The organism is Mesorhizobium sp. L103C119B0, assembly GCF_000502235.1.
Classification (GTDB): Bacteria; Pseudomonadota; Alphaproteobacteria; order Rhizobiales; family Rhizobiaceae; genus Mesorhizobium.
On sequence record NZ_AYXE01000006.1, the window covers coordinates 1 to 224,461 of the forward strand.

A 224,461-nucleotide genomic window follows, 5' to 3' on the forward strand; every position below is an offset into this window, starting at 1 on the left:
TCCGCAGGCGCCGGTCGGCGGCCTGCGTGGCACGCTCGATATCGAACGCCCTGCCGAAGCACCGCGCCAGCGCGACGCCAACGCCCGCACGCCGCAAGGCGGCTGGGTGCGCGATCTCCTGACCGGGGCATCGCGCGAGGAGGAAGTCGCCAGGCCGGCAGCGCCCGCGGAAGCACCGCGCGCAACTCCCGCCCAGCGCTCGCCGCTGCATGTCATGGAGTCGCTCAACTCGCTCTCGGTCGATATTGCCCGGGCGATCGACCACGACGCCTCGATCGAGCTGTGGAACCGCTACCGGCGCGGCGAGCGTGACGTGTTCACGCGCCGCCTCTACACACTCAAGGGCCAGCAGACCTTTGACGAAATCCGCCGCAAATATCAGGCCGAGGCGGAGTTCCGCGCCGCCGTCGACCGCTACTGCGACGATTTCGAGAAGCTGCTCAAGGACGTCTCGCGCAACGACCGCGACAACATCATGGCGCAGACCTACCTGACGTCGGACACCGGCAAGGTCTACACCATGCTGGCCCATGCGAGCGGCCGTTTGCACTAGCTACGATTGCTGCATCAAAATGAAAAAGGCGGGAAATTTCCCGCCTTTTTCGTTTGTCATGGATCGAACAATGACGAGCGCAAAGAACTCAGGCTGCCCTTGCTGGCGCGATGGGCTGCAAGCTATGCCTCCAGCATGAGGAAATACGGTCGCACCTTTCATCTGCCGATATCGGTCGGAGCCACCAGCGACGACAAGGTCATGGCGTCGCTTGAAGGACTAAGGGTGGCTGATCTTGTGGTCACCGAGAAGATGGATGGAGAGAACACAACCCTTCATCGCGATGGCTCTCACGCGCGCAGTCCCGATAGCCGTTATCATCCATCCCGAGACTGGCTGAAGGCATTTGCAGCAAATGTTTCACCGCAACTTGCTGACGATGAACGGATTGTGGGCGAGAACCTCTATGCCCGACATTCGGTTGCGTATGATGCGCTGCCGTCATTTTTTCTTGGCTTTGCATGGATCATCGGGACCGAGATTCAACCGTGGGATTTGACCCTGGCCCGGTTTGAGGAACTGGGCATCACTCCTGTTCCCGGTAGTGTGCTGAGAGTTCTGCAAATTCGCTGAGAGGGGGCGGTCATGGCAGGCTGGTGATTGTTCACGTCACCTGATTNAAGCTCGCTCTGCGCCAAGCCGCATGACCAGCATCATGGCTGCCCCATTTTGCAGAACTTGACGCACACAACCCTGTTCCCACGCTCTATCGTGGGCCTTTCAGCCCCAACCTCTTCGATAATCTGGCTGCGTCCCTGGATAAGGCCAAGCAAGAAGGCTTTGTGGCTAGGGTTGCCGAAGCATTTGCTGAGGCAGACATGCCCATTCGCATGGGCAAATATGTACGGGCAGGACATGTCCAGAGTGAAACCCACTGGATGAAGGCAGAACTGGTCACCAACCGTCTGGCAGGCGGCTAAGGTTCCTGGGTCTCAAGCGCCTCGCCGGGTTCGCTCAGATAACCGAATCCGTCCAGCCCACAATATCCTTCGCCGCCTCGCCGAAGGCGCTGTCGAGCGCGTTGACATAGGCCGGATTGCCGCTGCCGGAGACGGGAGCGGATGCGGTAAAGCTCTTCGAGGCGCGCACCTCGCCGTTGCGGTCGTTCAGGATGCGTACGAAGAGATTGACCTCGGCATGCTCGCCACCATTGACGCGGACTTCGAAGGAGCGGATCTCGACGATAATTTGGTAGTCGATCGCCAGCCCCTCGCCCGGCTTGCCGACGCCGGCAAAGCTGCCGGAGCGCTGGAAGGTTTCGGCGAGCCTCGCCTGCACGATCAGCGGCAGCCGGTCGGCCCATTGCGCGCCCTTGAGATACTGGATCGAGCGATCTGACGGCTTGATGACGATGTTCTGGCTGTCCAGCGCCTTGAGCGCGGATGGCTGGGCGATCAGGATCTGGCGGCGGCTGTGGCCATGGGCGTCGATCGACGGGGCGGACAGCTCGAACGTATCGAGTGGCGCCGGCTTGCCTCCCAATGCCGCGCAACCAGCCAGCGTCAGGCCAAGCAAAACGGCCGCCGATTTATACCCACCCAACCCGAACGTCACTCGTGATCCCCACTGTCCCCGGATCGTATGATGAATCCGCATCCGCGGTCCATGTAATTGCTGCGGGCGGGCACGGAAGTCAACGCCGTGCCCTGCCATCGAACTGCCGGACCTCGCCGTCGCCGCCCGACAGGATGCGCTGCGGGTTGCGGCTGAGATCGGTCACCGCCTCTTCGATGCGACTGATCGAACGCCGGCTGTCCTGGACCAGCGCCTCGACATTCGACAGGCCCTGGCCCGAGAAGCGCGCGATGTTGTCGGTGATCGTGCCAAGCCGGGCGTTCAGCGTGTCGGCGACCTGCTTGAACGACTTCAGCGTGTCCCTGGCATCGGCCATGACGCCGTCGGCTTGGCCCGAACCGAGCAGCGTATCGACCCTTTTCAGGATGCCGTCGACGCGCACCGAGGCATCGTTGAGGCGCGACGCAAGCTGTTTGGCGTCCTTGATCGTCTCGTCGATGTCGTCGGCCCGGTCGGCGAACTTGTCGGTCACCTTGGCGATGTCGGCGGCGGCCTTGTTGGCATTTTCGCTGGCCTTCTGAATGTTGGCGAGCGCCACGCGCACCTGCGCCGGATCGATGCCGTCGAGCACATTGTCGACCTTTGCCAGCGTGCCTTGCGTGCGCGTGGCGAAATCGTTGACCGAGCCGACCGCGGTATCGACGTTCTTGATCACGCCGTCGAGCTGTCCGCTGGTCTCCTTCAGATTGGCGGTGACGGCGTCCACATTGGCGACGATGCTCTTGATCTTGTCCTTGTCGACGGCATTGAGCAGGCCTTCGGCAGCCTTCAGTGTGCCGTCGAGCTTGCCGGAAACACCCTTCAACTCGTCCGACAGCGCGCTGACGGCGGTCAGGAACTTGTCGATGCCGTCGGCATTCCTGGCCAGCGCATCGGAAAATGTCTGGGCGTTCTTGACGGTCTGGGTCAGCGGCCCGCGCACATCCCTGGTGAACCCTTCTAGGTCGGAAAGCACCTTGTCGGCACGGGTGAAGATATTCTGTGCCGTTTGCAGCAGGTTGGTGACCGCCGATGGATTGGCGATGATCTCGGCGGTCCTGCCTTCCTTTGCCGCCTCTTCCAGCAGGTTCGGTTCCTTGGGATCGGCGCCCTTCAATTCGATGTTGACCTGGCCGGCAAGGCTGGCGATGCCGATATCGGCCTGCGTCGATTTGGTGAGCGGCGTTGTCTGGTCGATCTCGGTCGTAGCAATGGCGGCATTGGGGTCATTGCGATCGAAATAGACGCGCTTGACCACCCCGACCTTGACGCCGTTGAACAGCACCAGACTGCCGGGGCCGAGGCCGGAGGCCGAACCCTGAATGCGCACGCGCAGCTCCGCCGTCTCGCCGCGATCACCGATCTGGGCGGTCCAATAGACGAACCCGAACGCCGCCAGGATTGCAGCCAGGGTGAAAATGCCGACAATGACGTAGTTGGCTCTGGTTTCCATTGCCCCACTTATGTCTATGCGCGCGCGGCAAGATCAAGTTGCCGAGCGCGTTTTCCGCGGAAATAGGATTTGACCCACGGTTCTTCGCTTTTCAGCATGTCGTCGATCGTGCCTTCGACCAGGATTTTCTTGTTGCCGAGCACCGCCACGCGGTCGCAAGCGGTAAACAGCGTGTCGAGATCGTGCGTCACCATATAGACCGTCAGATCCATTGTATCGCGCAGCTTGACCACCAGTTCGTCGAATTCGGACGCGCTGATCGGGTCGAGGCCGGAAGTCGGCTCGTCGAGGAAGACGATGTCGGGGTCGAGCGCCAGCGCCCGCGCCAGGGCGGCGCGCTTGATCATGCCGCCCGAAAGCTCCGAGGGAAATTTTTGCGCGGCGTCCGGCGGCAGGCCGACCAGTTCGATCTTGAGCAAGGCCAGTTCGTCCATCAGTTTCTTCGGCAGATCGAGATATTCGCGCATCGGCACCTGCACGTTTTCCTGCACGGTCAACGCCGAAAACAGGGCGCCGTGCTGGAAAAGCACGCCAAGGCGCATGTCGATGCGCAACCGTTCGATGTCGCTGGCCTTTTCGAGGTCGAGGCCAAACAGCTTGATCGTGCCGGACTGCTTGTGCAGCAGGCCGAGAATCGTGCGCAGCAGCACCGATTTGCCGGCGCCCGAGGCGCCGACGAAACCGAGGATTTCGCCGCGCTTGATGTCGAGCGCCAGTTTGTCGAGGATCAGCTTGTCGTCCAGGGCAACGGTGATGTCGCGCACCGACAGCACGATATCGCTTTCGCCCGTTCCCTGCATAGCCTTGGTCGCCTTTGAGTTTCTGCGCATCATGTCAGAACTCGATCGATGCGTAGAAGATGGCAAAAAGGCCATCGAGGATGATGACAACGAAGATCGATTTCACAACCGAGGCGGTGACGTGCAGACCCAGCGATTCGGCGCTGCCGCCGACCTTCATGCCTTCTACGGAAGCAATGGTGCCGATGATCATGGCCATGAACGGCGCCTTGATCAGCCCGGCGAAGATGGTGCTGATATCGATCGCGCCGCGCAGCCGGTCGATGAAGGCCGTCGGCGCAATACCGGAATAAAGCCAGGCGGCTAGGATGCCGCCGCCAAGAGCGGCAAAATTGGCGACGATGGTGAGACAGGGCAGCGCGATCACCAGCGCCACCAGGCGCGGAAACACCAGCACGCCGATCGGGTTGAGGCCGATGACCTTCAGCGCGTCGACCTCCTCGCGCATCTGCCGCCGGTGCTGGTCGGCGCCNCCAGGCGCGGAAACACCAGCACGCCGATCGGGTTGAGGCCGATGACCTTCAGCGCGTCGACCTCCTCGCGCATCTTCATCGAGCCGATCTCGGCGGTGATGGCGCTGCCGGAGCGGCCGGCGATCATGATGGCGGTCATCAGCACGCCGAGTTCGCGCAGGATCAGCACGCCGACCAGATCGACAACGAAAATGTTGGCGCCGAAATAATTGAGCTGGTAGGCGCCCTGCTGGGCGACGATGGCGCCGACGATCGCCGACATCAGCACCACCACGGGGATGGCGCCGACCCCCATGCGATCGATCTGGTTGAAGATCGCCGCCGGATTGATGGCATGGCCGCGCCCGAGCTTCATCTGGGCGCCGCCGATGGTGGCGCCGAGGATGTTCATCGAGGCGAGGAAATCGTCGCGCATCTCATAGATGCGGCGGCCGACCGCCTCCAGCCCGCGGAGGATGATGTTGGGGCGCCGGACGCCGCGCGATTCGGGCTCGCGCCGGACAGCTTCGCCAACGGCGCCGAGCAGGATCGAGGCGACATCGCTTTGCCCCTGCATCTTGATCTCGACACCCTTCTTTTCGAAGACACTGACCAGGCGATCGATCAGCCAGGCTCCGGCGGTGTCCATCTTCTCGATGTGGGAAAGATCCAAAGCGAGCGTCTGGAAGCCTTTGCGCTGCTCGATCTTGCGCATCTCGGCGTCGATCAGCGCCACTGTCGTCGTCGTCCAGATGCCGGAGAAAGCGCAGCCGAGGACGCCGCCCTCCTCGCCGACCGCAACGCGGGGCTGGTGGTCGGCCTCCTTGGCGGCGTTGCCGCTTGCGTCGCGTTTGCCGATGGTCAACATGGCGTCCTGTTTAGCCTGACGGGTCGTACCTGTCGATTTGCCGACGACGCGTTGTCGCATAGCCGGAGCAGAAAATTATGGCGCGTGTCATTTCGGTTGAGGCCGAGCGTTTTCCCATTGCCGGCACCTTCACCATCTCGCGCGGGTCGAAGACCGAAGCCGAAGTCATTACCTGCACGATCAGCGATGGGGACAATCGCGGATGGGGCGAATGCGTCCCCTACAAGCGCTATGGCGAGACCATGGAGGGGGTGCGCGACGCCACCGAGGCCATGCGCCGGCAGATAGAAGGCGGCATCAGCCGCAAGGAACTGCTCGATGCGATGCCGGCGGGTGCTGCCCGCAACGCCATCGATTGCGCCTTGTGGGACCTGGAGGCCAAGATCAGCGGCGTTGCGGTCGCGGACGCCATCCACGTTGTGCCCTTGTCGGCGCTGGAGACGGCCTACACGCTGTCGCTGGGCGAGCCGGAGGCAATGGCGGCGCAAGCCCGCGCCAATGCCGGGCGGCCGCTGCTCAAGGTCAAGATCGGCGGCGACAACGACTTGGCCCGCATCCGCGCCGTGACCGAAGCGGCGCCCGACAGCCGCATCATCCTCGACGCCAATGAAGGCTGGACCGATGCCAACATCATCGAGAATCTCGCTTTCGCCGCCGAACATGGCATAGCCCTGATCGAACAGCCGCTTCCCGCCGGCCATGATGCCATCCTGCGCCACATCGCGCATCCGGTGCCGATCTGCGCAGACGAAAGCGTCCACGAGGCGAAGGACCTCGAAGCGCTTGTCGGCCTCTATGACGCCGTCAACATCAAGCTCGACAAATCCGGCGGCCTGACCGCCGCCCTTACCCTTCGCAACCGCGCCCGGGAGCTGGGATTCGGCGTGATGGTCGGCTGCATGGTCGGCACGTCGCTGGCAATGGCGCCGGCTGTGTTGCTTGCACAGGGCGCCGAGTTCGTCGACCTCGACGGCCCGCTGCTGCTTGCCCGCGACCGCCAGCCCGGGCTCGTCTACCAGGGGTCGCTGGTGTCACCGCCTGACAGGATGCTGTGGGGCTGAACGCGCGGCGAGCCCGATCAGCGCCAGGCCGATGATGGCGATCGGGATCATCGCCAGGAAGCCGTCGACGCCGTAGCGCTCATAAAGCGGGCCGGACGCCAGCGTCACCGCCGCCATGAAGAAGCCGTTGAAGAAATAGGCAATGCCTTGCGCCGCACCCGTGCGTTCTTCCGAAACCGTTTCGCCGATCATCTTCTGCAGGCCGATCAACACCATCGCCACCGACACCGAATGCAGGGTCTGGACGCCGAAGAAACCGGCGACGCCAAGCCCGAGTGGCCAGATCAGCGGAAAGGCGATCCAGCGCACGATGGAGCCGATGCCGGCGATCAGCATCACCTTGACCACCGAGACCGAGGCAAAAATACGGTTGAAAAACACGAACATGCAGACCTCGGCCACTACGCCCCAGGCCCACAGCAGGCCAACGACGGAATCGCTGATGCCGACCGATTTCCAGTAGATGGAGACAAAGCCGTAGAGGAAGGCATGGCTGGCGGTGATGATGCCGACGCCGAGGGTGAAATACAGGAAATACGGATTGAGAAGGCTCGGCGCCTGATGCTGGATGTCGGCGGCCGAAAGCGGCGAAGCGCGGCGCGGGCGGCCAAGCCGCGGCGCCAGCAATCCGGCGACGAGCGCGGCAGACAGCGCCGCAAAGATGATTACCGGCACGGCCTCCGGGCTCGTCCAGGCCAGGATAAAGCCGCCTGCGACGTTGGCGCAGAGATAGGATATCGAGCCCCATTTGCGCATCGCGGTGTAGTTCGAGCCGAAGCGGCGCACGCCCGACAGCGCGAGCGAATCGGCGATCGGCGAATGCGGCGTCCACACCACCGTCAGCGCCAGCGATACGGCAAGCACCGCCGCATAGGTGGGAGTGAGGAAATAGCCGGCGGAAAGAACCATCGTCGCGGCCACCAGCGCAATATAGACATCCGCCCTGTCCTTCGCCCGGTCGGCCAGCGCGGTCAGCAGGGGTGTTGTCACCACGCGCAGGAACATCGGCGCCGCCAGGATGATGGCGATCTGCTCGGCGTGGAAACCCTGGGCATGCAGCCACAGCGGGAAATAAGGCACATGCGTTCCCAGCGACACGAATAATGTCGCGAAGATCAGACTCATGCGCAGTTCGAAATGGCGCGGCTTGACGAGTTGTTCGGGCGAGAGCGGCGGCAGCGACATGAATCGATCCAATTACGCTGCACAAAGGGCTGCAACGCAGATCGATCCCTTAACATGCGCGAAAGCGGTCCGAAACTGCCTGGACCAGTCGATTAACAGGAGGGTTATGCCGCTTCGACGACCCTGTCTTCGATCAGCAAGGGGATGAACGGCTCGTCCGGTACTTCGGGCAGCACCAGCGCCCAGTGGATGATCTCCATCTTGCCGTCGAAATGTTCGACCACCGCCGTGCAGCTCTCCACCCAGTCGCCGGTGTTGATGTACTGCACATCCTCATAAGTCTCGATGGCGGCGTGATGGATGTGGCCGCAGATGACGCCGTCGACATGCGAGCGGCGGGCCTCCTCGGCCAGCACCGTCTGGAACGAGCCGATGAAGTTGACCGCCTTCTTGACCTTGACCTTGGCCCAGGACGAGAACGACCAGTAAGGGAGACCCAGCAAATGGCGGAGCTTCGTCACCACGCGGTTGACCATCATCGCGGCGTCATAGGCGTAGTCGCCGAGATAGGCCAGCCAGCGTGCATTATGGACGACGGTGTCGAACTGGTCGCCGTGGATGACCAGCAGGCGCCTGCCATCGGCGGTTTCGTGGATGGCGCGGTCGGCAACGACGATGCCGCCGAAATGCACGCCTTGGAACTGGCGCGCGAATTCGTCGTGATTACCGGCGATATAGGTGATCGAGGTGCCCTTTCGCGCCTTGCGCAGCAGTTTCTGGACGACGTCATTGTGGCTCTGCGGCCAATGCCAGCTGCGCCGCAGCCGCCAGCCGTCGACGATGTCTCCGACGAGATAGATGATATCGGCGTCGTGATACCGCAGGAAATCTATCAGGAACTCGGCCTTGGCCGCCTTCGATCCGAGATGCAGGTCGGATATGAACATGCTGCGGAAAGTGCGGGTTTCTGTACCGGACATCAGATCGTCACCGTTGCTTTCGCGCAGGCTATGCCCCGATTCATGCAACAACCGTATGACGGTTGCGATTGGGCCAGCCAAAGGGCTAGCGTGCCGCGCCATTCACAGGAGAAAATCGTCATGGATCTTGGCATCAAGGGCAAGAAGGCCATCGTCTGCGCATCGAGCAAAGGGCTTGGCCGCGGCTGCGCCACGGCGCTGGCCGAGGCCGGCTGCGATCTCGTTGTCAACGGCCGCAATGCCGAGCTGCTGGCAAAAACCGCAGCCGAACTGCGCGAACGCTACGGCGTGAAGGTGACCGAGATCGTTGGCGACGTCTCGAAACCCGAGGTGCAGAAGGCAATCCTGGCCGCCTGCCCCGACCCGGATATCCTGGTCAACAACAATGGCGGCCCGCCCTTGCGCGATTTCCGCGAACTCGACCGGGCAAAGATCCTCGAAGGCGTGACGCAGAACATGGTGACGCCGATCGAACTGGTGCAGGCCGTGATCGACGGCATGGCCAAGCGCGGCTTCGGCCGCATCGTCAACATCACCTCGCTGTCGGTCTACGTCCCGATTCCCGGCCTCGATCTGTCGTCCGGCGCGCGCGCCGGCCTGACCTCGTTCCTGGCCGGCGTGGCGCGCACGGTGATCGACCGCAACGTCACCATCAACAGCCTGCTGCCGGGCAAGCTCGACACCGATCGGCTGCGCGGCCCGCATGAGGCCGGTACGATGGAAGACCCGGCAGCGGCCGCAGCGCGCAAGACCCGCATCAGCGCCGACGTTCCGGCCAAGCGGCTCGGCACGCCGGAAGAGTTCGGCCAGATCTGCGCCTTTCTGTGCTCGGCCCATGCCGGCTATCTCACCGGTCAGAACATCCCGGTCGATGGCGGCCTCTATGTCAGCGCGTTCTAAAGGGCTCGATGGATAGTCGGCAGGATTTCAGCGCAATTATTTGAAATAGTTCAATATTTCTGGCCCCGGTTGTTTTAGCCGCCCTTGCGTCATTTGGCGTCGCGAAAAACCATTTTTGCGTGCTAAAAGGCTGCAAAGCAGGTTTGAGGGAGCGGCCGCATGGAAGGCGAGAACAAGAAAACGGCACGTTCGGACCTCGACGAAGCCGCCCTCTACTTCCACAAGCATCCAAGGCCGGGAAAGCTCGAGATCCAGGCGACCAAGCCGCTCGGCAACCAGCGCGACCTGGCGTTGGCCTATTCGCCGGGTGTTGCCGCGCCCTGCCTCGAAATCCGCGACAATCCGGCAACCGCGGCCGATTATACAGCGCGCGCCAATCTGGTCGGCGTCGTCTCCAACGGCTCGGCCGTGCTCGGGCTCGGCAATATCGGCCCGCTCGCCTCCAAGCCGGTGATGGAAGGCAAGGCGGTGCTGTTCAAGAAATTCGCCGGCATCGACGTCTTCGACATCGAGATCGACGCGCCGGGCATAGAGCGCATGGTCGAGACGATCTCGGCGCTGGAACCGACATTCGGCGGCATCAATCTCGAGGACATCAAGGCGCCCGAATGCTTCGAGGTCGAGGCGCAGTTGAAGGCCCGCATGGGCATTCCCGTCTTCCATGACGACCAGCATGGCACCGCCATCATCGTCGCCGCCGCGGTGCTCAACGGGCTGGAATTCGCCGGCAAGACCATTTCCGACATCAAGATCGTCACCTCAGGCGCCGGTGCGGCAGCGCTCGCCTGCCTCAACCTGTTGGTCTCGCTTGGCGCCAAGGTAGAGAACATCTGGGTCACCGACCGCTTCGGCGTCGCCTACAAGGGCCGCACCGACGAGATGGATCGTTGGAAAGACCCCTATGTGAAGGACACCGAGGCGCGCACGCTGGCCGATGTGATCCCTGGCGCCGACGTTTTTCTCGGCCTGTCGGCCGCCGGCGTGCTGAAGCCGGAATTGCTTGATCATATGGCGCCTAAGCCGTTGATCCTGGCGCTGGCCAACCCCAATCCCGAGATCATGCCGGAGGTCGCGCGCGCCGCTCGTCCCGACGCGATGATCTGCACCGGCCGTTCCGATTTCCCCAATCAGGTCAACAACGTGCTTTGTTTTCCTTACATCTTCCGCGGTGCGCTGGATTGCGGCGCCAGCGCCATCAACGAGGAGATGAAGATGGCCGCGGTCAGGGCGATCGCCGCGCTTGCCCGCGAAGAACCATCCGACGTCGCCGCCCGCGCCTATTCCGGCGAGACGCCGATCTTCGGACCCGACTTCCTTATCCCCTCGCCCTTCGATCCCCGCCTGATCCTGCGCATCGCGCCGGCGGTGGCCAAGGCTGCCTGCGACACCGGCGTCGCGACCCGGCCGATCACCGACTTCGCCGCCTATATCGACCAGCTCAACCGCTTCGTCTTCCGCTCCGGCCTGGTGATGAAGCCGGTGTTTTCGTCGGCCAAGGCGTCGACCGCCAAGCGCGTCATCTATGCCGACGGCGAGGACGAGCGCGTGCTGCGCGCAGCCCAGGTGGTGCTGGAGGAAGGCATTGCCGAGCCGATCCTGATCGGCCGCCCGCATGTCATCGAGGTCAGGCTGAAGCGCTACGGCCTGCGTATCAAGCCGGGCGTAGATTTCGGCCTGATCAACCCGGAAGACGATCCGCGCTACCGCCATTATGTCGACCTGTTGATCGAGCTTGCCGGCCGGCGCGGCGTGACGACGGAGGCCGCGCGCACCATGGTGCGCACCGACAATACGGTGATTGCGGCACTGGCGCTGAAGCGCGGCGATGCCGACGCCATGATCTGCGGCCTCGAGGGTCGTTTCGAGCGGCATCTGCGCAATGTGACGCTGGTCATCGGACCACGCGCGGGCGTCAAGGACCGCGACCTGTCGACGCTGTCGATGCTGATCTCGCAACGCGGCATCGTCTTCCTCACCGACACCCATGTCTCGGTCGACCCGACGGCCGAGGAGATCGCCGAAATGACCATTCTGGCGGCGGAGGAAATCCAGCGCTTCGGCATCGAGCCGAAGGCAGCGCTTCTGTCGCATTCGGATTTCGGCTCGCGCGATTCACCCAGCGCGCTGAAGATGCGGCAGGCAGCGGCGATCCTGGCGCGCGTTGCGCCCGACCTGCAATGCGACGGCGAGATGCATGCCGATTCAGCCCTGTCGGAGCATCTGCGCCAGCGCGTCTATCCGCATTCGCGGCTGAAGGGCGAAGCCAATCTCCTGGTGTTCCCCAACCTCGACTCCGCCAACATCACGCTGACCGCGCTGCGCACGATGATGGATGCGCTGCATGTGGGCCCGATCCTGCTTGGCACCGACAAGCCGGCGCATATTTTGACGCCGTCGGTGACGTCGCGCGGCGTCGTCAATATGACGGCGCTGGCGGTGGTCGAGGCGGCGCACAAGGCGCAGGCGGTGGTTCATTTCGGCTGAGTTTCTCACGCAGGCGCGAAGCGGTAATGCCCGGTCTGCTTGAAGGCGAACAGCGTGTCCTCCTCGCGGGCGCCCGACCCGATATTGTGGATGACCAGCGCTCGTTCCGGCACGTCCGCCGTGCGTTCGGATGAGACGATGACGATGTGCGGCAGGTTGCCGGGCAGCATCTGGGTGACAAGATCGCCCGGCTGAAAGTCGGCAGGATCCTCGCTTACGGCCAAGGAAGCACCCTTGCGCCCGAAAAAGGCGGCAAGGTTGCCGACCCGTCGGTGGTCGATGTTTCGATCGGTCGCTTTCAGGCCCCAGGTCTTGGGATAGGCGGCGAAATTGGCCGCCATGTCCTCATGCACCAGCTTCTGCAGGTCGAGCTCGAAGGCGCGGCGATAGGCGCGCACGATGACGTCCGTGCACACGCCTCGATCCGGCGCGACGTCGCCGCCGGGATAGCCGAGGCGGACATAGGTCGGGTCGTAGAAGGTGGTGATGCCGATCTGCTCACGCGCGGCTTCGACCAATTTGCTGCGCCAGTCCGGAGCGGCTGGATTTTCCTGCGCCCGGGCGGCGGGCACCGCCAGGCACAACAGACCGAACTGCAGCGCGGTTCGACGGGTAATCGCGATCATGCCAGCTCCCCGGGGCATTGCTGGATCGTGGGATAATTCCGGAGCGATTGCGCCTTTTTCATGCAGCGGTGAGATCGCACAGTTGCCGCCCTATCCAAACGCCTCCTGCAACGCCTCTATGGGCTAAGACCATCTTTGGTTGTAGATTGAGGGAACGGTTAACCGCGAATCCGGTAGACAGGCAGGCAAGCGGGGTTCGGGCAATGACGGGCGGACGATGGAGGCTGAAGCACCTGGCTGCGCTGCTCGGCGTGCTTGTGCTTTCGGCCGTCGCCACCACTGAACCGCAGGCCGCCTCCCGCGTTTGCCGTCAACTGGAAGCCGAGCTTGCTTCTTCATCGAATGGCGGCGGCAATTCCAGCATGGTGCGGAAGTATGACAAGGCCATCTCCCGCCAGTTCGAACAGCTATCAAAGGTGCGCGGTCGTGCGAGCGATGCGAATTGCGGGTTTTCGCTGTTTTCGCGCAATGTCAGCCAATGTGCTGCGCTGAACAGCAGCATCGATCGCATGAACGCCAATCTCGATGCGTTGCAAGCCAAGCGCGCGCAGCTTGCCGGCGGCGGCTCGCGGCGCGACCGCGGCCGCATCCTGGCCGCGCTCGACGCCAATGGCTGCCGTGACGAGCCCGCGCCGCGCCGGGAGCCGCTGCAGGAAGCCAGCCGCGAACCCGACGACGGCAATCTGTTCGACCAGCTTTTCGGCGGCAACCGGCAGATCGACACGCTCGATCAGCCCGATGATCCCGGCGAGGAGCGCAATGTGCGCCGGGTGCTCAATCAGCCCGGCGTGCCGGATTTCCCGACGGTCGGCGGCGAGTTCCATACGAGCTGCGTGCGCACCTGCGACGGCTATTTCTTCCCGATGTCGAACTCGGCTTCGCTCGGCGATTTCGAGCGCGACCAGAAGAACTGCGAATCGAGCTGCCCCGGCACCGAAATGCAGGTGTTCTATTCGCGCGGCATGGAAGACGATTCGGCCAACATGACGTCGTCGGTGACCGGCAGGCCCTACAGCGAGTTGCCGACCGCCTATCTCTACAAACAGCCCAACATGTCGCGGCCGCTGGCTTGTGGCTGCAATGCGCAGGCCGGAAATTTCGAGATCATCGGCGGCAACCCGCCACCGCCCGACCAATCGCAGCCTGATACCGAGACAACGCCATTCATTCCGGTGCCGGCGGCCAAACCCGATCCGGGCGCGGATCCGGAGACGCTGGCCAATATGCAGGGCGGGCTCGACCGCGCTGCCATCAAGCGCCTTGCCGTCAAACCGGTGGTGTCGCCGGTGTCGCTGATCCCGCCGGACCAGCGCAAGGTCAGGGTCGTCGGGCCAACGTTCCTTCCCGACCCAGCAGCGGCAATAGATCTGCAAGCTCCGGCCCGGAAGCAAGTCCGGTAAGCGCCAGTCTCAGCGGCATGAACAGCGCCTTGCCCTTGCGGCCGCTGGCTTCCCTGATCCTGGCCGTCCAGTCCTTCCACACCGTTCCGGTCCACGGCTCTTCCGGCAACAGGTCGAAGGCCTGCTGCAGGAAGTCGCGATCCTCGTCGGAAAATTCCGGCGCGGGCTGCGGGCCGTCGGCAAGGATACGCCACCAGCCGACCGCGTCGCTCAGCCGGTCGAGATTGCCACGCACCGCCAGCCAGAACGGCTCGGCCTTGTCGCCGGAGATGCCGAGCACGATCAGCCGATCCCGCGCCTCGGAAAACGGCATGTGGTGCATGAGCGCACGATTGAGCACGAACAGCTCGTCCGGGTCGAATTTGGCCGCCGATTTCGACGTGGCGGCGGGATCGAAGCGCGCGGCCAGTGCCGGCATGTCATGCACCGCCGCGACATTTTCCGAGGTGCCGACAAGGACGGCCAGCGAAGCCACAGCCATCGGCTCGATGCCCTCCTCGCGCAGGCTTTCGATCGACAGCGCACCGCTGCGCTTCGACAGGCCCTCGCCCGAGGCCGTGGTCAAGAGATTGTGGTGGCCGAAGACAGGCGGCTCGGCGCCCAATGCCTTGAACAGCGCGATCTGCACGCCGGTGTTGGTGACGTGGTCGTCGCCGCGGATGACATGGCTGACCCCCATCTCGATGTCGTCGACGACCGAAGGCAGCGTGTAGAGATAAGTGCCGTCCTCGCGCCGCAGCACCGGATCGGACAGTGAGGCCAGATCGACGGTTTCCTCGCCGCGCACCAGATCGTTCCAGTGCACTTCGGTGCGCTCGGGCTGCAGCGGATCGCTGGTGAAGTTGGGCAGCAGAAAGCGCCAGTGCGGCCGGCGGCCATCGGAGCGGTATTCGGCGATCTGCTGCTGCGAAAGCGCCAGCGCCTCGCGGCCATAGACCGGCGGCAGGCCGCGCGTGCGGCGCACCTTGCGGCGCAGGTCGAGTTCTTCGGGGGTCTCGTAGCAGGGATAGACAACGCCGGCTCTCTGCAGCCGCTCCACCGCCGCGTCGTAAGTTTCGAAGCGCCGCGACTGGTATTCGGTGGCGTCGGGAAAAATCCCCAGCCAGTGCAGGTCGTAGAGGATGGCGTCGGAAAATTCCTGCCTCGAGCGGGCAATGTCTGTGTCGTCGAAGCGCTGGATGAAACGGCCCTTGTTGTTCATGGCAAACAGCCAGTTGAACAAGGCGGTGCGGGCATTGCCGATATGAATGCGGCCGGTTGGTGAGGGGGCAAAACGGACGGTAACTGTCATGGGCGGGGCGTAACGGATGCTCTTGGAATTGACAAGACGCGCCCCCGCGCGAGGCCAAAGACATAATGCACGCCAGCTAAAATGAAAAGGCTGTGAGCCAGAATCCGGCCGGGCCTGTCTCGGGTGAACCGCTCACCAGCGGTCCACGCCGGCAGAATCGGGCTTCCCTCAGCCGCTTTTTGTCCCCGTTATCCACATATGTGACACACAAGATGTTGGGGTCACAAAAGCTACGCAAACGAATCCTTGACGACGCAAACCGAGTCGCCTTTTATGTGCCATGTGCTCTTGTTGAGGGCGCGACCGGAGAGTTTCGAGCCCGGTCATTTCCCCGGATTTTGTGCGTTTTGGCCATGATTTCCGCCTGTTTACGAGGCTGGCGGAAGCGTTGGATCGTGGGGGCTTCGGGAGCGAAAAGGGAGATTTGTCGGACTGGAATAAATTGTCTGTTAACACTATATTTAGTGTTTGCAGGCAGGTTCGACCCTAGATAGTGTGAATTTCCCTCGGTCGAGGGAATCGAGGAAAAATTCAGTTTTGAGGGACCCGCAGGGTTCGGCGCAGAGTTGGAACAGCGGCTTCGTAAGAAGCTCGACCAACAAGGCGACGAAGACTGCCACAAGGAGAGCCGGTGTTTTCGAACGCCGGCAGACGGCGGACATGCGCGTTTCGCATTGGGGGCAGAAATCCCCGGGGAAAAGCGCTATATATAGACAAAAGGGACCGGACCAATGCGCATCGAGCGTCGTTTCACCAAGCCAGGCCAATCAGCTTACGCGGAGATCGAATTCCGCAAGGCGCTTTCGGAGATCAAGAATCCGGACGGCTCGGTGGTGTTCCGCTTGGACAATATCGATGTGCCGGCGCAGTTCTCGCAGGTTGCCGCCGACATCCTGGCGCAGAAGTATTTCCGCAAGGCCGGCGTGCCCGCGCGCCTGAAGAAGGTCGAGGAGAACGACGTCCCCTCCTTCCTGTGGCGCTCCGTCGCCGACGAGGCCGAGCTTGCCAAGCTGCCGGAAGCCGAGCGCTACGGTTCCGAAATCGACGCCCGCCAGGTCTTCGACCGGCTGGCCGGCACCTGGACCTATTGGGGCTACAAGGGCGGCTACTTCAAGTCGGAAGAAGACGCCAGCGCCTTCCGCGACGAACTCGCCTATATGCTCGCCACCCAGCGCGTTGCGCCGAACTCGCCGCAATGGTTCAATACCGGCCTGCACTGGGCCTACGGCATCGATGGCCCGAGCCAGGGCCACTATTATGTCGACCCGTTCACCGGCAAGCTGACCAAGTCGAAGTCCTCCTACGAGCATCCGCAGCCGCATGCCTGCTTCATCCAGGGCGTGCAGGACGATCTCGTCAACGAAGGCGGCATCATGGACCTGTGGGTGCGTGAAGCGCGTCTGTTCAAATATGGCTCGGGCACCGGCTCCAATTTCTCGATGCTGCGCGGCGAAGGCGAAAAGCTGTCGGGCGGCGGCCGTTCGTCCGGCCTGATGAGCTTCCTCAAGATCGGCGACCGCGCGGCGGGCGCCATCAAGTCGGGCGGCACCACGCGTCGTGCGGCCAAGATGGTCATTGTCGACGCCGACCATCCCGATATCGAGGAATTCATCGACTGGAAGGTCAATGAAGAGCAGAAGGTGGCGTCGCTGGTCACCGGCTCCAAGATCGTGAAAAAACATCTCGAAGCGATCATGAAGGCCTGCATCAATTGCGAAGGCCATGATGATGATTGCTTCGACCCGTCGATCAACACCGCGCTGAAGCGCGAGATCAAGGCGGCCAAGAAGTCGGCCGTGCCGGAGAACTACATCTACCGCGTCATCCAGTTCGCCAAGCAGGGCTACACCGCGATGTCGTTCAAGACCTACGACACCGACTGGGATTCCGACGCCTACCTCACCGTTTCCGGCCAGAACTCCAACAATTCGGTGTCGCTGAAGGACAACTTCCTGCGCGCCGTCGAGGACGACGCCGACTGGCATCTGACCGCCCGCAAGGACGGCAAGGTGCTGAAGACGCTGAAGGCACGCGACCTCTGGGAAAAGATCGGCTACGCCGCCTGGGCTTCGGCCGATCCGGGCCTGCATTTCAACACGACGATGAACGACTGGCACACCTGCGCTTCGGCTGGTGCGATCCGGGCCTCCAATCCGTGCTCGGAATACATGTTCCTCGACGACACGGCCTGCAACCTGGCCTCGATCAACCTGCTGCCCTACCGCAATGCCGACGGCACGATCGACATCGCCGCCTACGAGCACACGGTGCGGCTGTGGACAGTCGTCCTCGAAATCTCGGTGATGATGGCGCAGTTCCCGTCGAAGGAGATCGCCAAGCAGTCCTACGAATACCGCACGCTCGGCCTCGGCTATGCCAACATTGGCGGCCTCTTGATGACGTCCGGCATTCCCTATGATTCCGACGAGGGCCGCGCCATCTGCGCAGCGCTGACCGCCATCATGACCGGCGTCGCCTATGCCACCTCGGCCGAGATGGCCGGCGAGCTCGGCGCCTTCGCCGATTACGACCGCAATGCGCAGAACATGCTGCGCGTCATGCGCAACCATCGCCGCGCCGCCTATGGCGAAAAGCAGGGCTACGAGAAGCTCGCCGTCAATCCGGTGCCGCTGGTCGCGTCCGACCTGAAGCAGCAGGAACTGGCCGCGCACGCCAAGGCTGCCTGGGACCGCGCCATCGAACTCGGCGAGGAGCATGGCTACCGCAACGCGCAGGCGACCGTGATTGCGCCGACCGGCACGATCGGTCTCGTCATGGATTGCGATACCACCGGCATCGAGCCCGACTTCGCGCTGGTGAAGTTCAAGAAGCTTGCCGGCGGCGGCTATTTCAAGATCATCAACCGCGCCGTGCCGGAAGCGCTGCGCACACTGGGTTACTCAGAAAGCCAGATCGCCGAGATCGAGGCCTATGCGGTCGGTCACGGCAACATGAACCAGGCGCCGGCGGTCAACCCCGGCTCGCTCAAGGCGAAGGGCTTCACCGACGACAAGATCGCGGCGCTCAATGCAGCACTGAAGTCGGCCTTCGACATCAAGTTCGTCTTCAACCAGTGGACGCTCGGCGCCGACTGGGTGAAGGAGACGTTCGGCTTCACCGACGAGCAGCTCAACGACTTCTCGTTCGAGATGCTGCCGGCGCTCGGCTTCTCCAGGAAGGACATCGAAGCCGCCAACATCCATGTCTGCGGTGCGATGACGCTGGAAGGCGCGCCCTTCCTCAAGGCCGAGCATCTCGCGGTGTTCGACTGCGCCAGCCCGTGCGGCAAGATCGGCAAGCGCTCGCTGTCCATCAACAGCCACATCCAGATGATGGCGGCGGCACAGCCTTTCATCTCCGGCGCCATCTCCAAGACCATCAACATGCCCAACGATGCGACGGTGGAAGACGCCAAGGGCGCCTACATGCTGTCGTGGAAGCTGGCGCTGAAGGCCAACGCGCTCTATCGCGACGGCTCGAAGCTGTCGCAGCCGCTCAATTCGTCGCTGCTCGCCGACAGCGAGGACGACGAGGACGATGCGGTCGAGCAGTTGATCGCGGCGCCCGCTTCACAGCGTGCCGTGCAGGTCACCGAGAAGATCGTCGAGCGCGTCATCGAACGCCTCTACCGCGATCGTGAAAAACTGCCGAATCGCCGCAAGGGCTACACCCAGAAGGCAGTCGTCGGCGGCCACAAGGTCTACCTGCGCACGGGCGAATTCGACGACGGCCGCATCGGCGAGATCTTCATCGACATGCACAAAGAAGGCGCCGCTTTCCGGGCGATGATGAACAACTTCGCCATCGCCATCTCGCTTGGCTTGCAATATGGCGTGCCGCTCGAGGAATTTGTCGAGGCCTTCACCTTCACCAAATTCGAGCCGGCCGGCATGGTGCAGGGCAACGACGCGATCAAGAATGCGACGTCGATCCTCGACTACGTGTTCCGCGAACTCGCCGTGTCCTACCTCGGCCGCCACGACCTCGCCCATGTCGACCAGTCGGATTTCGACAAGACGGCGCTCGGACGCGGTATCAACGAAGGCAAGGCGACGCCGTTCTCGAAGGGCCTTACCCGCGGCGCCTCGCCGGTCAAGTTGGTGTCTGGCCTAGGTGGCGAACCCAAGGGTTTTGCCGGATCACCTGCCGCGGCCCCTGCCCGGGTCACCCCAACTGCGTTCTCAGGCTCCAATGTGCTGGCGCTTAAACCAGCAAGCGACGAAGCCATCGCCTACAAGCGCGACTATGAGGAGCGAGCCAAGGAATTGGTCGAAGATATTGTTTCCGAGGAGGCAGCCGACCCCACCGGTTTGTTCACCGACGAAGCAGCGAAAGAAGCGGCCGAGGCAAAGGCGCTTGCCTCCACGCGGCGTCAGCAATCCTTGATGCAAGGCTACACCGGCAACGAATGCTCGGAATGCCACAACTTCACCATGGTGCGGAACGGAACCTGCGAGAAGTGCGATACCTGCGGCTCGACGAGCGGGTGCAGCTGAGAACTCATGCCGCCTCGGCTTACAGTCCGCGAAGTCATTCGCCTGCTGGAGACCGACGGTTGGTATCTGGTTGCAACCAAGGGCAGCCATCGCCAATATAAGCACAAAACCAAAGCCGGCCGCGTCACCGTGGCCGGCAAACCGTCTGAAGAGGTTGCGCCAGGAACACTGAACAGCATCCTCAAGCAGTCCGGTTTGAAGGAGTGACTATATGCGTTACGCGGTGGTGATTGAAAAAGCAGGCAACAATTTCTCTGCCTATGTGCCGGACCTACCCGGCTGCATCGCAACTGGTGCTACCGTGCCAGAAGTAGAAATCGAAATTCGCGACGCTATACGCTTTCACATCGAGGGCTTGCGTGCCGATGGGCTGGAGGTGCCCAAAGGAATCAGTCTCGCGGAATATGTAGAGGCATAAGCGGTAGCCTTCAGGACAACATCCTATCCCGGCACCCGCAGCGTCTGATCGTCGAACAGCGGCTCGTCCTGCCCCGCCCGAATGAACAGCACCCTCCGCCCCTCACCCGCCGGCGCCTCGAAATACTGAATACCATCCGGCATTTCGCCCCAGTCGCCGCAGGGCGGTTCGGGAACTTCGTCATTGGCTAGCGCCTTCAGCTCTTTCGCATAGGCAGCATCGGGGCTGAATGTGTAGCGTTTGACGCCGGCGGGCACGGTGCCTTCGGTGTAGGGCGAGAGCACGCAGCGGGCGCTGATGGCCTTGTCGGTCTTTTCCAGCAACAGGCGCAACACCGCGGCCTCGGCGGTTTCGCCTGATTTGATGTCGAACACCTCGACCAGCGGATCGGGCGCGCCGCCATCGCTGTATTTGATGGCGAGCGCGTTGCCGACGAATTCGAAGTGGATCTGGCGAAAACCGAAATCGCAGCGCTGCACCCAGGCGGCCAAACCGACCGTCTTGTCGGCCAGTTTCTCCCAGACGCATTTGTCGATCGGCGGGCGCGATGGCGCCAGCTCGTCCGCCCGCGCTGCGGCTGATATCGTCGCCGAGGCAAACAGCGTGCAGATCCAGACAATCAGTCTCATGGCGTTATTCATCGCTGCATCCTGTCAATGTGAAGGCGTCCCACGCCGAGCCGTCCGGATTGGCATTGGCGAAATCGGCAAATTCGGTGAAGCCCGCGCCGAAATCGGGCAGCAACAGCCCTTTCGGCGCCGGTGTCGCTTCGCGCGAATTCAGCTGCTCGGCGCCGCCTCCGGTCAAGGCATAGACCTGGCCCATCCATATCCGGCACATCCCGCTGCCGTCCTCCAGCCCCGCTTCGCGGTCGTCGTCGGTGCAGGCATGGCGGATGGTGCCGAGCGGAAACGAATTTTTGCCATTGGTCCAGGTGATGTCGGCCGGCAAGCGCGTGTCGGTGTTGGGGACGGTCACCGAAAACACTTCGGCCGTCAGTGCCGCCGGTTCATTGTCGAGCGGCCGGAATTGCAACACCGCGCCCGAACGCGGCTCGCGGTAGGTGGCGTGGCTTAGCAGACACTCTCTTGCGCTCGCTGCCTGCACGGCGCCGAGCAGAGCCAGGCAAACGACGGCCAGCCTGCGAACGATCATTGGATGTCTCGTCATGAAAGTGGCGCCTCAGATAAAACCGACCAGCCAAGCCGCGCCGCCCAAAAACGCGACCGAACAGACCCACAGCAACCAAAGCCCGCGCACCCTGCATTCGAGCACTGCCGAGGCGGGGTTGGCTGGGTCGTAATGCACGTCGACCTTGCCGCCCTCGGCATAGCTGCGCGCCTGGCCGCTGACGAGGCCGGGCATTGAAGCGGTGACCGTGGCGCCGAAGGTGACGCGGTCTGAGGTGTAGTGCTGGCCTGCGACGCCGTAGCTGTACACGATGCGGGATTTGAAGACGGTGCTCCAGCGTCGATGGCTGCTGTAGTTTCGCAGCGTCTGCAGGCCCGAGGAGTCAATGCGGCCGGGGGCGACCGGCCATTTTGCCGCCTGCTCGGCAAGCGACTTCTGGACGAAGGCCATGCGCAGGATCATCAGGCCCATGAACAGCAGCAGCGCTCCGGCGCCGAGGTTCTGCGGCCTGGGCAGGTGCGGCCGGATCGCCTCCAGCACGCCACCGAGCGAAAACACCAGCACCACCGTGCCGATCACCAGCCCGGCCGAGAGCTTGACCATGAACTTGAAGGCGCCGTCCGGCAGGGTGCGTTCGATCACGGCCTTGCCCGGATCGGCCGGATTGTAGAAGACGGTCACTTCAGCGCCGGTGGGAAACTGCGCCAAGGTTTCGGTGACTTCGAAATTCCCCAGATTCTCCTTCACGCTGTAGCGCGAGCTTTGAAATTTCTTTTTACCGACCTTGTATTCGAAGGTGACCGCCGGAAAATTGCGCATCTCGGTGGTGTCGCTGCTGTCCGAGCCGACGCCCGACCTTCTGACTTCGCGCGCCTCGACGCGCGACGAGGTGATCTTGCCCGGCGCCGGCAGCCAGTGGCTCATCGCCTGCACCTCGCGCCATTTGACGAAGGTGATGAACGACAGACCGCCCGCGATCGCGCTGGCAAATCCGACAATCAGAAATTTGAGCTCTACGTCCACCGCGTCCCCCAGGAGTGCCGGAAGCTGCAAATAGATAGCACGGCGAAGGCAATGTCTTGATTATTCGCAAAGGACGAACCGCCCTTCCTCGGGTATCGAAGCCCCCTCAACTTTGTTAAGAGTCGCCCAAACTGTTAGGAGCCATGAGACCAGGATGACAGCACTGCGCGTTCTCTCGGATGCCTTCATTCCGGAACTCCCGAACCACTACAAAGGCAAGGTCCGCGAGAATTACGATCTGCCGGATGGCCGCCGCATCATCATCGCCACCGACCGGCTGAGCGCCTTCGATGTGATCCTGACCGCAATACCGCTCAAGGGAGAGCTGCTGACGCAGACGGCGCGCTACTGGTTCGAGGAAACGGCGGACATCTGCCCCAACCATGTGCTCGATTATCCCGACCCCAATGTCGTCGTCGGCACCAGGCTCGACATTCTGCCGGTGGAAATCGTCGTTCGCGACTATCTCGCCGGCACCACCAGCACTTCGGTGCTGACGAAATACAAGAACGGCGAACGCGATATGTACGGCATCCGCCTGCCGGACGGACTGCGCGACAATGAGAAGCTGCCGCAGGCCATCATCACGCCGACCAGCAAGGCGCTCGATGGCGGTCACGACGAGCCATTGACGCGCGATGAGATCCTGACGCGCGGCCTGTTGTCGGAAGAGCAATGGGACACCGTCTCGCGCTATGCGCTGGCGCTGTTTGCGCGCGGCAAGGCGCTGGCCGCCAAGCGCGGCATGATCCTGGTCGACACCAAATACGAGTTCGGCACGGACAAGGATGGCGCCATCATCCTTGCCGATGAAATCCATACGCCCGATAGCAGCCGCTACTGGCTTGCGGCAAGCTATGAAGAGCGTTTCAAGGCGGGCGAGCGGCCGCAAAGCTTCGACAAGGACTTTATTCGCGCCTGGGTAACCGCGCGCTGCGATCCCTACAAGGACCGTATTCCGAAAATCCCCGCCGAACTCATCGAGCAGACGTCGCGTGTCTATACGCAGGCCTTTGAGACCATCACCGGCAAGACCTTCACCGCCGATATCTCGGGAAAGACGGTGCTGGACCGCATTCGCGAGAACCTGCGCCCTTATTTCTGACGGCGGCTGGCGGCCGCGGGTCAACTTGCCGAGGTCGCGGACACGGACGGTTCTGGCGGAGCGCGCCACGTGCCGAGATATGATCCGCACAGGATGAGCGCGAAGGCCGCGACAATGCCGATATCGAGCGGCTCCGAAAGGACGAGCACGCCGGCTGCCACGGAGACGGCGGGCGCCACATAGGTGATGACGACCGCCCGTTCGGGGCCGATCTCCCGCACCAGCAGGAAATAGGTGGCGAAGGCAATCGACGTGCAAAACACGCCAAGACCGAGGATTGCGCCAACCACCGTTGTCGACGGCCTGGCCGCCGGCCAGGCCAACGCCGCCGGCACGGCGTAGATCAGCGCGGCCCCTGCCAGACAGACTGCCGTCAGCGAGGTAGCCGGCACATCGTTCAGCCAGCGCGACGCGATGATCGAACCCGAGGCATAGCAGGCTGCGGCCATGAGAATCTCGACGACCGCGAGAAGTCCGCCACCCAAGGTCGGCAGCGCCAGCACGAAGACACCGGCAAAACCGAGGAAAAGGCCAGTCCAGCGGCGTATCCCCAGCCGCTCATCCGAGCCCATCAGCTTTGAGAGCGCGACGGTTACGGCCGGCGTCATGGCAATCAGCAGTCCGGCGGTGGAACTGTCGATGCTGACTTCGCCATGGGTGATCAGCCCCCATGGCAGGATCATCTCGACCAGACAGAATGCGGCGACCGCCCGCCAATGTGTCTTCAGCCATCCGAAACTGCGCTGGACAAGGACGAAGGGCAGCAGCGCCAGGGCGCCGACGGCTGTTCGGGCAAAGACCAGGAAGGGCACCGACACCTCGGCAACCGCCAGCTTGATCAACAAATAGGGAATGCCCCACAGGAGGCTGAGCAGCACGAACAAAAACAGTCCGCGGCGCGTCATGACGGCATCACAGCCAGAAAGGTGGTCCACTCTTCGCGATCGCGGCCGACGTTGAATTCGTCTCCGACAAGGACCAGCCCGGCGTTTTCGAGGCGGGCCGCGAAGTCGTCCCTGCGCCAGTAGACCGTATGATATTCGCCGCTCTTCTCGCCATCGCCAATGCGCATCGAGACGAGGAAGGCGCCGCCCGGCCGCAGCGACCCGGCAATCTTGGCAAGCACCTGGTCGGCCTGCTCGCGCGGCACGTGGATCAGGACGCACAATGCGAGCACCGCGTCGTAGGGGCCGCCGAGATCGTCGGTGATGAGATCGAGAACCTCACCATGCTTGCCGCGTGCGGCCTGCAACTCGAGAAACCGCTTCGTTGCGTCTGTGCGCCGAACCTGGACACTGAGCCCTTCGACGAAGTCCGCATCGTATCCGGGTCCCGAACCGACTTCCAGAATCCGGCCACCTTTGCCGGCGATCTTCACCAGGCGCTTTAGCCAGTTCTGTTCTCTTTGGTTCGGAACGTGCCGCACCAGAGCGTCGTAGCGTTCGGCATAGTCCTCATAGGCGTTGATCGTTTGTCGGCTCTTCGCCAGATCCTCGGATAACACAGTCATCTTTCCCTCCCCTGGTCAAAGAGCTTGCTTAGCCAATGGTGCCGGGAGGCACGCGTCCGTCAAGCATACCGATATCCCTGAGGAAATGGTCCGACAGCGAGCGGCGGTCGAGCAGGCCGCGCTTGCGAGGCCTGAACGGCGCGGTGAAGAGGTCGAGCACCGGGCGGCGAAGCGTGTTGTAGAGAGCGATGGCGGTGGTCATTGCCGTATCCTCCAGTTTGATCCGATGAATGCAGCATGCCGTTTTCCGGGCTTGGTTTCCAATCGAACGTCGCGTAGTATGCATCAGCGGGATTGATGCGTCATGAGCTGGGAACTACCACCATTAGGAGCCATCAGAGTCTTTGAAGCCGCGGCCCGGCTGGGCAGTTTCACCAAGGCAGCCGAAGAACTCGGCATGACCCAATCAGCTGCCAGCTATCAGATAAAGGTGCTGGAAGAACGTGCCGGAACGCCGCTTTTCATAAGAAAAACAAGGCAGATCGCGCTGACCGAGGCCGGACAGCAGCTGGCGCCGCACGCAACAGGCGCGTTCTCGACCCTGGCCGACGCATGGGTCGCCACCAAGGGTGGAGCGACCGGCGTGCTGTCGGTGACGACCATGGAAACCTTCGCATCGAACTGGCTGGCCGTATGGCTTGGAACATTCCAGCTGATGCATCCCGATCTTGCCGTGAAGGTGAATACATCGCACGGGCTGGTCGATTTCACGCGCGGCGACATGGATGTCGGCATTCGCACCGGCAGTGGAAAATGGCCGGGCCTGACGGCTCACTATCTGTTCAAGGCGGACTATACGCCGATGCTCAGCCCGAGACTCGCCGAAAGCGTCGGCGGCATCCACCGCCCCGAGGATCTCTACCAACTGCCGCTATGCTGTGCCGACGATCCCTGGTGGGAAATCTGGTTCAAGGCTGCCGGCGTGCCGTTCGAGCCCGATCGCGTCATCGCTGGCCCGAAACTGGGTACGCAGGCCTATGATGCGATGGCGGCGCTGACCGACAAGGGCGCCGCGATCCTGACCAGAAACCTTTACAGCGCCCTGTTGGAAAAGGGCCAGTTGATACAGCCGTTCGGCGTGCTTGGATCGGACGGCGACGGCTATTGGCTGGTGCATCTGGAGAGCCGCCGCAACGCGCCCAAAATCAAGGTGTTTCGCGACTGGGTGCTGGCGCAGACGGCAGAGATACGCGAACGCGAAAAGCGCGACAGCCCTCTAGGCACCGCGATAAAACTCGCCCGCGCCTCAACCCTCAGTCCTTGAAGGTCAACCCGTACTTTGCAACCTGCTCCTTCGGCATATCCGCAAGCGCCTGGCGCGTGGTGTAGCCACCGTAGATCACCTTGCCGTTCTTGATCATCCAGTCCTCGACGTCGGCCTCGGTTACCGTCATCCTGTCGCCCATCTTGTACTTGTTGCCATTGACCGGGACGTCGGCGAGCAGGCCGATATAGGAGCCTTCGCTGTAGCCCACCAGCTGCAGCCAGATATGCTCGGTGGCGCCGTTCTGGGTCAGCGGGAATTTTACCGTGTAGGTGCCCGGCGTGCCGGCGTCCATCAGTTCGTGGAAGCGCTTGAGGGTCGAGCGGCCGCTGTCCTTGGCGGCCTGCATCGCCTTGTCCTCGGTGGAATAGGACACGACGTTCTGCTTCGACTCCGCCAGCGAAGCGCCACTTCCGCCCGGCATGTGGCCGAGCGAGCTGAAAAACCCGTAGCCGACAGCGGCGGCAAGAGCGACAGCCACAACTGGATTGCGCATGGACCCCTCCGAAACCCGATCACGGGCACGTTACCGGAAGGCTGTTGCGATACCGCTAAAGGACACAGTGAGCGGATCGTTAGCGAGACGCTGAAAATTCAACCCAAGGCGCAGCGGCAGGCAGCGCAGGCGCACCGGCACCGGCCTGACGTTCAGTCGGCGTCGGCGACGGTCGTCTGCCCGCCTGCCCATGCCCGCCAGGCGCGCTCGTCGCCATGGAAGACGTTGAGGTCGATGCGGCCGGTCACGCCGTGCGACAGGCCGGAGCCGGAGTACTGCCAGAACAGCCATTTGCGGCCGGGATAGACTTTTGAGGGATGCCGCGCCACGGCGCGCAGCCAGAACGGATAATCGAGAAACGCACCCTTGAGATTGTCGCGATAGAAATCCGGTGCGGTGTAGATGATGGGCCGCTGGCCGTAATGGCGCTCCAGCTTGTCCATGAACACCTTCATCTTTTCCAGCACGGTGGCCCGCGACGGCCGCCGCTTGCAGGAAGATTCGCCGTTCCACTCGACATCGATCACCGGTGGCAGCGCGCCTTCGACCCTCGGCACATTGCGGATGAACCAGTCGGCCTGCTCGCCCGCGGTGCGGCACCAGTAGAAGAAATGATAGGCGCCGCGCTTCAGCCCGGCGGCGTCGGCATTGCGCCAGTTCTTCATGAACATCGGGTCGAGATGGTCGCCGCCATCGGTCGCCTTGATATAGGCGAAGTTGGCGCCCTGGGCACGCAGCTTGCCCCAGTTGACATTGCCCTGCCAGCGCGAGACGTCGACGCCGTGGACGGCAAGGTAGCGTGGCGAAGCCTTGCCGAAATTGATCGGCTTGGCGTCGCGGAAACCGTAGCGGGTGACCGGCGAGGCCAGCATGGCCGGCGCCGCGCGCGTCAACCGCTTCGGCGCAGACATCAGAGCGGCGGGCTCGAGCTGTGGTCTGGTGCTCCCCTGCGGCGTGCCCGCGACGATGGCCTCTTCTTCCTCGACCATGGAAAAGGGCGGCGCATTGTCGGCCACAGCGTTGTCGGCCACCATGTCGGACCGCATCGGCGCGAGGTCGGCGGTCCCCGCCGGAGCCGCGGTGACCGGCGCGCTCGGACGCACGACCGAACTGGTCGTCTCGTTCGACGGCTGCAAGCCATCGACGCCCGCTGTGGACGAACAGCCGGCAAGCCACAGCGATGCCAACATGAAACTGACGACGCCTGAAATCCGCATCTGGACCTGTACGCAAAACACAACAGACCGAAGGCAAACAGACGCCGCCGGACAAACCGGCCTCGATTACTAACGAGAAATTACCAACAAAGTTTGAATCAAGTTGTTAGGAATTGGCCCTCTTGTCTTCTCCCCCTGTGGGAGAAGGTGGATCGGCGCGTAGCGCCGAGACGGATGAGGGGTGTTCCAGCGGAGTGAGGCGTTGGCGTTCCCTGGAACACCCCTCATCCGACCGAGCTTCGCTCGGCCACCTTCTCCCACAAGGGGAGAAGGGGAAGCCCTTACCTTCCCAGCCATTGCTGCATGCAGCTTTTCGCCACCACATGCGCCGGTGGCACGGCGTCGGCGGCCGGGCGGCGGGCACGTTCGAGCAGCAGGCGAACCTGTTCGGGGCGCACGCGGTCACGCTCCATCACGAGGAGGACCATCGGATCGCTCAAAAGCTCGTCCAGGGTGCTGATTCTGTCGCTCATCGGTCGTCTCCTCGATACCGGCCCGCAGACGACAGATAGGCAGGCAATCATGGCCCGCCAATGACGCTTTGCCGGCTATGTCGTGGTTTCGGGATTAATTTCCGGTAAGGCCGGCGTCAGTTCGGAGGCGGCGCGCCTTCATGGTGCGGCAGGCCGTCATCGAGCTGCAGCCAGGGCTGCTTCGAGGCGGTCCACATATGCATTTCCGGCTTGAACAGCGAGGGATCGTCGAGCGAACCGGTGGTGATGCCGACGATGCCGGCGGAGTCGCGTCGGGAAAACAGCGTGGTGCCGCAAGCGGCGCAAAAGCCGCGCTTGAGGTCCGGAGAGGTGTTGACCGTCGCCACCTCTCCCTCGACCGTGACATCGTCGATGCGAAACAAAAGGCGGGCGTTGAACGCCGCGCCTATGACCTTCTGGCAGCGCCGGCAGTGGCAGACGCGCTGGTTGAGCGGCGCCGCCTCGGTGCCGTAGCGCACTGCCCCGCAATGGCATCCGCCCTGGTATTTCGTCATCATTCGAACCCATCACACTGAAGGTCTTTGATGATATCGACAGGTACCTTTCGGTCAATTGAAAAGCCCTGATGGCGCCATCGATTGCGCCGATAGGATCAATGGCTGCGCCAAGGCTCCGTAGCTTCGCAGGCACAAAAAAGCCGACCGCCTCTTCGAGACGGCCGGCATGTATTTTCAGGCAAGCTATTTCGTTTCGCTGAGGACTTCGTCCCAGGTCTTCACCTTGGTTTCGCCATTGAGGAAGGGCAGTGCCGCGGCCGTCAGCTCCGGTGCGAAGAATACGTCGTAGTGGGTGCGATTGGGAATGATGGCCAGCCGGTTCTGCGACAGGTTCTCACGCATCCAGCCGGCATCCTTCAGCCCGCCGCCGAGCATCTGGTAGAACTTGATCTCGTGCTCGGGCTTGTACATGTCGCTGTCGCCATAGGCCAGCATGACCGGCATCTTCAGCTTCGCCACATCGGCGGAATAGTCGTAATCCTTGCGCATGAAATTGCCCAGCGCGTCGAGCAGTTTGGGGAAATCGTCGGGACGTGGGGCGACGGCGACGTAGGATTTGTACATCGGCGTGTCCTTCATGAAATCGGCGGCGGCCGCGCTCACCTGCGCCTGCTGGCCGCGCATCTCGTCATAGAAGCCATTGGCGGCGAAGCCGGTCGAGACCAGGACCAGACGTCTCACCGTCTCGGGATGCTGAACGGCCATACGGAAGGCGACGCCGCCGCCCAGCGAATAGCCAAGCACGTCGACCTTGTCATAGCCGAGCGCCTTGACGATACCAGCCATGTCGTCGCCCATCCCCTCCAGGCTGAAGGGTCGCTCGCCGAGCGCGGTGCGGCCATGGCCCTGCAGGTCAACGGCAATGATGGTGCGGTTTTCCGCCAGCTTCGGCAGCAGCGGCGCGAACATGTCCGACGTGCCAAGGCCGCCATGCAGCAGAAGCAGCGGTTCGCCCTTGCCGTAGACGGCATAGTAGTAATTCAGGCCGTCGATCGGCAGCAGGCCGGACTTTTCCGGCTTCGGCATGGCTGTTGCTTCGGTGGTCATGGCGGGCTTGGTCTCCTCTGCATTGGCTGGGCCGGGCGCTACGAACAAGGCAGCGACCGAGGCAAGAATGGCGAAATAGATTGGTCTGGACATGTCGGTCTCCTCGGGTTCCGCCCTAAGGACGAGCAAGCACGCCGCGTGCCGACATGCCCTGCGAAAAAATCCGCGGAGGAATGACCGGTTTGGCTGTTTGTCGATCGGGTCGCGCGCCTCAGTGGCGCTTGGCCTGCACCAGATAGGCGTCGATCTCGGTCTCGCCGAGCCATTTGGCGGCTTCCAGCCGGTGCAGGCCCTCGACCAGGATGTGGCGCTTGCCGTCATGGCGAACCTGGATCGGCGTCTTCATGCCGTTTTCCAGTATGTCTTCGGCCAGGTGCCGGACCGTTTCGGGATGAAGCGTCTTCTTGCGCGCCGTCGGCACGTAGATGTCATCGACCTTGACCTTCTGCACTCTCAGCATACCGGCTCCCGAGGCGGAAAATGCCGCCTCGCCTGAGATAGTCGGTTTGCCAGGTGCGGCCAAGAGCGGCCAAGCAATTGTGTCGTATGCAATTGCTGGCCCGATCGTTTCCATTTGACGCTTGGCCGGCAGATGGCCGAAATGGCGGCCTGTCACTTTTCCGGTGTTCATGACCCAACTGCCGACCGAATTTCCCGATTTCGGACTGACGCCCGAGCAGCGCCGCGAGGCAGTGCGCGGCCATTACTATGAATGGCCGGGAATGGACGGCGAGCGCGGCGAGATCTGGTGTTATTCCAACCGCTTTTCCTACCGCGCCGGCGAGACCGTGACGCTGCATGTCAGCTCGACGGCGCCGCGCTTCAGCATTGTCATTGTCCGCGACGGCGGCAGCGAGACAAAGGTCTTCGAGCAGACGGGGCTTTCGGCGCGCTGGCAGGATACGCCCGACCAGTGCTCGGTCGAAGGCTGCGGCTGGGAGGCGTCTTTCGAATTTCGCATCAGCGACGATTGGCCATCCGGCGCCTATCGGCTGACGCTGACGGCGGACGGGCGCGAGCCCATCCATTGCCATCACCTCATCATCGTCGCGCCCCTGCCCGGCAGAAAACCCGGTCGCGTGCTGCAGGTGGCGGCGACCGGCACCTGGCTGTCCTACAACACATGGGGCGGCTCCAACGCCTATCAAGGCATCACCGGCCCGGGCCGCGACCAATATGCGCGCATGGTGTCGACCCAGCGGCCCTGGTGCCGCGGCTTCGTGGTGCTGCCCAAGGATGCGCCGCGCGTGCCGCTGGAGGTTGCGGTGCCGCCGAAAACAGTGCCGCGCTATCCGCACATGGAATGGGCGTACGCCACCGGACATTCGAAGAAATACACCTCCTCCGGCTGGGCGAGCTATGACAGCCACTTCTTCCGCTTTGCCGAGCGCGCCGGCTATGGCGTCGATCTCGCCAGCCAGCACGATTTGCACTTCTCGCCCGAAATCCTCGATGGTTATGACTGTGTGGTCTTCGTCGGCCATGACGAGTACTGGACCTGGGAGATGCGGGACGCCGTCGACAGCTACGTCGAGCGCGGCGGCCATGCGGCGCGCTTTGCCGGCAATTTCATGTGGCAGACAAGGCTCGAGGACGAAGGCCGCCGGCAGGTCTGTTACAAATACCGCGCGCGGGCCGAGGACCCCGCCTATAGCAGCGACGTCACCCGCGCCACCAATTCCTGGGAAGCGCCGGAGATCGGCCGTCCCGGCGCTATGACCTTCGGCCTCAACGCGACCCGCGGCGTCTATGCCGGCTGGGGCGGATGCGCACCGCGCGGCGTGCGCGGCTTTCCGGTCTATCGGCCCGAGCACTGGGCCTTCGCCGGCACCGGCATCTATTATGGCGACCTGCTCGGCGCCGACAGCCATGTCTATGGCTATGAGGTCGACGGGCTCGATTTCGAGATCCGCGGCGGCCTGCCCTATCCGACACCGGACAGCGGTGCGCCTGACGGGCTGCAGGTGCTGGCCGTCGGCATGGCGAGCCAGGTCGAGGAAAGCGCCGACATCCCGATCGAGGACCAGTTTCTCACCGACGAGGATGGCCGCTTTACGGCCGAAACGCTGTTTGGCGAGGCGACCGACGTCAATCTGGAAAAGGTCAAACGCGGCAACGGCATGATCGTCAATTTCCCGCGCGGCAAGGGCGAGGTTTTCCACGCCGGAAGCTGCGAATGGGTCGCCGGCCTGCTCAGGCAGGACCCGATGGTCGAGCGCGTGACCAGGAATGTAATCGACCGCTATCTCGGAAAGACCTGACATGCAGAAGCCCTCCTCCGCCGGTTCAGAAACGCGCGCGCCATCGCACCTGTTCTACCTCTCCAGCCTGCGCCGGCCGCTGATCGACCGCGCCGAAGGCATCTATATGTGGACGCAGGACGGCCGCCGCTTCATCGACGGATCGAGCGGGCCGATGGTCGCCAATATCGGTCACTCCAACCGCAACGTGCTCGACGCCATGAAGCGGCAGATGGACCGCGCCACCTTCGCCTACCGGCTGCATTTCGAGAACGAACCGGCGGAAGAACTGGCGCGGGAACTCGCCGGCAAACTGCCGGAGGGCATGGACCGAATCTTCTTCGTCTCGGGCGGTTCGGAAGCGACGGAATCCTGCATCAAGCTGGCGCGGCAATGGGCGGTCGCGGCCAGCCAGCCGAAGCGCTGGAAGGTTATCACGCGTTTTCCCTCCTATCATGGCGGCACGCTGGGTTCGCTTTCGATAACCGGCGACGATGCGCTGGCCGAAACGTTCACACCGATGATGCGGGTGATGCCGACCGTGCCGGCGCCGACGGCATGGCGCGACCGCGACAATCTTTCGATGGAGCAGCGCGGCGTCCGCTATGCCGACATGCTGGAGGAGAAGATCCAGGCCGAGGGCCCGGACAGCGTGCTCGCCTTCATCATGGAGCCGATCGGCGGTGCGGCGACTTCGGCCCTCGTCGCACCGGACAGCTATTATCCGCGTATCCGCGAGATCTGCGACCGCTACGGCATCCTGCTCATCCATGATGAAGTGATGAGCGGCGCCGGCCGCACCGGAAAATTCCTTGGCGGCGACCATTGGAACTGCAAGCCCGACATCGTCGCGCTGTCGAAGGGGCTTGGCTCCGGCTATGCGCCGCTCGGCGCGCTGGCCGCCCCGATGCGGCTGGTCGAGCCGCTGCTGGCGTCGGGCGGCTTCCAGCATGGCCACACCTATGCCGGCAATCCGCTCGCCTGCGCGGCCGGGCTCGCCGTGCTCGGCGAGATGGACCGCCTCGACCTGATCGCCAATGCCGCCGCGATGGGCGACGTGCTGATGGACGGGCTGAAAGGGCTGGCGAAGCGTTTTCCGTTCATCGCCGATGTCCGAGGCAAAGGCCTGCTCACCGGCGCCGAGATGGTTGCCGATCCCGAAACTCTACGGCCGATCGAACAGGGCAAGAAAGCCACGCAGCGCCTGCTCGACCTCGCCTACGAGCGCGGGCTGATCATCTACGGCCGCAGGGTCAAGGGCGGTGTCGACAGCGACAATTTCATGGTGGCGCCGCCGATGATCGTCACGGCTGAAGAGGTCGGCGAGATCATTTCCATCATCGGCGATTCGCTGGAAGTTCTGGCCGCCGAACTCGACCTGCCGGTCGAAGGCTGAGGGCTAAAGAATGGCGCCGAGGAAAGTCATCATCACCTGCGCGGTCACTGGCTCGGTGCACACCCCGTCCATGTCGCCCTATCTGCCGGTGACGCCGGACCAGATCGCGACCGACGCCATCGCGGCGGCCGAGGCCGGCGCCTCAATCCTGCATCTCCACGCCCGCGATCCCAAAGACGGCCGGCCGACCGCCGATCCTGAGGTGTTCATGCAGTTCCTGCCGCGCATCAAGCAAGCGACCGATGCGGTGATCAACATCACCACCGGCGGTTCGTCGCTGATGACGCTCGACCAGCGGCTGGCGGCACCACTGCGGGCCGAGCCGGAAATGTGCTCGCTCAACATGGGCTCGATGAATTTCGCGCTGTTCCCGATGCTCGACAAGCCAAGGGAGTGGCAGCACGAGTGGGAACCAAAGCTCCTCGAAGCCACGCGCGACACCATCTTCAAGAACACCTTTGCCGATATGGAAGGCGTGCTCGAAAAGCTCGGCAAGGGCTGCGGCACGCGCTTTGAGTTCGAATGCTACGATGTCGGCCATCTCTATTCGCTGGCGCATTTTCGCGACCGCGGGCTGGTGTCGGGGCCGCTGTTCATCCAGTTCGTGATCGGCATTCTCGGCGGCATCGGCGCCGATCCCGACAATCTCATCCATATGAAGCGCATCGCCGACAAGCTGTTCGGCGACAGCTACCAGTTCTCGGTCCTGGCAGCAGGCCGCAACCAGATGCCATTGATCTCGATCGCGGCGGCGATGGGCGGCAATGTCCGCGTCGGGCTGGAGGACAGTCTCTATGATGGCCGCCAGCTGGCGAAATCCAATGCCGATCAGGTGCGCAGGATACGTGGCATTCTCGATGGCCTGTCGCTGGAGGTGGCCACACCGGCGGAGGCGCGGGAGATGCTGGCGCTGAAGGGTGGGGACCGGGTGGCGTTTTGAGATGATTGAGATGGCGGCGCCCAGTCGCACCCCCCTCTGTCCTGCCGGACATCTCCCCCTCAAGGGGGGAGATTGGATGTCGCCACGGCCTTCGCAAACTTCCAAAGTTGCAGGATGGACGGCAGCGCAGAAACTGCTGATCTCCCCCCTTGAGGGGGAGATGGCCGGCAGGCCGGAGGGGGGTGCCTTGGCATCATACCTCCAGTGACTGCCTCGCCTAAAGTCACCCTCCGCTCCGGCACCATCGACGACGTCGACACCATCCACGCCGCGTTGCTCAAGCTTGGCACCCATATCGGCGCGCATCAGGAGATCACGTCCACCGCAGGCGATCTCCGCCGCTACGGCTTTGGCGACAAACCCGCCTTCTCCACCCTGATCGCCGAGATCGGCGGCGATTTTGCGGGGCTCTGCCTGCATTTCCCGATCTTCTCGACATGGATGGGGCGGCCCGGCGTCTATATCCAGGACCTCTATGTCGAGGACCGGTTTCGCGGCCGCAAGATCGGCGAAAGACTGCTGCGCCGGGTCGCGCGCGACTGCCGCCGGGATGGCGGCGCCTATCTCAGGCTGTCCGTCGACACCGGCAATGACGGCGCCAAGGCTTTTTATGAGAGACTGGGCATCGCCTGGTCGAGCTACGAGCAGACGCAGAAGATTGTTGGCGATGCCTTTTTCGCCTTTGCCGATGCAGCGCAGGATGGGGACGCGGAATGAAAGCATTCTTTGCCGAGGAGCAGAAACGCCACGACCCGAAGGCCTTTCTGTCCAGCGGTGCGCCGCAGCCCAATCCCGAACAGCCGGAGCGGGTAGAGCGATTGTTAGCCGGCGCAAAATCCGCCGGATTGATGATCGAGCGGCCCAGGGAACATGGCCTAGGCCCGGTGGCGGCCGTGCATACGCCGGAGTATCTCGCCTTCCTCGAACACATTTTTGCGCGCTGGCAGCGCATCGAGGGCGCATCCGCGGAAGTCATCCCCAACATCCATCCACTGGCCCGCACAGGGTCCTATCCGGCCTCGGCGGTCGGCCAGGCCGGCTACCACATGGCCGACACCGCTTGCCCGATCTCGGCCGAAACCTGGCACAGCGCGCTGTGGAGCGCCTGGAGTGCAGTCGAGGCAGCCGAAGCGGTGATATCGGGCGCGCCTGCCGCTTATGCGCTCTGCCGGCCGCCCGGCCATCATGCCTTTGCCGATGTCGCCGGCGGCTTCTGCTTCATCAACAATTCAGCGGTCGCGGCCCAGGTGTTGCGCAAGCAGGCGGCGCGGGTGGTGATCCTCGATGTCGACCTGCATCACGGCAACGGCACGCAAGGCATCTTTTATACGCGTTCCGACGTCCTGACGGTGTCGCTGCACGCCGATCCGGTGCGCTTCTATCCGTTCTTCTGGGGTCATGCCGACGAGCGCGGCGAGGGACCGGGCCTCGGCTATAATTTCAATCTGCCACTACCGCGCAAATCAGCCGACGCGGCGTTTCTGGAGGCCCTCGAAGTGGCGTTCCAGCGTATCCACGCCTTTTCGCCGGACGCGCTGGTCGTGGCGCTCGGTCTCGATGCGTTCGAGGGCGATCCGTTCGGCGGGCTTTCGGTGACCACGCCCGGTTTCTCGCGGATCGGCGAGGCAATTGCCAAGCTTGGCCTGCCGACGGTTATCGTCCAGGAAGGCGGCTATCTCTGCGACGCGCTCGGCGACAATCTCACGGCGTTCCTCACCGGTTTCGGCGGCAAACAGCGATAGCGGACTAACGCTGCTGCCTCAGCATGGCGATCACCCGGTGCACGCTTTCCAACGTCTCGTCGATCTCTGCCGCCGTGTTGTAGTGCGCAATACCGATGCGCACGACTCCCTGCTCGGCCGGAATGCCGAGATGGTGGACGATCTCCCAGGCGTAGTTGTGACCCGACCATAGAAAAATGTTCTCGGCATTCATCTGCCGCACGACCGTCTCTGGCACGATGCCGTCGACGGTGAAGGACACGGTCGGCACGCGCTCAATGACACGCTTCGGATCGGTGATGCCGCGGATGGTCAGACCCTCGATGGCGGACAGCCCATCGATCAGCCTCAGCGCCAGCGGGTTTTCGTAGGCGATCGACACTTCGTATGCCTTTGCGATCTTTTGCCTTCGCGAACCGCCCTCGCCGGCCGCAGCGCCGAGTTCGGCGAAGTAATCGACCGCTGCGGTAAGTCCGGCCATCAGTTCGATCTGTGGCGTGCCGAGTTCGAAGCGCTCCGGCAGGCCATTGGACGAGCAACGGCATTTGTAGGGTTGCAGCGCATCGATGATGTCTCGACGTCCCCACAATATCCCCATGTGCGGGCCGAAGAACTTGTAGGCCGAACAGATCAGGAAGTCGCAGCCGAGGTCCTGCACGTCGACCAGCCCGTGCGGCGCGAACTGCACGGCATCGACATAGACGAGCGCGCCGGCCTGTTTGGCGATGGCCGTCAGCGCCTTGAGCCGGTTGATCGAGCCGGTGAGGTTCGACGCATAGTTCAGCGCAACGAGTTTTGTCCTGTCGGTAAGCAGAGCGCTGAGCGCCGCCTCCTCGACCTGCCAGCTCTCTTCGTCGAAGGGCAGGAAGCGCACGACGAGGCCAAGATCTTCGGCCAGCTGCAGCCAGGGCGAGACGTTGCCCTCATGATCCATGCGGGTGACGATGATCTCGTCGCCCGGCTTGAAGCCGCGGCCGAGCGTGCGCGACATGTGATAGGTCAGCGTCGTCATGTTGGCGCCGATGATTATTTCCTCCGCGCTCGCTGCACCCAGGAAATCGGCCATCGCCGCATGGGCGTCGTCGAACACCTTTTGCGCGGCAAGCGTGGTTTCGAAATAGCCGCCGAGATTGGCGTTGGTGGTGAGGAGGCAGCGCGCCACCGCGTCGGCAACCGCTTGCGGCACCTGCGTGCCGGCCGGATTGTCGAGATAGATGCGCCGGCGGCCCTTGTCGGTCAGGTCCAGCGCCGGAAATTTTCCCCTGACGGTCTCGATCGGAAAATCCATGGCTGTCCCTTCCCCTTGTCTTTGCTCGGCAATTCCGGCCAAATGGTCTGCTTATGGGCACGGATTGCCGACGCGCTGGTGGATCGCATCCACGACGCCCTTCTGCATCTCGTCGGTCCAGGTCACGTCGGCTGACGACAGCGCCATCTCAAGCTGGGCAATCGTCGTCGCGCCGATGATGCTGGAAGTGACGAAAGGCCGGCTGGCGACATAGGCGTTGGCAAACAGCGCCGGTTCAAGGCCGAAGGAGCGCGCCAGTTTATTGTATGCGAGCTGCGCCTCCGCCGCATTTGGCGTCTCGTAGCGCTGGCCGCGGTTGAACAGCTGCGAGCGCGAACCCTGCGGCCGTGCGCCATGGTCGTATTTGCCGGTGAGATAGCCCTGCGCCAGCGGCGAATAGGCGAGAAAGCCGACATCCTCGCGTTCGCAGGCCTCGGCGAGGTTCACCTCGAACGTGCGGTTGACCAGATTGTAGGCGTTCTGCAGCGAAACGACGCGCGGGCCGACGCCCTTGTCGGCCTCGGCGATGAAGCGCATGACGCCCCAGGAGCTTTCGTTCGACAGGCCGAGATGGCGGATCTTTCCCGCCTTCACGAGTTCCTCGAAGACGGCGAGTGTCTCGGCGATCGGCGTCTCGCCGGGCGGCGCGCCAACGGCATCGGCACGGCGCGGCACAGCACCCACGCGGGTCGGGTTGGCGCCCCAGGGGATGTCGCGCTCCGGCCAGTGGATCTGGTAGAGGTCGAGATAGTCGGTGCCGAGCTTGGCCAGCGATTTGTCGATGGCGTCAAAGATGTCGGCGCGCACCAGTTTTGACGGCCGGTCGCCACGAAACCAGCGGTTGGCGGTGCGGCCGACCACTTTCGAGGCCAGGATGACCTTGTCGCGATTGCCCTTGGCCTTCATCCAGCTGCCGATGAACTTCTCCGTCCGCCCCTGCGTCTCCTCCTTGGGCGGTATCGGGTAGAGCTCGGCCGTGTCGATGAAATTGACCCCGCGCGCAAAGGCCAGATCCATCTGCGCATGGCCATCGGCCTCGGTGTTCTGCTGGCCCCAGGTCATCGACCCCAGGCAGATCTGGGTAACAAGAAGATCGGTCCGACCGAGACGGCGTTTGTGCATGGGGTTTCTCCGGCGGGAGGTTTGCGCGGCTACGCGGGAAGGAAGCCGCATGTATAGGGAAAGCGGCGCCGCTCTCCAACCCTCAGGGAACCCGACTTTTGCGTGAACCCTGGAAAAGTCAGCGCCGGACGCCGGCCAGCGCGCGCCGCTTGGCCTCATCGATCAGCATATTGGCCACCTGCATGCGGATCATGGCGCGCTGGCGCAGATGCGGCGCGACGCGGTCGGGGTGGTTGGCGAAGGCGAAGCTGCGGCGCATGCGGCCGAGATCGGCGTTCTTGACTGGATGATCGAGGCCGAGCTCGATGGCGATCGCGTCAGGATCGATCGGCGGCAGCTTCTCCTCGGGCATTGTCTCTTCGCCGGCCAGCGCCAGCTTGGCATGATCGAGAAGGGCCGCAAATTCTACGGCGAGATCGGCTCCCGCCTCGCGATATTCGGCGGCGAACGTTTCGCCCGAGACCTTGATGCGGCCGGAATGAAGCTCGTCGGCCACCGAGAGATAGTCGAACGGGATCGATGGCCGGGCGCTCGTCTCTTCCGCCGCCTCATCCTTGTCGGAGGCAACGAACAGATCGTCGAGCAAGGAAGCGAAATCCCGCTTGGCGCCGATGTCAGCCTCCCCCTCGTTTAAGCGTGCGAACAGAGCCGGTCGCAGCATAGAACCGGCTCGTTAAAAATGAATGCCGCTGATTTTAACCAGTTTAGGCGTTTGCGAGGTTTGGGCGGGCCCGGTTGGCGATGCGCAAGACCCAACAAAAAGCCGGACTGCATCTGCATGCAGTCCGGAAATTCGCCAGGAGTGGCGAGGAAAAGCCGGCCATGTGCCAGCGTCTATGCATACGGTAGGGACGCGCCACAAGTTTCAGCGCATGGGCCAATTGTGCCGAAAAAAATTCGCCTGGCATGGCTGCCATGCAAATGCTGCACTGCACAATCTTCACAAATTTCCTATATTCGGCGCCGTGGAGGATCAACAAGGGGCCGAATCATGGGGTTCTTCACTGAAATGTTTGCCCGTCCGCGTCCGCAGGAGCATCAGCGTTATCGTTCCGCCCTGGCGCTGCTGCACTCGATGAGCAATGCCGACCGCGCCGACATCGGCGTCAAGCCGGCCGATTTCCCGCGCATCGCGCGCGAAATGTCACTGCGTTGAGTAAGCCTTGGCGCTGAACCAGCGTCATACGAGGTTTCCCGGCAGCGGCCGGGAAACCTCGCAACGCGCAATTCGTCAACGATTACCGAGATAGGCGCCCTTGGTCAGCGGCACGCCATTGTGGCGCAGGATGTCGTAGGCGGTGGTCACGTGGAAATAGAAGTTGGGCATGGCGACATGCAGCAGATACTGCATGCCGGGCATCGAAGCCTCGCGCTGGCCAAACTTCAATTCGACCACCCTTTCATCCGAACCATCGAATTCGGCGGCCGAGAATGACGCCAGCAGATCGAGCGTCTTGGTCAGGCGCGCCTGAAGCTCGGCGAAGGTCGCTTCATTGTCTTCGTATTTCGGCACCTCGCGACGGGCCAGCCGTGATGGCGCGCCCTTGGCGTGGTCGGTGGCGACCTGCACCTGCCTGACCAGCGCGTACATGTCGGGCGCCAACCTCGCGGTCAAAAACACCTGCGGGTCGATCTTGCGCTCGGTTGCATTCTGTTCGGCCGCCGACAGCACGCCGGACAGCGCCTTCAGCCTGGCCGAAAACACCGGCACCGAGGCTTCATACATCGATAGTGTCACGTTCAAATCTCCATTGCGGCTGAAGCGCCGACGGCGGGACGTAGCGCCTTCCCGGAGGATTTTTCAAGCGTCACCACGTCGCCGCAATCGATGTGATAGAATCCTGTCGTGGTGGAGATCCCCGATGAGACTTGTCTTTCTGGCAGCGACCGCTTCTTTCTCCCTTGCTGTATCCAGCCAAGCTTTGTTGGCCGATGATGACCCGGCGACCGATGACCAGGCACCTTATGTCGACGACAGGTCGGATGCCGCAGCGGTGGTCCGTTCGCTCTACAGTGCCATCAACCGGCACGAATTCGCCCGCGCCTGGGCTTACTACGGCGATACTAAGCCGGCAAAGGATTTCGACACTTTCGTCAAGGGCTATGACGGCACCGACAAGGTCGACGTGGAAACCGGCGCCATTTCCGATGAAGGTGCCGCCGGCAGCATCTATTACAGCGTCCCGGTGGCCATCCGCGCCACCGACAAGGACGGCAAGGAAGCAGTCTTCGCCGGCTGCTACACGCTGCGCCAGGTCAGCGCTCAGATCCAGGCCCCGCCGTTCCGACCGATCTTTATCGACAAGGGCGCGCTGAAGCCATCCAAGGCCGATTTCGAGGGGGCGCTGCCGCCAAGCTGTGGTGACGGGCCGCCGCCGCCGAAGAAGGACACCGCACTCGAGCAGGTGAAGAAACTGTTCGCCGCCGATTATGGCGATCAGTGTGACAAGCAATTTCTCGGCGAGGAGCCGAACATCTTTTCGATCAAATACAAGGCAAAGGACGCGGCTGCCAGCGATCCCGACAAGGAAACGCGGCTTTTCGAGTTCTACTGCCAAGCGGCAGCCTATAACGCAAGTTCGGTCTACTACATGACCGACGAAGTATCGGGCGTGCGGCAGTTGCAGTTCACCGAGCCCGAAATGGATATCCGTTACGAGAACAATGACAGCGACGGCAAACTGCTGGGCATGGATATCATTGGCTTCCGCACAACCGGCTGGGCGGCCAATTCCGAATATGACGAAGAAGCCAAGACGCTGACCACGTTCAACAAATGGCGCGGCATCGGCGACGCCTCGGACAAGGGGATATACCTGTTCCGTAACGGCGATTTCTCCCTCGTCCAATATGATGTGGACGCGTCTTACGATGGCGAGGAGAACCCGCAGACGGTGGTCGACTACAACACCGCGCCGTAGGGGTCTTAGCAGGAACCGCCGCGCTCAAGCAGTCCTTCACATTCGCCTTCTCGTTTCAGGCCGCGAACGCATCGGCCGGAAGAAGGCGCGAATGTCCTCGACCAGAAGACTCGGTTCCTCCAGCGCAGCGAAATGGCCGCCTCGCGGCATCGATGTCCATCGCTGAACGTCAAAGACCCGCGCCACCCAGGATCGAGGCGGCATCGGCAACTCGCGAGGGAAAAGCGCTACCCCAAATGGCGGCGAAACGCGTTCCAGCGTCTCGAACGCAAGAGGGAACAGTCGATTCTCCTTGTAGAGCCGCAAGGACGAGGTGAGCGCGTTGCTGAACCAATAGAGAGAAACATCCGTAAGGAGCGTGTCCATGCCGAAGGTGCGCTCCACGTCACCGTCGCAATCGCTCCAGCTACGGAACTTCTCGACCATCCAGGCTGCGAGACCGATCGGCGAGTCTGTCAGCGCATAAGCAAGCGTCTGAGGCTTCGTGCCCTGCAGATGGGCATAGGCGCCCTCCGTTGCCGTCCAGGCCGCGGCCTTGTCCAGAAAGGCCTGCTCCTCAACGGTGACTGGTGGCAGACCTGCACCCAAGGGTGGCCGATAGCTCCCGGGAATGTAATTGACGTGGACGCCAAGCACGCTTTCGGAATGGAGCCGTGCCATCCAGGCGGAAACGCCCGCGCCGATGTCGCCTCCTTGGGAAGCGAAGCGGTCGTAGCCGAGCCCGCGCATCAACTGTACCCATAACTTCGCGATGCGGCCGGAATGGAAGCCTGGTTCCGTCGGCGCCTGGGAAAAGCCGTATCCGGGCAAGGAGGGAACTACCACGTGGAAAGCGTCGGCCGGGTCACCACCATGGGCAGATGGGTCTGCCAGCAACGGAATGACGTGTTCCATTTCGATGAACGAGCCGGGCCAGCCATGCGTTATGATCAGCGGCAGCGGCGCCGGTCCGTTGCCTGGCTGGTGGACAAAGTGGACATCTAGGTTGTTCAGCCTCGTCAGATATTGCGGCAGCCGGTTCAGCCGCGCCTCTTGCACTCTCCAGTCGAAGCAGTCTCGCCAGTAATCCGCAAGGCGCTTGATGAACGGCAGCTCGGCCCCATCGCTCCAGCCCGCTTCGCTTAGCGGAATTGGCCATCTTGTTGCGCTAAGCCGGCGCTGGAGATCTTCAAGTTGTTCGTTCGGAATTTGGATCTTGAAGGGGTGGGCGTCCATCGCTGTGCTTCCGATCTGTTGGATCATATCAGCCTACACCTAAGAGGATATCGGTCGAACCATGATTGCCAAAACCAAGGGGCACCTCTGGGCGATATGCCTCAGGGCGCCTTCGACAGCATCCAGTTCAGCGTTTGGCGCCAGTCGACCATGCGGATCGGCGTGCCATGGGTGCCGGTCTCGAACCGGACGAACCGGGTCGGATAGGCTTTCGAGTTCGCAATGATGGAGCGGAAGAAGGCCTCCTGCTTCTCCACGGGAAAGACCGGGTCCTTGCTGCCCTGGCCGAAGAACACCGGCACATGGCGCCTGTAGGCCGGGCTCGACAGGAAACTGTCATCCCATAGCGAGCCGAGCAGCAGCAGCCCGTTGATGCGCCGTCCCGTATCGTTGCGGCCGGCCAGCTTCCAGCACAGCGCACCACCCATCGAGCCACAGGCGACGAAGATTTTCGCGTCCGGCGAGGCCTCGGCATAGTGGCCGATCAGCGCCGCGACCTGGGCCGCGCCCTTGTCGCCGAAATCGGTGAAATCGGGTGAGAGATAGAGGCCGCCATTGCCGGCCATCAGGTTCTTGATTCGGTTGAAGTTGCCGCCGAAGGTGAAGTCGTCGACGCCCTGCTTGCGGCTGCCGCCCTGCCCGTGCAGGTAAAGCACGATGATACCGGCGCCTTCGGTCTTGCCTACGGCGACATGCCTGACATCGCCGGCATCGGTTTTCAGCATCAAATCCCGCTGCACCTTGCGCACGCCGGTGTCGGTATACTTAGCCTGCACGCGCTTTTCCGGCACTTCGTCGCGGTCGTTGATGTCGCGCATCTCGCGATAGTCGATGACGGTGTAGGCGCCTTTGTCCGTGGACGAGAGCGTCGCCGGATAGGCGAAGAGGTCATCCTTGTAGGGTTTTAGTTCGAGGGCGTCGGCGTGAGAGGCGGAGAACAGGAAAAAGAGCGAAATCAGAAGGGCATGGAGCGCGGCTACCCCCCTCTGGCCTGCCGGCCATCTCCCCCTCAAGGGGGGAGATTGGATATCACGCCGCCTTCCGCCAATCTTCAAAGCTGCAGGATAGACGCCGCCATCGAGGCTGCTGATCTCCCCCCTTGAGGGGGAGATGGCCGGCAGGCCAGAGGGGGGTGCGGCGGTACGATTAGCCATACTGCATGGCATGCGTTTTTCGGCTTCGCTTTGTCAATCCTGCAGCACGCCGCCGGCGTCTTCGAGCGCCTCGCGGGTGTCGACGTCGACCGACGCGCCGTCGCCGATCTCGACGTCGATGACATCCAGTCCCTCGGCCTCGACCAGATGGCGGGCGCCGGTGTCGCCCTCGAGGTGAGCGATGCCTCCAAACAGCGCGCGTGGCAGCAGCACCGGATTGCCGCGGCGGCCGTCATGGGCGGCACGCACCACTGAGCGGCCGCCGTCCCTACGGAAGGCCTCGATCAACCGGTCGAGATCGGCCGATGAGATACCCGGCATGTCGCCGAGGACGATCATGGCGCCGGCCGCCTCGGCTCCAACGCGGGCAATGCCGGCTTTTAGAGACGAGGACAGGCCGTCGGCAAAATCCGGATTGTCGGCGAAGATCACGTCGAGGCCCGAGAGCGCGGCGTGCACCCGCTCGCGCTGATGGCCGGTGACGACAACGGTGGCAGAAGCCTTGGAATCGAGCGCCCGTTCAGCGGTGCGGCGCACCAGCGGCTTGCCGTCGAACAGCGCCAAAAGCTTGTTCGGCCCGCCCATGCGGCTGGAGCGACCGGCGGCCAGAAGCACGATCTCGACCTTCAGCCCGGCTCTCGCCGGCAGCGGCTCGCGCGGCTGCGGCCTGGTCGGGATTTCCATCAAGAGGCCGCCAACGCCCATGCCGGCGATGTCCTTGGCGGTGACGTCGAGACCGGCGATCAGCCTGTCGAGCACCCAATCGAAACCGTTCTCCTTGGGGCTGCGGGCGCAACCGGGCGCGCCGATGACGCGCTTGCCGTCCAGCGTGCCCAGCACCAGCAGATTGCCGGGATCGACCGGCATGCCCGCGCGGATCACCGTGCCGCCCGCGCGTTCAATCGCCGCCGGAACGACATCGTTGAAATCGCTCATCGCCGAGGCGCCGAAGATCACCACCATGTCGTTGTCGCGCGCCAGCGCGGCCGCTGCCTCGGCGAGGGGCGCAATTTCATGCGGCGTGCGGCGCTCTGTGGTCAGCCGGCCGCCGGAGCGTGCCAGCCGCGCCTCGGTGACGCGCAGCGTCTTGTCGAGCACGCTGGCCTTGATGCCGGGCAGCACCGTCTGGATGACGCCGATGCGCACCGGCCGATAAGCGTTGACGGCGAAGATCTCGCCACCGGTACAGATTTTCACCACCTTGTCGACCAAAGCCGAGGCGACGGCGAACGGGATGATCTTGACCGTCGCCACCATCTGGCCTTGCTCGACCGGCGCGTGCTGCGCCAGCGTGGCAATGGTGATGGTCGGGTCGACCGTGTTGATAGCGTCGATCATGGCGGCATCGACGGTGAAGACACCGGCTGCCTTGGCATGGAGATTGACCCGGCCGGTCGCGGCGGGTTTTGCCTCGATGTTGCGATGGATCATGCTAGCGGCGATCTTTTCAGCCGCCGCATCTTCGCTCAGATCATCAGCGGTAAGCACCGCCGCGACAATTTCGGTAATGCCGGCTGCTTTCAGCGCCGCCACGTCCTGTGCGCTCAGCGTGTGCGCCTTGCGGAAACGTCGCTCACCCGCCGTGGTGGCATGCGCGAGCACCGCGCCTTCGGCCTGGTCGATTGGAACCGGACCGAATCTCACGCCGCAGCGCCTTTCGATTCCAGCCCGCGCGAGCGAAAGGCGTGGATCGTCTGCGCCAGGATGGCGACGGCGATCTCGGCCGGGCTCGCCGCGCCAATGTCGATACCGATCGGTGCGTGGATGCGGGCGATCTGGTCGGCGCTGGCGCCGAGCGCCAGCAGGCGCTCGACGCGCCTGGCGTGTGTTTTGCGGCTGCCGAGTGCGCCGACATAGAAACAGTTGGCGTCGAGCGCGGCCTTCAGTGCGAAATCGTCGATCTTCGGATCATGGGTGACGGCGGCGAGCGCCGTATAGCTGTCGAGCGGCTGGCGTTTCAGCACATCCTCCGGCCATTCGGCATCCAGGGCTATATCGGGAAAACGGTCCGGGGTGGCGAAGGCGGTGCGCGGATCGACGATCTCCAGGGGATAGCCGGCGATCCTGGCCATCGGCGCCAGCGCCTGACTGATATGGACGGCGCCGACTACCACCAGGCGCGGCTGCGGCAAATGCGCGTTGAGGAAGAAGGTGCGCCCTTCAGCCTCGACCGAACCCGAATTGCCGGTGCGGAAAGCCTTGGCGATCGCTTGCCCGAGATCGCCGGCAACCTGGTCGCCTTCTCGCACGATGCGGTCGCGGCCGTCGCCGAGATCGGTCACCAGGATCGCCGCACGGCGGGCACGGCGTTCGGCATTGAGGGCTTTGAGAGCGTAGGGATCCATGCCTAACCGAGCCGCTCCACATAGACCTTGATGCGGCCGCCGCAGGACAGGCCGACCTGCCAGGCGGTTTCGTCGGCAACGCCGAACTCCAGCATCTTCGCTTTCCCCGAGTCGATGACGTCCATCGCCTCGCTCACCACGGTACCCTCAACGCAGCCGCCCGAGACCGAGCCGTGAAAATTGCCTTCGGCGTCGATGACCAGATGACTGCCGGCCGGCCTCGGCGCCGAACCCCAGGTCTCGACCACAGTGGCGATGGCGACATCCTTGCCGTCCTTCATCCAGCCTTCCGCGATGATCAAGGGGTCGCGGGCCTCATCGAGATAGATGCTGTTGTCCATGATCGCTTGCCTCAAAGTCTGTTTTTCTCTGGGAGCCTGTTTTTCGGAATCCAATATGGCTATGCGGCGCGCCTGACACCAGCGTCCAGCCAGCGACGCGGATCGACCGAAGCGGCCGATTTCTTGTCCAGCGAGGCGCAGAGGTCGGCCAGCGCATCGAGATTGTGCACCGAGCGGAACTCGTCGACATGAGGCAGCATCGCTCTGACGCCGCGGGCCCGCGCCTCGAAGCCGCCAAAGCGCAGAAGCGGGTTGAGCCAGATCAGCCGCCGGCAGGATTTGTGCAGGCGATCCATTTCTTGCGACAGGCCGGAAACATCGTCGCGCTCCAAACCGTCGGTGATTAAAAGCACCACCGCGCCCTGCCCGAGCACGCGGCGTGACCAGTGCTTGTTGAACTCCGCCAGCGTATCGCCGATGCGGGTGCCGCCCGACCAGTCCTTGACCGCCGCCGAGCAGTCGGCAAGGGCGGCATCGGGGTCGCGATGGCGCATCTGCCGCGTGAGATTGGTCAGCCGCGTGCCGAAGACGAAGGTGTGCACGCGCCGCCGTTTTTCGGTCAGCGCATGCAGAAAGTGCAGGAAGATGCGCGTGTACTGGCTCATCGAACCGGAGATATCGGCGAGAACCACCAGCGGCGGATGCACTTCGCGGGCTGAGCGGAATTTCGGCAGGATCAGTTCGCCGCCGGTGCGCGCGGCCGAGCGCATCATGGCGCGTGGATCGATACGGCGGCCATGCAGGTCTGCCTTGAAGCGTCGGGTACGGACCATGTCGAACGGCAGCCGCAGCCGGGCAATCGCCTTCTTGGCGTCTGCCATCTCGTCGGCATTCATCTGGGCAAAGTCCTTGCCGCGCAGCACTTCATTCCCGGAGAAGGTTAGCCGGGCGTCGACTTCGATCTCCGGGATTTCCCTGACCGGCCGATTCTTCTCGTGGCCTTCGAACATGGCCTGGCTGACACGGTTTTCTGCCGCGCGCGGCTTTTGCTTCTCCCTGGTGTCAGGAGCCACCGGCGAGAACATCGCCAGAAGTTTCTCGATCAGCTCGCGCGATTTCCAGAACAGCCGGAAGGCTTCGTCGAAAACAGGGTGATCTTCGTGCCGCGACACAAGCACGGCATGCAGCGTCCAGTAGAAATCGTCGCGCGAACCGATGCCGGCGGCCAGCACCGCCTCGATCGCATCCTTGACCGAAGCCGGCCCGACGCGCATGCCCGCTTTGCGCAAGGTACGGGCGAAATAGACGATGTTGTCGGCGATGCGCCCGTCTTCCGTCGCCTCTCTGGGTTCGGGCGCCTTCACTTGCCCTACTCCGCCGCCGCCAGCTCGGCCTTGACCTCGTCGAGGATACGCCGGCCCTCGCCCGCGCCGATGCGGGCAATGTCGTCCTGGTATTTCAGCAAAACGCCGATCGTGTCGGAGACGGTTTCGGGATCGAGCGCCACCTTGTCGAGTTCGGTCAGCGCGCCGGCCCAGTCGATGGTCTCGGCAACGCCCGGCGCCTTGAATAGTTCGACTTGGCGCAGCTTCTGGATGAACGACACCACTTCGGCCGAAAGCCGGCTGTTGGCCTGCGGCACCTTGCGCCGCACGATCTCCAGCTCGCGCTCGGCATTGGGATAGTCGACCCAGTGATAGAGGCAGCGCCGCTTCAGCGCGTCGTGGATTTCGCGCGTGCGGTTGGTGGTGATGATGACGATCGGCGGTTCCTCCGCCTTGATCGTGCCGAGCTCGGGCACCGTCACCTGGAAATCGGACAGGATTTCGAGCAGGAATGCTTCGAAAGCCTCGTCGGTGCGGTCGAGCTCATCGATCAGGAACACCGGGGCCGCACCCGCCTTGCCGGTCAGCGCATCGAGCACCGGCCGGCGGATCAGGTATTTTTCGGAAAAGACATTGCGCTCCATGTCGGAGCGGTCGACCGAGCCTGCCGCCTCCTCCATGCGGATCTCTATCATCTGCGCGGCGTAATTCCACTCATAGACAGCGGACGAGACGTCGAGCCCTTCATAGCATTGCAGGCGGATCAGCCGGCGGCCGAGTGCCTGCGCCAGCACCTTGGCGATCTCGGTCTTGCCGACGCCGGCCTCGCCCTCGAGGAAGAGCGGCCGCTGCATGCGCAGCGACAGGAACAGCACGGTGGCCAGCGAGCGGTCCGCGACATAGTCCGCGCCGGTCAGGAGATCGAGCGTTTCGTCGATCGTCCGCGGCGCGGGGCGCGGTTTCAGCTCGGTCATTCTTTCTCCGTTGCCGCCTCTGCCCCGCTTTGCAGCACGTGGTAGTCGCGGGCGTGGTAGATCAGCGGCCGCAAATTATCGCCCATGCGCAGGCCTGTCACCTTGCCAAAAAGCACACGATGGGTGGCCAGATCCTTGGTGTCGATCAATTCGCAGTCGAACACGGCGAGAGCGCCCTTCAGGGTAGGCGCGCCCGTCGATATGACGTCCCACTCGCCGAGCCCGAAACGCTCATCGGCCGACAGGCCGGTCAGGCCTGAAAACGCCACCGATAGCGGCTGCTGGTGCGAAGCCAGGGTGTTCAGCGCAAACCGGCCGTTTTGCACGAACAGCTCGTTCTTGGCATTCTCGCGGTTGAGACAGACGAGAACCGTCGGCGGCGTGTCCGACACCGAACAGGCCGCAATCACCGTCGTGCCGCGTTTGCCGGCGGGCCCGTCGGTGGCCACCACATGGACGTGGCCGGCAAAATGCGCCATCGCGTCGCGATAGGCCTGAGGCCCTATGTCGTTCAACTTCAACACCGATGATTTTCCATAAGCGGGAATCCAAGCGTTATATATGGCGGCACACAATAGGCCACAAGCGAAGTGGTTGACGCCAATCCGCAAATTCCCGTGTTGCGCCTGGGGCGGGCAGCCTTTAGGTCTTGGCGGAAGAGACGCTGGAAGCATGCGACCGGCACGGAGGAATTCGTCGTCAGAATGCAACCCCCAACAGCTGTAATAGCGGCACTGCTCTGGCTGCTGCCGGCAAGCGCCGGCGCGCAGACTTTGCTTGTCGGCGTCGCCGCACCCCTGTCCGGTCCGTCGGCGATACTTGGCAAGCAGATCGAGGCGGGTGCTGCCCTGGCAGCAGAAGCCAACGGCGCCGAGATCAGGACGGTCGACGATGCCTGCACCGCCGATGGCGGGGCTGCCGCCGCCAGGGAATTCGCCGCTGCGAAGGCCGATATCGTCGTCGGCTTCCTCTGCACCGAGGCGATCCAGGCGGCGCTGCCGATCCTGAAGGACGCCAACATACCGGTCATCACCGTTGGCGTGCGCACCGAAAGCCTGACCGACCGCCGCGCCAAAACCGGCTGGCCGGTCTACCGGCTGGGCCCGCGCGGCGATGACGAGCGCAATGCGGTGGCCGCCATCCTGACCCGGCTGTGGCAGAGCGAATTGTTCGCCATCGTCGATGACGGCACCATCTATGGCCGCGAAATCGCCGAGACGCTGCGCGCAGCGGCCGAACAGGCGGCGCTGAAGCCGGTCTTCACAGACACCTTCCGGCCCCAGCTCGACAACCAGATCGGGCTGATCGGCCGGCTGAAGAAGGCGGGCGCTACGCATGTCTTTGCCGGTGGCGACGGCGACGACATCGCCATTATGGGCCGCGACGCCGGCCAGCTCGAGGCCGGCATCGTCTTTGCCGGCGGCGAGAATTTGCGCACGCCACCCGGCGATGTGCCTTACGCCGTCGGCACGCTGATGATCGCGCCGCCGGAATGGGCCGATGTCGCCGATCCCAAGGTGCTGGCGGCGTTTACGGCCAAAAACATCGCGCCGGATGGCTATGCCCTGCCGGCCTATGCGGCGGTGGAGATTGCCAAGGCGGCCTCCGCCGCGCCCGAGACCTCGGGCAAGGGGCTGGCCGACGCGCTAACGGGGCATGATTTCACCACCGCGATCGGTCCGCTGCGTTTCGACGACAAAGGCGATCTGAGCCAAAACCTCTATCGCGCCTTCCGCTTCGACGGGACGCGTTTCGTGCCGGCGGAGACGAATTGATGTTTCGCACCGGGCCGCGCAATCTGATCACCGATGTCGCCGGCTTGCGCGTCGGCAACGCGTCGGATGCCAGGCTGAAATCGGGCGTCACCACCGTATTGTGCGACGAACCGGCGGTCGGTGGCGTGCAGATCCTCGGCGGCGCGCCGGGCACGCGCGAGACCGATTTGCTCGAACCGCACAATTCCATCGAGGCGGTTCATGCCGTCGTGCTTTCGGGCGGTTCGGCCTTCGGCCTCGACGCCGCGTCGGGCGTGCAGGCGGCGTTGCGTGAAAAAGGCATTGGCGTCGATGTCGGCGGCTTTCGGGTGCCGATCGTGCCGGCGGCGATCCTGTTCGACCTGCGCAATGGCGGCGACAAGGGTTGGGGCCGTTATCCTCCCTACCGCGACCTCGGCTACGAAGCCGCCCAGGCGGCAACAGTCGACTTTGCGCTCGGCACAATCGGCGCCGGCACCGGGGCGCTGAGTTCCGGGCTGAAGGGCGGCCTTGGCTCTGCCTCGACTGTGCTCGACAGCGGCGTCACCATCGGCGCACTGGCCGCCGCCAACCCGACCGGCTCGGTAACGATCGCGCGGACCCGCTATTTCTGGGCAGCACCCTTCGAGATCGGCGATGAATTCGGAGGCCTCGGCTATCCCTCGCCGATGCCGGACGACGCCAGGCGGATCCTATTGAAATACCGCGACAAGCGTGTCGGTGGACAAGCCGAGGCCGGTGGCAACACCACCATCGCCGTCATCGCCACCGATGCCGTGCTGACCAAGGCGGCAGCCAAGCGGCTGGCCATTTCAGCGCATGACGGCTTCGTGCGCGCCATCTGGCCGGTGCACACGCCGGCCGACGGCGATCTGGTGTTCGCGCTGGCGACGGGCAAGAGCGGCATAGAACTCAGCGCCGACGATGCCGTCGATTTCTTTGCCGCCGCCGGCGCCACCATGGCGCGCGCCATCAGCCGCGGCATCCATGCCGCGACGCCGGCCGATGGCGATCTGTTTCCGGTGTGGTCGTCGCGCTGACTTTCAGTCAGGTCGGGTCGGACTCCTCTTCCTCGAAGCTGACCGCGACATCCGAATTCGCCGACAGCCAGACTTTCTGGCCCTCGACCTCGGCAAGCAGGCTCAAGGGAATGTAGTGGTGATGCCCCTGATGGGCGCCCTCGCCGCTGTCGGCCTTGGTCAACTTGATCCGCTCGCCATCGACCCTGTCGACGGTGCCGATGTGAACGCCGTCGGCGCCGACCACTTCCATATGCTCGCGAATCTTGCTGGCCTCAGTCATGGGGTGTTCTCCTTTTGAAAACGATCGACGATAACAAACAGAGGCGAAATTGGATGCATCGCCTTTTGAATAGCACGATGTTTTGACTGTCTCGTGATAGGGAACGATCGAACCAAGGCAGGCGGAGCGGAACCCCGATGCGAAATCTCGTCCTGATTGGCGTTTGCCTGCTGGTCCATCTGGCATCCGCCATGGCCGCCCGAGCGGGCGATGTCGCCGAGCTTGAAATCCTCGGCTTCAGCAAGGATGGCAGCGTCTTCGCCTTCGAGGAATATGGTGTGGCAGACGGTTCGGGCTTTCCCTATGCCAATCGCTACTACATCAACACCGCCGACGACACGTTCCTGAAGGGCACGCCAATCCGGGTCCGGCTAGAGGATGAGACCGCCTCGCTCGAGACGGCCCGTCAGCAAGCCAGGCAAAAAAGCGAAGCAATCATTGCCCAGGCCGAGCTTACCGCCAACCGCGGCATCACCGCCGGCTTCAACCCGGTGACCGAATTGTCGGCCGACCCGTTCCGCATGGTGGTCAACCCACGGCCGATCTTTTCGCCGGTCGACCCGCCGCTGGAATTCCGGCTGGACGAGATCGGCATGAATGACACCGAAAGCTGCCAGAGCCAGGGCGAGGTCAACGGTTTTCGCCTGCTGCGGATCGAGGCCAGTGATGGCGGCCGGACCCATCTGCTGCATGAGGATAAATCGATCCCGAAAAGCCGTGGCTGCCCGAACGGCTACAGGATCGGCGCGGTGCAGACGTTCTCGATGGACAGCATCAGCGCCTATGCGGTGCTGATCGCGGTGCGCCAATACGGCTTCGAAGGACCGGATTTTCGCTGGATCGCCGTGACCGGACGCCTGTGACATCGCTCGATCAATCCAGTTGGCGCAAGCGCGCCGGAAATCGCGTCAGCCGCGCCATACCATCGACGGGCGCGGCGCTTGTCGGCGCCTTGCTGTGGGCGATGGCCATGGGCGCCAGCGCGCTGACCGGCCTTTGGCTCGACAATTGGGAGACCCCGGAAAAGATCCGCTTCGTCGCCCTGCTGTTTGCGACCGGCGCGGCATTGGCCTTTCCCGTCGGGTTGTTCGCGGCGCGGCTGGTCTCGCTCGACCGGCACTGGGAGGTGGCTTTCGCCGCCGCCTTCGTCTGCCTGCTTGCCACGACGCTCGCCTTCACCGGCGGGTTGTTTGCGCTGCAATACCGCTCCTATTATGCCGAATGGCACGCGGAGGCCTTCACCGCCCGGTGGGCGTTCGAACTGGTCTTCACCTCGCTGACGGCGCTCTACCAGTTCGTGGTGCTGGGTATCAGGCTCTATTTTCCGCTCGGATTCATCGCGCTTGCCGCCGCCAGCGCGTGGTTTGCACGCCAGCAGCGTTGAGCATTCGGTCCGCCTCTGATAGGAGGCGCACTTAACCACCGACACATCAGGACTGACGGATGATCCCTCGCTATTCCCGGCCGGAAATGGTCGCCATCTGGTCGCCGGAAACCCGCTTCCGCATCTGGTTCGAAATCGAGGCCCATGCCTGCGATGCGCTGGCTGAGCTCGGCGTCATCCCCAAGGAAGCCGCCAAGACCATCTGGGAAAAAGGCGGCGCCGCCCAATTCGACGTCGGCAAGATCGACGAGATCGAGGCCGTCACCAAGCACGACGTCATCGCATTTCTGACCCATCTCGCTGAATTCGTCGGACCGGATGCGCGTTTCATCCACCAGGGTATGACCTCGTCGGATGTTCTCGACACCTGCCTTGCGGTGCAGCTCAGCCGCGCCAGCGATATCCTGCTGGCCGACCTCGACGGCCTGCTCGCCGCGCTGAAGCGCCGTGCCTTCGAGCACAAGGACACCGTCACCATCGGCCGCAGCCACGGCATCCATGCCGAGCCGACCACGTTCGGCGTCAAGCTGGCGCAGGCCTATGCCGAGTTCTCACGCTGCCGCGAGCGGCTGGTGCACGCACGGGAGGATATTGCCACCTGCGCTATCTCCGGCGCGATCGGCACCTTCGCCAACATCGATCCCTATGTCGAAGAACATGTGGCGAAAAAGCTTGGGCTGAAGCCGGAGCCGGTGTCGACGCAGGTCATCCCTCGCGACCGCCATGCCATGTTCTTTGCCACGCTCGGCGTCATCGCCTCGTCGGTCGAGCGGCTGGCGACCGAGATCCGCCATCTGCAGCGCACCGAGGTGCTGGAAGCGGAAGAGTATTTTTCGCCGGGCCAGAAGGGCTCGTCGGCAATGCCGCACAAGCGCAACCCGGTGCTGACCGAAAACCTCACCGGCCTTGCGCGCATGGTGCGCTCCATGGCCTTGCCGGCGATGGAGAATGTCGCGCTCTGGCACGAGCGCGACATTTCGCATTCCTCGGTCGAGCGCATGATCGGCCCGGACGCCACGATAACACTCGATTTCGCGCTGTCGCGGTTGACCGGCGTCATCGACAAATTGCTGGTCTATCCCGACAACATGCTGAAGAACATGAACAAGTTCCGTGGCCTTGTGCATTCGCAGCGCGTGCTTTTGGCGCTGACGCAAGCCGGCGTCAGCCGCGAGGACGCCTACCGCCTGGTGCAGCGCAACGCCATGAAGGTATGGGAACATGGCGCTGATTTCCTTGAGGAATTGTTGGCCGACAAGGAAGTCATCGCAGCGCTGCCCGAAGCCGAGATCCGCGAGAAATTCGACCTGGGCTATCACACCAAGCATGTCGACACGATCTTCAAGCGGGTTTTCGGATAGGATCTTCCATGCGGCTGGCTGTCCTTTCCGACATCCATGGGAACCTGCGCGCGCTTGAGGCGGTTCATGCGCAGATCAAAGACGCTTCTCCCGACTAATCGTCAATCTGGGCGATTGTCTTTCCGGGCCGCTATGGCCGGAAGAAACCGCGCAATATCTGATGGCGCAGAATTGGCCGACCGTGCGCGGCAATCACGACCGTGTGCTGGTCGAGCCGCCTGCTTCCGGGTTGGAAGACGTCGATGCTTTCACTCACCAACGCCTGTCCCAGGCGTCATTGACCTGGCTCTCGGCATTGCCGGTCGCCCTGTCGCCTGCCCAGGACATCCTGCTTTGCCATGGCAGCCCCAGTGACGACGACGTGTTCCTGCTCGAGGAAGACGGAGGCAGCCACTTCCACCCGTCCAATGAAAAGCAGATCAGGCACAAGCTGGGCAGCGCCGGCGCCGGGCTGACCTTGTGCGGCCATACACATACGCCGCGCGTTGTGCGCTTGTCGGACAACCGGACAATCCTCAATCCCGGCAGCGTCGGCGTCCAGGCATTCCCCGGCCTGACCGTGACCGGCAGTCCGCATGCCCGCTACGCCCTCGCTACGCGCAAGGACGGACAATGGTCGTTCAGCCATCACGTGGTCAATTATGACTGGACCGAAGCATCCGGCCGCGCCACGGCGACCGGATTCGACAACTGGGCGCACGGGCTGCTGACGGGCTACGCCGCCGGCTCGGTGTAGGACCCGAACCGCCGCTCAGCCTGCGGTGCCCGGCACGGTGCGGATAACCGTGCCCCACGGATCTTCACGGCTCGTTTCCTCGGTTGTCTTGTCCGAGCGCATCTCGACCCAGGCCAGCCCTGAGCGGGACGGATCGCGGCGCCCGGCGCCGGCGCTGTGCCACGAATTGCCACCGATATGATGGTGGTAGCCTCCCGACGACAGGAACACCGCCTGCCCTCCATACTTAGCGACCGTGTCGAAGCCAAATTCGTCGTGCCACCAGGCCTCGGCATCTTCCGGCCGGCCGACGCGCAGATGTACATGGCCGATAATGCTGTTTTGCGGCGCGCCCTGCCAGCCGGCGTCACCGGCCGGCACGCTGCCAACCACGGCGGCCAGATTCAGCCGCTCGGTCGCCATGGCGATCTTGTCGCCGTTCCACTTCCACTCCTGCGGCAGACGGTCCCTATAGATTTCAATGCCGTTGCCTTCGGGGTCGGTCAGATAGAGAGCCTCGCTGACCAGATGGTCGGAGGCGCCCTCGATGCGGATCTTGTTGGCGGCGGCATGGTTTATCCAACGGCCGAGATCGGCGCGGCTGGGCAGAAGGAAAGCGGTGTGGAAAAGGCCGGCGCTGCGCGGATCGTCGGGCTTGGCCGCTGCGTCAGGCTCGATGACCAGCAGCGGGCGCTCGGCAGCGCCCAGCGTGATGGCGCCATCGGCGCGGCTCAATTCCTGCAGGCCGACAACAGCCCGGTAGTAATCGGCAAGTCCTTCGGCGTCGCGCGCCTTCAGGCCCACGCGTGACACGCTGACGGGGGTCGTCGCGGCAAAAGGCAGTTCGCTCATAAGACTCTCCGTTCAGCGCGTTATCCCTAGGGCGCGCCACCAGCCTATTCTTGTTGTCCATCTCTCCCCGCCTCAAATCGTCGATCCTGGTCGTTCACACAAGATGGAAAGAATCGAACAGGTTGTTCACGATTGTGATGCACCGCATGCGTCAGCGCGGGTTGCACGAGACACGGCCGCTCGCTATCTCAGCGCCATGAAAGTCAAAGACGCAGATATTCTGATCGTGCCGGGCTACACCAATTCCGGCCCCGAACACTGGCAGACACGCTGGCAGTCGAAACTATCGACGGCGCGTCGGGTCGAACAGGCGGAGTGGTCGAAGCCGGTGCGCGAGGACTGGACGGCGAGCGTGGCGAACGCTGTCAACGAGGCCGAGCGGCCGGTGGTGATCGTTGCCCATTCGCTCGGTGTGGCGGCCGCGGTGCAGGCCATTCCGCAGTTCAGGAAGCCGGTCGCCGGCGCGTTTTTTGTCGCGCCGCCCGACGTCGCCAACCCGGAGATAAGGCCGCGTCACCTGATGACCTTTGGCCCCTATGCGCGCGAACCGCTGCCCTTCCCGTCCATCGTCATCGCCAGCCGCAACGATCCGTTCTGCGCCTTCGAGGTTGCCGAGGACATTGCCGGCGCCTGGGGTTCGCTGTTCATCGATGCCGGCGAAACCGGTCACCTCAATGAGGATGCCGGCTTCGGCCCTTGGCCGGAAGGGTCGATGACCTTCGCCAAGTTCCTGACCGACCTCAAGGCCTGACCGGGCAAGGCACAACGCCTCAGCCCTTTATCGAATCGTTCATGCTTTTGATGAGTGTCTTTGCGCCGAGCGAAATCAGCGCATGGTCCGAGCCCATCGCCAGCAGCCGGTAGCCCATCGCCACGACGCGGCCGGCAATCGCCGGCTCAACGACGTAGATTGCCGCATGCTTGCCCGCCTTGCGCGTCCGCTCGGCGATGGAGGTGACGGTTTCCATCATGCTTTCCAGCGTCGAATTGACGGTGGCGCCATTCGACCAGGCGATGGAGAAATCCGATGGGCCGAGGAAGATGCCGTCAATGCCCGGCGTGTCGAGGATGCCGTCCAGCGCATCGAGTGCGGCGCGCGTTTCGACCATGGCAAAGGCCATGGTGCGTTGATTGGTGTCGCGCAGCCATTCGGCGTGGTCGCCTTTGCCATGGCGCGGAAAAGCATAGGTCGGGCCCCAGGAGCGCTCGCCCATCGGCGGATATTTCATCGCCGCGGCAAAGAGTTTTGCATCGGCCACCGAATTCACCATCGGTGCAATCACCGCCTCGGCACCGAAATCGAGGGCGCGGCTGGCCATGTCGAAGCGGCCGACCGGAATGCGCACCAGCGCCGGCTTGTTGGCGGCCAGCACCGGCACCAGGCCGCGCAAGACCGAGTCTTCGTGGTGTCCGCCATGCTGCATATCGAGGGTGACGGCGTCAAAACCCTGCTTGGCGATGATTTCGACCGTCAAAGCGTCCGGAACGCCGGACCAGGCGGTGAACAGCGTTTCATCCGCCGCCAGGCGTGACTTCAGGGACATGGGTGCTTTCCTCGTTGGGTAGAGCCTTGTAACAGGCCTACGCGCAGTTTCAGCCGGAAAAGGCTGAACAGGCAAAGAAAAACCGCCCGGCTGGACCGGGCGGTCGATTGGTCCAGCGCTACTCGCTCTAGGTGTTCTTGATCTGCTCGATCGCCTGCGCCATCAGTTCGTCCATGGTGCGGCGGATCTGGTGATCCGACTGGTCGACGCCGGCGGCGTCGAAATCCTTGCGGATCTTGCGGAATACGTCGTGATCGCCAGCTTCCTCGATGTCGGAAACCACAACTTCCTTGGCATAGGCGTCGGCGTCAGTGCCGGACTTGCCCAGCTTTTCGGCTGCCCACAGGCCAAGCGCCTTGTTGCGGCGTGCCGAAGCCTTGAAGCGAAGTTCTTCGTCGAAGGCGAATTTGCGCTCAAAACCCTCTTCGCGGTCTTTCATGCTGCTCATGGCTTCCCTCCGATGAAATCGATTCGCGTTGATGATGGATATGTGTGCTGCCGCAGCACAAACCAAAAGGGCGCGGGCCGGTCAATATGCTACATCGCTTGCTGCGCTGCGGCATTTCATTCCTGAAAGCGGTCGATGGAAAGGATTTGCCGATTGAGCAAACGCTGTGATTGGGATAGACCCGGCATTGAACCCCACCCGTCGCCGCACCAATTTAGGCAGACGGACAGGAACTGGTCGCTTGCCGCCTGCCCGCAAATCCAGAGAAAAATCAGATGAAAAATCGCCGCCGCATTTATGAAGGCAAGGCCAAGATCCTCTATGAGGGACCGGAACCGGGCACACTTATCCAGTTCTTCAAGGATGATGCGACCGCATTCAACAAGAAGAAACATGAGGTCATCGACGGCAAGGGTGTGCTCAACAACCGCATTTCCGAGTACATCTTCAACCATCTGAACCGCATGGGCATTCCGACCCACTTCATCCGCCGGCTCAACATGCGCGAGCAGTTGATCAAGGAAGTCGAGATCATTCCGCTCGAAGTGGTGGTGCGCAATGTCGCCGCCGGCTCGCTGTCCAAGCGCCTCGGCATCGAGGAAGGCACCGTTCTGCCGCGCTCGATCATCGAATTCTATTATAAGGCCGATGCGCTCGACGATCCGATGGTGTCGGAAGAGCACATCACCGCTTTCGGCTGGGCAAGCCCGCAGGAGATCGACGACGTCATGGCGCTGGCCATCCGCGTCAACGACTTCCTCTCCGGCCTGTTCATGGGTGTCGGCATCCAGCTCGTCGATTTCAAGATCGAATGCGGCCGCCTGTTCGAGGGCGACATGATGCGCATCGTCGTTGCCGACGAGATCTCGCCGGATTCGTGCCGGCTGTGGGACGTGGCAACGCAGGACAAGCTCGACAAGGACCGTTTCCGCCGCGATATGGGCGGCCTCGTCGAAGCCTATCAGGAAGTTGCCCGCCGCCTTGGCATCATGAACGAGAACGAGCCGCCGCGCCCGACCGGCCCGGTGCTCGTCGCCTCGACCGATGGCCTCAAAGGCAAGCCGCACTAAGTCTTCATTTCTTGACGCAATTCCGGACGGAAAACCGCTTCAGACTTTTCCTGGAATTGCTAAGTCTTCGAACAGGAACCTGTCCAGCATGATCAAGGCCCGCATCACCGTCACCCTCAAGAACGGCGTGCTCGACCCGCAGGGAAAAGCCATAGAGCACGCTCTGTCCGGACTGGGGTTCGGCGGCGTCGGCCAGGTGCGGCAGGGCAAGGTCTTCGACCTCGAGCTCTCAGAGACCGACAAGGCCAAGGCTGAAGCCGATCTGAAAGCCATGTGCGACAAGCTGCTGGCGAATACGGTGATCGAGAATTACGCGGTGGAGATCGCTTGATATGAAATCAGCTGTCGTTCTTCTCCCCGGCCTCAACCGCGACCGCGACATGATTGCGGCGCTGACCAAGATCTCTGGGCAGGCGCCGGCGACCGTCTGGCAGACCGACACCGAAATCCCTGATGTGGACCTGATCGCCATTCCCGGCGGCTTCTCGTTCGGCGACTATCTGCGTTGCGGCGCCATTGCCGCGCGCATGCCGGTCATGCGGGCGGTGGCGGAAAAGGCGGCCAAGGGCGTCATGGTCATCGGCGTCTGCAACGGGTTCCAGATTCTGGTGGAAGCCGGCCTTTTGCCTGGCGCGCTGATGCGCAATGCTTCGCTGAAATTCGTTTGCCGTGAGGTGAAGCTGCAGATCGCCAACGCCAACACCATGTTCACCCGCCGCTATCAGCCGGGCCAAATCATCCGCACGCCGGTTGCGCATCATGACGGCAATTATTTCGCCGATGCCGACACGCTTGCGCGCCTCGAGGGCGAAGGACAGGTTGTGTTCCGCTATGCCGAAGGCACCAATCCCAATGGCTCGATCAACGACATTGCCGGCATCATCAGCGAGAAGGGCAATGTGCTCGGCCTGATGCCGCATCCGGAAAACCTGATCGAGGCCGCGCATGGCGGCAGTGACGGCCGGGCGCTGTTCGAAGGCGCACTCGGCATCGCCGCCTGATATCTCTTCGAATTCCTTTCAAAACGCGGGGGCGGTTGACCATGAGACTGACGATTGTTCGCCTAGGTCTCCTGGCTGCTGCCGGCTTGGCGTTGGCGTCCTGCCAGTCCAGCCCGAAGAGCGCGCCGGTCCCCACGGGCAAGAGCGCTTCGCTGCTGGCCATGGAACAGGTAGCGATATCGGCCCACAAATGCTGGATCGCCAGCAAGGATCCCGCCTTCAAATCCTATCAGATGGCCAATGAGCTGAATTCGTTCAGCGGCACGCCCCGCTTCCTGCTGGTGCCGGCCAAGCATTATGGCGGCAAGCCGCTGCTGGTCGTCCAGGCGCAAGGCAATTCCAGCCGCGTCGACGTGTTCGGTCCGCTGATGGACGATCCGCTCGGCGCGCGCATCGGATCCGACATTGCGCGCTGGCAAACGGGCAACCCCTCCTGCAACGCGGCCGCCTGACGCCATGGGCCGCTTCCTGCAGTTTGCGGGATTGATCATCGGTCTGGCCGGGCTTGTCCTGCAAGCGTGCATCACCATCCCGGCATCGATGGAAGCCGGCCGCAGTTTTCTCGGCTCCATCGTCTTTCTGTTCAGCTTCTTCACCATCCTGACCAACATCGGTGCAGTGCTGGTCCATGTCTCGCTGCTGTCGCCTTCGGGCTACGCCTGGCTGCCGGCCTTTGCCGGGCCGCGGATGCGGGCGGGCGTGGCGGCTTCCATCGCCCTGGTCTTCATCGTCTACGCGACAGTTCTGGCGCAGCTCTGGCAGCCGCAGGGGCTGTTCCTGCTCTGTGACGTGCTGCTGCACTATGTGACGCCGGTGCTGTTCGTGCTGTGGTGGCTTGTTGCAGGCGCTGACGGCAGGACACGCTGGAGCGACATTTCGTGGTGGATGGCCTATCCGATCGCCTATCTCGCCTATGCGCTGGCGCGCGCACCGATCGCAGGCGAAGTGCCCTACCCGTTCCTCGACGTTGCGAAAAACGGCGCGGCCAACGTCGCCCTTGCGGCGCTGGCCGTCACCGGTGTTTTCCTGGTGCTGTGCATCCTCGCCGTGCTTGCCGATAAGGGCGTCTCACGCCTCAGGGCTCCGCGCACCCGTCGTTGACGAACCGGCTCCGGGTCAGTCCCAGAGCCGTCGGATCCCTTCACGGTAGGCGTCGCCACGCGAAACACCGATATCCCTGAGCTGCTCGTCGGTCATTTCCAGCAAGGCCAGGCGGCCGCGACGGCGCTCGATCAACGCTTCGATCCATCGCGCCAGCGATCTGACCACATGCACGATCCGGCCGACAAAGCCTCGCCGGCTGGACGGCCCGACCAATTCAATGCCCGCGCAGCGGATTGTCTCGATTGTATCCATTGTTTTTCTGCCAACCTTGCAAATTGTACCCATCTTGGTACGGTTCTGATATGCATTGACACCCGATCTGGTGCAATATACAGAATTGTCACCATGACAAATTGGCTCCCTGACCTCACCATCGGTTCCGGCCCGCTTTACCAGCGCCTTGCCGACAGCATCGAGTCGGACATCGACAAGGGCGTTATCGATGCCGGGGCAAAATTGCCGCCGCAGCGCGATCTCGCCTATGACATCGGCACGACGGTCGGCACGATCGGCCGGGCCTATCAGCTGCTGCGCGAACGCGGGCTGGTGAGCGGCGAAGTCGGACGCGGGACCTATGTGCTGGCGCAGCAATCGGAAGCGGCGTCACCCGAATTCGCCGAGCCGGCCGTGCAAGGCACGCGCTATGTCGATGCACCGCCCGGCAAGCTGCGTTTCGACAGCACTGCCGCGCCCGACATCGGCCAGGGCGCCATTGTCGCTGACATGCTCTCGCGCACGGTGCAGGATCACCCGCACGAGATTTCGAGCTACACCAGGGATTTTCCGGAGCGCTGGTTCGAGGCCGGCGCCCGCTGGCTGTCGCGCAATTCGTTCCGTCCGGCGGCCGACACCATCGTTCCCACGCTTGGCACACATGCCGCGGTGATGGCGGCGATTGCGGCACTGACCACACCGGGCGACTATGTCGCCTTCGAGCACCTCACCTATTCGCAGATCGCCCGCAGCGCCGGGCTGATCGGGCGGCGCATAGCACTGGTGGCATCGGACGAAGAAGGCCTCGATCCCGAGGATTTCGAACGCGTCTGCGCGCAAAAGCACCCGAAGATGATCTTCCTGATGCCGACGGTGCAAAACCCGACGCTGGCGATCCTGTCGGTTTCGCGCCGCGAGGCGATCGCTCGTGTCGCGCGCGCGTACAATGTCATCGTCATCGAGGACGATCTCTATGGCGGCCTGACCGAAGATCCGACGCCGCTCATCGCCGAATATGCACCCGAGCGCACCATTGTCGCCGGCGGTCTGTCGAAATCGGTCGCGGCAGGTGTTCGCGGCGGCTGGCTCTCCTGCCCGCCCGCCTATCGCCATCGCATCCGCGTCGCCCACAAGATGATGACCGGCGGGATGCCGTTCCTGCTGGCGGAGGTGAACGCGCGGCTGGTGCTGTCTGGGCAGGCTGGCGATATCCGCAAACGCAGCATTGCCGAAATTGCCGCCCGCATCGCCATCGTGCGCGAGACACTGGCGGGTTTCGCCTTCAAGTCACACGGCAGCGTGCCCTTCGTCTGGCTGACGCTGCCCGATCCCTGGCTGTCCGGCACGTTCAGGAGCGCATGCCTCGAAAATGGCGTGCTCCTCGACGACGAGGACGAGTTCAAGGCGGGGCGTTCCGAGCAGGTTTTTCACGGCGTGCGTTTCGGCGTCTCGCAGCCAAGGCGGCGCGAGGACATCACCGGCGGCGTCGCGGTGATCCGGCGGCTGCTGGAGGAAGGCCGCGCCGGCTACGACAGTTCGTCCTGAATCGTTGGCGCTAAACCGTGCCCCTGCGTACCGATCTTAGGTTCAGCCCTCTGCCTTGAAGTTTTTGGCTTCCTTCGCGCCCTTGTCCTTGCCGTGCTTCTCGGCCAGGTCCTTGGCCTGCTTGGGCGAAACGTCGGTGGTCTCGGCAATATGCATGGCCTCCTTGTCGGAGAGGCGATTGTCTTTCTTGCCTTGCTTGGTGGCCATGTCGAAATCTCCTGATTGCTTTGAGGCCTAACGGCCGGGATGCCATAGCGTTCCCCAGCGGCTCCCGCTACCATCGTCGCCCTGTGGTTTTCCGGCGTTTTTCGTCATCCAATGGGGTGTATCACGCCAAAGCTTGCGATATGAGGGGACTCAAATTCCCCTCTTCCATGGACATCAATCGCCGCCCATGACCATTTCCAATTCCGTGCCGATCACCCCGGAACTCATCGCCGCGCATGGGCTGAAGCCCGACGAATACCAGCGCATCCTCGACCTGGTCGGGCGCGAACCGAGCTTTACCGAACTCGGCATCTTCTCGGCGATGTGGAATGAGCACTGCTCCTACAAATCCTCGAAGAAATGGCTGCGCACGCTACCGACCACCGGGCCTCAGGTCATCCAGGGTCCGGGCGAGAATGCCGGCGTGGTCGATATCGGCGATGGCGACTGCGTCGTCTTCAAGATGGAGAGCCACAACCATCCCTCCTACATCGAGCCCTACCAGGGTGCGGCGACCGGCGTCGGCGGCATATTGCGCGATGTCTTCACCATGGGCGCGCGGCCGATTGCGGCGATGAATGCGCTGCGCTTCGGCGCACCCGACCATCCCAAGACCAGGCACCTGGTCAGCGGTGTGGTTTCCGGCGTTGGCGGCTACGGCAATGCGTTCGGCGTGCCGACGGTCGGCGGCGAGGTCAATTTCGACGCCCGCTACAACGGCAACATCCTGGTCAATGCCTTTGCCGCGGGCCTCGCCAAGACCGATGCGATCTTCCTGTCGGAAGCCAAGGGCGTCGGCCTGCCGGTCGTCTATCTCGGCGCCAAGACCGGCCGCGACGGCGTCGGCGGCGCCACGATGGCCTCGGCCGAGTTCGACGACAAGATCGACGAGAAGCGCCCGACCGTGCAGGTCGGCGATCCCTTCACCGAAAAATGCCTGCTCGAAGCCTGTCTTGAGCTGATGGCGTCTGGCGCCGTTATCGCCATCCAGGACATGGGGGCGGCCGGCCTCACCTGTTCGGCGGTCGAGATGGGCGCCAAGGGCGACCTCGGCATCGAGCTTCACCTCGACCAGGTGCCGGTGCGCGAAGAGCGCATGAGCGCCTATGAGATGATGCTGTCGGAGAGCCAGGAGCGCATGCTGATGGTGCTGCGCCCCGAGAAGGAAAAGGAAGCCGAGGCGATCTTCCACAAATGGGGCCTCGACTTCGCCATTGTCGGCAAGACCACCGACGATCTGCGCTTCCGCGTCATTCACCAGGGTGACGAGGTCGCCAACCTGCCGATCAAGGACCTTGGCGACAAGGCGCCGGAATATGACCGCCCCTGGGTCGAGCCGAAGAAGCCTGCGGCGCTCGCAGCCGGCGATGCGCCGAAGGCCGATGTCGCCGATGCGCTGTTGAAACTGCTCGGCGGGCCGGACCTGTCGTCGCGGCGCTGGGTGTGGGAGCAGTACGACACGCTGATCCAGGGCAATTCGCTGCAGCTTCCGGGCGGCGACGCCGGCGTGGTGCGCGTCGAAGGCCATCCGACCAAGGCGCTCGCCTTCTCCTCCGACGTGACGCCGCGCTATTGCGAGGCCGACCCGTATGAAGGCGGCAAGCAGGCGGTGGCCGAATGCTGGCGCAACCTTACCGCCACCGGCGCGCTGCCGCTGGCGGCGACGGACAACCTCAATTTCGGCAATCCGGAACGGCCTGAGATCATGGGCCAACTGGTCGGCGCGGTGAAAGGCATTGGCGATGCCTGCCGCGCGCTCGGCTTCCCGATCGTGTCGGGCAATGTCTCGCTCTACAATGAAACCAACGGCCAGGGCATCCTGCCGACGCCGACCATCGGCGGCGTCGGGCTGATTGCCGACTGGTCGAAGATGACCCGTATCGGCTTTGCCGCCGAGGGCCAGATGATCCTGCTGGTCGGCGCACCCGCAAGCTGGGGCAGCCATCTCGGCCAGTCCGCCTATTTCAGGGACATCCATGGCCGTACCGACGGGCCGCCGCCATCCGTCGACCTCGCGCACGAAAAGCGCGTCGGCGACCATGTCCGCGCGCTGATCGCGTCGGGCGTCGTGACCGCGGCCCATGACCTTTCCGATGGCGGCTTGGCGATAGCCCTGGCCGAAATGGCGATGGCGTCCGGCATCGGCGCCACAGTTCCGGGGCTCGCCGGCACCGACCCGATCCCGGTCTGGTTCGGCGAAGACCAGGGCCGCTACCTGCTGACGCTGTCCGTCGATCCGCAGAGCAAGGAATGGGACGCCATCCGCGAGGAACAGAGCAAGCTCGGCATCTTTGCGCCATGGATCGGCTCGACCGGTGGAAACGAACTGAAGCTCGGCGATGCCAGGGCGATCCCGGTCAGCGAATTGACCGCCGCCCACGAAGGCTGGTTCCCGAACTTCATGGACAAGTCCAGTTGACCAGCCTGGCAGCCCGGACGCTGATCGCAGTCGTCTTCTGGCCGTCGCTGTTCTTCTTCTGGTTCCTCGGGCCGTTCGTCTTTTTCCTGCTGTCGACGACCTCGAGCGAGGTCTGTCCGCTGCTGGAAAGGCGTGACCAGTTCCTTGAGGCGGCCAATGGCACACTGCAGATGCTGGCCTTGCAAAGTCTGATCTATGCGATCCCCATCGTCTGCCTGGTGCTGTGGAGCCGCCTTTTGCCGAACCCGGCGCGCGCAAGGCATGTCGCCACCTGCATCAAGCTCTTTGCCATTGCGGTCATTACCGGCGCGCTGTGGGAATACGGGTCATCGCTGATCTGCGACGGCTATGGCCAACCATTCTTTTCGCCCTTGTGGCAGATGACCAGCTATCTCCCGATTATCAACCTGGCGCTCAACATCCCGCTCTATGTCCTGGTGTTCAGCCTTGGCCGGGGGTTCTCGACCCGCGACGACATTACCGAAGATGGTGTGGTTCACCCGCGGCAGGATGGCCCTTAGACACTGCGTCGCCGACAGAACGGCTTCAACCCGGACCAGAAAGGCTTTAGGCTGCCGTGCGAGTCACTCGTGCCTAGCCGCCCAGAACAGGATTTTGCCATGGCAATGGATGCCCACGACATCGAAAAACTGATCAAGGACGGCATTCCGGACGCCAAGGTGACGATCCGCGACCTCGCCGGCGACGGCGATCACTATGCAGCCGAAGTGGTGGCCGAGAGCTTCCGCGGAAAGAGCCGCGTCCAGCAGCACCAAATGGTCTATGATGCGCTGAAGGGCAATATGGGCGGCGTGCTGCACGCGCTGGCCCTGCAGACCAGCGTGCCGGACTGAAGCCAGACTGGCCTACTGTTTCTGCGGCTGCTTCGCCGACACTGACGTGATCGGCTTCGCCGACACTGAGATGATCGGGCCCGCCGGGTATTTTCCGCCGACGATCATTCTTTTCCCATCCGACAGCGCGGAGACCGCGCCGTCGAGGAACAGCGCGTTGCGGCATTGTAGCGCGTCGCGGAACAGCCGCGCAAAGCTGCCGAAACTGACCTCCGACCGCGAGATCGCCAGCACGACGGTGTTTTCGTCACGCACCCCGACGCCGTTCCTGATGTAGCGCGAGGTGCCATTCGCCTCGAAGCGCGGATGTAGCACGCCATCGATCACCAGCATCGGGCCGGACTGCGTGGCGAAGGCAACATCGGGTTTGGCGACGGCATAGGCGTTGCTTTCCATGACAGCCGCCTTGCCGTCATTGCCCACCAGAAAGACGCCGTTCGGTTTCAGGAAGAAATTGCCTTCGCCGTCGGCAAGATTGAGCCGTGACTTTTCGCTGCCGTTCTCGACCAGCAGGCCGACCGGCGACAAATCCTCGTGATACATGCCGCCATTCATGGCGAGCAGCACCGGCCTCCCCTCGCCCGCAACCGCCTTGTCGAAGGCTTCGAGCGAACCAAAAGGCTTGCCATCGGCGCTGGCGTGGAAAACACCGATGCTGTCGGCGCGAAGATCGATCTCGCAGACGACATAGGTCACCGCCTCGAAGGCGACATTCCGGCAAGGCGCGGGCAGGTCACCGCCAATGACCAGCGGCGGCGGCTCCGGGCGTCTCGGCCACCAGACAACGGCAATCGCCGCCAGCAGGATGGCGATCGGAAGGGCGGCGCCATATCGTCTTTTCATCATGTTCCGAAGGCTGCAATCGGCTCGGATGCTTGGCCCAAGACAGGCGATCCTTTGCGCCATTTCCGCGACGGCGGCGCAAACATCTTGTTTCGGCCCATCTATGGGTTTATTTGATGGCTATGCTTCGAGCCTGACTCCCACAGGCGTGAAAGGATATCTCATGAGCGGCATCAACGACTACATCGACAGCGAAGTGAAGGGCAACGACGTCGTCCTTTTCATGAAGGGCACGCCCGGTTTTCCGCAGTGCGGCTTTTCCGGCCAGGTCGTCCAGATCCTCGATTACATCGGAGCCGACTATAAGGGCGTCGACGTGCTGACCTCGGCCGAACTGCGCCAAGGCATCAAGGAATATTCGAACTGGCCGACGATCCCGCAGCTTTACGTCAAGGGCGAATTCGTCGGCGGCTGCGACATCATCCGCGAAATGTTCCAGGCGGGCGAGCTGCAGACGTTGCTCGTCGACAAGGGCGTCAGCGTCAAAGCGACAGCCTGATTCTGAGTTGAGACGGGGCAGCCCCGCCCCGGCAAAATGTTACCTCCCCCTATCGGAGTGAGGACGAACTTATGCGCCGGCATGCCGGCGCATATTCGTTTTGAAGATCGGACCCGCCGTGGACCAGCCAGCAAAAGCGCCCCAACAGGCACGCAAATTGCCTATTCCGCGCTGGGAATTCATCGCGCTGTGCGCGGCACTGATGGCGTTGAACTCGCTGGCCATCGACATCATGCTGCCGGCACTGCAGCAAATCGGCGCCACGCTTGGCGTTGAGAATGAAAACCACCGCCAGTATGTGATCACCGCCTATATATTGGGCTTCGGTGGCGGACAGCTTTTCTTCGGACCGATCTCGGACCGGTTCGGGCGCCGCGCGCCGCTCGTTGCCGGGCTGGCGATCTATGTCGTGGCGGCTGCGGCCGCGGCCATCGCCCCGTCATTCGCCGTCCTGCTGCTGTGCCGGCTGGTGCAAGGCATCGGTGCGGCGGCGACCCGCGTCATCGCCGTCTCGATCGTGCGCGACACGTTCGACGGTCGGCGCATGGCCGAGGTGATGTCTCTGATCTTCATGGTGTTCATGGCCATCCCGGTGATCGCGCCTGGGATCGGCCAGGTCATCATGCTGTTCGCAACATGGCACTGGATCTTCGTCACCATGGCCGTCGGGGCGCTGATCGTGTCGGCGTGGTCGCTGCTGCAGCTGCCGGAGACGCTGCATCCGGAGTACCGCCGGCCGCTGACAGTCTCATCCGTCGTCGGTGGTTTCCGCATCGTGCTCACCAACCGCATGGCGCTTTGCTACGCCTTTGCCAGCACCTTCATTTTCGCCGCCATGTTCGGCTTCATCGCCTCCGCACAGCAGATCTATGTCGACATTTTTCATGTCGGCGAATTGTTTCCTGTCATCTTCGCGGGTGTCGCCGGCGTTCTCGCTTTTTCGAACTACCTCAACTCGCGCCTGGTCGGCCGCATCGGCATGCGCCGCCTGTCGCAGAGCGCACTGCTGTTGTTCCTGGTGATCAGCCTTGCCTGGCTCACCGTTTCGCTTCAAATGAAGATGCCACTCTGGCTGTTCATCACCTTCTTCGCCAGTGCGATGCTCCCGTTCGGCGCGCTCGGCGCCAATTTCAACGCGCTCGCGATGGAGCCGCTCGGCCAACTGGCGGGCACCGCGTCGTCCATCCTGGGCTTCATGCAGACTTTTCTCGGCGGCATCCTCGGCACGCTGATCGGCCAGGCCTTCAACGGCACGGTGACGCCGCTTGCCGCCGGCTTCTGCAGCGTCTCGGTCGCGGCCCTCCTGATGATCCTGATCGCCGAGCGCGGCAAGATGTTCCAGCCGCACAACCCACCCATTTCAGGGCACGTTACCGACCTGCATTGAGCGACGCGCCTTGAGATTGTTGGTCTCAAAACCGCATCCACCTTTATGCGACGCGTTTCAGGATGCGCCGCCAATCACTGCCGTGAAACGAGGGAACAGCGGGCGCCCTGCGATGGCGCCACCCATGCTGTCCGACAGCGGCATCGGCAGAGCCTTGTCGAGCGCTTCGAGCACGGATGACACAAAGACCCGGTTGAGCGAGGCATCATCTCCCATATGGGAGAAAGTGGCGCGCGGTTTGCCCATCAGCGTGCCGTTTTTGCGAATTGAGAAACTCAGCGTCAGGGTCATGCCAGCACTTCCAGGCGGCGGCTGCCAACAGGCAAAGATCGCGGAAAACATCTCGTCTATGGTATCGACGGGATCGCGACTGCCGCACGCGCGTTCCTGCGATCTTGCCTCAGTGGCGCCAGCGGCGGCCAAGGCAAGTGCAAGCGCCGTTGCAACAATTGCGGACCGATGTTTCATTTCGCAGCTTCCGACTTCGCGAGAGATTGGACACTATAACAGAGCCAATATACTTGACGAAAGCCTCTACCAGCAGTTGGACCGATTATTGCGCCCAGAGTTCCCTGCGCAACTCCTGCCAGCTTTCCTTGTCCGGGGCGACAAGAATGCCGCCGTCGATATGCGAGGGCAGATAGGCGCTGCCGTCGATCCGCGCGGTGTAGCCGCCGGCCTCGGCGTGGATCAGCACACCGACCAGATGGTCCCACGGCATCAGTTTGTTGTAGACGACGAAATGGGCATGGCCGCTGGCCAGAAGACGGTATTCATGTGCCGCGCAGCGATAGCCGAACTGCGACAGGGTCTTGGTCTGGTTGCGCGCCAGGAGCGAGCGTTGCGGTTCCGCCAGATATTGCCAGGAGACGGAGCCGGTCATCTGCGAGATCGGCACGGCATCGGCGACATGCACCGTCTCCAGCGCGCCATGCGCATGGCGGATATGGCTGCCGGCGCCCTTGGCGCCGATCAGCCAGTCCCGGCCTACGGGGTCATGGATGATACCGGCGACGGTTTCGCCCTTGACGACGACGCTCAGCATGACGCCGAAGAGCGGCACGCCGGAGGCGAAGTTGAAGGTTCCGTCGACCGGGTCGACGACGAAGGCGAGGTCGGCATCACCGAGCCCCTGAAGCAGCGCCGGATTGTCGGAACAGGCTTCCTCGCCGACGATCATCGCCGTGGGATAGCGCTCGCGCAGCCTGGCCGTGATCAGCCGCTCGGCGTTGATGTCGGCCTCGGTCACCAGGTCGGCAGCCGAGGTCTTCTGTCTGATGTCGCCCTCGCCCAGCCGGCGAAAGCGTGGCATGATTTCGGCCCTGGCTGCATCGGCGAGAAGCTCGGCCAGCCAGTCGATCGCTTGGTCATCAAATATCATCGGAAATGTCTTGTCCTGTGCTGAGGCTGCCATTGAGGGCGGCAAAGTCGAACAGCTTTCTGTCGAGCAGATGCGACGGCCTGGTGTTGGACAGCGCGCGCAGCATCGTGTCCTTGCGGCCCGGCATGCGCTTTTCCATATCGTCCAGCATCGCCTTCATGGCGTTGCGCTGCAGGCCTTCCTGGCTGCCGCAGAGATCGCAGGGAATGATCGGGAATTTCATCGCGGCGGCGAATTTCTCCAGATCGACCTCGGCGCAGTAGCTCAGCGGCCGCAGCACCATGACGTCACCGTCGTCATTGAGCAGCTTTGGCGGCATGGCGGCAAGGCGGCCGCCATGGAATAGATTCATGAAGAAGGTTTCGAGAATGTCCTCACGGTGGTGGCCGAGCACCAGCGCCGAACAGCCCTCCTCGCGCGCGATGCGATAGAGATGGCCGCGCCGCAGCCGCGAGCACAGCGAGCAATAGGTGCCGCCCCGGGGCAGCTTGTCGGTGACCACCGAATAGGTGTCCTGATACTCGATGCGATGGGCGATGCCATGCGCATCGAGGTAATCGGGCAAAATGTGCTTCGGAAAGTTCGGCTGGCCCTGGTCGAGATTGCAGGCCAGCAAATCGACCGGCAAAAGGCCGCGCCATTTGAGATCGAGCAGCACGGCGAGCAGGCCGTAGGAATCCTTGCCGCCGGACAAAGCCACCAGCCAGCGGTCGCCGGGCCTCGCCATGGCGAAATCCTCGACCGCCTGACGGGTCAACCGCAACAGCCGCTTACGCAGTTTGTTGAACTCGACGGAAGACGGCACGTCGGCAAACAGCGGATGGAAGCCGCCTTCAGCAATCGGTTCAACTGTGTCGATGTCTGCCAGCATGTTCATGGCTTGTCGCTTTCCATAGCCGAGAGTGCCGGATTAGCGGACATGGCCGACAAAGAAAAGGCCGCCTCGACGGGCGGCCCTTTCCGGTATCGCAGAAAAGCGATCGATCAGCGCGAATAGAATTCGACGACCAGGTTCGGCTCCATCTGCACGGCGAACGGTACGTCGGCCAGGCCGGGGATGCGCGAGAAGGTCGCGACCATCTTGTTGTGATCGACTTCGATATAGTCCGGCACGTCGCGCTCGGCGAGGCCGACCGCTTCCAGCACGATGACCAGCTGCTTCGACTTTTCGCGCACTTCGACGACGTCGCCCGGCTTGCAACGGTACGAGCCGATGTTGACGCGCTTGCCGTTGACGTTGACGTGGCCGTGGTTGACGAACTGGCGAGCCGCGAAAATGGTCGGCACGAACTTGGAGCGGTAGACGACCGCGTCGAGACGCGACTCGAGCAGGCCGATCAGGTTCTCGGAGGTGTCGCCCTTGCGGCGATCAGCCTCTTCATAGACCTTGCGGAACTGCTTTTCGGAGACATCACCATAGTGACCCTTCAGCTTCTGCTTGGCGCGCAGCTGCAGGCCGAAATCGGAAAGCTTGCCCTTGCGGCGCTGGCCGTGCTGGCCGGGGCCGTATTCACGCTTGTTGACCGGGGACTTCGGGCGGCCCCAGATGTTTTCGCCGAGACGGCGGTCGATCTTGTACTTCGCGGATTCGCGCTTGCTCATCGCATTCCCTTTCAAAACAAACCACCCGGAGCCTCATGGTCCGGGTGAAGGAAACGCGCCCTCCTCTGGCCTCCGTTTTCGAGGCCTGACAGGGTTTTCCCACGCAACGCGGCGGAAAACCCACGGGACACGTCAGTCTAGACAAAACCCAGGAAACGATAAACCTGCTTTCCCGGGCTTGCCATGCAAAAGAAACAACCGGGCATTGCGGCCCGGTGTTGGTGCGCTCGTTAAACGGAGATTTGAGCAGAGTCAAGCGCGTCGCTCGCGCTGGGCCCGGCAACCATATCACGTCTTTGGCGTTGAGTGCCGTGCCGGATGCGGCGGGAGGTTGTCCCGCCGACGGCATTTAGGAAGGGACTGGAGCCAAAGGAGCCCGAAGTCGCATGAAGAAGTTTTTCCTCTCGTTGGTCGGTGCAGCCGTCCTGGCCGGGACGATGTCGATCGCCGTGCCCGAGCCAGCGATGGCCAAGCATTGGCAGGGCCACAAGCATCGTCAGACCTGCCATGTCGTGGTGAAGAAGAAGGTCATCTGGCGGCATGGCCACAAGAAGGTCATCCGCTACAAGGTGAAGCGCTGCTGGTGACGTCAGGGGTTTCGGGCTTGGCCTGAACCGAAGAAGCCCGTGGTTTCAGTCTGCCGATTTCTTCTCCGGCAGGCCTTTGCGCTTGGTCTCTGCGAATTCCTCGAGCTGTTTTTCGCTCATCGAATTGTACATCGACTTCGACGCGCCTTGAAGTTCGCTCTTCCTGGTCCCGCCGCGCTTGGCCGACAGGGCTGCGCCAGCGGCCTTTTGCTGTGCTTTTGAGGTTGCAGGCATATCGGCTCCTCCTTTGCTGCCAGAGGAAGAAACGTTGCGCTCCGGCGACGGTTCCAGCGCTGGCGGTCAACTTCCGTTCCGCGCTCATGCCTGCCCATGGTCGGCCGGCACTGCCGGCAAAACCACCTTCCCGTGCCCGCAACGCCGGTGTAGGACGGCGCCATGAAATCGTTGAACGATCCCTCGCAGGCACTCGCCACCGGCCTCGCGAAAATCCGCACCGAGTTCCATGTGCCGGAGGGATTTCCCCCTGATGTAATGGCCATGGCACAGACGGCGGCCAGGCGCGTGCCCGACCAGCATGCCGACCGCACGGCGATGCCCTTCGTGACGCTCGATCCCGCGACTTCCACCGATCTTGACCAAGCGTTTTCGATCGAAGCGAGCGGTAGCGACCTTCTGTTGCACTATGCGATTGCCGACGTAGCCTGGTTCGTCGCGGACGGCGACGCGGTGGATCGCGAAGCCTGGGCGCGGGGCGAAACCCTGTATTTGCCGGACGGCAAGGCCGGGCTCTATCCCCGGGTCATTGCCGAGGGCGCCGCGAGCTTGCTACCCGGCGGTCCGCGTCCGGCTGTCATCTTCACGGTCCGGATCGCCGACGACGGAGCGGTAAGGCTGGATGGCGCGGAGCGGGCAATCATTCAAAGCCGCGCCAAGCTCGCCTATGACAGCGTGCAGGCCGCCGACGTCCCAGTCGGCTTCGCCGAAATCGCGCGGCGCATGGCGGCGGCCGAAGACCGTCGCGGCGCTTCGCGCGTCGACCCGCCCGAGCAGGAGGTGGAACAGCTTGCCGATGGCACGTTCCAGCTTGCGTTCAGGCCGCTGCTGCAATCCGAGCAAGACAACGCAGCACTTTCGCTGGCCGCCAACATGGCGATTGCCGACGCCATGCTGGCACACCGGACCGGCTTGTTCCGGGTGATGGCGCCGCCCGATGCTTCCAAAGTACAAAGACTGCGCAGCGCGGCACGGGCCTTAGGCCTGTCCTGGCCTCCTTCGACCAACCTGTCCGACTATCAGCGAACCCTCGATCCGACGAACATGCAACAGGCAGCGCTGATGCTGGAAATCCGCCGCGCCGGCTCCGGTGCGTCCTACCAACCCTATGAAGAAGGCGTTGTCCCCTGGCACGAGGCGATGGCCGCGACCTATGCCCACGCCACCGCGCCCCTGAGGCGGCTGGCCGATCGCTACGTCGTGCGCTGCGTGCTGGCCATCGCCAACGGCCAGCCGGTGCCGCAAGCCGTTACCGAGGCGTTTTCCAGACTGCCTAAGGTGATGGGCCGCGCAGGCGCCCGCGCCTCGCAGATCAACCACGCGGCCATCGGCCTTGCCGAGGCGGTGATGCTGAGGGGGCGCGTGGGTGAAACATTCAAGGCCGTCGTCACCGACGTCGGTGATCAGCGTGCGCGCGTTCAGCTCTCGGACATGCCTGTCGTTGCGAATGTGAAGGCCTCAGGGTTCAGGCAGGGCGATGGCCTGACGCTAAGGCTTGTTTCGGCCGATCCGGATCGGCGCGTCATTGTCTTCGAACCCGTCTAAAGCGCGTCGGCGACGCGCTTTAGTTTTTTTGTTTTTATGCATGTCGTTGTCCCAAAACCGCTGCGCACTTTTGGGCGACATGCATTAGCGTGCGCTCAATCCAAAACCCTGCATCAGCCGGCTGATTGCGAAGTCCGCCTTTCCCGAGGTAAAGACGGCGATGTCGGGCTCGCTTTGCGGCAATGGCCCGTCGACAGCCGGAAGCAGAGACAGAGCACGCCGCGCAATCGCTTCGGCCGGGTCGATCCAGTCGACCGGCCAGGGCGCGGTCTTGCGCATGCGATTGGCCAGGAACGGATAGTGCGTGCAGGCGAGCACGACGATGTCCGTGCGCAAATCGTCATGCTGGACAAAACACGGTGCGATCTCGGCACGCACGGCCTCCTCGTCGACAAAGCCCTCGCGCATGTAGGCCTCGGCCAGTCCGGCGAGATTGTTGCTGCCGACCAGCCGGACATGGCATTTCTGCGCCCATTTGCCGATCAGGTCGCGCGTGTACTGGCGCTTCACCGTGCCCGGCGTCGCCAGCACCGAGACCAGCCCGGACCGGGTGCGCTCGGCAGCCGGCTTGATTGCCGGCACCGTGCCGACAAAGGGATGGCCCGGGAACTTTTCCCGCAACGCATCGATCACCAGCGTCGAAGCGGTATTGCAGGCGACGACCGAAATTTCCGGATCAAAACGGTCGAGCAGCTTGGCGAAGAGCTCGACTATATGGGCCTGCAGCGCCGGCTCTTCCCAGGCGCCGTAGGGAAAGGCCTTGTCATCGGCGACGTAGACGAAGCGCCGGTCAGGCATCAGCACGCGCGCTTCGCGCAGCACGGTCAATCCTCCAACGCCGGAATCGAACATCAGGATCGGACGGTGGCTCATTGATATCGGACCATGAAAGAGGCTGGATCAGAAGGCTTGGCGGTCATTGGCCAATGCCGTTCTATCTGCAACCATCATGGCCTTGAAGTGGCGAATGTTAGCAACTTCCATGCAAAGCCGGCGAAGACGACCTTGCCTCGGTTGCTCTAGAGCCCGCGCTTGCCGAAGCCGGCGGGCCGCGGACGGCCCAGAGGCTGGGCGGACGGCACCGAGCGCGTGGCCGGTTTGGCGTTGCGCATAGAAGACTGTGCCGTGCTGCTGGCCATCCGGCCGAATCCCGCAGGCATGGGCGTATCGCCATCGAAATCGAAAACCGATGTCAGTTCGTCGATATTGATGCCCGCCACCGGCTTAGCCACCAGGATCGTGCACCAAAGGCCAAAGATCGACAGCGCCAGCAGGTTCAAACCGCTGGACGTGCTTTCCGGGTTCTTGAAATCGATGACCAGCAGCGTGCCTGCCTGCAGAAAGGCGTAGATGGCGCAGAACACGATGTAGGACCACAGGATCCAGGCTTTGCCGTTGGCGTCGCGGCTGCGTCGCCAGGCGATGTTGGCACGCATGACCACGGCCAGGAGGGAAACGACCAGAACCGCGCCTGCCATGCCTTGCCGCGATGGACCGGGCGCCGAGTTGACCAGCCCCTCAAAGCCGATCGTGCCAACGATGCACAGCACAGCAAGAACGGCCTCGAGCAGGGCTACGCCGAGCGAATAGAAGAAGAAGCGCATACGGCCGATTTTGGACGTGAACATTTGCCACCCCACCGTTTTGACAACAATGGACGAGAGGCAAATAAAATTCGGTTACTTCAGCCGTTCGAAGCTTAGCGATTTCTAATCTTCTTTGTCTGCCTGGCGTTTTCGCGCAGCGGCCGGCAAACGCCTTGGATCGTCTCCCGGCGAGCCGTCACCGCGCGGCATGGCCGGCGAAAACCGGTCGAGCGACGAGATGATGCCGCGCAGCACTTTCAGTTCCGGCTCGGCGAAACCGGCGCGCGTCAAGACGGCGCGCAGATTGTCGACCATCTTGGGTTTCTTGGGCGCCGGGCGGAAATAACCGCGCGCTTCGAGCGCGCCTTCGAGATAGGCAAACAGGCCGTGCAACTCTTCCTTGCTCGCCGGCTTCATTTCAGGACTGGAGAAATTAGTCGCCGTCTCGTCCTCCAGGCCGGATTTCATCCATTCATAGGACATCAACAGCACGGCCTGGGCGATGTTGAGCGACGAAAAGCCGGGATCGACCGGAAAGGTGACGATCTCGTCGGCCAGCCCGACCTCGTCATTGTAGAGCCCAAAACGCTCGCGGCCGAACAAGATGCCGGTGCGCAGGCCGGCCATCTGACGCGCCCTCAGCGCCCTGCCCGCCTCGACCGGACCACGCACGGGTTTGAAGCCGTCGCGCTCCCGCGCCGTGGTGGCGAAGACGAAGTTGAGGTCGGCGACGGCGGACGCCAGATCGCCGAACACTGTTACGGCATCGATGACATGGTCGGCGCGGCTGGCGGCGGCGCGCGCCTTCTCGCTCGGCCAGCCGTCACGCGGGTTGACCAGTCTCAGTTCGGCAAGGCCGAAATTGGCCATGGCGCGCGCAACCATGCCGATATTCTCGCCGAGCTGCGGCTCGACCAGGATGATCGCCGGCCCGGCGGCGGATGCGTTTTCAGGATGATCGACGGCGGACATGATCTCAATGAACTGCTGTTTGCGGCATTTCAGCGTTCCCTGCCACATCCGCTCGGCAAAATGAAGCTTTTGCAAAACACCGGTCGCGGCACCGACGACCCATTCTGCACGGATCGGCGTTTGCGCGGCCAAATAGGCTTTGATATACGCTCCGCATCCCCGGCCGAAGCCATGCGGGCAAGGCCGTTTAGTTCCCCAAAAGCGAGGCATTCTTTTCATGGCGAAGATCAAGGTGGCGAACCCGGTCGTCGAGCTCGACGGCGACGAGATGACCCGCATCATCTGGCAGTTCATCAAGGACAAGCTGATCCACCCTTATCTCGACCTGAAGCTCGAATATTACGACCTCGGCGTCGAGCACCGCGACGCCACCAACGACCAGGTGACCATCGATTCGGCCAATGCCATCAAGAAATGGGGCGTTGGCGTGAAATGCGCGACGATCACGCCCGACGAGCAGCGCGTCGAGGAATTCAAGCTGAAGAAGATGTGGAAGTCGCCGAACGGCACCATCCGTAACATTCTCGGCGGCACCATTTTCCGCGAACCGATCATCATGAAGAACGTGCCGCGTCTGGTGCCGGGATGGACCAAGCCCATCATCGTCGGCCGTCATGCTTTCGGCGACCAGTATCGCGCCACCGACTTCCGCTTCCCCGGCAAGGGCAAGCTGACCATCAAGTTCGTCGGCGAGGACGGCAAGGTGATCGAGCATGACGTGTACGACGCACCCGGCGCCGGCGTTGCCATGGCGATGTACAATCTCGACGACTCCATCCGGGAATTCGCCCGCGCCTCGCTGAATTACGGCCTGCTGCGCAACTATCCGGTTTATCTCTCGACCAAGAACACCATCCTCAAAGCCTATGATGGCCGCTTCAAGGACATTTTCCAGGAGGTCTACGAGGCTGAATTCGAGGCCGAGTTCAAGGCGAAGAAGCTGTGGTACGAGCACCGGCTGATCGACGACATGGTGGCCTCCGCCCTGAAATGGTCTGGCGGCTATGTCTGGGCCTGCAAGAATTATGACGGCGACGTCCAGTCCGACACGGTGGCGCAAGGTTTTGGCTCGCTTGGCCTGATGACCTCCGTGCTGATGACGCCGGACGGCAAGACGGTGGAAGCGGAGGCCGCGCACGGCACCGTGACGCGCCACTATCGCCAGCACCAGAAGGGCGAGGAAACCTCGACCAATTCGATCGCCTCGATCTTCGCCTGGACGCGCGGCCTCGCCCACCGCGCCAAGCTCGACGACAATGCCGAGTTGAAGCGATTTGCCGACACGCTGGAGAAGGTCTGCATCCAGACGGTTGAGAGCGGCTTCATGACCAAGGACCTGTCGCTCTTGATCGGTCCCGACCAACCATGGCTGTCGACCACCGGCTTCCTCGACAAGATCGACGAGAATTTGCAGAAGGCGATGGCGTAAGCCGGCAGCCATGGCCAAGCCGGTCGTCTACGGGGCGGACTACAGCGTCTATGTGCGCGTCGTCCGCCTCGTGCTGGCGGAAAAAGGCATCGACTACGACCTTGTGCCGATCGATGTCTTTGCCGCCGAGGGCACTCCCGCCTGGTACTTCGAGCATCACCCTTTCGGCCGCATTCCGGCCTTCGAGCACGGCGGGTTTCGCCTGTTCGAAACCAGCGCAATCGCCCGCTATGTCGACGAGGCGTTCGACGGCCCGGCACTGCAGCCAAAAGACGCCCGCACCCGCGCAACGATGAACCAGATCATCGGCATGCTCGACGCCTATGCCTACAGATCGATGGTCTGGGACGTCGCCGTCGAGCGGCTTGAGAAGGAAGCGCCAGACGAGGCACTGGTCGCCAACGGGCTGCGCCAGGCGGAAACGGTGCTGCGGGTGCTCACCGCACTCAAGCCTCCCGGGCCGTGGCTGCTCGGGGACCAGCTGACGCTGGCCGACCTGCATGCGGCATCCATCATCGCCTATTTCGTCAAGGTCGCCGACGGGCAAAAGCTGCTTGCGGCGTTCGCCGACATCCAGGCCTGGTGGGAGGGCATCGCAAAACGTCCGAGCCTGGCGGCGGGCTGATATGGGTTCGGGCCATGGCTGACCCATCTCGCCAGGACGCGCTCACCGTCGCCAGAATTGTCAGGGTCAACCACGCCGGTGAGTTCGGTGCGATCAGGATCTATTCGGCGCAGATTCTTGTCGCCAGGCGCTTATGGCCGGATTGCGTGCCATCCTTGTCGGAGATGCTTGGGCACGAGCGCACGCATTGCGCTGCGTTCCGCGCCGCCATGCCGGCGCGGCGGTCGCGACCGTGCCGGGTAATGCAGTTCTGGAGCTGGGGTGGCTGGGTGCTGGGTTTTGTCACCGCCCTGCTCGGTCCGCAAGGCATCTGGGCCTGCACGGCGGCGGTTGAAGCGGCGGTGCATCGCCATCTGGACGATCAGCTGTTTTTCCTCGCCAATCGCGACCACGACTTGCACGGCATCATCCTGGCGATCCGCGAGGAAGAGCTCGCCCATCTCCATCACGCCGAAGAGCAGCTGAAATCGCCCGGCCCGGCGCTGAACTTTTTACGGTCGCTGATTTCGATCGCCACGGACGTGCTGATCTGGCTGTCCACCTGGGGCGATTCCAGCAGAATGACGCGCGCCCTGAAGGCGGCGAAAAGAACTAGCTAGACGGACCGTCTAAGAGCTGATTGCCGGCTTGCCACTATCAGCCACAGAATGGCAAGCACGGCGGCGAAGGCCTGAAAGCCGCACACAAAACCAGATAAGGCATAGGGTGGCTTTCAGGCTGCCTCCAGCGCCGCCCTCACCGCGGCGATCGCATCATTGGCCTTCGAGGCGTCCGGGCCGCCGGCTTGCGCCATGTCGGGCCGTCCGCCACCGCCCTGCCCGCCCAATGCGGCCGAGGCAACGCGCACAAGATCGACAGCGCTGAAGCGGCCGACGAGATCGTCCGTCACTGCGACCACGACACTTGCCTTGTTGTCTTCGCCCGCACCGACGAAGACGACGACGCCTGAGCCGAGCGAAGTCTTGCCGGCATCGGCCAGCGGCTTCAAATCCTTCGGCGACACGCCGGAAACCGCTTTGCCGAGGAAGCCGATACCGNTACCGGCGACGGTTTCGGTGGTGGCCGGAGCATCGGCCGCGGCACCACCGCCCAGCGCGAGTTTCTTGCGCGCTTCGCTCAGCTCCTTCTCGAGCTTCTTGCGCTCCTCGAGCAGCGTCTCGACACGCGCCGGCACGTCGGCCGGCGAGATCTTCAGCACGGCCGCAGTTGCCTTCAGGCGCCTGTCCTGCTCATCGAGATGTTTGCGCGCGGCTTCGCCGGTCAGCGCCTCGATGCGGCGCACGCCGGCGGCGACCGCGCTGTCGGAGACGACACGGACCAGGCCGATATCGCCGGTCGCCCGGACATGGGTGCCGCCACAAAGTTCGACGGAATAGGGTCTATTGGCCTTGGCGCCATGCACGCCGGTGCCCATCGAGACGACACGCACCTCGTCACCATATTTCTCGCCGAACAGCGCCATGGCGCCCTCGGCAATGGCGTCATCGACCGACATCAGGCGCGTCGTCACCGGGCTGTTCTGGACGACGATTTCGTTGGCCATGCGCTCGACCTCTTCGAGATCTTCGGCCGAGATCGGCTTGTTGTGCGAGATGTCGAAGCGCAGGCGCTCGGGCGCGACCAGCGAACCTTTCTGCGCGACATGGGTGCCCAGCACCTCGCGCAGCGCCTCATGGATCAGATGCGTTGCCGAATGGTTGGCACGCAGCCGGGTGCGGCGCGCATGGTCAACTTTCAGCTCGACGGCTGCACCTGGCTTGACCGTGCCGTTCGTCACCTTGCCCAGATGCACGAACAGGCCGTCGGCCTTTTTCTGCGTGTCGGAAACCTCGATCGAGAAACCTTCGCCGGAGATGATGCCGGTGTCGCCCATCTGGCCGCCCGACTCGCCATAGAACGGCGTCTGGTTGACGACCACCGCCACCGCGTCGCCCTTGCCGGCGCTATCGACTGTCTTGCCGTCCTTGACCAGGGCCTGGATGAGGCCTTCCGCCTGTTCGGTCTCGTAGCCGAGGAATTCGGTGGCGNGGTGGCGCCGGCCTTCTCGCGTACAGAAAACCAGATGGTCTCGGTGGCCGCGTCGCCGGAGCCAGCCCAATGCTTGCGCGCTTCGGCCTTCTGCTGCTCCATCGCATGGGTGAAGCCGGCAAGGTCGACCGAGATGTTGCGCTGGCGCAGTGCGTCCTGCGTCAGATCGAGCGGGAAGCCGTACGTGTCATAGAGCTTGAACGCCGTCTCGCCATCCAGCATATCGCCGGCGTGCAGCGTATCCGTCGCCTCCGAGAGCAGGCCGAGGCCGCGCACCAGCGTCTTGCGGAACCTGGTCTCCTCGAGCTTCAGCGTCTCGGTAATCAGCTGTTCGCCGCGCAGCAGTTCGGGATAGGCCTGGCCCATCTCACGCACTAGCGCCGGCACCAGCTTCCACATCAACGGCTCCTTGGCGCCGAGCAACTGCGCATGGCGCATGGCGCGGCGCATGATGCGGCGCAGCACATAGCCGCGGCCTTCGTTCGACGGCAGCACGCCGTCGGCAACCAGGAAGGAGGACGAGCGCAGATGGTCGGCAATGACGCGGAAGGAGGCGACCGTCTCCTTGTCCGGGCCCTGCCCGAGCGCTGACGAGGCCGCATCGATCAGATGACGGAACAGGTCGGTCTCGAAGACGCTCTCCACCCCTTGCAGGATGGAGGCCATGCGCTCCAGGCCCATGCCGGTGTCGATCGACGGCCGCGGCAGGTCGATGCGCTCATCCTTGGTGACCTGCTCATATTGCATGAACACCAGGTTCCAGAATTCAAGGAAGCGGTCGCCGTCCTCCTCCGGGCTGCCGGGAGGGCCGCCCCAGATGTGCTCGCCACGGTCGATGAAGATTTCTGAGCACGGCCCGCACGGTCCGGTGTCGCCCATAGCCCAGAAATTGTCGGAGGTCGGGATGCGGATGATGCGGTCATCGGAGAAACCGGCGATCTTCTTCCAGAAGCCGGCCGCCTCGTCATCGGTGTGATAGACGGTGACCAGCAGCTTGTCCTTGTTCAGCCCGAACTCCTTGGTGATCAGGTTCCAGGCCAGTTCGATGGCGCGCTCCTTGAAATAGTCGCCGAAGGAGAAATTGCCGAGCATTTCGAAGAAGGTCAGATGGCGCGCGGTGTAGCCGACATTGTCGAGGTCGTTGTGCTTGCCGCCGGCGCGCACGCTTTTCTGCGCAGTGGTGGCGCGCGAATAGGACCGCTTCTCCAGGCCGGTGAAGACGTTCTTGAACTGCACCATGCCGGCATTGGTGAACATCAGCGTCGGGTCGTTGCGCGGCACCAGCGGGCTCGAGGCCACGACCTCGTGGCCCTCCTTGCGGAAATAGTCGAGGAATGTCGACCGGATCTCGTTCACGCCACTCATGACTGCTGCCTTTTCGCGAAAACCGCCGGCACGGCCGGCGGACACTGGTCTCTGCTTTTTAGAAAATCGACTTGGCCTTTTAGCGGGCACGCCCCACCCTGTCCAGAAACACGGAATTGGGCCAATCCGGCAACTGCCAAGCCGGCTTCACGCTGCCCAAAAACGAAAACCGCCGGCGCGAAGGCCGGCGGTTTGAAACGCAATACTAAAGAACTCGGTTACTTAAGCATCGGATAATAGACCGGATTTATGGCCGAACTCTGGCCGTACCCTACATGGCGCCGGATTCTTCCTCGAAGCCGTCGTCGCTTTCACCGCGCTCGGGGCCGCCATTTTCGAGAAACTTCTCGGCGATCAGCCCGGCATTCTGCCTGAGTGCCAGTTCGATCTCACGCGCCGTGTCGGGATTGTCGCGCAGGAACAGTTTGGCGTTTTCGCGACCTTGGCCGAGACGCTGCGAATTGTAGGAGAACCAGGCGCCCGACTTCTCGACCACGCCGGCCTTGACGCCGAGGTCGACCAGTTCGCCGGTCTTGGAGACGCCCTCGCCATACATGATGTCGAACTCGACCACCTTGAAGGGCGGCGCCAGCTTGTTCTTGACCACCTTGACCCGGGTCTGGTTGCCGACGACCTCGTCGCGGTCCTTGACCGAGCCGATGCGGCGGATGTCGAGGCGCACCGAAGCGTAGAATTTCAGCGCGTTGCCGCCGGTCGTGGTTTCGGGCGAACCGAACATGACGCCGATCTTCATGCGGATCTGGTTGATGAAGATGACCATGGTGTTGGAGCGCGAGATCGAGGCGGTCAGCTTGCGCAGCGCCTGGCTCATCAGACGCGCCTGGAGACCGGGCAGAGAATCGCCCATCTCGCCTTCGATTTCGGCGCGCGGCGTCAGCGCCGCCACCGAATCGACGACCAGCACGTCGATGGCGCCTGAACGCACCAGCGTGTCGCAGATTTCCAGTGCCTGCTCGCCGGTGTCCGGCTGCGAGATCAAGAGGTTTTCCAGATCGACGCCGAGCTTGCGGGCATAGACCGGATCGAGTGCGTGCTCGGCATCGACGAAGGCGCAGATACCGCCTTTCTTCTGGGCTTCGGCAACTGTGTGCAGCGCCAGTGTCGTCTTGCCCGAGCTTTCCGGCCCGTAGATCTCGACAATGCGGCCGCGCGGCAGGCCGCCGACGCCAAGCGCGATGTCGAGGCCCAGCGATCCGGTCGGCACGGTTTCGATCTCGACGACCTGCTCATTGGCGCCAAGCCGCATGATCGAGCCCTTGCCGAAGGCGCGCTCGATTTGCGACAGCGCCGCGTCCAGAGCCTTTGATTTGTCCACCGCTTTGTCCTCTACAAGCCGCAAAGAATTCTGAGCCATGATACATCACCCCTTGGTCGTCAATGAAGGCCGGACAATCCGTAATCCCTGCCCATTTTGTACTACTTTTGTTCTCGTTTGGCAAGAGGGGTCAAATTTTATCCGGATTTGTTCTTTTTTTGTCTCATGGTTTCGTTTCCGGATGTATCCACCATTGGGCCAGACGCGCCGGCTGTTTCGATCGGCCGAATCGCCGGCTTGCCTGCGAAGCTCCGCCGCACAGCCTAGCGCTTGTCTGGTTCGAATAACAAAGGTCATATCGCCGGCATGGTGAAATCAGCAAAGATACTGGCGGTGGGCGGCGCCCATATCGATCGCCGCGGCCAGGTGTCGGGCACGTACGTGCCCGCGGCGTCCAACCCCGGCACGATGCGCGAGGATGTCGGCGGCGGCGTATTCAACGCGCTGCGCAGCCTGGTGCGGCGCGGCGTCTCGGCCTCGCTTTTGTCGGTGCGCGGCGGCGATGCCTCGGCCGAGACGGTTGCGCGCGCCATCGCCGACTCCGGCATTGCCGACCTGTCGGCGGTTTTCCTCGACCGCACGACGCCGAGCTACACGGCGCTGATCGATCGCGACGGCGAGCTGATCACCGGCTTTGCCGATATGGCGCTCTACGATTTGGCGTTCCCCAAGCAGATCCGCCGCTCCAAGGTGCGCGAGGTGGTCGCCGAGGCCGATGCGGTGCTCTGCGACGCCAATCTGCCATCAACGGCGCTGGAGCGGCTGGTGGGGCTCGCCGCCGGCAAGCCGGTGTTCGCCATCGCCATTTCGCCGGCCAAGGTGGTGCGGCTGATACCGGTGCTGAAGGAACTCGCGCAGGTCTTCATGAACCGGCGCGAGGCCATGGTGCTGGCCGGCGTCGATGCCAATGCCACCGAGCGCGAGACCGTCGACGGACTGCGCTGCAGCGGCCTCACCAGTGGCGTGGTGACGGCGGGCGACGGCCCGGTGCTGGGATTCGACGAAGCCGGCGCCTTCTCTATCCTGCCGCCGGCGCCGAGAAAAGTCGCCGACGTCACCGGCGCCGGCGACGCGCTGGCCGGCGCCACCATCGCTGCCCTGCTGCGCGGCCTGGCATTGCGCCAAGCCCTCCGCGAAGGCGTTGCCGCGGCGACGCTCGCCATCGAAAGTTCGGATGCCGTGCCGGCCTTCACCGCCGCGATCTTCACCGAGGCACTGGCTCTTGTGCCCGACGCGCAGGAAATGGCATGAGGGCGGCCAATTGCCATTGCCGGAGCGCGACGTCCAAGCGGACGCGCGGATCTCCGGATCGGAGACCATCATGACACCGCAAAGCGCCCGCCCCTTCATCGACATCCACGCGCCCGTGGCCGAGGCGCTCGCCGCTGGCCGCCCGGTCGTGGCGCTGGAAAGCACCATCATCACCCATGGCATGCCTTACCCCGACAATGGCGCCATGGCCGCCAATGTCGAAAAGATCATCCTGGACAATGGCGCGGTGCCGGCGACGATCGCCGTGGTCGCCGGCCGCATCAAGATCGGACTGTCCGACGGCGAGCGCGAGTCGCTGGCCATGACCGGCGATGCCATGAAGCTGTCGCGCGCCGACCTCGGCTTTGCGGTCTCGCAAGGCCGCACCGGCGGCACCACGGTCGCCGCCACCATGATCGCCGCTGACATGGTCGGGATAAAGGTGTTCGCCACCGGCGGCATTGGCGGCGTCCACAAGGGCGCGGAAAAGAGCTTCGACATCTCGGCCGATCTCGACGAGTTGGCGCGCACGCCGGTCATCGTCGTCTCGGCCGGCGCCAAGGCGATCCTCGACATCGAAAAGACGCTTGAAGTGCTGGAGACGCGCGGCGTGCCGGTGATTGGCCATGGCTGCGAGACGATGCCGGCCTTCTGGTCGCGGCATTCGCCGTTCCGCGCGCCGCTGACCCTGCACAGACCGGAAGAGATCGCGCATTTCTACAAGACCAGGGCGGCACTTGGCCTGGTCGGCGGCATGCTGATCGCCAACCCGGTGCCGCAGGACGATGAAATTCCGGCCGACGAGATGGCCGGCTATATCGAGGCCGCGCAGAAGGCGGCGGAAGTGCAGAATGTGACCGGAAAGGCGGTGACGCCGTTCCTGTTGGGCAAAATCCTCGAACTGACCGGCGGCCGGAGCTTGAAGACCAACATCGCGCTGGTCGAGAACAATGCGCGGTTGGCGGCGAGGATTGCGACGGCGCTGTAGGATCGCCTACGTCGGCGGGACAGCACCCCCTCTGGCCTGCCGGCCATCTCCCCCGCAAGGAGGGAGATTAACAGCTTAGCCGCAGGCTCCCATTTTCAACGTTGGTGATTGGCGAAGGCCAATGTGACAACTGATCTCCCCCCTTGCGGGGGAGATGTCCGGCAGGACAGAGGGGGGTGGGAAGAAACGCGGCGGTCCCGGTTCACTTCCCCGCCCTTCGTCCCGCCTCATACGCCCGGCGCGCCCACACCCTCATCTCGTCAGGATCATCAAACGCGTCGTCGGGAATGCTCCAGTACGGCATCGCGACCAGCTTGCCGTGGCGGGTGCCGGTATAGGTCCATTGCTTGCAGCCGGCGGCTTCGAAGTCGGGCGCGCTTTGCTCGTCAGCCTTGAGCAGCAATTCGCCGCGCAGCACGATAGCGACGATGACGCCGTCGAAATAGATACCCTTGCCGCCGAACAGTTTTCGGATACTGACCGGGCCGAGGCCTTCGAACAGCTCTTCGATGCGTTCATTGTCCATGCCGCAATCATGTCACCGGGCTTGCCATGGCTGCAACCAAAAACCATGCTGGCAAGTTGAGAGCCATCCGTCGGAGTTCTGTCATGCCGCTGCTGCTCAAGGGATCCTGCCGCTGCGATGCCGTCCATTTCGAGGTGGAGAGCAACACGCCGGTGCCGTTCATGCTGTGCTACTGCTCGATCTGCCGCAAGCAGCAGGGCGGCGGCGGCTTCGCCATCAATCTCGGCGCCGATTACAAGACGCTGAAAATCAAGGGCAAGCGCAATCTCGGCGTCTACCAGGCCGAGATCGCGGACGACGAGCATCCAAAGTGTGAGATTTCGACGGGCGAGCGCAATTTCTGCAAGAAGTGCGGTTCGGCGCTCTGGCTCTACGATCCGACATGGCCGGACCTGGTCCACCCCTTCGCCTCGGCAATCGACAGCGAGTTGCCGAAGCCGCCGGAGAAGGTGCATCTGATGTTGAAATACAAGGCGAGTTGGGTCGAGCCGGTGATCGGCAAGAAGGACAAGGTCTTCGACGTCTATCCCGAGGAATCGATCGCCGACTGGCACAAGCGGACGAAGATGTGGGTGAAGTAAGCAGGGAGGCGCGGAGCGCGACTTCCGATGGTCAGCGCTGCCCCTCATCCGGCCCTTCGGGCCGTTCGTCATTCGAAAAGCCAAGCAATTGGCTTTTCGCCCGCTGCGTGGACCATTCCTCACCTCCCCGTGAACGGGGAGAAGGAAGATCAGGCCGAAGCGCGCGCCTCAGCCAGCGCCTTCAGGTCGGCGGGCTTCAGTTCGACGGATTCGCCGCAGCCGCAGGCCGAACTCTGGTTCGGGTTGTGGAAGGTGAAGCCGGTGCGCAGCGTCGTCTGCTCGAAATCCATCTCGGTGCCGAACAGGAAAAGGGCAGCCTCGGGCGCGACATAGACATGCGCGCCGTCGCGTTCGATATGGTCGTCCTTGGTATTGGGCTCGGTCACCAGGTCGACCGTGTATTCCATGCCGGCGCAGCCGCCCTTCTTGATGCCGAGGCGAATGCCATGCGCATTGTCGCGCGTGGCGACGATCTCGCGCACCCGGTCGGCGGCCTTTTCGGTCATCGTGATGACGGCGAAGCGTCCCATTCTTTTTCCTCTTCCATTCCATGCAGGTTCAAGGCCTGCCGAATGATTCCTCACCTAAAATGGTGAAGTTTTACCACTGGTGCAAGTGCACCAACCTCAGTCAACCTAGTACCAGCCCACCGCCACCTGCGCCTCTTCCGACATGCGGTCGGGCGACCAGGGCGGGTCGAAGGTCATGTTGACCTCGACGCCGGAGACGCCTTCGACGGCGCCGACGGCGTTTTCCACCCAGCCGGGCATTTCGCCGGCCACCGGACAGCCGGGCGCGGTCAGCGTCATGTCGATCTTGACCGCGCGGTTGTCCTCGATGTCGATCTTGTAGATGAGGCCGAGCTCATAGATGTCGGCCGGTATTTCCGGGTCATAGACCGTCTTCAGCGCCGAGACGATGTCGTCGGTCAGCCGCGCCAGCTCGTCGGCGGGAATTGCCGAGGCGGAAACCACCGGATTGACGGCCGCTTCCGGCGCGGTGGTGTGGCTCGCATCATCCATGGTCGTCATCCAAAGAACCTGTCACCCGAAGAACTTGCGCGCTTTTTCCAGCGCATCGGCCAAAGCGTCGACTTCGGCCCTGGTATTATACATGCCGAACGATGCCCTGCATGTGGAGGTTACGCCAAAGCGTTTCAACAGCGGCTGGGCGCAATGGGTGCCCGCGCGGACGGCAACACCTTGCCTGTCTATCACCATCGACACGTCATGGGCATGAATGCCCTGCAATTCGAAGGAAATGATGGCGCCCTTGTCCGGCGCGTCGCCGAAGATGCGCAGCGAGTTGATGGCGCGCAGCCGCTCGTGCGCGTAGGTCTTGAGGTCGGCCTCGTGCGCGGCGATGCGCTCGCGGCCGATCTTTTCCATGTATTCCAATGCTGTACCCAGCCCGATCGCCTGGACGATCGGCGGCGTGCCGGCCTCGAAGCGGTGCGGCGGCTCGTTGTAGGTGACGACGTCTTCCGTCACTTCCTCGATCATCTCGCCGCCGCCCATGAAAGGGCGCATGGCCGAGAGAATATCCTTCTTGCCGTAAAGCACGCCGATGCCGGACGGCCCGTAAACCTTGTGACCGGTGAAGACGAAGAAATCGCAGTCGAGGTCCTGGACGTCGATCGGCATGTGCACGGCGCTCTGGCTGCCATCGACAAGTACGGGAATGCCACGCGAATGCGCGATGCGCACGATTTCCTTGATCGGCGTCACCGTGCCCAGCGCGTTCGACATATGCGTGATGGCGACGAGCCTGGTCTTGTCGGTCAGGCGCTTTTCGAATTCCTCGATGTGGAAGATGCCGAGATCGTCGACCGGCACCCAGACCAGCTTGGCGCCCTGCCGTTCCCGGATGAAATGCCACGGCACGATGTTGGAGTGGTGCTCCATGATCGACAGCACGATCTCGTCGCCCGCGCCGATATTGGGCATGCCATAGCCGTAAGCCACGGTGTTGATGGCGGCTGTCGTGTTGGAGGTGAAGACGATGTTGTCGGTGCTTGGCGCATTGAGGAAACGGCGCACCGTCTCGCGCGCCTTCTCATAGGCGTCGGTTGCGGCATTGGACAGGAAATGCAGGCCGCGATGGACGTTGGCGTATTCCTGGGAATAGGCGTGCTGGATCGTATCCAGCACCACCTGCGGCTTCTGCGCCGAGGCGCCATTGTCGAGATAGACCAGCGGTTTGCCGTAGACTTCGCGCGACAGGATCGGGAAGTCGCGGCGGATCGCCTCGACGTCGTATGGGGTTGTTTCGATCTTCTGGTCCATTACAAGCTCTCTTGAGGCACCGCCTCACTTCGTCACGCACCCCTCATCCGACCGAGCTTCGCTCGGCCACCGCCCGGGGCGAGTCACTTGCCTCGCCCGTCCTTCGGACCCCACAAGGGGAGAAGGGAAAGAGGCGCTTACCCGTGCGCCACGAACCAGTCGTCCAGCCTTGTTTCCAGGGCCTCGACGATGGTTTCGTCGTCCAGTTCCTCGATCACTTCGGCCACGAACGCCTTCACCAGCAAGCCGCGGGCGCTCTTCTCGTCGATNCGTCGATGCCGCGCGCCATCAGGTAGAACAGATGGTTGTGGTCGATCTCGGTAACGGTCGCGCCATGGCCGCAGATGACGTCGTCGGCGAAGATCTCCAGCTCAGGCTTGGTCGAGAACTCGCCATCGTCCGACAAAAGCAGCGTGTTGCAGGCCATCTTGGCGTTGGTTTTTTGCGCGTATTGGTGGACGTTGATGCGGCCCTGGAAGACGCCGCGCGCCTTGCCGGTCACGACATTGCGGATCACTTCCGTCGACGTCGTATGCGGCACGGCATGGTCGAGCACCATGGTCACGTCGGTGTGGGTGTCGCCGGCGAGCAGGTTGATGCCGCGCAGTTTGAAGTCGGAGCCTTCGCCCGTGGTCTTCACCACGATCTCCTGGCGCACAAGCTTGCCGCCGGCATTCATGAAAAACAGCGTCAGCTTCGAATTCTTGCCGAGATGCGCCTTGAACTGGGCAAGATGCGTGGCCGTTTCCGGCTGCTCCTGCACGATCAGCCAGGTAACGTCCGCACCCTCGCCCAGAACGAGCTGGCTGACCGAGCTGCCCAGTGCCGCGCCCTCGCCGGCCTGACGCTCGACGAGAGCAGCTTTGGCGCCGGCGCCGACACGCACGGGAAAGCGCACATGCACCTGGCCACCGGCCTGCAAATTCTGCAATTCGATCGGCTTTTCCAGTGCTGTGCCATCCGCAATGTCGACGAAATAGCCGTCAGCGACAAAGGCGGTGTTCAGCGCACCGATGGCGTCATCGCTGCCATAGGGATCGAGGCCCGGTGCGATCGAGCCGTCAGTCAGCTTTTCCGACAGGCGCTGGATGGTCACGCCTTCGATCGCGGGGAATTTCGCGCCGGAGACGCCGTTCAGAACCGCCAGCACGGCGGAGCCTTCGACGATGGGCGCCAGCCCCTTGGCGGCGGCCGTCGGATCGAACGCCGGCACCGCAGTCAACAGCCGGCGCAGGTCAGTGTAATGCCAGGATTCGATGCGCCGCGTCGGCAGCCCGTGCTTGATTGCCTCAATGGCGTCGTCGCGCTTCAGCATCACCGCGCCGTCACCCGGCAGCAACGACAGACGCTCGCCAAAGGCGTCGATCAGCGCCGTTTCGGCCTGCGTGCGCTGGGGTTGTGTATGCATATTCATCAGTTTTGCCCCGCCTTTCAGCATAAAATGGCCTTCTGGCGTCTCACGCGGCTTCGCCGATCACGCCGGCATAGCCATTGGCTTCGAGATCGAGCGCCAGCGACTTGTCGCCGGACTTGATCACCTGGCCCTTGTATAGGACGTGCACGCTATCGGGCACGATGTGCTCGAGCAGGCGCTGGTAGTGGGTGATGACGATGATGGCACGGTCGGCCGAACGCAGCGCGTTGACGCCGTCCGAGACGATCTTCAGCGCATCGATGTCGAGGCCGGAATCGGTCTCGTCGAGCACGCAGAGCTTTGGCTCCAGCAGCTTCATCTGCAGGATCTCGGCCCGCTTCTTCTCGCCGCCGGAAAAGCCGACATTGAGCGGCCGCTTGAGCATCGCCATCTCCATCGAGAGCGAGGCTGCCGCCTCTTTCACCCGCTTCAAAAATTCCGGGATCTTCAGCGGCTCCTCGCCGCGCGCCTTGCGCTGCTCGTTCATCGCCACTTTCAGGAATTCCATGGTCGCGACGCCAGGTATCTCCATCGGATACTGGAAGGCGAGGAAGATGCCCGCGGTGGCGCGCTCGGCCGGATCCATTTCGAGGATCGACTGGCCGTTATAGAGGATGTCGCCTTCGGTGACCTCATAGTCCTCACGGCCGGCGAGGATGTAGGACAGCGTCGATTTGCCCGAGCCGTTCGGACCCATGATGGCAGCGACCTCGCCGTTTTTCACCGTCAGGTTCAGGCCGCGGATGATCTCGGTGCCGTCATCGACGATGCGGGCATGCAGGTTCTTGATCTCAAGCATTTTTTCTTTCCTGGATATATTGTCCGGTCAGCCGACCGAGCCCTCGAGGCTGATGCCGATAAGCTTCTGCGCTTCGACCGCGAACTCCATCGGCAGCTGCTGGATGACATCCTTGACGAAGCCGTTGACGATCAGCGCGATCGCCTCCTCTTCCGGGATGCCGCGCTGCATGACGTAGAACTTCTGGTCCTCGGAAATCTTTGACGTCGTCGCCTCATGCTCGAACTGCGCCGTCGAGTTCTTGGCTTCCATGTAGGGCACGGTGTGCGCGCCGCACTGGTCGCCGATCAGGAGACTATCGCAATTGGTGAAGTTGCGGGCGTTGGTCGCCTTGCGGTGCGCCGAGACCTGGCCGCGATAGGTGTTCTGCGAGAAGCCGGCGGCAATGCCCTTGGAGATGATGCGGCTCGACGTGTTCTTGCCGAGATGGATCATCTTGGTGCCGCTATCGACCTGCTGGTAGCCGTTCGACACAGCGATCGAATAGAACTCGCCGGAGGAATCGTCGCCGCGCAGGATGCAGCTGGGATATTTCCAGGTGATCGCCGAACCGGTCTCGACCTGCGTCCACGAGATCTTCGAACGGTGGCCGCGGCAGTCGCCGCGCTTGGTGACGAAATTGTAGATGCCGCCCTTGCCCTCGGCATCGCCGGGGTACCAGTTCTGCACCGTCGAATATTTGATCTCGGCATCGTCGAGCGCCACCAGTTCGACGACGGCGGCATGCAGCTGGTTCTCGTCGCGCTGCGGCGCCGTGCAGCCTTCGAGATAGGAGACGTAAGCCCCCTCCTCGGCGATGATCAGCGTGCGCTCGAACTGGCCGGTGTTCTTCTCGTTCATGCGGAAATAGGTCGACAGCTCCATCGGGCAGCGCACGCCCTTGGGCACGAAGACGAACGAGCCGTCGGTGAAGACAGCCGAATTCAGCGTGGCGTAGAAATTGTCGGATGTCGGCACGACCGAGCCGAGATATTTCTGCACCAGCTCCGGATGCTCGCGGATGGCTTCCGAGATCGAGCAGAAGATGACGCCGGCCTGCGCCAGCTCCTTCTTGAACGTGGTGACGACGGAAACGGAATCGAACACCGCGTCGACCGCGACACGGCCCGATTTGTAGACGTTGTCGCTGGGCTCCTCGAGATCGGAGACGTCGGTCTTCTGCACGCCGGCGAGGATTTCTTGTTCCCGCAGCGGAATGCCGAGCTTCTCGTAGACCTTCAACAGCTCGGGATCGACGTCGCTCAGCGAGGTCGGGCCGGGCGTGCTCTTGGGCGCCGCGTAGTAATAGAGGTCCTGAAAATCGATCTTCGGATAATGGACGCGCGCCCAGGTCGGCTCTTCCAGCGTCAGCCAGCGCCGATAGGCTTCCAGACGCCATTCCAGCATCCAAGACGGTTCATCCTTCTTGGCCGAGATGAAGCGAATAATGTCTTCGCTCAGGCCCTTGGGGGCCTTGTCCATCGCGATCTCTGTCTGGAATCCGTATTTGTACTGGTCGACGTCGATCTTTCGGACCCGATCGATCGTGTCCTGCACAGCAGGCATAAGCGTTCTCCATCCACGCCGGGGTCAAGGCCCGACAGTTTTCAAACTATGGCATCGCCGAGGGCTGCCCATGAGGCGCCGAAGGCGGCGTAAGTTTCATATAGTGCGTCTCGGCCGGGAATTCACCCGGCCACTTGCAAACGCACGGCTCTACCAGGCCGCGAGGCCTGAATTCTTTGTCGCCGCCTCAGGCGGCTTGTTCCCTGCCCGCCCGGCGCTGGGCAATACCGGCCAGCGCAGCACGGAACAGTTCGATATCCCCGGCACTCGTTGCGTGGCCGATGGACACGCGCAAAGCGCCCAGGCTGTCGCCATGACCCATGGCTTTCAGCACATGGCTCGGCCCGACCTTGCCCGACGAACAGGCCGATCCCGCCGACAGCGCAACGCCAGCCAAATCGAAAGCGATCTGCGCCGTCTCGGCCTTGATGCCGGGAATAGCGAAGAATGTCGTATTGGCAAGCCTTGGCGCGCCGGTTCCGAAGATTTCTGCGTCCGGCACCAGTGTTTTGAGTGTTTTCTCGACCTCGCCGCGGCGTTGCGCGATCGCTTCGACGTCTTTCAGTCCAGCCAAAGCCTGCCGCGCCGCGGCGCCAAAGCCGGCGATGGCCGCCAGGTTTTCGGTGCCGCCGCGATGGCCCTTTTCCTGGCCGCCGCCATTGATCAGCGGCTTCGGCATCATCAGATCGGCTGCCGCAACGACGGCGCCGACACCCTTGGGGCCGCCGATCTTGTGCGAAGACAGAATCAAATAGTCGGCGTAAGCCGCTGACATATCGATGGGAACACGGCCCGCAGCCTGCACCGCGTCGACCACCAGAATGCCGCCCGCCGCCTTGACGATCGCGGCGATGCGATCAATCGGCTGGATGACGCCGGTCTCGTTGTTGGCCGCATGGATCGCGACCAACGGCAGGCCTTCGGCCTTGTCATGCGCGGCCAGAGCGGCTGTCAGCTGAGCGAGGTCAGCGATGCCATCGGCGTCGGCGCCGATCCGCGAAACCTGTGTTGCCGGGAAGCGGCCGCCGTTCAACAGGCAAGGGTGGTCGGCCTCGCAGACATAGAGCCGGCTCATGCGCACCGTGCCACGGCCCATCCGCCAATCCGGTGTCAGCAGCGTCGATGCGGCTTCCGTCGCGCCGGAGGTGAAGACGACATGCTCGGCCTTGGCGCCGACAAGTGCCGCCACATCGCGCCGGGCAGTGTCGATCAGGCGCCGCGCCGCGCGCCCCTCGGCATGCACCGACGACGGATTGGCGACGAGATCGAGCGCGGCAATCATCGCCTCGCGCGCCTCGGCAATGAGCGGCGCGCTGGCATTGTAGTCGAGATAGGCGCGTGCTGCGGCCATTTTCACCCAATCGATCCCGTCAAGACCCTTTCCGCAAGGATAGCGCGTTATTTCCTTGAAATTGCAAGGCAAGACGTCCTATTTACGCGGCTTGCGGCGAGGATGGCCGGGCCGTCACGGCTGGCTATCCAGTTTTGAACAATTCTAAACTAGCTTCTAAGAAGACGCTTGCCCTGCGTCAAGGCCCGGAAGGGCTGGGGCTAGAGTAAAGAGTTGTTCCGGGCGCCGCGCATTCGTATGCCATTTGGAGTAGTTCATGCCTGAGGTCATTTTCACCGGTCCGGCCGGCCGCCTGGAGGGCCGCTACCAGCCTTCCAAGGAGAAGAGCGCGCCGATTGCCATCGTGTTGCATCCGCATCCGCAATTCGGCGGCACGATGAACAACAAGATCGTCTATGACCTCTTCTACATGTTCCAGAAGCGCGATTTCACCACGCTTCGCTTCAACTTCCGCGGCATCGGCCGCAGCCAGGGCGAATTCGACCACGGCACCGGCGAATTGTCGGATGCCGCCGCAGCGCTCGACTGGGTGCAGTCGCTGCATCCGGATTCCAAGAGCTGCTGGGTGGCCGGTTATTCCTTCGGCTCCTGGATCGGCATGCAGCTTCTGATGCGCCGGCCCGAGATCGAGGGCTTCATCTCGATCGCGCCGCAGCCCAACACCTATGATTTCTCGTTCCTGGCGCCCTGCCCGTCATCGGGTCTGATCATCCATGGCGATGCCGACAAGGTGGCGCCGCCCAAGGATGTGCAGGGCCTGGTCGACAAGCTGCACACGCAAAAGGGCATCACCATCACGCAGAAGACCTTGCCAGGCGCCAACCACTTCTTCGCCAACGACGCCGATCTGCTGCTCGAGGAATGCGCCGACTATCTCGACCGACGGCTGGCCGGCGAATTGTCCGATCCGCGGCCGAAGCGGCTGCGCTAAGAGCAATTCCAGGAAAAGTGTAAACGGGTTTTCCGTCCGGAATTGCGTCAAAACAAAAACTCCCGGTCCGATGCCGTCACAGTCGTGGCCATCATGGGCGCGACAATGCCATTTCGGCTGATCCAAACGGTGAAGCCAGCCTGACATGTGGCGCGGCTCGGCTGAACGGTGCACAATGCCGGTTCAGCCAGCGCAAGAAGGCATGACCGATCATGNCGATCATGTACCAGCCTCCCCATTTCCAGGAAACGCGGCCGGACGTCCTGCACGGGCTGATCCGGACGCATCCGCTGGGGTTGCTGATCTCCAACGGCACCGATGGCCCGGTCGCCAATGCCATTCCTTTCCTGCTTGCTGCAGAGGTTGGGCCGAATGGCCGGCTGCGCGCCCATCTGGCCAGGGCCAACCCGCAATGGCGTCAGCTGGCCGACAATCCGACATCGCCGGTGCTGGTCGTCTTCCAGGGCGCCGACGCCTATGTGACGCCGTCCTGGTACGAGACCAAGCGCGAGACCGGCAAGGTCGTGCCGACCTGGAACTACGCCATTGTCCAGGTGCGAGGAACCGTCAGAGTGATCGAGGATTCCGCCTGGATCGCACAGCAGATCACCGAGCTGACGCTGTCGCAGGAAGGCGCCCGCGAGGCACCCTGGGCGGTGACCGATGCGCCGCCGACCTTCATCCAGTCGCAAATCAAGGGCATTGTCGGGCTTGAGATCGAGATCGCCGAAATCAGCGGCAAGTGGAAAGTCAGCCAGAACCGGCCTGTCGCCGACCGCGTCGGTGTCGCCGAAGGGCTGGAGAAGGACGCCGCCGGCGCGCCCGACATGGCTCGGCTGGTGCGGAGCTGGGGTGGCATCGACAGCTAGCTGGGGTGGTCTTAGATGGTTCCAAAGGCGTCAGCAATTCAGTTGCCTGCCGGCGCTGCTCCAATGCGGAAATTCGTCTGTCTCGGCGCATCGTTTTGGTTTGGTTTGCGAGCCCGACGGAATAGGCGGAACGTAGTTTTTGCCACCGGCAACCCCGACGCCGTGTAGCGGAAGATACATCCCAGCCGGCCAAGCACCATCGCGCAGACGATGGCAACAGCACAGCCAAGGCCGAATCCGGCGACAGTGTCGCTCGGATAGTGCGCGCCGATAAAGATTCGGGTCGATGCGACCGACAAGGTTGCAGCCAGCAGCACCCATCTGCGCTGGGGCAACAACAGCAGCGCAATGCCGAAAATGACACCCATGGTCGTGGCATGGCCGGATGGGAAGCTGGCAAAGCGCGCCTCCATGGAAAAAGGATGCAGCGACAGATCGCCGAGCTTGTCGAAATTCATTGGCCTGGCTCTGCCCACGCCATATTTCAGCACGTTGACGACCATGGCCGAGAGTGCGATCGAACCCAGCACCATGAAAGCAAAGCAGGTCCAGTTGTAGAAGGTCATCCGCGCGCGCCGGGAAAGGCTGCGCCAATCCGTCAGATTCGCAGCAATCAGCACCAGTACCGACGGGACAAGATACCAGCCGCCTAGGCCGAAGAAGGTAAAAAACTCGGCGATGCGGAAGACATTGGTCGAGCCTGAAGCCCACTGCCTCGCCATGGTGCCCGCAAGATGGTCGAACCGGAGCGACACCGCGATCGTCAGCAAAAGCCAGGCCACGACCCAGACCGACCACAGGATTTTCGGGTAGCGCGCCGGGCGCGTCGCCAGGCGATGCCGTACAATCCCGAAAGTATCGCGGAAATTATCGACAGACTGCCGGAGCATGGCAGGCATAGCGGCACGCGCCGGTGATGGCGACTTCGTCAACATGCGGAGCTCGAAGCGATCATCGAAGAGATATCAGTTCGCCACACGGTACAGGCCGAGCGACAATTTATCACCTGACGAATAGTTGATGCCGTCGATTTCAGCGACGCGGCTGGCCTTCTTGCCTTGCCCTGCCAGCAGGTCATCCAGCCGTTTTTCATCGCCGACCGGCGCCAGGCCCAAAGCGCAGGCCGGATCGCCAAGCAGATGTTGCGCAACCCCATCGACATCGGTCAGTACCGTCTTTGTGCCCACCAGAAATACCAGGCTCGGTTCGTGATATTGCGCGGAGGCGAGCACGCTCATCTCACAGGGACGATCGGCGCGAACCGCAGCCTCGATTTCCCGGCTCATCCAAATCGGTTTCAGTGACGGCACGATGACACCGAACAGCAGGGCGTAGGTTATACCGGCGCAAACCGCAGCCCCGCCGATGCGGACCAGCGGCACCAGCTTCTGGCGCGAAACAGCGAGGTAGCCGGCGCCCAATGCTGCCGCGGCGGCCGGAACGCTCCACCATAAAAATGTCTTCATGAGATAGATCGGCGCACCGACGCAAAGCACGGCGAGACCGACTGTCACCAGGACGGTGCCGAATGCGGTCGCCCACCACAGCCATGTCTGCCAGCGCCTGAGCGGCGCATTTGCCTCTTGCGGTGTCAGCGTCACAAGCCAGCCGATGAGCAGGGCCATGCCGGGATAGGCCGGCAGCACATAATGCGGCAGTTTCGTCGGGATCAATTCGAAGACCAGCCAGAACGGAATGTACCAGGCGAGGCAGAAACGCAGGCGCGGATCGTCGCGCAATCGGTTGAGCGCCTGCAGTCCGGCGCCGAGCGCCACAAGGCCGAACGGCCACATGAACAGGCAATAGGTCAGCACGTAGAAGCCCGGCGGAACGCCGTGCGACTCCTCGCCTTGCGCGACCTTGCCGAGCATATCCTTGCCGACGGCCTGCTGCAGGAAGGCGCCGTTGCTCTTCCAGGTGATAAGGGCGAGCCAGGGCAGCACGATGAGCAGAACCAGAGCCAGCCCTCGCGCCGCTTTCAGCTTTGCCAGCCAGCACCAATCGCGCTCGAAGGCAACCAGCGCGAGCACCGTCAGCGCCGACAGCAGCGGTGCAATCGGCCCCTTGATGAGGATCGCCGCCCCCTGCGCCGCCCAGAAAATCCACGGCAGATGGCCGGCGACCGGCTCGTCGCGGCGCGATGCCAGATAAATCTGCGCCAGCGCGCCTTGCGCCAGAACGCAGCAGGCAAGCAGCATCGCGTCGGTCTTGGCGTCGCGGCCTTCGAAGGCGGTGGCGAAAATCGCCGCCATGACCAGGCCGGCGGCAAGACCGGCATTGGCGCCGAACAGATTGGCCCCGGTCCAGGCGATTGCGACGACGGCGATGGCGATGCCCAGCGCCGAGACCAGCCGGTAAATCCAGATCGGCGCCTGTGCCCCCTGGCCGCTCAGCGTCACCGCCGCCGATTGCAGCCAGTAGATGCCGATCGGCTTTTGGTAGCGCGACGCGTCCTGGAAGCGGATGTCGACATAGTCGCCGGTCTCCGTCATCTGCTTGGTCGCCTGGACGAAGCGCGGCTCGTCGCGGTCGAGCGGCGGCAAAGAGGCCAGTCCCGACGCCGTCATCATCAGGCTGAACAGGAAGAGAAAGATGTAGTTCCTGCTCATTTCGACACCGGACAGACTGAATTTGGCGGGACTGGTGGCTCAGTCGACCTTGGTCATCGCCGCCTTGCGCTCATTGGCGATGAGCCATAAATTTCTGACATAGATCACCATGCCCATGGCCTGGCCGGCGATGAACACCGGATCCTCACGCTGGATGGCGTAGACGAGCAGCAGCCCGCCGCCGAACAGCGAGAAGAACCAGAAAGCGATCGGCACGACGCTGCGCTTGGCCTTTTCCGAAGCGATCCACTGCACCAGGAAGCGCATGGTGAAGAAGAACTGGGCAACGAAGCCGAGCAGAACCCAGGCGTCGAACTGCTTGACGAAAACCTGGTGCAGCCAGGTCGCCAATTCCTGAAACACGTTAGCCATGCGTGATTTCCTCTACCTTTGGCATTCTGCGGCGCCGGCGCCGAAGCCACCAGACGCCGGCGAGATCGAGCGCGCCCTGCAGGCCGCGATCGAAGATGCCGTAATTCGACTTGCCGTGGCGGCGCGAGCGGTCGACGACGTCGCAATGGACGACGCGGTAGCCTTCCTGGATGACCAGGGCCGGAACGAAACGATGCGTGCCGTCGAAGAAGGGCAGTTTGCGTAGGATATCGGTGTGGATCGCCTTCAGGCCGCAGCCAGTGTCGCGGGTGTCGTCATGCAGGATCGCGCCGCGCAGCCAGTTGGCGAAACGCGATGCCAATTGCTTGATCTTGCTGTCGCGGCGCTTCAATCGCTGCCCCTGCGCGGCGCCGAAATCGGGCCCTGCCCGACGCAGCGCATCGACCAGAACGGGGATATATTGCGGGTCGTTCTGGCCGTCGCCGTCGATGGTGGCGACGATCGAGCCGCGCGCCGCCCAAGCGCCCGAGCGCACCGAAAGCGACTGGCCGGCGGATTTTTCGTGCCGCAGCTGCCGAAGCGGAAACGGACGTTTGGCGGCTTCAGCGGCAAGCACCGAAGCGGTGTCGTCAGTCGAACCGTCATTGACGACGATGATTTCGAAATCGCGCCCGGTCATCGCCGCCTCGATCTCGTCGATCAGCAGCGGCAGGTTCGCCGCCTCGTTGCGGCAGGGAATGACGATGGATATCAATGCGTCCGGCATATCGCGTCGGGCTCTGTCACAAGATATGGCATTCGGTGGATGCCGTGCGGTGCCGTTCCAGCGGATCGAACCCGTTGGCGCGGCGCCTCATTACGCCAGCCGACAGGATGAAGCAAGCATGCGCGGCAGTGCAGAATAGGCTGTCCATGCCGGCGCAAAATCGGAAACCACTTTTGCTTGACGCGCTTGGATGCTAAACGCCCGCGTTCAGGCCATGCCGGGCCGTTCGGACCCGGCGCTTTCAGGAAGAAACAATGTCCGCCTTCAAGTCCGATTTCCTGCGCGTCATGAGCGAGCGCGGCTTCATCCACCAGATTTCGGATGAGACCGGGCTGGATCAACTTTTCGCGAAGGAAACCGTGACCGCCTATGTCGGCTACGACGCCACGGCGACCAGCCTGCACATCGGCAATCTGATATCGGCGACCATGCTCTACTGGATGCAGGAGACCGGACACCGGCCGATCGCGCTGATGGGCGGCGGCACCTCGATGATCGGCGACCCGTCCTTCCGCGACGACCAGCGCAGCCTTTTGACGCCCGAGGCGATCGCCACCAACATCGAAGGCATCAAGCGAATTTTTGGCCGCATCCTGCGCTTCGGCGACACTGGCAATGACGCCATCATGGTCAACAATGCCGACTGGCTGATGAAGCTCAACTATGTCGAGTTCCTGCGCGATGTCGGCCGCCACTTTTCGGTCAACCGGATGCTGACCTTCGACAGCGTCAGGCTGCGGCTCGAGCGCGAACAGTCGCTGTCCTTCCTCGAATTCAACTACATGATCCTGCAAGGCTATGATTTCGTCGAGCTCAGCCGCCGCCACGACTGCCGGCTGCAGATGGGCGGTTCGGACCAGTGGGGCAACATCATCAACGGCGTCGATCTCGGCCACCGCATGGGCACGCCGCAGCTTTATGCGCTGACCACGCCGCTGCTGACGACATCGTCGGGCGCCAAGATGGGCAAATCGGCCAAGGGCGCGGTGTGGCTGAACGGCGACCTCTTCTCGCCCTATGATTTCTGGCAGTACTGGCGAAACACCGAGGATGCCGACGTCGAGCGCTTCCTGAAGATCTTCACCCGGCTGCCGCTGTCGGAGATCGCGCGGCTGGCCGCCCTTGGCGGCTCGGAGATCAACGAGGCCAAGAAGGTGCTGGCCACCGAAACCACGGCCATCGTGCACGGCCGCGAGGCGGCGCTCGCGGCCGAGGAAACCGCGCGCAAGACATTCGAGGAAGGCGTGACGGCCGAAACGCTGCCGACCGTGGAAGTGGACGACGCCGCGCTGGAAGCCGGCATCGGCATCCTGTCGCTGCTGGTCAGCGCGGGCCTTGCCGGGTCAAACGGCGAGGCAAGGCGTCACATACAGGGTGGCGCCGTGCGCCTCAACGACCAGCCGGTGGCGGACGACCGGCGGATGGTGACGCCTCTTGATTTGAGTCCGGAAAACGTCGCAAAGCTTTCAGTGGGCAAGAAAAAACACGTTCTGGTGCGGCCGGTCTGACCCGTCTTCTGGGATCCTCAGCGATATTCGAAGATCGAGCGGAAAATGCCCGGCGCGATTACCGATAGCGGGTTGATGTCCAGCACCGGCTTGTTGGCGTTGCCCTTAAGCCGGTAGGTGACGCCGATCAGCCCGCGGTCGCGGCCATTGCCGAGCAGCGCGCCGACCAGCGGCAGTTCGCCAAAGATGCGGTTGAGGCCATAGGCCGGCATGAAGGTTCCGGTCATGTCCATATTGTTGTTCTGGTCGTAGAGCGTGCCTTGGAAGGTGGTGCCGATGCGCGGGCCGCGCAGCACGCCATTCGCCAATTTCAAATAGCCCGACCCCTTGTCGATCTCGGTAAAGCCGCGCTCGAACTTTACCCGCGAAGTGTCGATCTTGCCCTTGACCGCTTCGTTCAGGCTGCGGCTGTCGCCGGTTGGCGTGGTCGAGACGATCGAGGCGAGCTTCGGTTCATTGACGATGAAGAAGTTGCTCGAATCGACCTGTCCACGCATCGGGCCGTCGGCTGCGCCGCTGAGCGCCAGCGTGATCGATCCGCCTTCCATATGCTCGTAGATGTTGAGGAAGCGCAATATGGCGCCTGCGTCGGCCGACTTCATGGTGAGCGCGCGAGCACCATTGCCTGCCGTATTGCTGATGGTGATGGCGGCGCCGGAACTTGCCGCGGCGCTGACCTTGAGCCTGTTCACCCTGGAGCCGGCGGCACTGTAGTCGAGCTTCAAATTGGACAGGACCTCGTCATGGAACCCGGTTAGCGAATTGACGTCGGCGCTGACCGAAACCGCGTCCGTGCCGGTGGTTTTGGTGGCGGTATCGACATCGGAGGTGAACTGCTTGATCAGCGAGCGGGCATCGAGCGCGTTGCCGCTGACATCGACTGCGAAGCCCTTGCCCGACCGCTTCACCGTCACGGCGACATCGTCGCCCCGGTTCAAGGCGACTTTGCTGAAGCGGGCCGACGACAGCGCGCCCTTGACCAGGACGACATTGCCTTCGACCGAAAAGCTCTTTCCGTCGAGGTCGAAGTCAGACAGCGTCGTGGTATCGCCGGACTTGGTCATGGTAAAAGTGGCATTGGCGGCAATGCCCGGCCCCTTGCTCCAGCCTGCCCAGGGAATGTCCAGCCTGGCGCTCGTCAGGTCGACGTCGACGTTCTGGCTGCCGCCTTCGCCGCTCTTGTCGATTGCCACCTTGATGGTGCCGGAAATCAGCGGCGACAGGCCAGGCATGGCCATGGCGCGCGTCTTTTCGTCGAGCACAAGCGCCACCTTGCGGCTGCGCGGCGGCCCGTCATCCCTGAGCGGCTCGACCAGATCGAGCTCNCGAGCTCGGCTGGAATGCCGTTCAGCCGCGCCTTGGCAGAGATCACCGCCTTGCCGGGCCCGACTTCGATCGAGCCGTCGGCATCGGTCACCATCTGGCCTTCGAACGGCTTGGCGAGCGACAGGTCCTTGTAGTCGAGCGATACCAGCCAATCGAGCTTCGACGTGTCGACGCCGGATTGCAACGGAATGTCGGCCTTGACGTGGCCGGTCACCGTGCCCGACAGGTCGTCCGGCAAGATGCCGACATGGCGCATGGCGTTGATCGGTTCGTAGGAGGCAAGTTCGGCGATGGCCGGCGCCTCGCCGGCGACGTCGATGTCGAGCGCGCCAATCACCGGCGGGTGGTTTGCCGCCTTTACCGACAGTGTGCCATTGCTTGCCGCCACGGTGCGGCCGCTCGGCATATAGACGCTGCCGGAGGACAGCGCGACGTCGACATCGTTGCCGTGGAAGGAAACGACGCCGACGGCATCGCGTATCGGCGGGATGCGGCCGGCGGTGTCGAAGCGCGAGCCCTCGACCTGGAAGCGGCCGAACACCTCGTCGGCCGAAAGCGGCACGCCGTTGCCGAGACGCCCCGGCACGACCTGGAACTGCAGGCTGGCATCGACGACGCGACCGCCAAACAGGTTCTGCAGCACCCACAGCCGCGCATTCTTGGCGGAGAACCAGGGCCACAATTGCTTGACGTGCGAGACCGCCATGTCGTGGACGTTGAGCGACACCGAGATACCCGGCGGTCCGTTGTCGATGAAGGAAACCGCAGCGGTTCCCAGCACTTCGCTCCCCGATCCCGACCTGATACCGATCTGGTCGGCGACAAGCTTGCGGCTCTTGATCTGATAGACGCCGGCGATGCGGGCGAAGAAATTCAGCGCCGGCTCGGGCGATTCCGAAGGCGCCAGCGTCGAGCCGTCGCTGGTCAGGTCGTAACGATAGGAAGGCTCCTCGCCGGCCGCGCCGGTCGACGGCTTTGGCCCGATCGAGCCGGCGAAATTGAACGCCGAGCGCCCGGTCTTTAGAACCAGCCTGCCGACATCGATCTTGTTGGAGCCGGAGACAAGGGCGGCGTCGACATCGACATCGGCCGGCAACAGCCCGCGTGTGCCGAGGTCGAGCACCGAGCCGGTTAGCGACAGCGAGCCCGTCAGCCGCGAATCGGTCTCGCCCGAGCCTTCGGATCCCGTGAGCTTCAAAGCCATCGCGCCGGTTCGCCCGCCGGCCGCCGGCGTTGTCTCCGCGACATCCGCCATGTCGATGGCGGCGTTCAAGGCGGTAACGCGCATCGAGCTCGTATCGCGGGTGGCGGTGGCCGTGACGGTGAGCGCGCGGCCATCGACATCCGCCTCGGACGAGAACTCCATGCTGCCGGGGCCTGACTGCAGCACCGTGGCGTTGGCGATCGTGACCAGCTTGACCGATCCGGCCTCGGGCAGCTCGAACGCGACATTTTTGAGATCGATGCGGCGCATCGAATCCTCGCGCACGGCATCGAGTGCACGATTGACGTCACTGAAGACGACGGCGGCCAGTTTTTCCGGATCGATGAGACCGTCTTGATTGCGCAGGCGCGCTATCCAGTCACCACCCGACGGCATTGCCGCGGTGACGATATGGGCGTCGGAAATCCTGGCGCTGGTCAGCCGAACCTCGCCCGAAAGCAGCGGGACCAGCCGGATGCCGAAGCGGACGCGCCCGGCATCGGCCATCGGCTTGCCGTCGGCCGTCTCGACGCTGACATCCTTGACCTGCAGCGCAATGAAGCTCGATCCGTCAAGTGTCAGGCTGGCAGGACCGACGGCGACTTTGACGTCGAAACCGGCCAGTTTCTCGATCGCCGTTTCGGCTTCCAACCGCAGCCGTTCGCTGCCGATGCCGGTGGCGCCGATGACGTAGACGGCGGCCGCCGCCAGCAGCACAAGGGCTCCAATGCCGGCAAACAGCCGGGCAAGGATGCGAAAGCCGCGGCCGATCCGTGCCTTGCCGAGCGGCGGCACGCGGCAAGCGGACGGGAAAGCCCCCAGGTCGGTGATCTCGTCACGCCTGAACCGGATTTTCTCGTGCTGCGGTTCTTCCTGATCCACGCAATTTTCCGTTGTGCGAATTCGATCGTGGACGAATCCCCGCCCGACACTATAACGACGCAGGCTAGAGCATGATGCCGAAAAGTGTGAGGCGGTTTTCTCGGACAAACGGTTTCCGTTTGTCCAGACATCATGCTCTATCTCTTTGATTTAGGGCCGCGTAACCTCAAACAAGGGCATCGATATGGCTGATCTCGACGTTGGCGACGTTGCGCCGCAATTCGATCTTCCGCGCGACGGCGGCGGCTCGATCAGCCTTGCCTCGATGCGGGGGAAGCCCGTTGTACTTTATTTCTATCCGCAGGACGACACCACAAGTTGTACCAATGAGGCGATCAGCTTTTCGCAGCTGAAGCCGGAGTTCGAAAAGGCCGGCGCCGTGGTGATCGGCCTGTCGCCGGACAGCGTGAAGAAGCACGACAAGTTCAAAACCAAATACGATCTCACCGTCGACCTGGTTGCCGACGAGGAGCGCAAGGTGATCGAGGCTTACAATCTGTGGGTCGAAAAGACGATGTATGGCCGCAACTATATGGGCGTCGAGCGGGCGACGTTCCTGATCGGCAAGGACGGGCGGATCGCCGGGATCTGGCGCAAGGTCCGGGTGAAAGGCCATGCCGAAGCAGTGCTGGAGGCGGTCCGCGCGCTCTGAGGCGCCACCGATCTGGCCAACGCCGCGCAGTGCATTAGGGGCATAAGACATATATGCGGTTGGCTGACACCGTTGGTCACTAGCGCGCCCGCGAACGGCAAAACTTTGTTAACCCTAATAATGTGTAATCGGGCTTCGTTGGTGTCGTAACGAAAGCTTGGTCCCGTGAACCTAACCGGTCAGTCAGCGGTCTTCGGCAGGCGCAAGGAGCCGCATACGGTCATCATTGCGCGGGGCAATGAAATACGACATTTCACCATCCGGCCGTGGCTCGTCGCCTTTCTCGGCTCGGCACTGGCGGCGATCGCCATCGGCTATCTCTTGGCGACCTCCTATCTCGTGCTGCGCGACGATCTGATCGGCGCCACCACGGCCCGGCAGGCGCGCATGCAGCAGGCCTATGAGGATCGCATCTCGGCGCTTCGCGCGCAGGTCGACCGCATCACCAGCCGCCAGCTTCTCGACCAGAAACTGATGGAGACCAAGGTCAGCGAATTGATCGAGCGGCAGAGCCAGCTCAGCCAGCGCCATGGCCGCCTCGGCCCGATTCTCGAGCGGGCCGAAAACGAGGTCGGGACGCCGCCAACCGCTGATGCCGCAGCGACAACAAAACCCGACGAACATGCCGAACTGACTGGCGGCGAGCCACTCGCCTATTCGGTCGCCAGCCTTGGTTCGGGCGACACCAGGCCATTCTCGCTGTGGTCGACACGTTCCGATCCGCTGCCCAGCGAAACGGCTGCGGACCGTGCCGACAAATTGTTCGTCTCGATCAATGATTCACTGAAGGCTATCGAAAGCCAGCAACTCACCCGCATCGAAACCCTGGCCGACAACGCCTACAAGAACGCCGATGCCATCACCCAGGCGCTGGAAGCGGCCGGTCTGCCGGTCGACAGTGATTTCGGCAAAAACGAAAGCGATGTCGGCGGACCGCTGATCCCGCTTGACAGCTCGATGATGTTCGACAGCAAGGTCAAGGAACTGGACGAGGCGCTGGATACGCTCGACCAGTTGAAGAAAGAGGCGCGGCGGCTGCCGCTCGCCAACCCGGCGCCGGGCCACTCCGTCACCAGCCCGTTCGGCGTGCGCACTGACCCCATCCTCGGCACCGCTGCCCTGCACTCGGGCATGGATTTCCGCGCGCCGGTCGGCATGGCAGCCAAGGTCACGGCGGCCGGAATCGTTACCAAGGCCGGCTGGAACGGCGGCTATGGCCGCATGGTCGAGGTCGATCACGGCAACGGCTTTGCCACGCGCTACGGCCATCTGAGCGAGATCGACGTTGCCGTCGGCCAAAAACTCGCAGCCGGCGACATCATTGGCAAAACCGGCAGCAGCGGCCGTTCGACCGGCCCGCACCTGCACTACGAAGTCCGCCACAATGGCGAGGCCATCGACCCGCTGCGCTTCCTGACCGTCGGCAAGAAGGTCGAACAGTATTTGTAAGGTCAAGCCGGGCTGGTTGCTGCCCAACTTCGCCGCGCCCTGCCCGCTGGTTCCACGATCCAGGGTCGCACCAAGCGCGGACCCGTGCCGACAAAACTGTCCCTGGGCTGAGGCAGATGCACGGCCACTGCGAAGCCCATCGAGCCATGGGCGTCATGGCCGCAGGCATGCATCACCTTATCGCCACATTGCGATTGACGGCCTCGCGGAGCCGACAATATCGACGGCCAGGCCGTAGCGGGCGACGTCGCGGATGTCTGATATCCCCTGCCCGGCCAGCATCGGCCTGAGATAAGCTCCCGTCCCAATCTTGCGGTTCGATAATTCGGGATGGCGGTGCAGATGACGGCGGATCTCGACCATCCGATCGAGAATTCCGGCATCGATGCGGGGGCGCGGCACCGCCCGGTGCTGCCGACCGGTCAGGATTTGACATGGATGTCTCGCGGGAATTTGGTCAGCGTCTCATGGCCGGTCTCGGTCACCAGAATGGTCTCGCTGATCTCGATGCCCCAGCCATCCATCCACATGCCAAGAATGGAGTGCAGGACGTTGCCGGGTTGCAGCGCGGTCTTGTCGCCGGGTCGCAGGCTGATCGTGTGCTCGCCCCAATCCGGGGGATAGGCGACGCCGATGGAATAGCCGATGCGCGATTCCTTCTTCAGCCCGTAGCGCTGGATGACCTTGCGCCAGGCGGCCTCGACCGCTTCCGCCGATGTGCCCGGCCGGACCGCGTCGAGCACCGCATCCATACCTTCGATCACCGCCTTTGCGGTGTCGGCGACACGGGCCGGCGTCTTGCCGAGCTGCATCGTTCGGGCGAGGCCTGCGGCATAGCGGCGGCAAACGCCGGCGAGTTCGAGCGCAATCGTCTCGTCCTTTCCGAACCGCCGGTCGCTCCACATGATGTGCGGAGCCGATGCATTCTCGCCGCCGAGGATCGTCGGCGGCAGTGCCGTGATGTCGCCGGCGAAGTCTGGACTGCCGGCGATCTGCGCCGCCTGGATCGCGGCAATCGCATCGCATTCGCGCACACCTGGCGCGATGACTTCGAAGGCCCGCGCAACAGCTGCTTCAGCCAAGGTCGACGCCTTGCGCAGGTAGGCAATTTCCGGAGCGGATTTCACGGCGCGGATCCAGTTCACCAGGAGATCGGCGTCGTGCCATTTCGCATTGGGCAGGCCAGCGACCAGCCGGGCATGCGCCTTCGGCGAGAAATAATAAGCTTCGAGCTCGATGCCGATATGTCTCGCGCCCCAGCCCTTGGCGACGATCCAGGCCGCCATCCAGTCCATCGGATGGCGATCGGCTCGCTGCACGTGGTCTTCGGGGAAGCCGACCGCATTCTCCGGCTTCATCCAGGCCGTCAGCAAGCCGCCTGCCGCATCCATGGCGCGGCCGATCCAGACCGGCTCGGCCTCGTCTTCGATCGGGACCAGCACGACCTGCGGCGTATAGAACGACCAGCCGTCATAGCCGGTGATGTAATGCTGGTTGGCGACATCGTTGACGACCAGCAGTTCCAGCCCACGCGCCGCCATCTCGGCGCGGATCTTCTGGAGCCGCCGCTGGTACTCATCGCGCGCAAAAGGCAATTCGATCATCGGTTTTCCTGCTGGATTGTTGGCCGGCGAGCCCGCGCCCGCCTGACGTCATTCATCATTGCGGTGGTTTCAGCCCGGCTGCAATCGGCCAGCGCGGCGCATGGGACAGGTCCTGCACCGCGTCCGGGAACCATTCCGAATTATTTTTGAATTCCATTTGACTGAATAAATTGCCTGTGCAAGTCTTGGTCTTCCTAAGGGGCGCGGGACATGGCACTGCGGGGAACCAATCAGGAGTTCGGACGGCCCTACAACCGGCGCATCGTGCTGGAGTCCATCCGTCTTCACGGTCCCATCGCCCGCGGCGACATTGCCAGCCGGGTCGGCCTCACCGTCCAGACCGTATCGACCATCGTTCGCGAACTCGAAGAGCACGGCTATGTGCTGTCGCTGCGCGAAGAGCCGCGCGGACGCGGGCTGCCGCCGGCGACGCTCAGGATCAACCCCGAGGGCGGCTATGCCGTCGGCGTCCACCTCACCCCGCTGGGGATCGACGCGGCGCTCATCAATCTCAGCGGCGATGTCATCGAGAGCATGCATCGCGAGGCGCCGCATGCGACGCCCAACCATGCCTTCGAGCTGATCGGCGCGATGGTGCCGGAGTTGACGGCGCTGCGGCCCGGCGGGCGCGTGCTCGGCATCGGCATGGCGCTGCCTGGACCGTTCGGCGTGGAGTCGATGAGCTTCGTCGGCCCGACGACCATGGCCGGCTGGAAGGATGTCGCGCTGCCGGAACGGCTGGCGGCGTCGACCGGGCTGCCGGCCTTCTTCGAAACCGACATGGCGGCGGCGGCCATGGGCGAACGGCTTTACGGTCTCGGCTCCGGTTATTCCGAATACTACTACCTCTATTTCGGCGTCGGCCTCGGCGGCGTCATCGTGCATGACGGCGCGGTGATGCGCGGCGCCTGGGGCAATGCCGGCGAAATCGGACACATCCCTGCCGTTCCCGGCGGCGAACCTTGCCCATGTGGCAACAGCGGCTGCCTCGAACGGTATCTCTCGCTGGAAGCACGTCGCCGCCGCAACATCAGCGACGCCGCCTGGGTGGCCGAGATCGCACCGATCTTCCGCAACGCCATCGTCACCATCGAGAATATATTCGACCCGGAAACCGTCATCCTCGGCGGGCTTGCGCCCACAGACCTGCTGGAAAAGCTGGTCGGCGCGGCCGGACAGTTCCCCAATTCGGTCTCGGCGCGGCGCGACCGCAAGACACCGCGCGTGACGGTGGCGACCGGCGGCAAGCATTCGGTGCTGCGGGGCGCTGCCGCATTGGCCGTGTCCGGTGTGCTTTCGCCGCGCTTCGGCCAGATGTTCATTGCCGAGCGCGAGCGCCGGCCAGACCTCATGCACAGCAAGGGAGTGGCGGCATGACCGAACCGCTGCTGGTACTCGAAAACGTCACCAAGAATTACGGCGCCATTCATGCGCTGAGGGGCATCAGCTTCTCGATCGGCAAGGGTGAAGTCGTGGCGCTGCTCGGTGACAACGGCGCCGGCAAGTCGACGCTGGTCAAGATCATTGCCGGCGGCCTCGAGCCGAGCTCCGGCCGCATGCTGTTCGAGGGCAAGGAGTTTCTGGCGAAGACGCCGGCCGAGGCCAAGGCTGCCGGCATCGAGACCGTCTACCAGGACCTGTCGCTCTGCACCAATGTCGACGTCGTCGCCAATTTCTTCATGGGCCGCGAAATCACTCGCAAGGTTCTCGGTGTCCCCATCCTCGACGAGCGCGCCATGGAGGCCGTCGTCGGCAAGGCGCTGGCAAGTGCCGGCACCCGCATCCCGTCGCTGCGCACCAATGTCGAGCATCTCTCGGGCGGCCAACGCCAGGCCATCGAGCTCAACCGCTTCGTGCACTGGGGCGGCAAGCTTGTGCTGCTTGACGAGCCGTTCGCGGCCCTCGGCGTCGAGCAGACGCGGCGCGGTCTCGAGATGATCCGCCAAGTGGCCAACCAGGGCATCGGCGTCGTCATCATCACCCACATCATGCAACAGGCCTTCCAGGTCGCCGACCGGATCGTGGTGATCCGGCAAGGCGTCGTGGCCGGCGATGTCGCACGCAACAAAACAAGTCCCGATGCGGTGATCAACATGATCACCGGTGAGACGCTTGCCGGTGCCGGACCGGCAGGTTGAGGGACAAAAGAGGGGTCCGGTATAAAAGAGGAGCGAACGACATGAAGCGAATACTGGTTCTTGTCTTCGGTATCCTGGCACTGGCTCTTGCCTCGCTCACGCCGGCAATGTCCCAGACCAAGGGCACCGTCTATTATATGGTCCCGACCCTGCTCGATGAATTCCAGACCGGCTCGGTGAGCGCGCTGGAGCTGTTCCTCAAGCAGGTCGGCTATGAGGTGAAAACACTCAACGCCGACAACAAGACCGACGCGCAGCAATCGCAGATGAACGACGTCATTGCGCTGAAGCCGGCGGCGATCATCCTAGCCGCCGTCGATTTCAACGCGCTGAAGCCGTCCATCGAAGCGGCGCGTGCGGCCGGCATCCCGGTGGTCGAGTTCGACCGCCAGATCACCTCGACCCCGTCCGATTTCACCTCGGTGGCGGGCACGGTCGAGATCGGCTACGTCGCCGCCGAGCAGGCGCAAAAGCTTCTGACCGCCAAGAACGGTTCGGTGAAGGGCAAGATCCTGCAGGTGCTCGGCGATCCCGGCGATCCCTACACGCTCGACATCCAGAAGGGTTTCGAGGAGAAGTTGAAGGCGTTTCCTGACGTCAAGATCATCTCGCTGCCGGCCATGCAATGGGAAGCCAGCAACGCCGGCACGATCGTTGCCGACCAGATGCTCGCCAACCCCGACATCGACCTGATCTTCAGCCATGCCGCGCACCTGTCGGTCGCAGCCGTCGCCTCGCTCGAGGCCGCCGGCAAGAAGCCGGGCGACGTCATGCTGATGAGCTCGAACGGCGCTCCGGTCGGTCTCGACCTGATCCGCAAGGGCTGGCTCAATGTCGAAGTCGAGCAGCCGCTCTACGCGCAGGCCGCGGCCGTGGCGATGTTCATGGACAAGATCGCCGGCAAGCAGGAAATCAAGCCTGGCGAGTATGACGTGCTCGGCTTGAAGTCGACCGTGACCAAGGAGAGCTGGGGCCCCAACATCAAGATCCCGGGCGCCGCCATCACCAAGGAAAACGTCGACAATCCGGCCTTCTGGGGCAACCAGAAGCCGCCGACGGACACGATCAAGTCTGTCGAATAGTCGCCTAGCGAAGCGCTCCGGGCCATTGCGGCCCGGAGCCTGCCCATTCACGACGCCGCGTCCCAGGACACCGTGGCGAACCTAAACCCGCGCCTGAACCCGAAATCGAGTTGATTTCTCAGCCTGATTTTCTCGGGGGCGCCAACCGGATCAGCCCATGAACCCGCGCAGCCGCAAAGCCCTGGAGTTCGTCCTCGACAACCTCGTCTGGTTCATGCTGATCTTTGTGCTGGTTGTCTTTTCCGTCTTCGTCCCCAACTACTTCCAGCTCGGCATCTTCGCCAACATCATCGAGGCCTCGAGCGTTCTCGGCGTGATGTCGATCGGCCTGTCGCTGGTCATCATTGCCGGCCATATGGACCTGTCGGTGGAATCGGTGGCCGCACTCAGCGCCATGGCGGTCGGCATCCTGTTCTGCTCATCGGGCATCGGCATGGGCATACAGCTCAATCCGCAATGGCTGATGGTTCCGGTTTCGCTGCTGGTTGCGCTGGCCGTCGGCGGCCTCATCGGCGCCTTCAACGGCTATCTCGTGGTCAAGGTGAAGATGAGCGCCTTTATCATTACGCTGGCGTCCTACATCTGGGTGCGCGGCCTGGTGCTGGTGATTTCCGGCGGCCGCTCGGCACAGGATCTGGCGCCGGCCATCCGCTGGTTCGGCATCCAGCGAATGGCCGGCCTGCCGCTGACCGCCTGGATCGCCGTCGCCTGTTTCGTCCTGTTCTCGCTGATCATGGCCAAAACGCCGTTCGGCCGCCACCTCGTGATGATCGGCGGCAACGAGACCGCGACCTTCCGCGCCGGCATCCGCGTCAACCGCAATCTGATCATCGCCTTCGTACTTGCCGGCGCCATTGCCGGCCTCGCCGGCTGGCTGCTCGCCATCCGCACCTCGGGCGCCACCGCCAATCTCGGCACCGGGCTGTTGTTCAACGCCTTTGCCGCCGTCGTCATCGGCGGCGTCAGCCTGAAAGGCGGCGTCGGCACCTTGCCCGGGGTCTATGCCGGCGTGCTGCTGCTCTCCTCCATCAACACGGCGATCAATCTGATGGGCCTGCCGGCCAACTTCACCCAGGTCATCCACGGCCTTTTGGTGCTCGCCGCCGTGCTGCTCGACGCCTTCAAGCAAACCATTCGCCAAAGACTGGCATAGGAGAACGACCCGCATGACAGGAGAGTTGGCATGACAGGAGAGCTGGCATGACCGGACGGCTGCAAGACAAGGTCGCGCTTATCGTCGGTAGCGCGCGCGGCATCGGCAAGGGCATCGCCCAGCGCTTTGCCGAGGAAGGCGCAAGGCTGGTCCTGGCCGACAGCGAGGCCCAGGCCGGTCAAGCGACCGCCAACGAGCTCGGCGCTGCCTTCATCCGCACCGACATCTCGCAAATAGTTGATGCAGAAGCCGCGGTAGCGCTGGCGTTGAGCCGCCATGGCCGCCTCGACATCGTCGTGCAGAATGCCGGCATCTATCCCTGGCAGCTCATCGAAAATACCAGCCCGGACGATTGGGACCGGGTGATGGCGGTCAATCTGCGCGGCACGTTCAACGCCACGCTGGCAGCGCTGGCGCCGATGAAGGCGCAGCATTACGGGCGCATGCTCTACACCTCGTCGATCACCGGTCCGCACGTCACCAGCCCCGGCCACGGCCACTATGCCGCCAGCAAGGCCGGCATCAACGGCTTCATCCGCTCGGCGGCGCTGGAATTTTCGGGCTACGGCATCACCGTCAACGGCGTCGAGCCCGGCAACATCCTGACCGAAGCGATCGAGCTGCATCGCGGCGCCGCCTATATCAAGAACATGGAGGATTCGATCCCGCTCGGACGCCTCGGCAGTCCGCGCGACGTCGCCAACGCCTTCCTGTTCCTCGCCTCCGACGATGCCAGCTACATCACCGGCACCACCATCGTCGTCGACGGCGGCCAGTTGCTGCCCGAAGGCAAGGATTTCCGGCTGCTGCCGCCGTGATCAGCCGGATTTCTTGTACAGCAGCAACTCAGGCCGGTACTCGAAGTGCATGGTGTCGTAGTGATACCAGCGCCCGCCCCAGATGAAGCCGTTTTTCTCGAACAATTCCACGATTTCCAGCGGAATCCGGTTCTTGAAGGGAATGTGGGCCTTCGGGTTGGTTTTGTTCCTGTTGTTGTACCAATAGTCGGAGAAGCCGACATTGATATCGAAGGCCGCTCCGAACGAGTGAACGCTCAACCGGTCGGTGCCGGCGATCGGCCGCCAGACAAAGCCGCCGCCGGGCTTGAGCCCGTAACGGCTCAGCTCCGCGGGCATCGCCTCAAGCGCAGCGGAGACCTTGCCCAGCCGGTCGTTGATGCCGAAAATCCTGGTGACCTGCACGGTCTTCTTGCCGAGCTTCGGCAACCATTTGACGTTGGCGATGTGCTTGCCCACCTCGGCGGCACTTGCCCCGTAGAGCTTCTCGAAGAAAGGTTCATTGCGGATACGGCCGGGATCGAAATCCTCCGCCGGGACCAGCGCGCCCTCGGCTGCTCTGGGATAGACGTAGCGAAACATGTCTTCGATGTCGGGGCTCTCAAGCAGCGCGTCGGCGTCGCGCGCCTTGCCGTCGTCCCACATCATCGTGGTGCCGTCGGTCCAGGACAGCACATTGCCCGAGATGGTGAAAAGTCCGGGATAGGCCTTGAGCAAGGCAGCCTTGGCGGCCGGCTGGTCGACGCCGTCGCCCGCATTCCCTGCATAGGCGAAGCGTCCAGTGCCGACGATTGCCAATGCGAACAGCAACCGCAGCATCAGGCGCCCTGGATGATCCATGATTGTCCTGCCGTCCCGGAGGGCTTTCGTTCATCTTGCATTTAACAAGGCTGCTGTACCATGCTGGTCGAATCGAACGGGAGACAAATCGTGTCAAAAACCTTCAATGCTTTGATCCGGATGACGTTTACATTCATCTGCCTGGTCGGCCTGGCCTCGTCCGTCTCTATTCTTTTTCCAGCCACCGCATCCGCCCAGCGGATGCAGCGATGCGCCGACGAAGGCGAAATCTGCCGCCTGCCCTACCCCTCGGAAGTGGTCTACGGCGCGCGCGGGCAGACCACTTCGCGCTTCATCGATCGTCGTGCCGTGCCGTGTACGAATCGCGTCTTTGGGGACCCGGCGCCTGGCCGCGACAAGGCTTGCTACATCGTGAGGCGCGGCGGCGGTAACGACTATGGCGACAGTGATGACGACGACGACAATTACGGCGATGATGATTACGGCCAGGGCCGCGGCAGATGGGTGGCCTGCGCCCGGGAGAATCAGTTCTGTGATTTCCGTGGCCGCCAAGTGGTCAGATACGGAGCGCGCGGTCGGTTCACGCAAGGCGTTTTCAGGAACGGCGTGCGCTGCGGCAACGATGCCTTTGACGAGGATCCCGCTCCGCGTGCGAAGAAGACCTGCTACATCAGGAAGTAGACAGGTGCCGGCATGAAAGGGGGTGTGGCTCTTTGAGGCCGCGCCCGGAATCCGGGATCTTGGTGGGCGATGACGGGCTCGAACCGCCGACATCTTCGGTGTAAACGAAGCGCTCTACCAACTGAGCTAATCGCCCGCTCCGGCCGGACCTTTAAGCGGTCGCAACCGGCTTCGCAAGGCCAAATGAACAGCTGCGAGCTTAGCCGCACAGTGGTTTTCGCGGGCAAAGTGCCGCCCGTCAAAAAACCTTCTCCTGTTTGCGTTTATGCTGTCCAGCTGCGCTTGACACCCGGTGGCGAACCCCTTATCCACCGCCCCAACGACGAACACGGCTGACACGTGCTCGTCCAATGCGCGGGTGTAGCTCAGTTGGTTAGAGTGCCGGCCTGTCACGCCGGAGGTCGCGGGTTCGAGCCCCGTCACTCGCGCCATTAATTTCAAGGGGTTAGCTACCGCCCCTTGAAAAGTTTCAACTCTCATTCTGCGGAGAGTTTCAACTTTCTGTATTCGTTCCGTTCCAGGCCAAGCAGCTTTCTGCCCTTGCGGCGGCTGGCATCGGCTGAGCGGACGGCGGCCAGATTGACCGGCATATAGGTCTTCTGCAGCCCCTTGTTCCCGTCGATCGAATTGCCCATCTTGGCCGAGATTGCCTCGACCGACGCGCCTCCGGCATTCGCCTCGACCGCGCCGGAACGCCGCATGTCCATCAGCCGCCGCTTCTCCGATGTCCCGAACACCAGCGTGCGCAGATCGGCAAAGTCGTCGACCAGAGAATCCTTCGTGTAAGGCACGCCGGCGCGCGGCCGGCCGCCCTTCGGGCCCGGCGCGAAACCGCGCGAGCGAAAGATCGGCGCATCGTCAAGCAGGGTGACGCCTAGTGATTCGACATAGGCCAGCACCAGGCGCTGCGTGCGTGACGACAGCGTGCCGACAGCCGCCTCGCCACTCTTGCTGCGTGCAATCAGAAAACCCCATTCCTGTGCTGTCTGCATTGCCTGCGCCGGTGTGAGCGTGCGCACGTCGACGGGTGAGAAGCTCGTGTCCCACGCAACGGCGATGATGCAGGCCAGTCCGCGGTAGCCGGCGCGCCAGGCGCCCTTGACCATGCGCACCGCCTCGCCTGCCGTCCAGGTCTGGTGGCGCGGTGGTGGCGTCTGGCGGCGGATCGCCTGCGATGGGTCGGAGCCGGGCGGGCATAGCTTCATGCCGGCCATGACATTATAGAGCGAACGCCACGTCTTTACGGCACGGTAGGCGATGTCGACACCTTTGACCCGCAGCAGACGGCCATACCAGTCGTCGAGCAGCTCGAGGGTGATGTCGGCTGGCGGCAGGTCGGCGAAGTACGGCTCGATGAAGGTCCAGCCGCGCTCCCGATCCTCGCGGGTGCGCGGTGGCTTGCGCTTCCATGCATCCATGCGGCGATAGCGTGCAAAGGCGTCTCCGATGGAATCCTTTGGCCATACATGCAGGCGCGACGGCTCCCTGCCCTTGCGGAGTTCCTGCCAGCGGTCTTCCCACTCCTTGGCGATCGTCCAGGCCTCAGGCCCGTCGACCCCACAGGAAATGCATCTGAAGCCAGCTTCGACCATCTTCGGCGTCGGCAGCCAGTAGCCGTATTTGCCCTTACGGATGACGTAGTGCTTCAACTTGATCTTACCCAAGGGTCGCCAGCCTCGCTCTTGCAATGTCGATGCTAGACTGCGCGCCGGATCCTGATCCTGCAAGACCCGAGCGTCGATCGAGCCAGGCGTCGATCGCAACCATGTCGTAGTTGCCGGTAATTGGGCAGGCCTTGGGAAAGCCTTGATCCTGCAACGCGGGCAGCAATTCCATGAATTCCCGCAGCGTCAGGTGGAGATAACGCGCCGCCTTGATCGCCGGCACGAGCCGCGGCTGTACCGGGAAGCGGATAGATGACGGTTGTAATGTGTGGGTTTGGCTCATGGCACCAAAACTCTATCCACCGTCCATCGGGACGGCGGATGGGCGCTTGTCGTTGAGCGGGTGTGAATTTCGCCCGTGTCAGCACCTCCGCCGCACAGCATGCGATTTTCCTACTCCGTGATCTCGTTATTCCTGCATCGAGGGTGAATGAGGCTTAGAATAACGGCCTTTTTCCCCCATGCCTATTCGTCCAATCCTTAATTCGCAGAATCGGCGGCCACAGGGCGAGAATACTTATAATCGGCGGCTTCGAAGCCGCTACGCCCGGGCAACCCGGATACCCTCGGCGATGTTGACGCCATTACCCATCAGGTCGCCATCGTGCTCCTGCACGACGTCACCCAGGTGAATGCTAATCCGGAACTCAATGTGACGATCATCGGGCACCCCGGCATTGCGCTTAGCAATAGCGTTTTGACGCGCGTAGCGGACTACTTCCACAACGCTGCTGGACTCGACGAGGCTCCCATCACCGCGATAGACAGACGCGAGCGTTGCCTGCCGGTCGCCTGGACTGCCCCCCCGCGCTCCCGCCCCACACAGGATGCCGGCAAGCAGACGCTGAGCCAGGCGCCTCATCTCGGCTCGGGTGGAAATTGGCTACAGTGACGGACACAAGCCTGCTTTGCCACTTACTCGACGCTGCTGAGGAAGGCAGCTTTGCCGCTGTCGCACGAGACTGCGAAGTTGTTTCCCCTTCGTGGCCCGACGCGTCGCAGCTCTCACAATATCCGAATTCTTGAAGGGCCCCGATATTCCCGAACTGGACGGCCGATGTTGCGGGCCAAAGAGCGTTAAAAACGAGGCGCCCGGACCAATCACATTGCCGAGACAGAATTTGCGCTGTCCGGGAATAAAACGCCGCTTGCCGTGGTCCTCCATGCATAAGCTGCTGATTGCCTTGAAGGAACACCACACTGCAAACCTACACTTTGACGAGCACGACGGGGTCGGTCGGCGCACTCCAGGACCTCTGGAAGGCGAGAGGTCCGCCGCCTGCGGCCGGCTGCACCCAAGTACACTGCCTTGGAACGTCGCCTCAGGGCATACCTTTGTTATCAGCGATTGCCCGTCGGCCAAGGCACCGGTTTTGAAATTCGCTTGATGGCGTCCCTGCCCTTCCCGTTCGACTCCGTCGAGTCCTTGTGTGTCAATTTGTTGCGACGAGAGCTAGGGTTCAGACTCAATCAACCTATAGGGCTGATCTTGCCTTCAGTTCCGAGAAGGCACATTCTCTGCGTATCGGGCGGTCTCGTGAGGATCAATGTTCAAGAAAATAGTTCAGAGAGTGCCAGTTGGCGCCGCTGACCCGGTAAGCGACCTGATTGGTCTGATCGACTTGATCGAAATGGAGTTGGGGCTCTGGGCGGGTGGCAAAAGCGTGCGCAACCGTCTCTCCGAGGTCATCAGTGAAATTCGCCGATCCGAAGGTGTCGCGAGCCAGGAGAGTGTGAGCGTTTTGCTCGATGTTATCGAACGACTGGGTAATATTGAGCGGTTTTTGTCCGACAATGGTTTTGAGACTGGCTCTGAAACTTCCAACGGTTGACGCTTCGAACTCTGCTTGTACGACGAGAAGAGCGTGATCGGTCAGACCCAGAATGCGATGAGCGTTGCGAGTGCGACGGCGGAGAGAAAATTCCTTGCGAGCTTGTCGTAGCGGGTTGCGATGCGGCGGAAATCCTTGAGCCTGCAGAAGGCAGCTTCGATACGCCATCGGCCCTTGTATCGGGTCTCATCGTAGCTGATCGTCGCCTTGCGGTTTGATCGTCCCGGGATTACTGCCTGCGCCCCTTCAGACTTCAGGTGCTTGCGCAAGGCGTTGGCATCGTAGCCTTTGTCGGCGATCAGGCATCGCACGGGTCCGGCGGCATCCAGCAGCGGCTTGGCCATCGTGATCGGGATCGGGACAATTGAGAGGCGAAAGCTGTGACAACGAAAAGCCCGCCACCGAGAGCCAGACCAGAAAACTCATATTTTAGCACCTGCGAAACAAAGCTCACTATTCCGCGTTGAGGCTCGTCGAACAACGGAGCTTCACGAATGGATCCGGCAACTGCAGCTGTGATGATTTTGCTTTCTTGCAGTCCCGCCCAGGGAGTCTGCAAGCCACTCGATACATCACCGTCCATGTTCGGATCCCTTGACACATGCCAGTTGGCGTTAGCCGTGAGGCTCGAGGGCGCTCCCAACGGGGAGATCGTGGGGCGATGCAGTTCGATCGACCCCTCCGCTACAGGTTCCGTTCCAGCCGGGTACAGCACGATTGTCGTCACGCGGGGCACAGGGGCGGGTGCGGTGAGCAGTCGCTACATCGTGCCACACAAAAACTGAAGCCAGCCACCGTGAGGCAGCGGGCTATTCATTCTCGACCGGACATTTATAGGCCTTGCCCTCCCTCCATGAAGCCATACTCGGCATCGTTGGCTTCGCGCTCGTCGTCCGCTTCGCCATAGTCGTCGCCGCCCCTGTCATCGATCCCGGTGACTTCGATGCCACCGGCCAGACAGGGTTCGAGATCCGGGTCGCTCTACGAAGTCGAGCAGCTACATCAGGCGTTCTTCATCTTCGATCGAGCGACGGACCGCCATGTCCGAAAGGCAGAGGTTCGTGGCTGGATAGCGAAGAATCGCACACTTTCCTTCATTCGCATGGTTCGCAGAGATTAGCATTATCGCCTACTCTCATCTCGTCCGGCGTCGTCTCCCTCAAAGCAGCGCCGGTAAGGCTCGGCGCCCTTCTTGGTTTCTCACCGTATGTCAAAAGGAGGTCGCCGGGCCTTGCCAGGCCCCGCTGCTCATCGCTTGCGGGGTGTCCTGATGACTGAGCTTGGCCCCGTGGCCTAACGGCCCAAACCAAACGTTCCGAAAAGCTTTCCCAGGCTGGCGACAGCCGAAGGGCTGCAGAAGAGGGATCGTCAGACCGCTCCTGGCGCACCACAGCGACACCACCAAGCTGTAAGTCAGGTCCGTCGGCCCTGCTGATGAGTGCCCTTGGACAGATGGATTGCGTTTGCCACGAAAAAGGAATCGTACCGGCCCGTTCTCAGCACGTCAGCCGGAACGGGCCATGAGCAGAAGCAGCCGACTAGCTAAAATCGCAAGACGACCGAAGGACCACGTCGGCGATAGCACCGTCAGATCTGGATCATCACGTTGCCGGCCTCGCTTCTCACCGGATAGATCGCGAGATTGACGCAGACCGGCGCGCCCTGGCCTGGCCGGTGTTGTAATTGAAGCGGCCATTGTGCTTCGGACATCGATGACGTCGTCGATCACCAGCTTTCGGCTAGATGCGCCTTCTCATGCGTCCAATATCCGTCGGTGGCGAAGAACTCGTCATCGGGCGAGCGGCAAACCGCGAGGATCGAAGCAGATGACATCCTCTTGGAGATGTCGTCCACCGCGCACGCTTCAATCCAGTCAGCCATCTCCGGCTCCGGCAAAATTCGCTATCGCTATTCAGCGGCCGCCGACATATCCACCTGGTGAAATTCGCCGCGATAGGGTCTGGCTGTCGGCGGCAACTTCCGCTTGAGATAGAAATCCTCATATTTCAGCTGTCGAAGCAGCACCGGCCAGACCTCGCGATAGGCATGCCACATCGACGGGTTCGCCACCGGCAGGTCGTGCTTGATCAGCTCGTGCAGTCTTGGCAGCGCATGATAGGGCACCATCGGGAACATATGGTGTTCGACATGGTAGTTCATGTTCCAGTAGATGAAGCGGCTGACCGGGTTCATGTAGACGGTGCGCGTGTTNGGTGTTCGACATGGTAGTTCATGTTCCAGTAGATGAAGCGGCTGACCGGGTTCATGTAGACGGTGCGCGTGTTCAGCCGGTGGTCGACGACATTGTCGGCCAAGCCGATATGCTGCAGCAACCCTGTCAGCACCATGTGCCAGCTGCCATAGAGGCGCGGCAGGCCGATCAGCACCAGCGGCAGCAGCGACCACGTGAACAACGCCAGCCCGACTGTCGCCGCATAGATGGCGACATGCCAGCGCGCAGCGATCACCGCCTTGTGCTGCTCCATCTCGGGGATATAGCTCTTCTCTTCATCGGACAGCTTGCCGAACGCCTGGCGCACCAGCGCCGGCAGCGAATAGCGGAAATCGAGAATACCGGTGAAGGCGAGCGCCGCCCGCAGCAGATCTGGGGGGCGCATGACGGCGATTTCGGCATCGCGGCCGACGATGATGGTATCGGTGTGATGGCGGGCATGGCTCCAGCGCCATTGCACTGGGTTGCGCATCAGCATGAAGCTTGAGATCTGGTAGACGACATCGTTCATCCAGCGCGTCCGGAACGCGGTGCCGTGGCCGCATTCGTGCCAGCGCGAGTCGCTCGACGAGCCGTAAAGCACGCCATAGACGAACAGGAACGGCACCACCCACCACGTGCCCCAGAACCATACGATGCCGGCGGCCGACACCAGGATCGCCGCGACCCAGATGATCGTGTCGCGGATTGCCGGCCCGTCGGAGCGTTGCATCAACTCCTTGATCGCCTTGCGCGGGACATCGGTGTGATACCATTCGGCCGAAGCCAATCCGGTCTCGATGGCGCGCTTGGTGCTTTCACCGACCAGGCAGTAGTCACGCTTCCTGCTTGCCGTCATCGTCATCTCCGCTTTCCCGCCTGCTCTCCGCAAGGGCCGCCTGGGGCCGGCCGGGCCGCGCCTGCTTCCGTATTCCGGCGCACTTCCCGCCCGCCGCGGCAACCGATCGTGCGTTTCAAGCCGGTCACGCCTGCAGTCTCGCAAAAGCGCCCGACGGCGCAGGGTAATCCTGTTGCGGCTGCCGGGCGATCGACGCTATCCTCGCTTCCGCTTGGGCGATCTGGCCGGCACCGTCGAGCACCCGGAACACGGCGTCATAGGAGCGGCTTTCGCCATGGTCCAGCCAGATCATCTCGCCCCGTTCCCGCGCGGCGAGATTGCCCAGAACATGATGCGTCGAGGGTTCGATCCCCAACGCATATAGGCCGGCCTGGAAGTTCTGCCACTGATACGTGCATGGCAGCTGATCCTTGCGGGTAACGACCTCGAAGCCGAGGCCCAGGTGGTCATTGACGACGGCCACCGGCACCTCGCCCGCCGCATCGGCGCCAAGCTCGTGCTCCCAGACCTGCTCGCTGAATCCGAGTTGCGGCGCCGGCACGGTTCGGTAGCCGACCTTCTGCGCCTCGTAGCGTTCGCCGGCGTGCGCCGCCCAGACGACATCCCGGATCGGCGCCAGGTAACGCGAACCCTCGTCGAGCAGGGGATGGCTGACGTTGACGTGATAGAAATACATGTGCGGCGTGCGGCTGAAACCATGATTGACGACGCGGTCCGACAGCCGGATCTCGGTGCCGCCGACATCGGCCTCGATGCGGCGCAGCAAATGGAGATCCTCGCCGAACACGGTTGCCTGCTGGACGATGCCTTCCGCCCACAGCACGCAGCGGTCGCCGTCCCAGGCCTCGCCGTAGCCGGTCAGCCGCGCCGGCACGGTGCCGATGCGGCCATGCAGCGAGTGCAATACCCGCTTGCGCCCCGGATACTTGTAGCTTTCGGCCGGCACGTCTTGCCGGCCCAGTATATGGTCGAGGCCGCAGGTGACGAGCAGCCCCGAAAACGACCGGCCAAAGGCGAAACCGTCCTCCCCTTCATGCTCGTGCAGTCCGGGGTGGCGAAAGCCACTCGGCGAATGCCAGCCGATCGCCTGGCCCCGGAAGTCGCAATCGGCGATATCGAGCGCCCGGTCGACCAGCGCCGTGAAGCGCAGGCCGGAGCCGGTGCGGAACTCGAGCATCCGGATGCCGCGCTCCACGCCGTCGCCGAGCGTCATCAGCCGCACGCCGGCAAACTGCGACAGCATGCCGGACCGCTCGGCCACCTGCCTTCGCGACAGCGTCTTGCCGTAAAGCTCTACCATGCGACGTCCTTCACTTTGCCCTCGCCTCCTTGAGCAAGGCCGACATGTCGGCGCCGGTGATGATGCTTTCCACCGTCAACAGGTCGGTGTCGGCGACCGTCTGTTCCGCGACGATTTCGCCGCGGCGCATGACGATGATGCGGTCGGCGACCTGAAACACGTGGTGGATGTTGTGGGTGATGAGCAGCACCGAGTGGCCGGCGTCGCGCACCTCCTTGACGAAGCGCAGCACGCCGTGGGTTTCCTCGACGCCAAGATTGTTGGTCGGCTCGTCGAGTATGATCACCTTGGCGGCGAACTGCATGGCGCGCGAGATCGCGATCGATTGCCGCTCACCGCCCGAGAGGGTGCTCACCAGCGCATCTGCATCGAGCTTTTTCGAAATGCCGACCCGCTTCAGCAGCGCCGAGGCGGCGTTGCGAAGCTTGGCGAGATCGAGCGGCGCGAACACGCCGAGCCAGCCGAAATTGACCGGCTCCCGGCCCAGGAAAAGATTGCGCGCGATGCTGAGGTCCGGCGCGAGCGATGTGTCTTGATGGATGGTCTCGATGCCGAGGTCCATCGCGTCGCGCGTCGAGCGGATCGATGCCTTCTCGCCGCGCACGAAGATGTCGCCGTGGTCGGCCGGGAAGACGCCGGAGATCGCTTTGATCAGCGTCGATTTCCCGGCGCCATTGTCGCCGAGCAGGGCAACCACCTCGCCTTCGTTGAGGGTGAACGAGGCGCTCTTCAGCGCACGCACGTTGCCGAACGACTTTTGCAGGTCTTGCAGACGCAGCACTTCCATCGTCAGCTCCTTGCGGCGTTCTTCTGCAGCAAAGCGTGCAGGATGAGCATGGCGAGGATGATGACGCCGACGAAGATGTTGTATGCCAAGCCCGGCACGCCGATCAGCACGATGCCGTTGCGGATGGCGCGCAGCATCAGCGCGCCGACGATGGTGCCGAGGATGGTGCCGCGCCCGCCAGTGAGCGCCGTGCCGCCGACCACCACCATGGCGATCACTTCGAGTTCGTAGCCGGTGCCGGCCACCGGCGAGGCGGCCGAAATCCGGAACGCGCTGATCATGCCGGCCAGCCCGGCCACCACCGAGGTCAGGATGAACAGCCAGATCTTGACCGCGTCGGCCGGCACGCCGCGCGCCACCGCTGCGTTGCGGTTGCTGCCGATCGCGCTGATCCAGTTGCCGAGCTTGGCGTAGCGCAGGATGTAAATCGCCAGCAGCGACAGGCCGATGAACCACCAGAGCGAGGTGTAGAACCGGAACGAGCCTACATTGAAGCTGCCGGCAAGCAGCGTGACGAAGAAGCCGGGCTGGTCCCACGACTTCAGGGGGAATCCCTGCGTGATGTAGAGCGCCGCGCCGCGCACGACGAGCAGCATCGACAGCGTGACCAGGAACGAGGAAATGCCGATCTTGGTGACGATCAGCCCGTTGATGGCGCCGATCGCGATGCACAGCACAAGCCCGGCCAGGAGGGCGACGCCGATGTCGATACCGCCATTCTGCACCAGCAGCATCACCACGACGGGCGCAAGGCCGAACACGGCGCCGACCGACAGATCGAACTCGCCCGCCGTCAGCAGCAGCGTCATGCCGAGAGCGATGATGCCGAGCTCGGGCAGGAACGCCATCATGTTGGATATGTTGAGCGGCGACAGGAAGTTGCCGTCGGCGATGGCGAACACCACGAGCAGCACGATGAGGATGATGAGCGAGGAGAATTGCGGCGAGCGCAGCAGCGCAGACCTGCCCTTCGCTCGCTGCGTGTCGTCGTCTGCTGTGATTGCCATATCTGTCAGGACCATGCGTTTCGTCCGGCGCCCGCCATTTCGCGGCGGGCGCCGATTGTCGTCACTTATTGTAGAGTTTCAGGATCGGCTCGACGCTCGAGGCGTCGTAGAGGCTGAATGTGTGAATGTCGTAGCCGATCGGCTCGCCAGAGGCCGCAAGCCCGAGCAGCGCCACCGGCATGAAGCCCTGCGCCGACGGGTACTGCCAGGCCGCAGCATTGACGAAGCCGGACTTGACCGCCTCGGCCGTCTCCTTTGAGTTGCCCCAGCCGACGACCGGGACCTTGCCGGCCGACACACCGGCCCCGTCGAAGACGCGTTTGATGCTTGCTGCCACGGAATCGCCCAGTGCAATGATTGCCGGCGGATTGTTGGCGACCATGTAGTCGGTCATCTTGGCGATGATGCCGGCCGGGTCGGTGCCGCAATCGACCACGTCGTACTTGATGCCGAGCGGATCGAAGACGCTGGCGATGCCCTCGGTCTCGAGCTGCTGGTAGCTGGCGCCCGGCACTTCGACCGGCAGGAACACCTTGTCGCCCTGCTTCACCATCTTGTGGTCGACGAGATACTTGGCCCAGATGACGCCCGCTTCCCTGAGGTCGGCCCCGACATAGGCCTGCCGCCCGGTCGCCGGATCGTCGGTGTTGAAGAACACGATCGGTATGCCGGCGGCCTTGGCGGCCTTCACCTCCTCCGTCCACAGGCCGGGCTGAGCCGAGGTGGTGGCGATGCCGTCCGGCTTGGCGGCGAGCGCCGAGTTGAAAGCCTCCTTCTGCGCCGCCATGTCGCCGCCGCTGAACGAGATCTTGCAGGTCACCTTGAGCTGGTCGCAGGCCTTGGTCGCGCCGGCATTCCAGTCGATCCAGAACGCGTCCGAAGGGCCACCATGCGACAGCAGATAGAAGGTCTTCTGGCCGTCCTGCGCGAATGCCGGCAGGCTCATGGAGACCCCGGCTACCAGCGTTGCCGCGGCAGCCACTTTCAATGCGAATTTCAACATTCATTCCTCCCTTGGTTGGAGTTGCGCCGCCATGCGCCGGCGGCGCAACCGGCGCTCACAGGCCGTTGGCGCGGAACTTCCCGTCGAGGAATTTCTTCGCGCGCGGCACGTCGTCTTCCGAGAGATGCTCGATGATGACCGGGATGTTTGGGTGCTTTTCCGCCAGCCGCTGCAGATAGAGATCGTAATTCAGCGATCCCAGCCCGGGCGCCGGCAGCTCGATTTCGCCGACACCGCGGAAGGTGTGGCTTTCCAGCGCGTCCTCGTCGCCGATATCGGCGTGTTTCTCGGACTTGTCGCCGCCAGAACGCTTGACGTCCTTGGCATGCGCGATCTTGATCTTGTCGGTCAGCGTATCGAACACCTGGTTGAGGATCTGGTCCATCCTGTCGATGTTGTGGGTTTCGAAATAGTTGGTCGGATCCATCAGCAGGCCGAGGCCGGGATGGTCGACGTGGGCGAACATCTTCACCGTCTCCTCGACCGAACCGACGACATTGTTGACGTAGGTCTCGAGCAGGAAGACCGCGCCGTGGTCATAGGCGGTCTGGGCAAGCTCGGCGATCACCTTGCGGCATTCCTCGAATCCTTCCTCGGTCTTGTTCTTCGGGTGATGCACCCAGTCGGATTCGGTGTTGTAGGTACCGGTCTCGGAGATCACGTAGGGCGAGCCGAAGGCGCGCGCATTGCGGATGATCTCCTTGAGATAGCCGACGCGCTTGTCGCGCTCGGCCTTGTCGGGATGGATGATGTTGGTGTAGCCCGACACGCAGCAGATCGGCAGGTTGTTGTCGCGGAAGACGTCGCGCACCTGCTTGGCCTTTTCCTCAGTGATCTGCCCGGCCGACAGATCGATATCCCTGAAATGCAGGTCGAGCTGCACCGTGTTGAAACCGAGCCCGCGGATCTTCTTTGCCGTCTCTTCGAGGCCGTACGGGAAATAGCCCGTGAAAATACCTGCCTGCATCATGATGTGAACTCCTCCCTAAGCGATTCAGTTGGCTGATTTATCGAGATTTCGGAAAGCTTGACGGTGCGGCCCTCGTCAATCGAGCGGTAGCCGGCCTCGACCAGCGCCATCGTCTTGACGTTGTCGGCCACCGATAATGCCGGCGGCGCACCGGTCTTCACCGCGTGCTGCAATTGCTCCATGACGCCGATGAAGGCATGCGGGAACCACATCGTGTCCCAGCTCGGGCTGACCCACTTGCCATCCGTCGTCTCGGTCGACGCATAAGTCAGCGTCGAGGCCACGCCTTTCGGCCAGCCGATCGTGCCTTTGGCGACACCCTTAGTGCCGTCGACGCGCCAGTNGTCGTCTCGGTCGACGCATAAGTCAGCGTCGAGGCCACGCCTTTCGGCCAGCCGATCGTGCCTTTGGCGACACCCTTAGTGCCGTCGACGCGCCAGTTGATGTGCTGGTCGTCCAGATAGCCCTCCTGGCGCGGTCCGGACCAGACATCCTCCAGCGACACGGCGAGCACGCCGGAGGGAAAGCGCAGCGTCGANCTTGGTGCCGTCGACGCGCCAGTTGATGTGCTGGTCGTCCACATAGCCCTCCTGGCGCGGTCCGGACCAGACATCCTCCAGCGACACGGCGAGCACGCCGGAGGGAAAGCGCAGCGTCGACACGGTGATGCCGTCGGTATGCTCGAATGTGGTGCGCGGGTCCTTGCGTGTCAGCGTGGTGATTTCCGAGGGATCGCCGAACAGGAAGCGCAGCACGTCGAGATGATGCACGCTCATATTGGCGAGCGTCAGCCGGTCGTAGTCCTGAAGGAAAGTCTGCCAGTGCGGGATCGCATGCATGTCGATCTGCGCGAAGACGATGTCGCCCAGCGCGCCGCCGTCGATGATCTGCTTCAGCACGCGCATCGACTGGTCGTAGCGCATGTTCTGGTTGACCGAGAGGATCTTGCCTGACTTTGCGACTTCGTCGCGCAGCTTCACGGCTTCATCGACCGACAGCGCCAGTGGCTTCTGCGCCAGGATCGCCTTGATGTGAGGCTGCTTCAGCGCATGGCGGATCAGCGCCGGCTGCAGATCGGGTGGAAAGGCAAGGTCGACGATCTCGACCTCAGAATCCTCGATCAGCTGTTCCGGCGTGTCGTGGACGGTCGGGATGTCCCAACGCGCGGCGACCTTCTGCGCATTGGAACGGGTCCGCGAGGCGATCGCCACCACGTTGAACCCCGCTTCGCGATAGGCTGCCAGATGGCACTCGGCCATGATCATGCCAGCGCCGATGCAGCCGATACGGTATTCTTTCGTGCGGACCTTCACGTCCGGCTCGAAGCCTTCGCTCGCCATGTCTTCCTCCCGAAATTCTGTTTTCGCAGCCGCGATCATCTCGCCAACGCGCCTCCGTCCTGCCCGAAATAATGCACCCGGGCCGGCTCGCAGGATATCGCTACCACGGCATCCGGCCTGATGTCGGGCTGGCCGCGCAGCAGCGCCTTCAGCCGCGCCTCTCCGGCGGCGAGCGTTACCACCGTGTAGCCGCCAAGCGGCTCGACCTCGAACACGCGTGCCGGGCGGCCAACGCCCCCGTCGACCCAGGGCCGGACCTTGATGTCCTCCGGCCTCAGCCCGATTTCGATCGCGTCGGCCGGAGCAGCGCGATCGTCGATGCTGACCGCGCCTTCGGCGGCCTCGATGCCACCGTCGCCGCGCACGGATTTGAGGATGTTCATGACAGGCGAACCAAGCAGTCGCGCCACATAGGTGTTCGCCGGGCGGTCGTAGATCTCGGACGGGGCGCCGATCTGCCGGATCCTGCCATTCTCCAGAATGGCGATGCGGTCGGCGATCGACATCGCCTCTTCCTGGTCATGGGTGACGTAGATCAGCGTCTTGCCGAGTTCGCGCTGGATGCGCTTGAGCTCGACGCGCGTTTCCTCGCGCAGCCGCGCATCGAGCGCAGAGATCGGGTCGTCCATCAGATAGGCGTTCGGGTCGCGCACCAGGGCGCGGGCTATGGCCACGCGCTGCCGCTCGCCACCGGAAAGCTGCGCCGGCGGCTTATGCAGGATATGGCCGATGTGGAGCTTGGCGGCCACGTCGGCGACACGCTTCTCGATCTGGGCCTCGGCGACCTTGCGCTCGACCAGCGGGAAACGCACATTGTCGCGCGCGCTCATATGGGGGAACAGCGCCAGGTTCTGGAACACCATGGCGACATTGCGCTCGGCCGGCGAGACGGTGTTGACCGGTTTGCCGCCGATCAGGATCTCTCCGGCATCAGGCGTCTCCAGCCCGAGCACGAGGCGCAGGATTGTCGATTTGCCCGCCAGCGGCGGCCCGAAGAAGCAGAAGAATTCGTTGTCATTGACGGTGAACGAGGCGTCGTCGACGGCGAGCGTCGTGCCGTAGCGCTTGCTGACATTGCGAAAGACGATATCGGCCACGTCAACCTGCCTTCATCGCAATGCCGCTGCGGGCATCGAAGACACGCACGGACGATGCCACGGGGGCGACGACGGCAAGCTCGCCGATCGACAGTCCGACATTATTGTCGAACACCGCCTTCACGGCGGTCTCGCCATCGCCGAGATGGACGACGGTCCTCGCGCCGATCCGCTCGACGAAGCTCACCCGCATGGCGAGGCCCTGCCCGCTCTGCACCAGCGACACCTGTTCGGGCCGGAAGCCGTAAAGCACCTCGGAGCGCGATCCGCGCAAGGTGGCGGCCAGCTCATCCGGCAGCGTCGGCGTGACCCCCAGCGGCCCGAGATCGACCACCAGGCCCCGATCGCTCTCCGCCGGCCTCCCCCTCAGCAGGTTCATGCCCGGGGCGCCGATGAAGCGTGCGACGAAGACGTTGGCCGGATTGTTGTAGACTTCCAGCGGCGTTCCCACCTGCTGCAGCACGCCGTGATCCATGACGGCAATGCGGTCGGCCATGGTCATGGCCTCGAGCTGGTCATGGGTGACGTAGACCATCGTCTGCCTGAACTGGCGCTGCAGCTGCTTGAGCTCGGTCCGCATCACCGCCCGGAAGGCGGCGTCGACATTGGACAGCGGCTCGTCGAGCAGAAAGATCGCCGGCTCCATGATTGCCGAGCGCCCGATCGCCACCCGCTGCAGGATGTTGACCGAGAGCCGGTCGGCCTTGCGGTCGAGCAGCGGCGTCAACTGCAGCAGCTCGGCGGTGGCGCCGACGCGGCGGTCGATCTCAGCTTTCGCCGCACCGCGCATCCGCGGCCCATAGGCAAGGTTCTGGCGCACCGTCATGTGGGTGAAGATGGCGTAGTTCTGGAAAACGAAGCCGACGCCGCGGCGGGCCATGGGCACGCCGGCCATGTCGCGCTCGCCAAACAGGATCTTGCGCATAGATGCGGGCGGAGCCCAGCCACTGCAGCAAAAGGTAGGCGACCTCCTGGTTTTTCGACTGCGACGAGACCATGCCGGTCAGCGAGAACCACAGCACGGAACGGCTGATCAGCTTGCCGTCGACTTCGCGGCCGGGCGGCAGCATCGAGCCGATCTTGCCGGTGACGGCAGAATCTTTGTTGCCGGCATTGTCGAGGAATTTCGGCAGGTTCGAGAAGGCGCAGGTCATCGCCGCGCCGCCCTTGGCGAAATTTCCATACTGCTCCGGCCAGCCCCAGGAGATCGCGTCCGGCGAGTGATGAACCAGCGAGCCGACATATTCGTTGGTGGCGGCAATGCCGTGCTCGGAATTGATCAGCGGCTTGCCGTCGTCGCCGAACAGGAACTGGTTGGGCGATGCCATCGAGACATAGCGCTGATACCAGTTGGTGTAGCCCCAGCCCTGGTTGCGCAGGTCGGTGGAGCCGAACAGGCCCTTGTCGGGCCGCTGGAAGAAGCCCGCGATGTCACTGTGCTGCTTCCAGGTCTTCGGCGGCGCCAGATCGTAGCCGAATTTGTCCTTGAACGCCTTCTGCTCGGCAGCGTCGCCGAACAGGTCGGTGCGGTAGACCCAGGTCTGGAAGTCGCCGTCCAGCGACACGCCATAGTTGGACCCGCGATATTTGTTGAGCAGCGACACGCCCTTGGCGCCGTCGACATAGCCGGTCTTGGGATCGTCCCATTCGGGCTTGTACTGGGCGACGAAGTCGTCGAGCTTGGCGATGCCGCCGGTCTCGGCAAGGTCGCCGAGGCGGTTCCATTCCGTCGAGTAGATGTCATAGGCCCCACCCTTGGTGGAGATGTCCTGCATCGTCTTGGTGAATTCCTGGCCGTTCGGCAGGCCGACGATCTCGATCTGGATGCCGGTCTCCTTTTCCCACAGCTCCTTGATCGACGGCGCACCCGCAGGGAAAGGCTGTGTGAGTTGGCCAATCGAGCCATCCGACAGGCCAAGCACGATCTTGGCCGGTGCCTTGCCAGCTCCCCTCAAGGCCTTGGCCGCCTCAACGGCACGGCCTTCCGGCGTGTCGGCGCCATATTGATAGCGCTCTGCGCCCTCGAAACCGGTGGGGCCGCCGACCATGCCTGGCGCCAGCGCGTCGGCCGCAACGGCACGGCCGGGACGGATGAATTGCGGTGCGATACCGGCCGCAGCCACGAACGCCGCGGCCTTTCCTCCGGACGCCAACAAGCCGCGTCGCGATATGCGGATCAGATCAGACATTGGAATTCCTCCCTCAGGGCCGATGTTTCCTCCACGAGCCCATTGAGGGATATTGACGGCAGCACCGGAAGGCTGTCAACATCATAAATACTCAAAATACATCGTAACACCGCAACCGCGGAGAAAATACGTCATGCAAAGGTCGACACACGGGCTCAATGCCTCGATTTGATGGGAAATCTGCCTTTCTGGCACGCGACTATCACGCCGGGCGACGCGATTTAGCCCAACCTCCTTGCGCATCGGCTAAGGCTCGATACATCATTTCCCATCAGAATCGCTGATGGCTGGCAGCTGTGGCCGTCGGACGGGCTAGCGGCATTGTGCGATCTGATGCATTGAGGAGATGAAGACGGTGCGTTCGACCTTGACTGACATAGCCCGGGAAGCCGGCGTTTCCGCCGCCACCGTCGACCGCGTGCTGAACAACAGGCCCGGTGTGCGGGCGCGCACGCGTGAGATCGTGCTCGAAATGGCGCAGCGCCTCGGCTACATCGCGGAGGGCCCGAACGGAGCGCCGCCCAGGCCCTCACCTGGAGAGGTCATCCGTCTCGACTTCGCTCTGCCGGCCGGCACCAATTCCTTCATCAAGATGCTGCATCGACACATCGAAGCGCAGGCCCTAGCGCGCCCCGATCTCGACGTCCACATCGCCACCATAGAGGGCTTCAACCCCGACCGGCTCGCCCGCCTGCTGCAAGAATTGCGTGGACAGACACAAGGCGTCGGCGTGATCGCGCTGGATCATCCAACGGTGCGCGAGGCGATCCGCTCGCTGTCAGCCAATGACGTCAAGGTGGTGACCATCGCCTCCGACATCCTGCATGTTCCGAGAGTGGCCTATATCGGCATAGACAACCGCGCCGCGGGGCGGCTGGCCGGCTATCTGCTTAACCGCTTCATGGGATCGGAACGCCCAAGCAAGGTGGCGCTGTTCGCCGGCTCGCTGTCCTATCGCGGCCATGAGGAACGCGAGATGGGATTCCGGCACATCTTGACCGAGGAGTCGCCCAATCTCAAGATCGTCGAGATGCGCGAAATGCTGGATGACCGAGAGAAGGCTTATTCGGAAGCATCAGCGCTTCTGGACCGGCACCCCGATCTTGCCGCGATCTACAATGTCGGCGCCGGCAACACCGGCATCGCTCGGGCGCTCAAGGAGCGTGGACGCGCCAAAGACATTCTCTTTCTCGGCCACGAGGTGACAGACGGCACCAAGGAACTTTTGTTGGATGGGACGCTCGATGCGGTCATAGATCAAAATCCGCGCGTCGAGGCGCGGGAAGCGCTCAACATTTTAAGCCACTCCGTCAGGCACCTGAACTATGAACCGCATCAACCACGACTTCAGGTCATCTTCAAAGAGAATATACCTGAAATCTGATCAATGGATCCGTGATCTTATCGCAAAGCACAGCGTTGGCGTCGCCACCGGTCACAAATACGAACGAGAGCCCGAATGATCTCGTCAAAGCCGCCGATCTGGCACTATTCCGTGCGAAGTCGGAGGGACGAGATCGGGTCGTGGTTGATGGTGCATGAGAAGGCCGTCGCCCGTTGCACCTCGGTCAGCCTTTCCGAACCTAAAAAGACCAAGTCCACTCATAGCACCGAGGTCGCGAACGATTGGGGCGAAGACGGTTCTGGATGTCGCCGGCACGAAGCCGACGAATGGCATACGCCCGTCCGTCCGCCACGATCACCTGAAGCATCGCCCCGATCAAAGGCGCTCGAGCAGATATGTTGCAGGCGACCTCGTGTGTTACACACGCACGCTGAGTTTTCGGGTCGGACACGAGATCGATGGATCAGGAGACGCTTCTTGCCGCAGTCCTCTTAGCTGATGTCGTGGGCAGCACGCCGCTGTATGAGCGGATCGGAGACGATGCCGCTCTACAGCAGGTCTCGGATTGCCTGGACACAATGCGCGAGATTGTCGCCAAGCACCGTGGTGATTTCATTTACTCGAAAGGCGATGACATACTCAGCCTCTTCGAGAGCCCGGAAATGGCGCTGAGGGCCGTCTGCCAAATTACCCATCAACTGACTAAAGGGCCGTTGAGCGCCCGTATCGGATTGCATTTCGGGGCGGTCATTCGCGCGCGGGGCGCGATATTCGGTGACGTTGTCAATGTCACCGCAAGGTTGTCCACCACGGCGAACCCCGGAGAGGTGCTGATCAGCCAGAGCTTCTGCGAAGCCCTTTCCCCGAGAAGCCGCAAGGGCCTGCGGCTCCTCGACAAAATGGCCTTGAAAGGGAAGCAAGAGTTCTTCGATGTCTATACCCTGTGGAGCGACGATGGGGCCCCCGGTACGCAGATCACCAGCCATGGCGCCACTACAGATAGACGCTCGGTCCTGCCGCGGCAGATTCATCTGGTCATCCGCTACAGAGATCAGCTGCGATCCTGTCGAAACGGCGAATCCGTGACAATCGGCAGATCGGCGGAATGCGATATCATCGTCGAGCGGCCCTGGGTATCGAGGCGCCACGCCGCCTTCACCATATTGAATGGCAGAGCTCGGCTTCTCGAACGAAGCTCTTCGGGCACATTTGTTTCCATGGGACTCGGCCATGAAGTATTCGTACGCCGTGAAGATATTGTCCTCTTCGGCTCCGGCGTCATCTCGCCTGGAGTGAAGTCGGCACTCGACGAAGCCCAGCTTCTTCACTACGAAATTGTCTCGGATTGACCCGGCCCGGCTACTAGCTCGACCGGTTTCGAGCTGGTTCGCTGGCGCCCTCAATGTCGCGCTGTATCACCGCGATCAGCTGGAAGGCAAGATTCAGGAGCGCTACGGCATTGAGAAGGACCGCGCTCAGCGCGACATCGATGACTGGTATGGCCGGCAAGGCTGGTAGGTCGCCGGTTCCAAACTGAACTTGAAAAAGGGCTCCGAGAGTACGTTTTTGCCGCGTTTCCTGTCACCTTTTCGTGAGTCTCACGACAAGAGCGCTCACCGAGAGACGTGGAACCGCCAAAGGTGCCCGTCGTTATCTGGTTCTCGAAATTACATTGGGGGATTAGTTGGACAGAGACGACGCCTCAGCGATCGCAACTGGAGTTAGCGGGCTCGACTACATTCTTCGTGGCGGCTACGCCAGGAACCGCTCCCATCTCATCGAAGGGAAGCCGAACGCGAGGCAAGAAAACGGGCTGATATCGGCTGATGGTCGCGACGCATCACGCGGCTTTTCGACGAGCGGGTCTGAAAGGCTGCGCGAACGTGAAAACGTCTGGCCGGATGCCCGCCTCGACTTGCTTCCATGTGACCGGGTGGGCAATTGGGAAGCCGGGCCGCGCTCGCGGGGAAAAAGCGCCTATTGCGGTATTGCCCCGTCCGTTGCGCAGGTAGTCGAGAAAGATCCGGCCTCCTCGGGCTGCGGGGTCAGCTGACAACAGGTATCGGTCAGGATCGGTATCAACCAGACGGTGGGCGAGCGACTTGGCCAGTTTCCGGGCGCTGTCATGGGTCATCTTCGCAACGAGCGGTGCCATCAAGTGGATGCCTTTGCCGCCAGTGACCTTTGGCCAGCTCTCCAAGCCTGCCGCTTCCAAGATGCCCCGTAGCGCCAGCGTGGCCTCGATCACAGCGTCCCATGGGACGCCTTCTCCGGGATCGAGGTCGAGGACGAGCCGGTCCGCATGTTCGATGTCGTCAATCGTCGCGTTCCAAGGATGAAGCTCAACGGCATCCATCTCGACCAAGCCAAGCAGACCATCCATGTCATCTATCCATACCCGAATGCCTTCGCCGCCTTCGCGCTTTTGAACGCGGAGCTGGTGCACGGACGCCGGTATCCGAGGTAGCGGTCCCTTGTGATAGAAGGTTGCGCCGGAGGCGTGGCGGACCATCTTCAGCGGTCGCCGAACCAGATGAACTAGAGCTTGATCAGCGACCCGCCGCCAATAGTCTGCCAGCTCTTCCTTGGAAGGTGCAACCGCATCGGGTAGCAGCTGGAGAATGTTCTCGCGCGGGACGCCGTGTTGGCCTTCCGACCTCCGCTTGGACGGCGATGGAGGCTTGGGCGGGATTGCCTGAAGGTCCTCGCGGAGTCCCTTGAAGACCGCCTCACGCAAGATGCCCCGGTCCGACACGCCACTGAATTGCACCTCGGCGAGAACGTCTGGTTTGACCCATGTTGCCTTGGGCTTTTTGATCGGCTCCGACAGCGGTGACTTGGCGACTACGAGCGGATTAAGCCGTTCCCTAACGCGCCGGGCTGCGTCCAGCGTATAGCCGGTCTGGGCCTTCCCGGCATAAAGCAGCCGGTCGCCCTCTCGCCTGCCGATGTACAACGATGCGATGCGGCGTGGCTGCGCGCCAAGTTTCTCGACGAAAGCCACGATTGGAAAAGTGTCGCTCTTGACACATTTGACCTTGACCCAACTGGTCTGGACGCCCGAGCGGTAGTGAGCATCCGCTCGCTTGGATACGATTCCCTCTATGCCCATCCGGCAGGCATGGTCGAACATATCCTTGCCGTTCACCTCCAGATGCTCGGCATAAGTCAGGGTTGGCTCGGTTTCGGTCAGCAGCTTCTTCAGCGCAGCCTTGCGCTTCACTAACGGTTGTTCCCGTAGATCACGGCCATCGAGGTACAGGAGGTCGAAAGCGTAGAGAGTCATCCGCAGTGAACTTGGGTTGCCCAGCTCACGTTCCAGGGCTTGATAGTCCGGCAGGCCGGTGTCGCCCAGGACGACAGCTTCACCATCGATGATAGCGGATTTGACCGGCAGGCTTGCCGCGACCTGAACAATCCTCTTGTAACGGTGGGACCAATCGTAGCCGCGACGCGTGAATGCTCGCGCCTTTCCGCCTTCAACGACCAGCTGCGTCCTGTAGCCGTCATATTTGATCTCGTGAAGCCAATCTCCACCTTCGGGAGCTTTCTCGACCAGTGTGGGCGATTGGAACTCGATGAACGAAAGCCGGTCAATGGCACTGGTCATATGCTCGCGACTCCAGGAATCGCGACTCAAGCCCCAGCGCCCCTGTCGGTTCCGAGCCTTTTAGAAGAATTGCATCGCGACGATTGGTTATCCGCCTCACCTGTTGATGTGACGGCGCAGCAGTCTGATGTTGCGATTGTTCGCCTTAAAATAGACGTCGAAGATCGAGCCGAGAATTGGAACACTTCCTACGAGCGTATCCAGCAGCACGTTGCCTAGCATGCGGGCGACCAAGCCGTTTCCGGCACCGACGTTTCGAGCTCGCAAGACGATGTAGGCCGAGACAATGCCCGTCGCCGCATCTCCGAGTACGGGGACCAGACCTACGAGCGCATCCAGTCCAAAACGAATTGATGTGCCTGGAATGCGCCAGCGGGAATCGAGTAGCGCGGCCAATAGATCCAACTCGGCAAGTACGTTTACTGTATGACCACCGTGACCGCCCTGCCCGATCATGCCAACTCGCGCGCTCCAGTACGATTTAGTATCTCTCCCTGATGGATAGCCGTCACCTTAGATATCGCTTTGACCGCCTGAATTCGCTTGNCGGCACCGACGTTTCGAGCTCGCAAGACGATGTAGGCCGAGACAATGCCCGTCGCCGCATCTCCGAGTACGGGAACCAGACCTACGAGCGCATCCAGTCCAAAACGAATTGATGTGCCTGGAATGCGCCAGCGGGAATCGAGTAGCGCGGCCAATAGATCCAACTCGGCAAGTACGTTTGCTGTATGACCACCGTGACCGCCCTGCCCGATCATGCCAACTCGCGCGCCAGTACGATTTAGTATCTCTCCCTGATGGATAGCCGTCACCTTAGATATCGCTTTGACCGCCTGAATTCGCTTGCGTCCTGTGCGATGGCACGTCGTCGAGCAAGGNACCTCGCTTGGCTGGATCGGCTCGTTCGGCCCGGTGCCTACCCACGAATCGACCTTCGATCCGGCGCCTGCCCCTCTGAACCGATCGAGAATATCGCCAAGCGCGGTCCCCGAAACGCCTTTTGAAAGCTGATCCAGAATCCCGCCTTGCGGATCATTTGGGTTGCGATCACCCGCTCCACGGATCATGTCGCCGATCTTGTCGCGATTTTGGTATGCCAAGACGCCGAGCATCGCGATCGCCAATTTTCCGAGGTTAGCCATTGGTACCTCCACTGTTCAATGGACAAGGGCTCAACATCACAAAAGTTCCGACCGGCGACGATCTAATTGAATTAGGGCTGGCGTATCGACACAGACGTGAGCGGTGGCTTCGCCTAGGTACCGTGGAACAGGCAGCGAGCTGCGGTCACGAACTCCCCTGTCCCGCAATTGCCATTTGCCTAAAGCGGCGTGTTGTCGTTGGCCTGCCGGGCGGCTTCGGCCTCGGCGACGTCGATCGTGCAAAGCTCGTTGCCTGCCTGATCGCGCATCCGTACCGAATTGCGCATCGAAGCCGACATCAGGAGTCGGCGTACCGAACGTCCTGTTTTGGGGCCGACAACGGACGGTCTGCTCCTGGCGCCGAGGATCGAATGGCTGCCGTTGAATACAGGATTATTTCAACGACGGCTTGCGGCCCCGTTGCCGTCATTCTTGAATTGCTGAGCGCTGGAAACCTGCCGTTGGTTCAGCACGCGCAGTTCCGCTTTAGCGGGTCCGATGGCGAACTGACCCCATTGAAGTTTCGAGCCGACGCGGCCGTCATTCGCCAACACTTATGCGGATAGGATGTCCCTGATCTTGTCGATGCCTTCCTGATACCAGAACCACTGTCCGCCGAGTTGGACCGACAGACCCTTGGCTGGATTCTTCAGGTCGTTGAGCCTCCACGCCTGCTGGAACTCGTAGCTGGAGACGGTGAGTCCGTGATCGTCCAACAGCTTCTTGATTGCTTCCGTCATCCGGTACTTTGGCCGCTCAACGAGCTTGATTGCTACTTCGACATCCGAGCCGACGGGACTGAAGATCACGGCTTGGTCCGCCTTCTTCACGTTATTGACGACCTTCGGCACGACGTAGACGCGGAACGAGTAGGCTGGGTCATTAAATTCGGCCTGCGTCATCGGTCCTTCGAGAAGCAAGTTTACAGCCGCAACAGATTTGGCGACGGGGGCCGCCCCTTTCAGAGCGTTCGCAGCTTGCAGCGTCAGCGCCTGAAGCTGAATGGCAAACCCCAATTCGTTCGAGAAGTCGTACTTGGTGCCAAACTTCTCCTTCGCGTACTTGAGAAAGTTAAGCACATTCGCCTGTATCTTGCCCTGAAGCGCATCGTTGATATCTTCGGCGGAACGATGCTCAATCGCGTTGCGGATCGCGATTAAATATTTCAGATTGGCTTTCTCGCCTGCTGAAAGTCCCCCCTCCGGCCGCTCAATGCAGTAGCTCAGTTCCCAAAGCTTTTCCTGGCCATCGACCAAAACCGATGTCCCATCAGCATTCTTAAACACCGGGGTGACGCCCTCTCTGATCAGCCGAGCGTGCAGGAGGTAGGTCCACGCGATGATCGAGAGGACGATAAATGTTTCGGTGCGTGTGGAAAGGATATTGTTATTGTAGACGAGGACTGCGGTCTTGACGATTTCCACCGCTTTGCGAACCTGAGCCTCAGTGTGTGTCGTCGGATAAAAGCCGAGCTTCTCCGCTAGCGCTGCGAGCTTGGAATACTGATAAAGTAGTTCATCCACTTCAGGTACCGAGCTAGCCGGAATGCCCACATAACGAGCCTTTTTCCCCTTTCGGATTGCCCCAATCTCACGATGGTTGAAATTGCGGTCAAGAAAGCTGAAGATCGCCAGCACCTGCTGGTCATTCAACGACCGGTGATGAATCAGCCCCTTAATGAGCCCAACTTCTCGATCGGACAGAACGATTTTCGCCATACGTGCCTCAGCCACGATAGCCTTAGGCTACGTCGTCTTTGTCGTGAAAGTCGATTCGGATTCGCGCCGTTTCAATGGAAGATTCGAGCCTGTTACCGTCGCAACGCGGCCGCCATGTGAAATGGCCGCTTTCTCTGACCCTCCGCCCGAAACTGCCATCCGCTCCCCACCCCGGCCCGGTCGCTGGCGTCGACCCAACCGATCGCAGCGGGGAAACGATTTCCCTAGGCAGATCTGGGCCAGATCGCAGCGGGGAAACGATTTCCCTAGGCAGATCTGGGCCGGAAGCGGTCGGTCGGCTTTTAGTCTCGAATTGTCAAGCGGCACCTGGCAAGCAAGGAGAAGGCATCATGATCGTCGTTCCGGCGCGTGTGAAACTGCATCTTGCATGGGGCCACACCGACATGCACAAAGGTCCTGATGGGCTGGCTACGCTGATCCAGGAGCATCTGAATAAGTGTCCCTTCTCGGGTCATCTGTTCGTCTTCCGCGGCAAGAATGCCTCGCTCCAGAAGATCGGCGGCGGCAGCGAGATCGGCCGAGACCAACGGCTCGGCTCCGCGTGAGGCGCTGCAATGTGGTGGCGCCTCGTTGTCGCCCCGGCTGGCCCTATTCGGCCTCCCGCCGGCCCGCCACATTGCCTGAAAGCGATTGCTGATGCATTGAACGCAGAGAGCGTACCCATGTGGTAAGTAGTACCTTCATCTTGGCGTAAGCTTAAAAGTCCACTATCCGGATGACAAAGGGAGAAAATTCCTATGGCCGAGACATCTATCGAGTGGACCGACGCGACTTGGAACCCGGTGGCAGGCTGCACGGTACTGACTGCAGGGTGTACCAACTGCTACGCGATGCGCATGGCTGCGCGGCTCGAGGCGATGGGCCAAGAAAAATATACCGGCTTGACCCGCAAGTCGGCAGGCAGATCCAAATGGACGGGAAAGATCTATCTGGATCGGAAGGCGTTGACGATCCCCGAGACATGGTCGAAATCGCGCCGCGTGTTCGTCAATTCGATGTCAGATTTGTTCCACTCCGACGTACCAGCTGACTTCATTGCCGATGTGTGGCGGGTTATGGCGGACACACCCCGGCACACCTATCAGATCCTTACGAAGCGCCCCGACCGAATGATCGAAATCGTTCCGGATCTCGCCAAGCTGGCCAACGTGTGGCTTGGGACCAGCGTCGAGGACAGCCGTGTCCTCTACCGCATTGATGAGTTGCGAAAGGTTCCTGCAACTGTTCGGTTCATCTCGTTCGAACCGTTGATCGGGAGTGTTGCTAGGGCAAACCTGAAGGACATTGACTGGGCAATTGTGGGTGGAGAAAGCGGTCCGAATTCCCGATTCATGGATCCTGTCTGGGTCGAGGAGATTGAGACAGCTTGCCGTGGGGCGGGAACAGCATTTTTCTTCAAGCAATGGGGTGGTAAAAATAAGAAGGCAGCGGGCAGGATGCTCAACGGCCAAACCTACGACGAGATGCCTACTCAACCGCAAAGTTCTTTCTAACATGACTGGAAAAATGCTTAGCTAATCTCGTAGCAGCTTCCTTCCGATTTCCGACTCCAAGGAACAGAGAGAACGTTTGTCGTCCCTTGCTCTTAAGAATTGGAACGGGATCCGAAACGTAGGCGAATTCGCCTTCGAGGCGGCGCTTAAACCAAGCCTCTATGTCCCGCCACTGACCGACGCGAGCCAGTTCGTCTGGTGGCGCACTGCCAAAGATGTCCAACTGTGTCGTCGTGGGCGTAGGCGGCATAGTGTACAGTTCTCGCCACTCTGGACCAAGCACCAGATCCAATCGTTTAGCCTTCGGCCCTATCCCCGAGATTTTGTGCGCAAGCTGCCGCGTAACATCTCGAATAGGAAAGAGATACCAGACGTCCAGTGCTTCCGTTGCGGCGAGCGCCTTTAGTGTTTTCCATTCGACCTGCAGGGAGAATGGGTCCAAAAATACCACCCCCCTATGGAAACTCTTAGCCTTCCTTGTCCATGGCTGCTGCGAGACGACTTTGGCAAGCTCTTCGTTCGCATCGCCTGGGTGGATACGGATGTCCTTCGACGGATAAGTTACCTTCAGCTCAGTCAGCGCGTTCAATCGCACTCCATCGGTCTCCATGAAGACGTAGTGCTTGAACGGCGGATCAATCTTTAAAGCCTTGCGCGCCGATCCGTCTGTCGTTTCGATTATAGTTTCATAAGGTTTGCCATCTAGCAGCCCGCCAGTCTGACGCTCTTCTTCTCTGTCACCCGATCCCGCGAAAGCGTCAAAATACCAAAGCTCCATCGCCTTTGGTGTCAATGCAGCCGTATAGCATTGGAGATAGTATTCGACCGCTGCAACCTTGATTTCGGACCAAGGTCCGCCGTATCTGTGCCCAGCCATTGCTCTACCCTTTGCTCGACGCCAAATAGAGGCTTCTTCGAAATCCGTGTCCAGATTTCGCACTGCAGAACGTTTGATATCCCAAAATGCTGAAAGAATTGCGCGTCAGACGTTCGCCAGTGCTAATCATCTCTGGAGAGCATCGAATCTTATCTTATGATTGCGAAATCGTCCGCTTTCCATAAGGCGTGGGGGAGTCAAGACAATATGGCTATTCAATCAATCGCGGTTGCTAAACGCAGCAATCAAATGCCGAGAAATGACAACGAGGAATTACTCAGTGAAATTCCTGCGACGAATGAAGAGCGGCGCACCGACGAACTTGTGATCGCTCTCGTCGGACCAGTGGGCTCTGGCGTGAGCACCACGGCAACCGCTCTTGCCGAAATCCTTGAAGGCGAATTTGGATATGAGGTCGCTACGGTCAAAGTTAGCGACATCATCAACGAAAAGGCCTCGCTGGTTGGTCGTCAGCCGGTCGCGGCCACCGACGACGAACGCATTCTCAATTTGCAGCAGATTGGGTCGGCGCTGCGCGAAAGATTTGGAGAAGACGTGCTCGCAAACTTCTGTGTTGAAAATATCCACGCAGGGCGTGGTGATGACGAGGCCGTTAAAGTTAGGCGGTACTGCACAATAGTAGACTCGCTCAAAAACCCAGGCGAGGTCGAACGGCTGCGCACGGTCTATGGGGACATGTTTTGGCTGCTAGGCGTATTTGCGCCGGAGGATATCCGCGTCTCGAGATTGAAAGCCGCTACGCCCAACAACGCATACATCCATCGGATCAGCGATCAGGATTACGATGAGGGTACCGAACACGGGCAATCCGTGAAGGACACGATGAGCATGGCGGACATGTTCATCCGAAACGATGCCGACAACACTGTCCAGCTCCTAAATGTTCTCCAAACCTATCTAGACAGAATTTTTGAGGTCGGTGTCAGCACACCAACCAGTGATGAGACTGCTATGTTCGCCGCTGCGAGTGCCGCCACTCAATCCGCGTGTCTGTCACGCCAGGTGGGGGCCGTAATCCAAAACCCTCATGGCGAGCTAATAGGCCAGGGCGCGAACGATGTGCCGAGGTTCAACGGCGGCCTCTATTCATCAAACCTGCCACTTACCGACGATCACCGGTGCTACAATTGGAAGGGGAAGATTTGCCACAACGACGCCGAGAAGGACGCAATCTTCAACCAGATCGCCAAGGTCGCAAGGGAATCGTTCAAGGAGAGCTCCCAGACAGAAATAGATGAGTTTCTAAAGAACGTCCGGAAATCACGTGTTAAGGGATTGATCGAGTTCTCTCGGGCGGTTCACGCCGAAATGGCTGCTATTGTTTCGTGCGCAAGGGACGGCTTAGGCCAGGTGAGAGGAGCTACCTTATTCACAACTACGTTCCCTTGCCACAATTGTGCCCGTCACATCGTTGCAGCCGGCTTACGCAAAGTCATTTACATCGAGCCGTATCCAAAAAGCTTGGCCCTCAACCTTCACCACGATGCCATATCAACGGACGCGGCAGATGAGGGAAAGAAAGTGGTCTTTTTGCAGTATCAGGGAGCAGCGCCCCGTAGCTTCTCTAGAATTTTCAAGCCGAATCCCGTAAGGAAAAGGGATGGGGCATTCATTTTAAAACCAAGAAAATCGGCTATGCCGATTGCAGCGCCTCCCATTGACTCTCTGGTCGCACGGGAGGAGATGGAAGTCGCACGACTGCTACGGGAGATATCTAATGAGCAAACTGCCTAGGAATCAGCAGATTGAAATGCTTCTCCCGATTTCTAGCCAACGTGTTGCCGCTCTTCCAACCAGCAAGCCAAGGCCTCCTCTTTCGTACGAAAAGATCGTGGACTCGCTACGCAAAAAGGGGCTGACCCGGCCAGCTGTCAAAAAGTGACTATAAACCTGACGCGAGCGCGAACGCGGCGCCAGGATCGTTAGCGGCGCATGACGCCCTTCCTCAGATCCGTCACGATGTCGATCGTCTGGACGTGTGTTTAAGATAAAGGCTCGGCTCGGGCACGATCGGCTCGCCTTCAGACCAGGGTGCCCCGAGCCTCAAAGATCGGCCTCCAACTGGTTCGATCTTCTACTCGCTTGATCGAATCCGATCGAGAAGGCAGCTACGAGTTGCCCAATCTCGGAAGCGAGCGACTGGGGCCACCAACTCGGCCACTTCGGATCGTCCTCGCCGGGCAAGACTGTGAATGTTTTGCCACGATCGCACACCCGGCGTTCTTCATCAATCGAGGGTCGCGTTCGGAACAGGGTGGCCGGCGATGCCCCCAGCCGCGCTGCGACAAGCCGGAGAGGTGAGCGAACATGTCCGCTTTCGGGCGATAGTAAATTCGATCTCTACGACCGACACGAGGCGCGAAGCGGCGGTTCCGAGTCTCCGGCGCAAAGTCCGTTTCGAGGCGAGGGCAAAGCTCGTCTGAACGACCGAAATGACGGTGCGTTGCTGCGTGTGGCTCGTTTTGGCTAAGGGTTATCGCTATAGGGACCCACCGGTTGTTTAATGCGCCGTTTCAAGTCCTCCCTCGTCACGCGCACCTCGGCCTCTACATCGTCGCCTCGATAGATGTAACTGGTTTCATGACGTGCATATTGGCCTTCTCGGTCGGCACTTAGCCAGTTGAATGACCCTACGCAGAGAAGGTCATCCTCGACGGCGACAATCTTACTGTGAAGCTTCTCAAGACGGTGCAGCGTGACGCCAATCTGTCTCAGGGCGTCTTCAGCTTCGTCTATCTGCTTGGCGCCACTAGCCGTCAGGTCGGCATTCAACAACGGGTCGGCGTAGATGTCGATCTTGGCACCCCGGGCGGCGGCTAACTCCAAGGCCTTCAAAATGCCTGTACGCTCCATCGTTCGCAGCTTGATCCAAGGGCTTACTATCAGATAGCGGCTCGCGTCGGCAGACAACACGTCCAACAGGAACGCGTCATGTTGTGCAGCGTCACGTAGACTTTGCAACTGTCCTTGGCTCCCGTGTAGGTCGGCGCGCGGCACCGGATCGATATTGAGCTCTCGACCAGGTTGATCAAGAAAGGCCGACAACAATGCACGCGGCGAACCAGGTACCGCGCTCGCAAGCACATCCATGTCTCCGAACACTAGAAAACTGTCTTTGGCTCGTGACACGGTTACGTTCAGCATGCTGGGAGAAGCGTCAATGAAACCACCGTCGGCATGTTTGGAATAGACAGGAGAGAAAATTACCACCCGGCGCTCGGCACCTTGAAGTGCGTGTACGGTGCCGATAGTTATACCCGAGCGCCCAGAGACCAGGATCTTTTGTGCGGAGCAAGCCCGCTTTAAGTCGCGGACCTGAGCTCCAAATGGTGTAACAATGCCAACGATTTGCTCTATTGGGCGATTGTACCGCGCCTCCAACGAGAGACGATTTTGAGCGATCCAAGTTGCGATGGTGTGAGCTTCGGTGGAGTTTGAGCGGCTACTGCTCGCACGAACCGCCTTTCCGTCGATGTGAACATATCCCATGGCAGGCAAGAGCGCATCGCTTGGCACCGCCCCGCGACGGGGGCGAAGCTTGCCCTGGTAGCAAAGGGCATTGCTGTACTCAATGATCTCATCGTAGCAACGGCGATGTTCAAACAGCCAAAGGCCCGGGTCTAGGTCTGGCCAAGGCGAAATGCGACAGGCTTGCTGGGCCAGCCGCATAGCGCTGCCTGACGTGCTGCAAAGGCCCGTGGCTCTGATGTTTTGAATGTCTGCATCCGCACGGAGCAAACCAGCCTCGCGTAGATTCCCAACGTCGACAGGGCGAGGTACGGCGGAGATCGGCTCTATCTGCCTCAAATCGCCAATGACCAGGGCGCGCTTGGCCAGAGCGAAAGCGGCGCCCGCGACCTCGGGCAAGGCCTGGCCCGCCTCATCGATGATCAGTAGGTCGATAAAATTGTAAAGGAACTCATTGGACCACTCGCTTCCGTCCCGGCGGCTGTAAGAGAGCTTCGAAGGGAGACTGGCGAAGGTTGAAACTGCGCAAGGGGTCAGCATCATGCGCCGATGCCAGCGCAGGACCAAAGCGGATCGGCCTCTTTTCGCGGCAGAGGCGACGATCGCTGCCAAGTCGCCTTCCATCGCCATCAACCAGCGGCCTTCCCAATAATGGGTGGCAAGTCGGAAAAGCTCGAAACGTTGGTTGAGGTCAATCCAATCTTCCAAGCCCTCCTCCAGCGCATCCCTTGCGCCGAACGACATCAATGCCTGTTTTCGAGCGGATTGGGCGGCGCTGATCTCCGCCAGCACCTTCCTGATGCGAGTCAACGCTTCATTTGCCGAGGCATGCTCGGCTTCGGCCTTTCGGAGCGTCTGACCTAGGAGTTGGTCGATCTCAGAGACACGCCTCAGCCCCTCAAACCCGGAAAGACCTCCCAGAGTTAAGCGCGCCCTGAGAACTCGCTTGCGTTCAATGCCCGGGAGAAAGCTGAACAGGGCTAGGAGGCTGGATTCGTGGGCTTGTTGGCGGTCGAACGCAGCGCGGTGGCGTTGCATGCTTTCGACCACAAGGGCCCAGTCGCTGACACTTGCCTGGGCACGCGCTTCTGCCACCGCCGGGTCGCCTCCAAGTAGCTGCGCTTTGTCCATCGCCAAAGATTGGTCTTCGAGGCTGCGGTCAGCCTCCTCAAGTTTTGCCACCTGATGGGCAATAGCTCGCTGAATGGCGGCGACATAGTCGGCGACCTCCCCCTGAATGTCCGGGAAAGCCGCTCTGGCAGAAACTAGCCACGCATCTTTCCCTGCCTGAAAGCCATCGATGGTTTCCATCCGAGTTTGGAAGTCCTCGGTTTGATACTTTTCTGCCGCCTCCTGCCGTCGAGAATTTGCAGGCAAGAATATACCAAAGCTGCCGACTTCGGGCAGCCAACGCCCCGCGATCGGCCCGTCGCCAGAGGCGAAATCCTTGCCAAAAGCGTCGATGATGTTCGTGACAGCTTGATTGTTGGACGACGTCGCCACGATCACAGGTGGATCGCCGCCATTCAATGCTGCACGAACCCAAAGTCCGGCCACCGCCGAAAGAAGGAGGGTCGTCTTACCCGTCCCCGGCGGACCGTTGACGGCGACTACATCGCCTGGCGCTGCAGCGTCCAGCCAGGCGAGAACCTGTCGCTGCTGCTCAGCCAATGGGAAATGGGGATTGGAATGACCCAGACGACGGGCAAGTGCTTTCTCTATCTTGCGGTCAGCGACTAAAGCCTGCGCTGGTGAGACAATCTTGGCGAGGAGCGGAAGCTCGTCCGGACGATCGGCTAGGATTTTGTCGTATAGGTGCAAGATATTGCGCACTGTCGCCGAAGCGTCCTCGGCTAGCTCCAGCAGGCCAAAACCGGCTGCGCGGTAATACTGATCTCCTTCTGGCCAGCCCTTGGCCACGGCGTCCACCATTTTGCGACAATGCGCCAAATAGGCCGCCCAATCCGAAGAGTCGCCCAATTGCAGCGGCTCCGCAGTCAAGAAGCTATCTAAGGCATCTACAGCACCGATAGTGAACTCGTCAGAAGGTAGCGGCGTCAGCAAGTCACGCGCTATGGCGTTGCGTTGCGGCGAGATCTTGCCCTCGCGATCAAGCAGTGCTTCGGTAACGACAGGCGCGACCAATTCGGGAAGGCCGTCGATGCTCACCGCACCATGCGACACGCGCCTTGCCACTACTAGTGGCCAAAAGCGGACCCCAACAGTCTTAGCTTTTGGTTCCTCGTTGAATAGTCGATTGACCCACTCTCTAGGCAACAGGCCATTCCTCAGGGTCTCCGGAGATAGTTCGATAAACCGTTGGCGATCCCGTTGACTGAACTTGCCCTCTCCCAAGGCTCCGTCAGCCAAAGAAGTGCGCCAATAACGTAGTACGGCATCGACGCTTCTATTCACAAATGTAGCCCTTGGTAGCGAGTGATGATTGAAATTGATCGGTCTCCCGACACCCGATCGTGTATCCAGATACGGTCAAGCTGTACATGCCCTCTCCGAGCGTCTGCACGGGCTTCTCAAGACGAGATCGTGGCGGCATTCGCATGTATCCTGACCTACAATCTTTCAGAACCTTCCGAGTGATTGCGCTTCGTCTTCTGGTACGATGGGGGCGATGCCAGACAATCCGTCTCTCGGAGTTGAGGATTGCTAAATAGCGATTAGCTCTGGGTAACTTCGGGAACCGGTACTGGCCGAACCCGAAGGTTTTTAGCCCACTGCAGGCGCTCCGCGTTGTCCAACACTTCATCCATAGTGCCTTCGGTTGGCCTCGGCCTTCGCAACTCAGTCATGGTGGAGGCGTGACCGGAAGATCACGGATCGCCTCGGGGATAACGCCCGCGTCCATGGTCCGTAGCAGCCTATCTTCGAGGTCGGCATGACCCGGTACCACTTGGTGTCGCCGATTAGGAGTCCAAGGAGCGGACCGATCACCAGTGGTTTTTGAATGTCCGAGAGGAGGCGCAAAGCAGCCCAAGGGGGAACCTGTCGAATGACCACGAGGGGGCGAGAATCGACTGGACTTCATATGACAACGAAGCATTGGTGTTCCCAGCGCAGCAGAAGAGCAGCGGATTAAGACCAAGCAAAATCTCCAGCCCGCCAGGACAGCGGGCTTCGGTCAGTACAAGCGCCGGAATGGTCCGGGCTTCTAACTGATGGAGAACTGAAATGGCTATCCTCAATAACACCACCGCCAAGGCCGACAACACCGAAGCAGGCGAGACGGCGTCCAGCGTCGACAACAGCACCCCAACCCGGAAGCTGCGCGAGAAGTCCGATGTGACCGTCTCAGTGACCGTCAAGAAGGCAAAGGACGAAGCGCCCGCAACGCCTACCAAAACCGACATCGTGCTCAAGAAGCTGAAGTCGGCCAAGGGTGTCACCATCCAAGTCTTGATGGATGCGACGGGATGGCAGGCGCATTCGGTGCGCGGCTTCCTCTCCGGCACCGTCAAAAAGAAGCTTTGCCACGAACTGCTCAGCGAAACCGGCAAGGACGGACAGCGGCGATATCGCATTGTCGAGGCAAATAACGCCGGTTGACCTCGATGCGTAAGCGACAGGACATGGATAGTGAGATCGCCAAGATCGGCGATCTCACGCGAGACGAACTCACAGCAGCCTGGACAAAGGCCTATGGCTGCGCACCGCCCAAAAGGGTCAAACGGGGGTTGCTTGAGCGGTCGGCTGCCTGGCATCTCCAGGCCAAGCGATTGGGTGGTTTGCCTTCGACCGTGAGGAAAACACTGTGGACAGGCAACGCGCGTCAGACCTGCCAGGACGGAGTTCCGTCGCTCCGGGCCGCATCATCGGATCAGGCATCCACCTCGCCGCCACGATCTCTTCCGCCAAAAATCGGATCCCGCCTTATGCGGGAATGGAATGGTAGGATGCACATCGTCGAAGTTGTCGACGACGGTTTCGTGCTTGATGGCAAGATGTACGGGTCGCTGTCGGCGGTCGCCCGCCGTATCACCGGCGCCCATTGGTCTGGCCCGAGGTTCTTTGGGCTATGACGATGACCCGCCTCAACTGTGCCATCTACACTCGCAAGTCCACTGAAGAGGGCCTGGAGCAAGAATTCAATTCGCTTGATGCTCAGCGCGAAGCTTGTGCAGCCTTCATTGCATCGCAGCTAGGTCTTGGCTGGAAGCTGGTCCCATACCACTACGATGACGGCGGCATTTCGGGCGGCACGATGGAGCGCCCCGCCCTGCAGCGACTCCTGCAAGACATCCGGGACAAGAAAGTCGATGTCGTGGTGGTCTACAAGATCGACCGCCTTACCCGATCGCTGATGGATTTCTCCAAGATCGTCGAGATCTTCGATGCCAGCTCTGTCTCATTTGTTTCGGTCACGCAGCAGTTCAACACCACGACCTCGATGGGCAGGCTCACCCTCAACGTGCTTTTGTCCTTTGCTCAGTTCGAGCGAGAGGTCACAGCCGAACGTATCCGGGACAAGATCGCGGCGTCGAAGAAGAAAGGCATGTGGATGGGTGGCGTGGTGCCGCTGGGCTATCACGTCGACAATCGTAAGCTGGTGATTGACGAAGCTGAAGCGCAAACAGTCAGACACCTGTTCGCTCGCTATCTCACCCTGAAGTCGGTCCGGGATCTTGTCGACGAGGTTGCGAGTGACGGATTTTCGACACGATCGCGACAACGCAAAGACGGCTCCGTTGCCGTCACCATGCCGTTTGGTCGCGGCAACCTTTACCACCTGCTGTCGAACCCGATCTACATCGGCAAAATCAGACACAAGGATCAAGTCTACGATGGAGAGCACGAGCCGATCGTCACGTCGCCCATGTTCGAGGATGCCCAGGTACTTCTCGCCTCTCAGGCGCCGCGGCGACGTAGCCAGTCGAATGTCACGCAAGCGCATTTGCTCACCGGTTTACTCTTCGATGAAGCAGGCGAAAAACTGCGATCGGTTCATGCCAACAAGCAAGGTGTTCACTACCGCTACTATGTCTCAAAGCAATTCGTCGACCAGCGCCGAAACGGGTCCGATGGCTGGCGTCTTCCAGCGCAGGCTATTGAATCAGTTGTTGAGCATCGCCTGAATCGGGTTCTGAATGATCATGCCCAACTGTCTGATTGGATTCGGCAATGGGCCGGCGCTGACGAAATCCAGTCAGCGATGCGGCGAGCCGATGAGATGCGGTCGTGCTGGGCATCAGGCACGGCGGACGCGAAGCGATCTCTGCTCCAAAAGATCGTTCATAGGATCACCCTCAAGCCCGGATCATTGACCATCGACCTGGATCGCCGCTGCCTATCGGAATTGCCTCTCGACCGGATTCTGCCACCCAGCGATGGTGCCCATATAGCTTCCATCGAATGTCCAATCGGTATGAAGCGTCGCGGCGTCGAAACACGCATCGTGCTTACAGACGGATCTAACAGCAACCGAGAACCCGATGGCGCTTTGATCGACCTTCTGCGTCGAGCCCACTTGTACCTAGTCCAACTTACGGACGGAGCCAACCGCAGCCTCACCGAGGTTGCCATGCTCAACGGCACCGATACCTCTGAGGTAAGCCGCCTCCTGCCCTTCGCTTTCCTCGCACCCAAAATCACCTCCAGCATCGTTGCAGGTGATCAGCCAATCGAACTAACGACGCACCGACTCTCACGGGTCTCGGAGCTGCCGCACACCTGGGGTAGCCAGGTCACTCTTCTCGGCTTCTGACAGCATCAACAGTGCATCTAACCCGCATCACCGACCATCGCTTTGCTAAACACTTGGCTGCGAAATTCACTCGACAGAGACGGACGACCAAAAGTCCGGTGTTTTCGGCGCTCCCTGCGGTGTCTCAGCCAAGTGTTGCCAACTACTCGGCGCTAACCCAAGGAAATGTCAACGCTATTCTGAGACGGTCGAAAAACCCGGAAATCGGGCGGACGGGATGGTGGGCCCGGAGGGAAACCTACCGGCGTGAGATTTATCGAGCAATTTCAACGATATAGTCTGGAATGTTGGAGCCTTTGTTGGAACGATCCCACAGCATTTCTGCGTGGATACGAAAGTGAGCCAGCAAGATGATTGGCTATGTTCTGAAAACGCTTCCCCGATGATGCGCGAGGTAGGCTCGCTGTTGATCCACTAAAGAGGTCAGGGCGGCAAGCTCGGATATGCCTGCTGCAACCAATTGGTTCGCGGGGAGTCGATCGGATAGGACTATGCTGCCGTCATTCTCGAAGGTGATCAGCCCGAGATCGAACACGGCGTCATAGGCGGGTGCAAACATGAAACCGTTGAACACGTCCAGTCGTTCACGATTGTCGGAGTCGCGCCACGGTTTTATGTGCGATGCCCGGAGCAGGCCCTCTACTTCAAGTCCGGTCACAGCGCACTTGCCTGACCAGTGCCTCAAGAGGTCCCGCCGCCATCGCCCTTGTCCAACACGGGCTTTCACCAACGCTTCTCTGGTTGTCTCGTCCGGAACCGTTCGCTCCAGCGCGTCTGCGACTATTTGGTCGACAGGCGCCACGAAAGTGAGCCTATCACAGATCAGTTGACCGGCTTTCGGTGGGATGGAGAACAGATATCCCTGCACACCCTTCTTTTGCTTCGTGATCGGGGAATTTCGATCCGGCAGTAGAGGTATGAGACCGTCAACAAAGGCGGAAAGCTGAACCGCGGGTGCGATCGTGCGATAAACAACATCAACACGTCGCCCATCATTGTTCCATCCGCCCTGAAATTCTTCCGGTTGAGGGGCGTCGTAGGCTGCGGACGATGCTACGCCGATCGCCCCGATGGACTGATCAGCGTAAGAGAAAATTACATCGCCCGGCCTGACCAGCGTCATGTTCGACCAGTGAGTGAAGACGGCCCCGCTACTGCCACTCTTCGGCGCCCATAGATAGCCGCCTTCACGTTCCTGCTTATGCGTCTGGTTTTGCGACACCCACCAATAAGCCATGCAATCTACCGCGCCCTCTGCCATCCATATCTTGTATCGCAGCATGCCGGAGAGCCAGCAAGCCTAACTGAGACGGTTAGCGATTTCCCGTGAGACCTACTCGCGGCGCACTGAAACAGATGCCACTCAGCCTGAAATGATCAATTTGCAACAGGGTGCAAAATTCAAATTCCGTAGAGCCAATCGGAGACGTCGCGTACCGGACATGTTTACCAAATGTTTGAAGCCGGTTGCGAGTGTTTTGGTTTTTGTAACTGCACGTGAACCTAGCCACTCGGATTGACCGTTCGTCCAAATATGATTACCGCGGCGAGTTACATGGCGTAGTTGAGTGGCACGCAACGATTGGGAAGCATCAAATGAGCGGAAAGTATTACGATGGTTTCGACGCCTTGCGGGCGCTGATTGAAGACGCGGGGCAGAAGGGGGCTTGGATCGAAAATAACGGAAGCCATCAATTCAGATGCACGAGGGGCGGTGTTCTCACCTTCTGGCCCGGTACCGCTACCGTTACGATACAGGGCAAGTCACCGGGTAAAGACGAACTCGAAGCCATCCTAGACGGAAAAGCGCGACCTGTGGCCGTGGCGGATAGACAGCCCGCTCAACCGGAGCCAAGCAAAAAGATTTTCGTGGTGTATGGCCATGACAAAGACTCAAGAACTCAGCTTGACGCCATGCTGCGTCGTTGGCGTCTTGAACCGGTCATCCTCGATGAGTTACCCTCGAAAGGGCAGACGATCATTGAAAAGCTGGAGGACTACACCGAGGACGTTGGCTTCGGGGTTGTTCTGGCAACACCAGATGACTTCGGATACCCAAAGGATCATGAGGACCAAAAGGCCTATCGAGCCCGGCAAAATGTCGTGCTCGAGTTGGGGATGCTTCTTGTGAAACTTGGCCGCCCGAGGGTCGCGATCTTGCTCGGGTCTCAAGTGCAAATGGAACGACCGTCCGACATCCAAGGCCTTATCTACATCCCATTCAAGACTGAATTGCAGAAAGAGGCGGGGCCGCTTCTTGCAAAGGAGATGGCTGAACAGGGCTACCTTATCGACGTAAAAAACCTATAGGAGTTTCTCGGAGACACAGTTCTGGATCAGAGCAACTTGGGACCTGCGGTTGCAATTTTGCTAGCCGATGGCATAGCCACATTTAGGCCGCCGCCAACTTCTCATGGTTCTTGAATGCCGCTTCGAAATCCCCAGAGCTATAGAGGCGGGCGACCTAAACGAAGCTCGACTAAGACCACTTACTTCCTGACACTAAAGGATGTCAGCACTGCTCTGCGCGCTTCCGAGTTTGCTCGTCTAGTTGGGATACCATTGAACACCCACGCAACGGTGAACTTTCCGAGTGGCATCGCGGAAGACAAAGCGTCGATTTACATCGCAAAGACAATAAAGAACCTTCGGCAGTGGTTACGTCGACGCGGTATATCGGGTGCGCAGACCACGCATCTTTGGGTTCGCGAGAGAAGACCCGATCAGGCCAGTCACGTCCATTTGCTCTTTCACTTGCCTCTTTCGGCTCGCCTCACTAACAGCCGCTTTGCAGCGCTGATCCCTCGCGAGGCCGGAATTGTTCTGGGCGAAGTTCCGGACAGGGCCGGCCGCGATAGCGGTACCCCTGTCCTAGTCCTGCGTGCGAAGAGCGATGAACAAACGCGGGAATGGACTAGATACGTGCTCAAGGGCATTTCGGCGTTAGACGCAAACGATTTTGGGCTGAGGCCAGCCAGACAAGGGCCTATCGCCGGAAAACGCGTCGGTGTCGCCGAGAACATTGGGGCCTCTGAATGGACGAACTGGACGACCGATTACAGAATTGGCGGGCGCGAGTTTGCGCTTCAGCGCTGGCGCGAGCGAGCGGAAGCCGCGAAAAGAGTACAAGCTCGAACTGGGCCCGCGTGAACGCCTTGTGTACCTGCGAGACGTTTCCTCGCTCGGGAGTTCTTTAGAGGGGAAAAGATCCTCCATCGCTGCGCGATGTCGGACTGCTCACCGCTTCGCGATGGCAGGCCTCAGTTTTTGCCTTTTCACAAGTCCGCCTTTGAAGCTCTGTATATGGTGCTACCTACTAAGGCGTAGCCTGTCAATCGCACCGCAAATAAGGGCTTCTAACTTACTGTTTTCGCTAGTAATTTTTTGATTTATACACTGCTTGGCGAAGCAAGTTAATTCACAATCGATACATTCCTTCCGTGGCAGCGGGGCCGCAATTCCACGCTTCTCCAAGGTTTGCACCCAGTTGCAAAATTCCCCCACCTTCAACCTACGCGTTGGTGGCGTTAACACCACGATCGGTAGCACCGCTCTTTGCCAACCTTGCGAGCGTGGACCGACTACATCCCGTTGCGGCGACGATAGTATTCCAGCTTTGCCCGCCCTTTAACATGTTCAGGATCGCGTTGTTGCGCTTCTTGTCTTCCGGGCGGCCTCGGTATTTGCCCTCGTCCTTAGCCTTTTCGATGCCTTGCTTCTGCCTACGGCGCCTGTCGTCGTAATCTTTCCGGGCAATCGCGGCGATCATGTCGAGCATCATGTTGTTGATTGCATCTGCCATCCGCGAAGTGAACTCGTCGGCGTTCACGGATGCCATGCCCCAAGATGTCGGGAGATCGAGAGCGACAACCTTGACGCGTCGATCTCTGATCTCATCCTTCAACTTGCTCCAATCTGCTCCGTTCAGTCTGCTCAGCCGATCCACCTGTTCGATCAGTAGAACGTCTCCCGGCTGGCAATCCGAGAGAAGCCGAAAGAGTTCAGGACGCGCGAGCGAGGCGCCACTTTCATTTTCCAAATAGGTAGCTGCGATTTGCAGACCACGTTCCTTGGCAAACGCAAGGAGATCGCCCTTGGCACGGTTTGCGTCCTGCTCTTTGGTTGATGCTCGAAGATATGCACGCACGAACATTATGTGACCCCGGTTCGATATGGTTGGTCTCATATTGCCCGGTACGATTAGGGTGGTCAAACCTTATTATCGAACCACGCCAAAAGGCGGTCTGCTAAAGGCATACCCAAATGTCCTTCGATGAAAGGTAATGCTGCCCCCCCGAAACCGAACGTACGTTGATCGTCACCTGACGATTGTCTTCGAGTCGGGGGGGGTCAGGAGTACCTAGAGTGTCTCTGTTTTGTCGGGGCCGGCCTGATAACCAGTCCATCAAGAGAATTCAGCGAGAGCGTCACTCTCGGATTGCGATACTCTTCCGGCAAGGGCGGTGGATTTTCGATCAAGGCGTTGGGGATATGGATTGATGCTCGCCGGTTGGAGGCCGCGTAGTCCTTCGTGGCAGACGCCAGTTGCTCCATGCACTCCTGTTGTGTCGGGAACGTCTGCGGTTTCCAAATCGACTTTTCCCGAAGGCGGCCGGATATCATGAGGGACCAGTAGATGGCTTCGCCGTGCTGACGGACCTCGACTTTGAAGATGATGAAGTCTTCGAATTTTCCGCCGAAAAGCTTCGAGAAAAATGAAGGAGAGTCGAAGTTGGGCTTATATTGGAAGTCGAATAGAACGACTTCACATGCACCTTCCTTGTGCCATTGCCCTTCTCTAGTAGCGTCGAAGGCCTTCCGCTCGGCTAGTTTCTCTCGCTCTTTCTGCTGCTCCGCTGCACGCTCTTCCAAGTCTTTGCGGCGTTGGATTTCGGCCTCTGCTCGCTTGGCGAAAGCGTCATCCATGATCAAAGCATGCTCGGGATATAACTCCGCAAAGGCCCGAGCGCAGGCATCTTTGGCCCCGTCAAGCGAAACCTTAAAGAACTCCTTGCCATGACGGTGAGGAGCTAGATGGGCATGGGCCCTTTGCTCGACAGCTTTGGGATCACCAACGATAGGCAGCGACCACTCGATCCTAAAGCCTGTCGGGACACTCGTGACACCCGACAATTCGGACGCTCGCTTTGCTACTGTGCCTGTAGTGTAACCGACCTTGAGCAACCCCGGCATCGACGGGTTGCTGAGAACATATACGTTTCCCTCAATAGCAGCGCCGAGTTCGCTCGGGGCATATATGATGAGGCTCTCGGGGATGATTGAGAAATACTCCCTGCGGTAGCCAGAGCGCAGGTGTCGTATTTCATATTCAAAGCGCACTCGATCCCCTACAGCAACAGGTGAAAGCTGGTCGTCGGTAAAGATGCTGAACTGATCGTTGCCTATATAGAAGCTATGAGCTTGATTTCCGCTTTTGGCGACGCGGGACGAGCACTTTGTCACCACTCCGTCAGCTTGTTTTACCTTGTGGCGGCTAGCCGATCGGCGGTAGGCCGCGCTGTCACTGTTCATGAATATTCTTCCGGCGAGTCAAAGGAGCGCTCAGATAGCCAATCATCAAGAAGAAAGGAAGAAGCGACCGCTGCCAAGGAATTAGGCCACGCCCCCGGCTCTCAGGAAGATGGCAGGGCGGCCGTTGCGCATAGTGAGATTAATGGGAACGGCCGAAACTATCGGGATTATCCGGCTAGAAGATGTGTGTTTAGACGGGGCACACCCAGACTAGATTGTAATCTCGAATGAGATCGTATTAGCCCATCGTTCTCTCCGGGAGGAGATCACCGAGGTGCCGAATTTAGGATTGTGCGAAAGAACTCTTCCACGTTCTCGTCGGTCAACTTGAGATTTTCTTCCCATTTGATGTGCGAAAGTGGTTTTCCTGTAACCGGATGAAGCGCGCTCGGGTCGAAGGATGGGTCAAAAAGATCGGGTCTAGCGGAGTGAAGCTCAGCACCACTCTTGCCGTTGTTATGCTTTAGACAGTTCACAATTCTGTTCAGGTCGGCTAGTCCGTTTATATCAACTTGAATGCCGCTCGTAGTTAAGGCGGATACATAATCGCCGTGGTTCGGCCTTTTCTTTTCGTATTTGGCCCAGCTAAGTGCTCCACGCTCCCACTGATGGTACGCTAAGATGGCAAAAGCTTTCCGAAGCGTCGACAGCGCTTCTTCGGCCTCAAAGCGTCGCTCTGCCAATTCGTCCCCGTAGTCAAAGCCTATACCAGTATCCTCGTCTACCTCTGACCACTGAGCTTCATCAGCATCGACCCTTGTTTGAAAATCGTTGCCATCTTTTTCGATGTCTTCAATTTGGTTGACGAACGTAGCGCAGGCAGCGCGGAAGGCAGCGCGCGTAGCAAGAACATTCATCTTAAAAAATGCTCCACGAACTTTGCTAATTGCCATATTCATGATCAGGCCCTCCGATCCGACCCGGAGAAGCCGGATCGCTTGCTGCTTATTAGAAATGCGTGGCGAGCATCTTAGTCGCTAAGCCAATATCTATCGGCTTGCGATCCCAACTTCCGACGCGTGTCGGCTGACCAAACTCGTCAACGATGCGCTCCCGGCCTTCTAGATGGCCTTTGGCTTTGCCATTTATCGGGTAGACGGAGAAGAGGCTTGGCATCGCACCCAGCACCGCGTAAAGGCCGCCGCCTTGCTCTTCTAAGCCCTTCCTTAGGCAATACGCCAAGTAGACGCCGTCGATGTCGTGCCCTTGGCACTTAGTTAGCTGGCCCTCATACGTTGCTTCTAGGACGATCAGCGCCTTGTGCCGAACCTCCTCGGGAACATCGCTAGATGCTCCGTACCCGGTCTGCATCGTGACTATCGTGACTTTAGCTGGCACCGATGGATTGGCCGCTTCCGACGTTGTCGAAGTTCCCCCAGACGTGAAGTACCAGATGACTGCGCCCCAAAAAACTATAGGGCCGACAATGGTGCCGACTCTCCCCATTTCGATTGCCCCCTAATGCGCCGCACGCACTTAATTCCATAGCTGCCTTAGGGGAGCAAGTGCGATCTCGCTTTTGCGCGGCCTTGTACACTTGCTCCACGCGCCGCCCGATCAGGATCGATATGGCTTATCTGACGGAAGGTTCTACCCGAGCAGAGGCGGCCCCCTTCTGGCGCTTGCGCACGTCGTCGGCGAGCACCCGCAAGTGCTTCTCGATTAGGCAGAGCGCCGCGAGCCCGCCGCACAGGATCGAGGCTACGACGAAGCCGAGCGCCAGACCGATCATCCCGCCGCTGTTGCCCAAGAGCACATTTCCGCCGAATGCGAAGATAGTGATGATGGCGACTGCCAAGATGACATTGATGGCAGACAGCGTGTTCACGAGTGATCGGTTCACTTTCCCCTCCAGTTGATTGCCCGACAGCGGCAATCTCGCCGCCTACCAATATCTAATTTTTGGATAATCCAGATATCGGATTACCGGCGGGTTGATCACTGGTCAACCGTTCATATGCCGAAGTCGGTTCACTCCGAACGCCACAGAATGATTGCATCGGCGCTGGCAAGTCAGCGCCGGGCAAAAGGGCTATCGCAGGCCGAGGTTGCCAAAATTCTCGGTAGGCATCAGCCGTTTATCGCGAACATCGAAAGTGGCGAACGTCGAGTCGATCTTGTTGAGCTTATGGATATCGCAAAGATAATCGATTTTGATGTGATTGCGCTGTTGCGCGATCTTCAAGATATCGCCGAGTGATGATCATCAGCAACTGGCGCTTTCATCGACGAAAAGGCTTGGACTCCTTTTTCCTATCGAAGTATTATGCGCCGCGCGCTAGATCGCTTTCTATTCAAACAATCTCAGTTGCTCTTCGCGACTGTTATCTTCATCGATTATCTTCAATGAGACAACCAAACCATTACGCGACATTCTAGCAGACAACGCGATCCTATTATTGCGCAGGGTTGTCTCGATTGGCAATTTTCCCTCAAGCAATGCGGAGAATGGGAAAATAACACTGCCTTCTCCTGTGGACCTAGGAGCATCAAGCTCGTGCAAACGTATCTCGGAAAGTCCGGCTTGCTTCTGGCCGGGCTGAGCGAACGAGGTCTCGACCAAAACCCGGCGCTCGACAAAACCTCCGCGATCCGCGCGTTTCCGGTTGGCGGCCTCCTCGACATCCTGCCAATTCGCCCCTTTCGCCTGTGCAATTGCCCGAAGTATCTCAAATAGGTCGGAGATTTCTTCGACGGCACCCGGCAGTTGTGTAGCGGTGCGAAGCTCAAAAGCCTCTTCAAAAAGCTTGCCGAACAGAGCATCTATGAGATCAGATTTCGCCAAGCGGCCTTCTACAACATTTTCACCGCCACCTTTGATGTTTTCGGGTATTTTGTCTCTGACAAGCTTTCCAAATATTCTTTTTCCGCGTGAACGAGAGTAATTCGCATAATTTGGCGGGTTAACCACCACACCGGATTGAAATAGCCGATAGTAAGTGTGACTTAACGCTGATCCGAGTATTTCAACTGGCAGTGACCTAGCTTGGGCAACAGCGATGACTTGATCTAAGAATTGCTCACTCCGGATAAGATCAGCATCCGGATCGAGTCTAATGGTTACATTTCCCGACGGCAGGCGTGTGAGGTCTTCAGCAGTAGATACTGTAATTGGACGAAATTTCGGCCCTTGACGCGGTGCAGGATCGACAGTCTCTCGCGCTCTAAACCAAGGTAGATTTCGTCCTACCTGATAGTCAGACGGAATGCCTGAAAACCACATAATTTGCGCCCGTTCCCCGAGCTTTTCCGCTATACGGGCGGTCCTTATGCCGATTTCGACAACATCGGAGCGAGGCAACGTAGATGCTCGGCTTTTCCGCTTTAGAACGTCTACATATTTCCACTCACCGCTTGGCGTCTCGTAAAGAAAACGCGGTTTGTACCGGATTTTTTCCGACACGATCTTCTGACGCTTAACATCCACCTGATATGTGTCATGGGGAAGGACTTGAAGGCCATCCGGAAGGCCCCACAAACCATCCACGAATGCTATTTTTTGTCCGGGATCGGCGTAAGCCCAAACGCCCGCATGAGCCGGCAGAAACGCGTGCGTGATAAAAGCTACGTTGCCGAGGGAACTCACCTTATCTCGATAATGGCCTATTTGATGAGCTAACCAGTCAACCGCTTGTTTGCCATCTACTGTCTCGGTGCGAGGAAGGTTGAAGTTGGCCGCACCTTCTTCGGCAATCTCCATGCGGATCACAGCACTGCCCGCCGTTATGGCTTCAATTTCACGAGCCAAGCCGTGGGCGTCTGTTGCTAGCTCTAGGTCAATCCGATCAGCCGTCGCTGAATACAGGCGAGGTGCTGCGCTCGCCGTGTCAAAATCGAAATCTTGAAGGTTCCGAAGCTTTTTCCAGCGCGTTGGATTTCCGACGATGTACGGTTCGAACACTCGCGCTGCTTCAATTTCGGGCGCGCGGCGGAGAGTTGAACGCATGTGATCCAACGGGTCAATGCCGCTATCAAGTTGGCTCCACTCGAAGTCAAGTTGAACGAGCCAGAGCCTTTTGTGCGCCACGACCCATTCGACATGGACACGCGGCGCACAGGTTTCTGTAAGCCATTTGCCCACGGACCGCAGAGTAGGGTGCGGCACCGTGAGCGGCGTAGCCAAGGCCCTTATCGGGTCTGGCCCAGTAGCGAACTTTGAGTTTAGGCCTCTTGGAGCAGCCCAAACGGGTCTATCGAGTTCATACTGCCACTGGTTCCGGGTCGGACTTACCCCGACCTCGTTCGATAAATGACCCGAACCCTCTGCTGCAATGTACGCTTGGACTATTAGGCCTATGTCCTTCGCTTCACCTCGATCTCTTGCATGAGCGAAAATCTCGTCAGCAGCGTTTAAGACGTCACTCGCAGTAGAGCTTTGAGGGACTCGAATAGATAGGTATCGACCTCTATCGGCGATTAGTTCATCGATGCCGCTAGACCGCACAATCAAGCCGTCGCTGCAAATAGGTCGCCTCGCGTCAATCCATTGATCCAACGAGACCGAGAGTTCCAGCGGCGCTGACTTCCCGTCCCTACGCAAGACGTTAAGCTCAACACCAATCGCGACGTAAGGTGGACACCATGGGGGAGGTATCGAACGCAGCCCGGCCGCCTTTGCCCCATATCGTTCAGCGTAAGCCGAGAAATCCTCAAAGCTTTGCCTTAGATGATGATCGCTTTGCGGCTCGATCCAGACCATTACCTATTCAGAGTCGTCCTGCCGCGTCGTGCCAATATATCGCTGAGCGAAATTTTGCAGGGCGGCTATTACGTTGTCCGAAAAATAACCGAACAGGAAGCCAAATCCGAGGGAAAAATAGGTGGTTCGAAAGCTCTCATTTTTGACAAACGGAACCAGCCCGGACACAATGATAAACGCCAAAAATACAGAAACGACGCCGGAGATAAGAGGCACGAGCAAACGCCACAAAACCCGGTCTCGGCTCCAAAAGCCATGAGCAACAGAGTGATACAGCCATTTCAGATCAAATGTGAGACCGCCGACCGCACCTGAGAGTACAACGAGCACCCAATCGATCATTTGTCGATGAAAGGCTTGGTTGAATATTCCGATTTGAATGCTTTGAACACCCTTGGGAGTATTTGAAATGCAGATACCAAGGTAAAGTATGGCCGTGCCAGCAAGTGCTAAGAACGTCAGTAGATAGACTAGTTCCAGCCCAATTTGGCACCATGCAGACATCGGATAGCGGCTCCGCCATTGACCTGCATCGCGTCCGTCCGTGAGGTCGACCTCATCTGCAGATTTATTGGTATCCGCCATCGGCTCCCCCGAAGAGGGCAGCCGTTTGCCGTAAAACTGGTAGCTCCGGGAACTGCTTGTAGTCCCAAAGCTCCCCTTTGTGGAGTTCTGCCGCGATCAAACGTCGAAACCACTGAGACTGTGGCGTCACAGGCGCGCCAATCGCCCCACGACCTTTGGCGTCAGAAACAGATAGGTATTCAGAACCGACGAAACCTCCGGCCGCCTCAAGCGTGTCGTCAACGACCCGCCAGTTCACATCCGGTTGATCTTTAGCCAGTCCCACGAGATCGAACTCCAGCGGAACTATGTGCAGGTGTGCTTGCTCGACTCCGCAATTTACAGCACTGCCGATATGGCCGCCGTGCTCAAATTGGTACGGCGTTTTGCCTTTGTCGGAGACCTGACGAGATAGCTCCACCGTAAGGCCACGAAGTTCACTACGCTCTTCATGGTTGAGATGGGAAAGATTGGGCATCGGTCGCCGAGGTACTACTAGCACCCAGCCCACGCACAAACTCCCGAGGGACGGCAGTACTACGAACGATTGCGTCTGCCTGAGAGGCAAATCGTATGCCGGGCGGGCGCAATGCTCCCCCGCCGTAATCCAACGAAATTTTTCGCTCCGAAGCACCATGGGCCATATATACGGGAGTGATCCCCTCCGTGGAAGGGTCATGCTGGCTAACTGCGGCCTAACAAGAACAAAATTATTCCGTCATAAGGAAACTGGCTAACTGGCATGCGCTGTCATGCCAATTCCGTGATGCTGCGGCCACGAGGATCACTCTCGCTGCAAGAGCGCAGGCTTTCTCAAAACCTTGCGAGAGTTAGCAATCACAAACTATTTGCCTACCGACTCACGCTTGGCGATAGGGTCGTGGCGGGCCGCGCTAGCCCCGCTGGACAGCGGCAATATTGTTCGTAAAGAAAGGGGCTCTCCGGAAAACATCGACGATATGAGCCCCGTGCTGGGCGCGTAGCATTGCGGCCGAGTCAATCGGCTCCATGGCGAGGGCACAAAACCACTCCACACCAGTTACGCCATATCTTTCTACGATGCGGTTCCAAGGAACGGGTTGCCGGAACCGGCGATGCAAGGCCATGTGAATTGACCGGCTGACTGGATATGGCGACCATGGCGAATAGTAGTTTTCGAGGTGCATTTGGAGATCGTCTACAGAGCCCGAGATTGAGCATCGCTCGGGCTTTGCCAGCCAGCCATTGTCGGTGAAGTGGTGTATGAGTTGCCAGCCGCGAACTCGCTCCTCGTGAGTGAAGCCGTTATAGAAAGGCATTCGACGCCACTTCCAATCTGGAAGATCAGTCGGCTCATTAAGGTTCACAGGATTTGCACCCAGTTGCAAAGTTTCAGGCTGCTTCCGGCTGATCTGCCTTCGCCATGTGTAAATGGCTGAGATCAAGGCCGGGATACGTCACCTTGTCCATCCATTGGCTGAGAACCGCAGGACGCGCGCCTTGCCCATAGCGCTCTTCGATGCTGCCGCCACGGCCCCAGCCTCCCAGCGCCCGAGTCACATCGGTAGGGCTTCCCGCGTTGCGCAGCCCATCGCGGAAGTTGTGCCGAAGGGAATGAAAGGAAACGCCCGCCCGCACCCCTATTTTCTGTTTCAGCATGTAGCTGAACCGCTTCTGAAACATATCGACGCAATGCTGTTGATCGTCTCCCGGCAGATCGATGAACAGCCTTCCGCCAGCCCGCTTTCGATCCTCAACGAACTTCATCAACCCGAGCCGTTTTAGCTCGGCATGAATAGGAACGACACGAGCCGCGCCACGGGTTTTCAGGCTGCGGTCATCCGTCCGACGCAGGACGATAGCGTCAATGCCGTCAACCGTTTGGAATTCGTCAGTGTGCAGCCACAGGACTTCGCCAAGCCGCATTCCAGAAAACAGTCCGACCAATGGTGCCCAGAACCTCCCACCACGTCGATTGCCGGCCCAACCGGGCAACTCCGCTAGTAAGCCTTTCAGTTCATCGTCGTTGAAGGTCAGCCGGGACGATCCCTCTTTGGGCTGTCCGGCCATCAAGCGGGAGGCCGGATTGTGATCGATGATGCCCTTCTGAACGGCGTAGTTGAAAAACGCCGACAGATGATGAGCGTAGACCTGCACCGTGCCTTGCGAGAGGAGTTTGGCGCTGGTCGACTTCGCCAGTTCGGCCAACTCTTTAAGCCCCTTCCCGCGAAATGCAGACAGCTTGTTATAGTTGCGGGGCAGCGCGGCTAAGAGTTCATGGCAGGCTGCACAATCCGCTCGGGTAATCTCGCCAATCGGCTTGTCGTCACCAACGACCTCGCGAAGGACCGCGAACGGCAGAATGTATTTCTTGCCCGCGCTTTCGGTCAGATGACCTCGCGTCGGATCATTCTCAAATCGAGTTATGACTTGGCCGAGTGACTGCCCGGATGGCAGGGACAATTTCGGCGGCAGGCTGTGTGCGAATGTGTTGGAGAATAATGCATCTGTCGCCGTTGATCCAATCACCCCATTGATGCGGCTTAGCTCCCGTTCTAGGTGCTCTTGCTCCGCACGGCGGATGAGGGACGCGAACTCGAACCAAAGGCGGTCACCGCGATCAAGTTCTAAGCCAAGCTCTTTGATCACCTTTGCAGTCGCCGGCTGGACAGCGCTTGCCCAGACCTCTTCGTGCGGCGAACCAATGTTCGCCAAATCCGTATGGATGATTTCCTTCGCGGCTTCCGGGCTGGTGTCTCCCCAATCCGTTGTCCGGCGCTCAAGATTGTAGAGGTGCAGCCGGGCAGCATCGAAAAGCTGTTGGCGCGTGACGCCACGGCTTGCCACCGCGCTTGGCGCTTTTCCCAGAGGAGCATCCGCGAAAACCTTGTCGGTTTCGGCTGCCATCCTCCGCGCCCTATCGGAAGCGACACGAAAGTCCGTGGTGTTGAGGCTCCGGGTTACCTGTTGCTTGCCGCCAAGCAACGAACGGACCTCTTCGGGTATCCTGCGCACGTAAAAATAGGCACTCTTCTTTCGTATCAGACCAGCGACTTTTGCCACCCAAAACCGTCCAAATGTTGGAGCCGATGTTGGAACCATACAGGACGGAAAGCGCTTTGGAAACAGCAGTTTGTAGGATTTACAAGTGGTTTAGAGGACGATGGTGGGCCCGGAGGGACTCGAACCCCCAACCAAGCGGTTATGAGCCGCCGGCTCTAACCATTGAGCTACAGGCCCCACGCGCGCTGGATTAGTGTTTTTCCTTGCGCGGCACAAGGCTTTCCGGACGGGCTGGCCGAGATCGCCCAAATCAGCCCATATTCGCGCCCTAGTCGACAGGCGCGACTGGATCGCACACCGAGGAGATTTTCATGACCAGACATATTTTGCCGCTCGCACTTGCCGCCGCGATCGCTTTTCCGGCGATGGCAAGCGCTGCCGATTCGCTGCCCCCGCCCCGCATCATCGTGTCGGGTGAAGGCCAGTCGACCGTGGCGCCTGACCTGGCGCTGCTGACGCTCAGCGTCATGCGCGAGGCCAAGACCGCACGCGCGGCACTCGACGCCAACAACGACGCCATGGCCGCCGTGATCGCGGCAATGAAGTCGGCAGGGATCAAGGACCGCGACCTGCAGACCGCCGGCATCCAGATCAACCCGCGTTACAACTACACCAACAAACCGGACGGCAGCCAGGAAGCCGAGCTTGTCGCCTACCAGGTGACCAACACACTCTCGGTGCGCATCCGCGACATCGACAAAACAGGTGAGATTCTCGACAAGGCTGTGTCGCTCGGCGTCAATCAGGGCGGAGGCATTTCGTTCTCCAACGAGGATCCGAAAGCTGCCGTCACCGAAGCCCGCAAGAAGGCGGTCGCCGATGCCATGGCCAAGGCCAAGACGCTGGCCGAAGCCGCCGGCGTCAGCATAGGCCGGGTGCTGGAAATCACCGACCAGAACGTTGCGCCGGCGCCGATGCCGATCAATGCAAAGGCCTTCGATGCGGCAGGCGCCGCGGTTCCCGTGCAGGCCGGCGAGAATGCCTACGCCGTGCAGGTAACAGTGACATTCGAGCTTAAGTAGCAGGCCGCCGGGCTGGGCGCGGTTCTGCTGAACCCGTCGGCCGGAACCGCAGATTTCCGACATGAAAAACCCCGGAGGACTGGCCTCCGGGGTTTTTTCGAGCCGCACCTTTCCGCGGAGGGAAAGGGGCTCCTGGCTGACCCTAGAAGGGTCATGCCGCTACTCCAGGTACTCCAGGCTGATCCTGGCAGAGGAACATGCCTCCGGATCGACCTTCGCAGAAGGTCGTATCCCAGACTGATCTTCGCAGAAGATCAGTCTGGTTCTCTTAGCGATAGATAACCGGGCAGCCGCGCTCATTGGCGAACACGACCACTACGCGATCGCCATACTGGCGGCCGGCGACCTTCACCACGCGGCGATTGACATCGACGATGCGGACGCGGTGCAGGCCCATGCGCTCGGCCTTGTCGAGGGCGCGGTCCGGCGAGCAGCGGCGCCAATTGCGGTCACGGCGAAAGCCGTCCTCATCGTCGCCGGTGTAGACGCCGACGCGGCGGTCATGGTTGTTGCCGAAGCCGAGATAGATCGAGTCCGCCTGGGCGGGCACTGCGGCAAGGGTGCCGAGAGCTACGAGACCCGAAAGGGCTGCCGTCTTGAATGAGTTGAACATTGTCTTCTCTCCTTGTTGAGGGCTTGCGCCCGTCTTGGTCGAACCGATGGGGGGAGAATGCTCCTTGCAATCTGAACTCTTCGCGAACCGGCCGTTCATTTTCGGTTAATCTGCCCGACAGGTCAAAAGCAACCGCCCCTTCCACCGCTGCAAACGATCCTGACCGTCAAAAACGTCCAATGACGCGGAACGCCCTATGGCAACGTCCGTTCCAGAATGCTCAGGGCTCGTCGTCGAGCATATAGTCGAAATAATCGTCCGGCTCGGCCAGATCGGTCTCACTGGCGCGGACGCGGCCGCGCATGGAGATGCCGGCATCATGAACGGTCTCGGCACTTCCCGACACCAGCCTGTGCCACCAATAGAGGTCGTGCCCCTCGGCAACCAGCCGGTAGGCACAGGTNACTTCCCGACACCAGCCTGTGCCACCAATAGAGGTCGTGCCCCTCGGCAACCAGCCGGTAGGCACAGGTTTTCGGCAGCCACGTGATGGTGCGCACATTCTGCGGCGTCAGCCCGACACAGTCCGGCACGCGCGCCAGCCGGTTGGCATAGTCCGAACAGCGGCAGCTTTGCCCATCGAACAGCCGGCAGCCGACTGATGTCCAGTAGATCTCGCCGGTATCCTCGTCCTCGAGTTTAGACAGGCAGCATTTTCCGCAGCCGTCGCACAGCGATTCCCACTCGGTGGGCGTCATCGCTTCCAGCGTCTTGGTCTTCCAGAACGGCGTTTCCATTATGGGTCGAGATGTGGCCTCCGCATGCGGCAAGGTCAAGCTGTTGTGTGACTTCAAGTTCCGGCCGCACCATAGGAAAAACATGAAGTTGCCTTCAAAACGCCGGTCAATCGTCCTTGGGTGCGGGTAATGCCTGCAAACCGGAACCAATCCGGTCAAGGACAGTTTGGGCAGGGATGGGACCCCACAAGGAGAATTTAAGATGAAACGCCAACCACGGGTACTGGCAGGTACGGCACTTGGCCTGCTTATGGCATCCGCGCCGTTGGGCGCATCCCCGTTGCAGGGCAACGCCGTTTTCGGCCCCTTGCAGCACACGGCCGCGCCACTGATCCTGGTCCAGGACGACCCTGCTGCAGATGGTCAGCAGACCGACCAGGAACTGCCGCGCAAAAAGAAACGCCAGCAGGCCGAACAGGCAGCGCCGGCCGCCGAGCAGCCTGCACCGGCTGCAGAGCAACCCGCCCCTGCCGCCGAGGAACAACAGCCGCGCAGGAAGAAGCGGGATCAGCAGCAGACCGAGCAGGCCCCGGCCGAACAGGCCGCACCTGCCGCCGAGGAACAGCAGCCGCGCAAAAAGAAGCGCAATCAACAGCAGCAGATCGAGGCGGCGCCTGCGGATGAGGGCGGCGCCCAGGCAGCGCCGGCGACCGATGAGCAGCCGCTCAAGCCACGCAAGAAGAAGCGTGACCAGCAGCAGATCGAGGCAGCACCGGCTGAACAACCGGCCGAACAGGTAGCTCCGGCAAATGAAGAACAGCCGCTAAAGCCACGCAAGAAGAAGCGCGACCAACAGCAGATCGAAGCGGCGCCCGCTGAACAGCCGGCCCAGCAGCCTGCCGAGCAGGCAGCGCCCACCGAACAGGTGGCGCCGGCAAACGACAACAAGTCGGGCAAGAAAAAGCGCAAGCAGGATCAGCAGATTGAGGCCGCGCCTGCCGACAAAGCGCCAGACGTCAAAGTTGCGCCTGCCGGAGAGCCCGCGCCGCAGGCCGAGCCGATTCAGCCCCCGGCCGATCAGCAAGCGGCTCCCGCCGAAGGTGAACAGCCGAAGGATCAGGCGAAAAAGCACGGCAAAAAAACTGTCGGCGAACAGCCGGTGACGGGCGAACAGCAGCCTGCGACCGGTGAACCACAGCCTGCGGAGCAACCGGCCAATGCCGAGCAGCCCGCGCAACGTGAGACGCCGGCGCAAGGCGAAGCCACGGCCAACCCCGACGAAGCACCCATCCTGGACAGCCAGAAGGATGCCAGGCGCAAGCACCGCAAGGACCAGGGCGGCAACAGCCAGAATGGCGACGGCCAAAATGGGAACGGCCAGAATGCTGGCGGCCAGACGGGCGAGCAGCCCGCGCAGGGCGGCACCGAGGCGCAAGCCCCGAAGCCGGCTCCGGTCGACCAGGGACCGCCGCCCACCGACGACAAGTCAGCTCAGCAGGCAATTCAGCCAGAAAAGATCGCCCCGGTGACGGAGGAAAAAGGCAAACGCGTCGAGCGTGCACCCGATGAGAACGTCCGCGACCGCCGGCGTCCGAAAGGCGTCGACGTCGTCAAGGAACTCGGCGACCGCGTCATCCTGCAGTTCAACAACCAGACGATCGTGGAAAGCAATGACGCTCCGCGCATGCACCGCGGCGCCAGGAATGTTTACTATGAGGAACTGTCGGGCGATCGCTCTCGGGAAATCGTCGAGCGCGACAATGGCATCCAGATCGTCACCATCCGCAACCGCAATGGCGACGTCATCAGGCGATCGCGCATCACGCCGGATGGGCACGAATATGTGCTGAGCTATGTCGACGAGCGCAGCTATGACGACGACAATGACTGGCGCGATCCCGGTGACGACCTGCCGCCGATGCGGCTCACCATCCCGCGCCGCGAGTACATCCTCGATTCGGAAGATGTCGAAAGCCCGGACGATTATTACGAGTTCCTCGAACAACCGCCGGTGGAGAAGGTCCAGCGCCTCTATTCCATCGACGAAGTGAAGCGTTCGGCGCGCGTGCGCGACATTGCCCGTCGCGTCGACCTCGATACATTGAACTTCGAGTTCGGCTCGGCCTCGATATCCGACACCGAAGTGCAGAAACTGGAAGGCGTCGCCACGGCCATGGAGAAACTGTTGAAGAAGAACCCGGCCGAAACCTTCCTGATCGAAGGCCACACCGATGCGGTTGGCACGCCGGAAGCAAACCTTGCTCTGTCCGACCGGCGCGCTGAGTCTGTCGCCGAAGCGCTGACCAATGCCTTCGGGATCCCGCCGGAAAACCTGACCACTCAGGGCTATGGCGAGGAATACCTGAAGGTCAACACCACGGCGCCCAACCGCGAGAACCGCCGTGTCGGCATCCGTCGCATCACCTCGCTGGTGGCACCGGTGGCGAGTAACAATTGATCTGCTTTCCAATAGCTTGAGCAGCTTTCTGGAATCAGATCGACAACAAGGACCCATCCCGGCAGATCGGGATGGGTCGAGCTGCGGACAGCAATCCCGGTTCAGCAAGAATTGTACTGGTATTAGAACCGGCTCATTGAATAGAGCGGCCGCCCTCCCCAGATTCAAGCCTGGGCGTTCCCTGCCCCGTCCCGACTCCAGCGGGATGCATTGAACCCCGCCGGCCCTCCCGGCGGGGTTTTTTTGCGTCGCAATTTGCCTTGCAAACTGCGGCAAGCTGATCGAAATACCCCAGTCGACCTCAGAAAGCTGACCGGAACCGCTGCATGAAACGTCTCGAACTCGCCATCGAATCGATCATCCTCGCCTCACGCTGGCTGCTGGTGGTTTTCTACATCGGGCTGGCCCTGGCGCTCGCCGTCTATGCGCTGTCCTTCGGCAAAAAACTCTACGAGTTCGTCATGGTCGCCTTCACACTCGACGACACCGACACCATCCTGAAGATGCTCGGCCTCATCGACGCCGCACTTGTCGCCTCGCTGGTGGTGATGGTGATCATCTCCGGCTACGAGAATTTCGTCAGCCGCTTCGACGACCAGGATGGCGGTGTGCACTGGCTGGGTACGATCGATGTCGGTTCGCTGAAGGTCAAGGTCGCCTCGACCATCGTCGCTATTTCCTCGATCCACCTGTTGCAGGTGTTCCTGAATTCGTCTTCCTATACGATCGACCAGCTGATGTGGCTGACCATCATCCACCTCGCTTTCGTCGTCTCGGCGCTGATGCTGGCCTATATCGACCGGCTGATGGGACTGAGCAAAGGCAAGAAGGGCGAGGAGTGATGAGCCCCTTTCTCCCCGTTCATGGGGAGGTGAGGCTGGTCCGCACAGCGGGCGAAAAGCCAATTGCTTGGTTTTTCGAAAAACGCCGGCAGGTGGATGAGGAAGCAGCGCCGTCGGCCCGTGATTTCCGTCAGTAGATGCTTTTGACGTTCGTCGGCGAATTGGCAAATACCGCGTCCGGCACGAAAAAGTCGCCGGCCAGCGGCCCGGTCGCGCCCGGCGCATAGACCGCGAAATCGGTCACGCCCTCGGCCCGCAGCACCTCTTCATCGATGTAGAAATTGCCTGATGTCTCGCGCGATGAGCGCATGAAGATGGCGTGTGCGGCATCGGCCATGATGTCGGGTAAGCGGCTCATCGCCGCCACCGTCGCGCCGCCGAGCAGATTGCGCACCGCAGCCGTGTCGATGGTCGAGATCGGCCACAGCGAATTGACCGCGATGCCGTCCTTGGCAAACTCGGCGCTCATCCCCAGCGTGCACATCGACATGCCGAACTTGGCCATGGTGTAGGCGACATGGTTCTTGAACCATTTGGCCTTCATGTCGAGCGGCGGCGCCAGATTCAAGATGTGAGGATTGCTTGCCAACTTCAGGTGCGGAATGCACATTTTCGACACCAGGAAGGTGCCGCGCGTGTTGATCTGGTGCATCAGATCGTAGCGCTTCATGTCCGTCTCCAGCGTGCCGGTGAGCTGGATGGCGCTGGCATTGTTGACGCAGATATCGATGCCGCCGAACTTTTCGACGGTCTTGGCAACCGCCTCAGCCACCTGCGCCTCCTCGCGGATGTCGCACAAAACAGGCAGCGCCTTGCCGCCGGCCTGCTCGATCTCCTCAGCTGCCGAGTAGATCGTGCCCGGCAGCTTCGGATGCGGCTCGGCGGTCTTGGCCGCGATCGTCACATTGGCGCCGTCGCGCGCAGCTCGCAGCGCGATCGAAAGACCGATGCCGCGCGACCCGCCGGAGATGAACAGCGTCTTTCCCTTGAGCGACATGTCTTGGCACCTCCCTTGCTACATCACTGACGCGAACCATTGCGCGGCGGCAATGCACTGCGCAAGGCCTCGGCAGCCTGCAACGGGTTACGCAACGTAGGCTCAAATGGATAAGGGGGTTAGACCAGCACCAGGCCCTGCCGCATCGCGATCGCGATGGCATCCGTGCGGTTCGCAGCACCCAGCTTGATCAGGATCGCGGCGACGTGGAACTTTGCCGTGTGCACGGAGATGTTCAGCCGCCGCGCGATCACCTTGTTGGGCGCGCCTTCGGCCAGCAGCGCCAGCACTTCGGCCTCGCGCGGCGACAGCGCCGGACGGGCGGTAGCGCCATCGTCCAACGGCTCCTCGCCGAACAGCCCGCTATGGCTTCCGCCGTTGGCGGCGCCATCGAAATCGTCGTGGCGAGCGGGCGTCGAACGCCCATCCCTGGACACCCGGTAGCCGGCCGCCGCAAGTCTGACGGCAGCCGCGATCAGATTCGCATCCGACGCCAAAGGCAGCACGGCAAGCACCCGGTTTTCCGGCCGGCCAGCGCTCGCGGATAGCAGCACCCGTGGGATTGCGCTGTTGCCACCATCGGCCCGATCGAGCCAGGCCGGACTGTTCGCAACAGCGTCATCGACGACAGCGACGTCGGCAATCCCGCTGCCGGCCACGACCGGAAGCAGATCGTCCGCCATGGCAAGCGAAGCTGACAGGCGCTCGGCACGCGCGGCATCGTGCAGCGCGATCAGCACCACGAGCTGGCGTCCGCCGCCCGCCACCTCCGGCCCACCCACCTCCGGCCCACCCGCCTCCGGCCTTGTCAGCGTGTCGCTTTCCATCGCCCCTCTCAGCTCAGCGGTTTTTCACCGACGGTCAGCGCGACGTCGCGCTGCTCGCCGCCGCGCACCACGCCGAGCGTCACCGCGGCGCCCGCGCTATCCGGCCCAAGCTTTCGGATCAGTTCGCGCGGGCCGTGCACGGCCTCGCCATTCCACGCCACGATGATGTCGCCCAGCGCAAGGCCGGCGGCCTTGGCCGGACCATTGTCGTCGAGGCTCATGACGATGGCGCCGCGCGCCGCGCCGTCACGGATCGGGTGCAGGCCGGCGCCGAGATAGCCGCGCGCGACATGGCCCTTTTCACGCAGCGTCGCCACGGCCCGCTCGATCGTCTCATAAGGCATGACCAGCGCACGACCACGTGGCCCAAACAGCAGCATGCCGATCAGCGCGCCCTTGGCGTCAAGCACCGGCCCGCCCTCGAAACGGCCGCCGGCATTGACGGCGAGATTGATGCGCCGATCGATGCTGCCGCCGCGCATCGAGCGCCAGGCGGGGCCGACCTCGCCGACCGAACCCGATACGGCCAGCGCCGAACCCTGACTACTGCCGATGGCGATGGCAAGATTGCCGGGCCGTACCGCGTCAGCCTTGGCCAGCGCAGGCGCTGCGGCAGCGCCGGCCGGCTTCAGAAGCGCTACGCCGGTCGACGGATCGCGACCGACCAGTTCGGCCTTCACCGCTTCGCCCGAAGCCAATGTCAATTCGATCTCCTCACCGGCCTCGACAGCTTCCTCGGCGGTGACGAAATAGCCGTCACGCCAGTGGAAGGCGCTGGCGGTGCGATGGTGATGGGTGGTGAAACTTGCCGTTGCCGGCGCAGCCTTGGCGGCGAGATCGGCGATGGCGTCGGAAAATGCATTAAGGTTGAAGTCACTCATGATGATCTCCTGGGTTTTCTCATGCCCCAGATATCGCTCGGCAGTGCGCCCGGAGGTACTCGTCTGACGGCTAGTTACTGGTGTGACTGGCCATCTGGTCAGGTCGCGGCAGTTCGAGCCGCTCCGCACATATAGTCATCATCGCGCCTGAAAACACGGAGCCCCGCCAATGGCCCTCGCCGCCCACAAATTCGAAACCGACGACACACTGCTCGACGCCTATTCGACGACAGTCGCCGACGCCGTCGACCGCATCGGCCCAGCCGTCTGCCGCATCGAGCGCGTCGGTGGCCAAGGTGGCCATGGCTCCGGCTTCGTCATCGCGCCGGACGGGCTGGTCGTTACCAATTTCCATGTCGTTGGCGATGCCAAAACGGTGCGCGTCTCTATGCCCGACGGCGCCTCCAGCGAAGGCCGCGTGCTAGGCCGCGACCCTGACACCGACATCGCGCTGGTGCGCGCCGATGGCAGCTTCACCGAAGTCGCGCCGCTCGGCGATTCCAAGCGGCTGCGGCGCGGCCAGATCGCCATTGCCATCGGCAATCCGCTCGGCTTCGAATGGACCGTAACGTCAGGCGTGGTCTCCGCACTTGGCCGTTCGATGCGCGCCTCGACCGGGCGGCTGATCGACGATGTCGTCCAGACCGATGCCGCGCTCAATCCCGGCAATTCCGGCGGACCGCTGGTGTCGTCGGCAGGCGAAGTCATCGGCGTCAACACCGCCATGATCCACGGCGCGCAAGGCATCGCCTTCGCGGTCGCTTCCAACACCGCCAACTTCGTCATTTCGGAGATCATCCGCTTCGGCCGCGTGCGGCGCGCCTTCATCGGCATCTCGGCCGACACCACCAGTTTGCCGCGCCGCGCAGCGCTCCTGTCGCAGGTGACCACCAGTACTGCGGTGCGGCTGCGCAGCGTCGAGAAAGACGGACCCGCGGCGAAGGCCGGCCTCAGGGAAGGCGACATCATCGCGGCGATAGACGGTCGCCCGGTCACCGGCGTCGACGACCTCGTGCGCATGCTCGACGCCGAACGCATCGGCCGCGAGACGCTATGCACAGTGGTGCGCCGCACCGGCGTCAGCCAGGTGACGGTGACGCCGGTAGCAAGGGCGAGCTGAGCCTTTATCGAGGCTTGAGCACCCGCCCGAGCAGCGACACCAGCAGTCGAGCAAGGTCACCGGTCGGGTCGAGGTCGGGATCGTAGATCGTCATGTCCAAGCCGGTGCAGCGCTGGTCCGCTGCCAGCGCCGACAGAATGGCAACGAGTTCATCGGGATCGATGCCGGGGCTGCCGGGCGAATCCACCGCCGGCATCACCGTCTGGTCGAGCACATCGACATCGAGATGCAGCCAGTAGGGACAGCCGGCGCGCGCCAGCGTCGCTCTTGTCTTTTGCAACACTCCAGCCGCGCCGAGTTCCTGCGCGGCAAAGACGTCGATGCGCGTGACGGCGGTCGCATTGATGTCGGGCCAGGCAAAATCGGCATCGCGGCTCTCGCGTTCGCCGATCTGAACCACCGCCTCGTCGGCGACGAGCGGACCGACAACACCTGGCCATTGCGCCAGCAAAGCCTCGCCGCGTCCGGTGGCAAGTGCCAGATCCATGCCGGCAACCGAGCCGAGTGAGGCATTGACATCGTAGTTGCCGGGATGGCGGAAATCGCTGTGGCCATCGACATGGATCAGGGCGACCGCGCCCGAGCGCCGCGCGGCGACCAGTGCGCCAAGCAGGATCGAGCAGTCGCCGCCGATGATCAGCGGGAACTCGCCTTGCCCAAGCGCACCGGTGACGATCTCGGCAAGATCGAGGTTGAAGCGGCGGATCGCCTGACCATTACGCAGCCTAGTGCCCGGTTGCGGTTCGGTACTGTAGGCGGGTCTGTCGAGATCGACCACCCGCCCCGGCGCCAGCGACTCGATCAAACCAGCTTGGCTCAGCGCCTGCGGCGCACGCCAGGTGCCGGGCACATGGCCCGGCTCCAAGGGCCGAAGGCCGAGATTGGATGGCGCCCGAACAAGGCAGATGTCACGCATGCGGCAGGCCCAGCTTCAACGTCACCAACATAGACCGCATGGTGCGGGTCCGGCCACAGCGGCCGGAGCCGCTGCCGACATTTGCTGCCATCGTTCAGGCGCCCGCCGCGCCCGCCGCGAATTGCGCCTGAAATTCCGGGCCGAGCGGGATCGGCTTGATGACGTCGATCAGCACGCCATTGGGATCCCTGGTGATGAAATGGCGCTGGCCGAAGGGTTCGTCGCGCAGCGGGCACAGGATCGGCAGGCCGGCCGCAACGATCCGTTCATAGACAGCATCAGGATCCCTCACCTCGAAATTGATCAGCAGCCCCGATGTGCGGCCGCGCCCCCCCTCGGGGATCGTCTCGTGGTCGCCCTGGACGATACCGAGATTGACCCGGCGATCCTCGGCAGACTGCAGATGCACATACCAGTCGCTCGCAAACAGCGGCTTGAAGCGGAAGTGATTGATATAGAAGGCTTTCGTGCCGGCTACGTCGCCCGTCATCAGCACCGGATAATAGCTCGTCGTCTTCATCTTTCTTTCTCCCGTCAGCCAACATACAGTTTGCATGTAATTCGAAATAACATACAGGCTGCATGTATGCAACGAGAAACCCCGCGCCGCTCCAACCGCGACCGCACCGAAGCGACGCGCGCCGACCTGATCGCTGCGGCGCGCAAACTGTTCATCGAAAAGTCCTATGCCGAGACCGGCACGCCGGAGATCGTTGCGGCCGCCGGCGTCACCCGCGGCGCGCTCTATCACCACTTTGCCGACAAGCAGGCGCTGTTTGCCGCCGTGGTCGAGCAGGAGGCGGCGGCGGTGGCGCAAGAGATCGAGCGCGCCTCGCCGCCTTCTTTGTTTGCCCGCAATGCGCTGATTGCCGGCTCGGACGCCTATCTCGCCGCCATGCGCGCGCCCGGCCGCACGCGGCTTTTGCTGCTCGACGGGCCGGCCGTGCTTGGCCGCGCCGCCATGGATGCGATCGACAATCACCACGGCAACCGGTCGCTGCGCGAAGGCCTGGTTGCGGCGATGCGCGAACAGTCGATGACCAGACTGCCTGCCGATGCGCTGACCGCTTTGCTCGCCGCCGCCTTCGACCGCGCAGCACTTGCCGTCGAGGCCGGCGCCTCGGCCGAAGACTATCGCGCCGTGCTCATGGCTCTGATCGATGGGCTGTCTCCGGCTCGCCCTCAGGCAGGTCGTCCGGTTCGAACTCGTTGAAGCAGCCGAGCTGGCGTTTGAACTGGTCGATCAGCCAGGCCGCCGCCGGTTTCGGGCTGCGGTCGGCGCGGTGCATGGCGTAGAGCGATGAGCGCACCTCGCTAAAAGGTTCAAGGTCGAGTTCGACCAGCCTGCCGCTGGCCAAATCGTCCGCGATCAGCCAGCGCGGCAACCCGCCCCAGCCCAGCCCCTCGCGCATCAACGTATGCTTGATACGCACATCTGTCAGCCGCCATGTACGATAGGCAAAGACGCCGAAGTCGCGTCCCTTGGTGCGTTCCGACTGGTCGGTGACAACCAGCTGGGTGTGCTCTCGCGCATCCTCGAGCGCCACCGGTTTCGGCAGCAGTGCCAGAGGGTGGGTGGGGGCGGCAGCCAGCACGATCGACATGAAGCCGATGCGCACGAGATGCACGTCGACCTCGCCCAGCAAGCCACCGATGCCAAGATCCGACTGTCCGCTGACGACATGGTCGGGGATCAGACCGAGCGTGCCGATATGCAGTCGCATCATCACGGTCGGGAACTGCGCCTCGAACGCCTTCAGCACCCGCACCAGCACCGGCGAGGGCAGCGCCGCGTCAACCGATAGCGTAACTTCAGCCTCCAGCCCCTGATGGTGACCGTCGGCACGCGAATGGATGCGCTGCAGCACGCCGACCATGCGCCGGGCGTCCTCCAGCATCGCCCGGCCGATTTCGGTCAACTGCGGCTCGCGCGTGCCCTCGCGCTCGAACAGTTTCAGGCCAAGCTGCGCTTCAAGATTGGCGATGCCGTAGCTGATGACGGACTGCGCGCGGTTAAGCTTGCGGCCGGCGGCTGAGAAGCTGCCGGTGTCGGCGACCGCAACCAGGATCTGCAATTGGTCGAGCGTCGGATTGGGCTGCACGGCATACCTACTTTATGGATGGATCATATAGATAATATACCAGTTTTTTGAATGGGTCGGTAGGCCCATATCAGGCGGGAGAAATCAATTCCCACTGGAGAGAACCGCTATGTCTATCCTGCTTGTAACCTCGAGCCCGCGCGGCGCTGCCTCGCACTCGACCCGTATCGCTACCGAATTCGCTGAAAAGCTCGTCGCCGCCGACCCGTCGAATACGCTCGTCGTACGCGACCTCGTGGCCAACCCGCTGCCGCATATCGACACCGATTATGCGACCGGCATCTACACCGCCGTTGAAGCCCGCACGCCGCGCCAGGCCGAAGTCGTCGGCGTCTCCGACATCGTGCTTGACGAACTGTTCGCAGCCGACACCGTGATCCTGGCCACCGGCTTCATCAACTTCAACATCTCCTCGACCCTGAAGTCCTGGGTCGATCACATCTCCCGCTCCGGCAAGAGCTTCTCTTATGGCGAGGGTGGTCCCAAGGGCCTCGTCACCGGCAAGAAGGTCTATATCGTACTCGCCTCGGGCGGCATCTATTCCGAAGGTGCGGCCGTGCAGTTCGATCACGCCATCCCCTATCTGCGCGGCGTGCTCGGCTTCCTCGGCATGACCGACGTCGACGTCATCCGGATCGAAGGCGTCGGCATGGGTCCCGACGCCGTGACCGCCGCGCTCGCTAATGCGACGGCCAAGGTCGATGCCGTGGTGGCCAAGACCGCGAGCGCGCAAATCGCCGCGTAAGCACACCCCGTCATTCGCATTGAAAAGGCAGGCGCTTCGGCGCCTGCCTTCTTGCTGTCCGGGGCCGAGAGCAGGGTCCACCGGCAGATGGCGTGGTGTTCGTGGCGGGGTTTTCGATGGCTGCCAACTATTCTTGCCCGTCCATCAGCTGGCCCTCATAGGCTTGGAGCCCCCGGCATCGCCATCGGATTTGCCGTTGGTCCACGGCCAATCTGTTTTTGCACCGACGGATCGGGCTAAACTCGTGCATCCCTGTCAAAACAGAGAGGCAACTTATGGCCGAATGTCGGAGTGGAGGAGAGAACAACGGAATTGTCGCAAGCGCTGTTGCCGACGACGATCCGCGTCTCGCGTTCATCTATCAGGAGGCGGTGAGAGGTCTCACTCAACAGCAGACGCTTGTGGAGAACATGAGCACCCGCGCCGGCAGCCTTGTCTTTGCCACCGCATTTGCCAACTCGCTACTCGGCGGTGCGGCGCTTTCCAACGGGCTTGGGCTTTGGGATTGGACCGCAGTGGCCCTGTTGTTCGGCATCGGCGGGCTGATCGTCTTCATGCTTTGGCCCTATCACCAATATACATTCCGCTTCGATCCGGAAGATCTGCTTGATCAATATGTCGACGGCGACAGGCCGACGACAATGTCGGCCATGCGCCGCGCGCTTGCCCTTCGGATCAAGGCGGACATGGCCGGCAACTGGCGAATTATCCAGCGGCTCCGGCTGGCGTTGCAGATTGCGCTGGTTTTTCTGCTGCTCGACATCCTGGCTTGGCTTTTGGCAATTGCGGGCATCTGATCACGTCTCAAGGTGCACCGGCCTCGGTCGCGCATCATACCTGCGTCCTAGGAAATGGACAGGATCTCAAGTTCGCGCGGCCCTAGCTGGACAAAGTCGCCAACGGTTTTTCCGGTCAGCGCGATGGCAACCGGCGAACCATGCGATATGGAAGCTTCAGACGGGTTGGCCTCATCCTCTCCGACGATGCGGAAGGTCTGAGTGCGGCCATCATCACGCTTGAAGGTAACGGTGTGCCCGAAGGCGATCGCCTCATTAGAGGTGGGCACCGGCATAAGCTGAGCCGTACGCACGCGCTCGGCATAGTAACGCATATCTCGAACCGGAACCGCTGACTGGCGTCGCCGCTCATTGACATCTTCCAGCACGCTAGCGGCCTCGAGAGCTCGCTGGGCGCGAGCCAATTCAACCTGCAGCATCTTGAGGCCCGCTTCCGTGACAAGGTTGATCCGATCGGAGATAGGGCGAGCCGGCAGGATGGTTTCCGATGCAGCCTCGGCGCTTTCCTCCTTGGCAAATGCTACGCTCAATTGTCGAGACTTTCTGCTTGCGGCCCACTGCCGCTATTCGAGATTCTGGCGACGAATGACCGGCGCAAAACCTACGTTCGGCGCCTCGACCAGTTCGGCCCTTACCCGAACATCCTCTCGCCTTGCTCGTCGACCAGCTGCATGCCCTTTTTGATCGAGATGTCGACGGCGTCGTCCAGTCCGGCAAAGCGATCGGCGCGGATGAATTTGTGTTCCTTCATCACGCCGTCGACTTCCTTCGAAACCACGCCGCAAGTTTGGTACTGGCCGCCCTCCGCCTTGTATGGCGTAGCGCTGATCAAAAATCCCTTGTGCTCAACCTGCTTTGCCGATGCTGCGCTCTTGGGCTCGCCCCCCTCACCGCCACCACCGAAAAGACGCTTCAGAAAAGACATCGGGCTTCCTCCAACGGCAATCATCCTGCACCACGTCTCGCGGTGCAGGATGATTTTCAGTACCGTTCCTCAGTCGAACGGGCAAGGGTTCTCGCCAGGGGTCAACCGCGCGATAGCGCTTCCAGGGCTTCAGCGGCGGCTTCCAGGACTGCAATCGCCTCAGCCTGCTTTTTAGCCGGCGCGTCGACGAGATCGCCGAGAGCGGCACGCAGCCGGTGGCGCACGGCGCGGAACTCGTCGCGGGCTTCGGAGCGACCACCACGCCGTCCGCCTTCCTCGCCGTCGTCGTTCCAGCCGAACCAGTCCCGCGCTTTCGCCATCTTGCGGCCGAAGCGCTCGAGATGCTCCAGCACGCCGTCGATCATCTCGCGGTTCTCGGCGAGATGCGCCTGGCCCGCCTCGGTGATCGAAAACACCTTCTTGTTGCCGTCGGCGGCTGAAGCCGCATAGCCGGCCTCTTCCAGGAAGGTCAGCGTCGGATAGACGACGCCCGGGCTCGGGCTGTAGATGCCGCTGGTGCGCTCTTCCAGCGCCTTGATGATGTCGTAGCCGTGGCGAGGCGCCTCGGCCAGCAGCGACAGCGTGATCAGCTTGAGATCGCCGTCGGCCAGCATGCGCCCGGCGCGAAACATGTCGCCCGGGCCGCCGCGTCCACCGCCACGTCCGCCGTGGCCGAACGGACCAAAGCCGCTGCCCCCTCTTCCACCAAATTTGCCTGCCATGTGCAGGAATGCGCGCTCGGCGCGCTCGCCAAAGGGATGATGTCTGTGCATGAATTGCTCCTTGAGTTATATCTTACGATACATCTTAATTAGGCTTGCCCCGCCGACGAGTCAAGATATATCTTACGATGTATCTAAAGGCGGCGCCAGAAGGTTGATTTCGCCGCCGCCGGCAGCTAGAAAGTTCGTGAGGGCCAAAACCTCTCCGTAAGCGTCTGACGTCAAGCAACGCATCCACCCCGGTCTTTCCGGGCAGTTCCGCCGGAAACCCGGCGCAATGGATGCCAAATGCGACGGACCGGATGTTTCAGGAAAATCCAAAAATGACCACGAACCGTAAGCGCGGCAAGCTGCCGGCGCGCTATGCCGCGATCGTCAGCCCGCTGGTGCTGTCGCTGCTGATGACCTTCATCGTCTCGTTCATATCGACGCTGAAAAGCCTTGGACTGCAACCTGATTTGCCGGCTGTCTGGCTCACTGCCTGGGGCCTGTCCTGGCTGGTAGCGTTCCCAACGTTGCTCATGGTGCTGCCGGCGGTGCGCCGCATTGTCGGCTGGCTTTGCGAGCCGGCGTCCCGGTAACGCCCATGACGGTAAGGCCCGCAGATATCTTCGGGCCTTGCCTCGCTACCAGCGGCCCTTGCGCCGGTTCCAGGCATAGAGAAGATCGGCGAAACGATCATAGGCCAAGCGCGTCAGCGGCAGCGCGACCGGATTGCCGAAGAGCGTCGCCAGCCAGCCCTCGCCCGGCGTCGCCCGCCAGACGGCAACCGCGACATCGGCGCCGACCAGCAGCCTGCCTTCGGCATCGGTGGCATGCAGCCGGCGGCGTATGTCCTCCAGCGAGGCGCTGTAGCCAGAGAGCGCCGCCGGTTCGAGGTTGATGTCGCGGAATTCGATCCGCCCGGCCTTGATCGCCTCGATCAGCCGCCGTTTCTGCCGGGTGATGCCGCCATCGCAAACCGGGCAGCGTGCGTTGTACCAGACGGTCAGCGCAGGCTTGGACATGGCGCGACTATCACCCTGACGGCACGGCCCCGCAATATGACGCCGAGCCGCACGGACCCGCGCCCAGCGCTATCCAAGCGAAGTGACGATCTCGCGATAGGCAAATTCCGGGAAAGCCTTGAGCGTTCGCGTCTTGACGCTGCCACCCGTTGCCAGCATCAGGGCGAAACGAGCAAGCACAGCATCGTCGGGCGCCTCGATAATTGCCACCATGTCATATTCGCCCATAGTCAGGTAAAACGCCTTGAACGAGCCGCCCATGTCGGCCAGTTGCTTCTTGGCGGCATCGAGCCGCTTCGGCGACTCTCGGATATTTCTGGCGCCCTGTTCCGTCCAGTTCATCAGCAGGATGTAGGTTGTCATCACACACCTCCCTCCGGCGCCACGGAGCACGGCTGAGGACATCAGCCGGGGCGGACATCCGGTTTTTCGCCCAGAACATGCATCCGACCAGGCAAGTATCCTCCCGACGGAGATGGGCGACAAGAGCCTTCACCCGGCAACAAAAAGGGCGCCATCGGCGCCCTTTTCGAATGCTGGTCTGTTGCCGGTATCAACTGTCGAGGAAGCTCCTCAGCTTGCGGCTCCGGCTCGGGTGCTTGAGCTTGCGCAGCGCCTTGGCTTCGATCTGGCGGATACGCTCGCGCGTGACCGAAAACTGCTGGCCGACTTCTTCCAGCGTGTGGTCGGTGTTCATGCCGATGCCGAAGCGCATGCGCAGCACCCGCTCCTCGCGCGGCGTCAGCGAGGCGAGCACCCGCGTGGTGGTCTCGCGCAGATTGGCCTGGATCGCCGCATCGATCGGCAGGATCGCCATCTTGTCCTCGATGAAATCGCCCAGATGCGAATCCTCTTCGTCACCCACAGGGGTTTCGAGCGAGATCGGCTCCTTGGCGATCTTCAACACCTTGCGCACTTTTTCGAGCGGCATTGCGAGCTTTTCTGCCAGTTCCTCCGGCGTCGGCTCGCGGCCGATTTCATGCAGCATCTGGCGCGACGTGCGCACGATCTTGTTGATCGTTTCGATCATGTGCACCGGGATGCGGATGGTGCGCGCCTGGTCGGCAATCGAACGCGTGATCGCCTGCCGGATCCACCATGTCGCATAGGTCGAGAACTTGTAGCCGCGGCGGTATTCGAACTTGTCGACCGCCTTCATCAGGCCGATATTGCCTTCCTGGATCAGGTCGAGGAACTGCAGGCCGCGATTGGTGTATTTCTTGGCGATGGAGATGACGAGGCGCAGGTTGGCCTCGACCATTTCCTTCTTGGCGATAGCGGCTTCGCGCTCGCCCTTCTGCACCTGGTTGACGATCTTGCGGAATTCCAGGATCGAGATCGCCGTCTCGGTGGCGAGGTTCTGGATTTCCGAACGCAGATCCTTGATCGCGTCCTTCTCGTTCTTGGTGAATTCCTTCCAGCCGCGCGAGGTCAGGTTGCCGATCGAGCGCGTCCAGTTCGGGTCGAGCTCGGAGCCCTGATATTCCTTGAGGAACTCCTCGCGGCGCACGCCATAGCTTTCGGCTAGGCGCAGCAGCTTGCCTTCGTTCTGCACCAGGCGCTTGTTGATGTCGTAAAGCTGCTCGACCAGCGCCTCGATTCGCGCCGTGTTGAGCGACAGCGACTTCACCGCCTTGATCAGCTGGTCCTTCAGCTCCTTCAGGCGGCGGTCCTGGCTGGGCGACAGCGTGCCGGTCGCGGCCAGACGGTTCTCGACCTGCTGGTCCTGCAGCTTGCGCAGCTTCTTGTAGGTGTCGGCGATGACGTCGAGCGTCTCCATCACCTGCGGGCGCAGTTCCGCTTCCATCGCGGCCAGCGACAGGCTCGCCTCGTCCTCGTCTTCCTCGTCGTCGTCGACCAGGCCGCGCGTGTCGGCGCCGACATTGGTGATGTCGTCTTCCTCGTCGCGTCCACGCCTCGGCTTGTCCTCGGCCTTGGGCGCCTCCTCGATGCGCTCGACCACCGGCGCCTGCTTGGCTTCGGGGCCCGCATAGGTGGCTTCGAGGTCGATGATCTCGCGCAGCAGGATCTTGGATTCGTTGAGCTCGTCACGCCAGATGATGATGGCCTGGAAGGTCAGCGGGCTTTCGCAGAGGCCCGCGATCATCGTCTCGCGGCCGGCCTCGATGCGCTTGGCGATCGCGATTTCGCCCTCGCGCGACAGGAGCTCGACCGAGCCCATCTCGCGCAGATACATGCGCACCGGGTCATCGGTGCGGTCGGTCGGCTCTTTCTTGGTGGTCGTAGCGGCGACGGCGGTGCCGGTCTGCTCGGCCAGCTCGTTGGCGTCTTCCTCGGCGTCGGCATTGCTGTCGGCGGCCTCGGGCTCCTCGCTCTGATCGTCGTCCTCGACCACGTTGATGCCCATGTCGGACAGCATCGCATTGATGTCTTCGATGCGATCCGGATCGGTCTCTTCCGACGGCAAAACCGCGTTCAGTTCGTCGAGAGTCACATAGCCTCGCTTCTTGGCGGCCTTGATCATCTTCTTGACAGCATCATCGGAAAGGTCGAGCAGAGGCCCATCGGTGGCGCCTTCACGTTCGGTCTCGACCTCTTCCTTTTCCTTTGTCGCCATAGTCTTTATCTTCTCCTAGCGGCCGAGCATCGAAGCCGCGTAGCTGCCGCACCGGTCAAACTACATGCGCTGGTGGCGCTTAACCGGGCCGGTAACCGAATCAACTCTTTTGTTTGTTCATATCGTGCCCCCAAAACCGGTTTTCACTTTTGGGCGATATGCATTAAGTCCAGATTAACCCTGATATCTGTGGCAGGCTGACAGCCTGTCCAGTGATCAGCACCTCGCGTCAGTGCATTTCCATCGACGCCGGCACGGGTTAAGGTTTCGAATCGTCCTGATTCCGTCATTCTGCCAGAAGGTCAAGCGCCTCTCGCATGATTCGCATCAAAAAAGCGAATCAATTACCCGACTTAGAGGCGTCGATTCGACGCGCAGCACGTACATCATCCATTCTTGCGCAGGTTTCGACCTACACGCGCCCACCCCTGCCCGAGGACACACCGAAGCCTTCGATCAGCGCTTCCGTTGCTTGTACATCACGGAACTGCGCCTGAATCTCGATGAGGTGCCGGTAGTTTTCGTCAGTGGGATCGCTGGCGAGCGCTGCTTCCGCCTGTTTCAACTCCTTATGTAAGGTGCGCGCGCTGCGCTGCAAGTGCAGCGCCTGGTTGAAGGCGTCGCGGGCATCGTCAAGCGCTGCGGTTTCCAGCGCGGGCCATTGCCTGGCCCGTTGGATGAGCGCCACGGCGCGCGCCCAGATATCGCTGCAGCCGGCACGTTCGATGGTGGCGATCACCGCGCTACGGTCATTGGCCATGTCGTGCGCCATCGCATCGAGGATGGCGGCGTGCAGCCGCTGCAGATCGGTGTTGGCGAGATCGAGGAACTCGACATGGGCGAAGTTCTCGTCGATCAGCGCCGGATGGTTGACGAGGGCTACGATGATCGTCGCCTCGCGCACCGACATCATCTCGCCACCGCGTTTGACCATGGCGGAGCGGCCGAGGCTTTCGGTGATCGCGGCGCGCGCGCCTGCCCCGCTGCCTTTGGCGAACTGTCCGCCGGGTGCGGGCGTTTTGCCCTGCCCCGGTTTCCAGTCCTGGCGACCTTGCCGCACTTCGCGCTGGGCGCTGAAGAAGGTCAGCTCCCGCTCGCGCATCCACTGCTGGTAGTGGTAGCGCTGGCTCTCATCGCGGATGCGGCTGGTCAGTTCGCGCAGCGTCTTTGTCAGCCCCGCCCGCCGCTCCGGCGTGTCGAAGACGCCACCGGATGTCTCACGCATCCACAACAAATCAGCGAGAGGCCGCGCTTCCGCCAGCACGGCACGAAACGCGTCCGGCCCTTCTGCCTTGACCAGATCGTCGGGATCCTTGCCCTCCGGCAACAGTGCAAAGCGCACCGACCGCCCGGCCTGCACCGACGGCAGCGCGAGATCCGCGGCCCGCCACGCCGCCTTCAGCCCGGCCTGGTCGCCGTCGAAGCACAGCATCGGCTCAGGCGCCATGCGCCACAGAAGTTCGAGCTGGTTTTCGGTGAGCGCGGTGCCGAGCGGCGCCACGGCATTCTCGAAGCCGGCCTGCGCCAGCGCAATCACGTCCATATAGCCTTCGACGGCAATCACCGTGCCGCCTTTCGCCAGCGCTTTGCGGGCTCGGGCGAAATTGTAGAGCACGTTGCCCTTGTGGAAGAGCTCCGTGTCGGGCGAATTCATGTATTTGGCCAGCGCATCGGGCGCCAGTGCGCGGCCGCCAAAGGCGATGATCTTGCCGCGCGAATTCGGGATCGGGAACATGATGCGATCGCGGAACCAGTCATAGGAGACCGGGATATCGTCGCCATGACGCACCAGCCCGCAGGCCTCGATGTCGGCCTTGGGCACACCCTTGGCGGCAAGATGTTCCTTCAGCGCATTGCGGCTGTCGGGCGCAAAGCCCAGCCGGAACGATTGCTGCGTCGCCGGCGTCAGCCCGCGATCCCTGAGATAGGCGCGGGCTTTTGCACCCTCCGGTCCTTGCAGCCGCTCCTGGAAGAAGGCAGTCGCCATCTCCATGACGTCGGTCAGACTGGCGCGTTCCTTCTCACGCTGTTCTTCCCGCTCGTCGCGCACCGGCATCGGCACGCCGGCCATGTCGGCGATCTTCTCGACCGCTTCGGGAAAGCTTAATCCGTCGAGCTCGGTCAGGAACTTGAAATGATCGCCCGACACCGAACAGCCGAAACAGTGATAGCGGCCCTTCTTGTCCTCGCAGTGGAAGGAGGGGCTCTTTTCGCCATGGAACGGACAACAGGCCCAATAGTCGCCGCGCGAGGCGTTGGTCTTCTTCCTGTCCCATGCGACGCGCTGGCCGATGACCGATGAAATCGGCACACGGTCGCGTATCTCATCGAGAAAGGCGGGCGGAAAGCGCATTGGGGAACTCGTTTGTCCCTCATATAATCATGCTCGCGGAATCCGACGACCCTTATTGCGGACCATACCCGGTTTCCACAGCCAAAAAGCCCGGTTTCTACAGCCAAAAGAAAGGCGGCCGTTTCGGGCCGCCTCCTTTCAAGTCTCGGCATTGCGCCGGCGAGGCCGGGCTTAATGCGCGGCAATGGCGCCGAAGATGATGCCGGACAGGACACTGACCAGCACATAGTCGTTGCCGACGCGGATCCATTCCTGGCCGCGGCCGGGGCGATGCAGGCCATAGCGGCCATAATCGCGGATCGGCTGGTGCCGCTTCCAGCTGGAATATTTCTGGCCATTGCGCCAATAGCTGCGCTTGACGACCACCGTCTTCTTCACGACGCGCTTCCTGACATCGACATGCTTGCCGGGCCTCTGCCAGTCGACCTGCGTGTAATTCGACTGCGGTGCGACCGGTGCGTTCACCGGTGCGGCCTGGCCGGTAAGCGAAGTGGCGGCCAGCATCGAGAAAGCGAGGGCGGAAAGAACAATACGTTTCATAGCGGGGCTCCTTGGTTGTCGATGCCTAGGGAATAGCCCCCGAAGGATGAACCGAAACTGAACACTAGCATTACATTTACGTAATGAAATCCAGTGCTTACCCTGGATATTTGAACATCATCGCAAAGGCGATTGCCGGGAGTCCGGCAAACCGGGACGATCCGCTGCCATCACCAGGGATCCGCCATGCAACCATTTGCGCATCCGTCCATTTTCCGACACGCCCTGTCGCGCCGCGACGGCTCTTGAAATCGACAAGATTTTATTACCCGGCTAAAATATTCCGGATATTGTTCAAGACTGTCATGACCATGATTCGCAGCCCCGTTTTCCTTCCTGCACTGCGCGCCCTCCGCGTCGCGGTCCCTGTCTGCGTGCGGGTTTCGAAATGAGTGGCTCCGTCGTCCTGCTGCATCTGGCGGGCGCGGTGGCGCTGATGCTGTTTGCCACCCGCATGGTCAAGACAGGCGTCGAGCGCGCCTATGGCGACGTGCTGCGTCACCGGCTGCGCTCCACCATGCGCAATCCGATCATGGCGGTGCTGGCCGGCTGCGGCCTGTCCATCGCGCTGCAGAGCTCGACCGCCGTCACGCTTCTCGTCGGCTCCTTCGCCGGCGCCGGCATTGTCTCGGGCATGTCGGGCCAATTGGCGGTGCGCGGCGCCGAGATCGGCTCGGCGCTGGTGGTCAAGCTCTTGACCTTCGATCTGACGCTGCTGGTGCCGATCTGCCTCGTCGCCGGCACGGTCATGTTCATGGCCACCGAGCGGCGCGATTGGCGCCAGTTCGGCCGTATCCTGGTCGGCATCGGCCTTTTGGTGCTGTCGCTGGAAATGATCGGCCAGGCCTCGGAGCCGCTGCGGCAGAGCACGCTGATGCCGCTCATCATCGAATATTTCTCCAGCGACTACGTCACCGCCTATCTGCTCGCCGCGCTCGTTACCTGGCTCTTCCACTCCTCGATCGCCGCCGTGCTTTTGATGGTGACGCTGGCCGGCCGCGGCTTCATCCCGCCCGAACTCGGCATCGTGCTTGTGCTCGGCGTCAATCTCGGCTCGTCGATCATTGCGCCGCTGCTCACCCGAAGTGCCGAACCTGGCGTGCGCGTCGTGCCGATCGGCAATCTGTTGATGCGCGGCATGGGCTCGCTGGTGATGCTGATCCTGTTCATGACGCTGAAGCCACCGGTCGCCTTCCTCGGCGCCACCGTGCCCGACCAGATCGTCAACGCCCACATCCTATTCAATGTGCTGATCCTGCTCGCCGGCCTGCCGCTTGCCAGCCTGATCTATCGTGCCTCTGAGAAGATCGTCGCAATGGGCACCAAGCCAGCGCCGGCTACAGAGCTCGATGTGGTCGAACTCTCCGCCCTCAACGACGGCGCGCTCGACGTTCCGAGCCAGGCGCTGGCCAACGCCACCCGCGAGGTGGTGCGCGTCTGCGAGACGGTCGAGATCATGCTCAAGCGCATCATCGAGCTGTATGAAAGCGCCGACGGCGACAAGATCAAGGCGCTGGCCGCCCTTGACGACCGCGTCGACAGGAAGCACGCGGCGATCAAGCTCTATCTGGCCAAATTGACCAGGAACTCGCTCACAGAGGACGAGGCGCTGCGCTGCCAGGAGCTGATAGGCGCCTGCGTCAAGCTCGAGCAGGTCGGCGACATCATCGTGCGCAACATGCTGGTGCATGTGAAGAAGAAGTTCGAGCGCGGGCTGGAGTTCACGCCCGAGGGCTGGAGCGAGCTGCTCGCCTTTCACACCTCGGTGCTGGCCAATGCCAGGCTTGCCTTCAACGTGCTGGTGTCGCGCGATCCTGAGACCGCCCGCCAGCTGGTGCTGGAAAAGGACCGGCTGCGCGACCGCGAAAAGGAAACCAGCGCCAGCCATTTCGTGCGCCTGCGCGACGGCACCGCCAAGAGCGTCGAGACAAGTTCCATCCATCTCGACACCATCCGCGACCTGAAGCAGATCAACTCGCTGCTGGCGTCGATGGCCTACCCGGTGCTGGAAGAGCGCGGCCTGCTCGGCGGCTCCAGGTTGAAGGCTAGCTGATCAAGAAAACCTAAACCGGCCGCAAAAATTTCTGCATTGCCGGCAAGCGCCATCCATGATTTGAGGCCAACTCATTCAAGGATCGCTTCCGCGCCATGCTTCCGCTCATTGCCCTGTTCATCGCCGCCTTCGCTTTCGGCACCACCGAATTCGTCATTGCCGGCGTGCTGCCGCAAGTGGCCGACGGCCTTGGCGTTTCGATCCCGACCTCCGGCTACCTCGTCTCCGGCTATGCCGGCGGGATCGCGGTTGGCGGCCCATTGCTGGCGCTCGCCACCAAGGGCATTTCCCGCAAGACGCTGCTGCTTTGCCTGACCGTCGCCTTCACCATCGGCCAGGCCGCTTGCGCGCTGGCGCCCGATTTTACCTCGATGCTGCTCTTGCGCATTGCGGTCGCCGTCGCACACGGCGCCTATTTCGGCGTCGCCATGGTGGTGGCGGTCGGCCTCGTGCCCGAGGACAAGCGCGGCATGGCCGTGGCTGTGATCCTCTCCGGCCTCACAGTATCCAATGTCATCGGCGTGCCGGCCGGCACCGCAATCGGCAATCTCTGGGGCTGGCGCGCCACCTTCTGGGTGATGTGCGCGCTGGGCGTGGTGGCGTTTGCCGCCATGGCCGCCCTCCTGCCGCGCAAAACGGGCGCATCGAGCCCATCCACCAGCCTTGGCAGCGAGGTTCGCGTGCTGGCGCGCCAGCAAGTCTGGACCTCGCTGATCCTGATGCTGACGTTGATGATCGGCCAGTTCGGCCTGTTCACCTACATCACCCCGACACTGCTTGAGGTGACCCATCTCGACGAGAGCCTGATCCCCTGGGTGCTGCTGCTCAACGGCGTCGGCGCCACCGTCGGCGTCTTTCTCGGCGGCAAGCTTTCCGACTGGAAGCTGATGCCGTCGCTGATCACCATGCTTGCGCTGCACGCGGTGATGTTGGGCGTGATCTATGCCGTCAGCCCCTACCCCGTGCCGATGGTCATCGCCATCGTCGTCTGGGGTGGCCTCAACTTCGCCATCGGCACGCCGATCCAGACCCGCATCCTGGCCTGGACGGCGGACGCCTCCAACCTCGCCTCCTCGCTCATCCCCTCCGGCTTCAATGTCGGCATCGCGCTCGCCGCGTCGGTGGGCGCTGCCATGCTCAATGCCGGCTACGGCTATCGCAGCCTGCCGGTTGTGGGCGCTGCCGCCATGCTGGTGGCGGTGGTGGTGGCACTTGCCTCCTACATCTGGGAGGGGCGCAGCCGGGCAGCGCCGCCGCTGCCGGCACCGGCCGAATAGCGTCGGACTACAAATCGATCCGGAACAACAAACTCTCGGCGCCGCCATACGCGGCGTCCTTGATGAACGGACCGACCACACGGCCACCATTGGCCAGCACCACCTTCTGCGAGGCCGGATTGTCGAGGTCAGTGGTGAGCTCGACATATGGCAAACCAACAGCCCTCGCCTCGTCCAGCATCAGCCGCAGCGCCTCGGTCGCATAGCCTCGTCCGCGCTTCCACGGCGCCACGGCATAGCCGATATGGCCGAGCACATGCGACGGCAGTGCGGCCGTACCGGGCTGCCAGCGAAAGCCGATCGAGCCGGCGGCCTCGCGTCCCAGATCCAGCGCCGGAAGCCGGGCAGCCGCGGCACTGTCGTGCCATTAGGCAAGGTAATCGGGCCTCCTTTGGCCTCGGGATCGTCGAGGCTGGCAAGGAACGCCGCAGGATCCTCGTCGATCGCCGCAAGTTGCTCGCGCGTCGCTTCCATCAGCCGGACATTGTCCGGCGACCAGCCACGCTCGAGCGCCGCCTTGTAGGAGGGCAGATGTTCGAGCGTGGGTTTGACGATTTCGATCATGGTGGGTCTCTCCGGCAGGTCAAGGCTTGCTCGCTTAAGCCGGTGCGGACCGTTTCTTGCCCAGAGGTAATGCCCCTGCTCTCCTTCGCCATTGAAGTGGTGTCGGCTCCTACTGCAGCAGGCCTTTGACGATGCCGCTGGCCTTGCCGAAATCCATCTGGCCGGCATATTTCTGCTTCAGCACAGCGATCACCTTGCCCATGTCCTTCTGGCTGGTCGCACCGGTAGCAGTGATCGCTTCGCGCGCCGCTGCAGTCACCGCCGCCTCGTCCAACTGCGTCGGCATGAAGCCGCGGATGATCTCCATCTCGCCACGCTCCTGCGCCGCCAGTTCCGGGCGCTTGCCGTCCTCGAACGCCTTGGCCGATTCCTCGCGCTGCTTCACCATTTTGGCCAGGATCTGCAGGATCTCCTCGTCGCTGGCGGGGTCCTTGGCCGAGCCGCGATTGGCTATGTCGCGGTCGTGAATGGCGGCCTGGATGAGCCGCAGTGTCGGCAGCCGGTGCTTGTCCTGCGCCTTCATCGCGCTCTTCAGGGATTCGGCGATTTTTGCGCGCATGATGCTTTCTCCTTCGAACGGTGCGGACAATAACGGTGGCGAACTCGTAAAGCAAACACGCCAAGCCTCTGATATTGTTCGACGAAACAAATGCCCGCCGTTTTGGCCCGGCATCATTGACCGCTCTGGCGCCTTCCCCTATGTACTCGGCCTTGCATAAGAATCGAATTGAAGCGCGCAGGCTCGAGAGATCGGCTGCGCCGTTTGCTGCGCAGATGGCCCGCCATCGAAGCGCGCAGCGTGACAGGAGCGTCGCCATGGCCGAGATGACCCCCGGACTGACCCCGCCTTGGGCAACCGAAAAGCCGACCGCCCTTCTGGTGCTGGCCGACGGCACCGTCATCGAGGGCCGCGGTCTGGGCGCCACCGGTTCCGCCGTTGCCGAAGTTTGCTTCAACACCGCACTTACCGGCTACCAGGAAATTCTCACCGACCCGTCCTATGCCGGCCAGATCGTCACTTTCACCTTCCCGCATATCGGCAATATCGGCACCAATGACGAGGACATCGAGGACTTGAACCCGGTCGCCCGTGCAGGCGCCGTTGGCGCGGTGTTCAAGGCCGATGTCACCAACCCGTCCAACTACCGCGCCGGCACCGGGCTGGACCAGTGGCTGAAGAAGCGCGGCATCGTCGCACTGTCGGGCATCGACACCCGGGCGCTGACCGCGCTGATCCGCGAAAAGGGCATGCCCAATGCCGTCATTGCGCACGTGCCCGACGGCATCTTCGACATCGACGATTTGAAGCGGCGCGCCGCCGCCTGGTCGGGCCTGATCGGGCTTGACCTCGCCAAGGAAGTCACCTCGGGCCAGTCCTCGGTCTGGAGTGAAACGCCCTGGGTGTGGAACGAAGGCTTTGGCGAACAGGCCGAGCCGTCGATGCACGTCGTCGCCATCGACTACGGCGTCAAGCGTAACATCCTTCGCCTGCTTTCCGGCCTCGGCGCCAAGGTCACCGTGGTTCCGGCCGGCACCGGCTCGGAAGAGATCCTGGCCATGCAGCCCGACGGCATCTTCCTCTCCAACGGGCCCGGCGACCCGGAAGCCACCGGCGACTACGCCGTGCCGGTCATCCAGAACCTGCTGAAGGCCGACATCCCGGTATTCGGCATCTGCCTCGGCCACCAGATGCTGGCCCTGGCGCTCGGCGGCAAGACCGCCAAGATGCACCAGGGCCATCACGGCGCCAACCACCCGGTCAAGGATCACACCACCGGCAAGGTCGAGATCGTCTCGATGAACCACGGCTTTGCCGTCGATGCCGACTCGCTGCCAGATGGCGTCGAGGAAACCCATGTCTCGCTGTTCGATGGCTCGAACTGCGGCATCGCGCTGACCGGCCGTCCGGTGTTCTCGGTCCAGCATCACCCCGAGGCTTCGCCCGGTCCGCAGGACTCGCATTATCTGTTCCGCCGTTTCGTCAATCTGATCCGCGAAAAGCGCGGCGAGGAACTGCTGGCCGAACGGGCCTGAGCCCTCTATGTACCAGTGATAATATCGCTTAACCTCGAGCGATAAATCTGCGATATTGCGCGAGTGAAGACGATCATCCTCTCGGTGTCGGCAGCTCGCGATCTCGACAACCTGCCGGCCGATGTCCGCGAGCAGGTCTCTGAAGGTTTGAACACTTATGCCATCAGCGGGCGTGGCGATGTAAAACGTCTTGCCGGCCGAGACGGTTACAGACTTCGGATCGGTCGCTACCGCGTTATATTTGATGAAGATCGCACGACAATCCTAGCGATCTACATCGGCAAGCGCGAAACGACGACCTACAGCCGGCCATAGGACAGCACATCATGAACGCTCCGCAAATCATAAGGACTTCAACCGGGGAAGAACTGGTCGTCATCCCGAAGGCTGACTACGAGGCATTGCTGCATGCCGCCGAAGAAGCCAGAGAAGACGCTGCGGATGTGGCGATCTACGATGAGCGGAAGGCCGAGTTCAAAACTGAAAAGCCCCTGCCCGCCGAGGTGACCATGGATATTTTGCGAGGTTCCAGCCGGCTCAAGGCGCTGCGCAACTGGCGCAAGCTGACGCAGGCCGAGTTGGCTGATGCCATCGGAGTCAGCCAGGGCTTCCTGTCGGACCTTGAATCCAATCGCCGCAAGCCATCGGCGCAAACCGGCACCATGCTGTCGAAGGCATTGGACGTGCCCAGCGAATGGATCGAAGCCTAGTATCTGACCTTACGCCACCGGCCGGCCTTCGCTGGCCTCCAGTATGGCGAACCATTGCTGGCGGTCGAGGCTGATCTCCAGCGCCTTGACCATGGCGGCCAGCCGCTCGGGCTTCATCGTGCCCAGCACCGGCGCCAGCCGCGCCGGATGACGCAGCAGCCAGGCGATGGCGACGGCGGCGAGGTCGCCGGCGCCGATCTCGGCAGCCACCGCCGCGATTGCCGCCCTGACCCGCGCCTCGCGCCCTTCCTTGCCGGTGAACAGCAAGCCGCCGCCGAGCGGTGACCAGACCATCGGCGCATAACCATGCCTATGCGCGTGATCGAGGCTGCCATCCACCAGCGCATTGGTTTTCAGCACCGACATCTCGATCTGGTTGGTGGCCAAGGCAAACGGCAGCCGTGAAGCCAGAAGGTCGAACTGCGACGGCGTGAAGTTGGAGACCCCGACCGCCCTCACCTTGCCCGACTTGACCAGCCCGGCAAGGGCCGCCGCCGTCTCGTCGGCATCCATCAGCGGATCCGGCCGGTGCAGCAGCAACAGGTCGAGATAGTCAGTGCCGAGATTGGCGAGCGAACGGTCGACCGAGGCCGCAATATGGGCCGCACTGGTGTCGTAATGCTTCAGCCGGTTCTGAGGCCGGTTGGCCGATGCCAGAATGATGTCGCATTTCGAGATCAGCTCGATGCTGTCGCGCTTGCCCTTCCAGCGCGACAAGCCGGCGCCAAAGGCAGCTTCCACCTGGTAATGCCCGTAAATATCGGCATGGTCGAAGCTGGTAAGGCCGAGATCGACCGCAGTGCCGATCAGCCGCGCGACCTGATCGGCGTCCGGGCGCGCGGCGCTGTCGAGCAGGCGCCAGGCGCCGAACACCAGCCGCGACAGCGACAAACCGTCCTTGGTCAGCTTTATGCGGCTGTCATGGCTCATATCTGGGCTCCATCTTCCGCAGCGCCGGTGGCAACGCTTTTCACCGCCGTCGGCCTCGCAACTTTCGTTACAAAGACAATGACGGCAAGCGTCAGGAAGCACGCGCCAACCAGATAGGGCGCGCCGCCGAACACCACGGGCGCATTCGGCCCGGTGAACCAGGAAAAGATCGCGGTGTACAGCAGCGGCGTGATGATCGAGGTGATCGAGAAGATCGACGTCATCGCGCCCTGCAATTCGCCTTGCGCCGATGGCGGCACCTTGGCGGCGGCGAGGCTTCTCAGCGGCGGATCGGCCAGTGCTTCCAGGCAGCCGACGACGATCACCGCATAGATCATCCAGCCTTGCGAGGCGAAGGCATAGCCGAAGGCGCTGGCCGCCGTGAAGGTCAGGCCGATCACCGCCGTCTTCCACTCGCCAAGTTTGGGGATCACGCGCGGCAGCACCGTCGCCATGACGATCGCCCCACACAGGCCGAAGGTGCCGAGCGAGAAGCCGATCTGCTGCTCGCTCCAGCCATAGCGGTAGTTGGACACGAACGACCACACCGCCGGATACATCATGTGGCCGAGCGTCATCAGGAAGAAGGCGAGCCCGATCCAGCCGATGCCCTGATATTGGCGCATCTGCAGCAGCGTGCCGACCGGGTTGGCGCGTTTCCACTCGAAGCGGCGGCGGTGCTTTTCATCGAGCGTTTCAGGCAGGAAGAACATGGCGATGAGGAAGTTCACGAAGGCAAGCCCGGCGGCAAAGTAAAACGGCACCCGCGGCCCGAACGTGCCGAGCAGCCCGCCCAGCACCGGCCCAATGACGAAGCCGACGCCGAAGGCGATGCCGAGCAGACCGAAATTCTTCGCCCGATTGTCGTCGTTCGAGATGTCGGCAATGAAGGCCGACGTCGTCGAATAGCTGGCGCCCGAAATGCCGGCCAGCACGCGGCCGATGAACAGCATCGGATAGGACCAGGCGATGGCGCAGATCAGATTGTCGATCGAGAATGTTAGCACCGAGGCAAGCAGGATCGGCCGCCGCCCGAAGCGGTCGCTCAACCCGCCCATGATCGGCGCGAAGAAGAACTGCATCGCGGCATAGACGAAGAACAGCCAGCCGCCCTCGATCGCCGCTTCGCTGATGCCGACGCCAGAAAGCTCCCTGAGAAAGGCCGGCAGCACCGGCATGATCATGCCGAAGCCGATAATGTCGAGCAGCAGCGTGGTGAAGACGAGCGCAAGGCCCCGCCTGGCGGTTTTGGGGTCGATCATGATGGCGTCTGCTCCCTGGGACCGCCCTTGGGCGGGCGCCCGTTATAGGCGAGGCGTCACTTTGGAACAATAGGAGAACGCCTCAGGCGTTCTCCTCCTGACATCTGTTGCCGGTGGTGAATCGGCCCGCCGACGGATGCGCTTTGAACCGCGGTCGGCTGGAACTTGCGAGCGCCTCAAACCGGACCGGTCAGCGTGTTGCAATCCGACAGCTTGCCGCTCTTGTAGCCGCGCGCCAGCCAGGTCTGCCTTTGCTGCGACGTCCCGTGGTTGAAGCTTTCCGGAACGACATAGCCCTGCATCTTCTTCTGCAGCGTATCGTCGCCGATCTGCTTGGCGGCGTTGAGCGCCTCTTCGATGTCGCCCTGTTCCAGAATGCCCTTCTGCGCGGTGAAATGCGCCCAAACGCCGGCGAAGCAGTCGGCCTGCAGCTCGATGCGCACCGACATCTGGTTGGCTTCCGCCTCACCCATCGACTGCCGCATCTGGTTGAACTTGGGCAGGATGCCGGTGAGGTTCTGCACATGGTGACCGACTTCATGCGCGATCACATAGGCCTGGGCGAAATCGCCCGAGGCGCCGAACTGCTGGTCGAGCTGCTGGAAGAAGGTGGTGTCGAGGTAGACCTTGTGGTCGCCGGGACAATAGAACGGTCCGGCTGCCGTCGAGGCGGAGCCGCAGGCCGAGCGGATCTGGCCGCTGAACAGCACAAGCTTCGGGTCCTCGTATTTCAGGCCCTGCGACTGGAAGATGCCGGTCCAGGTCTCTTCGGTCTCGGCCAGCACGGTCGCCACGAACTGCTTCATCTCGTCGGAAGCAGGCGTGCCAGCGCCGTCGTCCTGGCCGCCGCTGTTGTCGGTAATCTGGCCACCACCACCCGGCAGCACGCCGCCGCCCTCGCCGGTGCCCAGGATCTGCGACGGATCGAAGCCGAAATACCATCCGGCCAGCACCACGAGGACAACCAGCAGGATGCTGCCGCCGCCGCCGGTGCGGCCGCCGATCGGGATGCGGAACTGGCCAGGGCTGCCGCCGCCGAAACCACCACCGCCGCCGCTGTCGCTGCGCTCGTCCTCGACATTGTCACTCTGACGGCGGCCCTTCCAGAGCATGGCAACTCCCCGTATGCAAATTTTCGGCTGGCCTGGCCGATTGTCGTGGCCCAGTCCGACCCAACAGACAATTATCGCAATGGTTGCGCCAAGTCACAGTATTTTTCGTGGCGGCGGCATCGCGTTCGCACTCTGGTCGAGGCGGCATGCGCGCTGTAGCATCCGGTTCGAACGGGGGTGTCGGGGACTTGCGGACGATCGGTCGATTTCTGCTGCTGGCCGTGGTGCTATGCCTCGGCCCGTCGCCGGCGCGCGCCGTGACGCTCGATTCCAGCGTCGCCGTGACCGACCCCGAGACATTGCAGGCGCTTGAGCGTGGCGGCCTGTCGATCAGCCGCCTGCTCGGCCCGGCGCTGGGTCTCACGCGCGAGGTCGACAATCGCGGCCTGTTTTCGGTGCGCGCGCTGACCCCTGTCCGCAACGCCGTAAAGCAGGAGATCGCCGACGAGCCTGCCAATAGCCCCGATCCTTACGTCGCGGCCATGGCCAAGTCGAAGGACACCAGCCAGAAATTCAACCCGAAATACATCGACGATGACGGCTCGACGCTCGACCTGACCGGGGTCGTCAACCGCATGGACCGCGGCTATCTCGGCCACACCGAATGCGGCGAGATCAGGCTGATCTACCGCTTCCACTATTCGGTGGCGGAGAAGCCCACGAAGGGAAAGACAGCGCAACGCATCTCGTCGCGGCTGCCGCTGACCATGAGTCTAGTCTTCAACGCCAGGCCCGGCGAGGCTCGCCCCCGCGCTTCGAGAGACCGTCCAAGCGCCACCGCCGTTTCCTGTGCCGAAATCGCCAAGCGCTGGCTCGCCGCCGGCCAGAAGAACCTTGCGCCCGAGCAACTGGCAGCCTGGCTGCGCTCCGACGAAGGGCCGCTCTCCAACGCCATGCTGAATTCGTCGCAGATCATGCGGCTTGAGCTGAACATTCAGGTTCTCCGGCTGTCGGCCTCGAGCCGCCGCGACTTCGGTGGCCACGCCGAATATCTCCTCAAGATTTTCAAATGGGACCCAACGACGTCCACCTTCCAGGAATCGAAGATGGAGAACCAGATCGACCGGAAAGTGGTTCTGGCCGACCGGCCGGCCTTCGCCAAATGGCTGCTCACCGACCGCAACATCTACGATCTCGACCGCGGCCGGCTGGTCATCGACGACAAATTCCTGGCGACCAGCGCCGTCTCGGTCGCACCCGGCGGCATGGCCAGATCGCAAAACAACATCGCCTATGGGCTGCTCGATGATGCTGACATCGACAGGGCGTTGCAGGATTATGTCGCCAGGGGCAACACGCTGCGCAGCGTGAAATCGGTGGCCGGGTTCAATCTGCGTCTCAACGAAATGACCTGCACCGGCTGCCACCAGACGCACGGCATTGCCGGCTTCCACTATACAGGCGCCGATCCGGCCAACGAGCCGCGCCGCAACGCCGTCTTCGTCCCCGGCTCGGCGGTGTTCTTCGCCGACCTGCCGCGCCGCCGCGCGATCGTCGAGGACTTCGCCACAGGCGGCCATCCGGATTTCTCACGCGGCTTCGCCGCCCGTCCGCACGCCAAACTCGCCGAAGCGCTGAAAGGCACCGATCTCTACAATGGCTGGGGGTCGATCTGCTACAGTGGCGAGGATACGAGCTTCAAGGACTGGAACTGCGGCGAAAGCCTGCGCTGCGCCGGCGTCCATGAAAGCGACATCCATCCGGGCTTCGGCACCTGCGTCAGCGAGGCGGCCACCGCAGTCGGCGACCCCGTCGAGTTCGGCGAGATCAAGATGTCGAGCTGGGGCAGCGACAAATATTGCCGCCTGTCGCCGGCCACCGCAAAAGCCTGCGCCATCGATCCGGCGCGCGACAAGAAACCGGTAATCAAGCTCGCCGGCTATGGCGCGGCGCGCCAACGCTATGACAACCCCGAGCAGAAGACCGGTGGCTTTCCCGGGGGCATGCTGCGCAAGGCAAGCTGCGACAAGCTTCCCGACGAGGCGACTTGCGGCCGCCTGGCCAAGACCGGTTTCAACGACTGCATCGCGTCGGGCAAGGACCACAAATTCTGCACCAAGGAATTCACCAAGACCGCCGGCCTGCGCGCCTGCGACAAGGCGCATCCCTGCCGAGAGGACTATATCTGCACCGCTGGCTACGACGATCTGGCCGCAGCCAAGCCTGGCAAGGGCTCCTGCATTCCGCCCTATTTCATCTTCCAGTTCCGCGTCGACGGCCATCCGAGCAGCTGGGCGCAGGACACGGAGGAATAAACCGTAGTCTCAACCGGTTCAGCTCTTCTGCTTGGTGCCGGCGCTTTTGCCGTCCGAGCTTTTGGAGCGTTCCTCGAAACGCGCGGCGCCCTTTTTCAGCGCATGGCCGGTTTCGACCTCGGTCTTGCGTTCGTCCTTTGCCACTGCCTGCCTCAAACCCTCGGCCGCCTGCTTGCCCTTCGCGGTCGGTGCCTGTTCGACGCCCATGTTTTCCTCCTTGGCGCGCGACAATCACGCGCAACGTCAGGAGCAACGAGCCTGACGTGCGGAGGTTCCAGTGGTGCGGCCCCGGCACCCCTCAGCGCGGCGCGATCATCGCCTTGCGAAAGGCTTCCAGCGTCTCGGCGCTGACATGATGCTCGATGCCCTCGGCATCGATGCGCGCCGTCTCGGCGCTGACACCGAGCGAACGCAAAAACGCTTCTACCGTCTGGTGGCGGATGCGGCTCTCTTCCGCCACCTTGCGCCCGGCGTCGGTCAGGAACACACCGCGATAGGGTTTTCTGGAAACGAGCCCGTCGGCGCACAGCCTGGTCAGCATCTTGGCCACCGTCGGCTGGGCGACACCCAGCCGCGCAGCAATATCGACCTGACGCGCCTCATTGCCGTCCTCGATCAGGTCGGCGATCAGCTCGACATAATCCTCGACCAGCGCGCCGCGGCGCGCTTCGCGCTGCTGCCGGAACCCTTTCGAATGAATCTCGGCGTCCGGCAGCGGCTCCTCGCGTCCAACCGGTCTGTGCTTCAGCGCCAACACGCGCTCCTTCCTATCTTTTGACAAGAATCGGCTTTGGGCAAAGCAATCGCCCTTTGCCATTCATAGCACGGGCTTAACTGTTCCAGCCGTTTATTTCCATTCCATGGCAGGCGCAACCGGCGTTTGCGATCCCCTGCCGGCCTGCCGGTCGGCGCAACAGGAAGCACATACAATGAAATATAGCCTATTGCATAATGTTGAGCCCTGGCATAGATAGGATGACGTCAACCGATCCACCCAGTGGAAAGCCCTCCATGTCCGAAGCTGACGCTACCTTGGGATCATCCTGGCGATTTGACAGGCCGGAGGACAATCCTCCCAGCCTGCGCGAGGTGAACTCCACGATCGCGGTGCCACAGTCCGGCGTCTGGTTCCGTCGCCTGTTCGCCTTCATGGGACCGGGCTACATGGTCTCGGTCGGCTATATGGATCCGGGCAACTGGGCCACCGACCTCGCCGGCGGCGCCCAGTTCGGCTACACGCTATTGTTCATCATCATGCTGTCCAACCTGATGGCGATCCTGCTGCAGGCGCTTGCCGCCCGGCTTGGCATCGCCACCGGCCGCGACCTCGCCCAGGCCTGCCGCGCCTATTATCCGCGTCCCGTCAGTTTCGTGCTGTGGATCGCCTGCGAACTCGCCATCATCGCCTGCGACCTCGCCGAGGTGATCGGCACGGCGATCGCGCTGCAGCTTCTGTTCGGCATTCCGCTGATCGGCGGCGCGTTGCTGACGGCGCTCGACGCCTTCATCGTGCTGCTCTTGATGAACAAGGGTTTCCGCTATCTCGAAGCCTTCGTCATCGCGCTTCTGATCATCATCTTCGGCTGTTTCGCCATCCAGATCTTTGCCGCTGCCCCTCCGGTCGGCTCGATCCTGCATTCGATGTTCGTGCCGTCGACGGAGATCGTCACCAATCCGGCGATGCTATACATCGCCATCGGCATCATCGGCGCCACGGTGATGCCGCACAATCTCTACCTGCACTCCTCGATCGTACAGACACGCGCCTATGAACGGACCGAAAAAGGCAAGCGCGACGCCATTAAATGGGCGACGACGGACTCGACCATCGCGCTCGTCCTGGCGCTGTTCGTCAACGCCTCGATCCTGATCGTCTCGGCGGTGGCCTTCCATGGCACCGGCCATCAGGATGTCGCCGAGATCGGCCAAGCCTTCGAGCTCTTGTCGCCACTGCTCGGCCTCGGCATCGCCTCCATCCTGTTTGCGGTGGCGCTGCTGGCCTCCGGCCTCAACTCGACGGTTACGGCAACGCTTGCCGGCCAGATCGTCATGGAAGGCTTTTTGCGCCTGCGCATTCCGCAATGGGCGCGCCGGCTGCTGACGCGCGGCATCGCCATCGTCCCGGTGGTGGTCGTCACCGCGCTCTATGGCGAAAAGGGCACCGGCCAGTTGCTGGTCTTCAGCCAGGTGGTGCTGTCGATGCAGCTGCCCTTCGCGGTCATCCCGCTGGTGCAGTTCGTCTCCGACAAGAAGAAGATGGGCGACCTTGCCATTCCCCGTGGCGTGGCGGCCCTCGCCTGGGTGGTCGCGGCGGTCATCCTGGTGCTCAACTTCAAGCTGCTCTACGACACCGTCTTCGGCGTTGGCTGATTCTCATTCCCGACCGCGACAAACCGGCGGCTTGCGCTATCTTACCGGCCATCATGACAAGTGTCGAAGACGCCAGGAAATTTTACGCGCAGCTGATGGCGGGCAATGCCGGCTCGGCCGATCCGCGCCTCGAAGAGGCGTTCGCCACCGTGCCGCGCGAGGCCTTTCTCGGTCCCGGACCCTGGGCGGTCGTCGCCGGCAGGGCGCTCACCGCCGGCAACGGCAAGATCATGACGCCGAGCGCCGATCCTGTTCACATCTATCAGGACGTGCTGGTGGCGCTCGATGCCGACAAGGGCATCAACAATGGCGAACCCTCCCTGCACGCCATGTGGATCGGCAGGATCGCTCCCAGGCCGGACGAGGCCGTCACCCATATCGGCGCCGGCACCGGCTACTACACCGCCTTGCTGGCCCGGCTGGTTGCGCCCGGCCCGGTGACCGCCTTCGAAATGGAGGCCGATCTTGCTGCCAGAGCGACAAAGAATCTCGAGACCTACGGCAATGTAAGCGTCGTCCACGGCGATGCCGTCACCGGCGATCTGGCGCCGTCCGACATCATCTATGTCAATGCCGGTGTCGTCGCACCGCCGGCTCCTTGGCTTCGGGCGCTGAAAGCGGGCGGCCGCATGATCTTTCCCTGGCGTCCGTCCCAGGGCGTCGGCCTGGCCGTGATGGTAACCCGCAACGACAAGGGCTTTGCCTGCGACCCCTTCATGCGCTCGTGGTTCATCCCCTGCGTCGGCGCCTCGGCGGCCGGTTCGGCGGCCAAAATCCCCGACCTCCAGAAGGCGGCGCGCAGCCGTTCGATCTGGCTGACGTCAGACAGGGCGCCGGACCGGACCGCCACCGCCATCATCGGCGACGTCTGGTTTTCGTCGCAGGCGCTTGGCGGCGGGCGACGGCGGTAGGTACCCTTGTCGGCCGGCAGCGTTTTTTTGCCAACGCCTGTCGGGCGGCCGCCGGCCTGTCCGTCCTTAGATCGAAATCCGGCCCTGACGGCGCGGATCCTGGAAAAGGAAAATCCAATGCGAAAGATCATCGCTTCCACCTTCGTCAGCCTCGACGGCGTCATGCAGGCGCCAGGCGGCCCGGAAGAAGACCCGGTTGGCGGCTTCGAATTCGGCGGCTGGACGTTCCACTACTTCGACGAGGTGGCGGGGGTGGCCATGGAGGAATTGTTCTCCAAACCCTTCGCCCTGCTGCTCGGCCGCAGAACCTACGACATCTTCGCCGCTTACTGGCCGTATCAGAAAGATGCCATCGGAGATGCCTTCAACCCTGCGACTAAATATGTGGCGACGCATCGGCCGGATTCGCTCACCTGGGAAAATACGCAATGGCTTGGAGAAGATATCGTCGCGGCGTTGCGCCGCCTCAAGAAGGAAGATGGGCCTGACCTGCTCATCCAGGGTTCGAGCGAGCTGATCCAGACTTTGCTGGCCAACGGGCTGATCGACGAGATCCGGTTGATGATCTTCCCGCTGCTGCTGGGCAAGGGCAAGCGGCTGTTCGATGGTGGTGCGATGCCCGCCGCTTTCAAGCTGGTCAAGTCGCAGGCCACTACCACCGGCGTCATCATGGCGACCTACGAACGCGGGGGTGAGGTCAAGGTCGGGTCGTTCGCCACGCAAGAGCCGTCAGAGGCCGAGCTCGAGCGGCGTAAGAACTGGAAGTGACAGGGACAGGCTTGGCACCTTTCCTCTCCCTCCGGAGGGGGGAGAGGAAATGCAAGTTCTGTCAAGCCGCCACAGCCCGCCGTGCCAACCCACCCCGGATATACCGCGCGAACTCCTGCGCTGCCGGCGCCGCGCCAAACCTCGGCAAATGCAGATTGATGGAAAAATTCGGCAGCGGCGGCAGCCCGGCATCGAAAGGCAGGATGTCGAGGTCGGCGGGCACGGTGGAGGCCAGCCAGGCGGTGACGGCAAGGTCGGAGCGCACCGTCGCGGTCGTGGCGTCGATGTTGCCGTTCTCGAACACGGTGCGCCATTCCAGCCCGTGCTCGTTCAGCGCCGACAGCACCACCGGGCGGAAGGCGCAGGTATCGGCGACGATCGACACCGGCAGCGGCCGCTTGGCGCGGGCGACGCCGCCCTTGGCCCCGACCCAGACCAGCCGGTGAATGGCCAGGCACTCACCGGCCGACGGGCCGACCGGTTCCTCGATGACGGCAAGGTCGATGGTGCCGGCCGCGAGGGCCGCGGCAAGGTCCGGCGAAGCCGCACAGAGCAGTGAAATCTCGACCTGCGGATAGGTCTCGGCATAGGCCTTCAGCACCGGCGCCAGCAAAGTGCCGACAAGGTCATAGGGAACACCGAGCCGCACCTGGCCGGCGACCTCGGTGCCCGCCATCTCGGCCCAGATCTCGTCATTGAGGCCAAGCAACCGTTTGCCCTTGCCGAACAGCCGCTCGCCGGGCCGCGTCAGCCGCAAGCCACGCCGGTCGCGCTCGAACAGGCTGCAGCCCAGCGCCTCCTCCAGCCTTTTGATCTGCTGGCTGACGGCGCCTTGCGTCAGATGCAGCGCGTTCGCCGCCGCCGTCATGCTGGCCTTGTCGGCGACAGTGACGAAGGTACGGATCAGCGCTGTGTCGAGGTTACGGATCATGGTTGGCATTATATCTGCTAATGCCAACCATCGCAAACATTGCATTTACTGAAGTATGCGGAAGTCTACCATTGGGCTTTTGATGAAGGACGCCTCATGTTGCAGCCCATCTTTCCGCTCATCCTGTTTGCCTTCGTGGCCACCGTCACGCCCGGCATCGCCACCACCCTGTCAACCGCTTCAGGCGCGCAGTTCGGTTTTCGCCGTTCCGTTCCCCTATTGATCGGCAGCGCTGCCGGCCTCGCCACCGTGACCGCTGCTGCCGCCGCCGGGCTCGCCGGTCTGCTGCTGGCCATGCCGTCGCTGCAACTGGCGATGAAAATCATCGGCTCGCTCTATCTCATCTGGCTGGCAATCAAGATCGGCCGCGCCGGGCCGCCTGATCTCGATGTGGCGATGGCAAAACCCAACAGCTTCTTCGGCGGCGCCGGCATTCAATGGATGAACCCGAAGGGCTGGGCGATGGGACTGGGTGCGGCGGCCTCGTTCGCAGCCCTTGCCGACGGTCCGGGACAACTCGCGCTGCTGCTCGGCTCGACCTTCGGCTTCACCGCAGCCATCTCGCTGTCGATCTGGTGCGTGGCGGGCATGGTGCTGGCACGGCTGCTCAAGACCGAATGGCAATGGCGCGCGCTCAACATCGTGCTGGCGCTGGTGCTGGCTGCGTCGATCATACCGATGTGGCGGGGAGCGTAAACGCAGAGGTCGGCGCCAGTACCGCACCCGGACCTGCGGTCCGACCTCCCCACAAAGGGGAGGTAGGGGAGCGCGCACTTTATCCTCCCCCTTGTGGGGAGGGCCGCGAACGAAGTGAGCGGGGTGGGGGTCCTGGTTCGCGAAGCGAACCAGCTACTCTCAAGCCGCGTAACGCGCCGCCGGCTTGTCGGCGTGCAGGCTGCCGTAGAAGACTTGCCTTGCGCCGAGGAAGGTGTCGAGCTTGGCTGTGTCGGCAAGTGCCGGCACGGTGACGGCTTCGCCCCTGGATAGGCCCACAAGCGCGGCATCGACCATATCGTCGGCGGACATGATGATCTCCTTCGGCAGATTGTGGATATCGCCACCGGCGAGCTCCCAGAAATCGGTGCGGGTCGCGCCCGGCAGCACCGCCTGCACCTTCACATTGGTGCCGGCGACTTCGCGGTGCAGGGCCTCGGTGAAGTTGACGACATAGGCCTTGGTACCGCTGTAGATGCCGCCGAACGAGGTATCATAGGCGAGCACAGAGGCGATGTTGACGATGGCGCCGCGGTTGCGCGCAAGAAGCCCCGGCAGAACGGCGCGGGTCAGGCGGGTCAAGGCGACGACGTTGACCTTGATCATGCGCTCGGCCTCGTCGGCGTCGGCCGTTGCCACCACGGCCTGGCCGCCAATGCCGGCATTGTTGACCAGCAGCGTGACGCTATCGTCGGCTGTGATCGCCTGCTCGACGCGGCGCACATCGTTGTCGTCGGCGAGGTCGGCGGCAATCACGCTGACCTTGCGCTTGTAGGCATAACGCAGCTTTTCAGCCAGTTCCTGCAGCCGGTCGGCGCGCCGCGCCACTAGCACCAGATCGTAGCCCTGCCCGGCCAGCCGGTCGGCATAGACAGCACCTATGCCGGCCGATGCACCAGTGACGACTGCGGTACCCTTGTTGTCCTGTCCACTCATTGTCCTGTTCCTTTTTCTGCCCGGCGAGACAGGTCGATGACCCTCGTCCCGCCCTGACTTCCAATTAGTGGTATATGCAACCATCCTGGAAGTAGGTATATGCCACTATCTTGTCAACGGAGGCGGCAGAAACTATTTCTGCGACAGGCCGGCAGCGGTTTTGCCGGCAAGGAGTCGTGATGAGCAAGACCGTGCTGCCGGGATTCAGCCTTTGCAACAACGCCACGCTGCGGCGCGCCGCGCGCAAGCTCGGCCGCTTCTATGACGATGTAATCTCGCCTTCGGGTCTGAAGGGCACGCAGTACGGCCTGCTCTACCAGATCCATGTCAGCAACGAGCCGGCGATGGGCACGATAGCCGAAGCGATGGTCATGGATCTCTCGGCGCTCGGCCACACGCTGAAGCCGCTGATCCGCGACGGCTATGTCGACACCTTCGCTGACAAGGACGATCGCCGCGTCAAGCGGGTGCGGCTGACCGACCAAGGCCTGGCCAAGCTCGAGGAGACGACGAAATTGTGGACCATTGCCCAGCAGCGCTTCGAGGCGCTGGTCGGCCCGCAACGAGCGGCAGATCTGCGCGCTATGCTGGATGAAGTCGCGGCGCTGGACTACGACGTGCCCGCGGCCGCCCCTTCAAGCTGAAAGAGCGGCCGCCGGTCCTTTGCAAAGATCTATTCGGCCGGCATGGCGACCGGCCGGGCCGCCCAGCGGCCGGCCAGCACCGCGCCAAGCCCGATCAGCGGGAAGATGGCGGCGACCAAGCCGAGATCGGCCGGCACGCCGTAGCGCAGCACGGCGCCGCCGACCACAGCACCCAGCGCCACGCCGAGATAGAGCGCCGAAGCGTTGAGCGACAGCACGATCGGGGCGGCGTCGGGCGCCAGCTTGATGATGCGGCTGGCCTGCGCCGGCGGAAATGCCCAGCCGACCATGCCCCACGGCACCATCATGGCCATCAATGCCGGCCCGGCGAGATGCTGCGGCAGGAAGGTCGGGATGACCGAGAGCATCACCAGCATGACGGCGCTCAGCGCCAGCGACCAGCCGACGGTGCGCGTCGCACCAAAACGGTCGGCCGCCTGGCCTCCGGCTATGTTGCCGATGACGGCGCCGACACCGAAGGCGAGCAGCATGCCGGGCAGCGCAATCGGGCTGAGGCCGCCGCTCTGGATGGCCAGCGGCGCGATATAGGAAAACACCGAGAAGGCGCCGATCAGGGCAAGAGCGGTGGTCAGCAGGATCGGCATGACGCCGGGGCGCAGCGCCGCAGCCAGGCGCCGCCTGAGCGGCAGCTTGGTGCCGACAATTCCGCGCGGCAGCCGGTACCACAGGATGGCGCCGACCAGCGCGCCGAGCCCGGCAATGGCAAAGAAGGTCCCGCGCCAGCCGGCTATCGTGGCAACCAGCGCGCCGAGCGGTGCACCCAGCGCAACCGCCACCGTGGTTCCGCCGACGACGACTGCAATGGCCCGCGCCCGGTGGTGGTCATCGACCAGCGCCACCGCCGTGCCTTGAGCGGTAGCGGCAAACAGGCCTGACGACAGCGCCATGATGATGCGGGCAATGAGCAGCAGCTCGAAGGACGAGCTCAGCGCCGCCACCACATTGCCGATGACGAAGAACGCCAGCGTCCACAAGATGACGCGGCGCCGGTCCCATTCGCCGGTCAGCGTTGCCAGGATCGGCGTGCCGATGGCGTAAGCCAGCGCGAAGGCGGTGATCAGCGTGCCGGCGAGCGGAATGGAAATGCGGGCGTCGGTGGCGATGTCAGGCAGCAGGCTGGAGATGACGAAGCCTTCGGTCGAGATCGTGAACGATCCGAGCGCAAGCCAAAAGAGGCGCTTGTCCATAGGGCGTGTCCTTAGTTCAAAAGTTATTGAACAATTGGACATAACAGGGCGTGATGTCAATGAAGCCAGGTGAAAATAGCTGAAGCCTGCTGACAGCCCTGTGTCAGGACAGCCATTGGGCCAATCGCGAAGCGGACTGTGCATGCCCGCGAAACATGGACGCGTTGAAATCGCCACCGACTGTGCTTAGTTTCGGGCCATGACTTTGCCGCACCCCAATACAGACCAGATCAGCCTGCCGGTTGTGCTCGGCGTGCTTGGCGACCCGACCCGGCTCGCCATCGTGCGCTATCTCGCCAGCAAGGAAGGCGTGCCGCTGAACTGCAGCCGGTTCCTCGACCTCGGCTCCAAGACCAATCTCAGCTATCACCTGGCCAAACTGCGCGAGGCCGGCGTCACCCGCGCCGAAGTGGCTGGCACCAACCGGATGATCACGCTGCGCCGCGCCGACCTCGACGCCCGCTTCCCCGGCCTGCTCGACAGCGTGATTGCGGCGGCCGGAGATGATCCGGCTCTGCCCATCGTCGGTGGCCACGACATCGAAATGCCGGCCTAACCGGTTTAGAAGTCAAGGTCCTAGCGCTGCCAAAAACCGATATGCGGGGCGAGGAGCTCTTCGTCCATCTCGGGGAAGGGTCCGTGGACCTCGACCGGCTTCTGCCCGGAGCCGAGGACTGTGCGCGACGAGAGGTTCATCGTCGGGTTCTCTGCGTGATTGCCGGTCAGCGCGAGAAGCTTGGTCTCCTCGAAGCCGTAGACCAGCCGGCCGATATTGGCCCAGTACAGCGTTCCCGTGCACATCGCACAGGGCTCGCCGGTTGTGACCAGCGTGCAGGACCAGAGGAATTCCGGCGGATAGGCGTCCGCGGCACGCCGGGAGAGCTCGGTTTCGGCGTGGCGCACGGTGTTGATGTTGCCTTGCCGCATCAGGATGCGATCGTCGGGGCCGACGAGCACGCAGCCGAAAGGATGGTGCCCGTGCGCGGCAGTCTCGCGCGCGACGTCATTGGCGGCGCGAAGGTGGGCAACCATCTGGTCGCGGGTCATCGCCTGTCCTCCCCCGGATGAACTCTGGAGCGGCGTGGACGCTAGCAGATGGAGTGCTTCCGCGATAGGCGGGGCTCCCGGCTGTCTCGAACGATCTCAAGGGCTTGATAATGAAGGCAGGGGCTTGATAACGAAGACGGGCCGCAAGCCTCAACGGGCTGCACCAAGGAGCCCGCCGCATGCGCATTGCCGTTCTCGCCGACATCCATGGCAATGTGCTGGCGCTGGATGCCGTGCTCGCCGATCTAGCGCGGCGCGGCGGCGCCGATCTCACCGTCAACCTTGGCGACTGTGTCTCCGGCCCGCTCTGGCCGCGCGAGACGTTCGAGCGGCTCGAAGCGCTCGACCTGCCGACGGTGCGCGGCAACCATGACCGCCGGGTCGCGGTCGATCCGGCCGACGATATGATGTGGGCTTCAGACCGCTATGCGCAGGAACGGCTGACATCAGCGCAGCGCGAAGCCCTGCTCGCCCTGCCCTTCACGCTGGAGATTGTTCCCGGCGTGGTCGCTTTCCATGCGCGGCCCGACCATGACGAGAAATACCTGCTCGACGCGATCGTCGATGGCCAACTGGTGCGCGCGCCGCTTGCCGCTATTCAGCGGCGGTTGCAGGCGCTGGACCCGGCCTGCCGCATCGTGCTGTGCGGCCACAGCCACCGCGCGGAACTGGTCCGTATCCCCGGCGGCCCCTTGCTCTTCAATCCCGGCAGCGTCGGCGCCCCCGCCTATGAAGATGACACGCCCCCGGCGCATGTTTCGGAGCAAGGCAGCCCGCATGCGCGCTACGGCATCCTCACCTTGGATGGCGATGGTCCAGACCGTTTCGAGACCATCGCCGTCGACTACGACCACGAAGCGGCGGCGAGACAGGCCGCACAGGCGGGCCGACCGGAATGGGCGCATGCGCTGAGGACCGGCTTCATGCCCAAACCCTCTTGGCAAGGCTCCGCTTGACCGCACGGCTGCGCCCTGCTTCCGCCTCGCGGCACCAAACATCGGACGCATTTTCAGACTTACATGGCCGCGTATCGTCCCTTATAAAACCGCCTTGGCATACGGCAGGACTGCTGCCGCAAGGGTAATCGGCGCACGGCCAAATGATGAGGCGCACAATCCGAACCATTTTGCATCGACTGACTGGCGCTCCGCTCCTGCGGGCCCCGTTGCTCATGGGGCTGTTGCTCATGGGCCCGTTGCTGGTGAGCATGCCGGCGAATGCCGAGGACGCGCCTGCCGACATCGTTTCCATAGTGACCGAGCTCGGCCCAGGCGATCTCCTCAACATCCGCGCCACGCCGTCGCCGGTCGGCAGAACCCAGGCGCGCCTGCCGATCGGCTCGAGCGTCAGGAATTTCGGCTGCAGCGAAGTGGACGGCCACCGCTGGTGCAAGGTCGAGGAGATCGACAATCCACTGGTCAAAGGCTGGGCGCCCGCGCGCTATCTTATCCCCGACAATCCGACCGTGGTCGAAGTAGACGCCGCGCCGCCCCAGGTGACCGCCAGCGCTGAAGCCGGCGGCCCGGCGCTCGCGCCCGACATGCCGACGCAGCCGGCCGACGTGGCCGCAACACCCCCAGCAACTGCACCTGCCGCCTCTGCCGCTCCGGCTGCACCCACTCAGGCTCCACCCACCCCGGCTGCACCCGCGCCGGCCCCACTCGACCTGACGGAGCGCCTTGGCGGCACGGATCCGGGCGCGCCGAAGTCCGCCGCCGAGATCGGCAGGACCGCCATGCAGGATGCTTACGGCCTCGCCTTCGCAGCCAATGAAAGCCCGAGGACGGGCGAGATCCCCGCCACGGAGGCTCCGGCGACGGAGGCCACAGGGACGCCGGTACAGGATTCCACCGCGTCTGCGGGAGCAGCGCCGGATGCGGCGTCCGCGCCCGGGGTACCATCCCCGACGCCTCGGCCAGATCAGGCCAAAGCTGCGACCGCTACGCAAACCGTTGCACGGCTGGAACCCCCGCCCGCCCCCGGCGCCACGTCCGACATTCCCTGCGCGCGCTATGTCGGTCAGCCGATGACCCGCTGCACCGTCAACATCGTCCACAATGGCGCCGACAAGGCAGACATCACCGTGACCTGGCCCGATGGCGGCACGCGCGTCATCTCCTTCTCTGCCGGCATGCCGGCCAACTCGGATTCGCCCAGCGAGTTCCGCTTCACAAGGGAAGGCAGCCTCAACATGATCCGGATCGGCGCTGCCGAGCGGTTTGAGATTACGGATCAGCTCGCGCTGGGGGATTAGGTGTTAAGCAGTAGGGATAGGCAATAGACGGCTTAACCTCGCTCCTGCCTAATCCCTGCTGCCTGATCCCTGCTGCCTAATCCCTACTGCATAGCCTCATTTTCGGGGTTACATCTCCCAAAACTCTTCCCTATAAGGCCCTCCTAGCCTGATACCAGAATCGCAAGCACAACCGGCCGGGTCTTCCCGTCCCGGTTTTTCGTGCAAGCCGCTCGCCGAACGGAACTCACAACGATGCCAAGACGCACCGACATCAAGTCGATCCTGATCATCGGGGCCGGCCCCATCGTCATCGGCCAGGCCTGCGAGTTCGACTATTCCGGCACCCAGGCCTGCAAGGCGCTGAAGGAGGAGGGCTTCCGGGTCATCCTGGTCAATTCCAACCCGGCCACCATCATGACCGACCCGGAACTGGCCGACGCCACCTATATCGAGCCGATCACGCCTGAAGTCGTCGCCAAGATCATCGCCAAGGAACGGCCCGACGCGCTGCTGCCGACCATGGGCGGCCAGACCGCGCTCAACACCGCTCTGTCGCTGCGCCGCATGGGCGTGCTCGAGCGCTACAATGTCGAGATGATCGGCGCCGACGCCACGGCGATCGACAAGGCTGAGGACCGGGCGCTGTTTCGCGAGGCGATGAAGAAGATCGGCCTGGAAACGCCGAAGTCGATGCTGGCCAATGCCACCGACGTCAAGAACGCCGACCGCAAGACCCACGAGGCCGAGCGCGCCGCCGTCAAGGCCGAGGCGCCTGCCGACCTCGACGCCGCGCTCGACGCGCTGGAAACCCGCTGGAACCTCGGCGAAGGCGACCGCAAGCAGCGCTACATCAGCCATGGCATGGCGATTGCCGCCCAGGCGCTCGACCATGTCGGCCTGCCCGCCATCATCCGCCCGTCCTTCACCATGGGCGGCACCGGCGGCGGCATCGCCTACAACCGCGCCGAATTCTACGACATTGTCCAGTCCGGCCTCGACGCCTCGCCGACCACCGAAGTCCTGATCGAGGAAAGCGTGCTCGGCTGGAAGGAGTATGAGATGGAGGTCGTCCGCGACAAGGCGGACAATTGCATCATCGTCTGCTCGATCGAGAACATCGACCCGATGGGCGTGCATACGGGTGACTCGATCACCGTTGCCCCCGCGCTGACCTTGACCGACAAGGAATACCAGATGATGCGCAACGCCTCGCTCGCGGTGCTGCGCGAGATCGGCGTCGAGACCGGCGGCTCCAACGTGCAGTTCGCCGTCAACCCGGCCGACGGCCGGTTGGTGGTGATCGAGATGAATCCGCGCGTCTCGCGCAGTTCCGCCTTGGCTTCGAAGGCGACCGGCTTCCCCATTGCCAAGATCGCGGCCAAGCTCGCTGTCGGCTACACGCTGGACGAGTTGGAGAACGACATCACCGGCGGCGCCACGCCCGCCTCCTTCGAGCCGAGCATCGATTACGTCGTCACAAAAATCCCGCGCTTTGCCTTCGAGAAATTCCCCGGCGCCGAGCCGGTGCTGACCACCGCCATGAAGTCGGTCGGCGAAGTCATGGCCATCGGCCGCACCTTCCAGGAATCGCTGCAGAAGGCTTTGCGTGGACTGGAAACCGGCCTGACCGGTCTCGACGAGATCGAAATCCCCGGCCTCGGCCACGGCGCCGTAGCTGCCAACCACGCCGACGACCGCAACGCCATTCGCGCCGCACTCGGCACGCCGACGCCCGACCGGCTGCGCATGGTGGCGCAGGCGATCCGCATGGGCACCTCGCTGGAAGACGTGCACGCAATGTGCAAGATCGACCCGTGGTTCCTCGAACAGATCGCCGGCATCGTATCCATGGAAGCCCGCATCCGCGAGCACGGCATCCCACAGGACGCCGTCAATCTGCGCATGCTGAAGGCGATGGGCTTCTCCGATGCCCGCCTCGCCTCGCTGACGAAGAACGAGGCCGAAGTGATTGCGAAGATTCGTGAAAAGCTCGACGTTCATCCGGTTTATAAACGCATCGACACCTGCGCGGCCGAGTTCGCCTCGCCCACCGCCTACATGTACTCGACCTATGAAGTGCCCTTCGCCGGCGCGCTGGCCAATGAAGCGCAAGTGTCGTCGCGAAAAAAAGTCGTCATCCTCGGCGGCGGTCCCAATCGCATCGGCCAGGGCATCGAGTTCGACTATTGCTGCTGCCATGCCGCCTTCGCTCTGCGCGACGCCGGCTATGAAGCGATCATGATCAACTGCAACCCCGAGACGGTCTCGACCGACTACGACACCTCCGATCGGCTCTATTTCGAGCCGCTGACGGCCGAAGACGTGTTGGAGATCCTGCGCGCCGAACAGGCCTCGGGCGAATTGGTCGGCGTCATCGTCCAGTTCGGCGGCCAGACGCCGCTGAAGTTGGCCGATGCGCTGGAGAAGGCCGGCATCCCTATCCTGGGCACGTCACCCGACATGATCGATCTCGCCGAAGACCGCGACCGCTTCCAGAAGCTCTTGCACAAGCTCAACCTCAGCCAGCCGAAGAACGGCATCGCCTATTCGGTCGAGCAGGCTCGCCTCGTCGCCGGCGAGCTCGGCTTCCCGCTGGTGGTGCGCCCCTCTTATGTGCTCGGCGGCCGCGCCATGCAGATCATCCATGACGAAGGCATGCTGCAGAGCTACCTGCTCGACACCGTGCCCGGCCTGGTGCCGGAGGACATCAAGCAGAAATACCCCAACGACAAGACCGGCCAGATCAACACGCTCTTGGGCAAGAACCCGCTTTTGTTCGACACCTATCTCTCGGGCGCCATCGAGGTCGATGTCGACTGCCTGTGCGACGGCAAGTCGACATTCGTCTCAGGCATTCTGGAGCACATCGAGGAGGCCGGCATCCACTCCGGCGATAGCGCCTGCTCGCTCCCTGTTCACTCGCTGCCTTCCGAGCTGGTCGACGAGCTGGAGCGCCAGACGGCGGCGCTTGCCCGCGCGCTCAACGTCGGCGGCCTGATGAACGTGCAGTATGCGATCAAGGACGGCACGGTCTATGTGCTGGAGGTCAACCCGCGCGCATCGCGCACCGTGCCCTTCGTCGCCAAGACCATCGGCCGGCCCATCGCCAAGATTGCCGCACGCATCATGGCCGGCGAAAAGCTGGAAGACGCCTTCGCCCATTACGGCGCGATGCCCGACCCGAGAAACCCCGGCCACATCTCGGTCAAGGAAGCCGTCTTCCCCTTCGCCCGCTTCCCCGGCGTCGACATATTGCTCGGCCCCGAAATGCGCTCGACCGGCGAGGTCATGGGCCTCGACCGCGATTTTGCGCTGGCCTTCGCCAAGAGCCAGCTCGGCGCCGGCGTCGATCTCCCCCGCTCCGGCACGCTGTTCGTCTCGGTGCGCGACGAGGACAAGGCCGGCATCCTGCCGGCGGTCAAGCGCCTCGCCGGCCAGGGCTTCAAGGTGCTGGCGACATCCGGCACGGCCCGCTTCCTCGCCGAAAATGGCGTCGACGCCCAGAAGATCAACAAGGTGCTGGAGGGCCGGCCCCACATCGAAGACGCCATCCGCAACCGCCAGGTCCAGATCGTCTTCAACACCACGGACGGCCAGAAGGCCGTGTCGGACTCGAAGTCGCTGCGCCGCGCCACGCTGATGCAGAAGGTGCCGTATTACACGACGCTGTCGGGGGCTGCCGCGGTGGCGGAAGCGATTGCGGCGCTGAAGGCGGGGAGCCTGGAGGTGAGGCCACTGCAGGAGTATTTTGCCTGACTACCCCGCCGAGATCGTGGATCTAATTATCCTCCTGCCAAGTTTCGCAACTTCATTGTCAGGCTCTATGGAAAGCCAAAAATCTATCTGACCTGCCAGCCGATACCTATAAATCGGGTCTAAGATAGCTAAGTTGGCTAAATGTGAATTAATACCATGCTTGGAAATATAATGTATCGCCTGCCTTAATTTTCGACGCTGCTCTTTAGGAAGCTTGAGCTTCCCACTAGAAATTGAAATGCCGGTAACAATTTTTTTCTGGCCCGCGAATGCAAGGACCGTTTTGTCCTCAGCGACCTCGTAGCCGAACTTCGCTAAGCAATCGCTCAAAAAAGGAAATGCACTTTCAGGAATTAGATCTCCAGATAGGCAAATGTCGTCAGCATATCTCGTAAAAAGAAGTGCATTCTGACTACAGAATTCTGCAATCTGCGTGTCAGCCTGAAACATAGCCATGTTGCTGAGAGCTGGGCTAGTGGGTGCTCCCTGTGGTAGAGCATCATTCAACGTACAAATATTAGACAAAAAATAAGATATCTTAGGCGAGTACCCGGCCTGAAGAAAGATATCGTACACAGTCACATAACTAACTGATCCAAAGAAATCCTTGATATCGACCTTTACAATACATTTCGAATTGACGTGAACCTTCGCATTTTCAACTATACCCCGACCTTTTATGAAGCCAAAAGCGGAACAATGAGGTTTGAGTTTTGAGAGAGCTTCGTCCAGAATCCAACGCTGCAGGCCCGCGAGGAATGGTCGAGGAACAAAAAGAATGCGCTCCCCACCTCTCCGTTTGGGAATAACTTTGCTGCGATAGTAGCGGGCACCATCTAAAACTACATTTGCAATGAATTGGGACTTAATACCTGTGTGCCAAGACAAATGCTGCATGTCTAGAATTACAGGTAAATTTTTATTTTCAAGCCGCTCTGCGTAAACAACCAGTCCTCGTTTCGCCGCAGATTTGAGCGGCCAACGAAAAGTTCTCTCGCGCAAGAATTCACTATACAGCTGCACCGGCACCGGGTTACCACATAATATGATTGTACCAATCAACTAATTCATCGACAAATAACCATGTTACTTGTCTGAGGTTCGTAGAACCTCTCGGTAATCTCTTCGATTGCCGAATGGGCCTAACCTTAGCCTAAGTCGCCGAGGCGATTGCACCTCGTTGCGCTGGCTTCCCGATGCCGATGCAAACTGATCTTACAGAGTGTTCACTCTGCTTCCTCTCCCAATTTTGTCAAGAAGTCGAGTTCGAGATTGGACATTCTCGGAACATAAAAGTCCTCGGGAGCTCGAGAAGGCCGTTCTGGGGAATATCGCCACCCCTTGTCGGCCCTTGGACTTAGAAATAACTCCGGCGCATGGGCATCAATCCAGGCTATTCCTTGAGGAAGAATTTTGATTCGAAAGCTCGCCTCACTCCGCTCAACTGCGGAAATCCCATTGGCCTGGAGGAAGTCTACCCCGTCCAGCACTTGGACGGGAGATAGCCGGTACCTCTCGTGAAATTGATAGACGTCAATCCATCCGCGATTGCGATAGATTTCCTTTAATATCTCCACCATAAAGGTCGGATAGACCACTATCTCAGCCTTCGAAATATGGTTTTTCTTGGCTTGGAATCGCTGTAAATCGGCCACCAGAAGATTGGGAATACGTTGTTAGGGCAATTGTAATTGTGAATTGAAAAAAGTGCTTCGGAAGACCCCATAGCCCATTGATGGAAGAAACTGACCATTATACCTGGAGCCGAGTATCTTTTCCAAAGATTTCATAAGCTTTCTTTTAGAATCAACGACGTCTTCATCATATATGTCTGATATTCCTCGATCTAGCCAAACCTCGGAGTGATATGCAAGCCCAAGCTCATCCAAGCGAGCTTTTGCTGAGTTCATTCCGGCAATTGCCAACAGATATATCTTATTGTCCTGAAAGCCACTGGCCGCAACATATTCAATAAATTTGTTCGCTTGGCGCTCCATAGTTCTTCCCGTCCCAAAGAAATCATCAAAGAGTATATAATTTTTGCCATTCCCGAAGGCAGCTTCGTATCCTTTTAACGAATTTCGGAAGTTTTTTTCCTGCCAGCCCGCAGCAGGGCTAAAATCATTCTTTAGCTGCTGCAAAAATGCCTGAGATCCATCCGATTCATAGTCATCGCTTACAGCAAAAAATAATGTATTCTTGGCAGATAACGACCATGTATCCTGGACATGCCTCGAAATTGACTTAGTAATATCCGTCATTTCAAAAGAGGTTAAAACCTTGAATCTTTTGATCAGGTCTACTATCAACTCTCGAGCATCATCGTCCGAACAATCGTTCCAAAGTCTAACAAGCGCTTCATATTCGCTTTTGATCCATCTGCAGCTGTCGCAGATATCAAGGAGAACCTTAAAGTCCGCCGGGTCCATAATTTGGCTTGAGCGAGACGTATGTACAATGTCGCTAGGCAGGGACGCATTCCTCAGTTTGCGGCAGCAATCTACTCATTTCAGCGCTCTTCAGACAACCCAAGATACAACACAAATCGCGTATCTCCCGAACGATTTTGATTACCTAACCGTCCATTTCCTTAGAAGTCCAAGAAGGCCTAGTCTCACACCGCATCCGTGAGCTCTCGCTTCTCACCCTCACGCCACCGCCACGCACTCGATCTCGATATCGAACTCCATCGGCCATGATGCCACCGGCACAAAACTGCGCGCCGGCGGGTTGACGCTGAAATACCTGGCATAGACCCGGTTGATGGCGTTGTAGAAGCCGGAATTGACGGCGTAGATGCGCACCATCACCACGTTTTCCAGCGAGGTGCCGGCGGCTTCCAGGCAGTGTTTCAGCGCCTTCAGCGACGCCTCGGTCTGCGTTTCGATATCGCCACGCACCATCTCGCCGGTCACCATGTCCACCGGCGGCGTCGCGGATATGAACACGAGGCCATTGGCCCTCACCGCCGTCGAGCAAGGCAGCCCGAGCGCCCGCACCTTGGCCGACATGACGGGCACTTCGATGACTTCTTTTTTCACGGTGATGCTCCCTTTGTTTGCCAAGCTGGCGCCAAGGCCCCCTCACCCAGCCTCCGCTTCGCTCGGCTGACCTCTCCCCGAGGGGAGAGGAGCCGGTCAGCGCCAGCGCTTCCCTCTTCTCCCCAGTGGGGAGAAGGTGGCCGCGAAGCGGTCGGATGAGGGGGCCGGCGCCACCTTTAATCGTGAGGAACTTATCCTGTCGCCCAGCGAACACCAGCGCCGAAGCATGGTCCAGCGCTCACCCCTGCCCCGGATAGGGCATGCCGTCCTTGTGCAGGAACCTGCCATCCGAACTCGGGCTCATCATGTCGATGTCGGAGCAAGTGATGAGATCATCCGGATTGCGCGAGCCGACTTCGAGATAGCGCGCCGTTGTGGACGAGCGGTTGATCATGTGGTGGCCGTTGCCGCTGTTCTTGGCAAAGGTCGCGCAGTCGCCGGCCTTGAGCAGCGTCTCGCCGCCATCCTCGACCAGCACCAGTTCGCCTTCCAGCACATAGACGAGCTCGTCCTCATGGCTGTGCCAGTGGCGCTGGCTGGACCAGCCGCCTGATGGCAATGTCATCAGGTTGACGCCGAAATCGGTGAGGCCGCCGGCATCGCCGAGGCGGTGGCGTGTGCGCTCGGCGCAAGGGGCATCGAAGGGCGCGGGGTAGCCGGAGCCCTTGCGGACAGGCACGGTGGACAGGTCGATCTTGGGCATGGGAGCTCCATTGAATTGGTGGCGGCAATGTATGTCACTGCCGGCGCACCCACAGAGCCACTTTGCCGCAATGCCTTGCCAACGGCAGGCATCGGCCGTCGCACTCTACGGCGCCCCCCTCTGTCCTGCCGGACATCTACCCCACGAGGAGGGAGATTGGCTGTCGCCTCAGCCTTCGCCAATTTTCACCGTCGCAAGAAAAGCACGGCGCCGACGCTGCTGATCTCCCCACTCGTGGGGGAGATGTCCGGCAGGACAGAGGGGGGCGCCGTAGAATGCTATTGCTGGCCAGTCACCAGCCCTCAACCCTGATGCGCGGCCGCGAGTTCCTTCACGTGCTTCTCGTGCATCTGCAGCGTCGGCAGCGTCTTCTTGGCGAATTCCTTCATCGCCGGGTCGTCGCCCGAGTTGGCATAGCTGCTGAAAAGGGCAACTGCCTCCTTGTGCGCGTCCGTCTGCATCTGGATGTACTTGGCGTCAAAATCCTTGCCGCTTGCGCTCTTCAACTCGTCGAGCATTGCCTGCTCCTTCGGCTGCAGGGCCGGTCCCGCGGCTTTGGTCGAACCGGTGGTCTGGCCCTGGCTCAGCGCCGCCTTGAACTCCTTTCCGGCTTTGGTGTGGTCCTTGACCATCTGCTTGGCGAATTTCTTGACGTCAGCCGCCTTGGATTTCTCCTCGGCGAGCTTGCTCGACTGGATTTCGAATTCGTTGGAGCTGGGCACTGTCTTGACGAAGGTTGGGGTATCGACCTTGCTGGCGGCCATGGCAGGCGCGACCGCGGTCGAGTTGGCCGCAACGGCGGCAGGGGCACCGGCGAACAAGGCGACGGCGGCAATGGTGAGAAGCGTTTTCATCTGAGGTCTCCGATTTTGAAAATTTCCCTCGGCTAATCAAACGCGGCATTGGCGGCAGGGTTGCGTCCGGAGAACTATTCGTCAGCGATCATCTGCCGAAGGGCCGTCCGGCGCCCCTGGCGGACAGCACGCCTCGCCATATGCAGCTGTTCGTTCCAGTTCGGCCGACCCTCAGGCGTGAAATCCATAAGGTTCCACAGGATCTCGCAGATGCCGATGGCGCGCGGATCCTGGTCCCGATGGACGGCGCGGCATGTGGAGCCGGTTGCACTTCCCTGTATTGCGTCTGCAGGTTAGGTTTCCGGAGCTGGGGAGACACATGCAAGAGGATGAAGAGATCGATCTGCGCTGCCCGCAAGTGGTGGCCGACAACGCCGCCAGGGGGTTGAGGCTGCGCAAGCAGTTCGGCCGGGGCGGCACCGAGATCGGCGTGGCGCGGGCGACGGAACTCAAGAACCGCGAAAAGCTGGCGCCATCCACTATCCGCCGCATGGTCAGCTACTTCGCCCGCCACGAGGTCGACAAGCGCGGTAAGAATTACGGCAATGAAGACAATCCATCGGCCGGCCATATCGCCTGGCTGCTGTGGGGCGGCGACGAAGGCCGCGCCTGGGCGCTTGAGCTCAAAAAGAAGATCGGCAATGCGCCCGATATCTGAGGGCTGCCGTAAAATGACTGGCGGGCCCCAAACCCCCGCCTGGGACCCGCCAAGGAGTGGCTGAACACATGCCGGTGCAGCCGCCCCACATCTGCCAGTCGTCGATCCGCCATCGGTCGAAAGGCATGGATGGTGAGGTAGCATCCGGTTGCGGCGGCCAATGTGAAGCAGTTCACAATCCGGAGGTTTTCAACAGCGCTCGAGCAATTCCAGGAAAGGTGGGAACCGGTTTTCCCGGGAAAAGCGCGTAGCGTTTTCCCCAGGGAATTGCGGCAAGAAAAAAGCCCTTACCCTTCCCATGCGACAGGCATCATTCCCAGCCGCTCGTAGAGCCGGAGCGCGGCGGCGTTCTCGACCGTGTTGGTCTTGAGGTCGACATGGGCCGCGCCTCGATCGCGAAAGGCGTTGAAAGCCTGCCACATTAGCGCTTCGCCAATTCCTTTGCCGCGCGCTTCGGGATGGACCGCGAGGTCCTTGACGAAGGCCCTCGTCCAGCACAGCGCTGCCGCCGCCAGCCGTCCCTTGGCGTCGATGACCAGGAAACACAGCGCCGGGTCGAATTCGGCATCGCTGGATATGCGCGGCCACCATTCGTCGAACGGGCCGTCGGTGCCGTCGTCGAACACCTCGGTCAAAAGCGCATGCAAGGGCTGCGCGTCACCATGTTCGAAGCAGCGCATGGTAAAGCCGGCCGGCCAGTGCGGTGCAACGAGCGTCTCGTCGAGGATCTTGCGCAGCCGGATGTCGTTTGGAGCCGGCGGGCGCGGTTCAGGCATCGCGCTCAGGCGTCGGGCTGCAGCCGGCGGCGCTTGCGGTCGACACCGAGGCCGGTGGCCTCGAGCAGGCCTTTGCGCTTGGCGTCGAAATAATAGCCGGTCTGGTAGAGCCAATCGGCCTTCTTGGCGTTGCCACCCGCCACCAGCCAGGCGCCACGCAGATATTTGACCGCGTATTTCAGATTGGTCTCGGCGTCGAACAGGCCCTTGGCCGGCCCGTCATAGCCCATGCCGCGCGCCGTCGCGTGCTTGATCTGCATCAGCCCCCAATGGCCGTTATTGTAAGCCTTGGGATTGTAGGTGCTTTCGCGGTTGACGACGTGGCGCACCAGATCGACCGGCACCTCGTAGAGAGCAGCGTATTTCTGGATCAGCCGGTCGACGTCGCCGCGCATGCCGGTCGCATGCTCTTCTTCCGGGAGACCGAGGGGCGCGGCGGGGAACTGGCCCAGGGAAGCAGGGTTCTGCGGCACGACATAGGCTACCTGCTGCACGCCGGGCATGGCGTTCTGGCCGCCCTTGGCGGTCGCCGGCATGACAAGGCTGGCGGTCGTATATTGCGCCGCGACCGGCTGTCCGGCCTTGGCAGGCGCAGGCGCCTGCCAAGCGTTGGCGGCCATCACCGCAGGCAGGGCCGGGGCCGTGGGCGTCGCGCCGGCAAAGGCCGCGGTCGCGGCAGCCGGCTGCGGGGCGGCGGCAAGTGCTGGTGTGGCGGGAGTTGCTTCGGCCGCCTGGACGGGTGTTATGCCCGAGGATTGCGGCAGCACCGAAACCGTATCGGGCAGCGGCACGGTGAAGCCGGCATCGCTGCCGGCAGCGGTCGCGGTTTCGGTCAGCGCAGGCGTAGCCTTCATCTGCGAGGTCGATTGGCAGCCGCTGAGGGCAGCTGCGCCGACGATCACAGAGATCGCGATAAGGTTGAATTTTGCTGGCAAGCCGCGCGGGTCCGATTTGTCGGTTGTTAAGAAGTCCTTACACCAGCGATTCCTGGTGGGCAATCGGGACCATCTGGTGGTTTTCGGGTGGCGAGAGCCAGGCTCAGATGCCATATTGTTCTGCATATGTACCGGTCGGTATCCCGGTTTTCGCCAGTTTGCGGAAAGGAGCGCATCATGGAAACGGCATCTTCGATCACAGCCGGCCACGCAGTGTTAGAAACAGTGATCGGCTTCATGGGCATCGCCTGGAGCGAAAAGGGCCTGATCCGGCTCTGCCTGCCCGAAAGGAGCCGCGAAGCGGTGGAACGCCGGCTGATGCGGCATGCCGGTGCTGCCGCCAATACGACTGCGAACACTGGGCAGCCGCAATGGGTGGTCGAGCTGATCGCCTCGATCAAGGCGTATGCCACAGGCGAGGACGTCGATTTCTCCGGCGTGCCGGTCGATCTCGACGGCGTCGACGACTTCCGTCTCGCCATCTACGACGCGGCACGGAAACTGCATTATGGCGAAACCACCACCTATGGCGAACTGGCCAAGCGCGCCGGCCAAGCCGGCCTGCCGCGCGAAACCGGGGCAGCGCTGGGCGCCAACCCGGTGCCGCTGGTCATCCCCTGCCATCGGATTCTAGCCGCGGGCGGCAAGATCGGCGGCTTCTCGGCGCCCGGCGGCTCGGCCACCAAGGAAAAGATGCTGGCCATGGAAGGCGTGCGCGTCGGCCCGCCGCCGGCGGCGCAGGTCTCGTTCGGGTTCTAAGAGCTTGAATGGTATGCCGGCTGGGTATGTTGAGATTCAGGTCAGGCCGCACCGAGAACTATGGTCTTCGAGAACCGGAGCGGAGCGTACTTAATGTACGTGGGCACCGGACGCGCAGAAGACCATCGTTCGCAGGCCGGCCTCACCTGAATATCAATATGCCTAATGACGGCGCAGGAAGCGGCGGTGAAAATGGTCGTTCTCGATCCGCTTGCAGAGATAGACCGGGCAGGATTCGGTGTCGGCGCTCGGCACATAGGCGCGCTTCCTGACCTCGCCGACATTGCAGAATTGCTGGCTCTGCACATAGCGGTCGAAGAGCGGCAGCCCCGGCACACGCCTGGACTGATAGCGCAGGATGACCGCGCCCTGGCGGGCGATCGTGCCTTGCACCCTGTCGCAGCTCATACGAGTGGGGTCGTAGCGCGAGATCGCCTGCGCCTCGGCGACCGACAACGTCAGGCAGGCGGCAAGCAGAATGATTTTCACAACCGTTTTCATGACAGTCTCCCAAAACCGGACTAACGCCGTCGGGCGTCCCGGTCTTCCCGATTGCTCGACGCTTTCTGCGATTGGGGCGGCCTTTGGGCGGCGCCACCGCAACGCCATTTTTCGAGCCATCTTGTTTTTGGTGCGAAACCCGCCTATATCAGCCCCATTGATATTTCGGCCGATCGATCCGGGCCTCGCGATCTTCGCGTTTGCTGACGTCTATCTCCAAAATCTCGATACAAACCGGCTGAACCTCGGTTCGGTCAAACCAAAGCAAATGCGAGGACTATTCATATGGCAACTGGTACGGTCAAGTGGTTCAATGCCACCAAGGGCTTCGGCTTCATTCAGCCTGATTCGGGCGGTGCGGACGTTTTCGTTCACATCTCCGCTGTCGAGCGCGCTGGACTGTCGACCCTGGTCGAAGGCCAGAAAATCAACTTCGAGATCGAGCAGGACCGCCGCACAGGCAAGTCGTCCGCTGGTTCTCTGAGCAAGGCAGCCTGATTTTGCGATAGCGCGCGCCGGACGAGAGTTCGGGGCGCGCGGCAAGTCACGGATGTACTGACGGTCGCGCGAGAAGCGCGCTGGAGCAGAAAGACCCGACAAGCTGGATCAGCAGATAGCTGCCGGCCCGGACTTAAAGCTCCGATCAGGCTACCGAAAATGGGAAGGCGGGATTTATCCCGCCTTTTTGTTTGTCTGGAATTGGACGATGGCCATGCTAGTTTCGCCCCATGACCAAGCTCGAACAGATTGAAAGATCCATCGCAGCCCTGAACACCACAGAACTAAAGGCCTTTGCCAAATGGTTCGCAGCGTATCAGGCAGAGGTGTGGGATATGCAGATCGAGGCGGACGCCAAGGCTGGCCGGCTGGATAAGTTTGCCGAGCAGGCTTTGGCTGAACTTCACGCGGGCCGAGTTCGCCCTCTTTGAATGCGCGCTACGGCCGAAGGCCGCAAGCCCAACCGGGCATCGCGCCCGTTGGCGTCCCGTCCGGAACGAG

The 224,461-nt window shown here is 61.9% G+C and carries 218 protein-coding genes, 3 tRNA genes and 11 pseudogenes; 96 read left to right on the plus strand and 136 right to left on the minus strand.

Annotated elements, in window-relative coordinates; all coding sequences use genetic code 11:
- Both X728_RS01000000166575 and X728_RS0134790 read left to right on the plus strand, forming a co-directional pair.
- On the plus strand, window positions 1-553 hold a 553-nt coding region (locus X728_RS01000000166575), incomplete at its 5' end, for a hypothetical protein (protein WP_032897611.1).
- Between the two features lie 6 nt (window positions 554-559).
- The gene (locus X728_RS0134790; protein ID WP_245266116.1) at window positions 560-1,126 is read left to right on the plus strand and encodes an RNA ligase family protein; all 567 of its coding nucleotides are present in this window, start codon (window positions 560-562) and stop codon (window positions 1,124-1,126) included.
- A gap of 381 nt (window positions 1,127-1,507) precedes the next feature.
- Here the strand turns inward: X728_RS0134790 and X728_RS155870 are convergent, their stop codons facing one another.
- The 4 genes and pseudogenes from X728_RS155870 to X728_RS01000000166580 form a co-directional block, all read right to left on the minus strand.
- Window positions 1,508-2,206: an ABC-type transport auxiliary lipoprotein family protein gene (locus tag X728_RS155870; RefSeq protein ID WP_023825086.1), complete on the minus strand. Its 699-nt coding sequence runs from the start codon at window positions 2,204-2,206 to the stop codon at window positions 1,508-1,510.
- Complete coding sequence (locus X728_RS155865; RefSeq protein ID WP_023690141.1) at window positions 2,187-3,560, minus strand: MlaD family protein; 1,374 nt, start codon at window positions 3,558-3,560, stop codon at window positions 2,187-2,189. Before X728_RS155865 ends, X728_RS155870 begins: the two co-directional genes overlap by 20 nt.
- Before the next feature lie 14 nt (window positions 3,561-3,574).
- Window positions 3,575-4,390 carry an ABC transporter ATP-binding protein gene (locus X728_RS155860; protein WP_196813641.1) on the minus strand — a complete coding sequence of 272 codons (816 nt, stop codon included), beginning with the start codon at window positions 4,388-4,390 and terminating at the stop codon, window positions 3,575-3,577.
- Window positions 4,391-4,394: 4 nt separating this feature from the next.
- A pseudogene (locus X728_RS01000000166580) lies at window positions 4,395-5,680 on the minus strand (ABC transporter permease).
- Between the two features lie 77 nt (window positions 5,681-5,757).
- Here X728_RS01000000166580 and dgcA point away from each other — a divergent pair.
- Window positions 5,758-6,741, plus strand: a complete 984-nt coding sequence (gene dgcA / locus X728_RS155855; protein WP_023684942.1) for an N-acetyl-D-Glu racemase DgcA — start codon at window positions 5,758-5,760, stop codon at window positions 6,739-6,741.
- Here the strand turns inward: dgcA and X728_RS155850 are convergent.
- A complete protein-coding gene (locus tag X728_RS155850) occupies window positions 6,712-7,926 on the minus strand; it encodes an MFS transporter (RefSeq protein ID WP_023831273.1) in 1,215 nt (404 codons plus the stop codon). The two genes, dgcA and X728_RS155850, sit on opposite strands and share 30 nt — an antisense overlap.
- Before the next feature lie 104 nt (window positions 7,927-8,030).
- The gene (locus X728_RS155845; protein ID WP_023831274.1) at window positions 8,031-8,846 is read right to left on the minus strand and encodes a UDP-2,3-diacylglucosamine diphosphatase; all 816 of its coding nucleotides are present in this window, start codon (window positions 8,844-8,846) and stop codon (window positions 8,031-8,033) included.
- 120 nt (window positions 8,847-8,966) lie between these two features.
- On the opposite strand from X728_RS155845, the gene X728_RS155840 reads away from it, so the two are divergent.
- A complete protein-coding gene (locus tag X728_RS155840) occupies window positions 8,967-9,746 on the plus strand; it encodes an SDR family oxidoreductase (protein WP_023831275.1) in 780 nt (259 codons plus the stop codon).
- Between the two features lie 159 nt (window positions 9,747-9,905).
- Window positions 9,906-12,230, plus strand: coding sequence for an NADP-dependent malic enzyme (locus tag X728_RS155835; RefSeq protein WP_023831276.1), 2,325 nt, complete (start codon window positions 9,906-9,908; stop codon window positions 12,228-12,230).
- Window positions 12,231-12,235: 5 nt separating this feature from the next.
- Here the strand turns inward: X728_RS155835 and X728_RS155830 are convergent, their stop codons facing one another.
- Window positions 12,236-12,856 carry a DUF1287 domain-containing protein gene (locus X728_RS155830; RefSeq protein ID WP_050589882.1) on the minus strand — a complete coding sequence of 207 codons (621 nt, stop codon included), beginning with the start codon at window positions 12,854-12,856 and terminating at the stop codon, window positions 12,236-12,238.
- 203 nt (window positions 12,857-13,059) lie between these two features.
- Between X728_RS155830 and X728_RS155825 the strand changes: the two genes are divergently transcribed.
- A complete protein-coding gene (locus X728_RS155825) occupies window positions 13,060-14,256 on the plus strand; it encodes a DUF2865 domain-containing protein (protein WP_023831278.1) in 1,197 nt (398 codons plus the stop codon).
- Here the strand turns inward: X728_RS155825 and gltX are convergent.
- Window positions 14,174-15,547, minus strand: a complete 1,374-nt coding sequence (gene gltX, locus X728_RS155820) for a glutamate--tRNA ligase (RefSeq protein WP_023684934.1) — start codon at window positions 15,545-15,547, stop codon at window positions 14,174-14,176. The two genes, X728_RS155825 and gltX, sit on opposite strands and share 83 nt — an antisense overlap.
- Before the next feature lie 731 nt (window positions 15,548-16,278).
- Here gltX and X728_RS155810 point away from each other — a divergent pair.
- Genes X728_RS155810 through X728_RS155800 form a run of 3 tightly spaced genes read left to right on the plus strand, consistent with a single transcriptional unit; the run spans window position 16,279 to window position 20,461 of the window.
- On the plus strand, window positions 16,279-20,043 hold the full coding sequence (locus X728_RS155810; RefSeq protein WP_023831280.1) for a vitamin B12-dependent ribonucleotide reductase: 3,765 nt from the start codon (window positions 16,279-16,281) through the stop codon (window positions 20,041-20,043).
- Window positions 20,044-20,049: 6 nt separating this feature from the next.
- Window positions 20,050-20,250 carry a type II toxin-antitoxin system HicA family toxin gene (locus tag X728_RS155805; RefSeq protein ID WP_023669047.1) on the plus strand — a complete coding sequence of 67 codons (201 nt, stop codon included), beginning with the start codon at window positions 20,050-20,052 and terminating at the stop codon, window positions 20,248-20,250.
- 4 nt (window positions 20,251-20,254) lie between these two features.
- Window positions 20,255-20,461 (plus strand): type II toxin-antitoxin system HicB family antitoxin, encoded by a 207-nt coding sequence (locus X728_RS155800; RefSeq protein ID WP_023669048.1) that lies wholly within the window; start codon window positions 20,255-20,257, stop codon window positions 20,459-20,461.
- 23 nt (window positions 20,462-20,484) lie between these two features.
- Here X728_RS155800 and X728_RS155795 read toward each other — a convergent pair whose 3' ends face one another.
- The 3 genes from X728_RS155795 to X728_RS155785 are packed head-to-tail and all read right to left on the minus strand — an operon-like array spanning window position 20,485 to window position 22,615.
- The gene (locus tag X728_RS155795; protein WP_245266117.1) at window positions 20,485-21,090 is read right to left on the minus strand and encodes a hypothetical protein; all 606 of its coding nucleotides are present in this window, start codon (window positions 21,088-21,090) and stop codon (window positions 20,485-20,487) included.
- A gap of 4 nt (window positions 21,091-21,094) precedes the next feature.
- A complete protein-coding gene (locus X728_RS155790; protein ID WP_023739358.1) occupies window positions 21,095-21,616 on the minus strand; it encodes a hypothetical protein in 522 nt (173 codons plus the stop codon).
- 27 nt (window positions 21,617-21,643) lie between these two features.
- Window positions 21,644-22,615 carry a DUF3592 domain-containing protein gene (locus tag X728_RS155785; protein WP_023831282.1) on the minus strand — a complete coding sequence of 324 codons (972 nt, stop codon included), beginning with the start codon at window positions 22,613-22,615 and terminating at the stop codon, window positions 21,644-21,646.
- A 163-nt stretch (window positions 22,616-22,778) separates the two neighbouring features.
- On the opposite strand from X728_RS155785, the gene X728_RS155780 reads away from it, so the two are divergent.
- A complete protein-coding gene (locus X728_RS155780) occupies window positions 22,779-23,720 on the plus strand; it encodes a phosphoribosylaminoimidazolesuccinocarboxamide synthase (protein WP_023748589.1) in 942 nt (313 codons plus the stop codon).
- 20 nt (window positions 23,721-23,740) lie between these two features.
- On the opposite strand, the gene X728_RS155775 is transcribed toward X728_RS155780, so the two are convergent.
- The 3 genes from X728_RS155775 to X728_RS1000000170970 are packed head-to-tail and all read right to left on the minus strand — an operon-like array spanning window position 23,741 to window position 25,432.
- Complete coding sequence (locus X728_RS155775; RefSeq protein WP_023711460.1) at window positions 23,741-24,625, minus strand: DMT family transporter; 885 nt, start codon at window positions 24,623-24,625, stop codon at window positions 23,741-23,743.
- The gene (locus tag X728_RS155770; protein ID WP_023711461.1) at window positions 24,622-25,230 is read right to left on the minus strand and encodes a class I SAM-dependent methyltransferase; all 609 of its coding nucleotides are present in this window, start codon (window positions 25,228-25,230) and stop codon (window positions 24,622-24,624) included. Before X728_RS155770 ends, X728_RS155775 begins: the two co-directional genes overlap by 4 nt.
- Before the next feature lie 28 nt (window positions 25,231-25,258).
- Window positions 25,259-25,432 carry a hypothetical protein gene (locus tag X728_RS1000000170970; RefSeq protein WP_023711462.1) on the minus strand — a complete coding sequence of 58 codons (174 nt, stop codon included), beginning with the start codon at window positions 25,430-25,432 and terminating at the stop codon, window positions 25,259-25,261.
- A gap of 102 nt (window positions 25,433-25,534) precedes the next feature.
- Here X728_RS1000000170970 and X728_RS155765 point away from each other — a divergent pair, with 102 nt between their 5' ends.
- Entirely contained in the window at window positions 25,535-26,494 is a 960-nt protein-coding gene (locus X728_RS155765; protein ID WP_023831283.1) for a LysR substrate-binding domain-containing protein, read from the plus strand.
- On the opposite strand, the gene X728_RS155760 is transcribed toward X728_RS155765, so the two are convergent.
- The 6 genes from X728_RS155760 to X728_RS155735 all read right to left on the minus strand — a co-directional run bounded on the left by X728_RS155760 (window position 26,484) and on the right by X728_RS155735 (window position 30,705).
- Window positions 26,484-26,990, minus strand: coding sequence for a DUF2314 domain-containing protein (locus X728_RS155760; RefSeq protein ID WP_023700830.1), 507 nt, complete (start codon window positions 26,988-26,990; stop codon window positions 26,484-26,486). The two genes, X728_RS155765 and X728_RS155760, sit on opposite strands and share 11 nt — an antisense overlap.
- 152 nt (window positions 26,991-27,142) lie before the next feature.
- A complete protein-coding gene (locus tag X728_RS155755) occupies window positions 27,143-28,207 on the minus strand; it encodes a GH25 family lysozyme (RefSeq protein ID WP_023711465.1) in 1,065 nt (354 codons plus the stop codon).
- Between the two features lie 281 nt (window positions 28,208-28,488).
- Window positions 28,489-28,680, minus strand: a complete 192-nt coding sequence (locus tag X728_RS155750; protein WP_023669058.1) for a hypothetical protein — start codon at window positions 28,678-28,680, stop codon at window positions 28,489-28,491.
- A gap of 116 nt (window positions 28,681-28,796) precedes the next feature.
- Window positions 28,797-29,195, minus strand: a complete 399-nt coding sequence (locus X728_RS155745) for a GFA family protein (protein WP_023684918.1) — start codon at window positions 29,193-29,195, stop codon at window positions 28,797-28,799.
- A gap of 186 nt (window positions 29,196-29,381) precedes the next feature.
- Window positions 29,382-30,338: an alpha/beta hydrolase gene (locus tag X728_RS155740; protein ID WP_023739364.1), complete on the minus strand. Its 957-nt coding sequence runs from the start codon at window positions 30,336-30,338 to the stop codon at window positions 29,382-29,384.
- Between the two features lie 118 nt (window positions 30,339-30,456).
- Entirely contained in the window at window positions 30,457-30,705 is a 249-nt protein-coding gene (locus X728_RS155735) for a ParB N-terminal domain-containing protein (protein ID WP_008875526.1), read from the minus strand.
- 169 nt (window positions 30,706-30,874) lie between these two features.
- On the opposite strand from X728_RS155735, the gene X728_RS155730 reads away from it, so the two are divergent.
- The 5 genes from X728_RS155730 (at window position 30,875) to X728_RS155710 (ending at window position 36,563) form a co-directional block, all read left to right on the plus strand.
- On the plus strand, window positions 30,875-32,506 hold the full coding sequence (locus X728_RS155730) for a N,N-dimethylformamidase beta subunit family domain-containing protein (RefSeq protein ID WP_023831284.1): 1,632 nt from the start codon (window positions 30,875-30,877) through the stop codon (window positions 32,504-32,506).
- 1 nt (window position 32,507) lies between these two features.
- On the plus strand, window positions 32,508-33,881 hold the full coding sequence (locus X728_RS155725; protein ID WP_023831285.1) for an aspartate aminotransferase family protein: 1,374 nt from the start codon (window positions 32,508-32,510) through the stop codon (window positions 33,879-33,881).
- A 10-nt stretch (window positions 33,882-33,891) separates the two neighbouring features.
- Window positions 33,892-34,821, plus strand: coding sequence for a 3-keto-5-aminohexanoate cleavage protein (locus tag X728_RS155720; protein WP_023739367.1), 930 nt, complete (start codon window positions 33,892-33,894; stop codon window positions 34,819-34,821).
- Between the two features lie 204 nt (window positions 34,822-35,025).
- On the plus strand, window positions 35,026-35,538 hold the full coding sequence (locus X728_RS155715; protein ID WP_023831286.1) for a GNAT family N-acetyltransferase: 513 nt from the start codon (window positions 35,026-35,028) through the stop codon (window positions 35,536-35,538).
- Window positions 35,535-36,563, plus strand: a complete 1,029-nt coding sequence (locus X728_RS155710) for a histone deacetylase family protein (RefSeq protein ID WP_023831287.1) — start codon at window positions 35,535-35,537, stop codon at window positions 36,561-36,563. Before X728_RS155715 ends, X728_RS155710 begins: the two co-directional genes overlap by 4 nt.
- A 4-nt stretch (window positions 36,564-36,567) precedes the next feature.
- On the opposite strand, the gene X728_RS155705 is transcribed toward X728_RS155710, so the two are convergent.
- The 3 genes from X728_RS155705 to X728_RS155695 all read right to left on the minus strand — a co-directional run bounded on the left by X728_RS155705 (window position 36,568) and on the right by X728_RS155695 (window position 39,613).
- Window positions 36,568-37,830, minus strand: a complete 1,263-nt coding sequence (locus X728_RS155705) for a cysteine desulfurase-like protein (protein ID WP_023831288.1) — start codon at window positions 37,828-37,830, stop codon at window positions 36,568-36,570.
- Window positions 37,831-37,881: 51 nt separating this feature from the next.
- Window positions 37,882-38,952, minus strand: coding sequence for an aldo/keto reductase (locus X728_RS155700; protein WP_023831289.1), 1,071 nt, complete (start codon window positions 38,950-38,952; stop codon window positions 37,882-37,884).
- A gap of 118 nt (window positions 38,953-39,070) precedes the next feature.
- Complete coding sequence (locus X728_RS155695; protein WP_245266118.1) at window positions 39,071-39,613, minus strand: hypothetical protein; 543 nt, start codon at window positions 39,611-39,613, stop codon at window positions 39,071-39,073.
- A 330-nt stretch (window positions 39,614-39,943) separates the two neighbouring features.
- Between X728_RS155695 and X728_RS1000000168665 the strand changes: the two genes are divergently transcribed.
- Complete coding sequence (locus X728_RS1000000168665; RefSeq protein WP_023690170.1) at window positions 39,944-40,108, plus strand: hypothetical protein; 165 nt, start codon at window positions 39,944-39,946, stop codon at window positions 40,106-40,108.
- Between the two features lie 75 nt (window positions 40,109-40,183).
- On the opposite strand, the gene X728_RS155690 is transcribed toward X728_RS1000000168665, so the two are convergent.
- Complete coding sequence (locus X728_RS155690) at window positions 40,184-40,690, minus strand: DUF1993 family protein (RefSeq protein WP_023669071.1); 507 nt, start codon at window positions 40,688-40,690, stop codon at window positions 40,184-40,186.
- 124 nt (window positions 40,691-40,814) lie between these two features.
- Between X728_RS155690 and X728_RS155685 the strand changes: the two genes are divergently transcribed.
- Window positions 40,815-41,873: a DUF1176 domain-containing protein gene (locus X728_RS155685; protein ID WP_023831291.1), complete on the plus strand. Its 1,059-nt coding sequence runs from the start codon at window positions 40,815-40,817 to the stop codon at window positions 41,871-41,873.
- A 36-nt stretch (window positions 41,874-41,909) separates the two neighbouring features.
- Here the strand turns inward: X728_RS155685 and X728_RS155680 are convergent, their stop codons facing one another.
- The 8 genes from X728_RS155680 to X728_RS155645 all read right to left on the minus strand — a co-directional run bounded on the left by X728_RS155680 (window position 41,910) and on the right by X728_RS155645 (window position 49,691).
- Entirely contained in the window at window positions 41,910-43,115 is a 1,206-nt protein-coding gene (locus X728_RS155680) for an epoxide hydrolase family protein (protein WP_245266119.1), read from the minus strand.
- Window positions 43,116-43,189: 74 nt separating this feature from the next.
- Window positions 43,190-44,101, minus strand: coding sequence for a phospholipase (locus X728_RS155675; protein ID WP_023831293.1), 912 nt, complete (start codon window positions 44,099-44,101; stop codon window positions 43,190-43,192).
- Window positions 44,102-44,275: 174 nt separating this feature from the next.
- Window positions 44,276-45,886 (minus strand): molybdopterin-binding/glycosyltransferase family 2 protein, encoded by a 1,611-nt coding sequence (locus X728_RS155670; RefSeq protein WP_023831294.1) that lies wholly within the window; start codon window positions 45,884-45,886, stop codon window positions 44,276-44,278.
- A complete protein-coding gene (locus X728_RS155665) occupies window positions 45,883-46,587 on the minus strand; it encodes an XdhC family protein (protein WP_023831295.1) in 705 nt (234 codons plus the stop codon). Before X728_RS155665 ends, X728_RS155670 begins: the two co-directional genes overlap by 4 nt.
- 2 nt (window positions 46,588-46,589) lie before the next feature.
- On the minus strand, window positions 46,590-46,928 hold the full coding sequence (locus tag X728_RS155660; RefSeq protein ID WP_023669077.1) for an XdhC family protein: 339 nt from the start codon (window positions 46,926-46,928) through the stop codon (window positions 46,590-46,592).
- 59 nt (window positions 46,929-46,987) lie between these two features.
- A complete protein-coding gene (locus X728_RS155655; RefSeq protein WP_023669078.1) occupies window positions 46,988-48,232 on the minus strand; it encodes a VWA domain-containing protein in 1,245 nt (414 codons plus the stop codon).
- A gap of 5 nt (window positions 48,233-48,237) precedes the next feature.
- Window positions 48,238-49,167 carry a MoxR family ATPase gene (locus X728_RS155650; protein WP_023711480.1) on the minus strand — a complete coding sequence of 310 codons (930 nt, stop codon included), beginning with the start codon at window positions 49,165-49,167 and terminating at the stop codon, window positions 48,238-48,240.
- The gene (locus X728_RS155645) at window positions 49,164-49,691 is read right to left on the minus strand and encodes a flavin reductase (RefSeq protein WP_023831296.1); all 528 of its coding nucleotides are present in this window, start codon (window positions 49,689-49,691) and stop codon (window positions 49,164-49,166) included. Before X728_RS155645 ends, X728_RS155650 begins: the two co-directional genes overlap by 4 nt.
- Before the next feature lie 180 nt (window positions 49,692-49,871).
- Between X728_RS155645 and X728_RS155640 the strand changes: the two genes are divergently transcribed.
- The gene (locus X728_RS155640; RefSeq protein ID WP_023831297.1) at window positions 49,872-50,942 is read left to right on the plus strand and encodes a branched-chain amino acid ABC transporter substrate-binding protein; all 1,071 of its coding nucleotides are present in this window, start codon (window positions 49,872-49,874) and stop codon (window positions 50,940-50,942) included.
- Window positions 50,942-51,961 carry a P1 family peptidase gene (locus tag X728_RS155635; RefSeq protein ID WP_023831298.1) on the plus strand — a complete coding sequence of 340 codons (1,020 nt, stop codon included), beginning with the start codon at window positions 50,942-50,944 and terminating at the stop codon, window positions 51,959-51,961. Before X728_RS155640 ends, X728_RS155635 begins: the two co-directional genes overlap by 1 nt.
- 7 nt (window positions 51,962-51,968) lie before the next feature.
- Here X728_RS155635 and X728_RS155630 read toward each other — a convergent pair whose 3' ends face one another.
- Entirely contained in the window at window positions 51,969-52,223 is a 255-nt protein-coding gene (locus X728_RS155630) for a DUF2171 domain-containing protein (RefSeq protein ID WP_023669083.1), read from the minus strand.
- 137 nt (window positions 52,224-52,360) lie between these two features.
- On the opposite strand from X728_RS155630, the gene X728_RS155625 reads away from it, so the two are divergent.
- The 4 genes from X728_RS155625 to X728_RS01000000166590 all read left to right on the plus strand — a co-directional run bounded on the left by X728_RS155625 (window position 52,361) and on the right by X728_RS01000000166590 (window position 55,704).
- The gene (locus X728_RS155625; protein WP_023831299.1) at window positions 52,361-53,086 is read left to right on the plus strand and encodes a DUF2259 domain-containing protein; all 726 of its coding nucleotides are present in this window, start codon (window positions 52,361-52,363) and stop codon (window positions 53,084-53,086) included.
- Window positions 53,087-53,142: 56 nt separating this feature from the next.
- A complete protein-coding gene (locus X728_RS155620) occupies window positions 53,143-53,607 on the plus strand; it encodes a hypothetical protein (protein WP_023831300.1) in 465 nt (154 codons plus the stop codon).
- A gap of 59 nt (window positions 53,608-53,666) precedes the next feature.
- The gene (gene purB, locus X728_RS155615) at window positions 53,667-54,968 is read left to right on the plus strand and encodes an adenylosuccinate lyase (RefSeq protein WP_023831301.1); all 1,302 of its coding nucleotides are present in this window, start codon (window positions 53,667-53,669) and stop codon (window positions 54,966-54,968) included.
- Between the two features lie 106 nt (window positions 54,969-55,074).
- Window positions 55,075-55,704 (plus strand): metallophosphoesterase family protein, encoded by a 630-nt coding sequence (locus tag X728_RS01000000166590; RefSeq protein ID WP_245266134.1) that lies wholly within the window; start codon window positions 55,075-55,077, stop codon window positions 55,702-55,704.
- A gap of 15 nt (window positions 55,705-55,719) precedes the next feature.
- Here the strand turns inward: X728_RS01000000166590 and X728_RS155610 are convergent, their stop codons facing one another.
- Window positions 55,720-56,535 (minus strand): VOC family protein, encoded by an 816-nt coding sequence (locus tag X728_RS155610; RefSeq protein WP_023831302.1) that lies wholly within the window; start codon window positions 56,533-56,535, stop codon window positions 55,720-55,722.
- Between the two features lie 196 nt (window positions 56,536-56,731).
- On the opposite strand from X728_RS155610, the gene X728_RS155605 reads away from it, so the two are divergent.
- On the plus strand, window positions 56,732-57,286 hold the full coding sequence (locus X728_RS155605) for an alpha/beta hydrolase (RefSeq protein ID WP_023669089.1): 555 nt from the start codon (window positions 56,732-56,734) through the stop codon (window positions 57,284-57,286).
- A gap of 19 nt (window positions 57,287-57,305) precedes the next feature.
- Here X728_RS155605 and X728_RS155600 read toward each other — a convergent pair whose 3' ends face one another.
- Together X728_RS155600 and X728_RS155595 are read right to left on the minus strand one after the other, a co-directional pair.
- Window positions 57,306-58,079: an HpcH/HpaI aldolase/citrate lyase family protein gene (locus tag X728_RS155600; protein ID WP_023690189.1), complete on the minus strand. Its 774-nt coding sequence runs from the start codon at window positions 58,077-58,079 to the stop codon at window positions 57,306-57,308.
- A gap of 127 nt (window positions 58,080-58,206) precedes the next feature.
- The gene (locus tag X728_RS155595) at window positions 58,207-58,527 is read right to left on the minus strand and encodes a DUF1476 domain-containing protein (RefSeq protein ID WP_023669091.1); all 321 of its coding nucleotides are present in this window, start codon (window positions 58,525-58,527) and stop codon (window positions 58,207-58,209) included.
- Between the two features lie 275 nt (window positions 58,528-58,802).
- Between X728_RS155595 and purC the strand changes: the two genes are divergently transcribed.
- From purC to X728_RS155570, 5 genes are all read left to right on the plus strand, one after another.
- The gene (gene purC, locus X728_RS155590) at window positions 58,803-59,597 is read left to right on the plus strand and encodes a phosphoribosylaminoimidazolesuccinocarboxamide synthase (RefSeq protein ID WP_013532127.1); all 795 of its coding nucleotides are present in this window, start codon (window positions 58,803-58,805) and stop codon (window positions 59,595-59,597) included.
- Between the two features lie 88 nt (window positions 59,598-59,685).
- Window positions 59,686-59,928, plus strand: coding sequence for a phosphoribosylformylglycinamidine synthase subunit PurS (gene purS / locus X728_RS155585; RefSeq protein WP_023669092.1), 243 nt, complete (start codon window positions 59,686-59,688; stop codon window positions 59,926-59,928).
- A gap of 1 nt (window position 59,929) precedes the next feature.
- Entirely contained in the window at window positions 59,930-60,598 is a 669-nt protein-coding gene (gene purQ / locus X728_RS155580) for a phosphoribosylformylglycinamidine synthase subunit PurQ (protein ID WP_023684888.1), read from the plus strand.
- A gap of 41 nt (window positions 60,599-60,639) precedes the next feature.
- A complete protein-coding gene (locus tag X728_RS155575; protein WP_023831303.1) occupies window positions 60,640-61,050 on the plus strand; it encodes a hypothetical protein in 411 nt (136 codons plus the stop codon).
- A 4-nt stretch (window positions 61,051-61,054) separates the two neighbouring features.
- Window positions 61,055-61,699 carry a Pr6Pr family membrane protein gene (locus X728_RS155570; RefSeq protein WP_023708640.1) on the plus strand — a complete coding sequence of 215 codons (645 nt, stop codon included), beginning with the start codon at window positions 61,055-61,057 and terminating at the stop codon, window positions 61,697-61,699.
- A 15-nt stretch (window positions 61,700-61,714) separates the two neighbouring features.
- Here the strand turns inward: X728_RS155570 and X728_RS155565 are convergent, their stop codons facing one another.
- The gene (locus tag X728_RS155565; RefSeq protein ID WP_023706460.1) at window positions 61,715-61,954 is read right to left on the minus strand and encodes a DUF1127 domain-containing protein; all 240 of its coding nucleotides are present in this window, start codon (window positions 61,952-61,954) and stop codon (window positions 61,715-61,717) included.
- Window positions 61,955-62,047: 93 nt separating this feature from the next.
- On the opposite strand from X728_RS155565, the gene X728_RS155560 reads away from it, so the two are divergent.
- Entirely contained in the window at window positions 62,048-63,460 is a 1,413-nt protein-coding gene (locus tag X728_RS155560) for a PLP-dependent aminotransferase family protein (protein ID WP_023684885.1), read from the plus strand.
- Window positions 63,461-63,502: 42 nt separating this feature from the next.
- On the opposite strand, the gene X728_RS1000000170975 is transcribed toward X728_RS155560, so the two are convergent.
- Complete coding sequence (locus tag X728_RS1000000170975) at window positions 63,503-63,667, minus strand: hypothetical protein (protein ID WP_023669098.1); 165 nt, start codon at window positions 63,665-63,667, stop codon at window positions 63,503-63,505.
- Between the two features lie 187 nt (window positions 63,668-63,854).
- Between X728_RS1000000170975 and purL the strand changes: the two genes are divergently transcribed.
- The 3 genes from purL (at window position 63,855) to X728_RS155545 (ending at window position 66,940) form a co-directional block, all read left to right on the plus strand.
- On the plus strand, window positions 63,855-66,086 hold the full coding sequence (gene purL / locus X728_RS155555; RefSeq protein ID WP_023831304.1) for a phosphoribosylformylglycinamidine synthase subunit PurL: 2,232 nt from the start codon (window positions 63,855-63,857) through the stop codon (window positions 66,084-66,086).
- Window positions 66,083-66,607, plus strand: coding sequence for a hypothetical protein (locus X728_RS155550; RefSeq protein WP_023751454.1), 525 nt, complete (start codon window positions 66,083-66,085; stop codon window positions 66,605-66,607). The genes purL and X728_RS155550 overlap by 4 nt, the downstream gene beginning before the upstream one ends.
- Before the next feature lie 99 nt (window positions 66,608-66,706).
- Complete coding sequence (locus tag X728_RS155545; protein ID WP_010909092.1) at window positions 66,707-66,940, plus strand: BolA family transcriptional regulator; 234 nt, start codon at window positions 66,707-66,709, stop codon at window positions 66,938-66,940.
- A gap of 12 nt (window positions 66,941-66,952) precedes the next feature.
- Here the strand turns inward: X728_RS155545 and X728_RS155540 are convergent, their stop codons facing one another.
- A complete protein-coding gene (locus X728_RS155540) occupies window positions 66,953-67,786 on the minus strand; it encodes a phosphodiester glycosidase family protein (protein WP_023831305.1) in 834 nt (277 codons plus the stop codon).
- A gap of 160 nt (window positions 67,787-67,946) precedes the next feature.
- On the opposite strand from X728_RS155540, the gene grxD reads away from it, so the two are divergent.
- Both grxD and X728_RS155530 read left to right on the plus strand, forming a co-directional pair.
- Entirely contained in the window at window positions 67,947-68,282 is a 336-nt protein-coding gene (grxD, locus tag X728_RS155535; protein WP_023669102.1) for a Grx4 family monothiol glutaredoxin, read from the plus strand.
- Window positions 68,283-68,445: 163 nt separating this feature from the next.
- Window positions 68,446-69,669 carry a multidrug effflux MFS transporter gene (locus X728_RS155530; RefSeq protein WP_196815076.1) on the plus strand — a complete coding sequence of 408 codons (1,224 nt, stop codon included), beginning with the start codon at window positions 68,446-68,448 and terminating at the stop codon, window positions 69,667-69,669.
- Between the two features lie 57 nt (window positions 69,670-69,726).
- Here the strand turns inward: X728_RS155530 and X728_RS1000000171490 are convergent, their stop codons facing one another.
- The 4 genes from X728_RS1000000171490 to rpsD all read right to left on the minus strand — a co-directional run bounded on the left by X728_RS1000000171490 (window position 69,727) and on the right by rpsD (window position 72,652).
- Window positions 69,727-69,960, minus strand: a complete 234-nt coding sequence (locus X728_RS1000000171490; RefSeq protein ID WP_245259853.1) for a hypothetical protein — start codon at window positions 69,958-69,960, stop codon at window positions 69,727-69,729.
- A gap of 262 nt (window positions 69,961-70,222) precedes the next feature.
- Window positions 70,223-71,050, minus strand: a complete 828-nt coding sequence (locus tag X728_RS155520; RefSeq protein WP_023684879.1) for an inositol monophosphatase family protein — start codon at window positions 71,048-71,050, stop codon at window positions 70,223-70,225.
- The gene (ttcA, locus tag X728_RS155515) at window positions 71,040-71,927 is read right to left on the minus strand and encodes a tRNA 2-thiocytidine(32) synthetase TtcA (RefSeq protein WP_023829952.1); all 888 of its coding nucleotides are present in this window, start codon (window positions 71,925-71,927) and stop codon (window positions 71,040-71,042) included. Before ttcA ends, X728_RS155520 begins: the two co-directional genes overlap by 11 nt.
- A 107-nt stretch (window positions 71,928-72,034) precedes the next feature.
- The gene (gene rpsD / locus X728_RS155510) at window positions 72,035-72,652 is read right to left on the minus strand and encodes a 30S ribosomal protein S4 (RefSeq protein WP_023669107.1); all 618 of its coding nucleotides are present in this window, start codon (window positions 72,650-72,652) and stop codon (window positions 72,035-72,037) included.
- A 386-nt stretch (window positions 72,653-73,038) separates the two neighbouring features.
- Here rpsD and X728_RS155505 point away from each other — a divergent pair, with 386 nt between their 5' ends.
- Window positions 73,039-73,239, plus strand: coding sequence for a hypothetical protein (locus X728_RS155505; protein WP_023690200.1), 201 nt, complete (start codon window positions 73,039-73,041; stop codon window positions 73,237-73,239).
- A 45-nt stretch (window positions 73,240-73,284) separates the two neighbouring features.
- Here X728_RS155505 and X728_RS155500 read toward each other — a convergent pair whose 3' ends face one another.
- A complete protein-coding gene (locus X728_RS155500) occupies window positions 73,285-73,473 on the minus strand; it encodes a DUF3008 family protein (RefSeq protein ID WP_023831307.1) in 189 nt (62 codons plus the stop codon).
- Between the two features lie 162 nt (window positions 73,474-73,635).
- Between X728_RS155500 and X728_RS155495 the strand changes: the two genes are divergently transcribed.
- The gene (locus tag X728_RS155495) at window positions 73,636-75,018 is read left to right on the plus strand and encodes an RNB domain-containing ribonuclease (protein ID WP_023831308.1); all 1,383 of its coding nucleotides are present in this window, start codon (window positions 73,636-73,638) and stop codon (window positions 75,016-75,018) included.
- Window positions 75,019-75,102: 84 nt separating this feature from the next.
- On the opposite strand, the gene murI is transcribed toward X728_RS155495, so the two are convergent.
- From murI to X728_RS155480, 3 genes are all read right to left on the minus strand, one after another.
- A complete protein-coding gene (gene murI, locus X728_RS155490) occupies window positions 75,103-75,891 on the minus strand; it encodes a glutamate racemase (RefSeq protein ID WP_023684874.1) in 789 nt (262 codons plus the stop codon).
- A gap of 146 nt (window positions 75,892-76,037) precedes the next feature.
- Window positions 76,038-76,622 (minus strand): hypothetical protein, encoded by a 585-nt coding sequence (locus X728_RS155485; protein WP_196815069.1) that lies wholly within the window; start codon window positions 76,620-76,622, stop codon window positions 76,038-76,040.
- Window positions 76,623-76,727: 105 nt separating this feature from the next.
- The gene (locus X728_RS155480; protein WP_023690202.1) at window positions 76,728-77,576 is read right to left on the minus strand and encodes an RNA methyltransferase; all 849 of its coding nucleotides are present in this window, start codon (window positions 77,574-77,576) and stop codon (window positions 76,728-76,730) included.
- Window positions 77,577-77,793: 217 nt separating this feature from the next.
- On the opposite strand from X728_RS155480, the gene X728_RS155475 reads away from it, so the two are divergent.
- Genes X728_RS155475 through X728_RS155465 form a run of 3 tightly spaced genes read left to right on the plus strand, consistent with a single transcriptional unit; the run spans window position 77,794 to window position 80,229 of the window.
- On the plus strand, window positions 77,794-79,005 hold the full coding sequence (locus tag X728_RS155475; protein WP_023669114.1) for an NADP-dependent isocitrate dehydrogenase: 1,212 nt from the start codon (window positions 77,794-77,796) through the stop codon (window positions 79,003-79,005).
- 10 nt (window positions 79,006-79,015) lie between these two features.
- Window positions 79,016-79,630 (plus strand): glutathione S-transferase family protein, encoded by a 615-nt coding sequence (locus X728_RS155470; protein WP_023831310.1) that lies wholly within the window; start codon window positions 79,016-79,018, stop codon window positions 79,628-79,630.
- A 14-nt stretch (window positions 79,631-79,644) separates the two neighbouring features.
- Window positions 79,645-80,229 carry a demethoxyubiquinone hydroxylase family protein gene (locus X728_RS155465; RefSeq protein ID WP_023743145.1) on the plus strand — a complete coding sequence of 195 codons (585 nt, stop codon included), beginning with the start codon at window positions 79,645-79,647 and terminating at the stop codon, window positions 80,227-80,229.
- Window positions 80,230-80,342: 113 nt separating this feature from the next.
- On the opposite strand, the pseudogene alaS reads toward X728_RS155465, so the two are convergent.
- Window positions 80,343-83,023, minus strand: a pseudogene (gene alaS, locus X728_RS01000000166595) (alanine--tRNA ligase).
- 271 nt (window positions 83,024-83,294) lie between these two features.
- On the minus strand, window positions 83,295-84,398 hold the full coding sequence (gene recA, locus X728_RS155460; RefSeq protein WP_023669117.1) for a recombinase RecA: 1,104 nt from the start codon (window positions 84,396-84,398) through the stop codon (window positions 83,295-83,297).
- Window positions 84,399-84,665: 267 nt separating this feature from the next.
- Here recA and X728_RS155455 point away from each other — a divergent pair, with 267 nt between their 5' ends.
- Both X728_RS155455 and X728_RS155450 read left to right on the plus strand, forming a co-directional pair.
- Window positions 84,666-85,610: a carbohydrate kinase family protein gene (locus X728_RS155455; RefSeq protein ID WP_023669118.1), complete on the plus strand. Its 945-nt coding sequence runs from the start codon at window positions 84,666-84,668 to the stop codon at window positions 85,608-85,610.
- A 70-nt stretch (window positions 85,611-85,680) separates the two neighbouring features.
- Entirely contained in the window at window positions 85,681-86,598 is a 918-nt protein-coding gene (locus X728_RS155450) for a pseudouridine-5'-phosphate glycosidase (RefSeq protein ID WP_023831311.1), read from the plus strand.
- 202 nt (window positions 86,599-86,800) lie between these two features.
- Here X728_RS155450 and X728_RS155445 read toward each other — a convergent pair whose 3' ends face one another.
- Window positions 86,801-87,124 carry a TfoX/Sxy family protein gene (locus X728_RS155445; protein ID WP_023669120.1) on the minus strand — a complete coding sequence of 108 codons (324 nt, stop codon included), beginning with the start codon at window positions 87,122-87,124 and terminating at the stop codon, window positions 86,801-86,803.
- An 83-nt stretch (window positions 87,125-87,207) separates the two neighbouring features.
- On the opposite strand from X728_RS155445, the gene X728_RS155440 reads away from it, so the two are divergent.
- Complete coding sequence (locus X728_RS155440; protein WP_023697559.1) at window positions 87,208-87,705, plus strand: GFA family protein; 498 nt, start codon at window positions 87,208-87,210, stop codon at window positions 87,703-87,705.
- A gap of 149 nt (window positions 87,706-87,854) precedes the next feature.
- Here the strand turns inward: X728_RS155440 and sufA are convergent, their stop codons facing one another.
- From sufA to X728_RS155410, 7 genes and pseudogenes are all read right to left on the minus strand, one after another.
- Window positions 87,855-88,235, minus strand: a complete 381-nt coding sequence (gene sufA, locus X728_RS155435; RefSeq protein ID WP_013532156.1) for a Fe-S cluster assembly scaffold SufA — start codon at window positions 88,233-88,235, stop codon at window positions 87,855-87,857.
- 105 nt (window positions 88,236-88,340) lie between these two features.
- Window positions 88,341-88,727, minus strand: a complete 387-nt coding sequence (locus X728_RS155430; RefSeq protein ID WP_023684865.1) for an SUF system Fe-S cluster assembly protein — start codon at window positions 88,725-88,727, stop codon at window positions 88,341-88,343.
- A gap of 21 nt (window positions 88,728-88,748) precedes the next feature.
- Window positions 88,749-89,990 carry a cysteine desulfurase gene (locus X728_RS155425; protein WP_023697558.1) on the minus strand — a complete coding sequence of 414 codons (1,242 nt, stop codon included), beginning with the start codon at window positions 89,988-89,990 and terminating at the stop codon, window positions 88,749-88,751.
- A gap of 137 nt (window positions 89,991-90,127) precedes the next feature.
- Window positions 90,128-91,404: pseudogene (gene sufD / locus X728_RS01000000166600) on the minus strand (Fe-S cluster assembly protein SufD).
- A 43-nt stretch (window positions 91,405-91,447) separates the two neighbouring features.
- Complete coding sequence (gene sufC / locus X728_RS155420; protein WP_023711504.1) at window positions 91,448-92,203, minus strand: Fe-S cluster assembly ATPase SufC; 756 nt, start codon at window positions 92,201-92,203, stop codon at window positions 91,448-91,450.
- 27 nt (window positions 92,204-92,230) lie between these two features.
- On the minus strand, window positions 92,231-93,748 hold the full coding sequence (gene sufB, locus X728_RS155415; RefSeq protein ID WP_023706434.1) for a Fe-S cluster assembly protein SufB: 1,518 nt from the start codon (window positions 93,746-93,748) through the stop codon (window positions 92,231-92,233).
- A gap of 187 nt (window positions 93,749-93,935) precedes the next feature.
- Window positions 93,936-95,099 carry a cysteine desulfurase family protein gene (locus tag X728_RS155410; protein ID WP_023831312.1) on the minus strand — a complete coding sequence of 388 codons (1,164 nt, stop codon included), beginning with the start codon at window positions 95,097-95,099 and terminating at the stop codon, window positions 93,936-93,938.
- A 256-nt stretch (window positions 95,100-95,355) separates the two neighbouring features.
- Here X728_RS155410 and X728_RS155405 point away from each other — a divergent pair, with 256 nt between their 5' ends.
- On the plus strand, window positions 95,356-96,030 hold the full coding sequence (locus tag X728_RS155405) for an alpha/beta hydrolase (protein WP_023669128.1): 675 nt from the start codon (window positions 95,356-95,358) through the stop codon (window positions 96,028-96,030).
- Between the two features lie 221 nt (window positions 96,031-96,251).
- A complete protein-coding gene (locus X728_RS155400; protein ID WP_023831313.1) occupies window positions 96,252-96,899 on the plus strand; it encodes an FMN-binding negative transcriptional regulator in 648 nt (215 codons plus the stop codon).
- Window positions 96,900-96,937: 38 nt separating this feature from the next.
- Here X728_RS155400 and X728_RS155395 read toward each other — a convergent pair whose 3' ends face one another.
- The 4 genes from X728_RS155395 to X728_RS155380 are packed head-to-tail and all read right to left on the minus strand — an operon-like array spanning window position 96,938 to window position 100,607.
- Window positions 96,938-97,834 (minus strand): phosphatase PAP2 family protein, encoded by an 897-nt coding sequence (locus X728_RS155395; RefSeq protein ID WP_023700866.1) that lies wholly within the window; start codon window positions 97,832-97,834, stop codon window positions 96,938-96,940.
- 30 nt (window positions 97,835-97,864) lie between these two features.
- The gene (locus X728_RS155390; RefSeq protein ID WP_023831314.1) at window positions 97,865-99,508 is read right to left on the minus strand and encodes a glycosyltransferase family 39 protein; all 1,644 of its coding nucleotides are present in this window, start codon (window positions 99,506-99,508) and stop codon (window positions 97,865-97,867) included.
- A 39-nt stretch (window positions 99,509-99,547) separates the two neighbouring features.
- Window positions 99,548-99,880, minus strand: coding sequence for a lipid-A-disaccharide synthase N-terminal domain-containing protein (locus tag X728_RS155385; protein WP_023669132.1), 333 nt, complete (start codon window positions 99,878-99,880; stop codon window positions 99,548-99,550).
- A complete protein-coding gene (locus tag X728_RS155380) occupies window positions 99,873-100,607 on the minus strand; it encodes a glycosyltransferase family 2 protein (RefSeq protein ID WP_023739402.1) in 735 nt (244 codons plus the stop codon). The genes X728_RS155385 and X728_RS155380 overlap by 8 nt, the downstream gene beginning before the upstream one ends.
- Before the next feature lie 254 nt (window positions 100,608-100,861).
- Between X728_RS155380 and tyrS the strand changes: the two genes are divergently transcribed.
- Window positions 100,862-102,115: a tyrosine--tRNA ligase gene (tyrS, locus tag X728_RS155375; protein WP_023819422.1), complete on the plus strand. Its 1,254-nt coding sequence runs from the start codon at window positions 100,862-100,864 to the stop codon at window positions 102,113-102,115.
- A 17-nt stretch (window positions 102,116-102,132) separates the two neighbouring features.
- Here tyrS and X728_RS1000000171495 read toward each other — a convergent pair whose 3' ends face one another.
- Together X728_RS1000000171495 and X728_RS1000000171500 are read right to left on the minus strand one after the other, a co-directional pair.
- Entirely contained in the window at window positions 102,133-103,386 is a 1,254-nt protein-coding gene (locus X728_RS1000000171495; RefSeq protein WP_245266120.1) for an AsmA-like C-terminal region-containing protein, read from the minus strand.
- On the minus strand, window positions 103,326-105,527 hold the full coding sequence (locus X728_RS1000000171500; protein WP_245266121.1) for a DUF3971 domain-containing protein: 2,202 nt from the start codon (window positions 105,525-105,527) through the stop codon (window positions 103,326-103,328). The genes X728_RS1000000171495 and X728_RS1000000171500 overlap by 61 nt, the downstream gene beginning before the upstream one ends.
- A 184-nt stretch (window positions 105,528-105,711) precedes the next feature.
- Here X728_RS1000000171500 and X728_RS155370 point away from each other — a divergent pair, with 184 nt between their 5' ends.
- Both X728_RS155370 and X728_RS155365 read left to right on the plus strand, forming a co-directional pair.
- The gene (locus X728_RS155370) at window positions 105,712-106,179 is read left to right on the plus strand and encodes a peroxiredoxin (protein ID WP_023706427.1); all 468 of its coding nucleotides are present in this window, start codon (window positions 105,712-105,714) and stop codon (window positions 106,177-106,179) included.
- A 165-nt stretch (window positions 106,180-106,344) separates the two neighbouring features.
- Entirely contained in the window at window positions 106,345-107,628 is a 1,284-nt protein-coding gene (locus tag X728_RS155365) for a M23 family metallopeptidase (protein ID WP_023690221.1), read from the plus strand.
- A 177-nt stretch (window positions 107,629-107,805) separates the two neighbouring features.
- Here the strand turns inward: X728_RS155365 and X728_RS1000000170980 are convergent, their stop codons facing one another.
- Both X728_RS1000000170980 and X728_RS155355 read right to left on the minus strand, forming a co-directional pair.
- The gene (locus X728_RS1000000170980) at window positions 107,806-108,030 is read right to left on the minus strand and encodes a hypothetical protein (protein ID WP_031195297.1); all 225 of its coding nucleotides are present in this window, start codon (window positions 108,028-108,030) and stop codon (window positions 107,806-107,808) included.
- A 20-nt stretch (window positions 108,031-108,050) separates the two neighbouring features.
- Window positions 108,051-109,232: a M24 family metallopeptidase gene (locus tag X728_RS155355; RefSeq protein ID WP_023831316.1), complete on the minus strand. Its 1,182-nt coding sequence runs from the start codon at window positions 109,230-109,232 to the stop codon at window positions 108,051-108,053.
- A gap of 210 nt (window positions 109,233-109,442) precedes the next feature.
- Between X728_RS155355 and X728_RS155350 the strand changes: the two genes are divergently transcribed.
- The 5 genes from X728_RS155350 (at window position 109,443) to X728_RS155330 (ending at window position 114,423) form a co-directional block, all read left to right on the plus strand.
- A complete protein-coding gene (locus X728_RS155350) occupies window positions 109,443-110,609 on the plus strand; it encodes an ROK family transcriptional regulator (protein ID WP_023829972.1) in 1,167 nt (388 codons plus the stop codon).
- Window positions 110,606-111,370: an ATP-binding cassette domain-containing protein gene (locus tag X728_RS155345; protein WP_023669142.1), complete on the plus strand. Its 765-nt coding sequence runs from the start codon at window positions 110,606-110,608 to the stop codon at window positions 111,368-111,370. The genes X728_RS155350 and X728_RS155345 overlap by 4 nt, the downstream gene beginning before the upstream one ends.
- A 41-nt stretch (window positions 111,371-111,411) precedes the next feature.
- Window positions 111,412-112,452, plus strand: a complete 1,041-nt coding sequence (locus X728_RS155340; protein WP_023684845.1) for a sugar ABC transporter substrate-binding protein — start codon at window positions 111,412-111,414, stop codon at window positions 112,450-112,452.
- A gap of 157 nt (window positions 112,453-112,609) precedes the next feature.
- The gene (locus tag X728_RS155335) at window positions 112,610-113,605 is read left to right on the plus strand and encodes an ABC transporter permease (RefSeq protein ID WP_023690226.1); all 996 of its coding nucleotides are present in this window, start codon (window positions 112,610-112,612) and stop codon (window positions 113,603-113,605) included.
- Between the two features lie 47 nt (window positions 113,606-113,652).
- Window positions 113,653-114,423, plus strand: a complete 771-nt coding sequence (locus X728_RS155330) for an SDR family NAD(P)-dependent oxidoreductase (RefSeq protein WP_023669145.1) — start codon at window positions 113,653-113,655, stop codon at window positions 114,421-114,423.
- Here X728_RS155330 and X728_RS155325 read toward each other — a convergent pair whose 3' ends face one another.
- Window positions 114,424-115,242 carry a M15 family metallopeptidase gene (locus X728_RS155325; protein ID WP_155923953.1) on the minus strand — a complete coding sequence of 273 codons (819 nt, stop codon included), beginning with the start codon at window positions 115,240-115,242 and terminating at the stop codon, window positions 114,424-114,426. It abuts the gene before it with no gap.
- A gap of 60 nt (window positions 115,243-115,302) precedes the next feature.
- On the opposite strand from X728_RS155325, the gene X728_RS155320 reads away from it, so the two are divergent.
- A complete protein-coding gene (locus X728_RS155320; protein ID WP_245266122.1) occupies window positions 115,303-115,884 on the plus strand; it encodes a hypothetical protein in 582 nt (193 codons plus the stop codon).
- A 60-nt stretch (window positions 115,885-115,944) separates the two neighbouring features.
- On the opposite strand, the gene X728_RS155315 is transcribed toward X728_RS155320, so the two are convergent.
- Window positions 115,945-116,020, minus strand: a tRNA-Val gene (locus X728_RS155315).
- A 218-nt stretch (window positions 116,021-116,238) separates the two neighbouring features.
- Here X728_RS155315 and X728_RS155310 point away from each other — a divergent pair.
- Window positions 116,239-116,315, plus strand: a tRNA-Asp gene (locus X728_RS155310).
- A gap of 45 nt (window positions 116,316-116,360) precedes the next feature.
- Here the strand turns inward: X728_RS155310 and X728_RS01000000166610 are convergent.
- The 3 genes and pseudogenes from X728_RS01000000166610 to X728_RS1000000171505 all read right to left on the minus strand — a co-directional run.
- Complete coding sequence (locus tag X728_RS01000000166610; protein WP_023831318.1) at window positions 116,361-117,548, minus strand: hypothetical protein; 1,188 nt, start codon at window positions 117,546-117,548, stop codon at window positions 116,361-116,363.
- Entirely contained in the window at window positions 117,541-117,831 is a 291-nt protein-coding gene (locus X728_RS0134830) for a hypothetical protein (protein WP_023716020.1), read from the minus strand. The genes X728_RS01000000166610 and X728_RS0134830 overlap by 8 nt, the downstream gene beginning before the upstream one ends.
- Before the next feature lie 276 nt (window positions 117,832-118,107).
- A pseudogene (locus X728_RS1000000171505) lies at window positions 118,108-118,314 on the minus strand (adenylate/guanylate cyclase domain-containing protein); the annotation flags it as partial.
- A gap of 781 nt (window positions 118,315-119,095) precedes the next feature.
- On the opposite strand from X728_RS1000000171505, the gene X728_RS155300 reads away from it, so the two are divergent.
- The gene (locus tag X728_RS155300; RefSeq protein ID WP_023831320.1) at window positions 119,096-119,380 is read left to right on the plus strand and encodes a hypothetical protein; all 285 of its coding nucleotides are present in this window, start codon (window positions 119,096-119,098) and stop codon (window positions 119,378-119,380) included.
- Between the two features lie 41 nt (window positions 119,381-119,421).
- Here the strand turns inward: X728_RS155300 and X728_RS155295 are convergent.
- From X728_RS155295 to X728_RS155255, 13 genes and pseudogenes are all read right to left on the minus strand, one after another.
- Window positions 119,422-119,730: pseudogene (locus tag X728_RS155295) on the minus strand (transposase); the annotation flags it as partial.
- 1,237 nt (window positions 119,731-120,967) lie between these two features.
- Window positions 120,968-121,261: pseudogene (locus X728_RS01000000166615) on the minus strand (Rieske 2Fe-2S domain-containing protein).
- Window positions 121,262-121,288: 27 nt separating this feature from the next.
- Window positions 121,289-122,457: pseudogene (locus X728_RS1000000171510) on the minus strand (fatty acid desaturase family protein).
- A gap of 118 nt (window positions 122,458-122,575) precedes the next feature.
- Window positions 122,576-123,751, minus strand: coding sequence for an aldose 1-epimerase family protein (locus X728_RS155290; RefSeq protein ID WP_023831322.1), 1,176 nt, complete (start codon window positions 123,749-123,751; stop codon window positions 122,576-122,578).
- A gap of 10 nt (window positions 123,752-123,761) precedes the next feature.
- The gene (locus tag X728_RS155285; RefSeq protein ID WP_023831323.1) at window positions 123,762-124,544 is read right to left on the minus strand and encodes an ATP-binding cassette domain-containing protein; all 783 of its coding nucleotides are present in this window, start codon (window positions 124,542-124,544) and stop codon (window positions 123,762-123,764) included.
- Complete coding sequence (locus X728_RS155280) at window positions 124,541-125,545, minus strand: ABC transporter permease (RefSeq protein WP_050586906.1); 1,005 nt, start codon at window positions 125,543-125,545, stop codon at window positions 124,541-124,543. Before X728_RS155280 ends, X728_RS155285 begins: the two co-directional genes overlap by 4 nt.
- A gap of 61 nt (window positions 125,546-125,606) precedes the next feature.
- Window positions 125,607-126,548, minus strand: coding sequence for a substrate-binding domain-containing protein (locus tag X728_RS155275; RefSeq protein WP_023831324.1), 942 nt, complete (start codon window positions 126,546-126,548; stop codon window positions 125,607-125,609).
- A gap of 55 nt (window positions 126,549-126,603) precedes the next feature.
- Complete coding sequence (locus X728_RS155270; RefSeq protein WP_023831325.1) at window positions 126,604-127,518, minus strand: sugar phosphate isomerase/epimerase; 915 nt, start codon at window positions 127,516-127,518, stop codon at window positions 126,604-126,606.
- A complete protein-coding gene (locus X728_RS1000000171515) occupies window positions 127,515-127,802 on the minus strand; it encodes a hypothetical protein (protein ID WP_031195310.1) in 288 nt (95 codons plus the stop codon). The genes X728_RS155270 and X728_RS1000000171515 overlap by 4 nt, the downstream gene beginning before the upstream one ends.
- Window positions 127,803-127,937: 135 nt before the next feature.
- On the minus strand, window positions 127,938-128,858 hold the full coding sequence (locus X728_RS0134850; protein WP_245266123.1) for a Gfo/Idh/MocA family oxidoreductase: 921 nt from the start codon (window positions 128,856-128,858) through the stop codon (window positions 127,938-127,940).
- Between the two features lie 35 nt (window positions 128,859-128,893).
- Window positions 128,894-129,955, minus strand: a complete 1,062-nt coding sequence (locus X728_RS155265; RefSeq protein ID WP_023831326.1) for an ABC transporter ATP-binding protein — start codon at window positions 129,953-129,955, stop codon at window positions 128,894-128,896.
- 1 nt (window position 129,956) lies between these two features.
- Window positions 129,957-130,841: an ABC transporter ATP-binding protein gene (locus X728_RS155260; protein ID WP_245266135.1), complete on the minus strand. Its 885-nt coding sequence runs from the start codon at window positions 130,839-130,841 to the stop codon at window positions 129,957-129,959.
- Window positions 130,723-132,144: an extracellular solute-binding protein gene (locus tag X728_RS155255; protein ID WP_023831328.1), complete on the minus strand. Its 1,422-nt coding sequence runs from the start codon at window positions 132,142-132,144 to the stop codon at window positions 130,723-130,725. Before X728_RS155255 ends, X728_RS155260 begins: the two co-directional genes overlap by 119 nt.
- A 355-nt stretch (window positions 132,145-132,499) precedes the next feature.
- Between X728_RS155255 and X728_RS155250 the strand changes: the two genes are divergently transcribed.
- The 4 genes and pseudogenes from X728_RS155250 to X728_RS1000000171525 form a co-directional block, all read left to right on the plus strand.
- Complete coding sequence (locus X728_RS155250; RefSeq protein WP_023669472.1) at window positions 132,500-133,528, plus strand: LacI family DNA-binding transcriptional regulator; 1,029 nt, start codon at window positions 132,500-132,502, stop codon at window positions 133,526-133,528.
- Between the two features lie 419 nt (window positions 133,529-133,947).
- On the plus strand, window positions 133,948-134,838 hold the full coding sequence (locus tag X728_RS155245) for an adenylate/guanylate cyclase domain-containing protein (protein WP_023705650.1): 891 nt from the start codon (window positions 133,948-133,950) through the stop codon (window positions 134,836-134,838).
- A gap of 67 nt (window positions 134,839-134,905) precedes the next feature.
- Window positions 134,906-135,007 (plus strand): annotated as a pseudogene (locus X728_RS1000000171520) (CsbD family protein); the annotation flags it as partial.
- 166 nt (window positions 135,008-135,173) lie between these two features.
- Window positions 135,174-135,287 (plus strand): annotated as a pseudogene (locus X728_RS1000000171525) (circadian clock protein kaiC); the annotation flags it as partial.
- A gap of 42 nt (window positions 135,288-135,329) precedes the next feature.
- Here X728_RS1000000171525 and ligD read toward each other — a convergent pair.
- From ligD to X728_RS155230, 4 genes are all read right to left on the minus strand, one after another.
- Entirely contained in the window at window positions 135,330-137,099 is a 1,770-nt protein-coding gene (ligD, locus tag X728_RS155240; RefSeq protein WP_023831330.1) for a DNA ligase D, read from the minus strand.
- Between the two features lie 96 nt (window positions 137,100-137,195).
- Entirely contained in the window at window positions 137,196-137,555 is a 360-nt protein-coding gene (locus X728_RS155235; RefSeq protein ID WP_050589886.1) for a DUF4112 domain-containing protein, read from the minus strand.
- Entirely contained in the window at window positions 137,552-138,244 is a 693-nt protein-coding gene (locus X728_RS1000000171530; protein ID WP_023831332.1) for a DUF4112 domain-containing protein, read from the minus strand. The genes X728_RS155235 and X728_RS1000000171530 overlap by 4 nt, the downstream gene beginning before the upstream one ends.
- Before the next feature lie 554 nt (window positions 138,245-138,798).
- Window positions 138,799-139,962, minus strand: a complete 1,164-nt coding sequence (locus tag X728_RS155230; RefSeq protein ID WP_023831334.1) for a DUF3644 domain-containing protein — start codon at window positions 139,960-139,962, stop codon at window positions 138,799-138,801.
- Window positions 139,963-140,312: 350 nt separating this feature from the next.
- On the opposite strand from X728_RS155230, the gene tnpB reads away from it, so the two are divergent.
- A complete protein-coding gene (tnpB, locus tag X728_RS1000000170265; protein WP_023831335.1) occupies window positions 140,313-140,528 on the plus strand; it encodes an IS66 family insertion sequence element accessory protein TnpB in 216 nt (71 codons plus the stop codon).
- Window positions 140,529-140,720: 192 nt separating this feature from the next.
- Complete coding sequence (locus X728_RS155225) at window positions 140,721-141,476, plus strand: DUF5131 family protein (protein WP_023831336.1); 756 nt, start codon at window positions 140,721-140,723, stop codon at window positions 141,474-141,476.
- Here the strand turns inward: X728_RS155225 and tcmP are convergent.
- Window positions 141,451-142,353: a three-Cys-motif partner protein TcmP gene (gene tcmP, locus X728_RS155220; RefSeq protein WP_023831337.1), complete on the minus strand. Its 903-nt coding sequence runs from the start codon at window positions 142,351-142,353 to the stop codon at window positions 141,451-141,453. The two genes, X728_RS155225 and tcmP, sit on opposite strands and share 26 nt — an antisense overlap.
- Before the next feature lie 207 nt (window positions 142,354-142,560).
- Here tcmP and X728_RS155215 point away from each other — a divergent pair, with 207 nt between their 5' ends.
- Complete coding sequence (locus X728_RS155215) at window positions 142,561-144,108, plus strand: anti-phage dCTP deaminase (protein ID WP_196815071.1); 1,548 nt, start codon at window positions 142,561-142,563, stop codon at window positions 144,106-144,108.
- Window positions 144,109-144,840: 732 nt separating this feature from the next.
- Here X728_RS155215 and X728_RS155210 read toward each other — a convergent pair.
- Window positions 144,841-148,011 carry an AAA domain-containing protein gene (locus tag X728_RS155210; protein ID WP_155923956.1) on the minus strand — a complete coding sequence of 1,057 codons (3,171 nt, stop codon included), beginning with the start codon at window positions 148,009-148,011 and terminating at the stop codon, window positions 144,841-144,843.
- A gap of 1,017 nt (window positions 148,012-149,028) precedes the next feature.
- Here X728_RS155210 and X728_RS0134870 point away from each other — a divergent pair.
- From X728_RS0134870 to X728_RS155200, 3 genes are read left to right on the plus strand one after another with little or no spacing between them, the layout of a single operon-like run.
- Window positions 149,029-149,403: a DUF3489 domain-containing protein gene (locus tag X728_RS0134870; protein WP_081732379.1), complete on the plus strand. Its 375-nt coding sequence runs from the start codon at window positions 149,029-149,031 to the stop codon at window positions 149,401-149,403.
- Between the two features lie 23 nt (window positions 149,404-149,426).
- A complete protein-coding gene (locus X728_RS155205; protein ID WP_031195327.1) occupies window positions 149,427-149,876 on the plus strand; it encodes a DUF2924 domain-containing protein in 450 nt (149 codons plus the stop codon).
- A gap of 2 nt (window positions 149,877-149,878) precedes the next feature.
- Window positions 149,879-151,558, plus strand: a complete 1,680-nt coding sequence (locus X728_RS155200) for a recombinase family protein (protein ID WP_023831342.1) — start codon at window positions 149,879-149,881, stop codon at window positions 151,556-151,558.
- Window positions 151,559-151,916: 358 nt separating this feature from the next.
- Here the strand turns inward: X728_RS155200 and X728_RS155195 are convergent, their stop codons facing one another.
- Complete coding sequence (locus X728_RS155195) at window positions 151,917-152,840, minus strand: HNH endonuclease signature motif containing protein (RefSeq protein ID WP_050589888.1); 924 nt, start codon at window positions 152,838-152,840, stop codon at window positions 151,917-151,919.
- A 314-nt stretch (window positions 152,841-153,154) separates the two neighbouring features.
- Here X728_RS155195 and X728_RS1000000168715 point away from each other — a divergent pair, with 314 nt between their 5' ends.
- Window positions 153,155-153,868, plus strand: coding sequence for a TIR domain-containing protein (locus X728_RS1000000168715; protein ID WP_023831344.1), 714 nt, complete (start codon window positions 153,155-153,157; stop codon window positions 153,866-153,868).
- 1,201 nt (window positions 153,869-155,069) lie between these two features.
- Here the strand turns inward: X728_RS1000000168715 and X728_RS155185 are convergent.
- The 5 genes from X728_RS155185 to X728_RS155175 form a co-directional block, all read right to left on the minus strand.
- On the minus strand, window positions 155,070-155,711 hold the full coding sequence (locus X728_RS155185; RefSeq protein WP_023831346.1) for a recombinase family protein: 642 nt from the start codon (window positions 155,709-155,711) through the stop codon (window positions 155,070-155,072).
- A 197-nt stretch (window positions 155,712-155,908) separates the two neighbouring features.
- Window positions 155,909-157,090: a GIY-YIG nuclease family protein gene (locus tag X728_RS1000000167765; protein WP_023831347.1), complete on the minus strand. Its 1,182-nt coding sequence runs from the start codon at window positions 157,088-157,090 to the stop codon at window positions 155,909-155,911.
- 266 nt (window positions 157,091-157,356) lie between these two features.
- Entirely contained in the window at window positions 157,357-157,989 is a 633-nt protein-coding gene (locus tag X728_RS155180) for a hypothetical protein (RefSeq protein ID WP_155923957.1), read from the minus strand.
- Window positions 157,990-158,038: 49 nt separating this feature from the next.
- Window positions 158,039-158,401, minus strand: a complete 363-nt coding sequence (locus tag X728_RS0134885) for a hypothetical protein (protein WP_023831349.1) — start codon at window positions 158,399-158,401, stop codon at window positions 158,039-158,041.
- Between the two features lie 262 nt (window positions 158,402-158,663).
- The gene (locus X728_RS155175) at window positions 158,664-158,966 is read right to left on the minus strand and encodes a hypothetical protein (RefSeq protein ID WP_155923958.1); all 303 of its coding nucleotides are present in this window, start codon (window positions 158,964-158,966) and stop codon (window positions 158,664-158,666) included.
- Window positions 158,967-159,080: 114 nt separating this feature from the next.
- On the opposite strand from X728_RS155175, the gene X728_RS1000000168720 reads away from it, so the two are divergent.
- Window positions 159,081-159,290, plus strand: a complete 210-nt coding sequence (locus tag X728_RS1000000168720) for a helix-turn-helix transcriptional regulator (protein WP_245266124.1) — start codon at window positions 159,081-159,083, stop codon at window positions 159,288-159,290.
- 90 nt (window positions 159,291-159,380) lie between these two features.
- On the opposite strand, the gene X728_RS1000000170270 is transcribed toward X728_RS1000000168720, so the two are convergent.
- The 5 genes from X728_RS1000000170270 to X728_RS155160 all read right to left on the minus strand — a co-directional run bounded on the left by X728_RS1000000170270 (window position 159,381) and on the right by X728_RS155160 (window position 165,572).
- Window positions 159,381-161,213 (minus strand): nucleoside triphosphate pyrophosphohydrolase, encoded by a 1,833-nt coding sequence (locus X728_RS1000000170270; protein WP_155923959.1) that lies wholly within the window; start codon window positions 161,211-161,213, stop codon window positions 159,381-159,383.
- Window positions 161,214-161,792: 579 nt separating this feature from the next.
- Window positions 161,793-162,374 (minus strand): hypothetical protein, encoded by a 582-nt coding sequence (locus X728_RS155170; RefSeq protein WP_023831355.1) that lies wholly within the window; start codon window positions 162,372-162,374, stop codon window positions 161,793-161,795.
- Window positions 162,358-163,032, minus strand: a complete 675-nt coding sequence (locus tag X728_RS1000000170275; RefSeq protein WP_155923960.1) for an HIT domain-containing protein — start codon at window positions 163,030-163,032, stop codon at window positions 162,358-162,360. The genes X728_RS155170 and X728_RS1000000170275 overlap by 17 nt, the downstream gene beginning before the upstream one ends.
- Window positions 163,033-163,724: 692 nt before the next feature.
- Entirely contained in the window at window positions 163,725-165,434 is a 1,710-nt protein-coding gene (locus X728_RS1000000167785; RefSeq protein WP_081732381.1) for a site-specific integrase, read from the minus strand.
- A gap of 62 nt (window positions 165,435-165,496) precedes the next feature.
- Window positions 165,497-165,572 (minus strand) — tRNA-Ile (locus X728_RS155160).
- 134 nt (window positions 165,573-165,706) lie between these two features.
- Here X728_RS155160 and X728_RS155155 point away from each other — a divergent pair.
- On the plus strand, window positions 165,707-166,417 hold the full coding sequence (locus tag X728_RS155155; RefSeq protein WP_023672467.1) for an SIMPL domain-containing protein: 711 nt from the start codon (window positions 165,707-165,709) through the stop codon (window positions 166,415-166,417).
- A 268-nt stretch (window positions 166,418-166,685) separates the two neighbouring features.
- Here X728_RS155155 and X728_RS01000000166640 read toward each other — a convergent pair whose 3' ends face one another.
- On the minus strand, window positions 166,686-167,030 hold the full coding sequence (locus X728_RS01000000166640) for a hypothetical protein (RefSeq protein ID WP_023672466.1): 345 nt from the start codon (window positions 167,028-167,030) through the stop codon (window positions 166,686-166,688).
- Between the two features lie 220 nt (window positions 167,031-167,250).
- Window positions 167,251-167,767, minus strand: a pseudogene (locus X728_RS01000000166645) (YcgN family cysteine cluster protein).
- A gap of 202 nt (window positions 167,768-167,969) precedes the next feature.
- On the opposite strand from X728_RS01000000166645, the gene X728_RS155150 reads away from it, so the two are divergent.
- Entirely contained in the window at window positions 167,970-170,165 is a 2,196-nt protein-coding gene (locus tag X728_RS155150; RefSeq protein WP_023691506.1) for an OmpA family protein, read from the plus strand.
- 326 nt (window positions 170,166-170,491) lie between these two features.
- Entirely contained in the window at window positions 170,492-171,007 is a 516-nt protein-coding gene (locus X728_RS155145) for a TIGR00645 family protein (RefSeq protein ID WP_023672463.1), read from the plus strand.
- 130 nt (window positions 171,008-171,137) lie between these two features.
- Here the strand turns inward: X728_RS155145 and X728_RS155140 are convergent, their stop codons facing one another.
- The 3 genes from X728_RS155140 to X728_RS155135 form a co-directional block, all read right to left on the minus strand.
- Complete coding sequence (locus tag X728_RS155140) at window positions 171,138-172,004, minus strand: NAD(P)-dependent oxidoreductase (protein WP_023672462.1); 867 nt, start codon at window positions 172,002-172,004, stop codon at window positions 171,138-171,140.
- A gap of 119 nt (window positions 172,005-172,123) precedes the next feature.
- Window positions 172,124-172,831 (minus strand): helix-turn-helix transcriptional regulator, encoded by a 708-nt coding sequence (locus X728_RS1000000170280; RefSeq protein WP_155922376.1) that lies wholly within the window; start codon window positions 172,829-172,831, stop codon window positions 172,124-172,126.
- An 8-nt stretch (window positions 172,832-172,839) separates the two neighbouring features.
- The gene (locus X728_RS155135) at window positions 172,840-173,712 is read right to left on the minus strand and encodes a S1C family serine protease (RefSeq protein WP_023689760.1); all 873 of its coding nucleotides are present in this window, start codon (window positions 173,710-173,712) and stop codon (window positions 172,840-172,842) included.
- Between the two features lie 169 nt (window positions 173,713-173,881).
- On the opposite strand from X728_RS155135, the gene X728_RS155130 reads away from it, so the two are divergent.
- Entirely contained in the window at window positions 173,882-174,832 is a 951-nt protein-coding gene (locus tag X728_RS155130; RefSeq protein WP_023689759.1) for a trypsin-like peptidase domain-containing protein, read from the plus strand.
- A 4-nt stretch (window positions 174,833-174,836) separates the two neighbouring features.
- On the opposite strand, the gene X728_RS155125 is transcribed toward X728_RS155130, so the two are convergent.
- Window positions 174,837-175,682, minus strand: a complete 846-nt coding sequence (locus X728_RS155125; protein ID WP_245266125.1) for an arginase family protein — start codon at window positions 175,680-175,682, stop codon at window positions 174,837-174,839.
- A gap of 160 nt (window positions 175,683-175,842) precedes the next feature.
- Entirely contained in the window at window positions 175,843-176,268 is a 426-nt protein-coding gene (locus X728_RS155120) for a VOC family protein (RefSeq protein WP_023748200.1), read from the minus strand.
- 66 nt (window positions 176,269-176,334) lie between these two features.
- On the opposite strand from X728_RS155120, the gene X728_RS155115 reads away from it, so the two are divergent.
- A complete protein-coding gene (locus X728_RS155115) occupies window positions 176,335-176,961 on the plus strand; it encodes a TetR/AcrR family transcriptional regulator (RefSeq protein ID WP_023828076.1) in 627 nt (208 codons plus the stop codon).
- On the opposite strand, the gene X728_RS155110 is transcribed toward X728_RS155115, so the two are convergent.
- Complete coding sequence (locus tag X728_RS155110; RefSeq protein WP_023831361.1) at window positions 176,894-177,850, minus strand: LysR family transcriptional regulator; 957 nt, start codon at window positions 177,848-177,850, stop codon at window positions 176,894-176,896. The two genes, X728_RS155115 and X728_RS155110, sit on opposite strands and share 68 nt — an antisense overlap.
- Before the next feature lie 109 nt (window positions 177,851-177,959).
- Here X728_RS155110 and X728_RS155105 point away from each other — a divergent pair, with 109 nt between their 5' ends.
- Complete coding sequence (locus tag X728_RS155105; protein ID WP_023831362.1) at window positions 177,960-178,595, plus strand: FMN-dependent NADH-azoreductase; 636 nt, start codon at window positions 177,960-177,962, stop codon at window positions 178,593-178,595.
- Between the two features lie 218 nt (window positions 178,596-178,813).
- Window positions 178,814-179,392, plus strand: coding sequence for a hypothetical protein (locus tag X728_RS155100; protein WP_245266126.1), 579 nt, complete (start codon window positions 178,814-178,816; stop codon window positions 179,390-179,392).
- A 47-nt stretch (window positions 179,393-179,439) separates the two neighbouring features.
- On the opposite strand, the gene greA is transcribed toward X728_RS155100, so the two are convergent.
- The 3 genes from greA to X728_RS155085 all read right to left on the minus strand — a co-directional run bounded on the left by greA (window position 179,440) and on the right by X728_RS155085 (window position 181,090).
- Complete coding sequence (greA, locus tag X728_RS155095) at window positions 179,440-179,922, minus strand: transcription elongation factor GreA (RefSeq protein ID WP_023831364.1); 483 nt, start codon at window positions 179,920-179,922, stop codon at window positions 179,440-179,442.
- Window positions 179,923-180,023: 101 nt separating this feature from the next.
- Entirely contained in the window at window positions 180,024-180,317 is a 294-nt protein-coding gene (locus X728_RS155090) for an HlyU family transcriptional regulator (protein WP_023831365.1), read from the minus strand.
- 101 nt (window positions 180,318-180,418) lie between these two features.
- Window positions 180,419-181,090, minus strand: a complete 672-nt coding sequence (locus tag X728_RS155085; RefSeq protein WP_023831366.1) for a PadR family transcriptional regulator — start codon at window positions 181,088-181,090, stop codon at window positions 180,419-180,421.
- A 272-nt stretch (window positions 181,091-181,362) separates the two neighbouring features.
- Between X728_RS155085 and X728_RS155080 the strand changes: the two genes are divergently transcribed.
- Window positions 181,363-181,620, plus strand: coding sequence for a DUF2798 domain-containing protein (locus tag X728_RS155080; RefSeq protein ID WP_023683797.1), 258 nt, complete (start codon window positions 181,363-181,365; stop codon window positions 181,618-181,620).
- Window positions 181,621-181,665: 45 nt separating this feature from the next.
- On the opposite strand, the gene X728_RS155075 is transcribed toward X728_RS155080, so the two are convergent.
- The 5 genes from X728_RS155075 to X728_RS155055 form a co-directional block, all read right to left on the minus strand.
- Complete coding sequence (locus X728_RS155075) at window positions 181,666-182,046, minus strand: DCC1-like thiol-disulfide oxidoreductase family protein (protein WP_023831367.1); 381 nt, start codon at window positions 182,044-182,046, stop codon at window positions 181,666-181,668.
- Between the two features lie 69 nt (window positions 182,047-182,115).
- Window positions 182,116-182,409 (minus strand): GYD domain-containing protein, encoded by a 294-nt coding sequence (locus tag X728_RS155070; RefSeq protein WP_023672447.1) that lies wholly within the window; start codon window positions 182,407-182,409, stop codon window positions 182,116-182,118.
- 190 nt (window positions 182,410-182,599) lie between these two features.
- On the minus strand, window positions 182,600-184,624 hold the full coding sequence (rpoD, locus tag X728_RS155065; RefSeq protein WP_023672446.1) for an RNA polymerase sigma factor RpoD: 2,025 nt from the start codon (window positions 184,622-184,624) through the stop codon (window positions 182,600-182,602).
- A gap of 412 nt (window positions 184,625-185,036) precedes the next feature.
- A complete protein-coding gene (dnaG, locus tag X728_RS155060) occupies window positions 185,037-186,977 on the minus strand; it encodes a DNA primase (RefSeq protein ID WP_023831368.1) in 1,941 nt (646 codons plus the stop codon).
- Window positions 186,978-187,148: 171 nt separating this feature from the next.
- Complete coding sequence (locus X728_RS155055) at window positions 187,149-187,517, minus strand: RcnB family protein (protein WP_023831369.1); 369 nt, start codon at window positions 187,515-187,517, stop codon at window positions 187,149-187,151.
- Window positions 187,518-187,905: 388 nt separating this feature from the next.
- Here X728_RS155055 and X728_RS155050 point away from each other — a divergent pair, with 388 nt between their 5' ends.
- Both X728_RS155050 and X728_RS155045 read left to right on the plus strand, forming a co-directional pair.
- The gene (locus X728_RS155050; protein WP_023672443.1) at window positions 187,906-189,570 is read left to right on the plus strand and encodes a Na/Pi cotransporter family protein; all 1,665 of its coding nucleotides are present in this window, start codon (window positions 187,906-187,908) and stop codon (window positions 189,568-189,570) included.
- 95 nt (window positions 189,571-189,665) lie between these two features.
- Complete coding sequence (locus X728_RS155045; protein ID WP_023831370.1) at window positions 189,666-190,847, plus strand: MFS transporter; 1,182 nt, start codon at window positions 189,666-189,668, stop codon at window positions 190,845-190,847.
- A 7-nt stretch (window positions 190,848-190,854) separates the two neighbouring features.
- On the opposite strand, the pseudogene X728_RS01000000166650 reads toward X728_RS155045, so the two are convergent.
- Window positions 190,855-191,411: pseudogene (locus tag X728_RS01000000166650) on the minus strand (GNAT family N-acetyltransferase).
- Window positions 191,412-191,520: 109 nt separating this feature from the next.
- The gene (locus tag X728_RS155040; protein WP_031195350.1) at window positions 191,521-191,970 is read right to left on the minus strand and encodes a GatB/YqeY domain-containing protein; all 450 of its coding nucleotides are present in this window, start codon (window positions 191,968-191,970) and stop codon (window positions 191,521-191,523) included.
- Between the two features lie 257 nt (window positions 191,971-192,227).
- Between X728_RS155040 and carA the strand changes: the two genes are divergently transcribed.
- The 3 genes from carA (at window position 192,228) to X728_RS155025 (ending at window position 194,155) form a co-directional block, all read left to right on the plus strand.
- Window positions 192,228-193,445: a glutamine-hydrolyzing carbamoyl-phosphate synthase small subunit gene (carA, locus tag X728_RS155035; protein ID WP_031195351.1), complete on the plus strand. Its 1,218-nt coding sequence runs from the start codon at window positions 192,228-192,230 to the stop codon at window positions 193,443-193,445.
- A gap of 63 nt (window positions 193,446-193,508) precedes the next feature.
- The gene (locus X728_RS155030; RefSeq protein WP_023748196.1) at window positions 193,509-193,760 is read left to right on the plus strand and encodes a type II toxin-antitoxin system RelE/ParE family toxin; all 252 of its coding nucleotides are present in this window, start codon (window positions 193,509-193,511) and stop codon (window positions 193,758-193,760) included.
- A gap of 11 nt (window positions 193,761-193,771) precedes the next feature.
- The gene (locus X728_RS155025; RefSeq protein ID WP_023831373.1) at window positions 193,772-194,155 is read left to right on the plus strand and encodes a helix-turn-helix transcriptional regulator; all 384 of its coding nucleotides are present in this window, start codon (window positions 193,772-193,774) and stop codon (window positions 194,153-194,155) included.
- 9 nt (window positions 194,156-194,164) lie between these two features.
- Here X728_RS155025 and X728_RS155020 read toward each other — a convergent pair whose 3' ends face one another.
- From X728_RS155020 to X728_RS155010, 3 genes are all read right to left on the minus strand, one after another.
- The gene (locus X728_RS155020; RefSeq protein ID WP_023831374.1) at window positions 194,165-195,085 is read right to left on the minus strand and encodes an aldo/keto reductase; all 921 of its coding nucleotides are present in this window, start codon (window positions 195,083-195,085) and stop codon (window positions 194,165-194,167) included.
- Window positions 195,082-196,347: a tetracycline resistance MFS efflux pump gene (locus tag X728_RS155015; RefSeq protein ID WP_023831375.1), complete on the minus strand. Its 1,266-nt coding sequence runs from the start codon at window positions 196,345-196,347 to the stop codon at window positions 195,082-195,084. The genes X728_RS155020 and X728_RS155015 overlap by 4 nt, the downstream gene beginning before the upstream one ends.
- A 176-nt stretch (window positions 196,348-196,523) precedes the next feature.
- Complete coding sequence (locus tag X728_RS155010) at window positions 196,524-197,459, minus strand: neutral zinc metallopeptidase (protein WP_023705842.1); 936 nt, start codon at window positions 197,457-197,459, stop codon at window positions 196,524-196,526.
- A gap of 188 nt (window positions 197,460-197,647) precedes the next feature.
- Here X728_RS155010 and X728_RS155005 point away from each other — a divergent pair, with 188 nt between their 5' ends.
- Window positions 197,648-199,714 (plus strand): hypothetical protein, encoded by a 2,067-nt coding sequence (locus X728_RS155005; RefSeq protein ID WP_031195352.1) that lies wholly within the window; start codon window positions 197,648-197,650, stop codon window positions 199,712-199,714.
- Between the two features lie 18 nt (window positions 199,715-199,732).
- On the opposite strand, the gene X728_RS155000 is transcribed toward X728_RS155005, so the two are convergent.
- Both X728_RS155000 and mntR read right to left on the minus strand, forming a co-directional pair.
- Complete coding sequence (locus X728_RS155000; RefSeq protein WP_023831377.1) at window positions 199,733-199,921, minus strand: hypothetical protein; 189 nt, start codon at window positions 199,919-199,921, stop codon at window positions 199,733-199,735.
- A gap of 91 nt (window positions 199,922-200,012) precedes the next feature.
- Window positions 200,013-200,468 (minus strand): manganese-binding transcriptional regulator MntR, encoded by a 456-nt coding sequence (gene mntR / locus X728_RS154995; protein ID WP_023672433.1) that lies wholly within the window; start codon window positions 200,466-200,468, stop codon window positions 200,013-200,015.
- 257 nt (window positions 200,469-200,725) lie between these two features.
- On the opposite strand from mntR, the gene X728_RS154990 reads away from it, so the two are divergent.
- The 3 genes from X728_RS154990 to X728_RS154980 all read left to right on the plus strand — a co-directional run bounded on the left by X728_RS154990 (window position 200,726) and on the right by X728_RS154980 (window position 203,763).
- Window positions 200,726-202,084 carry an Nramp family divalent metal transporter gene (locus tag X728_RS154990; protein WP_023691522.1) on the plus strand — a complete coding sequence of 453 codons (1,359 nt, stop codon included), beginning with the start codon at window positions 200,726-200,728 and terminating at the stop codon, window positions 202,082-202,084.
- Window positions 202,085-202,137: 53 nt separating this feature from the next.
- On the plus strand, window positions 202,138-202,995 hold the full coding sequence (locus tag X728_RS154985) for a protein-L-isoaspartate O-methyltransferase (RefSeq protein WP_023831378.1): 858 nt from the start codon (window positions 202,138-202,140) through the stop codon (window positions 202,993-202,995).
- Window positions 202,996-203,112: 117 nt separating this feature from the next.
- Window positions 203,113-203,763, plus strand: a complete 651-nt coding sequence (locus tag X728_RS154980; RefSeq protein WP_023831379.1) for a dihydrofolate reductase family protein — start codon at window positions 203,113-203,115, stop codon at window positions 203,761-203,763.
- A 61-nt stretch (window positions 203,764-203,824) separates the two neighbouring features.
- Here the strand turns inward: X728_RS154980 and X728_RS154975 are convergent, their stop codons facing one another.
- The gene (locus X728_RS154975; protein WP_023831380.1) at window positions 203,825-204,694 is read right to left on the minus strand and encodes a LysR family transcriptional regulator; all 870 of its coding nucleotides are present in this window, start codon (window positions 204,692-204,694) and stop codon (window positions 203,825-203,827) included.
- A 96-nt stretch (window positions 204,695-204,790) separates the two neighbouring features.
- Between X728_RS154975 and X728_RS154970 the strand changes: the two genes are divergently transcribed.
- Window positions 204,791-205,390, plus strand: coding sequence for a LysE family translocator (locus tag X728_RS154970; RefSeq protein ID WP_023683785.1), 600 nt, complete (start codon window positions 204,791-204,793; stop codon window positions 205,388-205,390).
- 159 nt (window positions 205,391-205,549) lie between these two features.
- Here the strand turns inward: X728_RS154970 and X728_RS154965 are convergent, their stop codons facing one another.
- Window positions 205,550-206,344, minus strand: coding sequence for an SDR family oxidoreductase (locus X728_RS154965; protein ID WP_023831381.1), 795 nt, complete (start codon window positions 206,342-206,344; stop codon window positions 205,550-205,552).
- 179 nt (window positions 206,345-206,523) lie between these two features.
- On the opposite strand from X728_RS154965, the gene X728_RS154960 reads away from it, so the two are divergent.
- Window positions 206,524-206,988, plus strand: coding sequence for a MarR family winged helix-turn-helix transcriptional regulator (locus X728_RS154960; protein ID WP_023691525.1), 465 nt, complete (start codon window positions 206,524-206,526; stop codon window positions 206,986-206,988).
- Window positions 206,989-207,017: 29 nt separating this feature from the next.
- On the opposite strand, the gene X728_RS154955 is transcribed toward X728_RS154960, so the two are convergent.
- Window positions 207,018-208,196 carry an MFS transporter gene (locus tag X728_RS154955; RefSeq protein ID WP_023817667.1) on the minus strand — a complete coding sequence of 393 codons (1,179 nt, stop codon included), beginning with the start codon at window positions 208,194-208,196 and terminating at the stop codon, window positions 207,018-207,020.
- A 199-nt stretch (window positions 208,197-208,395) separates the two neighbouring features.
- Between X728_RS154955 and X728_RS154950 the strand changes: the two genes are divergently transcribed.
- A complete protein-coding gene (locus tag X728_RS154950) occupies window positions 208,396-208,752 on the plus strand; it encodes a helix-turn-helix transcriptional regulator (protein WP_023683780.1) in 357 nt (118 codons plus the stop codon).
- A 20-nt stretch (window positions 208,753-208,772) separates the two neighbouring features.
- Here X728_RS154950 and X728_RS154945 read toward each other — a convergent pair whose 3' ends face one another.
- Window positions 208,773-209,243 carry a nucleoside deaminase gene (locus tag X728_RS154945; RefSeq protein WP_023691527.1) on the minus strand — a complete coding sequence of 157 codons (471 nt, stop codon included), beginning with the start codon at window positions 209,241-209,243 and terminating at the stop codon, window positions 208,773-208,775.
- Window positions 209,244-209,422: 179 nt separating this feature from the next.
- On the opposite strand from X728_RS154945, the gene X728_RS154940 reads away from it, so the two are divergent.
- From X728_RS154940 to carB, 3 genes are all read left to right on the plus strand, one after another.
- Window positions 209,423-210,199 (plus strand): metallophosphoesterase family protein, encoded by a 777-nt coding sequence (locus X728_RS154940; protein WP_023672422.1) that lies wholly within the window; start codon window positions 209,423-209,425, stop codon window positions 210,197-210,199.
- 215 nt (window positions 210,200-210,414) lie between these two features.
- The gene (locus X728_RS154935) at window positions 210,415-211,497 is read left to right on the plus strand and encodes an SH3 domain-containing protein (protein WP_245266127.1); all 1,083 of its coding nucleotides are present in this window, start codon (window positions 210,415-210,417) and stop codon (window positions 211,495-211,497) included.
- 234 nt (window positions 211,498-211,731) lie between these two features.
- The gene (gene carB / locus X728_RS154930) at window positions 211,732-215,235 is read left to right on the plus strand and encodes a carbamoyl-phosphate synthase large subunit (RefSeq protein ID WP_023831383.1); all 3,504 of its coding nucleotides are present in this window, start codon (window positions 211,732-211,734) and stop codon (window positions 215,233-215,235) included.
- On the opposite strand, the gene X728_RS1000000168730 is transcribed toward carB, so the two are convergent.
- The 6 genes from X728_RS1000000168730 to X728_RS154900 form a co-directional block, all read right to left on the minus strand.
- Window positions 215,236-216,297, minus strand: coding sequence for a reverse transcriptase family protein (locus X728_RS1000000168730; protein WP_155923961.1), 1,062 nt, complete (start codon window positions 216,295-216,297; stop codon window positions 215,236-215,238).
- A 164-nt stretch (window positions 216,298-216,461) separates the two neighbouring features.
- Complete coding sequence (locus X728_RS154920) at window positions 216,462-216,890, minus strand: hypothetical protein (RefSeq protein ID WP_023831385.1); 429 nt, start codon at window positions 216,888-216,890, stop codon at window positions 216,462-216,464.
- A 21-nt stretch (window positions 216,891-216,911) separates the two neighbouring features.
- Complete coding sequence (locus tag X728_RS154915) at window positions 216,912-217,664, minus strand: hypothetical protein (RefSeq protein ID WP_023831386.1); 753 nt, start codon at window positions 217,662-217,664, stop codon at window positions 216,912-216,914.
- Between the two features lie 219 nt (window positions 217,665-217,883).
- Entirely contained in the window at window positions 217,884-218,276 is a 393-nt protein-coding gene (locus X728_RS154910) for a RidA family protein (protein ID WP_023831387.1), read from the minus strand.
- 238 nt (window positions 218,277-218,514) lie between these two features.
- Window positions 218,515-218,979: a cupin domain-containing protein gene (locus X728_RS154905; protein ID WP_023672418.1), complete on the minus strand. Its 465-nt coding sequence runs from the start codon at window positions 218,977-218,979 to the stop codon at window positions 218,515-218,517.
- Between the two features lie 302 nt (window positions 218,980-219,281).
- Window positions 219,282-219,833 carry a DUF4142 domain-containing protein gene (locus X728_RS154900; protein WP_023831388.1) on the minus strand — a complete coding sequence of 184 codons (552 nt, stop codon included), beginning with the start codon at window positions 219,831-219,833 and terminating at the stop codon, window positions 219,282-219,284.
- Between the two features lie 319 nt (window positions 219,834-220,152).
- Here X728_RS154900 and X728_RS154895 point away from each other — a divergent pair, with 319 nt between their 5' ends.
- On the plus strand, window positions 220,153-220,491 hold the full coding sequence (locus tag X728_RS154895) for a hypothetical protein (protein ID WP_023831390.1): 339 nt from the start codon (window positions 220,153-220,155) through the stop codon (window positions 220,489-220,491).
- 287 nt (window positions 220,492-220,778) lie between these two features.
- On the opposite strand, the gene X728_RS154890 is transcribed toward X728_RS154895, so the two are convergent.
- Window positions 220,779-221,267, minus strand: coding sequence for a GNAT family N-acetyltransferase (locus X728_RS154890; RefSeq protein ID WP_023831391.1), 489 nt, complete (start codon window positions 221,265-221,267; stop codon window positions 220,779-220,781).
- A gap of 5 nt (window positions 221,268-221,272) precedes the next feature.
- A complete protein-coding gene (locus tag X728_RS154885) occupies window positions 221,273-222,202 on the minus strand; it encodes a lytic transglycosylase domain-containing protein (RefSeq protein ID WP_023831392.1) in 930 nt (309 codons plus the stop codon).
- A 177-nt stretch (window positions 222,203-222,379) separates the two neighbouring features.
- On the opposite strand from X728_RS154885, the gene X728_RS154880 reads away from it, so the two are divergent.
- Window positions 222,380-222,961, plus strand: coding sequence for a methylated-DNA--[protein]-cysteine S-methyltransferase (locus tag X728_RS154880; protein ID WP_023695753.1), 582 nt, complete (start codon window positions 222,380-222,382; stop codon window positions 222,959-222,961).
- A gap of 162 nt (window positions 222,962-223,123) precedes the next feature.
- On the opposite strand, the gene X728_RS154875 is transcribed toward X728_RS154880, so the two are convergent.
- A complete protein-coding gene (locus X728_RS154875; protein ID WP_023831393.1) occupies window positions 223,124-223,450 on the minus strand; it encodes a hypothetical protein in 327 nt (108 codons plus the stop codon).
- A 297-nt stretch (window positions 223,451-223,747) separates the two neighbouring features.
- On the opposite strand from X728_RS154875, the gene X728_RS154870 reads away from it, so the two are divergent.
- Together X728_RS154870 and X728_RS154865 are read left to right on the plus strand one after the other, a co-directional pair.
- Entirely contained in the window at window positions 223,748-223,960 is a 213-nt protein-coding gene (locus tag X728_RS154870; protein ID WP_015316174.1) for a cold-shock protein, read from the plus strand.
- A gap of 230 nt (window positions 223,961-224,190) precedes the next feature.
- Window positions 224,191-224,391, plus strand: a complete 201-nt coding sequence (locus X728_RS154865) for a hypothetical protein (RefSeq protein WP_023748189.1) — start codon at window positions 224,191-224,193, stop codon at window positions 224,389-224,391.
- Window positions 224,392-224,461: the final 70 nt, after the last annotated feature.

Bases quoted from the DNA above. Each gene is read 5' to 3' on its own strand.
- X728_RS155870 (WP_023825086.1), bottom strand. From the start codon at position 2,206: ATGGCAGGGCACGGCGTTGACTTCCGTGCCCGCCCGCAGCAATTACAT.
- X728_RS155865 (WP_023690141.1), bottom strand. From the start codon at position 3,560: ATGGAAACCAGAGCCAACTACGTCATTGTCGGCATTTTCACCCTGGCT.
- X728_RS155860 (WP_196813641.1), bottom strand. From the start codon at position 4,390: ATGCGCAGAAACTCAAAGGCGACCAAGGCTATGCAGGGAACGGGCGAA.
- dgcA (WP_023684942.1), top strand. From the start codon at position 5,758: ATGGCGCGTGTCATTTCGGTTGAGGCCGAGCGTTTTCCCATTGCCGGC.
- X728_RS155850 (WP_023831273.1), bottom strand. From the start codon at position 7,926: ATGTCGCTGCCGCCGCTCTCGCCCGAACAACTCGTCAAGCCGCGCCAT.
- X728_RS155845 (WP_023831274.1), bottom strand. From the start codon at position 8,846: ATGTCCGGTACAGAAACCCGCACTTTCCGCAGCATGTTCATATCCGAC.
- X728_RS155840 (WP_023831275.1), top strand. From the start codon at position 8,967: ATGGATCTTGGCATCAAGGGCAAGAAGGCCATCGTCTGCGCATCGAGC.
- X728_RS155835 (WP_023831276.1), top strand. From the start codon at position 9,906: ATGGAAGGCGAGAACAAGAAAACGGCACGTTCGGACCTCGACGAAGCC.
- X728_RS155830 (WP_050589882.1), bottom strand. From the start codon at position 12,856: ATGATCGCGATTACCCGTCGAACCGCGCTGCAGTTCGGTCTGTTGTGC.
- X728_RS155825 (WP_023831278.1), top strand. From the start codon at position 13,060: ATGACGGGCGGACGATGGAGGCTGAAGCACCTGGCTGCGCTGCTCGGC.
- gltX (WP_023684934.1), bottom strand. From the start codon at position 15,547: ATGACAGTTACCGTCCGTTTTGCCCCCTCACCAACCGGCCGCATTCAT.
- X728_RS155810 (WP_023831280.1), top strand. From the start codon at position 16,279: ATGCGCATCGAGCGTCGTTTCACCAAGCCAGGCCAATCAGCTTACGCG.
- X728_RS155805 (WP_023669047.1), top strand. From the start codon at position 20,050: ATGCCGCCTCGGCTTACAGTCCGCGAAGTCATTCGCCTGCTGGAGACC.
- X728_RS155800 (WP_023669048.1), top strand. From the start codon at position 20,255: ATGCGTTACGCGGTGGTGATTGAAAAAGCAGGCAACAATTTCTCTGCC.
- X728_RS155795 (WP_245266117.1), bottom strand. From the start codon at position 21,090: ATGAGACTGATTGTCTGGATCTGCACGCTGTTTGCCTCGGCGACGATA.
- X728_RS155790 (WP_023739358.1), bottom strand. From the start codon at position 21,616: ATGATCGTTCGCAGGCTGGCCGTCGTTTGCCTGGCTCTGCTCGGCGCC.
- X728_RS155775 (WP_023711460.1), bottom strand. From the start codon at position 24,625: ATGACGCGCCGCGGACTGTTTTTGTTCGTGCTGCTCAGCCTCCTGTGG.
- X728_RS155770 (WP_023711461.1), bottom strand. From the start codon at position 25,230: ATGACTGTGTTATCCGAGGATCTGGCGAAGAGCCGACAAACGATCAAC.
- X728_RS1000000170970 (WP_023711462.1), bottom strand. From the start codon at position 25,432: ATGACCACCGCCATCGCTCTCTACAACACGCTTCGCCGCCCGGTGCTC.
- X728_RS155765 (WP_023831283.1), top strand. From the start codon at position 25,535: ATGAGCTGGGAACTACCACCATTAGGAGCCATCAGAGTCTTTGAAGCC.
- X728_RS155760 (WP_023700830.1), bottom strand. From the start codon at position 26,990: ATGCGCAATCCAGTTGTGGCTGTCGCTCTTGCCGCCGCTGTCGGCTAC.
- X728_RS155755 (WP_023711465.1), bottom strand. From the start codon at position 28,207: ATGCGGATTTCAGGCGTCGTCAGTTTCATGTTGGCATCGCTGTGGCTT.
- X728_RS155750 (WP_023669058.1), bottom strand. From the start codon at position 28,680: ATGAGCGACAGAATCAGCACCCTGGACGAGCTTTTGAGCGATCCGATG.
- X728_RS155745 (WP_023684918.1), bottom strand. From the start codon at position 29,195: ATGACGAAATACCAGGGCGGATGCCATTGCGGGGCAGTGCGCTACGGC.
- X728_RS155740 (WP_023739364.1), bottom strand. From the start codon at position 30,338: ATGTCCAGACCAATCTATTTCGCCATTCTTGCCTCGGTCGCTGCCTTG.
- X728_RS155735 (WP_008875526.1), bottom strand. From the start codon at position 30,705: ATGCTGAGAGTGCAGAAGGTCAAGGTCGATGACATCTACGTGCCGACG.
- X728_RS155730 (WP_023831284.1), top strand. From the start codon at position 30,875: ATGACCCAACTGCCGACCGAATTTCCCGATTTCGGACTGACGCCCGAG.
- X728_RS155725 (WP_023831285.1), top strand. From the start codon at position 32,508: ATGCAGAAGCCCTCCTCCGCCGGTTCAGAAACGCGCGCGCCATCGCAC.
- X728_RS155720 (WP_023739367.1), top strand. From the start codon at position 33,892: ATGGCGCCGAGGAAAGTCATCATCACCTGCGCGGTCACTGGCTCGGTG.
- X728_RS155710 (WP_023831287.1), top strand. From the start codon at position 35,535: ATGAAAGCATTCTTTGCCGAGGAGCAGAAACGCCACGACCCGAAGGCC.
- X728_RS155705 (WP_023831288.1), bottom strand. From the start codon at position 37,830: ATGGATTTTCCGATCGAGACCGTCAGGGGAAAATTTCCGGCGCTGGAC.
- X728_RS155700 (WP_023831289.1), bottom strand. From the start codon at position 38,952: ATGCACAAACGCCGTCTCGGTCGGACCGATCTTCTTGTTACCCAGATC.
- X728_RS155695 (WP_245266118.1), bottom strand. From the start codon at position 39,613: ATGCTGCGACCGGCTCTGTTCGCACGCTTAAACGAGGGGGAGGCTGAC.
- X728_RS1000000168665 (WP_023690170.1), top strand. From the start codon at position 39,944: ATGGGGTTCTTCACTGAAATGTTTGCCCGTCCGCGTCCGCAGGAGCAT.
- X728_RS155685 (WP_023831291.1), top strand. From the start codon at position 40,815: ATGAGACTTGTCTTTCTGGCAGCGACCGCTTCTTTCTCCCTTGCTGTA.
- X728_RS155680 (WP_245266119.1), bottom strand. From the start codon at position 43,115: ATGATCCAACAGATCGGAAGCACAGCGATGGACGCCCACCCCTTCAAG.
- X728_RS155665 (WP_023831295.1), bottom strand. From the start codon at position 46,587: ATGGATCCCTACGCTCTCAAAGCCCTCAATGCCGAACGCCGTGCCCGC.
- X728_RS155660 (WP_023669077.1), bottom strand. From the start codon at position 46,928: ATGGACAACAGCATCTATCTCGATGAGGCCCGCGACCCCTTGATCATC.
- X728_RS155650 (WP_023711480.1), bottom strand. From the start codon at position 49,167: ATGACCGAGCTGAAACCGCGCCCCGCGCCGCGGACGATCGACGAAACG.
- X728_RS155640 (WP_023831297.1), top strand. From the start codon at position 49,872: ATGCAACCCCCAACAGCTGTAATAGCGGCACTGCTCTGGCTGCTGCCG.
- X728_RS155635 (WP_023831298.1), top strand. From the start codon at position 50,942: ATGTTTCGCACCGGGCCGCGCAATCTGATCACCGATGTCGCCGGCTTG.
- X728_RS155630 (WP_023669083.1), bottom strand. From the start codon at position 52,223: ATGACTGAGGCCAGCAAGATTCGCGAGCATATGGAAGTGGTCGGCGCC.
- X728_RS155625 (WP_023831299.1), top strand. From the start codon at position 52,361: ATGCGAAATCTCGTCCTGATTGGCGTTTGCCTGCTGGTCCATCTGGCA.
- purB (WP_023831301.1), top strand. From the start codon at position 53,667: ATGATCCCTCGCTATTCCCGGCCGGAAATGGTCGCCATCTGGTCGCCG.
- X728_RS155610 (WP_023831302.1), bottom strand. From the start codon at position 56,535: ATGAGCGAACTGCCTTTTGCCGCGACGACCCCCGTCAGCGTGTCACGC.
- X728_RS155605 (WP_023669089.1), top strand. From the start codon at position 56,732: ATGAAAGTCAAAGACGCAGATATTCTGATCGTGCCGGGCTACACCAAT.
- X728_RS155600 (WP_023690189.1), bottom strand. From the start codon at position 58,079: ATGTCCCTGAAGTCACGCCTGGCGGCGGATGAAACGCTGTTCACCGCC.
- X728_RS155595 (WP_023669091.1), bottom strand. From the start codon at position 58,527: ATGAGCAGCATGAAAGACCGCGAAGAGGGTTTTGAGCGCAAATTCGCC.
- purC (WP_013532127.1), top strand. From the start codon at position 58,803: ATGAAAAATCGCCGCCGCATTTATGAAGGCAAGGCCAAGATCCTCTAT.
- purS (WP_023669092.1), top strand. From the start codon at position 59,686: ATGATCAAGGCCCGCATCACCGTCACCCTCAAGAACGGCGTGCTCGAC.
- purQ (WP_023684888.1), top strand. From the start codon at position 59,930: ATGAAATCAGCTGTCGTTCTTCTCCCCGGCCTCAACCGCGACCGCGAC.
- X728_RS155575 (WP_023831303.1), top strand. From the start codon at position 60,640: ATGAGACTGACGATTGTTCGCCTAGGTCTCCTGGCTGCTGCCGGCTTG.
- X728_RS155570 (WP_023708640.1), top strand. From the start codon at position 61,055: ATGGGCCGCTTCCTGCAGTTTGCGGGATTGATCATCGGTCTGGCCGGG.
- X728_RS155565 (WP_023706460.1), bottom strand. From the start codon at position 61,954: ATGGATACAATCGAGACAATCCGCTGCGCGGGCATTGAATTGGTCGGG.
- X728_RS155560 (WP_023684885.1), top strand. From the start codon at position 62,048: ATGACAAATTGGCTCCCTGACCTCACCATCGGTTCCGGCCCGCTTTAC.
- X728_RS1000000170975 (WP_023669098.1), bottom strand. From the start codon at position 63,667: ATGGCCACCAAGCAAGGCAAGAAAGACAATCGCCTCTCCGACAAGGAG.
- purL (WP_023831304.1), top strand. From the start codon at position 63,855: ATGACCATTTCCAATTCCGTGCCGATCACCCCGGAACTCATCGCCGCG.
- X728_RS155545 (WP_010909092.1), top strand. From the start codon at position 66,707: ATGGCAATGGATGCCCACGACATCGAAAAACTGATCAAGGACGGCATT.
- X728_RS155540 (WP_023831305.1), bottom strand. From the start codon at position 67,786: ATGATGAAAAGACGATATGGCGCCGCCCTTCCGATCGCCATCCTGCTG.
- grxD (WP_023669102.1), top strand. From the start codon at position 67,947: ATGAGCGGCATCAACGACTACATCGACAGCGAAGTGAAGGGCAACGAC.
- X728_RS1000000171490 (WP_245259853.1), bottom strand. From the start codon at position 69,960: ATGACCCTGACGCTGAGTTTCTCAATTCGCAAAAACGGCACGCTGATG.
- X728_RS155520 (WP_023684879.1), bottom strand. From the start codon at position 71,050: ATGATATTTGATGACCAAGCGATCGACTGGCTGGCCGAGCTTCTCGCC.
- ttcA (WP_023829952.1), bottom strand. From the start codon at position 71,927: ATGAACATGCTGGCAGACATCGACACAGTTGAACCGATTGCTGAAGGC.
- rpsD (WP_023669107.1), bottom strand. From the start codon at position 72,652: ATGAGCAAGCGCGAATCCGCGAAGTACAAGATCGACCGCCGTCTCGGC.
- X728_RS155505 (WP_023690200.1), top strand. From the start codon at position 73,039: ATGAAGAAGTTTTTCCTCTCGTTGGTCGGTGCAGCCGTCCTGGCCGGG.
- X728_RS155500 (WP_023831307.1), bottom strand. From the start codon at position 73,473: ATGCCTGCAACCTCAAAAGCACAGCAAAAGGCCGCTGGCGCAGCCCTG.
- X728_RS155495 (WP_023831308.1), top strand. From the start codon at position 73,636: ATGAAATCGTTGAACGATCCCTCGCAGGCACTCGCCACCGGCCTCGCG.
- murI (WP_023684874.1), bottom strand. From the start codon at position 75,891: ATGAGCCACCGTCCGATCCTGATGTTCGATTCCGGCGTTGGAGGATTG.
- X728_RS155485 (WP_196815069.1), bottom strand. From the start codon at position 76,622: ATGCGCTTCTTCTTCTATTCGCTCGGCGTAGCCCTGCTCGAGGCCGTT.
- X728_RS155480 (WP_023690202.1), bottom strand. From the start codon at position 77,576: ATGTCCGCCGTCGATCATCCTGAAAACGCATCCGCCGCCGGGCCGGCG.
- X728_RS155475 (WP_023669114.1), top strand. From the start codon at position 77,794: ATGGCGAAGATCAAGGTGGCGAACCCGGTCGTCGAGCTCGACGGCGAC.
- X728_RS155470 (WP_023831310.1), top strand. From the start codon at position 79,016: ATGGCCAAGCCGGTCGTCTACGGGGCGGACTACAGCGTCTATGTGCGC.
- X728_RS155465 (WP_023743145.1), top strand. From the start codon at position 79,645: ATGGCTGACCCATCTCGCCAGGACGCGCTCACCGTCGCCAGAATTGTC.
- recA (WP_023669117.1), bottom strand. From the start codon at position 84,398: ATGGCTCAGAATTCTTTGCGGCTTGTAGAGGACAAAGCGGTGGACAAA.
- X728_RS155455 (WP_023669118.1), top strand. From the start codon at position 84,666: ATGGTGAAATCAGCAAAGATACTGGCGGTGGGCGGCGCCCATATCGAT.
- X728_RS155450 (WP_023831311.1), top strand. From the start codon at position 85,681: ATGACACCGCAAAGCGCCCGCCCCTTCATCGACATCCACGCGCCCGTG.
- X728_RS155445 (WP_023669120.1), bottom strand. From the start codon at position 87,124: ATGGACAATGAACGCATCGAAGAGCTGTTCGAAGGCCTCGGCCCGGTC.
- X728_RS155440 (WP_023697559.1), top strand. From the start codon at position 87,208: ATGCCGCTGCTGCTCAAGGGATCCTGCCGCTGCGATGCCGTCCATTTC.
- sufA (WP_013532156.1), bottom strand. From the start codon at position 88,235: ATGGGACGCTTCGCCGTCATCACGATGACCGAAAAGGCCGCCGACCGG.
- X728_RS155430 (WP_023684865.1), bottom strand. From the start codon at position 88,727: ATGGATGATGCGAGCCACACCACCGCGCCGGAAGCGGCCGTCAATCCG.
- X728_RS155425 (WP_023697558.1), bottom strand. From the start codon at position 89,990: ATGGACCAGAAGATCGAAACAACCCCATACGACGTCGAGGCGATCCGC.
- sufC (WP_023711504.1), bottom strand. From the start codon at position 92,203: ATGCTTGAGATCAAGAACCTGCATGCCCGCATCGTCGATGACGGCACC.
- sufB (WP_023706434.1), bottom strand. From the start codon at position 93,748: ATGCCTGCTGTGCAGGACACGATCGATCGGGTCCGAAAGATCGACGTC.
- X728_RS155410 (WP_023831312.1), bottom strand. From the start codon at position 95,099: ATGGCCGCAGCACGCGCCTATCTCGACTACAATGCCAGCGCGCCGCTC.
- X728_RS155405 (WP_023669128.1), top strand. From the start codon at position 95,356: ATGCCTGAGGTCATTTTCACCGGTCCGGCCGGCCGCCTGGAGGGCCGC.
- X728_RS155400 (WP_023831313.1), top strand. From the start codon at position 96,252: ATGTACCAGCCTCCCCATTTCCAGGAAACGCGGCCGGACGTCCTGCAC.
- X728_RS155395 (WP_023700866.1), bottom strand. From the start codon at position 97,834: ATGTTGACGAAGTCGCCATCACCGGCGCGTGCCGCTATGCCTGCCATG.
- X728_RS155390 (WP_023831314.1), bottom strand. From the start codon at position 99,508: ATGAGCAGGAACTACATCTTTCTCTTCCTGTTCAGCCTGATGATGACG.
- X728_RS155385 (WP_023669132.1), bottom strand. From the start codon at position 99,880: ATGGCTAACGTGTTTCAGGAATTGGCGACCTGGCTGCACCAGGTTTTC.
- X728_RS155380 (WP_023739402.1), bottom strand. From the start codon at position 100,607: ATGCCGGACGCATTGATATCCATCGTCATTCCCTGCCGCAACGAGGCG.
- tyrS (WP_023819422.1), top strand. From the start codon at position 100,862: ATGTCCGCCTTCAAGTCCGATTTCCTGCGCGTCATGAGCGAGCGCGGC.
- X728_RS155370 (WP_023706427.1), top strand. From the start codon at position 105,712: ATGGCTGATCTCGACGTTGGCGACGTTGCGCCGCAATTCGATCTTCCG.
- X728_RS155355 (WP_023831316.1), bottom strand. From the start codon at position 109,232: ATGATCGAATTGCCTTTTGCGCGCGATGAGTACCAGCGGCGGCTCCAG.
- X728_RS155350 (WP_023829972.1), top strand. From the start codon at position 109,443: ATGGCACTGCGGGGAACCAATCAGGAGTTCGGACGGCCCTACAACCGG.
- X728_RS155345 (WP_023669142.1), top strand. From the start codon at position 110,606: ATGACCGAACCGCTGCTGGTACTCGAAAACGTCACCAAGAATTACGGC.
- X728_RS155340 (WP_023684845.1), top strand. From the start codon at position 111,412: ATGAAGCGAATACTGGTTCTTGTCTTCGGTATCCTGGCACTGGCTCTT.
- X728_RS155335 (WP_023690226.1), top strand. From the start codon at position 112,610: ATGAACCCGCGCAGCCGCAAAGCCCTGGAGTTCGTCCTCGACAACCTC.
- X728_RS155330 (WP_023669145.1), top strand. From the start codon at position 113,653: ATGACCGGACGGCTGCAAGACAAGGTCGCGCTTATCGTCGGTAGCGCG.
- X728_RS155325 (WP_155923953.1), bottom strand. From the start codon at position 115,242: ATGGATCATCCAGGGCGCCTGATGCTGCGGTTGCTGTTCGCATTGGCA.
- X728_RS155320 (WP_245266122.1), top strand. From the start codon at position 115,303: ATGCTGGTCGAATCGAACGGGAGACAAATCGTGTCAAAAACCTTCAAT.
- X728_RS0134830 (WP_023716020.1), bottom strand. From the start codon at position 117,831: ATGAGCCAAACCCACACATTACAACCGTCATCTATCCGCTTCCCGGTA.
- X728_RS155300 (WP_023831320.1), top strand. From the start codon at position 119,096: ATGTTCAAGAAAATAGTTCAGAGAGTGCCAGTTGGCGCCGCTGACCCG.
- X728_RS155290 (WP_023831322.1), bottom strand. From the start codon at position 123,751: ATGGTAGAGCTTTACGGCAAGACGCTGTCGCGAAGGCAGGTGGCCGAG.
- X728_RS155280 (WP_050586906.1), bottom strand. From the start codon at position 125,545: ATGGCAATCACAGCAGACGACGACACGCAGCGAGCGAAGGGCAGGTCT.
- X728_RS155275 (WP_023831324.1), bottom strand. From the start codon at position 126,548: ATGTTGAAATTCGCATTGAAAGTGGCTGCCGCGGCAACGCTGGTAGCC.
- X728_RS155270 (WP_023831325.1), bottom strand. From the start codon at position 127,518: ATGATGCAGGCAGGTATTTTCACGGGCTATTTCCCGTACGGCCTCGAA.
- X728_RS155255 (WP_023831328.1), bottom strand. From the start codon at position 132,144: ATGTCTGATCTGATCCGCATATCGCGACGCGGCTTGTTGGCGTCCGGA.
- X728_RS155245 (WP_023705650.1), top strand. From the start codon at position 133,948: ATGGATCAGGAGACGCTTCTTGCCGCAGTCCTCTTAGCTGATGTCGTG.
- ligD (WP_023831330.1), bottom strand. From the start codon at position 137,099: ATGACCAGTGCCATTGACCGGCTTTCGTTCATCGAGTTCCAATCGCCC.
- X728_RS155235 (WP_050589886.1), bottom strand. From the start codon at position 137,555: ATGATCGGGCAGGGCGGTCACGGTGGTCATACAGTAAACGTACTTGCC.
- X728_RS155230 (WP_023831334.1), bottom strand. From the start codon at position 139,962: ATGGCGAAAATCGTTCTGTCCGATCGAGAAGTTGGGCTCATTAAGGGG.
- tnpB (WP_023831335.1), top strand. From the start codon at position 140,313: ATGATCGTCGTTCCGGCGCGTGTGAAACTGCATCTTGCATGGGGCCAC.
- X728_RS155225 (WP_023831336.1), top strand. From the start codon at position 140,721: ATGGCCGAGACATCTATCGAGTGGACCGACGCGACTTGGAACCCGGTG.
- tcmP (WP_023831337.1), bottom strand. From the start codon at position 142,353: ATGGCTGGGCACAGATACGGCGGACCTTGGTCCGAAATCAAGGTTGCA.
- X728_RS155215 (WP_196815071.1), top strand. From the start codon at position 142,561: ATGGCTATTCAATCAATCGCGGTTGCTAAACGCAGCAATCAAATGCCG.
- X728_RS0134870 (WP_081732379.1), top strand. From the start codon at position 149,029: ATGGCTATCCTCAATAACACCACCGCCAAGGCCGACAACACCGAAGCA.
- X728_RS155205 (WP_031195327.1), top strand. From the start codon at position 149,427: ATGGATAGTGAGATCGCCAAGATCGGCGATCTCACGCGAGACGAACTC.
- X728_RS155200 (WP_023831342.1), top strand. From the start codon at position 149,879: ATGACCCGCCTCAACTGTGCCATCTACACTCGCAAGTCCACTGAAGAG.
- X728_RS155195 (WP_050589888.1), bottom strand. From the start codon at position 152,840: ATGCTGCGATACAAGATATGGATGGCAGAGGGCGCGGTAGATTGCATG.
- X728_RS1000000168715 (WP_023831344.1), top strand. From the start codon at position 153,155: ATGAGCGGAAAGTATTACGATGGTTTCGACGCCTTGCGGGCGCTGATT.
- X728_RS155185 (WP_023831346.1), bottom strand. From the start codon at position 155,711: ATGTTCGTGCGTGCATATCTTCGAGCATCAACCAAAGAGCAGGACGCA.
- X728_RS1000000167765 (WP_023831347.1), bottom strand. From the start codon at position 157,090: ATGAACAGTGACAGCGCGGCCTACCGCCGATCGGCTAGCCGCCACAAG.
- X728_RS155180 (WP_155923957.1), bottom strand. From the start codon at position 157,989: ATGAATATGGCAATTAGCAAAGTTCGTGGAGCATTTTTTAAGATGAAT.
- X728_RS0134885 (WP_023831349.1), bottom strand. From the start codon at position 158,401: ATGCAGACCGGGTACGGAGCATCTAGCGATGTTCCCGAGGAGGTTCGG.
- X728_RS1000000168720 (WP_245266124.1), top strand. From the start codon at position 159,081: ATGATTGCATCGGCGCTGGCAAGTCAGCGCCGGGCAAAAGGGCTATCG.
- X728_RS155170 (WP_023831355.1), bottom strand. From the start codon at position 162,374: ATGGCGGATACCAATAAATCTGCAGATGAGGTCGACCTCACGGACGGA.
- X728_RS1000000170275 (WP_155923960.1), bottom strand. From the start codon at position 163,032: ATGACCCTTCCACGGAGGGGATCACTCCCGTATATATGGCCCATGGTG.
- X728_RS1000000167785 (WP_081732381.1), bottom strand. From the start codon at position 165,434: ATGGTTCCAACATCGGCTCCAACATTTGGACGGTTTTGGGTGGCAAAA.
- X728_RS155155 (WP_023672467.1), top strand. From the start codon at position 165,707: ATGACCAGACATATTTTGCCGCTCGCACTTGCCGCCGCGATCGCTTTT.
- X728_RS01000000166640 (WP_023672466.1), bottom strand. From the start codon at position 167,030: ATGTTCAACTCATTCAAGACGGCAGCCCTTTCGGGTCTCGTAGCTCTC.
- X728_RS155150 (WP_023691506.1), top strand. From the start codon at position 167,970: ATGAAACGCCAACCACGGGTACTGGCAGGTACGGCACTTGGCCTGCTT.
- X728_RS155145 (WP_023672463.1), top strand. From the start codon at position 170,492: ATGAAACGTCTCGAACTCGCCATCGAATCGATCATCCTCGCCTCACGC.
- X728_RS155140 (WP_023672462.1), bottom strand. From the start codon at position 172,004: ATGTCGCTCAAGGGAAAGACGCTGTTCATCTCCGGCGGGTCGCGCGGC.
- X728_RS1000000170280 (WP_155922376.1), bottom strand. From the start codon at position 172,831: ATGGAAAGCGACACGCTGACAAGGCCGGAGGCGGGTGGGCCGGAGGTG.
- X728_RS155135 (WP_023689760.1), bottom strand. From the start codon at position 173,712: ATGAGTGACTTCAACCTTAATGCATTTTCCGACGCCATCGCCGATCTC.
- X728_RS155130 (WP_023689759.1), top strand. From the start codon at position 173,882: ATGGCCCTCGCCGCCCACAAATTCGAAACCGACGACACACTGCTCGAC.
- X728_RS155120 (WP_023748200.1), bottom strand. From the start codon at position 176,268: ATGAAGACGACGAGCTATTATCCGGTGCTGATGACGGGCGACGTAGCC.
- X728_RS155115 (WP_023828076.1), top strand. From the start codon at position 176,335: ATGCAACGAGAAACCCCGCGCCGCTCCAACCGCGACCGCACCGAAGCG.
- X728_RS155105 (WP_023831362.1), top strand. From the start codon at position 177,960: ATGTCTATCCTGCTTGTAACCTCGAGCCCGCGCGGCGCTGCCTCGCAC.
- X728_RS155090 (WP_023831365.1), bottom strand. From the start codon at position 180,317: ATGTCTTTTCTGAAGCGTCTTTTCGGTGGTGGCGGTGAGGGGGGCGAG.
- X728_RS155085 (WP_023831366.1), bottom strand. From the start codon at position 181,090: ATGCACAGACATCATCCCTTTGGCGAGCGCGCCGAGCGCGCATTCCTG.
- X728_RS155080 (WP_023683797.1), top strand. From the start codon at position 181,363: ATGACCACGAACCGTAAGCGCGGCAAGCTGCCGGCGCGCTATGCCGCG.
- X728_RS155075 (WP_023831367.1), bottom strand. From the start codon at position 182,046: ATGTCCAAGCCTGCGCTGACCGTCTGGTACAACGCACGCTGCCCGGTT.
- X728_RS155070 (WP_023672447.1), bottom strand. From the start codon at position 182,409: ATGACAACCTACATCCTGCTGATGAACTGGACGGAACAGGGCGCCAGA.
- rpoD (WP_023672446.1), bottom strand. From the start codon at position 184,624: ATGGCGACAAAGGAAAAGGAAGAGGTCGAGACCGAACGTGAAGGCGCC.
- dnaG (WP_023831368.1), bottom strand. From the start codon at position 186,977: ATGCGCTTTCCGCCCGCCTTTCTCGATGAGATACGCGACCGTGTGCCG.
- X728_RS155055 (WP_023831369.1), bottom strand. From the start codon at position 187,517: ATGAAACGTATTGTTCTTTCCGCCCTCGCTTTCTCGATGCTGGCCGCC.
- X728_RS155050 (WP_023672443.1), top strand. From the start codon at position 187,906: ATGAGTGGCTCCGTCGTCCTGCTGCATCTGGCGGGCGCGGTGGCGCTG.
- X728_RS155045 (WP_023831370.1), top strand. From the start codon at position 189,666: ATGCTTCCGCTCATTGCCCTGTTCATCGCCGCCTTCGCTTTCGGCACC.
- X728_RS155040 (WP_031195350.1), bottom strand. From the start codon at position 191,970: ATGCGCGCAAAAATCGCCGAATCCCTGAAGAGCGCGATGAAGGCGCAG.
- carA (WP_031195351.1), top strand. From the start codon at position 192,228: ATGGCCGAGATGACCCCCGGACTGACCCCGCCTTGGGCAACCGAAAAG.
- X728_RS155025 (WP_023831373.1), top strand. From the start codon at position 193,772: ATGAACGCTCCGCAAATCATAAGGACTTCAACCGGGGAAGAACTGGTC.
- X728_RS155020 (WP_023831374.1), bottom strand. From the start codon at position 195,085: ATGAGCCATGACAGCCGCATAAAGCTGACCAAGGACGGTTTGTCGCTG.
- X728_RS155015 (WP_023831375.1), bottom strand. From the start codon at position 196,347: ATGATCGACCCCAAAACCGCCAGGCGGGGCCTTGCGCTCGTCTTCACC.
- X728_RS155010 (WP_023705842.1), bottom strand. From the start codon at position 197,459: ATGCTCTGGAAGGGCCGCCGTCAGAGTGACAATGTCGAGGACGAGCGC.
- X728_RS155000 (WP_023831377.1), bottom strand. From the start codon at position 199,921: ATGGGCGTCGAACAGGCACCGACCGCGAAGGGCAAGCAGGCGGCCGAG.
- X728_RS154990 (WP_023691522.1), top strand. From the start codon at position 200,726: ATGTCCGAAGCTGACGCTACCTTGGGATCATCCTGGCGATTTGACAGG.
- X728_RS154985 (WP_023831378.1), top strand. From the start codon at position 202,138: ATGACAAGTGTCGAAGACGCCAGGAAATTTTACGCGCAGCTGATGGCG.
- X728_RS154980 (WP_023831379.1), top strand. From the start codon at position 203,113: ATGCGAAAGATCATCGCTTCCACCTTCGTCAGCCTCGACGGCGTCATG.
- X728_RS154975 (WP_023831380.1), bottom strand. From the start codon at position 204,694: ATGATCCGTAACCTCGACACAGCGCTGATCCGTACCTTCGTCACTGTC.
- X728_RS154970 (WP_023683785.1), top strand. From the start codon at position 204,791: ATGTTGCAGCCCATCTTTCCGCTCATCCTGTTTGCCTTCGTGGCCACC.
- X728_RS154965 (WP_023831381.1), bottom strand. From the start codon at position 206,344: ATGAGTGGACAGGACAACAAGGGTACCGCAGTCGTCACTGGTGCATCG.
- X728_RS154960 (WP_023691525.1), top strand. From the start codon at position 206,524: ATGAGCAAGACCGTGCTGCCGGGATTCAGCCTTTGCAACAACGCCACG.
- X728_RS154955 (WP_023817667.1), bottom strand. From the start codon at position 208,196: ATGGACAAGCGCCTCTTTTGGCTTGCGCTCGGATCGTTCACGATCTCG.
- X728_RS154950 (WP_023683780.1), top strand. From the start codon at position 208,396: ATGACTTTGCCGCACCCCAATACAGACCAGATCAGCCTGCCGGTTGTG.
- X728_RS154945 (WP_023691527.1), bottom strand. From the start codon at position 209,243: ATGACCCGCGACCAGATGGTTGCCCACCTTCGCGCCGCCAATGACGTC.
- X728_RS154940 (WP_023672422.1), top strand. From the start codon at position 209,423: ATGCGCATTGCCGTTCTCGCCGACATCCATGGCAATGTGCTGGCGCTG.
- X728_RS154935 (WP_245266127.1), top strand. From the start codon at position 210,415: ATGGGGCTGTTGCTCATGGGCCCGTTGCTGGTGAGCATGCCGGCGAAT.
- carB (WP_023831383.1), top strand. From the start codon at position 211,732: ATGCCAAGACGCACCGACATCAAGTCGATCCTGATCATCGGGGCCGGC.
- X728_RS154915 (WP_023831386.1), bottom strand. From the start codon at position 217,664: ATGGACCCGGCGGACTTTAAGGTTCTCCTTGATATCTGCGACAGCTGC.
- X728_RS154905 (WP_023672418.1), bottom strand. From the start codon at position 218,979: ATGCCCAAGATCGACCTGTCCACCGTGCCTGTCCGCAAGGGCTCCGGC.
- X728_RS154900 (WP_023831388.1), bottom strand. From the start codon at position 219,833: ATGAAAACGCTTCTCACCATTGCCGCCGTCGCCTTGTTCGCCGGTGCC.
- X728_RS154895 (WP_023831390.1), top strand. From the start codon at position 220,153: ATGCAAGAGGATGAAGAGATCGATCTGCGCTGCCCGCAAGTGGTGGCC.
- X728_RS154890 (WP_023831391.1), bottom strand. From the start codon at position 221,267: ATGCCTGAACCGCGCCCGCCGGCTCCAAACGACATCCGGCTGCGCAAG.
- X728_RS154880 (WP_023695753.1), top strand. From the start codon at position 222,380: ATGGAAACGGCATCTTCGATCACAGCCGGCCACGCAGTGTTAGAAACA.
- X728_RS154870 (WP_015316174.1), top strand. From the start codon at position 223,748: ATGGCAACTGGTACGGTCAAGTGGTTCAATGCCACCAAGGGCTTCGGC.
- X728_RS154865 (WP_023748189.1), top strand. From the start codon at position 224,191: ATGACCAAGCTCGAACAGATTGAAAGATCCATCGCAGCCCTGAACACC.